We start from the raw sequence: 230,686 nt of genomic DNA on the forward strand, positions 1-230,686 counted from the left end.
GTTTTCTGTAGCAGCAGTCATCCATTCCGGGAATTTCTCCATTCTTTTTAACCAATCTTCGTAATCTTTTTCGGTATTAAATGGTTGGCTTCCCTGTCCGCTTCCGTACAAAGGAAAACTCAGTGGTAATCCTTCAAACTGAGAAAAAGGAATGTATTCCGGATGGTAGCTGTATTTTTCGGTTTTATCTTTTAAAGTATAATCCAAAACGTCATAAACCACTTTATCTTCATCTGAAAGTGCTTTATAATCAACGTTTTCTAATTGTTTCTGAACAGAATTATAAAAAGCAATTTCTCCTGAAATAAAATCTTTATCAATATTGATCGGGAGCTGATCATTGTATCGTAAATCTCCTTGTGATGTTGCCTCAAGAGGATATAATTTAAGATATTGCTCATAATAATTTGCTGCAATAGAATCTAGATTGGTAGGCGTTACCTTGGTTAAAGGTGAATCTGTCTTTTTGCAGGAAACGACACAGGCTGCCAAACCTAATCCCAATACAACTTTTGATATGATATTTTTCATTTTAAATCTTTAAACAACAAAAATAAAGAATATTACCACAAGATTGATTTGAAGAATCGCTATTTATAAAAAAATACTTTTGAAAATATTTTAAACATTGGTACAATTTTTTATCTTTGCCTAAAGCGTTTAACAATCATAGTATTACAGTTCTTTTTTAAGAAATAATGAAAGGGATTTTAAAAATTTACCATCCGGACGAAACATTGAAGTACAATATAAAAAGCACTTACTGCAAGGCTGTTTATAGTAATCAAAAGCATTTTCTAGAAGTAGAAATCATTACGGATGACGGTTTAGATCATGTGGATGATGATTCATTGCAGTATAATTTTCCTCAGCTTTCTCTGGAGGTCATTGAGTTTCCTATAGAAACTGCTGAGATCGAAGGAAAAACTTTTGAGATCAATGATTCTGATGATGAAGTATATACAGAAGTAAATTTATTTGATGATGAAGATGCTTTTTTATACGACAACCAGCTTTGTTTTGAAAAAAACGAGCAAGACGAGCTCCAGGTGATCTGGAAGGGAAATATTGATGATTTTTATACAGGATCAGATAATCCGCTTCCTTTCAGACTGAAGTGCGAATTTACACCCGATGAAATTATTGTAGACGAAGACTAAAAAGTCTCGTAATAAGATCTAAATTTCTTTTCAAATTGTTATTTGGAAAGAAATTTGCTGTTTTTAGGCGAATAATTAATTTACAATCCATATTTTAAGCTTATTTTAAGATAAGTATTAATAATAATCCTTTATTTTTGTCGTTGAAACCATTATAAATAAACTAATTGATGCTGCTAACTGAACTTACTCAGATTTTATTTGCACAGGTTGCTGCGCCAACTGTGGTCGCTGAAAAACTTGAATTTTCATTTTGGGACATTCTGTTTCATGGAGGTGCTTTTGCTAAAATAGTAATGGCAACTGTTTTAGCACTTGGTGTTTTCTCAGTGTATCTTTTTTTCGAAAGGTTTTTCTATATCAAACGAATGACAGCAAAAACCGATTCTAACTTTATGAATAATATTGAAGATTTCATTAGAGACGGGAAAATTGATGCTGCGGCAGATTACTGTAAAACTCAGAACTCTCCTGAATCAAGAATTTTAGAAAAAGGAATTTCGAGATTGGGAAGACCTGTTTCAGATATCGTAAGCGCAATGGAATCTCAGGCTCAGATCGAGGTTGCCAACATGGAGAAAAACCTGAATCTTTTGGCGGTGGTACCAAGTATTGCACCGATGCTCGGGCTTTTGGGAACAGTGATCGGGATGATCATTGCTTTCTTTGATTTGTCTCATGCAGAGGGAGCTTTTTCTCCAAAAACATTGTCAGAAGGTATTTATACTGCTTTAGGGCAAACTGCTGTCGGTTTGGCAGTAGCAATTCCTGCCAACTTTTTCTACAATATTTTGTTGACGAGAATTGATAAGTTCGTCCTGAGAACACAGAATGTTTCAGGAGAATTTTTAGATTTAATTAATAAACCTTTGTAATATTCGAATATGAAGATTCAAAGAAGAAATAAAGCCCATCCGGAATTCAGCTTAGCGGCGATGACCGACGTTATTTTGCTGATGCTGATCTTTTTTATGATCACCTCTTCGGCAGCTAATCAAAGCGCGATTGACGTTAAGCTTCCTCAAACGGGAAGTGTGGAAGATAATATTCCGAATCCGATGACGGTAAGTGTAAAGCCAGACGGTTCATATTTCGTTGATGATAAACCAGTTGCAAGAGAATTGGTAGAACAGACGATTGTAAATGATCTGAACATTAAATCTGCAAAGTCATTTACCATCAGAGCAGATGAAAGTACGATGCATAAAGATGTGGTTTTCTTAATGGAAATTGCAGAGAAGCATAAACTGAATATCGCCATTGCAACGGTAAAAGAATAGAAGAAATGAGAGGTTACACGATTAATAGAGAAGAAGAAAAAAGAGACAAACTAAAGAGTGCCGTACTTTCTGCATTAATTTGGTCTGCCATTCTGTTGTTCGTTTTCATCTATAAAATGAAACCTACCGAGCGTCCTAAGGAAACCGAATTGGTAACCACGATGCTCGTAAATTTTGGGGACAACAGAAATGGTGCGGGAGTAGACGAACCAGCCAATCAGGAAGGAAGTTTGGCCGCAAAAGCAGAAGAAAATGCTCCTGAACCTTTGGAAAATGTAGTTTCTGAACCTAAAACAGTCATTACTCCAGATCCAAAACCTAAAGCGCGAAAGACTGATATTAAAGATAAAATTATTACAGGAAATAATTCTAAAGTTACGGCGCCGAAAAAGGAAGATTCAAAAACAAATAAAAAATCAACAGCAAGCTCGACTACAAAAACGAAAGCTAAAAGTTCTGCAACAACAGCCAATTCAAAAACAGGAAATGGTGACGGAAAAGGAACTGCGGCAATCGGAAATTTAATCAAAGGTCGTGGAACAAAAGCCGGAAGTCAGGGAACTGGTGACGGAATCGGAAATGATGGTGATCCGTTAGGCGGCGATGGAAACGGTGACAGCAAAGTAGGAATCGACAGAAGATTGGTCGGCTACATTCCCGGAACGATGGGTAGAGGTGGTGCGCAGCCAAGTCACAGTTGCTCGGCAGGTGGATCAATTACCATTTCCTACACTGTAGATAAAGCCGGAAATGTGGTTTCTGCAAGACGATCGGGCGGAGTTTCAGATCCATGTGTTGTTTCAACATCGGTTTCCTGGGTTAAGAAATATGTAAAGGCTGAGAGAGCCAGTGTTTCTTCTACAGGAACTTACAAGATTTCATTCTAAAAATACAAAAGCACTTTATTCAAGTGCTTTTTTTATTTCGTTGATCCTATTGATAATAGGAAGGGAGAATATTCCACTGGTCTGGAGATATAATTGATAAAAGACGATGGCTTTTTCTGAAAAATCTTTGTTGTCAGTTTCCTTTGCTTTGGCATAAAAAAGATGGCCCAAAAGTTCAAAATACGGAATGTGATGATTACTTTCCTTCTCATGAATCGATTGTGTAATTTCTTCAGCTGATTTTGAAGAAAGTTCATCAAAACTCATCTTAAAAGTATCGTTCATATTGGTGTCGAAAATTCTTTGCTGCTCGGAAATCGTTTCTTCATTTTCACCCAAGATTCTCTTGTTGAGAAATTCAGAAAATTGCTTCACAATGCGAAGAATGTAGTCTTTATCGTGTATCATATTTTTTATTTTTAAATTTATGCAAAAAACAAATACGCCAACAAAATTGCAGTAATTACCCCCACCAAATCAGCCAAAAGCATAGCAACAACTGTATATCTCGTATTCTTCACAGCTACAGCTCCGAAGTAAACTGCAATCACGTAAAATGTCGTATCTGAACTTCCCTGAAGAACTGCCGCCAATTTCCCTTGAAAACTATCTGCTCCAAAAGTTGCCATAGTATCCATCATCATTCCTCGTGCTCCGGAACCTGAAAGTGGTTTGATTAAAGCCGTTGGAAGTCCGTCAACAAATCTTGCGTCTAAATTCGCGGCGTTAACCACCCATTTCATTCCGTCGATAATCACTTCAAAAACTCCTGAAGTTCTTAAAAGCGAAATAGCAATAAGCATTCCCACCAAGTAAGGTATGATTTTTACACTCGTCGTAAAACCTTCTTTTGCTCCGTCAACGAATGCTTCAAAGACATTGATTTTTTTATAAAGTGCTCCGAGTACGATGGCTAAGAAGATAAAAAGAATCAATCCGTTACTTAAAACCTGACTGAAAATATCTAAATTTTCTTTGCTCAATCCTGTCAGATACCAAACAAGCAGTCCAACCAATAGGGAAATTCCGCCGACGTATGCCAAAAGTACAGGCTGCAAAAGATTTATTTTCTGATAAATTGAAACAATAATCATGGCCGCTAAAGTTGCCGCAAAGGTGGCAATCATGCAGTAAAGAAATATATCTGTAGGATTTTTCGAACCTGCAGAAGCTCTTAAAGCAATAATCGACACAGGAATTAAAGTCATTCCGCCTGCGTGAAGACAGAGGAACATAATTTGAGAATTGCTCGCCGTGTCTTTATTTGGATTTAAAGTCTGTAAGCTTTCCATTGCTTTCAATCCAAAAGGTGTTGCAGCATTATCCAAACCTAAAAGATTGGCGCTGAAATTCATCAGCATGTGCCCGAATGCCGGATGATTCTTGGGGATTTCAGGGAAAAGGCGCGAAAAAAATGGTTGAATTAATCTACTTAACAAATTGATTCCGCCTGCTTTTTCAGCAATACTCATGAATCCCATGAATAAAGCCATAATTCCAATTAAACCTAAGCAAATTTTCACAGCCGTTTCGGAAGTTCCAATGACGCCGTCAGCATCCTGAATACGATAAACATGAACATTTTGTTTCAGAGAATCGGTCTTGTAGTGAATTCTGCTATCTACAAAATCACTGTTTTTTGTTAAGTTCTCCTGAATCAAAGGTGAGAAAGAACCCATGTTTTGATTGGCAACTTTGATTGTATCACCGCCTTTTCCTACCACCATATCGTTGAAAATGGTTTTGTAATGGCTGGATGAGATGTATTTTATACTTGCAATTGCGATCGCGATGATGATGAAAGCCGACCAAATTCTGCTGAGAACCATTTGATTAAATTAATTGTTTAAACTTAGTTAAAAAATATTCAGAATACAAAAAGTGATGAAATATAATTTTTGTAGAGGTGAACAAATTTCTAGAATGACAAACTTTGCAGTAATGTAAGGAATTAAAAAATTACTTTTCATCCAAATAAACCAATTCTCCTTCAAAATCATCATCCAAGTTTTTCAAAACTTTTGCGTTGGCAGTTTTCTTTTTTAATTCTTCAATAAAAAAGTTCTTTTCAAAAAACTGACGGTGTATTCCGGGTAAAAGTTCCATAAAATAATCCATTCCTATCTTATTATTATGGAGATCCATCTTGGTTTCTAAAGGCTGATTTGGAAATAATTCTTCATGTAAATCTGTAATTTTCTTGCAGAAATCTAGCGCTTTTTCGGGAGAAGAAATTTTGCTGCAATACATCATAATCAGGCAGCACCACAACGAATGTCTGAAAGCATTTCCTTCGCCGTTTTTAGAAGCCGTTTTAGGATATAATCTTTGTGCAATAGAGAAAGCTTTTACTGTTGCATAAAAACTCAAAATAGAAAATAGAGGATGAGGTAAAACAGCAGATAAAAGCTTAAGAATTTTCTTAAAACTCATGCTTTTTATGGTGTTGAAAATCACTTTAAAAGTCCTCATAATTTAGCTGTTGGCAATTGGCTTATTGCTTTAAAATCAAGCCGTTTATATTTTAAAAATAGGTACTTAATTATTACCAATACTCAAATAAAAATCTCTCCCAAATTGAGAGAGATGATCTATTTTTTAGTTTAAATTTTAAGCTTTTGCCGCTAATAAATTCACTGTTTTAGAAACAACTTCTTTTATTTCTGTTCTTTTTACGATAAAATCTACAAAACCTTTTTCCTGCAAAAATTCTGAAGTCTGGAAACCTTCCGGTAAATCTCTACCAATGGTTTCACGGATAACTCTTGGTCCTGCAAACCCGATCAATGCTTTTGGTTCAGCCATAATAATGTCTGCGGTCATTGCAAAAGATGCGGTAATTCCACCAAAAGTCGGGTCACAAAGGTATGCGATGTATAAAAGTCCGGCCTCTGAAAGCTGAGCTAGTTTTGACTGTACTTTTGCCAACTGCATCAGAGAATACGTTGCTTCCTGCATTCTTGCACCTCCAGACTGACAGATAATCATGTATGGAAGCCTCTTTTCGATACAGTAATCAATCGCTCTTCTGATTTTTTCGCCCATTACAGAACCCAAAGATCCTCCGATGAATGCAAAATCCATACAAGAAACTACCATTTCGGTTCCGTTTACAGTTCCAACTCCGTTTCTGATAGAATCTGTAAGTTTCGTTTTGGCTTTTACTTCTTTCAGACGGTCAGTATAGGATTTAGTATCCTTAAACTGAAGCATGTCGATACTTTCAACATTCGCATCAAGCTCGGTGAATTTTCCCTCGTCAAAAAGAATACTGAAAAATTCAGCACTGCCTATTCTTACATGAAATCCGTCTTCAGGAGAAACATAATTGTTTCTTTTAAGTTCATCGTGTTCTACAACTTTTCCTGACGGAGTCTGGTGCCAAAGACCTTTTGGTACATCTTTTTTATCGTCAGTAGAAGTGGTAATATTCTGTGCTTTTCTTTTAAACCAGTCGAATGCCATTTATGAAATTTTAGATTTAGATTTCGGATTACAGATTAAAAAATAATTTAAAATCTATAACCCAAAATTTATAATTTATTTAAGCGTATTTACGTTATTTAAATCTTCAAATGCTCTTACCAATCTCTTAGAGAAAGTTTCTTCACCTTTTCTTACCCAAACTCTTGGATCATAGAATTTTTTATTAGGCTTTTCTTCTCCGTCAGGATTTCCGATTTGAGTTCTCAGATATTCTACATTGTCTACCATATAATCTCTGATCCCTTCTGTGTAAGCGAACTGAAGATCGGTATCAATATTCATCTTAATTACCCCATAATCAATCGCTTCTCTGATTTCTTCTAAAGTAGAACCTGAACCACCGTGGAATACAAAATTAATCGGCTTATCAGCAGTTCCGAATTTCTCCTGAACAAATTTCTGAGAATTGTCTAAGATTTTCGGAGTCAAAACTACGTTTCCTGATTTGTAAACTCCGTGTACGTTTCCGAAAGCTGCTGCAATGGTGAAGTTGTCAGAAATTGCTTTCAGTTTTTCGTAAGTATAAGCTACATCTTCAGGCTGAGTGTATAATTTAGAATTGTCGATATCAGAATTGTCAACTCCATCTTCTTCACCTCCTGTTACTCCGATTTCTACTTCTAAAGTCATCTGCATTTTTGCCATTCTTTCGAAATATTCAGCAGAAATCTCAAGGTTTTCTTCCAATGATTCTTCAGAAAGATCAAGCATATGAGAAGAGTAAAGAGATTTTCCGGTCTGCTTGAAGAATTCTTCATTCGCTTCCATCAAACCATCGATCCAAGGCAAAAGTTTTTTTGCAGCGTGATCGGTATGTAAAATTACTGTTGCTCCGTAAGCCTCAGCAAGGGTATGAATATGTCTAGCTCCTGCGATACCACCTAGAATAGCTGATTTCTGAGCGTCATTGCTTAGTCCTTTTCCAGCGTTGAAAGATGCTCCACCGTTAGAAAACTGAATGATTACAGGTGAGTTTAATTTTGCTGCAGTTTCCATTACTGCATTTACGTTGCTAGAACCGATTACGTTCACTGCAGGCAATGCAAATTTGTTCTCTTTAGCGTGCTGAAAAATATCTGTAACTAACTGACCTGTGGCAACTCCTGCCGGGAAAATTCTGCTCATGTTTACTTTATTATAATATTAGGATGTTTTTTGAAAATTCTTGTAAAGGTAATAATTTTTGAGAAATTACTAATTTCTTTTATCTCGTCCCCAAAGTAGCTTTTGACGGATGGTTTCGTAGAAGCTTAAATTATTCGGCTGTACCAGCAATAGCTGAAAACTCGCCTTCCTGATCACAATTTCTTTATCAGTCTCAATGTGAATTAATCTTGAATCTAATGAAAGAGAATATTGAGGAACTCTGCTTTCTACTTTAAATTTAATTTCTACTTTATCGTTAACAACCAGAGGTCTTACATTTAAATTATGTGGGGCAATCGGAGTGATGACAAAGTTTTCGTTATTGGGAGAAATAATTGGGCCGCCACAACTTAAAGAATAAGCCGTAGAACCTGTTGGTGTAGAAACAATCACGCCGTCACCCCAGAAAACGTTTAGAAATTCATTGTTGATATAAGAGTCAACCGTCACCATCGAGGTAGTTTCCTTTCTCGAAATCGTCACGTCATTTAAAGCATACGGAAAAAATTCATCTGATTTTGGTGAAACAACTTCAATTACTGATCTTCGGCTGGTTTTTACATCACCTTTTAAAATAGAATCTAATTCTTTGAACGCTTCTTCTTTGGTAAAACTTGCCAAAAAGCCAAGTCTTCCGGTATTTACACCAACAACAGGAATTTCGAGATCTTCAATAAAAGTCAACGAATTTACAATCGTTCCATCGCCGCCAAAAGTGAAGAAAAGATCTATCTCTTTGTCGATAAGATCCTGTTTGTTGCCAAAAGTCTCAAATATTTTTGAAAATTGAAGCGCTTCTGCCATTTCGTCAAACAAAACAGATTTTACGCCTCTGCTTTCCAATTCAGAAATAAATTTGCTTAAGTATAAAAAAGTATCAAGATCTTTTTTCTGAGAATATATGGCTGCCTTCATATTATATTTCGATAAATTTTTGTAAAAAACCTAAACGGTCTTTGAAGAGGTCTGTTTTCTCATCAGAATAATATTTTTCTACGATTCTGTAATCATAACGGTCAAAAGTAGCGTCGATAGAAGCTAAATTTTCGTTGCTGATTTTGATGGTGATGTGAATAAATTCGTCTGACATGAAACTGATAAATCCGCCGTAGAACTTAGAATTGTTGCTCTCGACGATGTTAGCAATCTCTGTCATAGAGTATTTTCTTGCCGGAGTTTCTACCGTAAGTATCGCACCGGTTTCCGAAAACAGAGGATATTTAGAAAAGTTTTGAAACACGTCATCACAACAGATGTATCCCAAATATTTTTCGCTCTTATTAATCACAGGAATCACGTTGGCATTGAAGGTATAAAACAATCGGATGCTATCCATGATATTATTATCCTCCAAAATTGCAAATCGCTCGATCTGATGTTCGAGGTTTTTCAAAGTTCCTTCTTCTTCATAAAGAAAGTCTTTGGCAATTGCTCCGTAAAAGTGGTGTGATTTTTTGATAAAAATATGCGTATATCCAAATGCTTCTAGGGTTTCTCTAGCTGATTCGATGGAGTCAGTCAGATGAAAACACGGAAAATCTTTTGAGATATAGTCCTTGATAAACATTGTGCTAATTTATAAAATTTTAAACGAAACCTTCTTGCTTTATTGCAGTTTTTTTTATTAAAAATAAAAAATGCGAAAAATTATTTTGTTGGTAAAAGATAAAAAAGTATCTTTGTCGCCTTTCATTTTTACTTTTTATTAGATTTATTTCAAACTGCACTGTCTTTTTAGACAGCCGCAGTTTTTTATTTTTAGGGTATTTGCAGATTTTAAAAACTATTTTTTCGTTGCAACGTCTAACTTAAACGCAAAGTTCGCAAAGATCTTTTTGACTACAAAATGTTTTTAAGATAAACAAAGGCGTTCCACTTAGCAAAGACTTTAAGGACTTAATTTTAAAAATAAATATTATTTAATTCCTAAAGCTTTTGCAAACTCCCACATCACAATTCCGCCACAAACACTGACATTTAAAGAGTGTTTTGTTCCGAGTTGTGGAATTTCAATAAAAGAGTCAATATTCTGCAATGCTTCATCACTGATTCCTTCTACTTCATTGCCTAAAATGATAGCATATTTTTTTGAATTGTCAATTTTAAAGTCTGTAATCATCGTGCTGTTGGTCGTTTGCTCGATTCCTACAACGTCGAACCCCTGACTTTTTAAATCATCAATTGTGATATTAATATCAGCTTCATATGACCAATCTACACTTTCAGTTGCTCCCAAAGCTGCTTTGTGAATCTCTCGGTGAGGCGGTTGAGGAGTGATTCCACATAAAATAATTTTCTCAACCAAAAATGCATCTGCCGTTCTGAAAGTTGCACCCACATTGTGCATACTTCTTATATTGTCCAAAACAACAACCAACGGAATTTTTTCTACTTTTTTAAAAGTTTCTACATCAATTCTGTTGAGTTCTTCCAGTTTTAATTTATTTACCAAAATAATTTATTTATTTCTTATTACAATTTACGAATTCTTAGACATCAACGGATTCTTAATTTTATTATTTTCTTACCTTAAATTTTCTAAACCGGAATAAACCTGTTTATTCCTTATTACTGTAAAGAAATTAATTATGAACTACAATTCACTTAAAAGCTTAATTTTCTTAATGTTTAAAATCTAATTAATTTTTCCCACCCATTATCTGATGTACATTTCTCTCAATATTCTGAGCGATCGTCTCCATCGGAATATCGTTTTCATCATTATTAAAAGGATCTTCGATTTCTTCAGCAATCAATTCCAGACTCATCAAAACGTAATATACAAAAACCGTCAGCGGAATCATAAATAATCCGAGACTGATCACGTAAGCAATCGGAAGTGCTACAACGTACAAAATGATAAACTTTTTTATAAATGATGAATAGGAGTACGGAATCGGAGTGTTTTTTATTCTTTCACAACCGCCACATACATCCAGAAAACCCGTCAGCTGCGTGTCCAAATAAAGCATTTCAACATCAGAGATTTTCCCTTCTTTTTTTAACTGATATAATTTATGGGTCAAAAGAATCACCAAATCAGTCGGGCCGTGATTTTTAAGTGATTTTTCAATTTCAGAATAATCTTCATCCAACGCCAATCTCGTAGATTCCTCAGAGAGATGTTTGGCTAAAAAATGTGGAAAATATTTAAGATATCGCGAAATCTGATCGGCCGATTTTCTGTCGTCAGCCAAAATAATATTAATCTTTACGGCAAAATTTCTTGTATCATTCACCAATTTTCCCCAAAGTTTTCTTCCTTCCCACCATCTATCGTAAGCTGTATTGGTTCTGAAAACCAGCAGCAAAGACAAAACAAATCCCAATAAAGAATGAATCAATCCTACATTACTTATTTTAGATTTTGCTGTCAAATGCAGATATTCAACTTCCAGATACTGAATTCCGTACGAATAAATAGCCATCAAAATCATCGTAGGAAACAGGATTTTCATGGTGTCGCTTTTATGCAAGCTGACCAGGATTTTCAGGAAATTTTTGGTATTGTAAACTCTCATGGTTGATGTGCTTTTTGCAAAGATAAATTTTTATAAACTTCAAAAAAAACACTAATTTTATTTCGCATTAAATTTATAAACCCATGATTCTCGAAAACGTAGATGTTGTCAATGATATCAGTAAGGAAGATTTTCAGGAAAATTATTTCAAAAAACAAAAGCCGCTTCTGATAAAAAACTACGCAAGCCGATGGGATGCCTTCGACAAATGGAATTTTGATTTTATCAAAGAAAAAGCTGGCGAACAGGAAGTTCCACTTTATGACAATAAACCTGCGGATTCTAAAAAAAGTTCGGATGCACCCGTTGCAAAGATGAAAATGAAAGATTACATCAACACGATAAAATCTAAACCTTCTGATTTGAGAATTTTCTTTTATATTATCACCGACCGTTTGCCTGAACTACTCAAAAATTTTAATTATCCGGATTTGGGAATTAAGTTTTTCAAAAGACTTCCGACATTGTTTTTTGGAGGGAGTGAGGCACATGTTCTGATGCATTATGATGTAGATTTGGGTGATTTTATGCACTTTCATTTTGAAGGAAAAAAAAGAATTTTACTGTTTGACCAGAAACAGTCGAAGTTTTTATATAAAGTTCCGCTGTCGGTTCACACGGTTTATGATATCGATTATGAAAATCCGGATTACGAGAAATTTCCGGCTTTGAAATACGCAAAAGGTATTGAGATCTTCATGGAACACGGCGATGCACTTTTTATTCCCGGAGCTTTTTGGCATTTCAACAGATATTTGGAACCGGGTTTTTCAATGTCATTGAGAGCTTTACCGAATAAACCGAAAATTTTTGCGAATATGCTGTATCATGTTTTCGTGATGAGATATACTGATAAACTAATGCGAAAATTATTTAAAGCCAAATGGGTGGATTATAAACAGAAGTGGGCATACGAGAAAGCGACTGAAGCGTTGGAAAAGCATTTAAGTAAAAAAAAGAAGGTTTGAAATATTGTCTCTAGCTATCACAAAAAGAATGGATTACAAATTTACTTTTAAGAAACACCTTTTGATTGTTGGAAAAATAGAGGAAGAAAGACATAAAACACTATCCAAAATTCTTGAAAATAATAATCTTGAACTTATTAGATTTCCTAAATCGATGAACTTTCAATTTGATTATCTAAATGTAGTGCAAGCTAAAAAACTTTTCTCGCCGTTTTACGAAACAAAAGGAAAATATAATAATAACCAAATTTTTGATTTTCACATTGATTGGATTGCAGAAAACAACTGCCTTTTTGTTTTTGAAGAATTTCAGCTTGTTGATGATAAATTTACTTAGAAATAATGCGAATTATGATTAATAATTTGGAAGCCAACCGTCAATCAGCAACTAAAGTAATAATGACTTTAGAAGATGAAGCTTGGTTGATGAATAGTCTTACCGAAATTGTAAATGAAACTGAATATAAAACAAAAGATCAGGTAATACAAAGCAATTTACAAATTATTGCATTATGAAATTTTTTTTAAAATTTTTGTACATCAGTAAACCTTCGGGATACTAACAAATAAGCATTTCCCTCCTTCTTTTTTATTTCCTATTTTTACCATCCCAATTTTAAGTAAATCTCAATGGCAAAGGCGACGAAGAAAGAGACCCCGTTAATGACGCAGTACAACACCATCAAGGCCAAATATCCTGATGCGCTTTTGCTTTTCAGAGTGGGTGATTTTTACGAAACTTTCGGACAGGATGCCGTGAGAACTTCTCAAATTTTAGGAATTGTTTTGACGAAAAGAGCCAACGGCGACGGTCATATCGAATTGGCCGGTTTTCCGCATCATTCGGTGGATTCTTATTTGCCTAAATTGGTCAGAGCAGGAATTCGCGTGGCAATCTGCGACCAATTGGAAGATCCGAAAACCGTAAAAGGAATTGTGAAACGTGGCGTAACAGAATTGGTAACGCCCGGAGTGACGTTTAACGATCAGGTTCTGACTTCAAAAAAGAATAATTTCCTGCTTTCTCTTCACAAAGAAAAAGAAAAATACGGAATCGCTTTGGTCGATGTTTCCACCGGAGAGTTTTTGGTGAGTGAAGGAAATTTAGATAAGATTTTACACATCATCAATACATTTGATCCGAGTGAAATCATTTATCAACGAAGCGTACAGATTCCTGAACAATTAAAAAACAGAAATGTTTTTAAATTAGAAGATTGGGCATATCAATATAATTTTGCTTACGAAAAACTTACGAATCAATTCAGAACCAATTCGTTAAAAGGTTTTGGAGTTGAAAGTCTGCCGTTAGCAATCACAGCTGCAGGAGCGATTTTCGCTTATCTGGTTGAAGATACGCATCATAAATTACTGGCGCACATTACCAAAATTCAGATTATTCCGCAGGAAGATTATCTGATGATGGATCATTTTACGCTGAGAAATCTGGAAATCGTTTATCCAAGCAATCCGAAAGGAAAATCTTTGCTGGATATTATTGATAAAACTTCCACACCAATGGGCGGGAGATTATTGAGAAGAAGAATTATTCTGCCTTTAAAATCTGTTGAAGAAATTGGCCGTCGACTTTCGTTGATTGATTTTTTAAACGAAAATGATCAACTGAAATATGAAATTTCAGAATTATTAAAAGCGATCTCAGATTTAGACCGCTTGATGGGAAAACTGGCAGCAGAAAAGATCTGCCCAAAAGAGATGGGCTACCTGCGTCAGAGTTTAATTAATATCCAGAAAATCAAAGGATTGCTTCATCCTCACGCAGATGTTTTGGCTTGGTTGGAACCTTTAAATTCTCTGGATGAATTGATTCAATTGCTTGAAAATTATCTGAATGAAGAACTTCCTGTAAATCTCGCCAAAGGAAATGTAATTAAACAAAATATTTCCGAAGAACTGGACCATTTAAGAGGTTTACAGAATAAAGGACGAGGTTTTCTGGATGAAATGTGTCACCGCGAAGTAGAGCGAACAGGAATTACTAGCCTAAAAATTGATTTTAATAATGTTTTCGGATATTTTATTGAAGTTAGAAATACGCATAAAGACAAGGTTCCAAGTGAATGGATCCGAAAGCAAACGCTTGTTAACGCTGAAAGATACATTACAGAAGAACTGAAAGAATACGAAAGTCAGATTCTTGGTGCTGAAGAAAAAATCAGTGTTTTGGAAAATCAACTGTACCGAAAAGTCTGTTCGGATACGATGATTTATATGGATAGAATTCAGGAAAATTCAAATATTATTGCCCAACTTGATGTGGCGGTTGGTCTCTCGGAACTTGCGGTTTCTGAAAGTTATACCAAACCTGTTTTAAACAATAGTTTTGCCATCGATTTAAAAGAAGCGAGGCATCCGATCATTGAAAATGCGCTTCCTTTAGGCGAAAAATACATTCCGAATGACATCTTTTTAGATAAAGATTCTCAGCAGATTATTATGGTGACCGGTCCCAACATGGCGGGTAAATCTGCAATTCTCCGTCAGACCGCAATCGTTTGTCTAATGGCACAAATCGGGAGTTTTGTTCCGGCGAAATATGCGGAGATCGGAGTTTTAGATAAAATTTTTACAAGAGTTGGAGCCAGTGATAATATTTCTGCCGGAGAGTCAACTTTTATGGTGGAAATGAATGAAGCAGCTTATATTTTAAATAATATTTCAGACCGCAGTTTGATTTTATTAGACGAAATCGGTCGTGGAACTTCAACGTATGATGGTGTTTCCATTGCGTGGGCGATTGCCGAATATCTACATCAACATCCAACTCAGGCAAAGACTTTATTTGCAACGCATTATCACGAGCTGAATGAAATGACCGTGAATTTTGACCGTATTAAAAACTTCCACGTTTCGATTCAGGAAAATAAAGGAAATATCATCTTTTTAAGAAAACTGATTCCTGGTGGAAGTGAGCACAGTTTCGGTATTCACGTGGCGAAACTCGCAGGAATGCCTTCAAAAGTTGTCAACAGAGCCAACGATATTTTGAAAACTCTGGAAGCCAGCCGTTCTCAAAGCAGTTCTTCCGAAAGTATCAAAAGAGTGACCGAGGAAAATATGCAGCTTTCTTTTTTCCAGTTGGATGATCCGGTTTTGGAAAACATCAGAGAAGAATTAACGAAAATTGATATTAACACACTTACGCCGATTGAAGCTTTAATGAAACTGAATTCCATTAAAAAGATGATTGGAAAGTAATTAAAATTCTTTACTCGTCAAAGGAAAATACATTAAATAACGAACAGGTTCTCCATTAATAGTAGCCGGTTTCCAGCGGGCAAAAATTCTTCGCAGACCAACCTCAGCCGCTTCGACATGTTTTTTGTTGGTGCCAACTGCTGTTACATTTCTTACATAGCCATTTTTTTCGACGATAAAATATAATCGGGTGTCTACTTTTTCTTTGATCTTTACATCTAAAGTTTCGATACTTTCAAAATATTTTCTTTTAAAAACTTTCAGTCCGCCAGGAAATTCGGGTGCAGTGTCAGCCTTTGTCACAACATCTTTCAAATTCATTTTTGTCTTTATAAAAGAATAATCCGGGTAAGGTGATGTGCTTTTCTGAACTGTCGTTTTAGTTCCCGAAGTTTGACAATACAGGAATGGAGTGAAAAATAAGCCAAGTAATAAAACTGCTTTTTTCATGGAAATTTATTTTAATAATACTGATACTGAAAAAGATTTCAGTTGTATACTTAATTTTGTAATTCAGCAAAAAAGATACCATAATCATCTAAATTTCGTTAAAAAATTTCTTTATTTAACTGAATGATACAAATGATAGTGCATTAAAACGCTTCTGGTACTCAATCAAATCAAAAATCATCTTGAATATTTAAAGAAAATTCAGATATTGGTAAAACTTTAATCTGATCTTCTTTTAAAGATAGAAGATCGACGAGAAAGCCAAAAATTAATCACGATGAAATTTAAATTTAACCTGAAATATCTACTGTTAACGATCTTTATTTTCCTTGTTGAAGTTTTTATTGCAACGGTTTTAAAAGATCAATTCTTCATCCGAGCTTATTTGGGAGATGTTATTGTTGTAATGTTGCTGTATACTTTCGTAAAAAGTTTTTTGACGGTAAACAATACACAATTGATTGTTGGGATTTTTGTGTTTTCCTGTGTGATAGAATTCGCACAATTTTTCAATATTGCCGAAAAATTAGGCTTCCAACGAGGAAGCCTAATGTTTATTGTGATCGTAAATTCTTTTTCGTGGATTGATATTATATGTTACGCAGTTGGATGTTTTCTTCTTTTTATTTTTACGAATTTAAAATTTAATTAGAGAAAATAATCTGCATAACTTCAGAATTTTAAAGAATTTATCTTCCAAAAGAGTCATATTTGTCTTCAGCATATTTGATGAAACGATTCAGCAAAGCCACATTTTCTTTTTCCATTGTAGAAAGTTCGCTATCTACATTATTAGAAACCGGAATGTACCAATCGGTCTGCTCAAAAAAGTTTCTGTAGGTTTGTTTTTTAAAAGAATATCCGTGTCTTGCAAAAACAGAATTTTTGATGATTTCCATATCCAGTTTTCGCAGGTTTTTCAAATCTTTTTCGGTTAATTTCTGTTTTGACGCATTGATCTTAAAAACGGCATCAGAAGCGACTCTGTTTTTAGATTGTGTGTAAGTTTCTGTTTTACCTGTTTCTTCGTCGGTATATTTTTCTTTAAAATCTTTTGGATTTTCCCAGTCAATTAATTCAGAATTTTCATCGACCATAAAATTGGGATTATAAACGAACTCTTTTTTAATCAGCTTTAAATTTTTCGTAGCAGCTTTTACAGCAGATTTATTAAAAGCAGTCCATTTTCCGGTGAGACTGTCGTTGTTTAATTTGATTTCAAATCTTCCGTCAGTCTTGTCATTTCCGGGTTCATCAAGCGTAAAAGAATTTGAATTCTGATTAAAAATTCCGCGGAAAGGTCTCTGATTTCCGTTTACAATGCTTTGTCCGTAGACGCTGTCTTTGGTTATTCTGTTGATTTTCAGAGAAAGTCTTTTGGTGTTGATGCCTTCATAATCTTCATCTACTTCGCTGTCGTGCATCATTTCTTTTCCCGAAAATTCACCGGTATAAATTCCGTAAAATTCTTTATGAACCTCAGGAATGACGACGGAATCTTTTTTTGAAGTTAAACTATCTTTAGACTTTTCTTCTGTTGTAGCGTCTTTTTTACAGCTTGTCAAACCAACTGTAAACAGAGCAATTAAAGTAAATTTTAAAATTTTCATATTGATTAAATGTGCTTTTTTGTGATTAAATATTCTATTAAAATAATATTGGGAATCCAACCCAACCAAGCGATGATCTGATAAACATCCATCGGATTCGGGTGGAATAAATATACGATAAAAACTTTCCACATTCTCAAAGTGATTGCAGAAACTGTGAGTGCAAAACTTCGCCACATCCATTGTTTATGTTTATTAAATTTTTTCTGTCGTGCAAATTGGTAAGCTTTAAAAGTAGAAAGCCACCATACACAGCCTAAAATGACAAAAGAAATTTTTGAGAGAATATTTCCATTTGCAAATACTCCCATGTAAATTCCTGACGGCGCGGCCAGAAATAGAATGAGAAAAATATAAATTTTCCCTAAGCTTTTGTGAAAGTTTTTGATACCAAAATCTTTTCGTAGAATAGCTAAAAACCCGGCCAATAAAACAAAAATACTTGTGTAAACGTGAGTATAAAAAAAGTAAAGATATTCTGGTCTTTCAGCAACTTCTGTCTGTTTGATCATTAAAAAACTGACGTTAGTGTCTAAAGGAATGTATTCTAAGGTGATCTTCAGCATTAACCAAAAGAAATATGCAAACCCGATAATAAGAAGGATTTTAATTGTGTTCGAAATATTTTTATTAATGGAAAGCATTTTATAATTTGGTTAAAAATCTGCAGTCAGTTTATCATTCTGACGAAAGAAGAATCTAAGCAATTATATTAGAGATTCTTCATTTCATTTTGTTTCATTCAGAATGACAGACTCTGTACTTAAGTCTATTTCAAATTCAAATCCTGCGCAATCAGCCAAGCCTCACTCCAGCAAGCTTGAAAATTAAATCCGCCGGTCACCGCATCAATATTTAAAACTTCTCCGGCAACGTAAAAGTTAGGTAAAATTTTCGAGGACATATTTTTAAAATTAATTTCTTTTAAATCTACTCCTCCTGCGGTTACAAATTCATCTTTGAAAGTCGATTTTCCTGTTACCTGAAATTTCTTTTTGCATAAATTTTCTAAAATTGTCTGTATTTCCTTGCCTGAAATATTCGCAATCTGTTTATTTAAATCAACTTTTGAAACTTCCAGAATTCTTTGCCAAAAACGGTTTGTTACATCAAATATTTTACATGATCCAATCAACTTTTTAGGATTTGACTGTTTGAAATTCTGAAATATTTCTTCGGCATCATCAATATCTTTAGAAATGAAATTTACCTCAATCTCGAAATTGTATTTTACTTTCGCCAAATTAATCGCTTCCCAAGCCGAAATTTTCAGAATTGCCGGTCCGGAAAGTCCCCAATGAGTAATTAATAGCGGTCCGCTTTCTTCAGTTTTCAATTTCGGAATCGATGTTTCTGCCATTTCAAAACTTGTTCCTAAAAGATCTTTCAGCAAATCATCTTTAATATTAAATGTAAAAAGCGACGGAACCAAATCAATAATCTTATGGCCAAGATTTTCGATCATTTTCAAAGATTTCGGTGAACTTCCGGTTGCATAAACTACATAGTCTGCCGAAAAATCTCCTAAACTCGTTTTTACAATATATTTTTGATCCTGCTTTTCAACTTCTTTTACAGAACATTTGGTTTTTACTTCAACATTTTTCTGCTGAATTTCGTTCATAAAAGTGTTGATTATCGTTTGCGAAGAATTGCTTTCAGGGAAAACTCTGTTATCTTTTTCTGTCTTCAACGAAACTTTTCGTTTTTCAAACCATTCCATGGTATCTCCCGACTGAAACTTTGTAAAAATACTCAATAGCTCTTTATTGCCACGGGGATAAAACTGAACCAATTCTCTGGGATCAAAGCACGCATGTGTGACATTGCAACGCCCGCCTCCGGAAATTTTTACCTTCTGAAGTACGTCTGAATTTTGTTCCAGAATTGTAATTTTGTATTTCTTTTCGTCAAGATTTGCTGCACAGAAAAATCCTGCCGCACCGCCTCCGATAATAATAATTTGTTTCATAATTATGTAATCTTATGCCGAAGATTATTTTTACAAAACTACAATTTTTATAAACCATCTTATTTGAGTAATTTTGAAGATTATAATTTTTGAACTTTCAACCTAAAATTATAACTACAAATAGAAGATTACATGGAGTAAAAAGTCAAAAAAGCTTATGAAACACATTAGTTTATTTAAGTTCCTTTCAACAATTTATAGAAGAACACATTAGTTTTTAAAAAATCGTTGATTTTTGCTTATGTGGATCTTAAATTTATTTAGACTTTTAAAAACTTAAATATTTCTTTTGTGATTAAGTAACAAGTTCAATTTTAAAACTATTATTAAAAATGATTTTTCACCATACATTTGAAGTTCGCTGGAGTGATCTTGACGCGAATAAACATCTTGCCAATTCTTCTTACGTACAATACTGTGCACAAACAAGAATGGCTTTCATGAAGCAGGAAAAAATGGGTGTTACCCAAATGAGCCGCTGGGGAATTGGTCCGGTGATTATGCATGAAAGATTTTCTTTTTTTAAAGAAATATTTGCAGATCAGAAAGTCATCGTAAGCCTTGAAATCGACGGTTGCGCAGAAGATGCGTCAATTTATCGTTTTGTTCATAAATTTTATCTTCCTGATGGTTCACACTGTGCTACATCAGAAGCTACAGGTGTTTGGATTGACACGATGCTGAGAAAAATGACTTCTCCACCGGATGACGTTGTGGAAGCAATGAATAAATACAAAACATCTGAAACCACGCTCATGACAAGAGAAGATTTTATAAAACTTCCTTTCCGACCGGAAAATATTGATCCGGCGATTTTTAATAAATAAAGACTCAATGATAAACGATGATTAATTTTAGCCATCATTTATCAATGATCAACCATCAATAATAAAGATATGTTTGAAGATAAAGAACCGGAATTGACGCCGATCTCAAAATTAGGAGAATTCGGGCTTATTAAACACCTGACAGAATTTTTCCCACTTACCAACGAATCTTCGGAAGTTGGCGTAGGAGACGACGCTGCAGTAATTAATCCTGGAAACAAAAGAGTTGTTTTAACAACCGATGTTTTGGCAGAGGGAGTTCATTTTAATTTAGGCTATGTTCCATTGAAGCATTTAGGTTACAAAGCGGTTGTGGTAAATTTAAGTGATATTGCAGCGATGAATGCAACACCAACGCAAATTTTAGTGTCTTTGGCTGTTTCAAACCGTTTTCCGGTGGAAGCTTTAGAAGAATTATATTCCGGAATTCAGGCCGCTTGCGGCAGATATAAAGTTGATCTAATTGGCGGAGATACAACGAGTTCCAACGCAGGTTTGGTGATGAGCATTACCGCAGTGGGAATTGAAGACCAAGAAAATCTTGTAAAAAGAAATGGTGCAAAACCAAATGATTTGCTAGTTGTTTCAGGAGATTTGGGCGGTGCTTATATGGGACTTCAGATTTTGGAAAGGGAACACGCTGTTTTCTTAGCTGATCCCAATATGCAACCAGAAATGCAAGGTTTCGACTATATTTTGGAAAGGCAATTGAAGCCGGAAGCAAGAACAGATGTAAAAGGAATTTTAGAGCATTTGGATATCAAACCAACTTCGATGATTGATATTTCAGACGGTTTGGCTTCGGAAATTCTGCATCTTTCTGACCAGTCTAAAGTTGGTTTCAGATTGTACGAAGAGAAAATTCCGATGGATAATCTGACGATTACAACGGCGGACGATTTGAATTTAAATCCTGTCATGACGGCATTAAGCGGTGGTGAAGATTACGAATTACTGTTCACTATTTCTCCGAATGATTTTGATAAAATGAAAAATCACCCAGATTTTACGATTATCGGTCATGCCGTTGAAAAAGAAGAAGGGAATTTTATGGTTGCAAGAGGTTCTAACCAGTTGGTTGCTTTGACGGCACAAGGTTGGGATGCTTTTTTAGGAAATCAACAGAATGATTAAAATTTAATTTTAAATATTGTGAAGCCACTGCATTTTTTGTAGTGGTTTTTTGTTTAATTTTAAATTGCAGAAAAACGATTTATGAAAAATTGGATCAGATTTCCTATCTTAATTTGTTTATTTATTGTAATGATCATTTATAGTAATAAAATTGAAGCAGAAAATACTGAAAAAAGAGACCGCGTTTTAAATAATGACGTCCAATTTAAAGGTTATGTAGTTGATTTTAGAACTTCAAACAATCATGCTTTTGGGCTTATCAGATTAAAATTAACAGAAAGTTCTGTAAACACATTTAATGATAGTCTTACAACAGGTATTTATCCATACAGAATTAATGGCGATATTGCAGAAATATACACTACAATATCAGATGGTCTTGACTATAATGATACTATAAGCGTGAATTCAAAATCTCATGAAATTGAATTTAATGAAACAAAAAATCATAAAAAGTTTGTTTCTGAGCTATATGTAATCGAAGACTTTGACAATATAAAATTTGTAAAGAAGAAAACTGAATTTCAATAAAAAAATCCAGCTCATTTTTTGAGCTGGATTCAATTTTATATGAAAAACTATTAAGCTTTCACAATATTCACAATCACTTCCAAAGCCTTTTCCATACTTTCCAAAGCAACATATTCGTAAGGTCCATGGAAGTTCATTCCGCCGGCAAAAATATTCGGACAAGGTAATCCCATATAAGACAATTGCGCTCCGTCTGTTCCGCCTCTGATGGCTTTGATTTTTGGCTCTATTCCTGCTTGTTTCATGGCTTTTGCAGCAAGATCAATGATGTGCATTTTGCCTTCAAACTGCTGTTTCATGTTGCGGTATTGTTCTTTAATCTCCACTTCAGCGGTTTTTTCTCCGTGTTTTTGATTAAATTCAGCTACTTTTTCTTCCATGAATTTTTTTCGTGCCTCAAATTTCTCTTCGTCATGATCACGGATAATGTATTGAAGTTTAGCCTCAGAAATATCAGCAGTAATATCCATTAAATGATAAAATCCGTCAAAACCTTTTGTGGTAGAGGGGGTTTCGTTAGCTGGTAAAGACTGAATAAATTCTGCAGCCAGAAGACTTGCATTCACCATTTTTCCGAAAGCATAACCGGGATGTACACTCAATCCGTGGATTTTTACCACGGCTCCTGCTGCGTTGAAGTTTTCGTATTCCAATTCACCGACTTCACTTCCGTCCATTGTGTAAGCGAATTCAGCCCCGAATTTAGCAACGTCAAATTTGTGCGCACCTCTTCCGATTTCTTCATCCGGAGTGAAACCAAGTGCCATTCTTCCGTGTTTGATTTCAGGATGAGCAATTAAGTATTCTGCTGCGGTTACAATTTCGGCACAACCGGATTTATCATCAGCTCCGAGAAGGGTATTTCCGTCAGTTGTAATTAAGGTCTGACCGATATGTTTTTTTAAGCTTTCAAATTTTGAAGGAGAAAGTGTAAAGTTTGTTTCTTTATTTAAAATTAAATCTTCTCCCTGATAATTTTCCCAAACCTGAGGTTTTACATTTTCACCGCTGAAATCCGGCGAAGTGTCGTAATGAGAAATAAATCCGATTGTTGGCTGACTGTCGTTTTCCAGATTTGACGGAACGTAAGCCATGATGTAACCGTGTTCATCGATCGAGACATCTTCCAGACCAATCGTTTTCAGCTCTTCCACAATATAATTGGCAATGTCCCACTGTCTTTCTGTAGAAGGTGTCGACTCGCTCTCTGCGTCACTTGTTGAATATATTTTTACATAGCTGAGAAAGCGGTTCAGTAATTTTTCTCTCCACATTTCGTTGAATTCAATTGTACTCATTAGATGTATAAAATTTTAACAAAGTTAGCAAATTTGATGCTGTGAATAGGTTTTTTGTAATTGAATATGAGGTATTGAATTTATAAATCAAATATAAATTATTGGTTATCAAAAGAATCTTAGCTTTGTTTTGTACAAAGAACTAATTGTTTTAGTTTTATTATATTTGAGAAAATCAAAAGTGAAAATGTTTCTTACAGAATGTCCTAGAGATGCCATGCAAGGTTGGGGAGAATTTATCCCGACTGCCAAAAAAATCGATTATATCAATTCGCTCATGGATGTGGGATTTGATGTTTTAGATTGCCTGAGTTTTGTTTCTCCAAAAGCAATTCCTCAAATGGCTGATTCTGCTGAGGTTGCAGAGAATATCGATAAATCTTTATCAAACACCAAAGTTTCCGCAATCATCGGCAATTATAGAGGAGCCGAGAAAGCGCTAAAGCATCAGTCAGTAGATATTTTAGGTTTTCCATTCTCGATTTCTGAAACTTTTCAGCACAGAAATACCAATAAAAATCAGGAAGAAGCCTTCAGCGATGTCGTAAAAATGCTTGAGCTGACGAAAAGTGAAGGTAAAGAATTAAACATTTACTTCTCGATGGCATTTGGAAATCCGTACGGTGAATTTTGGAAATGGGAAGATGTAGATTTTTGGGCCAACCGTTTTTCTGAAATAGGAATTAAAAACATTTTATTGTCTGATACTACGGGAGTTGCAACGACGGAAACGATTTCTGTTTTATTTGAAAAAATTCCTGCAAAATATCCGAGTATTGATTTCGGAGCGCATTTTCATAACCGATATGAAGAGTCTTATTCTAAATTAAAAATTGCTTATGATAAAGGCTGCCGTAGATTTGATTCTGCCATCAAAGGAATTGGTGGTTGCCCGATGGCAAAAGATGATTTGGTAGGAAATATGCCGACCGAACAGGTAATCAATTTTATGAGTGTAGAAAAAGCGGAACATAAACTAAATTTACTGAACTTCGAAAGTTCGTATAATAAGGCGAAAGATATTTTTCATTTTTAAAATTAGAATTTATTTACGAATTACTACGCTTATATAATTAATAGATTTTATACAAATGGATAAGGATTTACAAAAACAGATTGAGTTGCATTCTGCTGGCGCAATTGTGAGGCATCAATCTACATTTGAGAAATTAATATCACATAAAAATAAGTCAGAATTAAGTAGTGATTTTGTTGAAAAGTGGGTGAATCCTTTTTACATGTCAATTGGACACTATTCTGATGAAAGTTGGATAGAAAACGTAATTAATATTTCAAATGAAATTACAGAGGAAATCACTTTAAATTTACTTGGTGATTTTAATTGGAGAACAAGGCTTGTTGGAGCATATTTTTCTGCGGTTAAAAATTATCAGAATCAAATAGACATTATTGGTACACATTTTCTAAAAAGTGAAGTATGTTGCGTTGGACACATTTATTCACTAATTTTGGCCTTTTACAATAGCGAAAAAACAAATGAATATTTACATTCATATCTAAAATATTATGTGAAGAAACCAGAATTGTATTTTGACCAAGAGGCTGTCTTAGAATCTATAGTTTATCTAGATAAAATAAATGGAACAAATTTTTATTCTGAATATAGTCAAAGCTGGGAAGATTTAAATATAAGAAGAAATAAGATTAAAATTGATGGTGCTTTTGAAATTTCAAAGTTTATTGAAAAAGAGCAAGGGAAAAACGAAGCAGACAAGTATTTAAATGTAATTCTATCAAGTAATAATTCTTATAAAAAACAATTTAAAACTGATTTTATCGAAAAACAAATTGAAATTCTTAAAGACTTACAATCTCTGTGTAGCAATTAAAAATAATTAAAATTATGACATCAAAAATAACATACCTCGGCGCACTAAGATGTTCAGCAGAACATTTACAGTCAGGAACCATCATCGAAACTGATGCGCCAACCGACAACCACGGTAAAGGTGAGAAGTTTTCACCAACCGATCTTTGTGCAACTTCTTTGGCAGAATGTGCGCTGACAACCATCGCTATTTTGGGAAAAGACAAAAAGATCAATATCGACGGAGCTTACTGTACACTTCAGAAAATTATGAAGACAGAGCCAAGAAGAATTGGTGAAATTGTCTGCAATTTTGTTTTTTCAGATAGCTATTCAGATAAAGAAAAAGTTTTTATAGAAGAAACGGCACACAATTGTCCGGTTGCGAAAAGCCTTCATCCGGAATTAGTACAGACCATGATTTTCATTTATCAATAAGTACAGCCGCAGAAATTTCTGCGGTTTTTTCTTTGTAGATTTTGAATCATAAAAAATTATTATTAAATTTTAAATCATCATTCAAAAAATGTCTCCAATCATTTTTGTTGCCGAATTAAAAAGTCTTAATGCTGAAAAGTTAATCATTCTTGATGCGCGAGCCGGAAAAGATGCTTATCAAAATCATCTAAATAAACACATCAAAGGAGCAAGGTTTGTAGATTTAGACAAAGATTTAGCAGAAATTGGCGTAGATGCCGCTTTTGGAGGAAGACATCCGCTTCCAAGTATTGAAAAGTTTGGTAAAACAATTTCCTTTTTAGGTATTTCAGAAAATTCTCATATTGTTATTTATGATGATAAAAACGGAGCCAATGCCGCAGTAAGAGCTTGGTGGATGATGAAAGCTTTTGGAATTAAAAATGTGCAGGTTTTAAATGGTGGTTTTCAGGAAGCAGAAAAAGAAGGACTAGAATTTTCATCGGGCGAAGAAAGTTTTGATAAAACTGAAATCATTAACAGAAGAGCATGGCTTCTTCCAATTTCTAAGTTGGAAGATGTTGAAAATGAATTGATAAAAGATTCTGTAACGGTGATCGACGTACGAGATTCTTATCGATATAAAGGAGAGTCTGAGCCAATTGATTTAGTTGCGGGACATATTCCGGGAGCAATCAATATTCCCTTCTACGAAAATTTAGATGAGAATGGATATTTCCTCAAACCTGAAATTTTAAAAGATAAATATTTAAAATTACTACAAAACAAATCTAAAAGATTAATCATTCACTGTGGTTCCGGAGTTACTGCGTGTCATACAATTCTGGCTCTTGATTATGCCGGTTTTGAAATTCCGAATCTGTATGTGGGTTCGTGGAGCGAATGGAGCAGAAGAGAAGGAAAAGAAATTGCGAAAGATTTTTAAATACAGGTAATACTGTAATCTTAAGATGAAATCAAACTTAATATTCTTATCAATTTAATGAACTTAATGGTTCAAAATTAATTTTAAACAAAAAAAAGCTGCCAAAAATTTGACAGCCTCATTTATTTTAAAAGGAAATTTTAGAGCATTCCCAGCTCAAATTTTGCCTCTTCACTCATCATATCTTTGTTCCAGGTTGGTTCAAAAGTAAGCTCAAGATCTACTTCCTTCACATTTTCCACCTGTTTCACTTTGTCTTTTACCTCTTGTGGAAGACTTTCCGCAACGGGACAATTCGGACTCGTTAACGTCATGACGATTTTCACATCGGCTTCTTCCGAAATCTGAACGTCATAAATCAATCCTAATTCGTAAATATCCACAGGGATTTCTGGGTCGTAAACGGTTTTCAGTACTCTTATAATTTCTTCACCAATGTCGGCGATTTGATCGTCTGTAAAGTTCATTTGTTAATCTAAATTGATATTTCTCTGCAATAAATCTTCCTGACGCATACGTCGGAAAATGTTTGCCAAAGTTAAGACATCTTTTTCACAATAGTCAACTATTCGCTGCAAGTCTTTTTCTATGTAGTAGATTGATGAAACCATTGAGCCGTCGATGTCGTCTTTCGGCGTTGGGATCCCGAAAACATGAGCCAATAATTCTAGAGAAATGAAACTTTTATAATCTCCGAATTTCCACAATTCCATTGTGTCGAGATGTGGGATTTCCCAAGGCTTCTTTCCGTACATTTGAAATGGTGTTGGAGGCTGCATTCCGTTAATCAGAAAACGTCTTGCAATCCACGGAAAGTCGAATTCTTTTCCATTGTGGGCACAGAGAATAACATCTCGAAGTCTAGGGCTGTTGAACAATTCACCAAATTCCTTCAAAATCTTCTTCTCATCATCGCCAGCGAAGCTTTTTATTCGTAAAGTTTCATTCTTTTCAAGCATTCCTATCGTGATGCAGATGATTTTTCCAAATTCTGCCATAATTCCGGCTCTTTCGTAGAAATCTTCTGGCGAAATTTCATCTTTTCGCTGAAATTTTGTTTTTTTATCCCAAAGTTTCTGTTCAGTTTCAGAGAGCTCTTCCCATGAACCAGAGTTCGGAACCGTCTCAATATCAAGGAATAAAACTTTTTCTAAAGAAATATTTTGTATCATTTGTATTTGAATTTTTTAATTAGTTATCCAACCTGCATTCCGTTTTTTGTGGGTAGAGAAGGTGATAAAATGATAACATCTTTTGGATCGTCACCATAAATGCCCAAGACGAGGCATTCGCTGAAAAAATTGGCGATTTGTTTTTTGGGAAAATTCACGACGGCTACAATTTGTTTTCCGATTAATTCTTCTTTTTTATAGAGCGTTGTAATCTGAGCAGATGATTTTTTAATTCCTAAATCTCCAAAATCAATTTCCAGCTGATAGAAAGGATTTTTTGCTTTTTCAAAATCATTCACGGAAATAATTGTTCCGGATCTGACGTCAATTTTTTCAAAATCAGTCCACGATATTTCTGGTTTTATGTTCATATTATTTCTGAATTATTTAAAAACAAAAATTCTTTTAAACAAAAGTATTAAAAATTAGAAAAAATCAATCAATATACGTTGCAATACCATTGATTTTATTTATTTTTACACAAAACACAAGCAAAATGCTGATTAAAATATACGGAAGCGCCATCTTCGGTGTTTCTGCACAAACAATTACCATTGAAGTAAATATTGATACTGGTGGTATTGGTTATCATCTTGTAGGTCTTCCCGATAATGCGATTAAAGAAAGCAGTTACAGAATATCTGCAGCTTTGAAAAATGTGGGCTTCAAAATTCCCGGAAAAAAAATTACCATCAATATGGCTCCTGCAGATCTCAGGAAAGAAGGCGCAGCTTACGATCTGAGCATCGCAATGGGGATTTTAGTGGCTTCAGATCAGATCGTTGCAGATAATATTCAGGATTACATCATCATGGGCGAGCTTTCTCTGGATGGAAGTCTGCATCCGATAAGAGGCGTTCTGCCGATTGCTATCCAAGCACGAGAAGAAGGTTTTAAAGGAATTATTTTACCTAAACAAAACACGAGAGAAGCCGCGATTGTCAATAATCTTGATGTTTATGGTGTTGAAAATATCAAAGAAGTTATCGACTTTTTTAATGAAGGAAAACCTCTTGAGAAAGTAGTTTTAGATACCCGAAAAGAATTTCAGGATAAGATCAATAGTTTTCCGTTTGATTTTTCTGAAGTGAAAGGCCAGGAAACCGCCAAACGAGCAATGGAAGTTGCAGCAGCAGGCGGACATAATATTATTCTCATCGGGCCACCCGGAAGTGGAAAAACGATGTTGGCAAAACGTGTTCCCAGTATTTTGCCGCCTCTTACTTTAAAGGAAGCATTAGAAACCACAAAAATACATTCTGTTGCCGGAAAAATGGGAACAGAAACTTCGCTCATGACGGTTCGTCCTTTCCGTTCACCTCATCATACCATTTCAGACGTTGCACTTGTAGGCGGTGGAAGTTATCCTCAACCGGGAGAAATTTCACTGGCGCATAACGGAGTTTTATTTCTTGACGAAATGCCGGAGTTTAAGAGAACGGTTCTTGAAGTGATGCGGCAGCCTTTGGAAGATCGTGAAGTGACGATTTCCAGAGCGAGGTTTACCGTGAATTATCCTTCGAGTTTTATGCTAGTTGCTTCAATGAATCCCAGCCCAAGTGGATATTTTCCTGATGATCCGAATAATACTTCTTCTGTTTTTGAGATGCAGCGCTATATGAATAAACTGTCGGGACCACTTTTAGACCGAATTGATATTCATGTAGAAGTACAGAAAGTTGAGTTTGAGCAATTAGCCGAAAAAAGAAAAGGTGAAAAAAGTGAAGACATCAGAAAACGTGTTTTGATTGCCCGTGAGATTCAGAACGAACGATATAAAGATCTGTCAATCAGTTATAATGCTCAAATTGGTTCGCGAGAATTAGAAAAGTTTTGCGAATTAGATGATGCTTCATTTAACCTCATCAAATTGGCAATGGAAAAACTGAATCTTTCTGCAAGAGCTTACGACAGGATTCTAAAAGTAGCCAGAACAATTGCTGATCTTGAAGAATCTGAAAATATTTTGTCACATCATATTTCTGAAGCGATACAGTACAGAAGTTTGGATCGTGAGTTTTGGAATGTGTAAAAATGTAGCTAAACTTAAAGAAAAAGGAAATTCTACAAAGGCAGCATTCGTCTTTCCGTTTTGTTGGATGATTGCTTTAATTTTGATCTCTTTTGGTTTTATTTTAATTAAAAAGTGATCAGCAAAAACAAAAAAACCGTGAAATAAATTCCACGGTTTTCAAATATAATTTAAAAAAAATTATTTCTTTTTCTTTTTTGTAGGAGCTGCATTTCTGATTTTAGATGCGCCTGTATCAGCAGGAGTATTTTCATCTTTCACAAGTTTCAACTCATCTACGATTCTTCTTGCACCAGCATATTTGTCGATCGTCCAAAGAACGAAACGAATGTCTACACTGATCGTCTTCTGCCATTTGTCTTCAAAAACAATGTCACCACTTAGAGCTTCACTGTTTCCGTCAAATGCGATTCCGATAAGGTTTCCGTCTCCGTCAATTACGGGAGAGCCAGAGTTTCCACCTGTGATGTCATTATTTGACAAGAAGTTTACAGGAAGATAACCTGCTTTGTCCGCATACATTCCGTAGTCCTTTGCTCCCTGAAGTGCAAGCACTCTCTGAGGAAGATCAAATTCTTCGTCACCAGCTTTGTATTTACCTACCAAACCTTCCATTGTTGTGTAATAGTTATCAGTAACACCAAAGTAGTTTCTGTCTTCTCTGATTGGTAAAGTGTCAATTGTTCCGTAAGTCAATCTCATTGTAGAGTTTGCATCCGGATAGAATTTTTTCTCTGGCATTGCTTTCATTAATCCGGCTAAGAAAAGACGGTTGTTTTTAGCAAAATTATCATCAATTTTTACAAATCTTTCACCAGAAACTCTCTGATCTTCTGCGATACCTTTTGCAATTTTCAACAAAGGATCTGCATCTAATTTTAAACGATCAGGGTTTAAAACATAGTTGGTTACAGATGTTTTATTTGCAAATAATGAAGAAAATGCAACAGTTGACAAGTTATTGGCATCTAATGCCATAATCGTTGGCGAAGCAACATCTTCTTTTACCCTTGTTTTGTAAAGGTTTACCAAAGAATTCAGCATTTCTCCTTCTAATTCAGGGTTAATGTTGTCGTATGCGTCTTTTATTGCCGCTTCTACTTTAGGTTTCATTGCCAATCTTCCTGCCATATCTTGTTTTGCATACGCATCAAGAGCCGGAGCCAATTGGTAAGCTAGAGCAATATATTTTGCATTTCTGGTAAGAAGAGATGCATAATTTCTTTCAACATTTCTGTCAGAAACCTGCTTGTAATAAGTAGCAATTTGTTGCAAAACATCATCATACATTTCGTTGCCTGGTTGCGCAGACCACTGTCTGTATGTCTTTTCTATATTTTGCTTGTCTTGTATCGTGCCGTTTTTAATAACAGCATCAATTGTTCCCTGTCTGTTTTTCCAGTAGTTGGCTACAGAAGCATATTGTGAAGCATATGCCAACTGAGTGGTTTTATCCTTATCCATGTACTTCTTCATAACGTCCATTGCCAGTTTAGAAGTTTCTACCCAAGCCGGATAATCTTTAGAAACCATTTGGTTGATTCCGTACGAAGTAAGATAACGGTTTGTTCTTCCCGGATAACCCAAGATCATTGAGAAATCTCCAGGCTTAATTCCTTTTAGAGAAACAGGTAAAAAGTGTTTTGGTTTCAAAGGAACATTTGTCGGCGCAAATTCGGCAGGATTTCCTGCCGCATCAGCATATACTCTGAAAACGGTAAAATCTGCTGTGTGTCTCGGCCATTCCCAGTTATCGGTATCTCCACCGTATTTTCCTAAAGCTGATGGTGGTGCGCCTACCAATCTGATATCTTTATAATCCTGATAAACGAAAAAATAAAATTCATTTCCGTTGAAGAAATCTCTTACAACAACGGTATATTTTCCGTTTTCAGAATTTTCTGTCTGAATTGCTTTTGTTTCAGCATCGATCACAGCTTTTCTTTCAGCTGCAGTCATGTTGTTGTTTAATTTAGAATTTATTCTTTGCGAAGCGTCATCCATTCTTACTAAAAATCTTACATAAAGATCTTTTGCATTAAACTCGTCTTTTTCCTTCATTGCCCAGAAACCGTTTTTCAGGTAATCTTTTGACGGTGTAGAAGCCGCTGCTACAGCACCGTATCCACAGTGGTGATTGGTGAAGATCAATCCTTTGTCTGAAACGATCTCACCTGTACAGAATCCTCCAAAGCTTACGATCGCATCTTTAAGACTAGAATTGTTTACAGAATAAATCTCTTCTGGTGTAAGGTGCAGACCTTCTTTCTGCATATCGACACCGTTAAGTCTTTTGATGAGCATCAACAGCCACATCCCTTCGTCTGCCCTCATTTGAGCAAAACCCAACAAGAAAGTGAATAGTAAAAATATTCTTTTCATTTTTTAAATAATTATTTTGGGCTAATTTACTAATTTTTACCGTAATCCATCTTCAATTGGTACGAAAATGGGTGGCTGAGTGGTATGAAAAACATTATTTTGGGTTTTTTTACCGTTTTCATTTTAACAATGGTTTTAAATTGTTCAGCAACAAAGGTTAACAATCAGCATTATCAGAGAGAATGGATGATGGTTTCGTTTGACCAATTTACCAAACAACAGCTGATGGAAAATGGGGCAGAAATTAATCTGACCGGAGAGAAATCTGGTAATCAGATAAAAGGAACTGCGACAATGGGTTGCAACAAAATTTTCTTTTTAGCTGAATTAAAAAATAACGGTAAAATAAAATTTTCAGAAATTGGAAGTACCGAAATGGCGTGTAAAAATATGGAACTGGAAAATGCTTTTATGAAAAAATTCGGGAGCATGAAAAATTATTTAATCGAAGGGCATCGACTGACACTTTCCGATGATAAAGGAAGTGAAATGAAATTTATCGCAGCCGATTGGGACTAAATTATTCAAGTTTAAAAATAAGAAGTCCGCAAAATTATTTTTTGCGGACATCTCTTTTCAAATGGCTATCACTTTTAATCTTTAGGAATTGTTTTTTTTATTTCTTCTAAAGTTGCCGTGTTTGGTAATCCCTGAATTTTTGTGTTGTTAGGCGAAATATTTGCTTTCCGAGAATTTTTTCTGTTGGGAATTGAAGCTAAAACTTCATCAAGATTTGCAGTATTCGGCAACAATTTTCCCTTATCAATGCTTTGATTTTCAGTTTTTACACTTTGTTCACTTATTTTAAGATTTTCCTCAGACGCTAAAACGTTTGGCTTTTCTTTTTTTACAGAATAAGCGTTGTTGGGTTTTTGCATCTTTTGTTCGAATGCTTTTGCATCTCTTAAAACCTGTTCTTGATCTTGAAGTTCTGGAGTTTTCTTTTCCTGTGCGTAAAATGCTACGCTTAAAAGTAAAAATGGGATGATATATAATGATTTCATGATAGTTTTATTTAATGTTAACTAATACTTTTATTTTTCCGATCGAGATTTGATCATAGTCCTGAAGTGCTTTTCCCAAAACCTGTCCTATTTTTACTTTTTTAGGATTGGCTTTCATGGCAACTCCTGGTTTTGATGAGGTTACCAAAAGATCACCTCTTTTTATTTTTCCGCCTTCAAGGCAAACTTTTGTAGGAATCACTCCAATCACACCCATCTGAACTTTACCAGACAGATCTGCATCTACATTTTCTTCCGTTAAAAGAACGCCCGGTTTTGTAGCATAAACTCCTGACACTAAAGTAGAATATGGTTTTGATGATTTTTCTACCGCTCTGTCACTTGAAGTTGAGATTACTAAAACGTCTCCCATTTCGTATTCAGAAATATTTCCTTCTACATCAAAAACTTCAGCTAAATCGGCACCGCTGTTTTGTGTACCGCCATTAAAAAAGCCTGTTCCTGTTTTACTGATTCTGGCAACATTGGCAGACCCACTTTGAAAAACTGCGAGGTTTCCTGAAGCTCCGGTATGATTGACAAAAATTCCTGTTCCTGTTCCGACATTGGTAACAGAAACCACTGCCTGAGAATTTGCGGTATTAAAGTTTCTGAAATAACCAGCTCTGCCAGTTCCAAAATTAGGAACCCAACCGTAAATTGCACTTCCGGTTCCGTCAACCGTTGCTTCTACACCATCTCCGGCATTTTTAGCATTTGCGGTAACACCATTTCCGTTTCCGTTGGCAAGTGCGATTACCGCGGGCGCATTTCCTGTGGCATGACTGGCATAAAATAACCCACCAAATCCACCGGTTCCGGCAGCTTCGCCGTAAACTCCGGCAGTTCCAAAGTTTGAGAATTGAGAATTTACTTTTCCTTTCACAGCCGGTGATGTTCCATTGGTGTTATCAACGAAAAAATCTCCTGCGATACCATTTCCCAGTGTTGTTGACGAAAGTGCTGTAGAAGTATTTGAGGTATTAAAATTTTTAAATTCTGCCGCCTTCCCGGTGCTAAAAGTTGGAACCCAACCGTAAATTGCACGGCCTGTACCGTCTACATTTGCTTCGACGGCATCGCCATCTTTTCCTACATTGGCAACAATCGCGTCACCATTGCCATCATTTAAAGCAACTAAAGCACGTCCGTTTCCGGAGACATTTGAAGAGTAGAATAAACCAGCAAACCCTCCTGTGCCTGAGGAAACGCCAAAAATCCCAGCCGCTCCGAAGTTTCCGTAGATCGTTTTTACTTCGCCTCTCACTGCCGCGCTTACACTGTTTGTATTATTGGATAAAAAAGAAGAAACATTTCCTTGAGTATTGTCCGGAATGTTTCCGTTGCTGTTAGATTCTACTTCAAAAGTATTTCTGTCATTGGTTGCTAAGAAGTTTTGAAATCTTCCTGCCCGACCTTTGCTGTTGTTGAGACCAACTCGTCCGTATACGCCAATTCCTGTTCCGGATGTGTTTGTTGATACGAAACCATGTAATCCATAACCTCCGCCATCATTTCTCCCCACTACAGCTCCTGCGATATCACTTGTGGTTCTTCCTACAACTGCTTCACCGGCGCCGTTATTGTCGGCGATAACTCCGGCAGAACTCTGCGAGCTTGTAATGCCGTGCACTGCAAAGCCGTTTCCTGAATTGCTTAAAATCCCAATTCCTGTTCCTGTGGTTGAAACATTGATAACTGTTCCGCTTCCTAAAGTATTGGCATTGATAACATTACTGTTGTTTGCATTGTTTGATATTGAAAAATTTGCAGCAATTCCGCTCGTACTTGTTGCGTTTAATGCTGTTCCTGTATTGCTGTTTGCATAAACTCCATATCCTGATCCTGAAGAATTTCCGTAAACTCCTAATCCTGAAGGTGTAACTCCGTAAACGCCCCATCCACTTCCGTTTTGGCTTCCCCAAACACCAACGCCCAAACCTCCGGTGCCGTTATTTATTCCCCGAACACCGGAAGAAAATCCACCCGGAGCTACATTGGTAACTGTTCCTCTTACTGCTGCAATGCTTGAAGTTGTTGTATTGTTGTTTCCTTCCAGAGAAGTCCCATCACCATCGTTTGTTATAGAGAAAAGATTTGAAGCATTATTAACGGTTGCTGTATAAGGCAAAGTGAAACCTCCCCCCGAACTTCCCGACGATTTGGCATACATTGCATAAGGCACGCTTAAAAGTTGGCTTGTACCTGTGATTGTATAAGAAGTTCCTCCCGTAGGATCTGTTTCTGTTTTTAAATAATAATTTCCTGATGGCCAGTTGATGGTTGCATATGTTCCGGAAAGTACGGTTCCGGTTCCTATTTCCAGACTGATGAGGCCATTCACGTTGGTTGTTCCCGTAAGTCTTTCAGAATAAACTAATGTTCCTGCGGGCGAACCTTGCAGTATACTTACTTTAACTCCGATGTTTTGATTGGCAAGCAACTGTCCGGTTGTATTTCGCATTACAGCCTGATAGCTCATTTTTTCCGGAACCTGCGCCGAAACAAAATGGCTGCCTAGAATGATTCCTGCGGTGAGTAAAACTTTTTTCATGATGATTATTTTTTAATGATTTTAAATGTTTTAATGTTTTTGCTATTCTGATCGATTCTGATGATGTACATCGCAGAAGGAAGCTCAGAAAAATTGAATTCTGATTTTGATTCTTTTATTGTGTCTCGTTTTAAAAGTTTGCCGGAAGAATCAAATAATTGAAATTCAGAATTTCTGTAGTCGTTTGTAGTAAAATCCACAAACAAAAAATCTTTGAATGGATTCGGATACAATAAGATGTCTTTCTGGTCTTCCCCGGAAGTTTCTGAAGTAGACAAAGTGATGATTTCATAGGCTTGCTGCACGCCTTCAATCATTTGATCGTTAGCGCCTTTCGATGTGAAATCAATCTGCCCCACACTGTAAGATACAGAGCCGTTGCTGCCTGTTCCGTTTGATCCTGCTGCGACAGTTGCTTTTTGTGCATTCACTTTTGCTGCCAGACAAAAAATCAAAATGGAGCCATAGATGAAAATTTTTCTCATATTGGGATAATTTTTGGTTATTATTTTTTATATTATGATCTGCTAATGAGTTTTTTACGATGTAAAGGTAGGCGGAGGAGGAGATGGTAAACCAGAGGAAAAGAACTAGAATAAAAAAGGTGAAAACACCTATTTTTGAATTATGGGGTTGCATTTAATCATTAAAAATGTTATCTTGTAAATCTTATAAATTATATAGAATTTAATGCTAGAAAAGAAAATACATAATTACGAAAGAGCTGTTTTGGTGGGCGTTGTCACTCAAAATCAAAGTGCAGAAAAACTGCAGGAATATATGGATGAGCTGGAGTTTCTGGCTTTCACTGCAGGTGCTACGGTTGATAAACGTTTTACTCAAAACTTAACTCAGCCAGACTCTAAAACCTTTGTGGGAAGCGGTAAAGCTCAGGAAATCAAAGAATATGTAAAAGAAAATGAGATTGGCACCATTATTTTTGATGATGAATTGTCTCCTTCGCAGCTTAAAAATCTTGAAAAAGAAATTGAAGTAAAAATTCTTGACAGAACGAATCTTATTCTCGATATTTTTGCGCAGAGAGCACAAACTTCTTACGCGAGAACGCAGGTTGAATTGGCACAATACCAATATTTGCTGCCTCGACTGAGCAAAATGTGGTCTCACCTAGATAAGCAAAAAGGGGGAATCGGGATGCGTGGTCCCGGTGAAACGGAAATTGAAACCGATAGAAGGATCATCCGTGACAGAATTTCGTTGTTGAAAGATAAACTGAAAACCATAGATAAGCAAATGGCGACTCAGCGTACAAACCGTGGTAAAGTGGTGCGTTCTGCTTTGGTAGGATACACCAACGTTGGTAAATCTACCTTGATGAATGCTTTGTCGAAATCTGATGTTTTTGCGGAAAATAAATTATTTGCAACGCTGGATACAACCGTAAGAAAAGTAGTTATCGGAAATTTACCTTTCCTTTTGACGGATACGGTAGGTTTCATTAGAAAATTACCTACTCAGTTGGTAGAATCTTTCAAATCTACTTTGGATGAAGTGCGTGAAGCAGATCTTTTGATTCATGTAGTTGATATTTCGCATGAAAGCTTTGAAGATCATATTGAATCTGTGAATCAGATTTTAATGGAAATTAATGCACATCAGAAACCGATGATCATGGTCTTTAATAAAATTGATGATTTCAGCTACGAGAAAAAAGATGAAGACGATCTTACGCCAAGTTCAAACCGAAACGTTTCTTTAGACGAATGGAAAAGAACCTGGATGAACAAATCTAAACATCCTGCTGTTTTCATCTCTGCTATAACGAAAGAAAATTTCCCTGAAATGAAAAGGCTGATCTACGATGAGGTGATGAAAATTCATATCTCAAGATTCCCGTACAATGATTTTCTTTTCGAATATTTTGAAAATGATGAAGATGAAGCGTCTGAAAAAGAAGATTAATGAATTACAAAATAATCATTTTTCTGCTTTTTCTTCCGTTTTTTGCCTTGGGCCAAAAGACAAAGCTGGATTTTAAGAGTATTGAGAAAAACATCAGCAATTCCGTTTCGCCTTACTATTACGAAAAGCTTGTTTTCAAATTTAAAGGGCTTCCGAAGTCTCTCGACAGCGTAGAAGCTCAACATTTGTACTACGGCAGAAATTTCATAAAAAATAAAGTTTCCCAGACTGGCGACGAGTTCAAAAGTCTGGCAGAAGCTTTTAAAAATAATAATTTTGCAGACTGCATAAGACTGGGGAAAACTCTTTACAATAAAGATCCTACCAATCTGGATGTCATTCTTATTTTGCTTCGTGCTTATGATCAGACGAAAGATGTCGGTAATTTTTCACATCATCTTTCACAATTACGGTTGCTAACTGATGCCATTAAAAACTCGGGTGACGGAAAATCTGACAAAACGGCTTTCAAAGTAAATAATGTAGGTGACGAATATATTTTTCTTAACGTCATGAATATCGGACAGGATTATAAACGAGTATCACAACCATTACGCGACGGTGTTATCGATATGTGGGAAAAAGAAGACATTAAAATTTACATCAAAGTACTTTATTTAGACTTAATTTTTTAAAAAACACAATTCATTGGAACTATATTATTCATTTTCAGCGCTCATCGTACTTGCTTCTATTTTTGCCTATATCAATTATCGATTTTTAAAACTTCCGAGCACCATCGGAATTATGGTGATCGCCATTGTGGTGTCTATCATTTTGGTTCTGTTTGGTGAAAATTTTCTTCCAAAAACTTTTGGTCATCTGAATGATTTGATGAACAGTATTGATTTTACAGAAGTTTTGATGGGTGCAATGCTGAATTTTCTACTTTTTGCGGGAGGAATTCATATTAATATTAACGATTTAAAAGAGCAGTTTCGGCCGGTTCTTATATTTTCGACGGCTGGGGTGATTATTTCAACCTTTATCGTAGGATTTGGGATGTTTTATCTTTTGCCATTGATAGGTCTGAAGATTCCCTTCATTTATTGTCTGGTTTTTGGTGCGTTGATTTCTCCGACAGATCCGGTTGCGGTTCTCAGTGTTTTGAAGCAAGCCAACGTTTCAAAATCTTTGGAAACAAAAATTGCAGGAGAATCTTTATTTAATGATGGTATGGCGGTGGTTGTTTTCACGGTCGTTCTGCAATTGGCCGTTGGTGAAGAAGTAGATTTAGGACTGGAAAGTATCGGGATGTTGCTTCTTCATGAGGCAGGCGGCGGATTGCTTTTAGGGATCGTATTGGGTTGGGTTACATCAAGATTAATGCGTGAAGTTGATGACTATATCATATCAGTTTTGGTAACATTAGCTGTTGTGATGGGAGGTTATCTTGTTGCAAGACAGATGCATGTTTCCGGTCCGTTAACGATGGTTGCTGCGGGATTGTTTATGGGTAATTTTAATGTTAAATTTAAAATGAAATCTGTCACTCAGGATTATCTGATTAAATTTTGGGAGCTTATTGATGAAATTTTAAATGCTGTTTTGTTCCTTTTTATAGGGTTTGAATTGCTGATGATAAAAAATTTGAATCATTATGTAATTCCTGGCGTATTGGCAGTTGTTGTAGTTTTGGTTGCGAGATTTATTTCGATTTGGGGACCTACGAAATTTATGTCTTTCAGAACAAGATTTAGTCCGCAAACGATAAAGGTACTTTTTTGGGGAGGAATTCGCGGTGGTGTTTCCATTGCTCTGGCGATGTCTATTCCGAAAAACGAATACAGCAATGCTATTTTAAGTATTACTTATTGTGTAGTTGTGTTTTCAATTATCGTTCAGGGACTTACGATTGCGAAAGTTGCCAATCCGAATCAGATTGCAAAAGAAGAGCAGGAACAGGAAAGTATAGCTTTAGAAAAAGGACATTAACTATTTTAAAATCAATAAAATCAAAAAATGAAAAAGCTGTTTTTATTAGCCTTGCTACTATTTTTTGGAATTAGTTTTTCTCAGATTAATACTGTTGAGATTAAGAAAAACGTCACAGAAAATCCGCAAAAATACTTTTACGATTATTTAGAAATATTTAAGAAAGATCCTTCGAAATTGTCTCAGGAAGAGATGAATCAACTTTATTATGGAAGCCGATTTATTGAATCAGGATACAGTTTATCTACCTTCAATGATGATTATGATGAAATTTGGAAAATTGCTTCCAGAAAAGGATTGTCAAAAACAAAAGCTCTGAAAATTTTAGAAAAAGCTGAATCTGCATATCACAAAACGCCAATGAATATAGAAATTTTGACTTCGATGGTAAACATATATGATGCGATTAAAGAAAAGGCGAAAGCAGAAATATGCGTAATGCAGAATAATAGAATTATAAAAACTATTGACGAAAGCGGAACAGGAAGATCAGAAGAATCTCCGATCTGTGTGGTTACAGCTGGAGAAATGTTAAACTTTGCAAAACCCATAATGATGATGGGTGGAAATTTTAAACAAAAAGATCTAAAAACAGATGAAGGTTGTATTCTGACGCAATATTCTAATGGCAGCGCGAGCTTATTTGTAAAATGTATTGGTTGTTTTAATTTTTAATGATGACTATCTGCAAACAAATTGTTGAAGCACTGAACGATTTATCTATTCCGGAAAAAGCCGCTTTTTTCCCACGATTTTTCAAAACAGGAAAAGGAGAATACGGCGAAGGCGATCAGTTTATTGGAGTCATCGTTCCAGAGCAAAGAAAAGTTGCGAAAGAATATTTTTCAAAAATCTCTTTGGAAGAATTAAGCGAACTTCTTTCTTCGGAAATTCATGAGCACAGACTGACAGCATTGTTTATGCTGATTCTTAAATTTGAAAAAACAAAAGATCAAATTGTAAAAGATGAAATTGTAGAATTTTATTTAAATCATCTTAAATATATCAACAATTGGGATTTGGTCGACTCAAGTTGTTATAAGATTTTAGGGCGATATGCATTTGAAAATCAGAAAGAAAGCCTTTTGAAAGAACTTTCAAAATCTGATGAGATGTGGCATAAAAGAATTGCTGTTGTTGGAACAATGTATCATATAAAAAAGGGATCATTTGAACTTACGAAAGAATTTGTAACCCAAAATTTACATCATCCACACGATCTCATGCACAAAGCAAACGGTTGGCTTTTACGCGAAATGGGAAATAAAAACGAAGTCGAACTCATTGCTTTTCTTAATCTTTATTACAAAAAAATGCCCAGAACCTGTCTTCGCTATGCTATTGAAAAGCTAGATGAAAATGTAAGACAAGATTATCTCAAAGGCAGAATTTAGTTGTGGAATTGTCTTTGCAATACGATGATTGAATTTTAATTTCTGTAAATTAGCACTTTAAACCTAAATCATGAAAACTATGCTCAGGCGCTTTTTGCTGCTGCTTCCTTTACTGTTTCTTACAAGCTGTTTCGATATTTTAGACAAAGTCAATATGAAAGCTGACGGGAGTGGCGAATATTCGCTTATTCTTAATGCCAGTAAAAGCAAAACTAGATTGGCTTCTTTATCGAAAATGGAGACTGTAAACGGTAAAAAAGTCCCAAAAAAAGCTGAAATAGAAGCTAAAATCAATGAAGCAGCCAGAATTTTCAAAAGTGTTCCCGGAATTTCCAATGTGAAAACTTCAATGGATTTTGATAATTACATCATCAAACTGAGCTGCAATTTCAGAAAAATTGAAAATATAAATGCCGGATTAGAGCATTTGAAAGCAAAAAACATTCTCGGTAAAATGATCCCAACGCAGATTTACAATAACAATCCTGCTAAAAAAACTTTCGCAAGAAATAAAATAAACACTTTCAAAAGTGATTACGACAAACTTAGTTCTGCAGATAAAGAGGTTTTTAATAATGCGAAATATACATCGGTTCTTCAGTTTGAAAACACGGTAAAATCTCAGTCAAACAGTTCTTATCAGCTTTCACCCAACAAAAAAGCGATGAAACTTGAAGGTAATATTCTTGACTTTATCCTTCAGAAAAAAAAGATTCAAAATACAGTCTTATTTCAGTAAATCACTTATTTATATATGAAATCACTTTTACTAAAAACACAAACAATCGCTTTTCTGCTTTTTGGTTTTACAATTGCGTTGGCACAAAACAGCATGAAAGTTCCTTCTGATGCGGTTTTCTACATGGAAATCAACGGAAAACAGCTTAACAAAAAGATCAACTGGGGAAAATTTAATCCGTTTTTACAGCAAATCGATAAAAAAGAAAAAGGAAAACCTTCGTGGAATGACTATTCAAAAACAGGGATCAAATATGATGCGACACAAAAGCATTACGCAAGAATTTCAGATTCTGTGAAATCTTACACCGCACATTTTGTTTTAGACAATAAAGATAAATTCTTGGAATTCATCAATTCTACCAAGAAAAAAGGTCTTGAAATTTCTAAAAAAACCAATTACTCTTATATTGATCTTGACGAAGATCTTTTCGTTGCCTGGAATGATCAACATGCAATGATCACTCTAATAAATTATCACAAAAAGGAAAAAGATATTTGGGATGATGCTGTTTATACAATCGACAGTACAGCAAATGCAGTGGCAGACAGCGTATATGTGGAGGTTGATACAGCAGCAACGGCTATTTATGAAGAAGAGGCAAAACCTTTTGATTATAAAGAAGAAATAAAGTATCTGAAAGACGAAATTAAATATCTGAAGTCGGACATCAAGTCTTATAACGCAGATATTGCTAAATATCAAAAAGACATTAAATATCTTGAAAAACATCACAAATATCCTGAAGAAAAAAAGCAGAAAGAGACAACGACCGACTCTGCATATTCTGAAGAAACTGTAGAAGCAATGCCGCCGCCCGCATCGCAGGATGATTACCTAGAGACAGATGTGTATCCGCTAGACTCTGAATATCAGAAAGAAATGGATTCGCTGAATGCAGAAAAATTCAAAATTGTGAAGTCGATCGCTGAAAATAATTTCGATCAATATTTCAAATCAAATATGGAAGTTGAGGCTACCGGAGAAATGCTGAACTTCAGAGACGCAAATTCTGACGTTTTCGTATATGCAGATTACGGAAATATAATCAATGAAGGAATGTATAAAAATCTTTACCGCCAATATGATTTTGCAAAGATTTTGGGGAAATTGTATAACTCTAATACTGCGTACAACCTTTATTTTGATAAAGATAAAGTGAGATTGGTAAATCATTATCAACATAAAGATCCTCAAACTCAAAAAAGCATATCAGCCGTTTATAAAGGTAAGAAAAATAGAAAATTGGCCGCTTTGATCAGCGATAAAAGCATTGGATATTATGCAATGAACGTCAACGGATTCAAATATTTTGATATGATGTACACTTTACTTCAGGATGCTGGAGATCAGGAATATCAAAAGGAAATGCAGCTGGTGATGGAGACGATGAAAATTGTTCTTGATGAAGAAGCAATCGCCAAAATAGCACCTGGAAATGGCATTTTTGTTTTAAATGAACTGAAATCTAAAAAAGTAGAATATACAGACTACGATTACGATGATGATTACAACGAGAAAGAAATAAAAAAGACCAAAGATGTGATGGTTCCTGATTTTACATTTGCTTTTGCAACGGAAAATGAAGGCTATTGGAAACGTATTTTTGATGTACTGACCACCAATAAAGATTTCGCGAAAAAATTCACAAAAAAGGGCGATTTTTATGCTTTCAAAGATGGAAAAAACAATGGCTATCTAGATCAGTTATTCTTTACCGTGAAAGACGGAATTGTTTATTTAACGACTTCTACAGATAATCTCTCTTCTAAAAGCCAATCTTCAGCTTCAGAAAAGTGGATGAAAGATTCTGCAAAATATCCTTTGTCGGGAAGATTAGATATTCAGAAACTTCTGGTAGGTCTGGAAAAAGAATTTAAATCAAATTCTGAAAGAAAAACTTTTGATCTGCTGAAGAAAAATGTGGGCGATATGTATTTTAAAACTGAAGCAAGTGGCGAAAGCATACAAACGGAAATGAATTACAACATCAACAGTTCTTCTGAAAACAGCCTAATGTATTTCTTTGATTTATTTGACGAAATATTTAAAAATAAAGAAGCGGAGAAAAAAGATCACGCACTTTAAGCAATCTAGATGTTGTTAAATTTCAGTTGAAATGTTAATGATTAAAAGCAGTTTTCTTTTAACCTATTTTGCCTTTGAAAGCTTTGATGTTGGGTAATTTAAATCAAAATAATGAAGAAAAGATACATCTCATTTGCACTCATTTTTCTTGTGTTGGCCACGGTTTACATTTTGTTATTTTATAAGAATAAGACATTAAAATTTATTCCTGAAAATGCAGATCTCGTCGTTTTGATCGACATGAAAAAAGTTAAAAGACAATATATTTATGATTGGTTGATGCATCCTTCTCAGTGGTCAAAAATCAGTGAAAATAACAATGAAACAGTTTCTTTCAGAAATTCCGGAGTGAAAATTCCGGATTTTCTACAAATTTTTCATTTAAAGAACAGTAAATTTTCAAATTATTACACGGTTTTAGAATTAGAAGATTTTCAAAAATTTTGTACGCTTTTAAAAAAGCACCAATTTGTTAATAAAGGAATTCAGGGTTATGTAAAAGACAATCTTGTTGTTTATGTAAATAAAAAATATGCTGTTGTAGGAACTTCTAGTAACGAATTTGCTGAAATTTCCGGTTTTCTGTCAAAAAAAAATGTAGATAAAAATCGGAATGCAGATCAATTCATGAAGGGAAGCTTAGGAAGCTTAAGTTTTATTTCTGGTAAGAACATGCAAAATTTTTCAATAAATCTGAAAGATGATGAAATTGAAATAAAAAATGAAGAGAATTCTACTAACTTCCAATCTTTGATTTCAGATTTAAATAGGAAAACACAATTTCTGGAAGCCGAATTAGATTCAGAAAATATCAGAAAAATAAGCTCTTTTTTTAAAGAAAATATTGCAGATTCTGCATCAGTTAATCATCTGAAAATGAGCGCAGATCTTGCGGAGGTAAATGATACGATTATTAGTTATGGCTATGATGATAATTTTAATGAAATTGAAAAAGTAAGTTATCAGAAAATCATTCAACCCAACTATGAAATTTTGCTGCAAACTTCAGATCCCAACAAAACGTGGAGTTATTTTCAAAATAAAAAATGGATTAATGCTCAAAATCAGTTTACGGCAATTCCATTTCAGCCAAATTTGATTTACAGCAATAAAAATGAGATTTATATTAAATCAACGGGCAGATCGGTAAAGCATGATTTTAAAAAGCAAAATTTTATCTTCTTAAAAAACAATCCTTTGCTATATTCGTCATTGAAAACTCTCGTTGGCTCTCATCATAAGTTGGTTAAAGATATTGATTATATTTTTTACGGAAACAAATCGCAGGATTATGTAGTTAAAATTAAGCTCAAAAGAACCATTTGCCACTACTTTTGAGATTTTAGTTTTCCAACAAATAGCTTATAAAATGGATTCTTCAGACTTTTCATTGTTAAGAACGTTTACACATTATTTTTTACATCTGATTTTTCCGGTGTTTATTGCTTTAGCTTTTTACAGAAAAAATTGGAAAAAAGCTTATCTGATTTTACTCGCAACCATGCTAGTTGATCTTGACCATCTTTTTGCCAATCCTGTTTTTGATCCGGAAAGAATGAGCATTGGCTTTCATTTCTTACATTCTTATTATGCCATTGCGGTTTATTTTTTGCTGTTATTTTTTAAAGGAAATTTAAGAATAATAGGCATTGGTCTTCTGTTTCATATGCTGACTGATTTTCAGGATTTTCAGCTTTGGCCTCATTAGGATAAACCAAAGTAACATTAATATTTTCTTTCGATAATCGCTTTTTCATAGATTTTTTGTATTTTAGAGACAGTTATGAAGCCAAGAGAATTTTTAAACTACACCTATATTTTCCCTGTTTTTGCAGTGATTTATTATTTCAGCGGTTTGATGGGAGCCGGAGTCATTTTTGACGTCATCGCCGGAATTTTGCTGACCGGGAGCGTACTTTCTGCCGTTCATCATGCAGAAGTTGTGGCTCATAAAGTGGGAGAGCCTTACGGAACGATTATTCTGGCACTTTGTATCACCATTATTGAAGTAGCACTCATCGTTTCGCTCATGGTTGCCGGTGGCAAACAGGCGATTACATTGGCAAGAGATACCGTTTTTGCAGCAGTGATGATCATCCTCAACGGAATTATAGGAATTTGTATTCTCGTAGGTGGTGTAAAGTATTTTGAGCAGTTTTTTGCTCGTACTTCGGCTACCACTTATTTGGTAAGCATAGTTTCTATACTTGTTATCACGTTGGTTCTTCCAAATTTTACTTCTAGTGTCAACGGACCTTTTTATAACGATGCTCAGCTTATCTTTGTATCAATAGCGTGTCTCGTGATATATGGCGTTTTTTTAATGGTACAGACAGTGAGGCACAGAAGTTATTTTGTGCCAGTAGATGAAAACGCAGAAACTCATTTTATCCCCAATAAGACTCAGGCGGGTATAAGTTTTTTATTTTTGGTAGTTTGTCTGGTGATTGTTGTACTAATGGCAAAAGGTCTGTCTAAAACTATTGAAGATATGGTACAAAGTATGGGAGCACCAAAATCTTTAGTTGGAGTCATTATTGCAGCGGTAGTACTTCTTCCGGAAGGTGTGGCTGCAATTCGGGCTGCGAGGAACAATAAAATTCAATCAAGTTTAAATTTAGCATTAGGATCAGCTTTAGCAAGTATCGGTTTAACGATTCCTGCGATTTCTGCTGTCAGCATCATGTATGATATTCCTTTGGTTTTAGGGCTTGATAAAAAAGATATCATCCTTCTTACGCTATCGGTTTTTATCGTCATGTTGTCACTAAGCCGTGGAAAAACCAATGTACTTTACGGAACTGTATTGCTTGTAAATCTGGCGGCGTATATTTTTACCGTGATTGTACCTTAGTATTCGAGAGCTGAAAACTGCAACTGCTATGTCTTATGGCTTTCGTGCCATTTCCATCTTATAAGACATCAGATTGGCGATGTTTTCGGATTTTGTGATTGCCATTGAAGCATTTTGTCCTGTGAAATTTTCTTCGATGGTTTGTTTCCACAATTTCAGCCACTTTGCGAAATGATGTTTTTCCATAGCCTTTATTTCATTGATTGGAAAATGCACTGCCATCGGATTTCCCTTGTAGCTCATTTGTCCGAAAAGAATTGTTTCCCAAAATGAATACATTTTTGGTAAATGTTTGTCCCAATCTACTTTTACAATGTCTTTAAAGAAAAAACCAATGGTCTCATCCTCAACAACTTTTCTGTAAAAACTATTGACTAGCAATTCGATATCTTCTCTTGATTCTAAATTTTTCATATGCGTTTATTTATGTTTTTTTTAAAGCTGATCCTTCACAATTTGAATTAATTTAGAAGATCGAGTTAGTATTTATATTTCAGATCGGAGATTTTTATGATTCAAATTTAGCTTAAAATTAAATGTGAAATTGAATTATGAAATTGATAAGTTTCATAAAAACAATATTTTATCTTTGTAAATTATTTTATCTTTTTTAAAATGAAATGGTGCAAATGATTTAATTTAATATGGCAAAAGGTTTTAGAAAAAGAATCAGTCAGGAAAACACAGAAAATAGTGGTTTTGGAAATCGTGCTTCGGGACGATTCATCAATAAAGACGGTATCCCGAATGTAAGAAGACGCGGGATCAACGTTTTCAACAGATTGAGCTGGTATCATACGATGCTTAATTTATCGTCGTTTCGATTTATTACCTATCTGGTTGTGATGTATATTCTGATCAATCTCATTTTTGCATTTATTTATTATTTAATTGGCGTAGAACATCTCACCGGCATTGATAAAAGTGATCCGATGAATGAATTCATCGATGTGTTTTTTTTCAGTTCCCAGACTTTTACAACCGTCGGTTACGGAAGAATTGCTCCGGTAGGATTTATGGCCAGTTTGGTGGCTACCTTTGAGGCTTTTTTGGGATTGCTTACCTTTGCGATTGCAACGGGTTTGTTTTACGGAAGATTTTCAAGACCTCGAGCGTATCTTAGATTTTCAGATATTGCGGTAATTGCTCCTTTTCAGGATGTTACAGCCTTGATGTTTAGGTTGGCTCCATATAAAAATAATGCATTAACGGATGCTGATGTTACTCTTTCTACGGCCATTGAAATCAATGAAGAAGGGACTACAAAGAATAATTTTTACCGATTAGAAACTCAATTAAGTAAAATCAATACTTTATCTCTTAACTGGACTGTGGTTCATAAAATCGATGAGAAGTCTCCATTTGTTGGTTTTTCTGCGGATGATTTTAAAAATACAAATATAGAAATCATTGTTCATGTACGTGCGTTTGATGAAGTTTTTTCGAATACTGTTGTTCAGAGAGCATCATATGTATCAAAGGAAATCATTTATGGAGCAAAATTTTCGCCCATGTATTATCCCGACGAAGAGAAAGATTCAACAGTTTTGGATCTTGATAAAATTAATGAATATCAGAAAGCAGAACTTCCGGCTTTCGATATGGAAACATCATCATGAATTTAGAATCTTACAAAAAGCAGGCTTTAGAAAAGCAGAAAGAACATAAAAAATTTCTGGAAGGTTTAAAAAAGAAACCTCCTAAAAATCTCGATTATATTGTTCAGGAAACGCATGATCAGGTTTTTGAAAAGATTGACTGCCTTCAATGTGCAAATTGTTGCAAAACAACTGGCCCTTTGTATACAGAGAAAGATATCGAACGTATTTCGAAACATTTACGAATGAAGCAGGCTGGTTTTGAAAGTAAATTTTTGCGTGTAGATGAAGAAAATGATAAGGTTCTGCAAAATCTTCCGTGTTTTTTTCTAAATCAGGATAATACTTGCTCTATCTACGATGTTCGTCCCAAAGCTTGTAGAGAATATCCCCACACAGACCGTAAGAAGATTTATCAGATTAATGATTTGATGATTAAAAATACTGTTATCTGTCCTGCGGCTTTGGAGTTTGTTGAAAAGATGATGAATAACTTAAATAAGTAAATCTTAAAAGATTTTAAAATTATATAAACTAAGTTAAAAAAAATTAAGAGATATAATTTTATGAAGTTATGATCGTTTGAGTAGTAAGCCAATCCCCAATTTGTTTTAGTAGAAGTAGTTTTTATATTAGTAAACTTGAAATCCTGAAATATTATCTTTCAGGATTTTTGCATTTAATTCTGATAAGCGAAGCTAAAGCAATTTTGAACAACAAAAAAGCGCTGAATAAATCCAACGCTTTCCTCTTTCACTATTACTATTTCCCATTTATAGTCCCGGGACAGGTTTTATCGAATAAAAAAGGCCGGAAAACTTTTCCGACCTCTGTATTTTTATACTACACCTTGAGCAAGCATTGCTTCTGCTACTTTTACGAATCCGGCGATGTTGGCGCCTTTTACGTAGTTCACATAGCCATCTTCCTCTTTACCGTAGTCTCTACAAGCTTTGTGGATTCCGATCATGATTTCTTTCAGCCTGGCATCAACTTCTTCAGAAGTCCAGTTTAATCTGATTGAATTCTGAGTCATCTCCAAACCAGAAGTTGCAACACCACCAGCGTTAGAAGCTTTTCCAGGAGAGAACAATACTTTGTTTTCAAGGAAATAATTAATCGCTTCTAATGTAGAAGGCATATTTGCGGCTTCAGTTACACACACGCAACCATTTTCTACCAATAGCCTTGCGTCTTCCAAATCAAGCTCGTTCTGAGTTGCAGAAGGAATTGCTACGTCACATTTCACTTCCCAAGGACGTTTTCCTGCATAGAATATTGAAGATGGATATTTCTTAGCATAATCTTCAGCTCTATTGTTACCAGAAGATCTTAATTCTAATAAATAATCGATTTTTTCACCGTCGATACCATCTTTATCATAAACATAACCGTCCGGGCCGGAAAGCGTCACCACTTTTCCACCCAATTCGTTTACTTTTTTGATAACACCCCAGGCAACGTTTCCGAAACCTGAAACGGTAACTGTTTTATCTTTAAAAGTCTGTCCGATAGTTTTTAGCATCTGCTCAGCAAAGTAAACAACGCCATAACCTGTAGCTTCAGGACGGATCAATGATCCACCGTAAGCAAGACCTTTTCCTGTAAGAACTCCTGTAAATTCATTGCGTACTTTTTTGTACTGACCGAATAAATACCCGATTTCTCTTGCTCCAACACCGATGTCTCCTGCGGGAACGTCTGTTTCCGGACCGATATGCTTGCACAATTCAGTCATGAAAGCCTGACAGAAACGCATTACTTCCATATCAGTTTTTCCCTGAGGATCAAAATCTGAACCGCCCTTTCCACCTCCCATTGGAAGAGTAGTCAAAGAGTTTTTGAAAACCTGCTCGAAAGCTAAGAATTTAAGTACAGAAAGGTTAACTGTAGGGTGGAAACGAATTCCCCCTTTGTAAGGTCCGATCGCAGAGTTCATCTGAATTCTGAAACCTCTGTTCACCTGAATTTCTCCTTTGTCATCAACCCATGGAACTCTGAAAATAATGATTCTTTCAGCTTCGGCCATTCTCTCAAGAAGCTTCATGCCGGTATATTCTTTTCTTGTGAGGATAAACGGAATTACAGTTACGGCAACTTCTTTTACTGCCTGTAAGAATTCCGGTTCGTTAGGATTTTTCGCCTCAATTTTAGCGATAAATTCCTGTATTTTCTGGTCAATATTATATTGTTCCATATTAGGTAGGGTTGAATATTATGTCAACAAATTTAATTTTTTTTTCAAGATTCACAATAGCTTATTTAATATTTGCTGATAATTCAATTATAATGGTGTAGAATATTATTAAATTGACAATTTTAAACTAAACTTTATTAAAAATTAAATGTTATATCTTAAATAATGAAATATTAAGAAATCGTTAATTCTTATATTGCTAAAAATTGTCTCCCGGAAAAGGATTTTACTTTTCCTAAAAGTTCTAATTCCAAAATAATGGGTAGAATTTTGTGTGAGGCAAGAGAGATTTTCTCCGCTAGATCGTCTAACGTTATGTGAGGATTTTCAGCGATTTTCCGGAATATTAATTCTTGACTTTCAGATAATTGAATGGTGATTTGGCTTTGCGGAAAAAGCTCTGCATTTTTTTCTTTCGGATCATTAAAACCTGCCAAATCGAGTAAATCTTTGATCGTGGAGATTGCCGTTGCTTTGTTTTGAAAAATCAGGTGATTGCAACCTTGGCTATACTTGTCGGTGATCTTTCCGGGCAAGGCAAAAACATCTCTATTATAGGTGTTTGCAAAAGTTGCAGTACTGATAGATCCGCCGCCAAAAGCAGTTTCAACAACAATAGTGGAAGGTGAAATTCCCGCAACGACCCTATTTCTCTGAATAAAATTTTCTCTGTCTGGTTTTCTTGAAGAGTTAAATTCAGTAAACAACGCACCGTTTTCTTCGACGATTTTTTCTGAAAGCTTTTTGTTTTTTGAAGGATACAAAGTGTGAAAACCGTGAGCCAAAACTGCGATAGTTGGAATTTGATGTTTTAAAGAATGCTCATGAATCTCTTTATCGACACCTAACGCTAAGCCGCTCACAGAAACAAAATTATGAGACTTTGCCTCTTCAAAAAAATCTTCAATGAATTTTTTACCGTACGAAGTTATATTTCTCGTCCCGACTAAACTCAGAGATTTTAAATTTCGATCCAGATTTCCTTTCTGATACAAAATTGCCGGTGCATCATCACATTCCTTTAGTAAAAATGGTAAATCGTTTTGGTGTCTTAAATTGATGGTAATCGAATTTTTTTCACAGAAAACAATTTCTTTTTCTGCAAATTTAAGATGCTCAGAATTTCCAATGTCGGAAACTGTTTTAGTGCCGATTCCGTCGGTCTTGCTGAGTTCTTTTTTAGCAGTTTCCCAAACATTTTTTGCAGTTCCGAAACTTCGTACAAGTTTAAAAAAATTAATATCACCAATAAAGCTGCATTCGCGCAAAGCAATGGAATAAAGATGTTCTTCAGAATACATTTGTGTTTATTTTCTCCAAATGTAATAAAATTAAGAACTATTTTTTCTAATTTCGTCTAAATGAGCCCAAGGATCTTCATTTTTCTTGAAAGGTAATTCCAGAAAATCTTCCGGATGGTTTTCTTTGTATTCCTGCCATAGTTTATCATCTTTCTCACTGTAGTAATTCGGGAATTCCCAAATATATTTTTTCTTTTTGTCGCCAACATTTTTGAATACAAAAGCCAGAATACTACCAACTACCGCACCGGATAAATGCGCCTGCCAAGATATTTTGCTGGGTTCCTGCATGGTGTAGAAAAGTTCTTCGGGAAACATTCCCCAGATTAGACTTCCGTAGTAGAGTACAACCAATAGGGAAATCGTAAGCAAAGTCATATTCCATTTAAAAACACCGCTAAAAAAGAGAAAAAATGCTAAGACATAAACTACACCACTGGCGCCGATTGTACAGGTGTACAAATATTGCCCGGTTAAGATATCAATTGGCGGGAGCATCCAGAGTAAGAGCCCTGCCGAAAGCCAACCTATAATAAATACTTTGTTTGCTATACGAGGGTAAAACTGATACAAAAGAAACATTAAAACAGCAATCGGAATTGAATTTCCAACGATATGGTCAATGCTCCCATGAAGTAAAGGAGCGGTTATAATTCCCAGTAAACCTTCCGGCAAAAGTGGAATAATCGCTCCGAAGCAACTTGCAAAAAAGCCCTGCATCTGTAAAAAGTATCCCATCCACATTGCTCCCAACATAAGAAGAGGATTGATGATAGCATTTTTGTAAATTACATTTTTAAACATACCTGAAACCGTCAAATCAAAAGCCAACGATAAATTTCGGAAAATTTGTCGATGATTTTATTTTTTACTGATTATTTAAGACAAAAAGTAATGATTTTAAGATTTTGATTTAAAAAAGGTGACGTAAACGGATTTGTTATAAACGTCTGAAAATCTGTAGAATTTTCATTTAACAATATATCACTATTTTTGCAGTTGGAAAAATTGAGATTTATGAGAAAGATTTTCATTTTACTTTTTATGTATCTGAGTGTACACTCTTTTGCACAAGTCGTGATCAGCGATTCAGCAGCAGTTGACACTATAAAAAAACCAAGACACTGGTCTGTAATTGCTAAAAACAGTGTCATGTTTAATCAGGCAGCCTTCTCAAATTGGGTAGGCGGTGGTGCCAATAATGTGGGCTGGCTTGCAAGCGCAAATTATAATCTTGTATATGAGAAAGGCCGTCATCTTTGGGAAAACATTATTATTCTAAATTATGGGCAGAATACAACAAAAGGCCTTGGCACGAGAAAAACGCAGGATGTGTTGAACATTTCTACTAACTATGGACGTCAGTTCTCAAAGAGCTGGTATGTTTCTACAGGTGCGAGTTTACTTTCACAGTTTTCCGGAGGATTTGAAGATGGAAATAACCCTGAAGCGAAGAAAATCTCAAATTTTATGGCACCTGGATATGTGAATGCAGGTTTGGGTATTACATATAGACCAGATGAAAATCTTACGGTAACTTTGAGGCCTGCCAATGGAAGGTTTACTTTTGTTTTGGACAAAGAATTACAGGTAGCCGGAAATTATGGTTTGAAAGCTGACGGAGATTTTTTCCTGATGCAGATCGGTTTTTTGGGTTCTGCTATTTACAAAGTTAAATTGATGGAGAATATTGAAATGACCAACACCGCATCTATATTTTCTAATTATCTTGATAAACCAGATCACATGGTGCTGTCATACAATATGCTTCTTAATATGAAAATTAACAGGTTTATTTCTTCAATTGTTACAGTTGACGTAATGTATGACCATAACCAAATTCAAAAAACTCAGCTAAAACAAACTTTAGGGATTGGTTTTGCATACAATATTGATAATGGAGTGAAACGTTCTGACAGAAAAGACAGTCAGTGGTGGCTTAAAAAATAAATTTTAAATTACTTAAAAAAACAAAAGCACTTCAATCGAAGTGCTTTCTTTTTTATATTTAAATGGAAATCTAAAATTCCATTGTAACTTCAAGTTTTTCGGCTAAAAGTTGCTCAATTTTCACTTTTAATGGTTCAATGTCGATATTCTGCATTGCGTCATTTGCAAAAGCGTAAAGCAATAATGCCTGAGCTTCTTTTTTAGAAATTCCTCTTGCTCTTAAATAAAACAAAGCATCTTTATTCAACTGACCAACCGTACAGCCGTGAGAACACTTCACATCGTCTGCGAAAATTTCCAACTGAGGCTTCGTGTCAATCGTAGCGCCTTCACTCAATAAAACGTTGTTATTTTGTTGATAAGCGTTGGTTTTCTGAGCGATCTTATTTACAAAAACTTTTCCGTTAAAAACTCCATGAGATTTATCTTTGAAAATACCTTTGTAGTTCTGGTAACTTTGACAGTTCGGTGTATTATGGTGAACCGCCGTGTGGTGATCGACCAACTGATCTTTCCCGATAATCGTGATTCCGTTCATGAAAGAGTTGATATTTTCTCCGTTATGAATAAAATCAAGATTGTTTCTGATGATCTTCCCTCCGAATGTAAATGTATTTACGGTCGTTAAGCTATCTCTTTCCTGTTTTGCGAAAGTGTGGTCTACCAAATAAGAAGTGTCACTGTCGTTCTGAATTTTATGCCAGTCAGCTTTTGCATTTTGATACGTGAAAATTTCAGTTACCGAATTGGTAAACACAAAACTCTCATCAAAATTATGATGACTTTCGATGATTTCAACTTTTGCTCCTTCTTCAACGATTAATAAATTTCTCGTGTTGTAAAAAGTATTTTCTTCTTGATTTTGAGAAAGATAAAAAATATGAATAGGTTTTTCGATGATCACATTTTTCGGAACTTTTAAAAAGAATCCGTATTTGCAATATGCTTGATTTAAATTGGTAAAAGCTAAATCTTTCGCAGCAATTGTATTAAAATATTTATCGAAAACATCTTTATGATTCTCATCATTCAAAGCATAGTTGAAAGACAAAAATTCTGCATTTTCGATAGAAATGTTTGAAAGCTCTTTGCGAAGCTGACCGTTTACAAAAACAATCCAGTCAAAATTTTCTTCACCCAAATGCAGCTCATCAAGCTGTTCTTTGGTAATGTTGTGACTTTCTTTCGGAAAAAAATTATAATCTTTCTCCGTGATTTCTTTGATGTTGGTATACTTGTATTCTTCGTCTTTCTTGGTAGGAAAACCTTTCATCGCAAATTTTTGAAGCGCAATTTTTCTGTCGTCATCTAAAAATCTGTGACGCAGACTCTCCAAAAATTCACTGTGATTTTCTATTGTTTGATCGTATAAAGCCATTACTGATATTTCGGCCATCACACCTTTATTATAAATTTAATTTGTATCAATATCGCAGTTTCTCACTGCCTTTTCGACTAAGGATTGATAAAAAACTTAACCAAAAATATTTTATTAGTTAAGCAACCAATCGTAACCTTTGCTTTCCAATTCTAAAGCTAAAGATTTGTCACCTGTTTTGATGATTTTTCCGTTCGCTAAAACGTGTACATAATCAGGCTCAATATAATTCAGCAATCTCTGATAATGCGTAATCAAAAGAACTGCATTTCCTTCGTTTTTAAACTGGTTCACACCATCTGCAACGATTCTCAAAGCATCGATATCTAATCCTGAATCGGTTTCATCAAGAATAGCCAATTTAGGATTCAGCATCATCATCTGGAAAATCTCGTTTCTTTTCTTTTCACCTCCCGAAAATCCTTCGTTCAATGATCTAGAAAGGAAATCTTTTTTGATTCCTAATTTCTCAGATTTCTCACGAATCATTGCCAGCATTTCTTTTGCAGGCATATCTTCAAATCCGTTTGCTTTTCTGTTTTCATTCATAGCAGCTTTAATGAAATTAGTCACAGAAACTCCAGGAATTTCTACCGGATATTGAAATGAAAGGAAAATACCTTTGTGCGCTCTCTCTTCAGGAGCGTCTTCAATAATGTTTTCACCTTGAAAAAGGATTTCTCCTTCAGTCACTTCGTAATCTTCTTTTCCTGCAATCACAGAAGAAAGAGTAGATTTACCGGCTCCGTTAGGTCCCATGATCGCATGAACTTCGCCCGGCTTTATTTCAAGATTAATACCTTTTAATATTTGTGCGCCATCTTCAATTCTGGCGTGTAAGTTTTTAATGTTTAACATATATTTTTAATTTATCGCAAGGTTAGACAAAGATTTTTATTTGTCTCCTGTGTCATCCTTAAGATAAACAAAGGCGCTAACGCTTAGCGAGGAAATACTATTTATTTTTAATGTTTAAATTTCATCAAGATTGTTTGCTATTCTTTTGACTCCGTTTTTAAAAAGTTGAGAGTTAAAATTTAAAAGCATGCCTAATTTATACTTTCCAATTCTTAAATAATTTTTTAGTTGTAAAGCATGATAATTATTTAAGCTATCGACTGATTTTATTTCTAAAACAACTTTGTTTTCAATTAGCAAATCCATTTTAAAAGCTCTTTCCAAAATAAGTTCTTCATATTGGATATTAAGGAATTTTTGTTTTTCAACTATTAATCCTTCTTTCCGTAATTCATAAAATAAACAATCTTCATAAATGGTTTCAAATAAACCAACACCTAATTTTCTATGAATCTTTAATCCGCTTTCAAATACAATCTTTGAAATCTCATTTTCTGTCATTTGTTTGTTTTTCGCAAAGATACAAGTTGAAAATTAATTTCAATTGTATTTCTTTCCTAAGCGTCAGCGGCTCAGTTTATCTTTAAAATCAGCGGTTTGCCTTTAAAAAAATCTTTGTTTTACTTTGCGATAAAACTAATTACCCAACAGAACCTTCTAATGAAATCTCCAATAATTTCTGAGCTTCAATGGCAAATTCCATTGGTAATTTATTTAAAACTTCTTTACTGAAACCATTGACGATCAAAGCAATTGCTCTTTCCGTATCAATACCTCTCTGGTTACAGTAAAAAATCTGATCTTCACCGATTTTTGAAGTGGTTGCTTCATGTTCTAATTGTGCAGTAGGATCTTTGATTTCAATATAAGGGAAAGTATGCGCTCCACATTCGTTACCCATTAGTAATGAGTCACATTGTGAGAAGTTTCTTGCTCCTTTTGCAGAAGGCATTACTTTTACCAATCCTCTGTATGAGTTTTGAGATTTTCCTGCAGAAATTCCTTTAGAAATAATCGTTGATTTCGTATTCTTTCCGATGTGAATCATCTTTGTACCTGTGTCAGCATACTGATGATTGTTGGTTACCGCAATAGAGTAAAACTCACCGATCGAGCCATCACCTTTTAAGATACAAGAAGGATATTTCCATGTTACCGCAGAACCTGTTTCCACCTGTGTCCATGAGATTTTTGCTTTTGTTTCGCACAGTCCTCTTTTGGTTACAAAATTGAAAACTCCACCTTTACCTTCTTCATTTCCCGGATACCAGTTTTGTACTGTTGAATATTTAATTTCAGCATTATCCAAAGCGATCAATTCTACAACCGCAGCATGAAGCTGGTTTTCATCTCTCGACGGAGCTGTACAACCTTCAAGATAAGAAACGTAACTTCCTTCATCAGCAATAACAAGTGTTCTTTCAAACTGACCTGTACCTGACTGATTGATACGGAAATACGTTGATAATTCCATTGGGCATCTTACGCCTTTGGGAATATAACAGAAACTTCCGTCAGAAAATACCGCGGAGTTCAATGCTGCATAAAAGTTATCACCTCTTGGAACCACTTTTCCCAGATATTTTTTCACTAAATCCGGATGATTTTTAATCGCTTCGGAAATTGAACAGAAAATAATTCCTTTTTCTGCTAATGTATCCTGAAAAGTTGTTTTTACAGAGATAGAATCTATTACAATATCTACAGCAACATTTGAAAGCCTTTTCTGCTCTTCGATGTTGATTCCTAATTTAGCAAAAGTTGCCAATAGTTCAGGATCTACTTCGTCTAAACTTGCCAATTCTGGTTTAGCTTTCGGTGCTGCGTAATATTTTATCGCCTGAAAATCTGGTTTTGTGTATTTAATGTTTGCCCATTCAGGCTCTGTCATTTTCAACCAAATCTTGAAAGATTCCAAACGCCATTCTGTCATCCATTCCGGCTCTTCTTTTTTAGCAGAAATAGCACGGACGATGTCTTCGTTTAAACCCGTTGGAAAATCTTCGTAATCGAGGATCGTTTCCCAGCCGAATTCGTATTTTTTATTTTCTAAATCGACTCTTAAGTCGTCTTCAGTATATTTACTCATTTTATTAGATTTTAGAAATTAGATTTAAGATTTAGAGTATTCTAAATCAGTACTTCCAATGTCTAATTATAAAGAAAAACTTTCCCCACAGCCACACGTTCTGGCTGCATTAGGATTGTTAAAAACAAAACCTTTTCCATTTAGTCCTCCCGAATATTCCAGGATTGTGCCGGCTAAATAAAGTATTGATTTTTTTTCGACCACAATTTTGATGTTGTTGTCTTCGAAAACCTGATCTGTTTCTGTTTTTTTGTTATCAAAACCTAAAACGTATTCCAAACCAGAACAACCTCCGCTTTTAACTCCCACTCTTATATAATCTTCTGCCGGATTAAAACCATCTTCTGTCATCAGTTGAATGGCTTTTTCCTTAGCATGATCTGAAACTTTTATCATTGTATTTATTTAGAATGATTTAATAATGCAAAAATACAAACAATAATCAGTATATGAAAATCGTCGTTTTTATTTTATCAATTTTTATCATCGATGGTTTAACTTTGAGGTCTGTTTAACATCAAAACTATAAATAAGGAAACAATGAAAAAACTAGGCGTTTTAGCTGCAATCTTAGTGATGCAATCATTTTTTGCACAGACCAACAGATTCGTTTATCAGGTGACAATGAAACCCGATGCCTCTAATAAAGCAGATGTGAAGACCGAAAATGCATATTTAGACATCTCAGCAGAAAAATCGATGTTTTATTCGGAAAACAGAATAAAAAGAGATTCGGTAATGCAGGCTAATCGTCAAAGTGGTGGAGCGAGAGGATTCAACAGAGATCAAATGGAAAGTTTGAGATCAAATATCAATTATTCTATCGAGAAAGATAAAAAAAATCAAAAAACAGTTTATAAAGATCGTTTGGGAAGAGACCAATATTCTTACGAAGAAGACAGACCTTTGAACTGGAAAATTTTGTCTGAAACTACAAAAATTGGTGAGTATAAAGTTCAGAAAGCTGAAACGGAATTTGCTGGAAGAAAATGGACTGCCTGGTTTACAACAGATCTTCCTTATCAAGATGGACCGTATAAATTCAGCGGACTTCCTGGTTTGGTGGTGAAAGCAGAAGATGCCGACGGAGATTATTCTTTTGATTTAATGAAAAATTATAAAATCTCAGATTTTCCTGAAATGTCAACTTTTGGAAATGTTGTTAAAGTTAAAAGAACGGATTACGTAAAGCAACAGGAAAAATTTAAAACTGACCCTATGTCGTTTATGAACAGTCAACGTGGTGGTGGAATTTCTCCTCCAATGAGAACTGGCGGTGGAAATCAAAATCCCGCTGATATGAGAAAGCGAATGGAAGAAAGAGCAAAAGAAGAAGCGAAAAAGAATAGCAATCCTATCGAACTGAAATAAATAAAAAAGGTCTGAAGAAAATTTCTTCAGACCTTTCTGTTATTTTAAAAGTTGGTTAAAAGTATCTCCCTGTTTGATGTCTCCGGAGTTGTAACCTTTCATAAACCATTCTTTTCGTTGTGCTGATGAGCCATGCGTAAAACTTTCCTGATTCACTTGCCCTTGCGTTCGTTGCTGAATGTTATCATCTCCCACAGCTTCTGCTGCTTCAACTGCAGATTCTAAATCTCCAGGTTCCAGAAATTTTTCTCTTTCGTTGGAATATCTTGCCCAAAGTCCGGCATAGAAATCTGCCTGAAGTTCGGTTGCTACAGAGACTTTATTCATTTCTTCTTCAGAATATCTGCCACTTCTTCTCAGCTGATCTGTTTTATCTAAAGTTCCGATAAGATTTTGCACATGGTGACCCATCTCGTGAGCCAGAACGTATGCTATCGTAAACTCTGTAACCTTTGCGCCAAATCTTTGCTGAAGTTCATTGAAAAAACTCATATCCATATAAACAGACTGATCTGCCGGACAATAAAACGGTCCCATTGCAGATTGTGCAGTTCCGCAGCCAGATTGCGTTTGCGATGTGAAGAGAACTACTTTTGCGGGCTGATATTTCATTCCGTGGTCTGCAAAAATTTTAGTCCAGGTTTGTTCGTTTTCTGCGGTAATCATTTTAATAAATTCACCGACTTGTTGATCTTCCTGAGTCAACTCTCTTTGTTCTGTCTGCGGTGCAGAACTTCCGCCTGATGAAAGTATTGCAGAGGGATCACCACCGAGGAAAAATACAATTGCGGCAATGATTATTGTTCCTAATCCGCCACCTACAATTGCACCGCCTCCGCCAGATCCTCTTCTGTCATCTACGTTACCGCTTCTATCGTCTGTCCATTTCATTGTTTATTATTTATATGTAAATTTAAAATATTAAATAATATTTTTGTCAAAAATTATAATTAAAGTGAGAAAAATTCAAATTGCTCTTTTATTTTTCGTCCCGATGAGCTTTATAGCTTGCAACGAAAGTGAAACTAAAGAAGATGAAGTAAAAAATGTAGACAAAAAATCTGCCATTGAGACCGTGCTTTCTGTAAAACATATTGATTCGGCAGATGTTTTAGTTACAAAACATAAAATATGGAAAAACAATAAACTCTTTAAGGAAATTGTAAAAACAGATACCATTCCGAGTTTGGGAGATACTTTGCAAATCGTGGAAGAAGAAAATGGAAATGAACATAATACCAAGATTAAAAAAGATTACGAATTTTATATAACCGTGCAGTAATGACAAAATCTACAACTGTAAAATTGCTTTTCGTAACAGGTATTTTGGCAGCCTGTTCTCAGGAAAAACCGAAAGAGTGGGGAAATGAGAAAAAAGTATACATGAGATCAGACACCACTGCATCATATTCTACGGCGCACGGCTTTATGACCGGTTATTTACTTTATCATGCATTTCGTCCTTATGGAGCATACAGTAATGGAGCGTATCAGCGAGCTGGATATTACAGCGATGCCATCAGTTCAAAATCTAACATTGGCAGAAGTACCTACAAAGGAAATGTGGTAAGAGGCGGATTGGGAAGAAGTGGTTTCAGAGCGTCATCATAGTTATGGAATCGCCATCAATTGAAAAAAAAAATCAGATGGAGGTTAAGCAATTGCATATGACCTTTAAAAACAATAAAATCTTCGTATGAAAAGAGTAGAATCTAAATTCCGGAAAAACTGGGAACACAAACTTGAAAACTTAGGATTTGGCTATCATTCTTTAGAAGGTCTTTACTGGGATGAAAGCCATTATTATGAGTTTTCTATGGATGAAATCAATAAGATAGAAAATGCAACAGCCGAATTGTGGCAGATGTGTCTTCAGGCGGTCGACTATGTTATTGAAAAAAATCTTTGGGAAAAATTCAATATACCAGAGTGGTTTAGAAATTATATTATTACAAGCTGGGAAGAAGATCATCCTTCAATTTACGGAAGATTTGATTTTGGTTTTGATGGCGAAAATTTAAAGTTGCTTGAATTTAATGCAGATACACCGACCTCTTTATATGAAGCCTCAGTCATTCAATGGTATTGGTTGCAGGAAATGTTTCCGTATAAAGATCAGTTCAATTCTATCCATGAAAAGCTGGTAGATTATTGGAAGTATCTTAAAAAATATATGAATCCTCATTATATTTATTTTGCATCATTAACGAATATTGAGGATGTGACGAATGTAGAATACCTGAGAGATTGTGCGACACAGGCTGGTTTTGAAACAGAATTTATACCTCTTCAAGATATCGGGTGGGCAGAAGATATTCAGGAATTTATTTCCGGAGACAAAACAATCATGGAATATATTTTTAAATTATATCCTTATGAATGGATTCTTCAAGATGGGTTTGGTGAAAAATTGGTTAGCAATAATTTCAGATCACAATGGATGGAGCCGGCCTGGAAAGTTCTTCTTTCCTCTAAAGCCATATTGCCAATTTTGTGGGAAATGTTCCCAAATCATCCTTATTTACTAGAATGTTATTTTGAGCCTAAAAATTTAAAAGATTTCGTTAAAAAACCTATTTATTCAAGAGAAGGAGCGAATGTAAGTTTATTTAAAAATAATGTTGCGATAGAAGAAAATGATGGCGACTACGGAAAAGAAGGTTTTATTTATCAGCAATTATTTGAACTTCCAAACTTCGACGGAAATTATCCGGTCATCGGAAGTTGGGTAATCGGTCAGGAATCTGCAGGAATCGGGATCAGAGAAAGCGTACATTTGATTACCAATAACCAGAGCAGATTTATTCCTCATTTGATAGATTCGAATAAAATTCACATCAAAGAAAAGGAGCTGTAAAAACAGCTCCTTTATTATTTCTTTTGGTTTCATTTATTTTCCAAAACCAATGTTTCCTTTTTTATCAGAAAGATTTCTTTTAAAATTGATCATGCTTAAAGCAGTCACTGCTGCTTCAACCCCTTTATTCCCCAAATCTCCACCGCTTCGTGCGATCGATTGTTCTTTTGTGTCATCTGTCAAAACGCAGAAAATAGTTGGTGTATCAGTTAAAATGTTGCAGTCTTTTATTCCCTGAGCAACTGCATCGCACACAAAATCAAAATGTGGAGTTTCACCTCTGATCACACATCCGATGGCGATTACTGCATCAAATTTACGCTCTTTGCAAAGCTGCATGCTTGCATAATTCAATTCAAAAGCTCCCGGAACGGAAAATAATCTGATATTCTCAGACTTTACGCCTTCTTTTTCAAGAATTTCTAAAGCTGCATCACGTAGATTATAAGTTACAAAGTCATTCCACTCAGAAAAAACAATGCCGATAGAAAAATCCTCGGCATTATTGATATGAAGTGGCTTGTAATCTGAAAGATTAACTGTTGCCATGTGTTTAGTAATATTTAGTCATTTCAATATATGAATCAGACATTCCGTTGTCGTAGTCCTGATATTTTTCATCGATCGAAGCAAAATATTTTTTAGCTTCTGCATTTTTCTTCATTCCTAAAGCTACGATTCCTGCTTTTCTCGTGAAGAAATAAGAAGTATAAGGGTCATCTGAAGCTGAAGCTGCTTTGTCTAGCAAAGATAATGCTTCGTCATTTTTGTTAAGACCAGATTTTGCATCTGCCATTGCGCCGTACTTCATCGCCATCAATGTTTTGTTGTCAGACGAAAATTTATCTAAAAGATCATAAGCTTCCTGAAATTTTCCTTCTTTAAATTTTAATAAACCTGCATTGTAAGCAGAAAGTTTACCGATTTTGGTCGAAGGATATTCATTATATGTTCCCAGGTAACCAGGATTAGCAGCAGATTTTCCACCTAAAGCTTCTTTATCTTTACCTTCTGTAAGGTTTTTTTGTGCAGCTAAATAGGTTTTTACCGCTTCAGCATTCTTTGGAGCAACAACAAATTGCTGGTATCCGAAAAAGCCTAAAACTCCCAAAACTACAACTACAAAAGCGATGCTTAATGGTTTCTGATATTTTTCAAGAAATCTTTCCGTGTTTAAAGCCTCTCTGTCAAGGTCCTTAAAAAATTCCACCGTTTCTTTACCTTCTTGCTCATTTGGAGCATTCTTACCCAATTTTGCCATAAATTCTTAAAAATTGAACTGCAAATTTAATTGTTTCTGAGTGATTTACAAAATACTTTGCAGGTATTATTAAATGAATTATAATTTCTTTATTTTCTTACTGATTTTTGCTAATAGATTACTGAATTTTAACGCAATGTTCGCAAAGATTTTTTATATACTGTCCCTGTTTTAAGGTTCGCAAAGGCGTGGCACTTAGCTAAGCTCACAAAGTCTTAGATAAAACTTAACGGTAGTTTCAATATTCTAAAGTATGATAAATTTCAGCATCAAATTTCCTGAGCTTTTCTTGACCTTTTAAATCTTTCAAACCAATCAAAAAACTAAACTGAACAACTTTTGCGCCTTGCTTTTCAACCAATTTTGCTGCAGCTTCTGTAGTTCCGCCAGTTGCTAAAAGATCGTCATGAATTAAAATTCTTTGGCCTTTTTTGATTTGACCTTCACGGGTTTCAATTTCTGCACTTCCATATTCCAAATCATATTTTTCTGAAATAATCGGTGGCGGAAGTTTGCCTTTTTTTCTGATTAATATAAAAGGAACATCCAAAGCTACTGCAATCGCGATCCCGAAAAGATAACCACGGCTCTCAATTCCACAAACGGCATCTACTTTTCCTTTGCTGAATTTAACCAGATCTTCAATGACTTCTTTGTATAAAGCCGGATCAGCAAATATGGGCGAAATATCCTTGAACTGAATCCCGGGAATCGGAAAATCTGCGATATTTTCGATCGTGTTTTCTAGTTTCTGTATCAGTTCAGGAGAGGCCATTTTTTTATGGATTGATTTTATAGCTTGAAATTTTCCATTCTCCATTCACACTTTTCAATCCGAAAGTTGCTTTAAGAGACGTTGTTCTTCCATTTTTATCAGTCACATCATACGTTGCGTTTACACTTGCAGCGTTAGGATTTGAAGCATTTGTTGTAATGTTTTTCACACTCACATTTTTCACAGCTCCAAAACCAGAAGTTGGGTTTGAAAATGACTCATAACTTCCCCAGCTAGGGTTGCTTGATGAATCAAATGCTGCTTTTAAATTTTGTGAACTTACATTATTTAAAAATTTGCTTACTGTACTTTTAGGGTCAGCAGTTGGCTGTTTTGGCTGTGCCGGAGTTGTAGAATTCGGATCTGTAACTGTTCCCGGTGTTGTTCCGGTAGGATTATTTGGATCTATCACCGCATTCGGATCTTCAACAACCATTGTAGAATCAGTTTTTGGAGCTTCCGGAACTCTTAATGCTGAAGGATTTACATCAAGTCCGATTTTAGACATTTTAAAAGTTTTTGCCGTGGTTTTTACAGAAACCGTAATGTCAATTTTATTATCGACAATTTTTGAAGCTAATAAAGATGAAAATTTAAGACTGAATCCTCTGAAGTTATTATCCTGCATAAGGTTTTTAGCAGTCGAAAGTTTTACTCCGTTACTGAAAACTTCTAAAGTTGTTTCTAAAGCTGCACCTGTGAAAGCAATTGGTTTCCCGGCATTGTCAACCAATCTCGGAATAATCTGCATTGCAGTCGGCCCGTTTCCTGTATCGCCGGATAATTGTGTCGCTAAATTCAGCGAACTTGCCCTTACGTCATTAGGATCACTTTCCTTTGCCGTTTCATCACCAAAAATATTCATTTCTCCTAATGACGGTGGAGCAGTACTTGCCCACTCAATACCGTTTTTTTGAGCTACATCATCTGCCATCGACAAGATTTCAGGAACTTTTTTTCCGTTAATCAATTGTCCCAAAGCTTTCAGTTCATTCACATCACCTTCAGCTTCTACGCCGAAAGTTTTTAAAATATATAAAGCTTCATTGAATTTGATTTGCTTGATTGTGGTAAGGCTTGAAGCCATATCATTGATGCTCGACTGAAGCGTTTGAGTGCTGGTCGCATCAACGTGATCTTTCTTACAAGCTGTAAAAAGAAGTAAACTAAAAATAAGTAGAAAACTTAGCTTTTTCATTTGTTAATGGTTTGATGCAAATTTAGTAAAACCTTTATGAATACAGATTTTTTATTTTTTGTTTTCTTTTTCCTTTAAATCTTCTTTAAAAAAAGAACTGAAGATAGTCTGCATATTCGGGAACGATGCATCTTCCCAATAGTTTGTTTTGTATTGACTGATGTTTTTATTTAGTTTAACCTTATCATCAATTTCATTGTTATCACTAAAATCTATTTCTGTAGGATAGAAGTTTTTATAACTAATGATTTTATTATAATTTGGCTCACTTTTATGTTTTAAACTCATGTACATGATTTCATTAGATTCAAGAAAGTCTCTTAAAGTTTTTTTTGAATCTTTTTCGTAAGAATGATTTATTAATCCTCTAATATCAAAAAATCTGTATCCGAATAAAGCCAGTTCTTTTTCTTGTAAAGCACTTCCGCTAATTTCTATTTCATCTTTTGTGTTTCCTTTCAGCTCTTTAATGGTTGCTTTTTTATTTTTATATTCGGTAATGTTTCCAATATCTTTCAGGAGAGGTAGATTTAAGAAAGTGTTGTAATCAAATGAACTGGTTTGCTTTTCTTCGTTTGATACTTTTTCTAATCTGAAAATTCTGTACTGTTCAATATTTGTACTTTTCAGTTTTTTACTTTTATTATCAAAAATGTATGTGGCTATTCCGTCCACATAGCAATTCAAAGAACCATTTAGAGTTACATAAGCATTAAAGTTTCCTTTTATTAAGACATATTTTGCGGGTTTGTTATTTTTGATGACCACGGTTTCAATGTCTTTTACTCTGTCATTGAGTTTTACCACATCTTTATCCAATTCGGCAAAAGAAAATTTACCAAGAGAGATATTCTCATAGACCAGCTGAAAATTTTCCTGTGATTGGTTTAATGCTTTTCTGTCAATTTTTCCGTCAATGTCTGAATGGGCTACAATAGCTCCGTCTTTCCCGAATACTGAAACTTTTGGCAAAGGCTGATTTGTTTTTTCTGAAAGGAAAGTAGTGGTTTGTGCATTGAAAAAGTTTAGCACAAGCAAAAAGAGAAAAGAGAGTAATTGAGTTTTTTTCATGGTATATAATTTAAGTTTAAAAATCTATCTATTAATAAGACAATGTAATTTGGAAATGGTTGCCTTAGAAGCAAAAAAAAGACTGATATTTTCAATCAGTCTTTTATAATTTTATTTTGTTACAAGTCCTTAGAAAGGATACTCGTAAATTTCAGATTCGTGAAGGTAAGGGTTTCCTGTCGGAATTAGCTTCAATTTAGATAAAGCAGACATTACTGTGAAGATAAATAAGCCTACAACAAATAATACAGCGCCTAATACTAATAAAAGTACTTCAGGAGTGTTCCAATAAGGACCAACTGTTCCCGGCATTACCATGTTGAAATAATCTAAAAGGTGACCTAAGATAACAACTACTGCCATAATCGTTACTACTTTGTAATTTCTCTTAATGCTTGAACTTACTAAAACCAATAATGGTAATAAGAAGTTGATGATCAGCATTGGTAAGAACGTCACTCCATAGTGTTGGAATCTTCCGAAGAAGTAATTAACCTCTTCCGGTACATTTGCATACCAGTACAACATAAACTGAGCAAACCATGTGTACGTCCAAAGCATACTTGTAGCAAAAAGGAAAACTCCTAAATCGTGCAAGTGATTATCATTGAACTGTGGTAAGAATCCGTTTTTCTTAAGGTAAACACTTAGTAAGATAATTACCGCGATACCACTTGAAAGACAGCTAACCATAGAATACCAGATATACATTGTAGAATACCAATGAGGGTCAATAGACATCAACCAATCCCAAGCCCAAGCTGCAGAAGCAAACCCAAAGAATGCAATATATCCTACCGCCCATCTGTAAAGCATTTGATATTCAACTCTAGAGTTGGTATCGTCTACTTTTTTAGACTGAGCTTTCAGTTTCCAAGCGAAGAATGATGCTCCGATTACGTAGATCAAAGTTCTGATTGCGTAGAAAGGAATATTTAAAAATCTTTTCTTTTCAAATAAGATCACGTCAAAATGAGCAGAATTTGGATCTGTCAAATCCGGATCCATCCAGTGGAATAGGTGACCTTGGTGAAAGATATTTAGTAACATTAAAATTACTAAAATTGCTCCACCGTAAGGAATATAAGAAGCAATAGCTTCCATTACTCTTGTAATAATAATTGGCCATCCTGCGTGAGCGGCGTGCTGAATACAGTAGAAAAACAATACCGCACAACTTACTCCGAAGAAAAATACTGCTACAAAATGTATTGCTGCCAAAGGCTGGTTGTGAACCTGCATTGTAGCATGTTCTAGATGTGAAGCGTGATCCTGAGGTCCTATCATCTCACTAGAGTGCGTAGGCGCATCGTGACCTGAAGAATGAACGGCCTCCATCATATGCTCTATTTTTTCTGCAGTTAACCCATGATTCATGAAATAACCGATTCCAAATAGAACTAAACCTACAACAAGAAGTATGATAGAAGTTGATTTTAATTTTGGTGAAAAACTATACATTTCTTTTCTTATTTTTTAGTTGCGGTAGAATCTGTTTTTGCTGCTGTCGCTGTCGCTGCTGCTGCCGGTGCGCCTTTCTTAAAAGCGTTGATCACATACATTGCAACTCTCCATCTGTCTCCAGCATTTAGTTGTCCTGCATAAGAACCCATCGCATTTCTACCGTTTGTTAATACATAATGAACAGAACCTACAGTGATTTCTCTGTCTGCATAATTTGGTACACCTGAGTATGCTCCGCTCTGAACGATTGGTCCCTGACCGTCACCTCCAGTTCCGTGGCATGCCGAGCAAGTATGGTCAAATAATATTTTACCTCTTTCGATATCTTTCGCAGCATTAGCCGGATTTAAAGGAGAAGAAGTCAATGATTTTGAAGCATCATAACCTGCATTATACTCATCTGGGTTTTTAGGAAGTATATTTTCTGCAAAAACACCATCTTTATTTTGAGCAACTGAACCTTCTACGGGAGCAAGGCCAGTAGCACCATTAGTTCTTACAAAAGCAGGAATTTCATTTTCATGATCTGAATATGCATCCTGAGCTTTCATTAAAGGATCGTAAGCTACCGGAAAGTACATATCCGGGAAATATACCAGAGGTGTATTTTCTTTCGGTCCGCAAGAATTAAGTAAAACTGTAGTTAAACTTAAAATTGCTGTAATTTTTAGTACATTCTTTTTCATTTTAAGCATCTTTAACAGTTATTTCTTCAACTCCCGTATCAACAAGCAGCTGCTTAATAGATTCTACATCTTCAGTTATAAATTCCATCATGAATTTATCATCTGTCGTTCTTGGATCTGGGTTCTGAGCCGGTGCACCAGGATACATTTTGTTTCTGACTAAGAAAGTCAAAGACATCATGTGTGCAGCACAGAATACCATTAATTCAAACATTGGAACTACGAATGCAGGCATATTGTGTGCCCAGTCAAAAGCTGGTTTCCCACCAATGTTCTGTGGCCAGTCATGATTCATTACGTACCAAGTAACTGTTGCGCCAATACTAACTCCGTAAAGAGCATAGATAAATGCCGCATCAGAAATTCTTGTTTTCTTTAATCCTAAAGCTTTATCTAGCCCGTGAACCGGGAACGGAGTATACACTTCGTTGATTGCGATTCCTTTATCGTTGAATGCCTTAACTCCGTTCATTAGATCGTCGTCATCAGCATAAAGTCCGTATACAATTTTAGTGGTGCTCATCTCCTTCTTTTGCTTTATAAGTTTCACCTGAGATTTTCAAAATCGATTTCAATTCTGCCTGCGCGATTACAGGGAATGTTCTTGCATATAATAAGAATAATACAGAGAAGAATCCGATAGTTCCTAAGTATACACCTACGTCGATGATGGTTGGTTTAAACATCGTCCATGATCCTGGCAAGTAATCTCTCGAAAGGTTGATTACGATAATGTCAAAACGCTCGAACCACATACCGATATTAATAATCAATGCTATAATAAACGTTGCAAGAATATTTGTTCTTACTCTTTTAAACCAGAATGCTGCCGGAATAATTAAGTTACAAGATATCAATGCCCAGAATGCCCACCAGTAAGGTCCTGTAGCAGCACCTGGAGATAAATAGGTAAAGTCTTCGTATCTTGAACCAGAGTACCATCCTATGAAGTATTCAGTTGCATATGCTACTGTTACCATACCACCTGTTAAGATGATTACGATGTTCATAATTTCAATGTGGTACATTGTGATGTAATCTTCTAAGTGACAAACTTTTCTAGCGATCAACAATAGGGTTTGTACCATTGCAAATCCTGAGAAGATAGCTCCCGCAACAAAGTAAGGAGGATAGATCGTAGAGTGCCATCCTTTAATTACTGACGTAGCAAAGTCAAAAGATACCGTCGTGTGTACCGAGAATACAAGTGGAGTAGCCAAACCTGCAAGAACCAAAGATAGTTCTTCAAATCTCTGCCAGTGTTTTGCTTTACCACCCCAACCGAAAGCTAGGAATGTATATATCTTTCTTGTCCATGGAGTTTTTGCTCTGTCTCTGATCATTGCAAAGTCAGGAATCAATCCCATAAACCAGAATACTGTAGAGACTGAGAAATACGTTGAGATTGCAAATACGTCCCAAAGTAGAGGAGAGTTAAAGTTCCCCCAAAGAGAACCAAACTGGTTAGGAAGAGGGAATACCCAATATCCTACCCAAACTCTACCCATGTGTATAACCGGGAAGATTGCTGCCTGTACAACTGCGAAAATCGTCATCGCCTCTGCAGAACGGTTTACAGACATTCTCCAGCGCTGTCTAAATAATAATAATACTGCGGAGATAAGAGTTCCGGCGTGACCGATACCTACCCACCATACGAAGTTGGTAATATCCCAACCCCAGTTAATAGTTCTGTTAAGCCCCCATGCTCCAATACCTGTCCCGATAGTGTAGGCGATACAGCCGAATCCATAGATGAAAAGAACTAAGGCCGCATATAGTGAAACCCACCATAATTTTCCTGCTCTTTCTTCGATAGGTCGTGCAATATCTTCTGTGATATCGTGATAAGTTTTGTGACCAATAATCAGAGGTTCCCTTATCGGAGCTTCGTAATGTCCTGACATTTTTTACCTATTTATTATTTAAACTTTAATTTTCTGCTCTGTTTCTTACTTTCGTGTGATAGAAAACGTTTGGTTTTGTTCCTATCTCTTCAAGTAAATGATATCTTCTGTTACTAGAATATAATTTTCTAACTTCAGATTCTTTGTCATTCATATCTCCGAATGTTAATGATCCTGTAGAACAAGCTGAAGCACATGCTACGGAATCTTTAAATTCATTGTCTGTCACTTTTCTGTTTTCCTTCTTAGCATTTAAGATGGTAGCCTGAGTCTTTTGGATACATAATGAACATTTTTCCATAACCCCTCTTGTTCTTACAACAACGTCCGGGTTAAGAACCATTCTTCCTAAATCATTATTTTGATTAAAATCAAAACGGTCATTAAGGTTATATGTAAACCAGTTGAAACGTCTTACTTTATAAGGACAGTTGTTTGCACAATATCTTGTACCGATACATCTGTTGTAAGCCATGTGATTTTGACCTTGCTTACCGTGTGAAGTAGCCGCTACCGGGCATACAGTTTCACAAGGAGCGTGGTTACAGTGCTGACACATCACCGGCTGGAAGATTACATCTGGACTTTCATTCGGCTCAATCAGGATGTCATACAATTGAGGAACGTTTAATCCTCTCTCAACACCTTCTTTAGTCTCGATTTTTTCTTTTGCAGAATAGTAACGGTCGATTCTCAACCAATACATATCTCTAGACATTCTGATCTCTTCTTTACCTACAACAGGAACGTTGTTTTCTGCCTGACAAGCAATAATACATGCTCCACAACCAGTACAAGAATTCAAGTCAACTGATAAGTTAAAGTGAGGACCGTCTGTATCATCAAATGCATCCCAAAGGTCAATTTTACCTGCTGGCAAAGCACCGCTGATGGTGTGATATTCCAATGGCTTGTTCCATCCGTGGTGTTCGTCATCAAATGCTACATTCAAATATTCCGTTAAAGGAACTTCTTTAGCAATATCGTAACGACCCATAAGAGTGTTTTGAAGCTGGATACCTGCAAACTCGTGTGTCTCGCCTGTTTTTTTAATTTCAATATTTGAAATAACAAGGTTAGAACCATCAAATAAAGGATAAGCATTTACCCCAGTATCGGCAGTGGCTCCAGAATCTTTTTTACCGTAACCAAGCGCAAGACCTACTGATCCGTCTGCTTGTCCCGGCTGAATAAATACAGGAACATTTTCTATTGTTACTCCGTTTACGGTAAGATTTACAATAGAACCATCCAACTGCATTCTTGCATTTAGATCGTTTTCTATTTCTAAATCTTTAGCATCTTTCGGAGAAATTGTTAAGTAGTTATCCCAAGACATTCTTGTCAATGGATCCGGTAATTCCTGCAACCAAGGGTTGTTTGCCTGAGTTCCGTCGCCTATTGAAGTCTTTGTGTATAAAACTAATTCTAATTTTGATGCTTTAAAGTTTCCTAATTCAGCAATAGCTTGTTGAGCATTTCCTCCGGAATATGATAACGTTGTCGCATTAGTAGATGCAATAACACCATTATATAAAGCCTTATTGAATGAAGTACCTCCTAATAGAGAAGCTGAATTTGCCTTTAAATAATCGTAATAATTATTTGCCGCGTTATTTTTTCCATTCTTCCAAACCAATAGAGACTCTTCGATCTGTCTAGATTTGTAGATTTTTTGGATTGTAGGCTGCATTAATGAATAAACTCCCGTCTGAGGCTCAATATCTCCCCAAGATTCTAGCCAGTTAGCTACCGGAATTACAGCCTTCGCTGCTTTATACATTTCGTTTTTCTTGTCTGCAACAGCAATAACGTAAGGAACTTTAGCCAAAGATTTTTTGAAATCTTGTCCTTTATGGTGAGAATAAATTGGGTCAACATTGTTGGTAATCAAAACACCAACCTGTCCGCCATTTACCCATCCTAAAAATTCGTTGAATCTTGCTTTATCAAATTCCTTCAGGAAGTTTGCTTTTCCAGTGAAAGCTACTGAACCTAATTTTTGGTTGATTAAGTGAGCTAAAACCTGAGCACCTTTAGAACCGTCAGCGAAAACTACAGCTTTGCTGCCTTTTGCTGCTAACTCTTTAGCAATCTCGTTCGCTAATTTATCTGAAGAGCCACCTCCAACGATTGCGTTGTAAACTTCAACCAAAGTCTTGTTTACAGCACTTGGCTTTAATCTGTATCTTGAATCTGCATTAGCGCCAGTTAAAGACATGTTTGATTCCACCTGAATGTGTCTCAACATGCTTGCTCCCGGTTTTCTTGCAGCAGCATAAGAAGATTCTAAACTTGCAGCATTGTATTCTCCTAAGAAATCTGCCTGAAAAGCAACTACCAACTCAGAACCATTAAAGTCATAAACCGGCAAAGCTCTCTGTCCGAATACTTCCTGTGCAGCATCTAGAGAAGCAGCGTAAGGTATTGCATCATAAGTTACCAGTTCAGCAGTAGGATATTTAGCTTTAAAATCAGCAAATAATTTTTTGAATGTTGGCGACGCAAAAGAGTGAGAAAGTAGTACGATTCTTTTTCCCGCAGCTTTAGCTTCTTCTAAACCTTTGATCACATAATCATCTACTTTATCGAAAGTTTCGTCTTTACCTTCAAATTTAGGCTGTTTTACTTTATCGTTATCATAAAGAGAAAGTACACTCGCCTGAGCTCTTGCATTGGTTTTTCCTAAATCACCCGCTACCGGATTTGGTTCAATTTTGATAGGTCTTCCTTCTCTGGTTTTTACTAAAACACTTGCGAAATCATAACCGTCAAAATATGTTGAAGCATAGTAATTAGGAACTCCCGGAATAATATCATGTGGCTTTACCACATAAGGAATTGTTTTGATTACCGGAGCTTCACAAGCTGCTAAAGTAACTGCTGCTGTAGAGAAACCTAATAACTTCAAGAAATCTCTTCTTGTTGTACTAGCATCGCTTTTTTCAGCGTCACCTAAGAAATCTTCTACCGGAATTTCTTCTTGGAACTCTTTAAGAGCCAGCTTACCGTTTAGGGAAGGGTCTTTAAGTTCGTGAATACTTCTAAATTGTATTTTGTTTGAAGCCATTTATACTTCTGATTTTTTAGTTATTAATAATGACATTTACCACACTCAAGACCTCCAATCGCATCTACCGTAATCTTACCGCCATCTTGAGGGTATTGCTTTTTAAGCTTTTCGTGTAGATTTTTGAAGTATTCTTTATTATAACCGTTGTTCATATCAATTTCAGTTGTTCTGTGACATTCGATACACCATCCCATAGTGAAGTCGTTTGCCATCTGTACCACATTCATTGTATCAATTTTTCCGTGACATGCTTTACATACAACATCAATCTTGTTGTCAGGATTTTTCTTGTTGAATGAGTTAATGATTGCTTGTTCACCAGCTACTACGTGTTGAGCATGATTGAAGTAAACAAAATCTGGCATATTGTGAATTCTCGTCCATTCTACAGGAGAAGTGTTTTTACCTGTGTACTGTTGCTTCTCAGGATCCCAACCTGTGTGTTCGTAGATCTTTTTAATTTCACCATCGTAGAAAGCTTTGTCTTTTCCTGGCTCGAGATATTTACCGTTGTACTCAGAAATCGTTCTGTGACAGTTCATACAAACGTTCATCGAAGGAATTTCAGAAACCTTACCATATTTAGCACTTGAGTGACACAATTGGCAGTCGATTTTATTTTCTCCAGCGTGAATTTTATGTGAGAAGTAGATCGGTTGATCTGGTTTGTACCCTTTGTAAACACCAATCCACATGATCCAGTTCCATACACCGTAAGTCGCCAGGATAGCCAGAACAGCTAAAAGACCTTTGCCGATGTAGTGGTATTTTTCATAGATTTCACTGAAAGATTTTACTCTGCTTTCATTAAGCCCGGCCAAGTCTTCAGACTGACCCATTTTTACTAATTGTCTCAGTTTGATTAAGATCCAAACTAATAAACCTGCAATTGCTAAAAGTGAAATGATTACAATGCTTGATGTAGTATTGTTAGCTGGCGCCGCACTAGTTTCTGTTCCTGGTGCTGCTTCTGTAGTTTTTTCCGGTTCTGGTGCCGGAGGATTAGTGGTGTAAGCTAAAATATCGTCGATATCCTTATCTGCAAGATTAGGAAAGACCTGCATTTCAGTCTTGTTGTATTTTTCAAAAACTTCATTGGCGTACTTGTCACCAGAGGCTCTGAGTGATTTGTTATCTTTGATCCACTTGTGAAGCCACTCTGTATCTAGTCCCTGCTCAGACTTCAGTCTTTCAACCACACCTTTCAGTGCCGGTCCTACAACCTGTTTGTCTAAAGCGTGACATGCTGTACAATTTGCCTTAAAAAGTTTCTCGCCATTTTTAGGATCGCCGTCTTGCCCGTAAATTGAAGCACTTGTTGATAGCAATAATCCTATCGCAATCAGCCCTTTTTTATAATGCTTTCTCCAACTAATCATTTAAATTGTCTTATGTTAGTAAATATTGAAACTGTAATCAATCCCGCAAAAATAATATTTTTAACAGGAATTTAACGGTATAACCAAAGGGGAAAATGTCATTAAGGTTTAATTTGTAATTATTCTAAATAACTATGGTTGCTGTATTTTTAAATTATTCTAAATTTGCAGAAACAAGTTTAAATGAGAAATTTCATTAAAATATTTTCAATTCTTTCTTTCTTTGGTTTTTATGCTGTTGATGCCCAACAGGTTGTGAAGAGAGATACACTTTCCGGTACAGAGCTGGTAATGACGATGGATTCGCGTGTGAGCGATGCAATGACGGGTCTCGAAGAAAAATGTTCAAGAGTAGCAGTGCATACTTCTGTCATAAATAATGATCTCCCACCGAGACCTACCAAAATTTATGTTCCAAACAGAGAACTTACCAACGCTGAAGTTTGCAGAAAAAACCCAAGAATTTTAGGATATAAAATTCAGATTACTACTGTGAAAAGTAATGATGAAGCCAACGAAATTAAATCTTATTTCAGAAAGAGATTTCCAAATTTAAAGGTTGAAACAGATGCTTCTCTGAGGCCAAATTATAAGATTCTTGCGGGAAGTTATTTTACCAAACAAAGTGCCGCTTCAGACCTTTCGAAAGTGAGAGAATATTTCAAATCTGCATTTGCTGTACAATACAGAATCTTCTGTGCAGAAGCAAAATAGATTAAAAATTTATAATAAAAAGGCTGGAAACGATCTCGTTTTCAGCCTTTTTATTATTTGTAGAAAAGGTTTAAAAATTCAAAAAAATCGATCATTCGATGGTAATTATTCAGGAGCAGATATATCGTCAAAAGTCCTATGGTCATCGTCAAAAAAGATAATATTTTCGGAGAATTCCCATATGCGAAATACAACCATCCTATTAACAAAGGATAGACGAAAATGTAGTGGCCGCCGTAGATGTATGAGGTATGCAAGCCAAATCTAAAGATGCAATGAATAGTAACATCAACCAAAAAAGAGAGCATAAGAATCTGAACAAGTTTGTTCTTGAAATTCTTAAAATAACTCCATAAAATAATTCCTATCATCAATCCAATGAAGACGTATGCAAATACTGTAGAATAGGTTTCCATAAAGATTGCTTTAAAATAAAAACCTTTCATATTGTGTTTTTCCCGGATGAAAAAGCTTGGAAAAAGTATGTTTCCACCAAAAAAGTAAGAGTAAATCATATCCCAAATCGGTGTCGACTTTACATTTGAGAACTTTTCATACTGTTCGCCCGACTTTGAAAGTATGTTTTGATATTTAAAATCAATACGATTTAAGTATAAAACGACTAAAACTCCTATAGCAAGAATTACTCTGAAAGCTGCATTTCCAAATTTTTTCCAGCTTTTCAATAAGCCTTTTTCGAATACAACAGGGATAAAAACTTTCACAATATTCGTCACTGTTAGTCCGCCAATAGTAACACCGGCCAGTACTAATGCAGAACCCGCAATTTTACCCTCTTTTTTAAATTTTATTCCAGTGTAATTGTTAAATAAAACCAGCAAAAAGAGCGTGTAAGTATAGGTTTCTGGCGTAAAAGAAAGAAGAATATTTGTGGAAAATAAACTGAAAAAGAAGATGATTAAAAGGTTAATAAATAATGGAAGCTTGATGATGTTTTTTAAATATTTATATACCTGAATCAAGCTTAAACTGATAACAAAATTGCTCAGCCATGCCAAGATCAGTCTAAAATTTACATCTGTTTTTCCATTGGTGAATAATAGAACGGAATCTCTCATCCAGTTAAAAAAATAGTAGGAAAGCGGGTGTCTTTCAAAACTACCACCTGTCATTACGATAGCTTTATTGTCAAAACTAAAATATGCATCCCACGGAATTCTGCTGTCAAAAATAATTCTGTAGTGAAGCGCGATATAGGATCCTAAAATTCCGTAGACGATATAAAAAAACACAAAAATCGCCAGTTCAGTGACAGTTGACGGAAATACAATCTTGAAAAAATTAATAAATTTTGATTTAATAGACACAGATTTTAATTTCTGCAAAAATAAAATAAAAAACTCACCGATAAGGGTGAGTTTCTTTGTATTGTTGAAAATAATTAGATTAATCTTTGATTATTTTTTCAGTTTTTGTACTTCCATCGGCAAATTCAATTTTCAGTAAATAAGTGCCTTTCGTGAAAGAACTGATATTTACTTTTTCAGAGGTTGATTGTAGCAATGTTTTTCCTGAAAGATCAAATACAGTAGAAGATTTTATCTTTTTATCTGTTTTGATATTGATTTCCCCTTTTGTAGGATTAGGATAGATGTTTAGTGAAATGTTTTTTACATTAGTAGCATCATTTACTCCTAAAGACCCAGATGTTTTAAACATTCCTCCAACTGTCGCTGAAGTGTTAAATCCACCTGAATAACATGTGTTAGCGTCAGAACATCTAACTCCTAAATGTTGTACGCCTGTATCAATAGAGGTCCAAGTAGAACCATTATCTAAACTTTTCCAAGATCCTCCTGCAGAACTTGTTGCTACCAATATATTAGTCCCTGGAACATATGTAATATCACTAATATTGTTTGCTGCGGAAATTCCTGTAATTGTTACAGTAGACCATGTTGTTCCTCCATCGGTAGTCCTGTACATTGCTATTGCTGTTTGCACTGCAGCTGCAGGAGGTATAGGTGTATTGTATGTTTTCTTTAACACTATGCCTCTATTTTCATCGCTCCAAGCCATGTCTCCACTTATTGTCGCTCCACCAAAATCATTAAGGTTGTATGTAGAACCAGTAAATGCTATATCCCAGTTTAACCCTTTATTAACAGACTTATAAATTCTTCCTTTGTTTGTATAAAAAAATATATTATTTCCGGCAGAATAATATCCAGCATTATAACCATATTCATTATTGATGGGGTCAGGGACATTTGCAGAAGGTACTCTTGTCCATGAAGTTCCACCATTGGAACTTGTATAAAGTTCATATTCGCCATTTTGCGGGTCTCCACCTGCAATAACATTATTAGCATCGAATGCATGAACAAAGTTTAGATAGGATTCGCCTGCGGTGGCGAATGGTTGTTGCGCGGTCCATGTTAGTCCGCCATTTGTAGTTTTATATACGGCTCCTAAACCATCAATTGGTGTAGATAGTAATGCTCCCACCCATGCAGTAGTACCACTTACACCAGAGACATTTGTAATGGTCATTGTAGGGTCTCCAACATTTATTGTTCCTGATGTCCATGTAGTTCCTCCATTAGATGTTTTTGTAAATTCCTGAACAATATTACTGGATGTTACTCCATCGTAAGCGAATGCCCAAGCTGTATTGGCGTCATATACTTCCAGTCCAGAGATCCCTCTGGACACTGTCGAAAATCCTGAACTTTGGATATTCCACGTTTGTGAATATGCAGATACACTCATTGTTAGCGTAAGTGCAGAAAGTAGAAATTTTTTCATATAGAAATTTTTTTTATAAAATTACTAATAAATTGCTATTACAATATGGTAATTGCGTTAAAATTTTAATTTTTTTAAATTAATTTGTAATTATGAGCTACAAGACAACATCGAACATCCACTTATGTCATCATAATTCGCTGGTCTTTTCACAGAAAATTCCGGATAAATTTCTTCGTAAGGATTTTCTAAGGCTCTGGTTAATTTTTCAAGCATCTCTGTTTTTCCCTCATTGATCTCTTCAATGCATTCAAATAGAAGGTAATTTCTTAAAAGAAATTTAGGGTTTGTCTTTTTCATTAAATTTATAGATTCGTCTTTTGAAATTGAATTTTCATCTAATCTGTTTTTGTACACCTGAATGAAATTTTCGAGCTTTTTCAATTTGATATCATCTAAAATACTATAAGAAATATTCTGAAATTCATTTTTAATATCAGTGATTGATGTTATTTTTTCTAGTAAGCCGAAAAATAGTGTATGATCTAAATGAAGTTCCTGCATCAAACCTTGCCAATTGCTGAAAAATTCTTCATCAGTGTCCTTTAGATCATCAAAGCCAAATTTTTTACAAAGCATTTTATCATGTGCTTCCCAAAAATAGGTTCCGTATGAATTTAGTGTTTCTTCCAGAAATTTTTCGTCTTTAATTAAAGCAAAAAGAGCATTCGCAAGTTGCCATAGATTCCACTGGGAAATTTGTCCTTGTTTACCAAATGCATATCTTCGTCCTGGCAAATCTGTGCTATTTGGGGTAAAATTGAGATCATATTCGTCCATCATTGAAAACGGCCCGTAGTCTATAGTCAGACCTAAAATCGACATATTATCTGTATTCATCACTCCGTGTACAAAACCCACTCTGAACCATTCTACCATTAAATCAGCGGTTTTTGTGCAGATAGCCTGAAAAAAGTCTTTATATTTCTGTTCGCCTTGGGAAGTGATTTCGGGAAAATAATTTTCTACTGTAAAATCTGCAAGCTTCTTTAAAGTGTCTATTTCTTTTTGTGCAGACATCAACTCGAAATGTCCGAAACGCAAAAAACTTTCGGCTGTTCTTACAACAACGGCTCCTTTTTCTTCCTGAGGATTTCCACTGTACATCATATCGCGTACTACATTTTCACCCGTAAAGCTTAAACTTAATCCTCTTGTGGTAGGAATTCCCAGGTGATACATTGCCTCGCTCATCAAATATTCTCTTACTGATGATCTCAGAACGGCGCGTCCGTCAGCATGTCTTGAATACGGAGTTGCTCCTGCTCCTTTCCACTGAAGCTCGGTTTTCTTGCCATTTTCATTTATAATTTCTCCTGCTAAAATAGCTCTTCCGTCACCGAGTTGTCCGGCCCAATTTCCAAACTGATGTCCGGCATAAGCTGTCGCGTAAGTTTTAATGTTTTCCGGTAAGTTGTTTCCCACAAGAAAACTTTCATCATCATTAAGTTTACCAAGACCTATTTCCTCGGATAGCTTTTCATTAAAAACAATCAGTTCAGGATGATCAAACCCCACAGGATCGATCGTGGAAAATAATACTTTCGGTGTATTTCTCTGAATAGGATTTTTTGATAAATCACCAGGAAAGATATTGATGAAAGGCTGTTTGATATTTTTAAGATTCATAATTCAAATATATCAAAACTGATGCAAAAAAAAGACCTTTCAGTAATTGAAAGGTCTTATGATAATTATTTAATTTTATTTATTGAAATCTATTTCTTCTCCCTTATTCAGGTTTTCGTTTACATTTTCTTCCTTCTTTCCTGTATTGTTTTTTGGGGTGGGATCTGTAGGTCTAGGATTTTTAATCTCATCGATTGTCTGTAAACCGCCATCATCACCATAACCGCCACCAAGACCTTGAAGATTTGTGCATCCGTCTTTCCATTCGCTAGGTTTTACAAACTTGTCATCTGGCGAAACATTTAGCGATTTATCAGCCCAGACTTTCTTCATGTAAATGGCCCAAATTGGTAATGCCATTTTTGCTCCCTGTCCTTCACCGGTTCCCCAGAAGTGAGTTGCTCTGTCTTCCCAACCTACCCATGCTCCTGTAGCCAGTTTTGGTGTAATTCCCATAAACCAACCATCTGAGTTATTTTGCGTGGTACCTGTTTTTCCTGCTATTTCAATGGTTTTAGCAATTCCTCTTCTGCCAAGTTCTCCAGATGCAGTACCATATTGGGCAACGCCTTTCATCAATTCGATCATGGTATAGGCGTAATTAGGATTCATAACTTCTTTTGGTTCTGCATTTACCTCTTTAATAACTCTACCGTTCGCATCTTCAATTCTCCAGATCATTTCCGGTTTGTTGTAATTTCCGTAATTGGCGAAAGTACTGTACGCACCTACCATTTCGTAAATAGTAATATCGGAAGAACCTAATGCCATCGGTAAACTTGTAGAGATCTCTTCAGTTACTCCTAAATCTCTTGCAGTCTGAATGACGCTCTGAGTTCCTGCCATTTCTGCAAGTCTTAGTGCAACAGGGTTTTGAGAATGAGCTAAAGCATCTTTCAATGTCAGCATTCCGCCTCTTCCCGGCACGTGGTAAGTTCCTTTGTTGAAACTAGCATTCGATATCGTAGAACACGGCGTTAAACCCAATTTCATAATAGCTGTAGCATATACGAAAGGTTTGAAAGTAGATCCTACCTGTCTTTTCCCTTGCTTTATGTGATCATATTGAAAGTGTTGCCAGTCGATACCCCCAACCCAGGCTTTAATTTCCCCGGTTCCAGGAACGACAGACATTAAACCTGCCTGTGCGATCTGTTTGTGATATCTGATTGAGTCCCAAGGTGACATTTCAACCTCTTCTTCTCCAGCCCATGTAAAACGTGAAGTTTTTATAGGTTTATGGAATTCCATCATGATAGAATCTTCAGGAACATTATTGGCTTTTAATAATTTGTAACGCCCCGTTCTTCTTACCGCCTGCATCATTACGTCATTAGCCTGCTTGTCATTAAGATAATAAAAAGGTCTGTTTTTTCTGCCTCTCTGTTCGGCATCAAATCTTTTCTGAAGATCTGTCAAATGCTCTTTTATAGATTCTTCAGCATATTTCTGCATCTTAGAATCTAAAGTAACATATATTTTTAAACCGTCTTTATACAAATTCAGTTCTTTACCTTTTTCTTTCTCATACCCCTCAATATACTTATCAATTTCTTTTTTCAGATAAAATTTAAAGTATGCAGAGTGATTGTCATTGATGTTTTTAATCGGATGATAATCAAGAGTGATCGGCGTAGATACAGCTTTTTCAAATGTTGCCTGATCAATATATCCTGTCTTAAGCATTTGGTCTAGAACGACATCTCTCCTTGTTTTTGCCCTCTCAATATTCCTCATCGGGTTATTTTTAACCGGATTTTCGAGCATAGCCACAAACATTGCAGCTTCTGGCAGAGTAAGTTCTTTCGTCGTTTTATTAAAATAAATCTTCGCGGCCATCTCAATACCATTGGCATTGTATAGAAAATCAAACTTATTAAAATACTGCGTAATGATTTCTTCTTTGGTATATCTTTTTTCAAGACTGACGGCAACTACCCACTCTTTCAATTTCTGAAATGCTCTTGCAACTTTGTTTTGAGAGGCTCCATTTGTGAAAAGTAATTTGGCAAGCTGTTGAGTGATCGTAGAACCACCACCTCGTCCTCCACCATAAACTACCGCTCTTGCAACAGACTGTAAATCAATACCTGAGTGTTCTTTAAAACGCTCATCTTCTTTAGCCTGCAAAGCATAAATAATGTAAGGTGGAAGATCCTGATAAGCAATTGGCTGGGTTTTTTCTTTTTCAAACTTGCCTAAAAGTACACCATCAGAAGAAATAATTTCTGATGCTACATAAATGTCAGGGTTTTCAAGTTCTTTCACGTCTGGCATATCACCAAGAAAGCCTTGCGATACGGCAAAGAATAGTGCTGAGAGCCCTAAAACTACTGCGATAAAGCCAACCCAAATCAGCCTTACCCATCTTTTCCATGCAGTACTTTTGCTATTCTTTTTAGGAGGAAGCGGGAATGTTTTTCCCTTGTTTCCTGTATTTTGTCTATTGTCTTCCATGTGTAATTACGGTTTAGCCGTTTCTACTTTTATACCTAAATCTTCAATTCCCGGAAGGTTGTCATTTCTCATCGCCTGCTGTATATTGATTTCGTAAATTCCTTTTTCGGGAAATTTATAATTGGTTCTGTATTGAAATAAAGTCTCCTTTGTCTCGCCAAATCCTGTTCCTAACCACTCACCGTTTGGTTTTGCCAAAATATAGTTCAAAGTATCAACTACAGCTATTTTACTTTTCGGGTTTTTAAAATTAACTATAAATCTTATATTGCTGTAAGGATATTCATTATTATTCCTTACAACAAATATAATATTTTTAAGATTTTCAGGATCTGTTATTTCCAGTTTAAATTTTTGCGCGGTCTTCTTATTCCATTTATTATTGATAGGATTCATAGTGACATCTTCATTCGAAGTGCCACATCCTATTAAAAACATAAGCATTAATACCCCTAAAACTTTATGCATTGTTATCTTTTTTGGGAGGAAATTTCTTTTTGAATTTCTTTTTTGGAGGTTGCTGCACTTTCTGATCAGGATTTACATTCGCTTCTACTTTATCTACCTGAACCTTTGGTTGCTGCTTTGGCGGTCTTTGATTTGGGTTCTGGTTGGGATTAGGTTTTGCGTTAGGATTCGTATTTCTAGGTCTTTCAGAATTTACAGGTTTTTCATTTGAAGATCTTTCTGTCTTTTGAGGCCTGTCATTTCTGTCAGTCCTTTCCGGACGGTCTTTTCGTGGTCCCTGATTGTTATTGGGTCTGTTTTGATTTGGATTTTGACCTTGATTCTGGTTTCTGTTTTTGTTGAAACCTCCTCTGTTTTTCTTTTCAAATCTGTCAACACTGTTTTCCTGAATAAGATCTACACTTGGCAAAGCGATATCCGGAACTTTCAACTCTTCAAGCGGAAGTATTCTTTCGCCCTTTTTGTTTTGAGCAATCAGTTTTTTAACTAAATCAATATCGAAATCATACCAAGCCATTGAGCTGTCAACATATGCAAACCACATTTTCTTCTTGAAAACGTCGATTTTAATACAAAAAGCTCTTCCTTTTTCCGTATCCAACATCGTTGAAGACGATGGGAAGTGACTTAATGCATCCAGATAACTGTCTAATTCATAATTGAGACAACACTTCAGTTTTCCACATTGCCCTGCCAATTTTTGAGGATTGATGCTTAATTGCTGATATCTTGCGACATTGGTATTTACCGATCTGAAATCTGTCAGCCAGGTTGAGCAGCACAATTCTCTTCCACAAGAACCAATTCCACCGATTTTTGCAGCTTCCTGTCTGAAACCAATCTGTTTCATATCGATTTTTGTTCTGAACGTTCCTGCGAACTCTTTAATCAACATCCTGAAATCTACACGATTATCTGCCGTGTAATAGAAAGTGACTTTTGACCCGTCTCCCTGATATTCCACATCAGTAATCTTCATTTCAAGACCTAATCTGTGAGATATTTTTCGCGCGTCTACCTTTACGGGCTCTTCTTTTTTTCTCGCTTCCTGCCAGACTTCAATGTCTTTTTGATTGGCAAGCCTGTATATTTTGAGTGGGTCTTCAGTTGAAAATCTTTTCTTTTTCATCTGAATTTTTACCAGTTCTCCTGAGAGACTTACCACTCCTACATCATGTCCGGGGCTAGATTCTACTGTTACTACGCTACCTATATGTAAAGGAATATTGTTTACATTTTTATAAAATGATTTTCTGTCATTTTTAAATCTAACTTCCACAAAATCACATCGGTTAGATGCTGGGTTCTGTATGTTAGATAACCAATCGAAAACACTTAATTTATAACTATTACCACAGGTATTTACACTTTCACAGCCATTCGCGGATTTCGTTCCGCAAGAATGTGCAGAATCGCCGGATGTTTTGCATCCACAACTCATATATTATAATTTATTTAATCTTGCAAATTTATTGATTTTTATCTTTACACAATTCCAAAAGTAATAAATCTTTATTTTGTTAAATGTTTAATATTAAACGGTGGCGTATTCTTAAAGAATATTTTTTCTCTAAAGCCTTTAAAAATAGCTATTTAATGATGAAAATATCTAAAGTGCTATTTTAAACATAATTTTCTTTTATGATTATGTTTAAAATATTAAGATTTATTAACAAACGTAATTAAATTAATTTTATATTTGGAATATATAATAAATGTCTATGAAAAAAATATTAGTATCAACTGCTTTGTTGGCTGGGGTTCTATCTTATGCGGGAGGCTTCAGGGTTTCTCTGCAAGGGGTAAAACAATTGGCGATGGCGCATACCAGTGCTCATGCTGAGGATGCGAGTGTTGCGTTCTTTAACCCTGCAGGTATGTCGTTCATCCCTTCAAAACTAAGTATTGTTGCAGGAGGTTTCGGCGCAAGTAATAAGGTTACTTTTCAAAATTTAAATACTTTGCAAAGTACAGAAACAGATAATCCTATCGGTACTCCTATTTATGCTGCGATTGCGTACAAGCCAATCGACAAACTATCTATAGGATTCAGTTTTACAACACCTTTCGGTAGTACCATTCAATATCCTTACGACTGGGAAGGTAGAGAAATGGTACAAAAGCTTGAATTAAAAAGTTTTTACTTCCAGCCGATGGTTTCTGTAAAAATGGCAGACTGGTTGTCTTTCGGAGCAAGTTATATCTATGCTAAAGGACAGGTAAACTGGGATAAAGCCGTTACTCAGTTTGGCGGAACAGTTAATATTAATGACGAAAAAGCAAGTGGCCACGGATATGGTTTTGGTTTCTATTTCAGACCAGATCCTAAGTTTGATCTAAGTATAGCTTACCGTTCACCAGTTGATATGAAAGCAAAAAAAGGAACTGCTACATTTACTGTTCCTGCACAAAATACGGTTAACGGATTATTGGGATTAAACAATGCCGGACAAGACGGTTTTACCGCTACTTTACCATTGGTTGAAGAATATACAATCGGTATGACGTACAAGGTTACGCCAAAATGGTTGATCTCGGCAGATTTCAATTACCACGGCTGGGAAAGATATAGCAGACTGACTTTAGATTTTGCTAATGCACCAATAGGAAATCAGGCTGATCCTACCATTCTTGTTGCTCCTAAAAACTTTAGAAATTCTAAAACATTCAGATTGGGGACGCAGTATATGTTTAATGAAATGGTTTTTGGCCGTTTGGGAGCATATTATGATGAATCTCCTTACACTGACGAAAATTTTATCCCGGAAACACCATCATTCGATTCTTTTGTAATAACAGGAGGTTTAGGATTTAAATTTAAACAATTCGGAGTTGACGTTGCAGGAGGTTATGTAATGCCGCAAAGCAGAGATGTCAATAATAAAACTCTTGGCTTCTACGGTCAGGCAAAGGCAAAAGCATTCTATGTGGGTCTGGGTTTATCTTATAACCCTTTTTAATTTAAAGAATTATGAAAAAAATAATAATATCTACACTTGCTGTTTCTGCGATGTTTTTTACAACAAGCTGTAATACAGATTTTGATACAGACGTACAAGACATCGTTGTAACGAAAGGCGAAGCTGACTTTTCTAAATTTATATCTTTAGGAAATTCATTAACTTCAGGTTACAGAGACGGTGCGTTATATTCTGGCGGACAAAACGAGTCTTTTCCAAGCATGATGGCAATGCAAATGAAGCTTGCTGGAGGAGGAGAATTTAAACAGCCTTTGATGCCAAATAACGTTGGAGGATTTATTGGTTTACCCGGATTTCCTGGAAAACTTGAGCTAAAAATGGTTAATGGGGCATTAAGTCCGGTAGCTAATCCTTCTGCTGCTGCATTAGATAATGTAGTTGCGGGCAGACCTTACCAAAATATGGGTGTTCCAGGCGCGAAAGTTTCTCATTTGCTGGCACCTGGTTATGGTAACCCAGCGGGACTTTCTTTAGGTTTGGCAAATCCGTATTTTGTAAGATTTGCTTCTTCTACTACAGCTTCTGTTGTAGGTGACGCGTTGGCACAGAATCCTACATTCGTATCTCTTTGGATTGGTAATAACGATGTTTTAGGATATGCTACTACAGGAGGAGACGGAACTAATCCTATCACACCTGTTGACGGAGCTGCTGGTATAGGGTTTACAAGCACTTACACTGCATTGATAGGAACAGTATTTCCTACGGGAACAACAAGAAAGGGAATTGTAGCCAACATTCCGAATGTTACTAATGTTCCTTTCTTTACGAGAGTTCCTGCTATGCCTCTTACGAATCTTTCTGCTGCGCAGGTTACTCAATTAAATAGTGGCTATGCTGCTTATAATGCAGGTTTGGCTCAGGCAAAAGCTTTGGGTGCGATCAACGATGCAGAATATCAAAAAAGATTAATCAAGTTTGTGGCGGGAGCTGTTGCAAACGGAGCAGTGATCGCTGATAAGGATTTAGTGACGGTTCCGGGTCTTCCAAAATACAGACAGACCACTTCAAAAGATTTTATTCTATTGACGGCAAGTGCAGTGCTTACACCTCAAGCGGGTGGTGGTACTTCAGTTCCTTTAGAAGATAAATTGGTTCTTACAGAAATGGAAGCTGCAAAAGTTATTACGGCAACAAATTCTTACAATACAACCATTAAATCGCTAGCAGATTCTAAAGGTCTGGCGTTTGTAGATATGAATGCAAAAATGGCAGAGCTGAATTCAAAATCAGGAATTTCTTGGGATGGCGTGAGATATACTGCTACATTCGTCACAGGTGGAGCTTTCTCTTTAGACGGAGTTCATCTTACAGGAAGAGGCTATGCTATTGTTGCTAACGAATTTATTAAGGCAATTAATATGAAATATAAATCTACACTGCCACAGGTAGATCCTAATAAATATTCAGGCGTTACGTTCCCATAAAATGCAGGGAAATAAAAATGGAAACCACAAGACTATTCTTGTGGTTTTTTTTTAAATTTGCAAAATCTTTTAAAAAGTAAAAATGGCCGATCAACAGAGTTATCTATTTTCGACAAGGACGAGTAAAGACCTGGCGGAAAAAATTGCCCAATATTATGGGAAAGAATTAGGGAAAATCATTATTCAGGAGTTCAGCGATGGAGAATTTGAACCTGTTTTAGACGAATCCGTACGAGGAGGAAGAGTTTTCCTGATTGGATCTACGTTTCCGCCGGCAGACAATCTTTTAGAACTTCTTCTAATGATTGACGCTGCTAAAAGGGCTTCTGCGAAGAGTATTACCGTGGTTCTTCCTTATTTCGGTTTGGCAAGACAAGACAGAAAAGACAAACCAAGAGCGCCAATCGGAGCAAAGTTGGTGGCAAATCTTTTGACGGCTGCTGGTGCAACCAGAATCATGACAATGGATCTTCATGCTGATCAAATTCAAGGGTTCTTTGAAATTCCGGTTGATCATCTGTACGCTTCTACAATTTTTGTAGACTATATCAGAGACATGAATCTTGATAACCTTACTATTGCTTCTCCGGACATGGGAGGTGCAAAAAGAGCGAAAAACTACGCAGGTCATTTAGGTGCTGATGTCGTAATTGCTTACAAAGAAAGAAAAAAGGCCAACGTTATTGAAGAAATGTTCCTGATCGGGGACGTAGAAGGTAAAAACGTAATCCTTATTGATGACATGATAGATACCGCAGGTACGCTTTGCAAGGCTGCAGGTATTTTAATGGAAAAAGGAGCGAAATCTGTAAGAGCAATGGCAACTCACGGAGTACTTTCCGGTAAAGCATATGACAATATTGAGAACTCACAATTACTGGAAGTTATTGTAACTGACTCAATTCCTGTGAAAACTAATTTGTCATCTAAAATAAAAGTGCTATCTTGCGCCCCATTATTTGCTGATGTTATGAAGATGGTGCACGAGCATCAATCGATTAGCAGTAAGTTTATTATTTAATTAATAATCAACTGTTTACAGCGTAAATTCAAACAAATTTTTAAATTTTTATAAATGAAATCTATTACAATTCAAGGTACAAAAAGAGAAAGCGTGGGCAAAAAGTCGACAAAAGCTTTACGTGATGCTGAATTAGTTCCTTGTGTTGTTTACGGAGGTGGCGAGCCATTGAACTTCTCTGCATTAGAGAAAGCGTTCAAAGGTTTAGTGTATACTCCTGAAGCACACACGGTATCTATTGAAGTTGACGGACAGGTAATTCCTGCAGTTCTTCAGGATATTCAGTTCCACCCGATTACAGACAAAATTATTCATGCAGACTTCTACAGATTATCTGACGATAAGCCGGTAGTTATGGAAGTTCCTGTAAGATTAACTGGTCGTTCTAAAGGTGTTGTAGCTGGTGGTGTTTTACGTCAGTCTTTCAGAAAATTGAAAGTAAAAGCTATTCCTGCAAACTTGCCAGACGAGGTAGTTGTTGATATCACTTCATTGAAGATTGGTAACAAACTTTATGTAGGAGGTCTTAAAGCAGAAGGATTCTCATTTGTACACCCGGACAATGCAGTTGTTGTGGCTGTTAAAATGTCTAGAAATGCAGCTAAAGGTGGTGCAATGGCAGATGACGATGAAGAAGAAGTTGCAACAGAAGGAGATGCTCCTGCAACTGAAGAAGCAGCAGCTGAATAAGAATTTTCTTAATCACAATATAAGACCTGTCATTTTTTGGCAGGTTTTTTTATTTTTAGATTAAATCTATTGATGAGTTTGCTCACATTACTTTAGTGAAAAATGTCGTAAATTTGATGCGTTCTAAATAAGAACGTTTAATTACTAAAATTGAAATAAATGTTTGACATTCAGGAAATAAGAAGTCATTTTTCTATATTAAACCAGCAGGTGAACGGTAAGCCTTTGGTTTATTTAGACAATGCAGCGACATCCCAGAAACCAAATTCAGTTCTTGAGGTTTGGAATCAATATTATACAGAAATCAATGCTAATGTTCACAGAGGAATTCATACTCTGAGCCAATTGGCAACCGAAGAAATGGAACTTTCGCGAAGAAAAATCCAAAAATTCATCAACGCTAAAAATGATTTTGAAGTCATTTTTACCAAAGGAACCACAGAAGGCATTAACCTCATCTCTTATATTTTAACTCAAAAACTTAAAAAAGACGATGAGATTATCATTTCTTATCTGGAGCATCACTCGAATATAGTTCCGTGGCAGCTGCTTTGTGAAAGAACAGGAGCAAAACTGCGGGTCATCCCAATCGATCAGGACGGGATTCTTCAGCTTGATTATCTCGATCGCTTTTTAAGTGAAAAAACGAAAGTAGTTTCTATCAACCAAGTTTCTAATGCATTAGGAATTGTAAATCCTATTGAAGAGATTATTGCAAAAACAAGAGCCAATTCAGATGCATACATCGTTATTGATGGTGCACAGTCTGCTCCACATTTTAAAATTGATGTTCAGGCGTTAGATTGTGATTTTTTTGTGTTTTCAGGTCATAAGATGTATGCTCCGATGGGAACTGGAATTTTGTATGGAAAACAGGCTATTCTTGAAGATTTGCCACCATTCCACGGAGGTGGTGAGATGATCTCTGTATGCTCATTTGATGGGACCACTTATGCAGGTTTACCTTTTAAATATGAAGCGGGAACACCGAATGTAGGTGGAAATATTGCTTTGGGTGCAGCCGTTGATTTCATCAATAAAATAGGTCATGAAAATATCCAGCGTCACGAAAATGCTTTACTCGAATATGCTCAAAAACATCTATTGGAAATTGATGGTTTAAAGGTGTATGGCGAAAAAGCCAACAGAACCGGAGTTGTTTCTTTTAATCTTGAAGGAATAGGAATTTCCTCAGATGTAGGCATGATTCTCGATAAAATGGGCGTTGCCGTAAGAACCGGGCACCACTGTACGCAGCCGATTATGGATTTCTTTGCTATTGCAGGAACGGTGAGAGCAAGTTTTGCTGTTTATAATACATTCCAGGAAATTGATTTGTTGGTAGAAGGAGTGAAAAAAGCCCAGAGAATGCTGGCGTAATTTTTAGAAATTTAATTTGAAGATAAAAAATCCCTTTCAGCTTTTTGTTGAAAGGGATTTTTGTTTATTTTACTCTAACTATTTTTGCGTCAAAATCGGCCATTAAATAGACTCTATTGAAATCAGATTCAGTCTGATAATTTTCCATTTCATCTAATTGATATGAAACTGATGATAGCGAGCCAATAAGAAGGATTAACCAATATTCACCAATTTCATTTTCTCCATTTTTATAAATTTGCAATTTAGGTTCTTTCTTTTTAATTTCTTCATTTAATCTCTCGTTCGTTAAATATGGACCTTGCCAATTTTTTTCGTTAAAAGTAAAACTGACACTTGAATGCTTCATAAGTCGAATTTCTTCAATAAAATCGGGTTTTTCTACTTTTTCATTTAGAATTAATGATTGAATATAATTAGATATTTTGTTTGCTAATTCTTTTTTTTGAAATTGTTTGTATTCAAAACTATCATTGTAAATAGTTATAGAAGCATGAATTTTTTCATTGGGAAATAACTTAGTGAAAATTTTTTCAGAATATTCGAAAAGAGATTTTATACGATTATATTTTTCAGAATTTTCCGTGAATATTCTTGTATGTTCTAATCCTATTAATTGCAAATTGTTTTGGAGAATAAAATCTGGTCTTGGCGGATTTGGTTTATCAACTATAGATAAATTTTCATTGAGTTTATATATAAATTTTCCTACTTGACAAACTTCAATTAATTCTTTTTGAGGAAGATTGTATTTTTCTACTATTGGAAAAATGATTTTTCCAAGTTCATCTCTTTCTTTGTCGAAATCACGCCGTAAGCTTTCTATGTCAATTTTATTCATCTTTATTATGATTATATTATAGACAAATGTAAATAGATTTTTATTAAAGGTAGTACGGTAAACCTTATTATGATGTTTAGATTTTTAATAGCGAAAGCTGCTCATACGAACAGCTTTAATTTAATTTTTCCTTAGTAATTATTATTCGGTTTCCAATCTACAACTGCTCTTATAAACGCTTCCGCATTTTCCAAAGGAATATCAGGTAAAATTCCGTGGCCTAGATTGGCAATATATCTATCTTTACCGAAACGGTTAATCATTTCGTTCACCATTTTCTTAATCGTTTCAGGAGTTGAATGTAATCTCGCAGGATCAAAATTTCCTTGCAAAGTCATCGTATGATTCGTTAAAGTTCTTGCCAATTCCGGTTTAATCGTCCAGTCAACACCCAAAGCAGAAACCGGCGACATCGTCATATCTTCCAATGCAAACCAACATCCTTTTCCGAACACAACAACGTGCGTCAACGGTGCCAAAGCTTCAACGATCTGACTGATGTACTGCCATGAAAATTCCTGATAATCTTGTGGAGAAAGCATTCCGCCCCAAGAATCGAAAACCTGAACCGCAGAAACTCCTTTTTCAACTTTTCTTTTCAGATAAGCAATCGTAGTATCAGTGATTTTCTGAAGCAAAAGATGCGCAGCTTCCGGCTGCTGGAAACAAAAAGATTTAGCAATATCAAAAGCTTTACTTCCTTTTCCTTCCACGCAATAGCAAAGAAGCGTCCATGGTGAACCAGCAAAACCAATCAACGGAATTTCGTTGTCTAATTTAATCAAAGTCAAGTCAATCGCGTCAAAAACATAACCCAAAGTATCGTTTACATCAGGCACAACCACATTTTGAACATCTTCCATCGTTCTGATAGGATTGTCTAACCACGGACCCACGTTTTCTTTCATTTTAAAATCGATTCCCATTGCCTGAGGAACCACCAAAATGTCGGAAAATAAGATCGCAGCATCCAAAGGATATCTTCTGATCGGCTGAACGGTGATTTCAGAAGCCAATTCCGGAGTCTGGCATCTTGTGAAAAAGTCGAATTTATCACGCAACGCAATGAATTCCGGTAAATATCTTCCCGCCTGTCTCATCATCCAAACCGGTGGTCTTTCTACAGTTTCGCCGCGAAGTGCTTTTAAATATAGGTCGTTTTTAATCATATTTTTTAGTTGATAGTTGTTGATTTTCAAATAATTACTTTAAATTAAATATTTTTAAAGTTTCTTTAATGATCAACAACAAGTTTGATAAAGTATTTTTTCTACTTGTAAAAATCTCTGATTTTGCATGTTTTCTTAGCTCTTTTGAAGTGGTTTCTCCAATTGAAAAAAGAAGCATATTTTCTAAAGAATTATTTTTCGCAAAACTACGAACTCCACTTGGGCTAAAAAAAACTATTGCATGATATTTTTCATGTATCACGGGATTCAACTGTTCAGTTTTATAAACTGTCACTTTTTTGTAGCTTATATTTTGAAGTGGAAGCTCCTTATCTAAAACATCAATCGCCAAATTTCCACAAAAATGAATGAATTTTTCATGAGAACAGTGATCAATAATGAATTTGGAAAGCGTTTCGGCATTTTTTAAAACTTTAAAAGTTCCAAAACCATTTTTTCGGAGTTCTTTCTTGGTTTTTTCTCCAACGCAGTAGATTTTATTGTAATTTTTTACGGTGAAATCTTCATTTGGTTTAAATCCATTTTCAAAAAATGATTTTACACCATTTAAACTCGTGAAGATCAGTGAATTGTTTTTTAAATCAAATGATTCAATTTCGAGATTTTCTATTTTAATAACCTCAACACATTCAGCCGAAATGTCGTTTCCCAATTCTTCGGAAAGTAATTCTGAATCTATGTTTTTGGTAAATAAAATTTTCATTTAAATATTTGTCTTATGAAGCAGAATTTTTTAACGCTAAGGTCGCTAAGATTTTTTTAATTACTAACTGTTTTTAAGTTCGCAAAGGCGTTCTACTTAGCGAAGATTACAAAGTTCGAAACAGGTATTAATTACTTGGTTTGTCTTTTAACTTTAAATCAGCGACTTGAAGTCTTACTTTGCTCATGAAGTCTTTTCCGGGATCTTCTTTTCCAGTGAAATATTTCGGGTCAGACTCTTTCCAAAGTTTAGAATTTCTAAAAACTCCGTATTCCGAATGTCCGATGAGATATTCAATTTTATATTTTTGAGTTAAATATCTTACCAACTGTGCATTTGCGGCAACTTGTTTCTCTGTGAGCGGCTGTTTTTTACTTCCGATATTTTCAACTCCGATGGCACAGTAATTTAATCCGATGGTATGTCTTGCAAACATATTGGGTTCCATCAATTGATAAATCGTTCCGTCTCGGTCTACAATATATTGCGAAGAAACGTTGAGTGTACTTTGTTTCTTTAAAGTATTTCTGGCATTTTCGAGATGCGTTTTGTTGAAATATTTAAAATTGCTTTCCACCGTTCCGCCTGCTGTATAATGCAAAACAATCATTTTCGGAATAATGATAGGAGACTTTTGAGTTAAGCCGTGATGTTCTTTCAAATATTCTAAACTGAGGCTGATTCTTTCCGGCGAATAATTGATCGGTTTATTGATCACCTTAAAATCGCTATTCTGCGCAGGCGAAAAATTTAAAATCAATAAAAATAAAATACAAATAAAATTCTTCATGAATAATTATTTCGGATATTGATAATGTCCCGTAATCGTAAATTTAAACAAACAATCTTCAATAACCTGGCCGCCACCGATGTTGTGAACGATCAAATATCTTTTTCCGTCAGCAGATTTCTTATTGACAACAATTCCTATGTGCGTTAAATTTCCGGGTAAAAGCCATGTAACAATATCTCCGGGAACATATAGTGCGGGATTATTTTCAATAGATTTTGACTTCCCAAATTTCGCAAAGAAGACCATCAGGTTCGGAACTCTTCTGTGGTCAATATTTGTATCAGGCTTTTTCAGTCCAAACTTTTTAGGATATTTAGAAAAATTCTTCTTCATATCTTCGTGTACTTCTTTCTGTAAATCAATCCCGAGCTTTCTGTATGCTCTGATGATTACATCTGTACAAACTCCTTTATCTGCGGCAACGTCACCATTGGGATATTTGATTGAATAATAAGCCGGATCGTAAGTGACTTTGTCTTTTGTCAAACTCAAAGCGGCATCAGATAACTTTTGAGCAAACTGATTTTGTGCATTTGAAAAAACAAAGAACAGAAATAAGATTATGGAAAAGAATTTTCTCATCGGTAGTAAGATTTAGAATTGAAAACAGTTTTGTAAAGTTTAAAAATTTAATTTAAACATTAAGAACCTTTAGATATAAAGAAATGTTAAGATTCAGATAAATCTGAATTCAGCAGTCTGCTAAATAAATTTCTTTAGAAATTCACTTAAATTATCTTTAAAACTTATTACATCTTAATGGTAAATTACAGCTGACTTTTAATCTCGGTCATCAATTCTCTTCCACCGTTTTCAAGTACAATGTTGGCAAATTTCTCCCCGAAATTTTCTTCTTCATTATATTCGAAACTTTCATCGATACCGATATAGTTTTTCCCGTCGAGTGAACAGAGTGCTCCTTTGAACCGCATCTGATTTCCGATTTTTTCTGCAAAAGCACCGATAGGAGCTGTACAACCGCCTTCAAGTGTACTCAGGAAACTTCTTTCCATTTCTACACAGATTTGGGTTTCTTTGTGATTGATAGATTGTAAAATCTCATTAATTTCCGGTTTTTCAGAATGTCCGGCAATCGCAATTACACCTTGAGAAGCTGCAGGAATCATTACGGGAAGCATCTCATAATTGATGTCCATATTCATTCTTTTGATTCCGGCTAAAGATAAAATCGTAGCGTCAAACTCTTGTTCCTCAAGTTTTTGTAATCTTGTCTGAATATTTCCTCGAATGTCAAAAAACTGAGTATCCGGATAGTGTTTTAGCCAAAAAGCTCTCCTTCTCAAACTGCTTGTTGCAAGTTTCAGTTCATGAAATTCTTTATCCTTTGCAGATTCTCTTCTGATGAGAACGTCCTGCGGAAAATCTCTCTCAAGGTTGGCAATGATTTCTATATTGTGAGGAAGCTGAGTCGGTACATCTTTCAGAGAATGTACGGCAATATCGATTTCGTCATTTAATAATGCGATATCCAGATCTCGTGTAAAAACGCCGGTAATTCCTAAAGAATATAGTGGTTGGTTCAGGTTTTTATCTCCGGAAGATACGATGGGAGTAATCTCCGTAAGATAATTATTATTTTGCAGATGCCTTGCTACTTCTCTGGCCTGCCACAAAGCAAGTGCCGAATTTCTGGTTCCTATCCTAATGCTTTTCATTGAATTCATTATTGGGTTGTTCAACTAATATTTCGTGCATTAATTTACTAATTTCTTCGGCTTTCAAAGGATTATCGATAATATATTTTGCAAAACGATTGGTAATTTTCTGAATCATTTTCTCAGAAAGCTCCATATCTGTGATGTTTATGTATTTATTTTTTCTGTAAAAATTATGCATCTCATTGCGTTCCATGTTCTTCAGAACCGCTTTGAAATGATGAATATTCGGCGCAAGCTTTCTCTTTTTTTCCCACTCAAGAAAGTCTTTTGTCATTTCCTTGATGATTTTTTCTGCTTTCGGAATTTCTTTTTCTCTTTGTTGAATGGTAGCTTGTATTTGCTTCGACAGCGTATCAACATCTACCAACGTTACATGATCTAATTCAGAAACATTTTTATCAACATTATTCGGAATCGAAAGATCAATCACCAAAGTTTCTCTTCCGTTCTGAAAATGAGATTTGTATAAAATCGGAGTTTTCGCACCCGTTGCAACAATCAAAATATCGGTATTCTCAATTTCCTTTTCAAGATGAGCGTAGTCAATATGTGGAATATTATATTTTTCAGAAATTTTTTCTGCAGTTTCCTGCGTACGGTTGGCGATTTTTATCTGAGGCTGATAAATATGTTTTACGAGATTCTCAACTGTATTCTGTCCGATCTCGCCGACTCCCAATAGTAAGATGTTTTTTTCGGTCAGTCTTTTTTGATTATTTAAAATGTAATGAACTGCGGCATAAGAAACCGAAGCTGCTCCATTGGAAATTCCGGTTTCGTTTTTTATTCTTTTTGATATCTGAATTGCAGAATTGATTGAGCGTTCCAGGTAAGGATTAGAATTCTGTCTTTCTCTTTTAAATCTTGCGTATGCTTTTTTAATCTGCCCGATGATTTCAAAATCACCGATAATCTGGCTTTCCAAACCCGCAGCAACCCTGAACAAATGTTGTAAGGCTTCCTCTTTTGTTAAAATATTGGCAAAAGGCAAAAAATCTGATAGGCTGACACCTATGGTTTTGCAGTATTCTTCTGCCACCAAAAGATAGTTGGCTGAAGTTGTGTAAATTTCAGTACGATTGCAGGTAGATACCACAAAAGCATCTCCCAGATCTTCATTGTGAATTCGGGTAACAAAACTTTTGATATTCTCATCAAAGAATGCAAATTTCCCTCTCGTTTCCACATCAGCTTTCTCAAAGCTTACCGAAAGTACAGCAAAATTTGAGGTCTGATGAATGTTAGAATACTGTATCATAAGCAGTCGCAAAATTACGCATTTTTTACCGAAGGTTCGTCAGATAATGTATATGATTATTATCGTAAAAAGCTATGAATTTGGGTTTAAAAACTGTTTGAAATTTAGCAATCAAAAAGTTAAATCAGTTTTGAAAATTTAATAAAATTTTAACCAAATTATATTTACTATAGTATTCATTAGTAGTCTTAAATTTATATCTTTGTAAACTTAAATCAAGGAGAAAATTATGAGTTTATTCGATATGTTTACGCAAGAGATTGCGATAGACCTTGGTACTGCCAACACGCTTATCATCCACAATAATAAAATTGTTATAGACCAGCCTTCAATTGTTGCAATTGAGCGTTCTACGGGTAAGCCGATTGCTGTTGGTGAGCAGGCGAAACATATGCAGGGTAAAACCCATGAAGATATAAAAACGATCCGTCCTTTGAAAGACGGCGTTATTGCAGACTTCCATGCTTCTGAGCATATGATTAAAGAATTTATCAAAAAAATCCCTGGGATCAAAGGTAGATTTATTCAGCCCGCTCTTAGAATTGTGATCTGTATTCCTTCCGGAATTACTGAAGTTGAAAAAAGAGCCGTACGAGATTCTGCGCAAAAAGTAAACGCGAAAGAAGTAAGGCTGATTTATGAACCGATGGCTGCTGCGATAGGAGTAGGTATTGATGTTCAGAAACCTGAAGGTAATATGATTATCGATATAGGTGGTGGTACTACCGAGATTGCTGTGGTAGCTTTGGGAGGTATTGTTTGTGATAAATCTGTAAAAATTGCAGGTGATGTATTTACAAATGATATTGCTTATTTCTTAAGAACTCATCATAATTTGTATATTGGTGAGAGAACTGCTGAAAGAGTGAAAATCGAAGTAGGTTCTGCAGTTGAAGATCTTGATGTTGATATTGATGATATTCCGGTGCAGGGTAGAGATCTTATTACAGGTAAGCCAAAAGAAATCATGGTTGGCTACAAGGAGATCGCGCGTGCTTTAGACAAATCAATTATCAGAATTGAGGATTCCGTGATGGAAACTCTTTCTCTTACACCTCCGGAACTGGCTGCCGATATTTATAAAACAGGTATTTATCTTGCTGGTGGTGGTGCTTTACTAAGAGGCCTTGCAGACAGACTTCACAAGAAAACAGGTCTTCCTGTATTCGTTGCAGAAGATCCTTTGAGAGCTGTAGTAAGAGGAACGGGTATCGCACTTAAGAATATGGACAAATTCAATTTCTTAATAAAATAATTTTAACTTTTTACGACTTTATCTGAATGGGATTTTTGCTGAGATTATTTTCTAAGAATGCCTTATTTGTGTTCTTTATTTTCCTGCAAATTATTGCTCTCGTTCTGATATTCTCTAAAAATGCAATGCAGAGATCCTGGCTTGCCGGGCAAACTGCTGCTTTTAATTCGTGGGTTTCAGGGTATATTGATGAGGGAGTTTCTTATTTAAAACTTAAACAAACCAACGAAGGCCTCGTTGCTCAAAATAAAGCCTTAATGATTGAGTTGTACGGAAAGCAGGGAGCTAAAAATCCCGTTTTCAGAAAAGTACACGATACGTTGGGTGGCGGACAAATATATACATTTGTAGACGGTGAGATCGTTTTTAACAGCATCAACCGACGGAATAATTACTTTACCATCAATCGCGGAAAACGTGATGGTGTACTTCCTCAAATGGGAGTTATGGCTCCAAAAGGAATCGCAGGAATCGTGATCAATTCTACAGACAGTTATGCACTCGTACAATCTGTTTTGAGTGTCAATAAAATCAGAATTAATGCTTCGTTAAAAAATTCAGGATATTTTGGAACTTTAACTTGGAGAGGAGATAATTCCAGAGTGATGCACCTTGCCGACGTTCCTAAATATGTTTCACTAAAGATCGGAGATACGATCGTAACTGATGGAAAATCAGCAATATTTCCGAAAGGTGTGATGATTGGAACAGTCGCAGGTTACACGGTAGATAATCAAACAGGTTTTTGGGATATCTCAGTTGAATTAAGCGAAAAAATGGGCGCTCTGAATAAAGTTTTTGTAGTGAAAAACCTTAAAAAAGCTGAGGTTCAGAAAATAAGCGATACGATGCAAGCGGTAATAAAAAAAGAAAATGATTAGCAGGACGATATTTACAGATCTTTTGATCATGATTTTTCTGGTTGCATTACAGATTTTTGTTTTGAACAGAATCACACTGTTCGGAAAATACACTCCGGTTTTATATCCGGTTTTTGTGATGTTCTATCCTTTTTTCAGAAATAGATTCCAGTTTTTAGCTTTAAGTTTTTTAATAGGCTTATCTATTGATGCTTTTCTTTATTCATGGGGAATTAATGCTTTAGCAACCACAGTAATTGCCTACTTCAGGACTTTAATTTTCAGAACTTCTACAGATACTTCTACAGATTTCTTCTCGTTTCAATCTTTACAATGGACTCAGTTTTTGCTGTTTCTTTTTTCAAGCATATTTTTACATCAGGTTTTGGTGCAATATATCGAGTTTTTTAAATTCAGCAGAATCTTCGAAATCTTACTTAATGTGTTGGTAACTAGTGTAATTTCCTTTATATTTATCATTATTTACGCATTAATATTTAAAATCAAACAAAAAGTTTGAACACACGCCATATAAAAATCTTATCTGTTCTTATCATTCTTGCTATCATTTTTGTGGCAAGACTTTCTTATTTACAGCTTTTTACAGACCGATATGCTTTAAATGCAGCAAATACTTCAATAAAAACAGAATATGTAATTCCACAGCGTGGAGTTATTTTTGACCGTAACGGAAAAATCATGGTGGGAAATCAACCGGCGTACGAAATTTCTTTCACACAGGCGTTGATGAAACCAGATTTTGACACTTTGGCTTTCTGTAGTTTAATGAAAATCGAAAAGAGAGATTTCATCAAAAGAATCAATATTATCAAAAAAGAAAAATATTATTCTAAGCTGACTCCAATGACTTTCATCAAAGACCTCAGCAGAGAAGAAATTGCAAGAGTTCAGGAAATTATATTCAAATATCCCGCTTTCAGTATCGTTCAGCGTCCGCAGAGACAGTATGAAGTTTCTACTTCAGGAAATCTTTTGGGATATACAAGTGAAGTAAACGACAGAGAAATCAAAAAAGATTCTACCTATTATCTTCCCGGTGATCTTATTGGTAAAACAGGCATCGAAAAATCATACGAAAAAGAACTTCGTGGAATTAAAGGAATTAAATACATTCAGAAAGATATCAAACTCCGAAATGTCGGTCCATATAAAAATGGAACTTTAGATCGAGATGTTGTTACCGGAAAAGATATTACACTAACAATAGATTATGATCTTCAGAGAATCGCTGAAGAAATGCTTGTCAATAAACACGGAGCCATTGTTGCAATTGATCCTAATAACGGTGAAGTTCTGGTTGCTGCAACAGGTCCGGATATCGACCCTAATCTTTTTACAGGACCCAATAAATCTAAAAATTTATACGCTCTTTCAAAAGATACGATCTACGAGAATAAACCGACGTTTGACCGGTCTTTACAGGCTGGTTATCCTCCGGGATCTACTTTTAAATTATTAACAGCTTTGGCGGCGATGCAAATGGGTGTGATGGATGAAAAAACCATTTTCCCATGCGGCGGCGGTTTTTATTACAAAGGAAAAAGAATTAAAGGTCACGGTGGAGCAGATCCTCTGATTCCGTCTATTCAGGTTTCCAGTAACTGTTTTTTTACATACGCTTTTATTGCAATCATTAAAAAGTACCCTGGAAATCCATCTAAAGGAGTTGATGAATGGAAGAAAATCATGAGCAGCTTCGGAGTTGGAGAGTATTTGAACAACGATTTTGCGGTGGGTGCGAAAGGCAGAATTCCTTCCGGAGACTTTTATGAAAAGAGATTTAAAGCAATCATTAAAGCAAACGGATCTAAAAAGGACGATTATAAAAATTGGGATGAAATGTCTACAGGAGCCATCTACAACGGTATGGGTCAGGGAGACGTTATGGTAACGCCGCTGCAGTTAGCGAATTATGTTGCAGCAATCGCAAATAGAGGTTGGTATTTCACGCCTCATATTGTGAAGTCTATTGACGGAAAACCAAATCCGGATCCGAGATTTAAAGTTAAACATCAAACGTTGGTCGACGCAAAACATTTTGGTCCTGTTTTAAAAGGAATGGAAGCTGTTGTCTTAAATGGTACAGCAAGAGGTTTGAAATCCAGCGATTTTACTCAGTTGGCAAAAACAGGAACCGCACAGGTTCCTCAAGGAAAAGACAATTCTATTTTTGTATTGATCGCTCCTGCCGAAAAACCGAAAATAGTAGTAGTTGCCGTCATGGAGCATGCAGGATTTGGTGCAACATGGGCCGGACCGGCGTGTACGGTGATTGCTGAGAAATACATTACCGGAGATCTAAAGAGAGAACATCTTTATAAGAAAATGGTAACCTCCAGTTTTATGCCGGAGTATAAACGCCAATGGATTGCCGATCTTAAAAGAAAAGGGTTATACAAAGAACCAAAACCAGATTCTATAAGGCTAAAAAAAATTCAGGATAGCTTAAATCTTATTAAAAAAGCTAAAGAAAAAATAGAAGCAAAAAAGAAAGTTGAACCTAAAAAACCTTTGAAAAAATGAAGTGGGCAGAAGGAATAGATAAATTAGGTTTAGGATTGTACTTTTTGCTTTGCATTTTTGCGATTGCCAACATTTACAGTGTAGACGAAGGTTTAGGTAAAAAACAATTGATTTTTTTCGGAATCTCTTTATTTGTAGGATTAATTATTTTTTTCAGCAGAAGTAAGTTTTTCGAAAATATGTCCGGCATCATTTATATTGGCGGAGTTTTATTACTGATCGGACTTTTTCCTTTCGGAAAAGAAATTTTAGGACAGAAAAACTGGTATAAATTCGGAAGTTTTACCATGCAGCCTGTGGAATTTGCTAAAATTGGGGTCGCTTTAATGCTTGCCAATTACGTTTCCGGTCCGGAGTTTAATTTAAAAAACAGAAAATCACTTTTAACTACTCTTGCAATTGTGGGAATTCCTGCTGTGGTGGTTTTAGCAATTCCTGACGTGGGTTCATTGTTGGTTTTCACAGCTTTTTTCATAGCGCTTTATCGTGAAGGTTTGAGCGGATGGTTATTCGGGATCGGATTTCTTTTCGCATCAGTATTTTTGATCTCATTAGCCGTAAATCCTTTGTATGTTGCCATTGCCATCATTATTATTGCCGCAATTTTGATATTCCTGAATTTTTATAAAATGAGTTGGGATGTCATCACGATCTCCAGTATTGCAGGCTCGATTATTCTTTTATGCGGGTTAGCTTTTGCCGCACCGTATGTTTTAGAAAAAATGCCAAAACACCAAAGAGAAAGAATCGAAGTTTTGTATAAAGGTGAAAAAGCTTTCAGAGATACTTCGGGTTACAATTTATTGTATTCTAAAACAGCAATCGGATCTGGCGGAATGTGGGGAAAGGGATATCGCGAAGGGTCAGTAACACAAGGGAAATTCGTTCCCGAACAGGAAACGGATTATATTTTTTGTACCGTTGGCGAAGAATGGGGTTTTGTAGGAAGTGCAATTTTAGTTCTTTGTTACATGGTTTTCATTGGCAGGATTTATTATCTCGCAGAACAGCAAAAGTCAGCATTTAACAGGGTTTTCGGATATTCATTTGCCTCAATCCTATTGATGCACTTTTCCATCAATTTAGGGATGGTTATGGGCTTGTTTCCTACGGTTGGTATTCCTTTGCCGTACTTTAGTTATGGAGGAAGTTCGTTGCTTGCCTTTTCAATGATGACTTTCATTTTCTTTAAATTGAATTACGCGGATAAAAACAGTTTGGTTTAAACTAAAGCATTCTAATCAATTCTTGGATGATCTTCACAGAAACAATAATATTTCTGGTCAATTCTTTTACACAAAATCATTAGAACCCATGAGTGAAACTTATGTATCAGATCAAAATTATGTTCAGTTAAATTTTGCTGAATCACCTTTGCAAATAGGCGAGTACGAAAACTGTACATTTAAAAACTGCAATTTTGAATATGCAAAGCTCTCTCAATTTAAATTTACGGACTGTGAGTTTATTGATTGTAATGTAAGCATGATCAAATTGATCGGAACGGCTTTTCGGGATGTGATTTTCAAAGACTGCAAAATGTTTGGGATGCATTTCGATGACTGCAATGAGTTTGGATTGTCTTTCACATTTGAAGGCTGTGCTTTGAATAATTCTGTTTTCTATAAAACTTCAATAAAACGAACCTCATTTAAAAATTGTAAACTGATTGAAGTAGATTTTGCTGAATCTGATCTGTCGAATTCACTATTTTCAAACTGCGATTTGAATGGCGCAACATTTGAAAATACTAATCTAGAGAAAACAGATTTTAGAACTTCTTTCAATTATACCATCAATCCTGATTCTAATAAGCTAAAGAAGACGAAATTTTCACTTTCAGAAGTTCACGGTCTCTTACGCAGGTTTGATATAGAAATTGACAGGAACAGCTAGATTAAATAATTTATTTCAATTTTAAGATAATTATTAACTGATATTCAAACAAAAAAAGCCATCAAATTTGACGGCTTTATTATATTAATCAATTATCTAAATTATAAACTAGAGGCTAAATTATTGTAGTTATCTCCGTTCTCATTGATTACTCTTTTGGCAAACCTGAATTTTGGTCCCCAATAAGAATCATTCAGCGAAGAGATCATTACACCTTTTGACGTTGCTGCATGAATAAATTTCACTTCTCCTTCTGCAGTTACGTCTTCTACGATTCCTACGTGAGAAATTCTTCTGCCGTGAGAAAAGAAAATAAGATCACCTTTCTGAAGGTTTTCCTTTTCAACGCTTTCCCCTTCCTGAGACTGAGATGCTGCCACTCTTGGTAAAGTAAGTCCAGCTGCTGCACCAAAAACTGATAACACAAATGCTGAGCAGTCAATTCCGTTTCTGGTCATTCCACCGTATCTGTATGGAGTTCCCAAATAAGTCTGAGCCTCGGTTAAGATATTATCGATAGTCTTATTGTGTTTGATCGCTTTTGCGATCTCTGTATTTTTTAAAGAATTCTTAGTGTTTGCGATAGCCACTGCTTTTTCAGAGATGAATGAGTTGATTAACAACTTTTTATCATTCTCTATCTTAGTATCTAATGCAGCTAGTTTGGCATCTGTTTTGTATTCTTTAGCATAAGTTGCCGGTTTTGAAACTACGTAATTAGTAACGCATGATTGTAGTGATATTGTAGAAACGAAAGCAACTAAATAAAACAAAACTCTTTTCTTCATATTTTTTAATTTCCGGTTGAAAAAGAAATATTTATTTCTCTAAAGCAGTACAAAAGTAGATATTCCCGCTAAACTAGCCTCGGTATGATTATTGTCATGTTATTGTTTTAACATATTTTAACATCCAACGGCACTTTGTTAAAGAAAAAGTAGCCTCTACGCCCGTGTTTTCGTAATTCAACCTTTTTTTTCATTAAGATTTTTTAACATAATATCTTGGTTGTCTTTATAGGTAGGAATTTCGTGATTTCATTACTTAAAATTTAGATGTTAAAAATCCATAAAAAAAGTTCCCTGAAAAAACAGGGAACCTTCACTAATATGGAACTTTACAGATGTTATCTTGTAAATAACATTTCTCTATATTTTGTCATTGGCCAAAGTTCATCATCTACCATCATTTCAAGATCGTCAGAAGCTTCTCTGATCGGATCAAATAACGGGATGACGCTTGTGCAATACATTTCTGCCTGCTTCTGGCTTTCAGACGTTGCTTTTGCAGCTTCTCTGGCTTTCATAAGATCCTCAACACCCAATTTAATTTTAGAGATGTTTCCGGAAATCTGAGTAATTAAACTCATTTGCTCTTTTGCCAAATTCCTGAATTCTTTATCATCAAAAATTTCTTTAAGACCTCTTACGTTTTCAATAAGTCTGTTCTGATAGTTTAAAGCCGAAGGAATAATGTGGTTTCTTGCGATGTCACTCAGTACTCTTGCTTCGATATCAATTACAGTTGAATATTTTTCTAATTTGATTTCGTTTCTCGCTTCAACTTCTCTGTGGTTAAAGATCCCAATTTCTTCATACAGATCAAGGAATTTCTGGTTCATCTCCTGCTTCAATGCTTCAGGAGTCGTTTTCCAGTTGTTCAAGCCTCTTTTTTCAGCTTCTAAAGCCCAGTCATCAGAATATCCGTCGCCTTCAAACATAATGTTTTTACACTGCTTGATGTATTCTCTTAGAACGTTGAAAATTGCTTCATCTTTTTTCAATCCTGTTTCAATTAAAGCATCAACTTCTTTCTTAAAGTCAGCTAATTGTTTTGCAGCAATTGTATTCATTACGGTCATAGATTCTGCACAGTTTGCAGAAGAACCTACCGCTCTGATCTCGAATTTATTTCCTGTAAATGCAAAAGGAGAAGTTCTGTTTCTGTCAGTGTTATCCAACAAGATTTCAGGAATTTTTCCTACAACATTTAATTTTAAGTCTGTTTTTTCGTCCGGTGAAAGCTTTCCTTCTGTTACTTTTTCAAGCTCTTCCAAAACTCTGAACAATTGGCTTCCGATAAATACAGAAATAATTGCTGGTGGCGCTTCGTTAGCACCCAATCTGTGATCGTTACTTGCAGAAGCGATACTAGCTCTTAAAAGGTCAGCGTATTCGTGAACTGCTTTAATTGTATTCACGAAGAACGTTAAGAACTGTAAATTTTTCTTAGGATTTCTTCCAGGGCTTAAAAGGTTTTCACCAGTATCAGTTGCCAAAGACCAGTTGTTGTGCTTTCCACTTCCGTTTACTCCTGCGAATGGTTTTTCATGGAACAAAATATGGAAATGGTGTCTGTGAGCAATTCTTGCCATAACGTCCATCAACAGAGAGTTGTGGTCAACGGCAACATTTACTTCTTCAAACATTGGCGCAAGCTCAAACTGGTTTGGAGCCACCTCGTTGTGTCTTGTCGTAACAGGAATTCCCAATTTCATACATTCAACTTCCAGTTCTTTCATGAAATTCATGACTCTTGTAGGAATTGAACCGAAATAATGGTCATCCAATTGCTGTCCTTTTGCAGGAGAATGTCCTAATAGAGTTTTACCTGTTAAAACTAAATCCGGACGCGATTGATACAATGCTGAATCAACCAAAAAATATTCTTGCTCCCAACCTAAAGTAGGAGTTACTTTTGTTACATTTTTATCGAAATACTGCATTACATCAGTTGCAGCTTCATCCACAGCGTGCAAAGCTCTCAATAAAGGTGCTTTGTAATCTAAAGTTTCTCCTGTGTAAGAAATGAAGATTGAAGGAATACACAAAGTAGTTCCCATAATAAATGCCGGAGATGTAGGATCCCAAGCTGTGTAACCTCTAGCTTCAAATGTGTTTCTGATTCCACCGTTTGGGAAAGAAGATGCATCAGGTTCTTGTTGAATCAATAAGTTTCCACTGAATCTTTCGATGGCTCGTCCACCTTCGATAGGTGTAAAAAATGAGTCGTGCTTTTCTGCAGTGCTTCCCGTCAATGGCTGAAACCAGTGCGTGTAGTGTGTAACTCCTTTGCTCATTGCCCAATCTTTCATAGCTACTGCTACCTGATCTGCAATTAATCTCTGGATTTTACTTCCTTTTTTTATAGCATCCATTATAGATTGGAATGCTTCTTTTGTTAAATATTCTCTCATTGTGTTTTCAGAGAATACATTTTCACAAAATAATTCTGACAATTTAGCAGGAATTTCTACCGAATTATCTTTTCTAAAGTCCTTGAATGGTAAAGTTTCTAAAGCTTTAAATCTTAAAGTTGACATATAGTGTTGAATTTTATAGGGCAAATTTACAAAAAAAATGAATTAAAAATCTTTTAACCCTAAAAATTTAAGGGGATCTTTTGTTTTTAATCATTTTTTTAAATTAAAATAAGCTTTCTGAGAGAGTGGCTGACCTTCAATCGTTGATTATGGTTTCGGATTTAAGTTAAAATACCATATATATAAGGATGGTGAAATTCTTTAATATGAAGAAAACTTATTCTAAAATTCTTCTGTCATTTCACAGGATATATTAATTTTAAAATTAAATTAAAAAGAGAATGGTTTTTTTAACTAGAAGTTTTAATTTGTTGGTTTTTAGTGTTTTAAACAATTTAAATTATTTTACGTAACTTAGCAGACTTTTTATAAAAAATTTAATATATGACAAATTCTAGAGCGAGAGAAACTACTGAGGCAATTGAAAGACTATACATTTCTATGAGACACCTGTTTTATAGAGGATTTTTCAAGCCTGGAGGAGTTTCCGGTGAAAGCCTTAGAAGTTTGTTAAAAATCATTAACCCGGAAATTTACGGTACCATGAATGTTCCCAGCAAATTGGAGCTCGATGGTTTGATGTATGTTTTAGACAGACTTCCTGAAGGTATTGAAGAATGTGCTTTCATTCATCTGACATCAGATGAGGGTTTTGATAAAGGTAGTTTTGAGCCTATTGTTCCTAAAAAGAGAAGAAGAAACTGCTACCGAATCGATGAACATCAGATGAACATCGAGGTTCTTTTGGGACGTTCTGAAATATATGATATTCTTACGCATTTAACTTTCTTATTCATAGAAGCAGATAAAATCAGGAATCTTGCTTTCATTCAGGATGAAAACTGGAAACCGACAAGAGCTTTCAAAATCATTGAGGAAGTAGTAAAAGGCGAGAAAAAATTTAGCAGAAGAGAAAAAGAAGTTGCTTTGATTCATTTGTCGTCTTTAATAGGAAGAACTTTTGATGAGACTTTGAATGCTTACAATTCTTTCGGAGACGATGATAATCCGGATCGTCTTTTCAAGATCATTTATAATTTAGGAAAAGCAAGCCTTGAAGATGCTAAGCAAAGCAGAGAGCGAGAAATACATTTTAGTGCAATTCTCAGAGAAAGAGTAGGGCATCATTATTTTGGTGAAAAATGGGCGAATAAAGTGAAACAGGTTCTTTTTGAAAATGATCTTCACATGCGTCCGCTTCATATTATTTCGGCAAATATGCACTCTGTGAAAAATATGCTTTTCGGAAACGATGCATTAAATAAAAAACAGACGAAAGAGGTAGATTATAAGCTTTACGAAGATATTTCAAACAAAAAAGATCTTCGTGATAAGGTTTTAAAATATGCTCTTGAAGAAGGTTTAATTTATATTCACGACAAAAGCGGAAGTAATATTGATGTTCAGATTATCGATTTAAGTAAAATTGATCTTAAAAATACACCATTCAACGGAGCAAAATTCAAGGGAGATGATGTGGTATTAGTTTTTGACTACGCATTTGGTGAACAGGCTTTTGAAGTGATGGATGAGCTGCTGAGACCATTTGAGCAAAGAGGCGAAGTTTACATGATGAAGGTGAAGTCTGTTTCCATTATGGGAAAAGCAGGTATTTTGAGTGGCGGAAAGGGTGATATTATGATCCCGACCTCTCATATTTTTGAAGGAACAGCAGATAATTATCCTTTTGAAAATGCTTTGAAACTTGAAGATTTCAATGATGATGAATTAAAAGCTTTTGAAGGAACAATGATTACCGTTTTGGGAACATCGCTTCAAAACAGAGATATTCTTTCTTACTTTATGAATACTTCATGGAAGGCAATCGGTTTAGAAATGGAAGGAGCGCATTATCAAAAAGCAATACAGGTGGCTTCTAAAATCAGACATCATATAACGCCGGATCTTTTCGTTTGCTATGCCTACTATGCTTCGGATAATCCTCTGGAGACAGGAAGTACACTTTCTTCCGGCGGATTGGGATTAACTGGTGTAAAGCCAACTTACCTCATCACTTTGAAGATTTTAGAAAAGATTTTTGACAGTGCCGCAAAGGTTGCTGAGAAGAAATAATTTCTGTTAAATTATAAAAATTGACCTCAAGTGTTTTTGCATTTGAGGTTTTTTCTTAAATGAAAAGCTGTAGAATTGTGAGTATTTGTCTTTAAATATCCAAAATTATCGAAATTCCTATTAAGAACTTTTGCGATTGTAATTTATAATCATTGATGAGAATTTAACCTCATCAAAATAAAACAATCAAAAAAAGTAGCCTTAAAGGTTCAGATTTGAACCTCTTTTAAAAATTACTTATCTTTAAAAAAAATAAATCTTCAATGAAAAAATCGTTTGCAATACTCTTTGCTTTGATCCTTTCACAATTTCAGGCGCAGCAAAATGCTTATTATCAGCAAGCTGCCCAATACAAAATGGATATTGATGTCAATGCAGAAAAATTTACCTACGAAGGAAATCAGACTTTAAATTATTCCAACAATTCGCCCGACGAGCTTAATGTCGTGTATTTTCATTTGTACTGGAATGCTTTTAAACCCAACTCGATGATGGATCAAAGAGTTGCCGGACAAGGGAAAAATGGTGATTCGAGACTGCAAAAAGACGGAATTTCAAGATTAGCATCAATTCCTAAAGATCAGGAAGGCGCACAAAATATTCACTGGATCAAACAAAACGGTAAAGAACTGAAATTTGAGATTCAGGAAACCGTTATGAAGGTTTATTTAAATGAATCTTTAAAACCCAATTCTAAAACCACTTTTACCATGGAATGGGATGCCGTAATACCTCAGCAAATCAGACGTAGTGGAAGAAACAACCGTGAAGGTGTTGATATGACGATGACCCAATGGTATCCGAAAATTGCAGAATACGATTATGACGGTTGGGCAACGTTCGATTATGTCGGAAGAGAATTTCACGCACCGTTTGCCGATTTTGATGTTACCATTAAAATCAATAAAGATTATGTCGTAGGAGCGGGAGGAACGCTTTTGAATCCTTCAGAAGTGAGAGGTTACGACACCTCTGCAAAAATTAAAGCAGACAAAAATAAAGCCATCTGGAAATGGACTGCCAAAAATATGCTAGATTTTGCCTGGGCTGCAGACAAAGATTATTCCGTAGAAAGCTTTGATGTTCCGGAAGGCCCGAAAGTATTTTTTGTCTATCAGAAAAATGATAAAACAAAAGTTTGGAGCGAAGCGAAACCTTATGTAACCAAATATTTCCAGATTATGAATTCACGTTTTGGTAAATATGCTTATCCTTCTTACGCATTTATCCAGGGCGGAGACGGCGGAATGGAATATGGGATGTGTACCATGATTTTGGGTGAATCAAAAAATATTGAAGATTTAATGGGATTGATGGTTCACGAAGGCTCACACTCTTGGTATCAGCAAATGCTTGCCACCAACGAACCTCTAAGACCTTGGATGGATGAAGGTTTTACAAGCTATGCTGAAAGTATCGTCATGCACCAATTATTCCCGCCCACAGATGAGCGACCAAATCCTTTCGTAGATAAGATTAATGCCTACAGAGGAATTGTGCAGAAAAAAATTGAAGAACCTGCAGTTTGGTTAGGCGATCACCATGATAATGGTACTGCATACAGTTTTGCAAGCTATGTAAAAGGTGAGTTGTATCTCGTTCAACTCGGTTACATTGTAGGTGAGCAAAATTTAGAAAAGATCATGTCCGAATATTTCAACGAGTGGAATATGAAGCATCCCACAGACAGAGATTTCCTTCATATTGCGCAAAAAGTTTCTGGGATGGATCTGAAGTGGTTTCACCATTATTGGATCAACACCACAAAAACCATAGATTATGGAATTAAAGACATACAGTACGACAAAAAATCTACCACGATAACATTATTGAACAATGGTCAGGTTCCGATGCCGATTGATTTTAGCGTAATGACTACGGATAAAAAAATCGTTACGTACCAAATTCCAATGAATATGACTCATACATGGAAACAGAAAGATGGCTACGGTGATTTTACCACAGAAAAATATTGGCCGTGGACGCAGAAAGAATATACATTCACGATTCCATATACAAAATCTCAACTTTCATTATTAGGAATAGATTTTAGCCAGAGAATGGCGGATATAAATCCCGAAAACAATTTTGCTGAAGTAAAATAGTTTAGCCTTAAAAAAATGAATCCCCGAAGAGTTTTTCTTTGGGGATTTTTTGTTTGTATAAGTAAATGGTTATATCAGTCTTAACCCTATAAAAATGCACTTTATTGCGCGAATAATTTCACCGTTTCATTTACCAGAAATTTCACTTGATCTGGTCTTCCGCGATCTGTTTTAGGCAAATTATTATAGCTTCCGGTTCTCACGATCACCATTTTATGCTCCGGGATCATGATAATATATTGCCCCTGTAAACCTAAAAAATAATAATGTTTGATGGGATTATCATTGTTGATCCAAAAACCCATTCCATAAATTCCGGCTGATTTTTCGGTCGGAGTTTTCATCTGTTCAATGAAATTTAAATTTAAAATTTGCTCATCGCCTACTTTTCCGTCATCTAAAAACAATTGTCCGAGTTTCGCAAAATCTCTTGAATTGGAATGAATGCAGCAGTAGGTTTTTTCCATTCCGCTTTCGTCGATGCTCCATTCTGCATTTTGTTCCATCCCCAAAGGAATCCAGAATTTTTCAGATAAATAGCTTGACAAAGTTTGATTGAGCGATTTCTTTAATGCAAAGCCTAATAATTGTGTAGATCCACTTTGGTATTCAAATCTTTGCCCGGGCTGCTCTTTAAATTTTCTTGAAAATGCTGCTTTCATAAGATTCCTTCCATAATATGCTCTTGCATTCGGCAGAAAAGGGTTTTTATAGTTTTCGTCCCAGTCGAGACCAGATTCCATTTGAGCTAAATTTTTTAGAGTTAAATCTTTACCGAAAGGTTTAGTTTTAAATTTTTCAAAAAGATCAGAGAATTTTTCGTCGCAACTTTTTATTTTTCCTTCTTCAATAGCTTTTCCAAATAGCATTACGGTAACTGCTTTTGCCATAGAAAAAGAGTTGGTTTTTGAAAGTGGAGTATAGCCGTTAAAATACTGCTCATGAAGAAGTTTTCCGTTTTTTATAACTAAAAATGAGGCGGTGTTAGAATGTAGCAAGTCATCAGATATTTCTTTAGACAATTCTTTTTTATTAAAATCAGAATGTTCTTCCCAAAGTTTCGGTGAAGTTGTGTGAATAATATTACTTCGGAAAAGCCTGCCATCATCAATATTGGCGCTCATTTTCCCTCTGAGATAGGTTTTGGAAATTCCGCTGAACAAATATGAATAGCCAAAAATATACACCAAAACCGTAAAAGCAATGATGAAAACAACGAAATAAAATAAAACTGTCATAATAAACGATCTGTAACAAATTTAAAATAATTTTGAAGAGAAAGTAATAAATGTACTTAGAAATGAATTATTTTTGTTTTAATTGATAAAATATATGATCAGAAAATTTACTTTTTTTTTGCTGTTGATGTTTTCTGCGATATTCTTTGCACAAATATATACACCGCTTGATACTTCAGATTACGCTCAGAGAAAAGAGTTTGCTAGAAATTATATGGCAAATAATGAACTTTTGATTAAAGATCTTAAAAGCAAATATTCCGGGAAGGCCGGGAGCGAGCTTCCGAAAATCTATAAAGAATTAGGTAAAGACTTTGATGATAAAGTCAAAAACAAAGATTTCACATTCAATTCTGTATTTGATGCAAAAGTGAAAAGTCTGATTGAGCGTTTGAGAAAAAATAATCCTCAGATTCCGCAAAATCTGAAAATTCTGATTGCTAAAAATAACACTCCGAACGCATTCTGCTTTGCAGACGGCACTTTTGTGATCAATATGGGACTTTTCAGTTGGTTGAATAACGACGATCAGCTTGCCTCAGTGATTTCTCACGAACTCGGACATAAAATTACAGAACACACGCTAAAAGCTTTTCTGAGTATGATTAATCAGAATCAAACAGATAAAATGGTAGTTCAGAATATTAAATCAAATAAAGTAAACCGTAATCAAAGAGCTTTTGATGTTTTGAGAGACAGGATTTACCAAAAAGGAGCCAAGAACAGGAAACAGGAAATGGAGGCCGATTCTTTAGGATATGTCGTATTTAAAAACAGTGATTTTAAAAAGAATGAGTTTATTAATGCACTAAAAAGGCTGGAAGATTTTGATACAATTTCGCCCAGACAGTTAAACGTAGAAACATATAAAAAGTTTTTTAATCTTCCTAAACAGGAATTTAATGATAAATGGCTTGCAAAAGAAGATTTCTCTTTGTACAACTACAATAATTTTAACAATAAGCTGAATAAAGATTCATTAAAATCGCATCCTGAAGTTACTTTGAGAATCAATAATTTAAAGAAAATATTTCCGGAGTTAAAAAGTGAAGTCGCTGACGAAAAAGCATCTGAATCATACGCAATACTCGAGAAAATAGCAAGAATGGAAACGCTGCCCAATTTTTACCACTCTGAAGATTATGGATTGGGAATTTACACAAGTCTGCAGTTTTTGCAGGATGGTGAAGAAGAAAAATATTATAAAAACTGGTTGGGGAAATGTTTCGGCAAAATATATGAAGCCCGCAAAAATTATAATCTGAACCGATATCTCGATCGTGTAGATCCCAAAAATCAAAGCGAAAGTTATCAGCAATTCCTGAATTTTATGTGGAATCTGAGTTTGGATGAGATTAAAAATATCGCCGATTATTATCAAAATAAAGAATCCTGATCAAATCAGGATTCTTTGTAATTTATCAGTAATTAAGTCTTTCTAAACGTATCTGGTTGAATTTTTCTTTTTCGTTAAGTTCTCTCAGCAAGATGTAACCTTCTTTTCCAACATACGGCGTTACCGTAAAGTTATCTTTTTCAGAAATAGGAATCATTTCCTGTTTAAATTTTCCGTTGATCACAGTGTTGATGAAGAGATTCCATTTTTTTTCTTTCGTTACCTGATCTTTTTGGTAATCGCGGTAGAAAAACACAACGTCTTTTCCGTTATTTAAATATTGCGAAAACAAATAATCGTTGTTTGCCCATCTGGTTTTTTCTTTCTCAAAAACCTGTACATCTTTTACTTTAAAATCTTTGTCGGTATTGATGTAAACCAGATCTGTTGTTTTGGGAGCACTGTAATTTCCTTCAGGTTTGAATTTTTCAGATAAAATCCCTACACTTCCGTCACTTAAAAAATAGACATCTTTGGTCTGAAGAAAATATCCGTTTTCTACGCCGCCATCTGCATCTAGTTTCGGGATTTGGTTAGAAAGATCCGGTTTGTAATTTAATTCTTTCAGATCAACATTGTACGTGTTTTTATCAAGCATCAACCTTGCAAAACCTCTGTCTTTTTTAGAAACATAATTTCTGCCTAAAAGTAGAATTTTATCATCAAAAGATTTGTCGTTTGACATTTTTCTTCCACTTGAGTAAAGATTGTCGATATTATAAATGGTTTCCTGTGAAAGACCTGTAAGTGGCTTGTTTGATAGTTCTTTTCCTGTCTTCATATCAATCACAAGAAGAGAAAATGTTTTGTCGTCATCGTTTACTTTTCTCAAAATTCCGTAAATGCTTTTTTCGTCTTTGTCTAAAACGGTGAGATCAGAAAATACTTTTTTATCGCCGGCCGTGTTGTAGCTGTATCTCCAGATTTCCTTTTTATTATCATCAAATTTTATAAGGCTGTTTTTGTTGACGTATCTTCCATAGTCATTGTATTCTACAGCAATAAAGCCGCCTTCTTTAATTTCTGCAACCGAAGAAACATAATTATATCCTTTGTCTCTTTTCTCAGCACGGTTTTCTTTTCTTTCTTCTTTAAAACTCTTAGGCTGATTGATTTCTACGAACGTTCCGTTTTCAAGATAATCGTAATAAACTTTAGGCTTTACAATGTTTGTTTTAGGATCGATAACCATCGAAATAGGCATCGCTGCTTCCTTTGAAAAAGCCTGCAAGTAATTGAAATCTGACGGGCGCAAAATAATCTGTCCCTTAAAATCTACATATCCGTAATAGTTTGAAACCAAAAGTCCGGCTTCAAATTCTTTATTCGCAACAGGATTGAGGTTTTTATCTAAAATAACGTATTCGAATTTCTGAGTTTTCTTGTCCGTTTTACCCAAAGAATACATCGAAACATATCCGTAGAGATTTTCTTTGGTGTCAAAAAGGGCGTTCATCCCAATATTCTGTCCGGAAGCTAGAGACGCAAGATCCTGCGTTTGGGAATAAGCGAAAGTTTGGATTAACCCAAAAAGCAATACATAAATTTTTTTCATAGTTATTATTTGAAATCCAAAAATAGTGAATTCAATGATATTTCAGATATGTTGGTGAAAATATTTTTTAGTTAAAATTTGAGTGATGATTATTTAAAGAAATGACATTAAGTTTGGTTTTAAAATAATTTTATATTTCATTTTTAACCCATAAGTAACAAAAGATTAGATTTAAATGTCCTTTTATTATAGAGCACATAGGTTGAAAATCAAGCTCTTCAAAACTAATGTGATCTTTAAAAGAGAAAAAATTTGTGACTTATGTGTTTACGACTTTAGAATGTAAATCCACCATAAAAAAAGCCTTGATTTCTCAAGGCTCTCAATTTATATTTTAGAAAGTAAATTTCTGAAATTCGTTTTTTCATCAATAATTCGTCTCAGTTCAGAAACCGGAACTCTTTCCTGTTTCATCGTGTCTCTGTCTCTGATGGTTACGGTATGATCTGTTAATGAATCGTGGTCAATGGTGATACAGTAAGGCGTTCCAATTGCGTCTTGTCTTCTGTAACGCTTTCCGATCGCATCTTTTTCTTCATAGAATAAATTGAAATCGTATTTCAAATCATTAAATATGTTCTCGGCATATTCTGCCAAACCGTCTTTCTTCATCAACGGAAGAATTGCTGCTTTTACCGGAGCTAAAGCCGGAGGTAAAGATAAAACTGTTCTTTCTGAACCGTCTTCTAAAACTTCGTCTCTCAGGCAATGAGAGAATAAAGAAAGGAATAATCTGTCTAAACCAACCGAAGTTTCTACAACATAAGGAACGTAATTTTCATTTCTTTCAGGATCGAAAAATTGTAATTTTCTACCGGAATGTTTTTCATGCGCTTTCAAATCGAAATCTGTTCTTGAGTGAATACCTTCCAGTTCTTTAAATCCAAAGGGGAAATTAAATTCAATATCTGCTGCAGCATTTGCATAATGCGCCAATTTTTCGTGATCATGGAATCTGTAATTCTCGTTTCCTAAACCTAGAGCCAAATGCCAGTTTAGACGTTTTTGCTTCCATTGTTCGTAGAATTCAAGTTCAGTTCCAGGAGCAACGAAAAACTGCATTTCCATCTGTTCAAATTCACGCATTCTGAAAATAAACTGTCTTGCAACAATCTCATTTCTAAATGCCTTACCAATCTGAGCAATACCAAATGGAAGTCTGTGACGAGAAGTTTTCTGTACATTTAAGAAATTCACGAAAATTCCTTGAGCAGTTTCTGGTCTTAGATAAAGATCCATCGCAGAATCTGCAGAAGCGCCTAATTTAGTTCCGAACATTAAATTGAATTGTCTTACTTCCGTCCAGTTTCTTGAACCAGTGTCCGGATCAGCAATTTCCAATTCTTCAATTAGAGCTTTTACATCAGCAAGATCTTCATTTTCCAAAGATTTTGCTAATCTTGAAAGAATTGTTTCTCTTTTTGCTCTGTATTCTAAAATTTTAGGATTTGTAGCGACAAATTGATCTTTATCGAAAGACTCACCAAATCTTTTCGCTGCTTTTTCAATTTCTTTATTTTCTTTGTCTTCGATTTTTAAACAATAATCTTCCACCAAAACATCTGCTCTGAACCGTTTTTTAGAATCTTTATTATCAATCAAAGGATCATTAAAAGCATCAACGTGGCCCGAAGCTTTCCAAGTTGTAGGGTGCATCAGAATTGCCGAATCAATACCGACAATATTTTCGTTAAGCTGTACCATCGCTTTCCACCAGTATTGTTTGATATTGTTTTTTAGTTCTGCACCATTCTGTCCATAATCATAAACAGCGGATAAACCGTCGTAGATCTCACTGGAAGGGAAAATAAAACCATATTCTTTAGCGTGAGAAATCACTTTCTTGAAAACATCTTCTTGCTTTGCCATAATCTTTTTTACGTCTGAACTGCAAAAATATGAAAATGGAATCCAAAATCAGGAAAATCAATAAAAAAAGACGATTTATTGAGCGATAATGTTACTTTTTGATTTTTTTGAAATATTTTGGAATCAAATATTAATTGTAGATTTAAACTTAAAATTTATGCATGAAAAAAAAATTTGAATACAAAACCGTTGTTTTAAAGCCTAAAGTTAATTTTTGGACTGTCGAATACGATCCAAACGAAATGGACAAAACATTAAACCAGCATGGTAATGAAGGTTGGGAATTAGTGAGTGTCGAAAGTAGAGAACATATGGGTACGTATTTGTTTCATTATACTTTCAAACGCGAACTTTGATAACGATTCTTTTTAATGAACATGGTTTTCCTACTTTTGCCTCATGTTAGAAATTCTGTATCACGACGAACATCTCATTGCCATTAATAAACCAAGCGGATTACTGGTTCATAAATCATTTTATTCCGGTGAAGCAGACACGTATGCCATTCAGGAATTGAGAAATCAAATCGGGCAAAAAGTTTATCCTGTACATCGTTTAGACAGAAAGACTTCCGGTGTTTTGTTGTTTACGTTAGATAAAGAAACACTCAGAACCATGAGCGAACAATTTGCATCACGAGAAGTTGAGAAAAAATATATCGCAATTCTGCGTGGATGGGCGAAAGATGAGGAAACGATTGATTATGATCTAATTAACGAAAACGAAATAACACAAAATGCAATAACCTATTATCAACGTCTGCAGATTTCGGAAATAGATTTGCCATTTTTAAAGCATCAGACCTCAAGATATTGTTTAGTTGAAGCTATTCCTGAAACAGGAAGGTTTCATCAGTTGAGAAAACATTTTAAGCATATTCTGCATCCGATTTTGGGCTGTCGAAAACATGGCTGCAATAAGCAAAACAAATTATGGCTTGAAACTTTTGGTGTTACCAAAATGACGCTTCATGCTCATCAATTGACTTTTAATCATCCAATTTCTAACGAAAGAATTACGGTCAACGCAACTATAGATGATGAGTTCAAAAGAGTAGGAGATATTTTGAAACTCGATTTGAGTTTGTATAGTTAATATATAATGAAATTCTGATTTTTTTAAACGCAAAGATCATTAAGCAAATGTTTTATTTTAGAGAGCAAGGCAAATAAATTTGCTTCGCGCAGCTACAAGCAAGCTTCATCAAATCGACTTGTCGATTATTCTTTGCTCCTTTAAATTCAACATGTAGAATATAAACCTTTGCGTTAAAATATATCTCGCAAATCTCTGCGATCAAACAGATTTTAAATATTTTTCCATGTATAATTCCTTAAAAACATTTTTGAAATTTTTGTTAAAAATTAAAAGCAACAATCACCTTCATTTAAATAAAATATCACACATCAATAATCCGTTAATTTTAAAATGATTATTTTTGTAAAACTTTTTTTCAATGTACAAATCGCTCATTCGTCCTATTCTTTTTAAATTTGATCCCGAAGAAGTTCACTATTTTACTTTTTCGATGCTGAAAAATTTCGGATTTATTACTAAGTTATTTCTTCCAAAGCCAATCGTTGACAAACGTCTTGAGAGAGAAGTTTTCGGATTAAAATTTAAAAATCCAGTAGGTCTGGCTGCAGGTTTTGATAAAAATGCAGTTTTGTTCAATGAATTAGGAGATTTAGGTTTTGGTTTTGTAGAGATCGGAACCGTAACGCCAAAAGCGCAGGTTGGAAATCCTAAGAAAAGACTTTTTCGCCTAATTGAAGATGGTGGAATCATCAACAGAATGGGTTTCAATAATGACGGACTGGAAGCTGCGATCGAAAAATTGAAAGGCAACAAAGGAAAAATCATCATCGGCGGAAACATTGGAAAAAATACCAATACGACTCCCGAAAATTACACTCAGGATTATCTCGACTGCTTCGAAGGCCTTCATCCTCACGTAGATTATTTTGTTTTGAATGTGAGCTGCCCGAACGTTGGAAGCCATGCAAAACTGGAAGATGTAGAATATTTGAGAGAATTGATTACGGAAGTAAAGAAAATCAACCAGGGAAAAGTAAATCCAAAACCCATTTTGCTGAAAATCGCACCCGATTTAAATAATCAACAGCTTGACGAAATCATCGAACTGATTGCAGATACAAAAATCGACGGGATTGTCGTTTCAAATACTTCAGTCAACCGAGATGGTTTGAAAACTTCGCCGGAAGTTTTGGCTGAGATCGGAAACGGTGGTTTAAGCGGAAAACCAATTCGTGAGAGAAGCACAAAAATGATTAAATATCTTTCAGATAAAAGTAACCGTGCATTTCCAATTATCGGAGTGGGCGGAATTCACTCTGCAAAAGATGCGATCGAAAAATTGGATGCAGGAGCAAGTCTGGTTCAGTTGTATACTGGGTTTATTTATGAAGGTCCACAATTGATCAACGATATTAATCAGGAACTTTTGATGAGAGCGGGTAGAATTTTGAGATAAGATTTTACTTAAAATATATTGAAAAAGCAAAGTCATTAGGATTTTGCTTTTTTTTTGCTCGAAATTTTAGATTTAAAGGAAAAAATGTGAAATCGTATAAATAATCAATCCCACCAATCCGCCAACCAAAGTTCCGTTCACGCGAATGAATTGTAAGTCTTTACCAACCTCTAATTCAAGCTTTTCGCTCAATTCTTTACCTTGCCAGTTTCCGACTGTTGAACTGATGAGACTTCCTGCTTGATGGGTATTTTTCAAAATATATTTATAAGCTGTAACTCTTACCCAATTGTCGATTTTATTTTGAAGTTTTTCGTCGGTTTTTAAGTTTTCAGAAAACTCATTCAGATTTTTGATAATGTATTTTTTAAGTGAAGATTCGTTCTCCTGAAGTTCTTCGCCAAGCGTTTTTTTAATGGAAAGCCAGATGTCGTTGGAATATTCTTCTAACTTATCGTTTTTCAGAAAGTCATTTTTTATAGTTTTAAATTCATCATTCCACTTCGGATCTTCTTTTAAATAATTAGAAAAGTCATAAATCTTTTTTGTAATTAAAGATCTGATTTCATGGTTGGTATCTTCCTCAACTTCACGGAAGAAATCTGAAAGTCCGCTTGCGATTTTCTCTGCAATTTTGTTATCAACAAAAGACGGAATAAAAGAATAGCTTCCTTTTTTCACTCTTTCCTGAATCATGCTGTCATTTTCGATGAGATATTCTTTGATCTGTTTTGAAAGATTGGTGACAATTTTCTGATGGTCATTTTTATCTAAAAGGTAAATAATTCCGTTACCCAGAATTTGGTTAAGTTTAATATTATCAGTCATTTCGGAAACCTTTTTACTGATAAAAGTGCTTACTTCAGAATCGTCGAGTTTATTAAGAATGTCCAGAATAATATCTGAGAGATTTTTAATTAAAACTTCCTGATTTCTTTCTTTCGAAAGCCATTCTCCGACAAAATTTGAGATCTTAATTTTCTGAATATAGGGACGAATGGTTTCAGGTGAAAGGAAATTTGAGACTACAAAACTTCCAAGATTATCTCCCAATTTTTGTTTGCTGTTTTCAATCAAGTTGGTGTGCGGAATAGGAAGCCCAAGTGGATGACGGAACAGTGCAGTTACGGCAAACCAATCTGCTAAAGCACCTACCATCGCGGCTTCAGAAAAAGCGCGAACGTAGCCAATCCAATGTGATTCGTGTGTTTTCTGAAGAATAGTTGTCACGACAAAAATGACTGCCATCAAAACAAAAAGTCCTGTAGCAAATCCTTTATATTTATTGAGCTGTTTCCTTTTAAGTTCATCATTCATACTCTCAAATTTAGTAAATTTGGTCATCAAACCGAAACAAAGTTGTATTGAAATAGAATTCGGATTAAAATTTGCATCTCTGTTCTAAAATCAATCAATTATGAAATTTTTGGTTTCACTATTTTTATTAACCTTTCTGCAAATGTGTTCGCAGACTCAAAAACCCGTAAAATCAACTTCTATGGAAAATACAGAAGCAAAAAACAATCCATATTACTCAAGAACCGACCGTACGAAACTTCATGTGACGAATGCTGAATGGAAAAAAATTCTTCCTCCGGACTTATATGCAATCGCGAGAGAAGCAAATACTGAAAGACCTTTTACAGGAAAGTATAACGAATTTGATGAGCTGGGAGAATATTACTGCGCTGTTTGCGGCAATCATTTATTCAGATCAGATTCTAAATTTTCATCAACTTGTGGATGGCCGAGTTTTTTCGAAGCCGATAAAGAAGGTACTGCCTACAACAGAGATTCTTCACATGGTATGGAAAGAATAGAGGTTGTCTGCAAACGTTGTGACTCACATTTAGGGCATGTTTTTAATGATGGTCCGCCGCCGACAGGAACTCGTTATTGCATGAATTCTGTAAGTTTAGAGTTTGTACCAGATTCAAAGAAATAAAGCTTACTATCAGATAATCATTAAGTTAAACTTTCATAAATAGCGTTAAACTTTCCGTGATTTTACGGAGAGTTTAACTTGTTTTTTATAAGTTTGTACCCGCAAATTTAATTTAACATAATATTTAATGAAAGGATTTTATAGCTTATTAGGCATTGTGTACATGGTTTCAACTTCTTTTTATCTTTCTCCGAAAAAGAATGAGAATAAAGGAAACATCAGTACCAGTAAAATAGAAACTATAGTTGAAAACAAATCTGTAAATACTAAAAACACTGTGAGTTCTTCTGAGGAACTTTACCAATCGATTTCATTCGAAAATACAAATAAACTGCAGTTTGATGTTTTTGCAAAAGCTTTATTAGGATTTGAAAATCTTAAAAAGGCAGGAAAGTTGGATCAAGAAGCACACTTATTGACGATCTGTGATTTCTCATTATCATCCAATACAAAAAGACTTTGGGTCATTGATACACAGGAAAAAAAGGTGCTTTTCAACTCACTTGTTGCTCACGGAAAAAATACTGGTGAAGAATTTGCCACTGATTTTTCTAATACTGAAAGTTCACTTCAAAGCAGTATGGGATTTTATATTACAGAATCAACGTATAATGGTGATAACGGGTATTCTTTGAAACTTTTGGGAATGGACAAAGGTTTTAATGACGCTGCATATAAAAGAGCAGTTGTGATGCACGGTGCCGATTACGTAAGCGAAGAATTTGCTGCAGCTCACAAAAGAATTGGAAGAAGTTGGGGTTGCCCTGCAATTCCGCGATCTTTGACGGAGCCTATCATCAATACAATCAAAGGTAAAAACTGTCTATTCATTTATTATCCGGATCAGAATTATCTTTCTTCTTCGGAATGGCTAAAAGTATAATTAAGATTTAAAAAATTCAATGGAGAACAATTCAGATTTTATTGCGGCTATACGGTTAACAACCAATGATGAGGGTAGTTGTATTTTCGAAAAGGGAAAAATACCTACTTTAAGTTCAATAAAAGTTTCTTCATTCTGGATCAGCAAACATACAGAGGATTGGGAGAAAAATATTCATCCCGCACCAAGAAGACAATACGTGGTCACTCTGAAAGGGAAAATTAGGTTTAAAGTTAGCGACGGCTCTACCTTTTTGATCGAGCCGGGAGTTATCCTTCTGGCAGAAGATACTGAAGGAGTAGGACACAGCTGGGAAATGGAAGATGAAGTAGCATGGGAAAGACTATATATTCCAATGAACGATACCTCTGAAAATCTGTTTATTCCTGATTCTATTTAGAGAAATAAAAAACATAAAAAAGCAGTCATCATTGACTGCTTTTTTTATGCTGATTTGGAAGTCAGATGTTTATTTAAACTTTTTAAAAACCAAAGTTGCATTATGTCCTCCAAAACCAAAGGCGTTGCTTAATGCATAATTGATCTCTTTTTCCTTAGCTTCATTAAAAACAATATTAATATCTCTTGGAATTCTCTCATCTATATTGTGCATATTGATCGTCGGTGGAATAATACCTGTCTGAATCGCTTTTATAGAAAGAATTGCTTCTGCTGCTCCGGCCGCACCCAACAAATGGCCCGTCATCGATTTTGTGGCACTGATGTCAAGATTTGTATTTCCTTTAAAAATTTTGGTAATCGCATTCAGCTCGATCAAATCTCCCAGTGGAGTAGAGGTTGCGTGAGGATTGATGTAATTGATTTCTTCTGCATTTACACCAGCTTCCTGTATGGCTAGTTGCATCGCTTTTACAGCTCCGGCTCCGTCAGGATGAGGTGCGGTCATGTGATAAGCGTCTGCTGTCATGGCAGCACCTGATAATTCTGCATAAATTTTTGCGCCGCGGGCTTTTGCATGTTCGTACTCTTCAAGAACCAATGAGCCTGCGCCTTCACCCATTACAAAACCATCTCTGTCTGCGTCATAAGGTCTGCTAGCTGTAGCAAAATCATCATTTCTGGTAGACATTGCTTTCATTACAGAAAAGCCTCCTACAGAAGCCGGAGTAATTGCTGCTTCTGAACCTCCGCTGATGATTACTTTAGCTTTCCCTAAACGAATATAGTTGAAAGCATCCATGATTGCTGTATTTCCTGTAGCGCATGCAGATACTGTTGTGTAGTTGATTCCCTGAAGTCCAAATTTCATAGAGATCATACCTGATGCCATGTTGGCGATAAATTTTGGCACGAAGAAAGGGTTGAAACGAGGATTGCCTTCACCTTTTGCAAACTCCATTACTTCATGCTCGAACGTCCACATTCCGCCTTGCCCGGTTCCCCAGATAACACCCGTATCAAACGGATCCATATTTTCAAAATCTAATCCGGAATCCTGAATAGCTTCAGCAGATGAATACAGCGCATATTGTGTAAAAAGGTCGCTTCTTTTTATTTCATTATGAGTAAGATGTATTTTGGGATCAAAGTTTTTGACTTCACATGCAAAATGAACCTTAAACTTCTCTGTGTCAAAATGTTTTATTAAATCTGTTCCGCTTTTTCCGTTGATGCTGTTCTGCCAAAAATCTTCGACATTATTTCCCAATGGTGTTACGGCACCCATTCCTGTGATGACAACTCTTTTCATAAGTAGATGTAATTATTAAAGTCGCATACTTTCTAAGATTGTTTCAGAGATCGTATGTGTTTTTATGTTTAATTGTTGATTTTAAATAAATTAGAAGTGCCTCTTGCGATCAGGCGGGTTTTATCTTCGTTCCAGATTTCGCATTGTGCATTCACAAATTGTCGACCGTGTTTGATTACTTTTGTTTCTGCTATAATCTTGTCATCTTCTTTTGCTGTTGAAAAATAATCGATCACATTATTAATCGTTGTGATAAATGATTTTTCGTTTAATGAAAACATTGTTGCACCGATGATATCATCCATAATTGCTGCAGTAACGCCGCCATGAAGATTACCCATCGGATTCAGCCATTCTGCTCTTACTTTATATTGAAATACAATTTGTCCCTCTTCGGCAGAGATCACAAATGGGTTAAGCCAGCGCATAAAAGGGGAAGGTGAGTCTGTAAATTCTCTTCCGATAAATGCTTGTAGTTTTGCAAGTTTGTCCATAGCAATAGATTATGATGCGTTCTTTTTTATTTCGGTGTCGATAATTTTTAAAACTCTGTCTAGAGCCAGATTGAGATACTTTTCGTCGTCTGTAGTTTTTGATAGCAGAATGCCGCCTTCTATCAGCATGATAAAAAGTGATGAATATTCCTGAGCGTTAATTCCTTTATTAAATTCTCCTTCTTCCTGACCTTTTACAATGATATTGGATACTGATTTTTTCCAGTTTTGGAAAGAAATAGAAACCTGTTTTTTGAGATCCGGAAAAGTGTCATCAGATTCCGTGGCTGCATTCATAATCGGGCAGCCTCCATTTGCGAAAACAAAATGCCAGTTTTTCCTGTAAAAAGCTACAAATGCATAGAGTTTGTCGACCGGCGTGGGAAATTCGTCTCCAAAAGATCTCAGTAGATTATTTCCGAGAAGTCCCGAATTAAATTTATAAACTTCAATTGCAAGCTCATCCCGGTTTTCAAAGTTTCCGTAAATGCTGCCTTTCGTCAAACCGGTAGCTTCGGAAATATCAGATAATGATGTTCTAGTATAGCCTTTGCTGTTGAACAAGGCTGCTGTTTTTTCGATAATAAATTGTTTGGTCTTTTCTGCTTTCGACATTTATTGAAAATGTTTGGCAAATATACATAAAAATATACCAATCGGTATATTTTATTTTAAAAAAAGTCTGAGAATAATTTAAACTCAGACTTCCGTTTTATTTATGCTAAAGTGGCGCTCAGTGTGATCTCAAAATTGAAAGCTGCACTTACCGGGCAACCTTCTTCTGCGATTTTTGCATATTTCTGAAAATCTTCTTCTGAAATTCCCGGAACTTTTGCCGTCAAAGTCAATTCAGACTTCGTAATTTTTCCGATACTCGGATCTAGAGTAATGACCGATTTTGTAGTCAGTTCTTCAGGAGTAAAACCTGCCTGAGAAAGTTCTGCGCTCAGTTTCATCGTAAAACAACCTGCGTGAGCTGCTGCTAATAATTCTTCAGGATTTGTTCCTACACCGTCTTCAAATCGGCTGCTGAAAGAATATTGAGTTTGATTAAGCGTTGTGCTTTGGGTTGTCAAATGACCTTTCCCTTCTTTTACGGTACCGTTCCAAACGGCTGTTGCGTTACGTTTCATTTATTAAGATTTAATGTTGTGTTATTTATATATAAAAATACAAAAAAGCATGATGACAACAGTATTAAATTGTTGAAATCATACTTAAATTTATTTGAAAATGATCAATGCAATTTAGAAACTCACATCAAGACCGACATAGAAATTGGCTTTCATAATCGGTGCATAAACCATTCCGCCATCAAAATAATTTCCGAAAGGGTTTTTGAAATCTACAATCGCATTTTTCTGATTGTAAGATGTTAAATTTTCACCTCCAAAGTAAGCTCTAATTTTCTGATTAAAATTTCTAGAAACCTGAGCATTTAAAACCGCATATGATTCAGAATACGTCGGAATTTGAAATTCAGCAGGATTGCTTGATGTTTTAGGAAGTCTCTGCTTGCCGACAACATTCAAAGTCGTATCAAAACTCCAGAAAGCTCCTTTCTCAGACTTGTTGGTAGAATAGGCGAGATTCACAAATCCCCTGTGCTTTGCCATAAACGGAACTTCTCTTCTTCCATCCAGATAATCTGCCTGTACATCATAATATTTATAGGCTAATCTTATATCAAAGTTTTTGAATGGCGACAAATCCCACTGCGTCTGAAAACTGTTGGCAAAAGATTTCCCTTCTAAATTATAGAAAGTAAGTTGCTGAGGCGATCTGTCAAGATCTACCAAAACCTGATCCTGGAAGTCTGTTCTGAAAAAATCTGCCATTAAAGTTGATTTTCTTCCAAAAAGTTTAAATTCCTGTTGAAGGCTTGCTCCGTAATTCCATGCGATTTCGGGTTTTAAACCATAAATATCTCCGCCATTCTGTACAATCTGAATATTTCTGTTAGAAGCAAAATACTGTTGATTTTCAGCAAAAACCGATGCCGTACGGAAACCTCTCCCTGCTGATAATCTTAAAATTGTTTGTGGAGTAAAGTCATATTTAAAATTTAATCTCGGTGTAAATTGTGTTCCTGCTAAATTGTGAAAATCGGCTCTGGCACCTGCAACCAAAGTGTATTTCAAACCCGTTAAAGTATATTCGGCAAAAATTCCGGGAACAATTTCGTTTCTCTTAAAGTTATCCAATAAATAGTCTTCATTGTATGAGTCATACATAAAGCTCGCTCCGGCTTTGTATTTATTGTTTGTATTTCCGATGATGCTTTCAAAAATTAAATTTGAATAATAGGTGTGTTGTTTTCCGGAATAATTTCTCAATCCAAAAAAACTGTCTTGCTGATGATAAACAAATTGGTTCATCCAGCCTAAACTCTGGTATGGTTTTCCTTTAAAAACATATCCCGTTTTGTTCCAAATCTGAAATCTGGAAATGTCTATTCCCACACCATAAGCAGTTTGATCTTTTTGAGCCAGCTGTTTGTTGAAAGCAGTCTGTCCTGCAGTTCTTTCATCTTTCACGAAATTAATCCCAAAGTGCGAGCCAAAACCTGAGTGTCCCAAATCGTTGAAATTCAACAAATAAGCTGCGTTAATTTGATTTCCTTTTGGTCTGTCGAGAAAACCATCGTCATTCATATCGGTATTTCCAAAAGTACCGTTTCCGTGGAGTAAGAATGTTTGCGTCCAGTGTTCATCGATCGGTTCTACATGAGTGATATTCACTTCAGCCCTTCCGTTAAAATCTGAAAATAAATTTAAAGAAGTCTCAGATTTTTCAGAATGTTTGATCAGTTCTGTATTAATTTGCCCTGTGATACTTTCATAGCCGTTGGTAACCGTACTTCCGCCTTTAGTCAGCTGAATGCTTTCAATCCATCTTCCGGGAATGAGATTTAAACCATACGCAGACGCAATTCCTCTGATTTCCGGTAAAAGTTCTTTCGTTAAACTGGTGTATTTTTGGTCTAGACCTAACATTTTTAGTTGCTTTGTTCCCGTAACCGCATTGTTGAATGAAACATCGACTGTTGCATTGGTTTCAAAGCTTTCAGATAAATTGCAGCAAGCGGCTTTCAGCAGCTCTTTTGAATCTATATTAAAAACCAAACCCGCATCTTTTTTACTGATCGAAGTGGCAGCTTTTGAAACAGATACTTTTACTTCTTCTATGGTTTTTTCCTTTCTACTATCAGATTTTTCTTCACCGGAATGATGGTTCTTTTCTGTTTCCTGATGTGCTGGGTTTTCATCTGTATGAACTTTAGGATTGGGCGCGCCAATCGGAGTTTCACGATCGTAAAGGCAGCATCCGGGAAGATTTTTATAGACGTCGTCAGAAGTTTTATACCTCTCGTTGTCATGCCCAACATCGGCAATTTTTTTCAGAATTTTATCTGCTGAGGTTTTAGAAGAATCAAAATCCAGGGTTACGGTTTGTTTTTCAGCACTCCATTCTGCAGATTTTGCGCCGGCAGACTTTGCAGCTTTTTCAATTCGAGCCTTACAAGACTCGCAATTTCCTTTTACAAAAAACTCGTTTTCAGCTTTTTCATGATTATGCTTTTCCGTTGCTAAGCTTGTTTGTATGGTGTCTCTCTGGTAATGGCAACAGCTCGGAAGTTTTTCATAAGTTTCGTCAGAACTCTTAAATTTTTCGTTGTCGTGACCTGCATCTGCAACTTTCTTCAGAATATCTTCCGTAGAAATATTTTCTGTAGTTTCTAATGTGAGTGTTTGATTGTCAATAGAATATCTGGCTGCGGAAGCGCCTGCTTTCAAAGCTGTGCTTTCTATTCTTTCCTTGCACATTTCGCAGTTTCCCTTAACTTGAAACTGGTTTTTGTTTATTGTTTGAGCAAATAGTAATTGTGTAAATAACAGGAAAAGGCCAAGAGCAATCTTGGTAATGTATAATTTCATTTGTTTAAATTTTGATTAATTAAAAAACGATTCATTAAATTTTTAATGAATAATCAGATTTTGAATTAACCAAGCTTTGGCGGTTGCCAAATGTCTTTTAAACTGTTTGAAATGTAAGGGTCAGAATAATGAAACTGTAAACTATTGTCAGTTTTGAAAATGGAATAATTAAAGAAAATCGTTTTTGATGCAAAATTTTCCACAAAATTGTGGCAGGTCATGCAGAAAGAGCAGCAATCGTCGTTACACGAAGTTTTTCCATCTTTTTTATCATGACTGCTATGATCTTTCTCGCAGCAACTGTTCTTTTTTGAATCTGTTTTGCAGCAATTTTCCTGTGAAGCCTGAGCATAAAAATTATCTTTAGGAACTAAAAATACTCCTAAGCAAAAGATAATAATTAAAATCTGAATGTACTTCACGGTGCAAATCTACAAAAAAATTATAGTGCTTCACCAACTTTTTTGGCACAATCATGCCATGGTTCGCCATGAGCCGGATTCAGTTTTGGTTTTGGACCCGTATTATTTGCTACCACTTGCGGCGCAGCAACTGGTTGTGGTGCTTGTTGTTGTATGTTTTGAGCAGTTTGCTGTGGTGCAGGTTTACTGTTTAAAGGCTGTCCTACAGGGATATCACATCGATGTCCCGGTTGACCATGAGGAGGATTCATTCCCGGAGCAGTTTTTACCTGCTTACCATTTTGGTCTACCACTATTTTTCCCGGACTTACTGCATTTGGATCGATCTGAACAGCATTGTTCCCGTTAACCGTAATATTTTGTGTTGCAGGATTTGTTGTGGGAGCTGCAGTTCCGCCGCCATTTAATGGCTGACCAACGGGAATATCACAACGGTGTCCCGGTTGTCCGTGCGGAGGATTCATACCTGGCGCAGTTGGTACAGATGCAGAAGAGGAATTAGGAATTCCTGCCTGATTTAATAATGAAGGCTGTGCAGTATTATTTGTGATAGGCGAAGATTGTTGTACAGCGTTATCGTCTTTTATGTAGGTAGGTTTTTCATCTTTTTTGCATGATGCAAGTAAAAATCCTGAAACTATAATTCCTAAAAATAGATTTTTCATATTAATTAAGCATAAAAAACAAAATTAGCAAAACATTTTCAAATGCTTTGCTAATTTGTATATTATGTGATGATTTTAACGTTCGTCTAGTTTTTAACCAGAAGTCTGAAACCTTCTCCGTGAACGTTAATGATTTCCAGCCCGTCATCATCTTTCAGTAATTTACGTAATTTTGCGATGTAAACATCCATACTTCTTGCTGTAAAATAATTCTCTTTTTTCCAGATTTTTCTTAATGCTAAATCTCTAGGCATAAAGTCGTTTCTGTGAAGACAAAGCAATTTTAAAAGTTCGTTTTCTTTAGGTGAAAGCTTATATTCGTTATCACCAACTCTTAGCTGTCTAAGCATAGAATCAAAGAAGATATTGCTGATTTTAAATTGTTCCTGTTCCTCGTTTTCCAACGTAGAACTTCTCTGAAGAATCGCTTTGATTTTATATAAAAGTAATTCTGTATCAAATGGTTTTGTGATATAATCATCTGCTCCCAACTGATATCCTTTTAAGATATCTTCTCTCATATTTCTTGCAGTGAGAAATATAATCGGCGTATTTTTGTCTATCTTTTTTACATCTTCTGCTAAAGAGAAACCGTCTTTTTTCGGCATCATGACATCAAAAATACAGATGTCGAATTCGTTTTCTGTAAATTCTTTAAGACCTTGCTCGCCATCGACTGCTAACGTTACTTCGAAGTTGTTGATAGAAAGATAGTCTTTCAAAACTGCCCCGAAACTCTGATCGTCTTCTACTAATAATATTCTGTTACTCATGTCTTTATCTTTTTGTTTGATTTAAAATTTATTTTGAATGATAATACGTATCATCTCTTTTTTTAGTTCTTGCTAAACCATCGGAAGTTTAATGATAAACGTGCTTCCTCTGTCTTTTTCTGAATCTACAATCACTTGACCCTTATGTAGTTCAATGATTTTTTTTACGTAGGAAAGCCCAAGTCCCTGTCCTTTTACGTTGTGAATATTTCCTGTTTCTTCACGGAAAAATTTCTCAAATATTCTGGTTTTGTTTTCGGTTTCCATTCCCATCCCTTTGTCGGAAATTTCAATCACGTACCAGTTGCCTTCATTTCTTGTTTTTACGCTGATTTCCGGTTCTTCCGGAGAATATTTATTTGCGTTATCCAAAAGGTTGACCAGCATATTCGAGATGTGAAATTCATCAATTTTAAAGTTGTATTTCTCCGCATTAAATTCCTGCCTCAATGTTCCGTTTCTCTGCGTGACAATCAGCCCAAATGATTCTGTTGTTTTTTTAATCAATTCTCTTACATTGGTGTCTTTCAGGAATAATTTAACCTCATTTCGTTCCAGTTTAGACATATTTAGTACATTTTCTACCTGCTTTTTCATCCGCAGATTTTCCTGTTTAATTAAGCTAGAGTAGTACCTTACTTTCTCAGGATTTGTAGCAATCTTATCGTTTGCAAGAGAATCTGTTGCTACAGAAATCGTTGCCAAAGGAGTTTTGAATTCATGAGACATATTATTGATAAAGTCAGTTTTGATCTCGGCGATTTTTTTCTGCCTCATCATATAATTGATCGAAATGATATAAATTCCAAGGATCGTTAATAAAGAAAGGAAAGTTCCTAAAAGCATCGGCCAGTTATTCATCGCAAGAGAATATTCTTTTTTCGGGAAAACCAATGCTAAAGTATACAGCGTTCTCTCTTTAGTGTCAGTAAATAATGGGTAAGAATACGTATTTCCTTCTTTCTTATCTTTAAAAATTTTATTGACGACGTTAGTCAATTTATTGTTTTTATCCATCACTCCGTAGCCAAAATTAGCAGAGATTCCTTTCATACTCAATTCTTTAGTAATGATAGAATCCAAAACTTTGTCGTCTACACGTTTTGCAATTGGTGTACCGTTCGCAATTACTTTTACAAATTCTTTCATCCCCCAATCACCACTCTGAATGTCCTGATTGATCTCAGAAGTCAGTTGCTCTCTTCTCGATGTATCTTTTTTAATTTTATAAGCAGCCTCGTCAGTATATAAAGTAGTAAGACGTAAAGAATCACCTGTCTTATTGATCGGCAGCTGTTTTTGCTCGATAAGATTTTTCGAATAAACTATTGATCTTTGAGTTCCGGAATCTATTGTTTGCTGAATCGTTGTAAGCGATGGCTGTTTGCTGTTTGCTTTAATATTATCGCGGAAGTTTTCATAATTTTCATTTAATATTTTATCTACTTCCAGTTCAGAAACGGTTTTCGTGGTGTTTTCAAGAGCAGTGTATACTTTATTCGAAAACTCCTGTTCCAGAGCTCCGTAATATCCTTTAAGCCAATAAAACTGCAGCGTGACGAAAACAATTAATGAAATCGTCATAAACACTGAGATTATCGGGATGAATTTGTTATTCATTACATATAATAGTTTGCGATTATAAATGTTAAAATTAAATATTTTATGACCATATAAACAAAAAATACGCCATAAAATTGTGTTCATTTTCTTAAAAAGATGTTTTTTAACATTTTATTGGGAATTAATGGGGTTTTATGAGCAGATTTTGTATTATTTATATGTTTAATTTTTTTAATTTTAAATAAAAATATATTCAATGAGTTCAGAAATTGTTTTTAATAAAGATTTTGATTCTAAAAGCATCTACGTAATGAAAGTTTATGATGCACAAGTTTCCGCAATTTGGGATTATTTCACCAAATCTGAATTGCTCGATCTGTGGTGGGCGCCAAAACCGTGGAAATGCGAAACTGAAAATCTCAACTTTGAAGAGGGTGGAATTTGGTTCTATTCAATGAATGGCCCAAGCGGAGAAAAAATGTATTCGCAGGTAAAATACGGTGAAATAAATGCTGGACGAAGTTTTGACGGAATCGATGCTTTCTGTGACGAAAACGGAAAAATAGATGAAACTTTCCCGCAAACCAAATGGCTTCTAGGATTTACAGGTGTAGAAGAAGGAACAAAACTATCTGTTAACATGCATTTTCAAACTGAAGAAGACATGAAAAAGCAATTGGAAATGGGTTTTGAAGAAGGTTTTAAAACAGGACTAAATCAACTTGAAGAACTTTTGAAGTAGTAAAAAAGGAAAGCGTTTTGCTTTCCTTTTTATTTTTAAATCAATTCTTCCTCCTGAAAATAATGAATAATCGCTTTTTTCATCAAAAGCTGCTGTTCATTAGGCTTAAGCTCGGGAAGTTTTTCCATTTCTTCAAAATGCGGATAACCGTCTTTGTCATAATGCGAAAATTTAAAATATCCGAAAGGCTCCAGCAATCTGCAAACTGCAATGTGTAAAATATTCAGTTTGTCGTCTTTGGTGTATTTTTGTTGTCCGCTTCCTAATTCCTGTACACCAATTAAAAATAAAATAGTGTCGATCTGCGGATGTTTTTCTGTGTCGAAATTTATTTGAAAAAATTCTTCAACCTTAGCCCATAATTCTGCTTCTGTCATCTTATAAGAATTTGTTTGTCTTTTTTAAATCAAGTAAAATCTAACCTGATTTTTCATTAAATTTTATTTTCAAGTTTCATCAAAAACGCATATTCTAATGCGTCTTCTTTCAATGATTCAAATCTTCCGCTCGCTCCGCCGTGACCAGAGCTCATATCAGTTTTAAACAATAGAAGATTGTTGTCAGTTTTTATTTCACGCAACTTGGCAACCCATTTTGCTGGCTCCCAATATTGTACCTGAGAATCGTGAAAACCAGTTGTAATCAGCATATTCGGATAATCTTTAGCTTCAACATTATCGTATGGCGAATAATCCTTCATATAATGATAATATTCCTCGTCGTTCGGATTTCCCCATTCATCATATTCTCCGGTTGTCAGAGGAATAGTTTCATCCAACATGGTCGTTACAACATCTACAAAGGGAACTTGCGCAACAATTCCGTTGAATAATTGTGGTTCGTAATTAACAACAGCTCCAACTAATAAACCTCCAGCGCTTCCACCCATTGCATACAAATGCTTTGATGAAGTATAATTTTCTTTAATTAAATATTTTCCGGCATCAATAAAATCGAAGAATGTATTCTTTTTAAACAACATTTTTCCATCTTCATACCATTCTCTTCCCAAATATTCTCCACCTCGGATGTGTGCAATTGCATAAATAAAACCTCGATCTAAAATCGAAAGTCGCACATTAGAAAAACTTGCATCAACCGTGTGTCCGTAACTTCCGTAACCGTACAAAAGAACCGGAGTATCTGCCGATTTCGCCGTGTCTTTATGGTAAACTAAAGAAATTGGAATTTTCGATTCTCCATCTCTTGAGTCTGCCCAGATTCTTTCTGAAATATAATTTTCAGCGACAAATTTCCCGCCCAAAACTTCCTGTTGTTTCAGAAGTTTGGTAGTTTTGTCTTTCATGTTGAATTCGAAAGTTGAACTTGGAACCGTAAGAGAAGTGTAACCGTAACGCAAAATTTCGGTATTAAATTCTAAATTTAAACCAATGTAAGCGGTATAAGTTGGGTCTGAAAAAGGTAAATCATACGTTTCTCCGTTTTTCTCGTTAATGATTTTTATCTGTAAAAGTCCTTCTTCTCTTTCTTCTAAAACGAGATAATCTTTGAAAATCTCAAAACCTTCTAGCAAAACTTCAGCACGATGCGGGATTACATCCACCCAGTTTTCCATTCCGCAATTTTCAATTTTTGTTTTTACAATTTTGAAATTTGTTGCGTCATCAGCGTTTGTGATAATATAAAATTCATCTTCGTAATGTTCTACAGAATATTCTAAATCATCAATTCTTGGCTGAATTACCTTCCATTCTGCAAAAACATTGTCAGACGGAATAAAATGATGCTCATCAGAAATTGTACTCGAGCTTGCCAGAAAAATATATTCTAAAGATTTAGTTTTAAAAACCGTCACATCAAACGTTTCATCTTCTTCATGGAAAATTAAAATATCTTCAGAAGGATTTGTTCCCAGTTGATGTCTGAAAACCTGATAAGCACGCAGACTTTCGTCTTTTCTAATGTAAAAAACGTGCTTGTTGTCATTTGCCCAAACAGCTTTTCCGGTTGTGTTTTCTATTTTGTCTGAAAGAATTTCACCAGTTTTTAAATCTTTGAAGTTTAAACTGTAGATTCTCCTACCCACATTGTCCGCTGAAAAAGAAGCCAACTCATTATTCGGGCTTACAGCGACATTGGCAACTTCGAAAAATTCCTGACCTTCAGCAAGAATATTAACATCCAAAATAATCTCTTCAGGATGTTCCATGGTCTGAAATCTTCTGCAGAAAATAGGATATTCTTTTCCTTCTTCATAACGCACGATGTACCAGTATTCATTAAAAAAATAAGGCAGAGACTCATCATCTTTTTTATAGCGTGCTTTCATTTCCTCGTAAAGATCTTCCTGAAAAGCTTCCGTTTCTTTCATCATCGCTTCTTCGTAAGCATTTTCTTCTTCGAGATATTTGATGACTTCAGGATTTTCACGGTCATTCATCCAGAAATAGTTGTCAATTCTTTTGTCACCGTGAATTTCGAGTATGTTTTCTATTTTTTTTGCTTGTGGAGCTTTCATCAAGAATTTTAATTTTACAGTTGAATAAAATTTAGTGCAAAAAATATACTTTACTCTACTTTTTTATTCAGTATTAATTTTTGTTTAAATTTAATTAAAAAAAAGCCATCTTTTCTTTGAACGAAAAGACGGCTATATGGTTTTAAGTTTAATAAACTATTTGTGCAAACTTTTAATGTATTTTTCTAGCGCCATCGTCATAGAAGGTGTTTCTTTCGTTGGTGCCATCAAATCTATTTTAAGGCCCGCTTCTTCAGCTGCTGCGGAAGTAGTTGGTCCAAAAACTCCGATTTTAGTGTCTTCCTGTTTGAAATCCGGGAAATTTTGCTGTAATGATTTAATTCCTTGAGGGCTGAAGAAAATCAACATATCGTAATCTTTAATATTGATATCTGTCAAATCGCTACAAACCGTTCTGTACATAATAGCTCTCGTCCACTGAATGTTTGCAGAATCCAGAGTTTTAGGAATATCCGGACTTAGCACATCGGAAGATGGCAGCAAATACTTCTCAGAAGGGAATTTTTTAAACAGAGGCAAAAGGTCGGCAAAGTTTTTTTCTCCAAAGCTGATCTTTCTTTTTCTGTAAACGATATGCTTTTGAAGATAATTGGCGATTGCTTCAGACTGACAGATGTATCTCATAGTGTCAGGAACAGAAAACCGAAGCTCTTCTGCTAATCTGAAATAATGGTCAACCGCGTTTTTACTGGTGAAAATAATACCTGTATGCTGCGTTAAATCTATTTTCTGAGTTCTGAGTTCTTTGTTGTCAACCCCTGCAACGTGGATAAAAGGACGGAAATCAATCTTTATCTTTTCCTTTTTTGCAATTTCCAGATAGGGAGAAGACTCACTAGGCGCTGGTTGAGAAACCAATATAGACTTTATTCTCATCTTGTACTTTTTATCAAATAAATAATAACTTCCAAAGCATCAGTAAAGGTGCTATTTGAAGCGTGCAAATATACAAAAATTTATAATACCATTTTTGAGGTAATATGTTGTTCCTGTGAAATAAGTAGAAAAAAACCTTGAAAATAAATACAAACAGAAAAAAGTAAAAATAGTATAAAAACGCTTTATTCCTATCAATGGGGAAATAATAGTGGGTAACGCATAGAATGATCACCAAAATAGAGAGGATGAAGTTGAATTTTGTGGAGGTAAAGTAGAAAATAGTCCATTTTTTGCCGTCTCCTATACTTTGGTAGAATAAAAAGCCCAATGCTGTTCTTATAAAATAAAACAGCGAAACAACCGTTAAACAATATCCAAACTTATTCATCTGATATCCGAAAAGCTGCAATTTTGCCGCATATTCCGGAACTACAGGAATATATTGAGAGATTAATACTGCTAAACTGAGCGTAATGACACAGGACGTGATGATCCAGCTGGGCAGATTATTGCTGGAATCAAAATATTTCTGCAAAAGAAAATCTTTCAGATTGGCTTCTCTTTCTATAATATTCATCATAAAAATGTAGAGGAAAAGACAGCCTGTTAATATAAAAATCACCCAGTCATTATTTTCGGGTATTCTTATTTGGTTTGTAAAATTCTGTGATATAGGCAACGGGAAATTTTTTTGCAAAATTATAGATTATTTTGTATAAAATAAAAAGCTTAAATAACTTATCTTTGCAAATTCAAATGAAAAAACTCGTCATCATCCCAACCTACAACGAAAAGGAAAATATCGAAAAGATAATTTCTGCTGTTTTTGCGTTGGAACAAGAGTTTCATGTTCTTGTAGTAGACGATTCTTCGCCCGATAAAACCGGAGATCTTGTAAAGGAACTTCAGAAAAAACATCCTCATACGCTTCATTTGTCGATAAGACACGTTAAAGACGGTTTAGGAAAAGCTTATATTCATGGTTTTAAATGGGCACTTCAAAATAACTACGACTATATTTTTGAGATGGATGCTGATTTTTCTCACAATCCAAATGATTTACCCAAACTTTTTGAAGCTTGCCGAAATGCCGATATGGCAGTCGGGTCAAGATATTCTAAAGGGGTGAATGTTGTAAATTGGCCGATGGGAAGAGTTTTGCTATCTTATTTTGCATCCAAATATGTAAGATTTGTTTTAGGACTTCCTATTCATGATACGACGGCAGGTTTTGTTTGTTTTTCAAGAAAAGTTTTAGACGAAATAGGTTTAGATAATGTAAAATTAAAAGGTTACGGTTTTCAGATCGAAATGAAATTCAGAACTTTTAAAAAAGGTTTTAAAATTGTAGAAGTTCCCATTATTTTCACCAACAGGGAATTAGGTGAAAGTAAAATGAATGGCGGGATCATTCACGAAGCTGTTTTTGGAGTTTTAAATTTAAAATGGAAATCGATAATCAACAGATTATGAGAAGAATATTTGCACTTTTTATTTTTGTGTTTTTGGTTTCCTGCAGCGAATATGTAGACAAACCAAAAAACCTTTTAGATAAAAGTAAAATGTCTGAGATCATGGCTGATCTGGCTATTAACGATCAGGTGACAAACACCTATCTGGGTAAAAATCTCGAAAGCGGAACAAGATATATCCTTAAAAGCCACAATGTAAAAGCTGACGATTTTGTTGAAAGCTACAAATATTATGTGGTAACAGGAAAAATGAATAAAATTGTGGATGATGCGCAGGAGATTCTCCTAGAGAAAGATCCTAAGGCAAGAGATTTTGTTAAAAGCAAATCTGAGCCAGCGAAAGAAGTCCCAAAAATAGTAAGATAGAAAATGCAGCAATTTTTTAAGATAGAAAAAACTTCAAACGGAAAAGCCAGAGCCGGAGAATTGGTTACCGATCACGGTGTGGTGCAAACCCCGATTTTTATGCCGGTAGGAACCGTTGCAAGTGTAAAAACGGTGCATCAGAGAGAATTAAGAGATGATATTAAAGCTCAGATTATTCTGGGAAACACGTATCACTTATATCTTCGTCCCGGAATGGAAGTGATGGAAGAAGCTGGTGGCTTACATAAATTTATGAATTGGGATCTTCCGATTCTTACTGATTCCGGTGGGTTTCAGGTTTTTTCGCTTTCAGGAACGAGAAAAATGTCTGAAGAAGGCGTTAAATTTAAATCTCATATCGACGGAAGCGTGCATTTGTTCACTCCCGAAAAATCAATGGAAATTCAAAGACAGATCGGAGCAGATATTTTTATGGCTTTTGACGAGTGCGTTGCTTATCCTGCGGAATATAATCAGGTAAAAAAGTCGATGGATATGACGCATCGTTGGCTAAAAAGAAGCATCGATTGGAACGAGAAAAACCCTGAGCTATATGGTCATAAACAAAGATTTTTCCCCATAGTGCAAGGTTCTACCTACTCAGATTTAAGAAAAATTTCGGCGGAAGTTATTGCAGAAGCCGATGCAGAAGGAAATGCTATTGGCGGACTTTCCGTTGGTGAGCCTGAGGAAGAATTATACAGAATTACTGATGAGGTAACCGATATTTTACCAAAAGACAAACCCAGATATTTGATGGGAGTAGGTACTCCATGGAATATTTTAGAATCTATCGGTCTTGGTATTGACATGATGGATTGTGTGATGCCTACCAGAAACGCAAGAAATGCAATGCTCTTTACCTGGCAAGGTGTCATGAATCTGAAAAACGAAAAATGGAAGAAAGATTTTTCGCCTCTGGATGAGTTTGGGACAAGTTTTGTAGATCGTGAATATTCTAAAGCGTACGTTCGTCATTTATTTGTGTCTAAAGAATATCTGGCAAAACAGATCGCTTCGATTCATAATCTTGCATTCTATCTTGATTTGGTGAAAGTGGCGAGAGAACATATTTTAGCAGGAGATTTCTATGAATGGAAAAATTCTGTAGTTCCTGTTTTAAGACAAAGACTTTAAAAATATAGAATGTTTAAAATTGTAGACAGATATATCGTAAGAAAATACCTTGGAACTTTCAGTTTCATGCTGGTATTACTGTCTATTGTGGTTTTGGTAATCGACGTACAGCAGAAAATCCCAAGAATTGAGAATGCCACGGCCATAGATCCTAAACTTAATTTAACGTATTTCCTTATTCATTTTTATCCTTTTTGGATCATTAATTTAATTGTGACCTTTCTTGCAATTTTGGTCTTTATCTCTGTGATTTATTTTACTTCGAGAATGGCAAATAATACAGAAATTGTTGCCATTATCAGCAGTGGTGCAAGTTTTCACAGGTTTGCGAAGCCTTATTTACTGACTTCACTTTTCATTGCTTTGCTTTCACTTACCGTGAATCATTTTGTTTTACCTTGGGCAAATATTAAGAAAAATGCACTCGAAGCTTACACTTATAATCAGACCAATAAAGATAAAATCTTAGGAACGGCGCCGGTTTCTGCACAGTTGAGCAAAACAGAATATATTTTTGTAAACTCATGGAATAAAAGAGAAAACAGAGGTTATGGTTTCGTTTATCAAAAATTTGATAAAGCCAGAAAGATGATCTATGAGCTCAAAGCAAACGATGCCTATTGGGATACTGCGAAGAAGCAATTTGTTCTCAACAGCTTTCTTGAAAAAACAATTAATAAAGATGATTCTGAAAAATTAGGTCAGGGATTTGAGATCAGAAAAAGTTACGGACAGGCTCCAGAAGAATTATTTCCCAACGAACTTTTAGGTCAGAATAAGACAACGCCGGAGCTTATAAAATTCATCGATCGTGAAAAAGAAAAAGGTAACAGTAACCTGAATACTCACCTAAATGAGTTGTATCAGAGAACTTCGATGCCTGTATCGATAGTTTTACTGACTTTTTTGGCGCTTTCACTTTCTTCCCAAAAGAAAAGAGGAGGTTTGGGAATCAATCTCGCAATTGGTATTTCCTTAGCATTCGTATTTGTGTTTTCATTTGAGGCTTTAAAAGTAGTTTCAGAAAATAAAGTTTTGTCTCCACCATTGGCGATGTGGATGCCGAATATCATCTTTTTTCCTTTAACGCTGATTCTTTACGTGAGAAGAGCAAATCAATAAAGAAGTTTTACCTCTTTATGATAAAATGACTTCATTCCATCTTCCAGTTCGATCCAGATTTCACCTTTTTCGTCTGCTTTTCGGATGATGCCATTTTGTCGGTTTCCATCAATTTCAAAAACTGATATTTCGTCTTTTCGGAATAGATTTAAATTAAATTCTTCCAATATATATTCTTGAGAAGGGTAGTTTTTAAATTTTTCACCTAAAAACTGATGTAAATTTTCAGTTAAATTTTTTAAATGAAAGTGTTCTCCGGTTTGAGTAAAAAGTGAGCCTGCATTAGAAATTTCATCAAATTTTTCTTGCAGAATATTAATTCCCGCTCCAACAATGAAATAGTTTTCTCCGTTAAATTTTTTCTTCTCAATTAAAATACCGGCTACTTTTTTGTGAGCTAAAATAATATCATTCGGCCATTTGATCTTCACTGACTTTTCAGTCAATTTGGCAAGAAATTCCCTGATAACGGTGGCGGTATAATAATTGAACAAAAAATCGGTGAGAGGAATGTCTTCTATTTTCACAGCTAAAGTGTAAGCGAGATTCTGCCCAGCTCTGGAAGTCCAGCTATTTCCATACTGCCCACGTCCTTTAGTTTGATTAAAAGTATAAAGACCAACAAAATCTGAATTTGGGTAAAGTAAAACCTTAGATATTTCGTCATTAGTAGAAGAACACTCTTTTTGATAGAACAGTTGGCTCATTTAAGAAAACTTTAAGAACATTAAGGCCCTAAAAGTAAGGCTAAAGTAAAAGAAAAACAATAAATTTGCAGATTATAGTATATTTTAATGAATAAAACAGTAGAAAAGCAAGCGCTAATAGATAAAATTGTAGAAGCTATCCAGGATGTAAAGGGTGAAGATATCATGATCTTCGATCTTTCTAAAATTGAAAATTCTGTAGCAGAGACATTTATAATATGTAGTGGAAACTCAAATACGCAAGTATCAGCATTAGCAGGAAGCGTAGAAAAAAAAGTAAGAAACGATCTTCAGGACAGACCTTGGCACGTTGAGGGTACAGAAAACTCAATGTGGGTGTTGGTAGATTATGTAACGGTTGTTGTACATATCTTCCAGAAAGAAACCCGAGAGTACTACGATATTGAAGAACTTTGGGGTGATGCAAAAATCACCAAAATAGAAAGTGAAGTATAAATTTTAAAAGTATTAAATGAATAATAAAGGATTTAACTGGTTTTTTCCAATCGCAATAATTGCCCTTTTGTTATTTTTTGCCTCAAATTTTTTGGGTGACAACAATGCAAAAACTATTGACGAAGATGCTTTCTTTAGAGAAATGCAGACGGGAAAAGTTCAGAATGTGTTGATTGATAAACAGGCTCAGAAAGCAGACGTATTTTTGACCCAGGCTGCCAAAACAGCAACGGTAAAGAAAGAAGACAAAACAAATCCTTTTTCAAATTTAGGGATGTCTTCAAAAGCTGATTATAGCCTGAAATATGGTGATTTACAGCTTTTTTTAGAGAAATTTGAATCTATTAAAAAAGATAATCCGGCGATAAAAACATCAAAAGATTATGCAGACGGTAAAAGTCCGTTTACAGAAATATTATTTTCAGCTTTGATCTGGATCGCGATTTTAGGTTTATTCTACTTTATCCTTTTCAGAAAAATGGGAGGCGGTGGAGGCCCTGGAGGACAAATTTTCTCTATCGGAAAATCTAAAGCCAAATTGTTTGACGAGAAAGAAAAAATTCAGACAACATTTAAAGATGTTGCAGGATTAGAAGGAGCAAAAGAAGAGGTACAGGAAGTTGTAGATTTCTTGAAAAACTCTGAAAAATACACAAAACTGGGAGGTAAAATTCCTAAAGGTGTTTTATTAGTTGGTCCTCCGGGAACAGGTAAAACCTTATTGGCGAAAGCTGTGGCGGGTGAAGCTAAAGTTCCTTTCTTCTCATTGTCAGGTTCAGATTTTGTTGAAATGTTTGTTGGGGTAGGTGCTTCGAGAGTAAGAGATTTGTTTGCTCAGGCAAAAGCTAAATCTCCTGCAATTATCTTTATTGATGAGATTGACGCTATCGGACGTGCAAGAGGGAAGAATAACTTTTCTGGTGGCAACGACGAAAGAGAAAATACATTAAACCAATTACTTACAGAAATGGACGGTTTCGGAACCGACGTGAATGTAATCGTAATGGCTGCAACAAACAGAGCAGATATTTTGGATAAAGCATTAATGAGAGCCGGCCGTTTTGACCGTTCAGTTTATGTTGACCTTCCGGAATTGCATGAAAGAAGAGAGATTTTTGATGTTCATTTAAAGAAAATCAAATTAGATGATACGGTTGACAGAGATTTCTTAGCAAAACAAACTCCTGGTTTCAGTGGAGCAGATATTGCCAATGTTTGTAACGAGGCAGCATTAATTGCAGCTAGAAACAGCCATGAATCTGTAAACAAACAAGATTTCTTAGATGCTGTTGATAGAATTATCGGTGGTCTTGAGAAGAAAAATATGGCGATTAAGCCATCTGAGAAAAAAAGAGTGGCTTTCCATGAGGCTGGTCATGCAACAATTTCTTGGTTGGTAGAGCACGCTTCTCCTTTATTGAAAGTTACAATTGTCCCAAGAGGACGTTCATTGGGTGCGGCTTGGTATCTTCCTGAAGAAAGACAGCTGACTACTACAGAACAAATGCTAGACGAGATGTGTGCAACTTTAGGAGGTAGAGCAGCAGAGCAGGTGATTTTTAATAATATTTCTACAGGTGCACTTTCAGATCTTGAGACGGTTACCAAAAGAGCTCAGGCGATGGTTACGATCTACGGATTGAGTCCAAATATTGGAAATATTTCTTATTACGACAGTTCAGGTCAGTCAGAATATAACTTCGGTAAACCTTATTCTGAAGCTACTGCATCTAAAATTGATACAGAGATAAAGACAATTATTGAGCATCAATATGAAAGAGCGGTAAGAATTCTTACTGAGAATAAAGATAAGTTGGATGCTTTGGCAAATAAACTTCTGGAAAAAGAAGTAATTTTCCGCGAAGATCTTGAAGATATATTCGGCAAAAGAGCATGGGATCCGGAATTAACAGAAAGGCCGGTGACCAATACCATTCCTTTGCATGAGAAGATAGAAGAAAGCGAGATTCAGGCACCAGAAAGTCCTGCACAGCTTTAAAATATTTAAATTCAATTCAATATAACCCGGCAATTTTTTAATTACCGGGTTTTTTGATTTTAAAGTGATATTATTAGAAGCAATTCTAATTAATTTTCTATTTTTGTATAAAGTTGACTAAAAAAACATTAAGTTGAGTTTATTTAAGAGAATTGTAAGCAAACTAACCAATCAGCCTGAGGAAGAAGACAAGCAAAGTCTGGAAAAACTAGGGGATTCGCTGAAAAATGCAGATCTTGATTATAAGTTTGCCCAATTGTTTACACATTCCGGCGGATTTTTTAATTATTGTGCGGACGAGGCAGAAGCTTTGCAGACACTGAATCAAATCATCAAAATAGAAGGAATTACCTCGGTTTTCTCTTGTGATAAAGATTTGCAGAATTTTTTGAATGTTGTAAAAGTTCCTCACACCCCACAACTTGAAGCAGGTAATGACGCCGCGTTTATTACTTGTGAATATTTAATCGCTTACGATGGCAGAATCATGCTGTCGCATAATAATATTCTGCATTATCATTCTTCCAGATTGCCATCAAAAATAATTATTATGGCCAACGTTTCTCAGATCGTCAACAACCTAAACGATGCGATGGGGAAGATAAAACGTACAGGAAATATAAAAAATCTTACCTCCATCAGTGGAAATCATTCTAAACTAGATACCGCAGCCAATAACAATACAAAGCTTTTCCTATTGCTGTTGGAAGACTAGAAATATTCTAAATTTTAAATTTTGGACAAAAATCTTATTCAGAGAACTGTTTCAGGGATTGTTTACATTGCAATCATTATTCTCTGTACAACCCCTTTTGGAGCTCAGCTTCTGGATCAACTGTCGCCCGGGCTTGTAAAGCAGCAATACCTTTATTACGGATTAATCACTTTTCTTTTGTTGGTAGGAACCTGGGAATGTATCAAAATCATGAAATTTGGTGACGGCTACGAAAAATGGATCGTCCTGCCAATCGTACTTTTGATCTTTTACATGTTTTCGAAAAGGTTTTTTTATCACGACTTCTATTTCAATTTCAGACTTTCAGAAATACTTGCGCTTGCGTTAGTCGTAATTGCGGTAGTCACGTTATTTAAATTTACAAGCGAACTTTATTTTGACAGCGGCAAACTTATTTTTACTGTAATATATGTTGCGCTACCATTTTCTTTTGCTTTGGGATTGCCTAAATTTTCCTCTTATGACAGCAGTTTTTCGTTAGAAGTTATCTTCCTTTTTATATTAATCTGGAGCAGCGACACATTTGCTTATCTGGTCGGAAAGTTTTTTGGAAAGCATAAAATGGCTCCCAAAATTTCCCCAAAAAAAACATGGGAAGGTTATGCCGGAGGAGTAGTTCTTACTTTGGTTCTTTCTTATTTTGTTGAAATGTATCAGCCACAACTTCGCGGAAACTGGATGATTGTTGGCTTTCTGATTGCCGCATTTGCTCCTTTGGGTGATTTGGTTGAAAGCCAATTGAAAAGAACTTTTGGCGCTAAAGACAGTGGAAATATCATTCCCGGGCATGGTGGTGTATTAGATAGGCTAGACAGTTTTTTAATCTGCGTTCCTGTCGTATATTTGTACTTTATTTTAGAAAAATTTATTTAAAACTGATGATGTTGCGCAATTTATATTGACATTATCTCACCTCAAGAAATATAAAAATTAATATCCTCATATGAAATTACATAAGGAATCAAAAGGAACGATTATCGTAGCAAGTCTGGTTTTTGCTGTGATAGCGGCTCTATCTATTTACTTCCTCGAAATGTGGTCTTTATTGATCATTATCCCATTATTGATTATTTACTGTTTGGTTTTTTGGTTTTTCAGAGTTCCGAATCGTGATATTTTAGATCACACAGAGAATGTAATTGCTCCTGTGGACGGAAAAGTGGTCATGATCAAAGAAGTAGAAGAAACTGAGTTTTTAAAGGAAAAAGCCATACAGGTGTCTATCTTTATGTCTCCTCTGAATGTACACATTTGCAGATTTCCGGTTTCGGGAAATGTTATTTATAAAAAATATCATCCGGGAAAATATCTGGTTGCTTGGCATGAAAAATCTTCGACCGAAAATGAAAGAACCACCATTGCTGTAGAAAGTTTAACCAATCATAAAGTAGTTTTCAGACAAATCGCTGGGTATGTCGCAAGAAGGATTGTTTTCTATTGTAATGAAGGTGATGCTGCCAAAGCGGGACACGAATTTGGCTTTATAAAATTCGGATCAAGAATGGATATATTCTTGCCTCTCGACACCGAAATAATCTGTAAGATTGGAGATAAAACCAAAGGCGGAATCGATGTGATTGCTAAAATGAGAGATTAATATCAATACTGATAAATCAATAAAACCGCTTCGTAAGAGGCGGTTTTACTTTAATAAAAAACTTAAACATCTGAATTTTCAGAATGCATTGAATATTGAGGGAATATCAGTCTGTGTATTTCTTTATTTTTAATTATTTAAAATATTCTTAGCATTGAAAGCTTTCATCGAATATCACGGTTTCCAAAAGGACCATACTGTTCCGTTAAATATTGCGAGCTGTCGCTTATTTTTATCATAAACCATCATTCCTGCACTTGGATTAACGATGTTAAGATGCGGACTCTGAACTTTCGGCAAAACCATCGCTTTATCGCTATCTGCCAAAACGAAAATACCTGTTGAAGCGTCCGAAGAACTATTGACACCTATTGCAATTTTGGATGTAGAAAGCTCAGTTTTGTCGTTTCCCTGAATTGACAGATCTGCCGTTCCTGTTGTATCAACAGAAAAATCAAACAAGGTATTTGTATCACTTAGAAGTTTAACTTTATGATCTGTCGTATCATAAAAAAGTGAACCCAATGTATTAATGCTACTTTTATCAGTGATGTAAGGTAGAATTAATCCCCGATTTTCCGTTTCTGCAAATTCCAGAGAAACGGATGTGTTTGTTACTGATGGTTTGCCTATTGCAATCTGGCATTTAGCACTAAATACAGAGAGCAAAGCGAAAAAGGATATTATGTATTTCATTTTTTTATCGTTTAGAAAAAATATTTACAGTTTATTTTTTAATCCGGACAAGTCTGTGTAGCCATACAGAACCACCCGAAAGTTGTCCCTCCATCCGTAGAGGTGTACATTTTCAGGCATTTGTTTGTGGCATCAAATACCATCATTCCTTCTACGGGAGAAGTAATAACAAGAGTTACTCCGTCATCTGCAACAGGTACATTTGAGCTGTTAAATTTAACTCTGTTTGGAATGAAGGCCTTTGTTTTCGATTCTATTACAAGCCAGGCACCTTTACGGTTCATTGGCCAGTTATCCATGTTTGTAGTTCCTGCTCTTCCAAGAGATGTTATTCCTACTTTACTGTCTAATGTTGCGCCTGTGGTTATTGCCGGTTTGTAACACAGACAACTTGTGCTTAAAGATACAATCACAGGTTCAGACACAGGACTGTAGCATGAGTTTGTAATGTCGTGGTAAACGGCATAATAGGTTCCCGAAGGAACAGCTGCTGCATTGCTAACCAAGTTTGAGGAATTTGGTATGACAGCTGTATGCCATTCCAGAATCGTTCCGGCAGGTGCCGTACCCGAAGTTAGTGATGTTAGGTTAAAGGTAGTAGAAGGACAAGTTCCTGTAACAACTTTTACTTTTGAGTATGGACTATAGCAAGCATTTACATTGTCGTAATAAACTGCATAGTATGTTCCTGCGCTTGCTGCGGCAGCTTGGGCAGATGTAATCACATTTGTAGAGGAGATAGGAATTGCATTATGCCACTCCAGGACGGTGCCTGTGGGCGGCGTACCTGTTACATGAGTATTCAAATTCACTGTTTGTGAAAAACCAAACACTGTAATAAACATCATGATAACAGAGAGTAAACGATGTATATTTTTCATACTTCTGTTTCTTATTGTTAGTATTTAGTTGATGACAGGAGCTGTGTTACCTGCATTACAGCAATTTGCAATAGTTACAACAACACCTGAAGATGCCGAGCTGTAACAATTGTTTGTTGTATCACGATAGTAAGCATAATATGTACCTGCTGTTGTTACAGCTGTAGGAGTTGCCACTAGATTTCCTGCGGAAGGAGATGTAGCAGCAGTATGCCATTCTAAAGCTGTACCCGTCGGTAGTGAAGTGCTTCCGGTGTAGGCATTATTTAAATTTACAGATGTTGCAGGACAAGTGTTTGAAAGTGCGGTATTAACCGTTGGTATTGCAGTACAACATGCACCTTGTGCGACAGTAATGGTGGTAGAAGGTGAAGTACAGTCTGCATTGTTGGAATCGACGTACATAGCGTAGTAAGTTCCTGCAGTTGTAACTGCGGTAGGAGTAGACACAATATTCCCTAAAGAATCCAGATATCTTATCGTTACTCCGGCAGGCAAAGACCCGATAGCAACTCCGTTATAGTTGGCTGCAATATTGACGGAGGCAGCTCCGCATGCTAATGTGTAATTGGTACTGCTGTATGTTGGTGCAGACGTTGGTGCATTACAAAGGAAAATCACATCATTTACGCTACTGAATGTGCCTGCTGTAGAACCATAATCTACCGAAATACCGATGCCGTTATCTGTGGTAGAAGAAGTATTTATCGTATTATTAAATACGTTATCTGCTCCCAGATCTGAATTTAAACTGCTGTATAAGGCTGAATAATATCCCGACCACGGTTGTCCGGATTTGTATTTGAATGCCTCATATATTACACTTCCTGAAACGGTCTGCTGCGTACCCATTATATAATTCGGTGCAATTCCGCTTACAAAGCCTGGTCCACGGTCGCTGCTTCCCAAAAGAGTATCCCATCCCTGAGCTACTTTCACTTGTTGTCCTCCAGTCGGAATAGTTACTTCATAGCTGATAGTTAAATAATTATTTGGGCTAACATAATCATACGTTACTTTTAAACCATAAACTAAACCTGAAACGGTTTGTGAAAAGTTAATGACATGCTGAAAAGTGCTTCCGCTATTTGTACAGGCGCTTGATACTGGAGTTAAACTGGTTCCACCAAATGATGCATTTAAAGTTCCGGTATTGAATTTGGTAGTTCCGATCATCCAGACAATACCGTTTGTAGTACCGGGAACTGTATTTGGCGAGAAACTAAATGACATGTCGCTATTAAAGATTTGTGGAGAGCCAAGACGGTAAACCTGTAGATTTCCTGCTCCTGATAGTAAAATTCTTAATCCATTGCTGGCATTAGTTCCTCCCGCAGTATTCATTATCGTAATATCATTGTAGTTGGTGGGAGTACAGGTCAACTGTGCTTTTATGGCTGTGCAAAAAAACACAAGCATAAGAAAAAACACTTTGAGAAAAGTAAATCTTTGATTCATTGTTTAATTTTTAAAGTTGATAGAATGGTAATTGATCTTTCAGCACAGATCAGTTGTGCCAGAAAGTAGTTCTGGACTTCAAAGGAGAGTTCTATGGTTAATAGTTGTTTTTAAAGAGTCTTTTATGGAATTGTTATCATTTCATCATATCGCTGAATTAAGGATCATTTCATGTACTACGCATTTATGATCCCTATTTTCACCAATAAAAAATTTTTATAGAATGATAATACTTAAGCTGTTGGCGGAGGACGGGTGTGATTTTCCTGTTGAAAAACATCATCGCTACTATTTGAAAGTACCGTAAATATATTTTCAATTAAAAAGGCTGTGTGAATGAAAACTTGAATCTGTTTTATTGACTCAAAACCATATATTTTTTTATTTACGGGTAAAAACAGAGTTCCTGAATTACCGTTTTTAGCAAAAAAAGACATCGGCTCTGCAGGAGTACTTTTAAAACATTCTGTAGTGACAGCAATATTTTTATTCTTTGCAACAGAAACCGTTTTTTTGATGTTGTTTTTAGCTAATTTAAAAACAATTGCAGATTTTTTACTTCGTTTTCTGCTTATTGTTTTTGTTATTACACTTGCTTTTTCACCTTGAGAATAGATGAGTTGACTATTGTAAATTATTGTTCCCTCAGAAATGTAGATCTCTGTTTTATTTGACAGATGAACATTGTTGGAATCACTGGCTTCAATAGGAATATTATTGTAAGCAGATATAGATATTGGAAGAAAAAAAAATAAAAACAGCAAAGATCCTACTGTCGTGAAGACAGGTAAGTTTTTGCTGTTTTTTCTCTTTCTCATCATTTTAGTTTTAAGTTAGTTTCGAAATTATTAGTTTGATTCAAAATGATTTTAACTTTTACGTTAGATATTGTTGTTTTAATTAGAATATCTTAAATCATAGTGGGATATTTTTACAATATTATAAACAAATTAGCTCTGTAGAAAGTGTATTATGTGTGAAATTCTGAAAATGTATCTAGAAAATGTCCTTATATAATGATATTTTCAGAATTAGCAATTTAGTGATCAATGATGATTAAATATCTGTTATTCAGAGTTTTAATCATTTTGAGAGCTGTGTGAATTTCGGAAATCTTCACATCAAAATATCAATTTCAATTCCCTACCTTTACAGTTACTCGCAGCTATATAAACTATAAAGATCAACCTATGAAATGCCTACTCATATTCTTATGTCTGATGTGCCATATAGCATATTCTCAGCAAAATGATGAAAAGATTTCGGGGAATTCAATTGTAGTTGTTGATGTCAAAAAGGTTATTGAAAATGCCAGAAAACTGTCATCAGAAAATCCTTATGAAACCATAAAATTAGCAAAGACGGCATATCGAAATTCAAAACAGATCAATTGCGGTGAAGGAATACTTGAAAGCAATGATCTTATCATGAATGGATATTATGACATAGGAAGATATAAAGATGTTATAGAGCAGGGAACGGAAGCAGAAAAATACGCACAAGAAATTGAAGATCAAGAGAATCTTTCAGGAATTCATCTCCTTTTGGGTTTATCTTATAATGAGCTGGGTTTTAGTGATGAAAGTCTTAAACATCTTAAAAAAGCTTTAGAAGCTACAGAAAAAATAAACTCTAAAAATGGTAAACTCTATAAAAAATCTCTCATTAATAATGGTTTAGCAAGTCGTTTGCTTCAGGTGAAAGGCTCCGGAGATTCCGTGGTTTATTATCAGAATAAAAGTCTTGAAAATGTTCAAAATATTAACAATGATAAGGAATATTCTGAAAGAAAAAATTCTGCGTTGGCACTGATTTATCTCAATTTTGGTAAAGCGAATAATGTACTGCACAAGACCAACGATTCGGAAAAGTATTTTTTGAAATCTCTCGACATTCTTAAAGATAGAAATTATGTAAAAAATAAACTGCTCGAAGCTTCTGTGTACAACGAACTTTCCAAACTTTATTATGGTCAGAAAAAATATGAGTAATCACTCTTTTATGCTGAAAAAGCAGAAATTCTAGGAAAGCAAATCGGTTCTCCATATCTAAAAAGAGATATTTATAAATCTTTAGTTGAGTCAAATCTTGCAACTTTGCGCGGCGAGAGTGATGCAAGATATATGGATTTATTCATCAAGCTGAATGACAGTATTGAAAATGCAGAGTACAGTAGCATCAATGCTCTAGCGAAAACTCTAACAGAAAAACAAGCCTCAGATAATTTACGTGATAACAGAAAATTAGGACTAATTATTGTCGCAGGTTTGTTTTTTTTAGCACTATTGACCGGGTTTTTTTATAAAAGGAATCAAGATAAACTGCATGAAAAATATCAGACTATTATCAGAAATTTAGAATCTGAAAAAACTGATAGCAATAAAAGTCACATCAGAAATCCTACTGATAAAACTCTTATCATAACAGATCATACGGCGCATATTTTATTAGAAAAACTCAACAAATTTGAACAATCAAAAAAATTTTTACAAAAGGATGTTACTCGCGTATATTTAGCCAATCTTCTTCATACAAATACTAAATATTTGTCGGAGATCATTCGTCTGCATACAGGTAAAAACTTCAATAATTACATTAATGGTTTGAGGATTCAGTACATCGTAGAAAAGCTTAATGAAGATCCGAAATACAGAGAGTACAAGATCAGTTATCTTGCAGAGGAAAGCGGTTTTGCTTCAAGAGAAATTTTTGCAATTACATTTAAGAGAGAAATGGAAGTCAGTCCGTCTTATTTTATATCAATCTGCTCGATGGCAAAAAGGAGACGGAATCACCGTTTGATTAAGATAATTTCCGTACAATTTCTGAAAAGAAAACTAAAATTAAATAAGTGATTATTGTAATTTCATGGAAGATAAATTTTGCCAGACTTAGCTTATTTGATGTGCATTTTAACTTCGCTGATCAAACGTAAAATAAATTCTACAGGCAAATCTTCTTCTTCATTAATCAAGAATATTTTAAACTTTTTTCTGCCTTCAGAAAGCAACTCCGGATAATCAAGCCGATCACCGTGATAGAAACTAACATAATGTTTTTTATGCTTTTTGCTGTAATAGAAATAGCACAGCATCTTTTTTTTATACTTGAAAAATGGCAGCCCAAAACTCAGTGTTTCCGTTATGTTCGCGGTGTCGGAATCTAAAATTTTCTGTCTTAAAAACAAAAGAGTACTTCGTTCAGGCTCGTTTATTCTGAAGAAGTACTCTTGTATAGGATTCATTTTAAATAAATTAAAAAGATTTAATCAAAATTTTGCAGCTCTACGAGCTTGTGGTAAGTTCCGCGTTTTAAAATAAGATCCTGGTGGGTTCCTTGTTCCATAATATCACCTTTTTCCATGACTACGATCCAGTCGGCTTTCTGAATGGTTGAAAGTCGGTGGGCAATGACTAATGACGTTCTATTTTCCATCATTTTTTCAAGCGCATCTTGTACAAATTTTTCAGATTCTGTATCTAAAGCAGAGGTTGCTTCGTCTAAAATCATGATGGGCGGGTTTTTAAGAACTGCTCTTGCGATAGAAACTCTTTGCTTCTGTCCGCCCGAAAGTTTACCGCCATCATCACCAATATTGGTATCATAACCATTCGGAAGTTGGGTGATGAATAGATCTGCATTTGCTATTTTGGCAGCAGCAATTACTTCGTCTCTAGAAGCTTCCGGTTTACCCATCAGAATATTGTTGTAAACCGTATCATTGAAAAGAACGGATTCCTGAGTCACCATTCCCAGTAATTTTCTGTATTCCGTTAGTTTTAAATGTTTAATGTTAGTTTCGTCAATTAAAATTTCACCTTCAGAAACATCATAAAATCTTGCCAGAAGATTGGCGATAGTCGTTTTTCCGCTTCCGCTTTGTCCTACTAAGGCAACGGTTTTTCCTTTTGGTATCTTTAAATTGAAATTTTTAAGAATCAGATTAGATTTATCGTAATAAAAACCAATGTCTTTGAATTCGATATGCGCTTCAAGATTTGAGATCGAAACCGGCTCTGCGACTTCCTCGATCTTTACATCTGCTTCAAGAATTTCCAAAACTCTCGTTAAAGAAGCTTCTCCTTTCTGAATATTTGAGATAGATGACGACAGACTTTTCATAGGAGGCAAAATCTGAAAAAACATTCCTAAAAATACAAGGAAATCTTCTGGCGAAATACTTCGTTCTACAATGATCTGTTTTCCACCATACCATGCAATAATAAGGAAAGTGATAGATCCCAAAAACTCACTCATGGGCGATGCCAATTCTTTTTTTCTACCAAGACTGATGGAACTGTTGATCCATTTCTGCATAGAAGTCATGAAGCGGTTGTCCATTATTTTTTCTGCACTGAAGATTTTAATCACCTTTGATGATTTCAGCGTTTCGTCTACGATAGAAAAGATAGTTCCCATTTCGTTTTGGGCTTCCTGAGAATCTTTTTTAAGGCTTTTTCCTATTAATGCGATCAGCGTCCCCATCACAGGAAGTACCAATAGAGAAAAAAGCGTCATTTCGGGACTTAACCAGAAAAGCGTGATCAATGTACTGATAAGCATAAAAGGTGCATTGATAAGATCTACAAGGCTTCCCAATATGTTGCCTTCTACTTCGCCTACATCATTAGACATACGAGACATCATATCTCCTTTTCTGCTCTCCGTAAAAAAAGATACCGGCAGAGACAAAATCTTGCGATACATTGCACCACGAAGATCTTTTGTAACCCCGACACGATAATTGATCAGCAAATAAGATCCTAAATATCTGAAAATATTTCTCAGCAAAAACATGACGGCAGTAATTACACAGAGCCACGCCAAAACATTTAGAGAGCCATAATGTGTAACCAGATTCTGTACCGTATAATTGGCATATTCTTTTAAATAAGAAAATAGATCTACAAGATCACCCGAATATACCGGTTCAGCTTTATATGCAGTAGGCTTTATTGTGCCAAAAAGCATACCTAAAACCGGAAGAATAGCTCCTAAAGATGCAATCTGAAAAAAAGAATACAACAGATTGAAAAGTAAACTTCCGTAGATATATTTCTGATGAGGTCTGGCGAATTTCAGTATTTTTTTATATTCGTTCATTCAATAAAATTGGATAGCAAAATTAATTAAAATATTATGAAGAGACGTTTTTAATTAAATTTTACTTTATCGTTGTATTTCGGATTAAAGTTCTTCGGACTTAGTTTCTCCAAAGTTTTTCCAAAATTATTGATGATCTGCGTAAGATTTTCCAGATCAACAATCGTCATATCGTCATTCACCTGATGATAATGCTTTATTTTGCTCATATCGGCAGTTGATATAGAGTGCGCGATGATCTTTTTCTTTACAAAACTTACATTGTCTGATCTGTAGAATAATTGCTCAGATGCATAAGGATCAGGATATATTTTCAGACCATTTTCTGCATGATCATTAAAAAGCTCATCAAGATCCGAGAACTCATCGCCTGTGATGAACACTGCGTTTTTTCCAAATTCGGATTCTGTGGCTACCATTTCGAAGTTAAAAAGTGCAGAAAGATTGCTGTAAATTTTATCTAATTTTTTATCGGCAGTGATGGCAGTAGACCCAAGCATTCCTTTTTCTTCACCGTTGAATGCCATATAAACCATTGAGAATTCGGGTTTTTTATTTTTAAAATACTCAGCAATTCCTATTAAAGTGGTAATACCGCTTGCATCATCGTCTGCACCATTATAAATATTATCTCCCGGTTTTTTGTTCGTTCCGATATGATCAAAATGTCCGGAGAAACCTAAGGTTTTCTCAGATTTACCTTTTTTGATTCCACAAACATTGTAGACCGTTTGTCCTTTATAATCAAATGGAACGAGATAAGAATCTCCCACACAGTATTCCAGATTGTTTTCTTTGAATAATTTGGCGATATAATTTGCGGCATAATCATTTTCCGGAGTTCCTATTTCGCGTCCTTTCATTTCGTCGGAAGCTAGCGTAGAGAGAATGGTTTTTACATTCTCAGAAGATACTTGCTGTGCAAAGGTGGCAACGGATAGTAATGATAAAAAGAGATAGGTGATCTTTTTCATAATGTAGAATTATTTTTGTTGAATTTGTCGCAGTTTTTAATGAAATGTTTCATATTTAAAAATTATACTTTACGTATAAATCTTCTGCATTATATATGACAAATTTAAAATAAAACTTAAACATCTGTACTTATATGATCAATATGTTGCTGTTAAAAATAAAAAACAGCTCCTTTGCAGAAGCTGTTCTTACTCAAAAAAAATCATTGTCAGGTTATCGGAGTCTGTCTACAGATTTTACGAGCCTCTCATCTTTCTTGATAAAAACATTTGCCAAAAGCAAACAAATTACCGCGATCGACGGGAAAATCGGCTCAATACCCTTCTCAGGAAAATCTATTCCTCCGGATAAGTTTTGCATCCAATACACCAATATACCAATCAACAAAGCGTTTATAATGATGCTGATATTATTCAGCATGATCTGTCTTTTTCTGTTTTTAAAGCTAAACAAACTGAATGCGCCCACCAAAACCAAGACAATAGACGAAGCGCTGATTATCGGAAGTTTTCCGAAAACTTCTACATCCTGCCCTGTAATATAGAGGAATGCTGCCGCTAAAACTGACAACAAAATCCAAATAGTTTGTATTCTCTGTAACATAGAATTTTAAATTCAGGAGCAAAAATAACATAAATTTTGCACAATTCAAAAATAAGTGTAGATTTGCAATATACAATGTACTTGAAAACAAAAGTCGCCGGACTTACTTTTCTTACTCACAACTAATTACATTTTTACTTTATATATGTTTAACATAGAAACGTTAAGGTCAAAATCCGTAACGGAATTGACTAAAATCCTAAAAGATTTGGGCGTTAAGGTTGCAAGAAACAGCACGGATAATGATAAAATCTTCGCCGTTCTTGATTTTCAGGCTTCTAACCCTAAAGTTGCAAAAGATTATTTCAATACTACAGAAAGCAACACTGAAACTGAAGAAAAACCTGCCGCAGCAGAAAAAGTAGTGAAAGCTGCTCCTAAAAAACCAGCACAAAAAAAAACTACACGACCAAAAGCTGCCACTGAAACTCCCAAAACAGAAGCAGAGCCTGCTAAAACTGAGGAAGTAATAGAGGAAAAAGAACCTGTAGCAGAAGCGATCGTAAAAGAGCCTGCAAAAGGTGCTGTTGAAGACAGACCTGCAAGCAACGCTTCGAAACAAAAAAGAAAAAGAGTAACTCCTACAAATACTACTGAAGAACAAATTCAGCCAAAAGAGGAAACTCCTGTAAATACAGATTCTCAAGTTGGCGCTGCAGCTCCTGCACAAGCAAGAGAAGAAAGACCTAAAAGACCGCAACAGCAACAACAGCAACAAGGTCAGAATCCTAATCAGAGAGGTCAGACTCAACAGCCACAAAATACCGGAAATTCTCAAAATAGAAATCAGAACAATAACCAAAATCAGAATTCTAACCAGAATAATCCTAACCAGAATCAGAATCCCAATCAGAACCAAAACCCTAATCAGAACCAAAACCAGAATCCTAATCAAAATCAGAACAGAAATTCTGAAAGACAGGAAGAAAATGAATCCAGAAAAGAATTCAATTTCGATGGGATGGTGAGTATTGAAGGTGTTTTAGAGATATTACCAGATAACTACGGATTTTTGCGTTCATCAGATTTTAGTTATATCTCTTCACCGGATGATGTGTATGTTTCAACTGCACAGATCAGAAATTTTGGTTTAAAAACTGGTGATACCGTAAGAGGAATCGTACGTTTACCAAAAGAAGGTGAAAAATATTTTTCATTATTAAAACCAACAGAAGTTAACGGACGTGATTTGGCATTTATCAAAGATCGTGTGGCGTTCGAATATTTAACTCCGCTTTTCCCAGAAGAGAAATTTAATCTTTCAGGAGATAATTCTACGATGTCTACGAGAATTGTAGATCTTTTTGCACCCATCGGAAAAGGTCAGAGAGCGATGATTGTTGCTCAGCCGAAAACCGGTAAAACAATGTTGCTGAAAGATATTGCCAACTCCATCGCAGCCAATCATCCTGAAGTTTATATGATGGTACTTTTGATCGACGAACGTCCGGAAGAAGTTACCGATATGGAAAGAAGTGTAAATGCAGAAGTGATTGCTTCTACATTTGATGAAGCTGCCGATAAACACGTAAAAGTGGCTAATCTTGTTTTGGCGAAAGCTCAGAGAATGGTAGAATGTGGTCATGATGTGGTTATTTTATTAGATTCAATTACAAGATTGGCAAGAGCTTACAATACCGTAACTCCGGCTTCAGGAAAAGTACTTTCCGGTGGTGTGGATGCAAATGCTTTACACAAGCCTAAAAGATTTTTTGGTGCTGCGAGAAAAATCGAAAATGGCGGATCTTTAACGATTATTGCAACTGCATTGATTGATACAGGTTCTAAAATGGATGAGGTGATCTTTGAAGAATTCAAAGGCACCGGAAACATGGAGCTTCAGTTAGACAGAAAAATTGCCAACAGAAGAATTTACCCTGCGATCGATTTGGTGTCTTCAAGCACAAGAAGAGATGATTTATTGTTGGATGAAGTGACATCGCAGAGAATGTGGATTTTTAGAAAATATCTTTCAGAAATGAATCCTATCGAAGCAATGGAATTTGTCAACAAAAATATCAGAGGAACTCTGAACAACGAAGAATTCCTAATGTCTATGAATCGATAGACTCATTATAATATAGTACAGAAGCACAGATCTAGGTTTGTGCTTTTTTTGTTGAATTAAGTTTAAATTTTCCAATCAGACTGTCAATGTTAAAGATTTATTAAAATAATCTGCAATTTTTGATATTGGCTTAAATATTGGCTAAATTTACATATTAACATTAAAAATTAAACATATGTCATTTGAATTACCAAAATTAGGATACTCGTACGACGCTTTAGAGCCAACTATTGATGCAAAAACAATGGAAATCCACCATTCAAAACATCATCAGGCTTACGTTGATAATTTAAATAAAGCTATTGAAGGAACTGATCTTTCAGAATTGTCTATCGAAGACGTTTGTAGAAATGGCGCAGAAAAGCCAGCAGTTAGAAATAACGGTGGAGGTCACTTCAATCACTCTCTTTTTTGGGAAATTTTAACTCCGGGAGGAAGTTCTACTCCGGTAGGAAATGTAAGCAACGCGATCGAAAACTACGGAGGTTTTGAAAAATTCAAAACTGACTTTGCTGACGCTGCAAAAACAAGATTCGGATCTGGATGGGCTTGGTTAGTGAAAAACGAAGACGGTTCTGTTTCTGTAACTTCTACTCCGAACCAGGATAATCCTTTGATGCCGATCGCAGATACTAAAGGAACTCCGGTTCTAGGTTTAGACGTTTGGGAGCATGCTTACTATTTAAACTATCAAAATAGAAGACCAGATTATGTAACTGCTTTTTTTGATGTAGTAAACTGGGACAAAGTTGAAGAGTTATTTAACAAATAATTATCTTTAATTGAAGATAAAAAAGGTTCAGAATTTTCTGAACCTTTTTTTTATCTAAAACTATCAGAAGTACTCAATCCGTTCATTTTAAGTTTGTAGTTCCAGCTAACATATGCAAAAACCTGATATAGCTTGTATTCAAACTTAATTCCGTATTTTTCTCTCGGGTCATAATCTATTGAAGATTCTATAACATTTCTGTATTTGCCAGAATTGTAGTAAAAATTCCACTCTGTAACTAGCATTGTATTTCTGCTTTTCAAAAAATTCTCAGAATATTGACTAATCGGTTTTGCTATAGCGTTCAAAAAATAGTCAAACTGAGTGTCGATCACAATCAGTTCCCACTCTCCATCTTCGTTTTTCTCCGGTTTCATTACGGATTCTTCTTTTTCGCTCTTCGTTATATTCTGTGCAAAAGAGTTGAAAGGAATAACTATTAGGAATATTATTAAAATTAAATTTTTCATAATCATAAAGTTACATAAAAAAATTCCTTTTAATAGTGATTCACTGTTATGGTTCTTTCTGTAAAATGACAAATGCTGGAAAATGGTCACTATAACCTCCTGTAAATTGATCGCCGTTCCATGATCTAAAAGGGTAACCTTTATAATTGCCTTCTTTATTAATTAAGTAGGTGGGAGCAAAAATCTCAGCCTTTAAAACCGAGTACTCGTTTGGATTTTTATCTAAAACTAAATTTTTAGATATAATGATCTGGTCAAATAAATTCGGCGCATCTTGGTAAGCTAATGAAGCAATACCGCGCTTAAATAAAGGATACATCAGATTTAGGTAGGGCTTTTCTTCACTCAGATCTTTTTCGCTTGCGGCTGCATTTAAATAATTTTTCAAGCTTGCGCTTACAGGATCATCGTTGAAGTCTCCCATGGCAATTAGCTTCGTCTCAGGATCAGCTATTCTAATGCTGTCCATTTGCTGTTTCAATAAAGCTGCCGCGGCATTTCTTTTAGGTAGAGATATTGCCTCGCCTCCTTTTCTTGATGGCCAGTGATTCATGAAAATAGCAACTTTCTCGTTATCAAGCAGCCCCGTAACTACCAATATATCTCTCGTATATTCTCTTCTTCCTTCCGAACCAAAAACTTTCAATTCCTTTTTAAGCGAATTTGTAAATGTAAATCTTTTTCTTTGGTAGATCATTGCGACATCTATCCCTCTGTAATCGTAAGAATTGTAATGCACAATTCCATAATCATATTTTGATAAAGCTGGCTCATTCACAAGATCCTGAATAACCTTTCTGTTTTCGACTTCGATGAGACCTACCAAAACTGGAGCCGTTTTTGTGTATTGAGCACCAAGATCAGCTATTACCTTTGCTGCATTTTCTAATTTTTTCCTGTAAACTTTTGTGTTGTAATTTTTCGGGCTTGAGGGAGTGAATTCTTCAGAACCGGTTTGATATCTTACTACTTTTTTCCCATACAGTAAATCATCGCTCCATTGTCCGCTGTATTTTTCAGGTTCTAGAAATTTGACGGAATCCAAAGGTATACTCCGATGAAATGCAGGGTTGGTTTTATCTTTTGTGCCGTCAATATAGTCAGCAGAACGAATGGTATCCCAAAGATTTTCAACATTGAGAAATCCTACGGCTGCAACTCTTTTTATTTTTCCTTGTTGTGAAAAAAAAATCATCGGAAAAACAAACAGGATAATTTTAAAAAATTTTATCATCATAAAAACATTATGGGTATTTAATCTTTAAATTCAGATTATTTTCAATAATTAAATTTTAATTGATTACGTTTATTTTATTTACAATTTAATTTAATTTTAGAATAATTTAGAATTTTAGCAATGTTAAGAAATATTATCGTTAAATAATTATTAATTGTTAATTTTTGTTACATTTGCTCCTCATCATTTATTAACCTACTGAAAACTAACATTACATTATTAAACATAGTACACACAAATATGATTAAAAAACTATCATTTGTTTCCCTCTTTACTTTGCTGCCCGCATCATTTTACTTTGCACAAACCACTGTTTTTGCTTATTTAAAGGATGCACAGGGAGAGCCAATCGAGCAGGCCGAACTGGATCTGAAAGGAACTGAGAAGATTGCAACGGCAGACAAAATCGGATATTTCCAGTTTGTTGATTTAATGCCCGGACAGTATGAATTGGTGATTGCAAAACCAAATTATGAAACGAAAACAATTGAGTTCGAGGTTACCACCGAAAAAAGAAAAGACTTAGGTGTACTTACCTTAAGTTACAGCCTTACATTGGCTGATCAGGGATTGGCCTTTATTGAAAGTAATGATGATGAAGACAACAGTAGCCAATCTTCAACTGTAGGATTGTTGCAGTCTTCGATGGATGTTTTCAGTAGAATAGCAGCTTTCGATTTAGGTTTTTACTGGTACAGGCCACGAGGAATTGACGGTAGAACGGGTGAGACACTCTTAAACGGTGTTTCCATGATTAAATCTGATAACGGAAATGTAGATTTCGGTAACTGGGGAGGTCTGAATGAAATCACCAGATATCCTGAAATCTCTCAAAATCACGCTCCTTCAGAATATGCTTTTGGAGGTAACAGTTCTGTGATTTATAAAAATACAAAGGCAAGCGAATATAGAAAGGGATTTCAGTTTACGCAATCGCTTACCAATAGAAATTACAGAAACAGAACATCTCTGAGATACAGTTCCGGAATGAATAACAAAGGCTGGGCTTTTACTGTGATGGGTGCAAGAAGATGGGCAGAAGAGGGAATTCAGGAAGGTACTTTTTATGACGCTTACGGTGCATATTTAGGAGTCGAAAAGAAGTTTAATGATAAGCACAGCATGACGTTTAATTTTATTGCGGCTCCTTACAGAAGATCTGCATCAAGCCCGAGTACTCAGGAAGTCTATGATTACAGAGGTATACATTACAATTCATATTGGGGATATCAGGAGGGTAAGCAAAGAAGCGAAAGAGTGAGAAAAGGTTTTCAGCCTATTTTTCAGGTTCAGGATTTTTGGAAGATCGGTACAAAATCAAGCCTTTGGACATCTCTATCTTACCAATTCGGAAAAGATAAGGGATCGCGGCTAGATTGGCAGAATGTACAGAATCCGTCGCCAACTTACTACAGAAATTTACCAAGTTACTATGATTCTCTAGATCCTAATGCTTCGGTCTTGGCACCGAGCGGTACACAGACGACATCTCAGGACGCTTACCAAATGTCTCTTACAGCCTGGCAAAATGCTGATCCAAATATTACTCAGCTTAATTGGGATCATTTATATAGAAGAAATCTTCAACAACCTACAGGAAATTATTACGGACAAACTGGGAGACGAGCTTTATATTATCTTGTAAATGATGTGAGTGATGATAAAATCGTCAATGCAGCAACACATTTCATTCATAATCTTACGGATACTACCAAATTTTTATTAAATATCTCTTATCAAAACTATCGTTCTGAGCAATATAGAGAAGTTAATGACCTTTTGGGGGCAGATTTTGTTTTGAACAGAGATCCGTTTGCTGCAACAAACCAGCCGGGAAAATCTGGATTATTTAATGAAGGCGAAGAAAATATTACCAAGAGAACAGGGGACAAGATGACGTATGACTACATTTTCAGAAGACAGGAATTTAAAATAAATCCGGGAGTCAAACTTTCTGCAGGTAAATTTGATGTTTTCTTTTCTGCATTGGCGGGTTATTCATCTTCAAGCAGAGAGGGTTTGTTTAATCATTATTTATACAAAGACTCATTCGGAAAAAGCAAAAACTATGATTTTTGGAATTATGGAATAAAAGGACAGGCTATTTATAAACTAGACGGTCGAAATTTTTTGGTTTACAACGGAGCTTATTTTTCACAGTCTCCGTACTTGGAAGATCTGTTTATCAATCCTAGAGTTAATGCTTCAGTAGCTCCAAATATTCAGAATATGGTCATCAATGCTCATGATCTCAGTTATGTGGTTTCTTCGCCCTTTGTCAAATTGAGGTTGACGGCTTATATGATTAATTCCAGCAACGAAACTTCTGTGCAAAGGTTTTTCGCAGATGGTATCCAGCTAAATAGCTCTGATGATCAAGGTAACCAAACTATCGTTCAAAGCGCATTTGTGACGCAAGTAATGACAGATGTAAAAAAAAGAAATTTGGGTGCTGAGTTAGGGATTGATGTGAAAGTTCTCCCTACTTTATCTCTACAGGGATTGGCGAGCTTCGGGCAATTTACTTATCAAAATAATCCTTTGACTTACTTTTCGTCTGATGCCACAGGTACTTTTTCGAACGGACTTTCTTATGTGAGTTTAGGCAAAGCTTATATCAAAAATTATCGTCAGGGAGGAATGCCTCAGCAGGCTTTTTCAGTAGGTGCACGCTACAATTCACCGAAATATTGGTGGATAGGAGGGAACTGGAATTATTTGGATGACTATTATCTTGATCCTTCGGCATTGCTGAGAACTGAATCGTTTATTCAAAATAATAATACCGGAACACCATTTTACGATCTTACAGAATCTGAATTGAGAAGAGTTTTGGAGCCAAATAAATTACCTTCTGCATTTTTCTTTAATGTAAATGCGGGGAAATCTTGGATGATGGGAAAATATTATGTTTTAATATCCGCCAGCATCAATAATGTATTTGATAACACAAGATACATTACCGGAGGATTTGAACAAACCCGAAATGCTAAATTTCCTGATTTTAAGCAAGATACCGATAGAGAATTTACATTATTTGCACCGAAATATTGGTACACTCAAGGTCGATCATACTTTATTAACCTTCAATTTAGATTTTAAACACATTTAAACATTATCAAATGAATAAAAAAAAATACCTAAGTATCTTAACGGGATTTGCATTTGCTGCATTTTCTTTTTCTTCTTGTGTACAAAAAGACGAGTGGGAAACTCCGCCGGTAAACTGTACTAATAAATTTGCTCAGACCAATATTACACTGGCCGCATTTAAAACATTTGCGCCATCTACAGGATATATTCTGATCAGCAAAGATCAGATTTTTGACGGTTATGTCACGTCATCAGATGAAAACGGAAACTTTTATAAAACAATTTCTTTTCAGGATAAGTCGGAAAATCCGACAGCCGCATTACAGATTGAGGTTGATAAAGGGAGTAACTACGCAGATTTTCCTGTGGGAACACATATCAGAATCAATGCAAAAGGTTTGAGATTGGGTACTGATCGCGGAGTCGTAAAATTGGGATCTGTAGATCCTACTTATGACATCGGAAGAATTCCCGGATCTTTGGTAAGCAGATATATTTCCGGAGTTTGCAATGGGAGCGGACTTGAAGTTGTTGCAATAAAGCCACTAGAATTGCAGACACTAAAAATCGCCCAGAATGAAAAATATATCAATATGTTGGTAAAGGTTTCGAATGTACAGTTCGCTGCAGGTGAATTGGGTAAGACGTATATCAATTATGTGGCAGAAGTAGGCGAAGACGCCAACAGGAATATCGTAGATCAATCAGGAAATGCTTCTTCGATTAGAAACTCAGGTTTTGCTACATTTGGTTCGGAAATTCTTCCTGAAGGAAAAGGTGATCTTACCTTTGTAGTAAGTCGATATATTGCTGATTGGCAAATGCTTATCAGGAATACGAAAGACGTAAATTTTACGGGAAAACGATTTTTCTTTGAGGGTTTTGAAGGAAATCTTACAGATAATTGGTTCGCTGTAAGTGTGTCTGGAGCCCAGGTTTGGAATATTCAGCAGTTTGGAGATCCTAAGCCGTGTGCCGTAATGAATGGTTTTGCTTCATCTAATAATCTTAATGAAGACTGGTTAATTTCTAAGCCAGTCTCTTTACAAGGATTTTCTACTGCATCACTTTCATTTGAAACAGATGTAAGATATGCAGGAAATCAACTGCAGGTATTTATTACTGAAAATTATACAGGAAATCCCACGACAACAGTTTGGGCACCTTTATCTGGAAATTTAGATACCAACTCATCACTGTTTAGCACATGGACAAGTTCAGGAGAAATCAATTTAAATAACTATATCAATAAGGATGTTCAAGTTGCCTTTAAGTATACATCAACAGCATCAGCTGCAGCAACATGGGAGCTTGACAATGTAAAGATTTCGGGAAACTAAAAGTTAAAAATTACAATACGTACTTTCAGTAAAGAATTTAACCTATTTATTATAGATAATTTAAAAACAAAAAACCACCGCTCACTGCGGTGGTTTATATTTTTGGAATTATTCTTTTAAAATGTAACCTCATTTACTTCCTTTCCACGTTGGAAGTTCATTGTTTTTTGGTTTCCTTTATAAGCAATATTTACCAGATTTATTTGTTTAGGAAAAGCGCTTAGAAGAATGGTATTCTTAATCTTAAGACTGCCAATATCTGAAACACCGTCGGTCTCAAAATAAACCCATACCGTTTCTCCACTTACCTGACTTCCTGTGAAAGTAAGATTTTTCGGAGAATTGTTCACATATACATCAAAATTATTGTTTACGTACTTTTTTACCTCTGCTTCAAAACCTGCCGTACTACGGTTGATCTTGATTGCGTCAGAAATATGGCTTGTGTTCATTTTGGTCGTGAATTTCAAAGTTTTGCTTCCGTCAATGTAATCTACTTTTGTCATTGATGAGAAGAAATCTACCGTCATAAAACTCATAAGAGCAAATAATGATAAGATACCTGATATATATAAAAATTTTTTCATCTTAGTTTCTAAATTGTTAATCACTTAGTAAATCTTTAAAGCTCAAATATAATGCCAATTAAAAGTTAACATTCACTGCATATTTCTCATAAAAAGCCCGAATATGTTCTACAGCTTCATCAGCGGTATCTACCACACGATAAAGTTCCAAATCATTCTCTGCAATCATTCCTTCTTTTAGTAAAGTTTCTCTAAACCAGTCTAAAAGACCTCCCCAAAACTCAGATCCTACCAAAACAATAGGGAATTTACCAATCTTATTGGTTTGAATTAAAGTAATGGCTTCCGTCAGTTCATCCAAAGTTCCGAAGCCACCCGGCATTACAATAAATCCTTGGCTATACTTCACAAACATCACTTTCCTTACAAAGAAATAATCAAAGTTAAGGGAGTACATTTTACTGATGAACGGATTAAAATGCTGTTCAAAAGGCAGGTCAATATTCAGCCCAATCGATCTACCTTCGGCATTATAGGCTCCTTTGTTACCAGCTTCCATAATTCCCGGGCCGCCACCGGTAATGATTCCAAAACCTATTTTGGTGATTTTTTCGGCAATTTCCACTGCCATTTCGTAATATTTGCTTTCAGGTTTTAATCTTGCAGAACCAAAAATAGAAACACACGGACCAATCTTGGCCATTTTTTCGTAACCGTCTACAAATTCCGCCATGATCTTAAAGACCATCCAGCTGTCTTTGGTAACGATCTCATCCCATGTTTTCTGTCTGAAACTATTTTGTAATATTGATTCGTTGATATCTAATTCAGGATTTTGTAAACTCTCATCCCTGCTTCCTTCAATTCCCATTGTTGTTTATTTAAAATATTTTTCGGCTTCTATTACAGATGCCGGCCTTCCTACATCGATCAGAATACTGTCATGCAAAAAGCCATGAATTTTTTCTGTCTGCATTAGATCTAGATATTCTTCCATTACAGAAAATTTACCTTTTCTCTTAATTTTATCAAAGATAACAGGATTTATGCAGTGAACACCACTGAAAGCATACGGTTTAAAACCTTTATTGAATTCAGCTAATCTCTGTTCGCCGGTCTGTACATTCAGCCATCCTCTTAAAACAAGATCGTCGTTGAAAAGTAATTTTCGCGAACTTTCTCTGTCTGAGACTGCTAAAGTAGCAAAATCTTTGATCTTCTTGTGGTATTCTACAAGATTATTAATATTGATGTCGGTTAAAATATCGGCATTCATGATCAGAAAATCTTCTCCGTGATCAAGAAACTTTTTAGCAAAAATCAATCCGCCACCGGTTTCCAGAAGTTCTTCAGATTCATCAGAAACCTCAATATTACAGTTAAAATTATCATTTTTCTTCAGGAAGTCAATGATCTGATCACCAAAATGATGTACGTTGACCACAAAATCTTTAATTCCGAAACCTTTAAGATACATAATGTTTCGCTCTAAAAGCGGAATGCCATTTACTTTAGCCAAAGCTTTCGGATGATGATCTGTAAAAGGTTTTAAGCGCGTCCCTTTGCCTGCTGCAAAAATTAATGCCTTCATAAATGTGGGTAATGAATTGGTAATGAGTAATCTAAATGTGTAAATAAAAATAGTGGAGCTAAGTTACTTATTGCATATTACTGATTACCTATGATTAAGTTGGTGCTGCTCATCGTGATGAAGGCTGATTTCTACTTTTTCGCCATATTTTTCTTCAATAAAATGAGCGATTTTAATTGCAGAATATACCGATCTGTGTTGCCCACCTGTACATCCGAAATTGATCTGAAGGTTTTCAAAACCTCTCCCCAAATAGTTGTCGATGTTAATGGAAACCATGCTTTTTACCAATTCAAGAAATTTGGGCATATCGGTTTTCGTTTCCAGGTATTCCTGAACGCCGATGTCGTTTCCAGTTTGGATTTTATATTCCTCAACTCTTCCGGGGTTTAAAATACCTCGGCAGTCGAATGTAAATCCGCCTCCGTTTCCTGAACTGTCTTTTGGTATTCCTCCCTTTTTATAAGAGAAACTGTGGATGTCTATGTGTAGCATATTTTTATTTTTTAAATTTTCAAGAAAGAACTTTTTTAAACCATTAAGATTCTATTAAGGAGTTAAGTTTAATTAAGATTTTTGATAAATCAAAAAGTTTAGTTCGGAAGTTGTCTAAAATATTCATTAACAAAAGGTCTCAATGATTTTGTGATATTATCTGTAAAAAAATTAATTAGGAGTCCTTGCGGTTTTTTTAGGACTTTCATGTAAGTTAAGAGTTGAGCCTCATGAATAGGTAATATATCTTCAATTGCTTTAAGTTCTAAAATGACAAGATCGTTCACGAGCAAATCAACTACCAGCTTTGTTTCAATCGTCACTCCCTCATAATTGATGGTGGTGTAAAGCTGCTGTTTTACATCATAACCATTTCTTATTAATTCAATTTTTAAGCATTCTTCATAAATGCTTTCTAATAGACCGGGACCTAAAGTTTTATGAACTTTTATCGCAAGTCCAGTAATTTCATATGATAGTTGTGTAACGTATTTTTTCGTTATCATTCTCTTAATATTCTTAACTTCTTAAATACACCTTAATGGTTCAATATCTCCTCAATTTTAGATTTTGTTCTCTTCAGGCTCAACTGTTCGATCACCTTTTTTAGTTCGGGGTAATTTTTTATGTCTTCCCAATTGTTTGAAAATCCTGTTAGATTTTCTATTCCTTTGTCGATGCTTGCAATAAAGTGTTGCTTTCTCTGAACGAGTCCTCGGAAGCCATAAGCTCCCAAAACCTGTAAAAATCTCATCAGTTGAATGGGTTTTACCGATTTTCTTAGCTGGATCTGAGTTTCTTCTTTGTCAAATTTCTGAATATAAAATTCAAGCATTTTATTTTTGAAATCTTCAGGGAAATTGGCTTTTGCCTGAAACAGAAAAGAAATCACATCATACATCAAAGGTCCTTTCATTGCAGACTGGTAATCGATGAATGAAACTTCATTGTGATCATTTACCATAATATTTCTAGCCTGAAAATCACGAATCATCAAACCCTTTGGTTCAAGATTTTCAATGAGGTTGACGAGTTTTTTAAATTCTTTTAAAAGGGTAGATTTATGATATTCTAACTCTAAAACATCGGCAATAAAATTTTTAAAGTAGTATAGATCGTGCACAATTGGAAGTTCATCGTAACGCTCGTATTCAAAAGTTCTGGTGAAGTCAATCTGATCTTGCGATTTTGTTTGTGTTTCAAAAAGCTTTTCTAAAGTTTGTCTTATCAAAGTTTCTACGTTTTCGGATAAACCTTCTTTAGAAATAATGTCTGAAAATGTTTGCCTTCCCAGATATTCCTGAATGTACATTTTTGTGTCTTCAGAAACTTTAAAAATCTTAGGAGTATTAAGATTTAGATCTGAAAAAACCTCAGAAAAATAAAGAAAAGTTTCATTCTCCGAAATGTTTTCGTTGTAAGTGACGATGTAGGTATCCTTTTGATTTTGAGCCAAAAAATTGACTCTCGCAGAACCGCTTTGAGCTAAAGTGACAAATTGAGTTGATTTTTCACCGAAATGGTTTTCAAAAAATCTTTTTGCGTTTTCAGAAGTCATAATATGGTAACAAATATACTAATTTACGTTCGATTTTTTATCTTTGCACAATGCTAAAAGACTTTAAGCCTGTTTTGGGAATTCTGCTGCGATTCATCATCATTTATTTGGTGTTGCTGTTTGCTTATCAGTTTTATCTCAACAGTTTTAGAGCGCAGGGACTGGATCCTTATTCGCGATTAATTGCTGATCATGTAATGTTTATTCAGAATAAACTTAATTTTCCCACCTATCTCTATGACGATGTGCCCAATGAGCAGGTGGGGTATATTGTCAAAGAAAAGTATGTGACGAGAATGGTAGAAGGCTGTAATGCTGTTTCGGTGATTATTCTCTTCGTGTCTTTTATTTTTGCTTTTTATAAAGGTGCCAAAACTTTTGTTTTCGTTGCAATCAGCCTTTTGCTGCTATATCTTATGAATGTTTTACGAATTGTGGGGCTGAATATTGTAACAAGTGATTATCCTCAATACAATAAGTTGGCGCATGATTATATTTTTCCTGCGGTGATTTACGGAAGTGTGGTGCTGCTCTGGTTGGTCTGGATTAAATTTTTTGCTTTGAAAAATGAAAATTCTTAGTTGGTTTCTCGTTTTCGTCGGGATTTGCGGACTTGTTGGCGTAAGAATGATAGAAGACAGCATTTTCTATGATCCTTTTCTGAATTATTTCCATGAGGCCAATAAAAATGTCATCTTTCCGGAATTTGAATGGGGGAAATTGATCGTCAGCCATATTTTCAGATTTGTTTTAAACCTTTTTTTCTCATGCATTATCATTCAGTTTTTATTTAAAAATAAAGAATGGACGGTACAGGGAGCGGTTTTAATCACCATTATTTTCGCAATTACCTTCCCGATTTATTTATATTGTATCTACGACAGGTTCGAGATCGGCTATCTCTTCTCTTTCTACATGAGAAGGTTTGTGATTCAGCCTTTGATATTGCTCTTAATTGTTCCGCTGTTTTATTACAGAAAGCAAATGTTGTTAAAAATCGTTTAGATTATATCTTAGACCGATCGCTATACGTTTAATAATGATGTTTTGAATTGTTAAACATCATTTTTTTTTGTCTTAAATTTATCTTTTGACGTTTTATGCATCAAGCAATATATATAAAGTGTATGCTTTATAGTATAAAATATCAACTTTGAGTCTTTAAACATATTATAATATCGGTAAGACGTATTATTTGACGCTTTATACATCGATGAATATAGTTAAAGTATATCCGTAGTAGTTTGAAGCGTCAATTTTGGTCCGTTAAGCATATCTTCTTATAGTTTAAACATGTTTTTTGAGTTGATATGGTACAGATATGTTTAAATAAATGTATTTGTGTTGTCGTAGAGCCAAGCAGAACATTAAAGATTAGAAGAAAATATTAATAAATCATGATTAGGATGATATTAAAAAAATTAAAAACTGCATTTTGTTTGATGTTGATGTTTTTGATGCTGGGTTGTTCAGTTCGTACACATTTTTACATTCAAAATTTATCAGACGAAAGTAAATCGATTACTATAATGTATAAAACTCATCTTTCTGATCCAGATAAGCGACGGTATATCGATAATTTGAATTTTTATTACGCAGAAGGTTTGTACAGCAGGAAAAAATTCAGGGAAGATAACAGCGGTTTAAGTTTACTTGATAAGAAAGTGAAAGATTCGTCAGTTCAGTTTATTATACCTCCGAAATCAACTGTTAGAATTGATAAGTCTCATAATTACAGATGGTCAGAAAATATTGATTATGTGGAAATTGAAAATTTAAAAGTCACACAGGAAGAGTTTCGTGCGAATACGGAACATAAAAAGCATGATATACTTTACAATATACAGTAGATATTTTTAAATTTTAAACATTTTTATTTTAAACTAATCTAGCGTATGTTTATCAATGCTGGTCACGTTTTCAGGAGTCCATTTTACTTTTCGTACAAAAGGTTGCTCGCGAACCGGACAATCCATGATGTCGCAGATGGGGCAGGAGATTGGTTTGCAGTCATCCATGTGAAAATTAAATTCAACCGTTCTTTTCGTGTTTTTAGCTAACAGTAGAATTACTTTTTCCATTTCGTTGTGGGCATCACGAAGACTGTAATACCAAGGCAAAGTGATGTGTGCGTCGATATGTAAGGAAGCTCCAAACTGCTGAATTTTCATATTGTGAATGTCGATCCACTCTGTATGTCTGTTTTTTTCTAAAAGATCAATGATGCTGTTGAGAAGTTCGGGGTTTTGCTCATCCATAATCCCGCTGAGAGATTTCCGCACGATTTTGTAGCCTACAAATATGATGTAAAGCCCAAAAATTAATGCTACAACAGAATCGATCCAGTCAATTTTAGTGAAATAAACAACGACTAAACTGATGACCACACCTAAAGTGGTGATGGTATCCGATTGAAGGTGTTTTCCGGATGATATGAGAACCATAGAATTTTCTTTTTCACCCTTTTTAATAGAGATGTAGCCTAAAAAATAATTGACAATGGCTGTTGCAGCAATGATGGCAATTCCCCAATCTAGACCTTTTAAAACTTTTCCGGTCACCAAACTGTTGATGCCTTCATAGATGATCATGATGCCGGCAATGGCGATAAGCGCACCTTCTATTCCTGCTGTGACGAATTCTACTTTACCGTGACCGTAAGGATGATCTTCATCTTTTGGTTTTGAAGCTAAATGCAAAGAATACAATCCCATAAAAGCACTGATGACATTCACGATGCTTTCCATGGCATCAGAAAATACGGCATCAGAATTTGTGAGTTTCCAAGCGATAATTTTACCTACAAATAAAATGATTCCAAACACGGCAATGAGCCTTTGGAAACCTATTTTATCTTGATTGGTATTCGTTGTAGTCATTTTTTCTTTATGAATTTAAAAAGGTCTCACGACGTTATTGTTGATAGGATTTATCCTATTCTTTGTTAAATCCCTTTGGCATTGGTTGAAGCTAAAGGCTAATATCCATTTGCTAAAAGCTTATTTCTTTGATAAAAAAAAGAATCTCTTTCGGAGACTCTTTTCTTTTTTGTTAGTTTATACTAAGTTGTTTGCTACCAAGTATTCTGCGATCTGCACTGCATTGGTTGCAGCGCCTTTTCGCAGATTGTCTGCTACAATCCACAGGTTAAGCGTTTTCGGCTGAGAGAGATCTCTCCGGATTCTTCCGACGAAAACTTCATCTTTCCCTTCTGAATATAAAGGCATTGGATATTCGTTGTTTTTGACGTTATCCATTACGATTACTCCGGGAGTTTCTGATAATATTTTTCTTACTTCGTCTAATTCAAATTCGTTTTCAAATTCGATATTAACGCTTTCAGAATGACCTCCCTGCACCGGAACTCTTACAGCAGTTGCCGTTAAATTAAATGTATCGTCGCCCAAAATCTTTTTAGGCTCTTTCATTAATTTAATTTCTTCTTTTGTGTAATCGTCATCGGCAAATACGTCACAATGTGGCAACGCATTTTTGAAGATTTGGTAAGGATAAACTTTAGCAACAGAATCGTCTCCGCTGATTTCGGCATTTAATTGATCTACTGCAGCTTTACCCGTTCCTGTTACAGACTGATACGTAGAAACGACCACTCTTTTTAAATCATATTTTTTATTCAACGGACCTAAAACCATCACCAACTGAATGGTGGAACAGTTTGGATTTGCAATAATCTTGTCTTCTTTTGTCAGAACATCAGCGTTGATTTCCGGAACAACTAATTTCTTAGTAGGATCCATCCTCCAGGCTGAAGAATTATCAATTACGGTAATTCCGGCTTCAGCAAATTTCGGCGCATATTCCAGAGAAGTTGAACCACCTGCAGAGAAGATTGCGATATCAGGTTTGGCAGCTATAGCGTCGTCGATGCTTACGATAGTGTAATCTACCTGTTTATATTTCACCTGTTTACCAATCGATCTTTCGGAAGCTACCGGAATTAATTCTGTTACAGGGAAATTTCTCTCTTCGAGAACTTTAAGCATCACTTGTCCAACCATTCCTGTTGAACCTACTACAGCTACTTTCATTGATTTAATTAAAATATTTAAAGATTAAAAAAGTATAACTCATATTGCATGATTTATACTTGTCATTTATTTTTTATGCTCCAAAAAGTCTGTGCCATTGGAACGCCCAAAGCATTAATGCAATTGCAATAACCGCCATGATCACCCAGCTCATCTGGATTTTATCGTTTGTTTTAAATTTCTTGTTGACAATTGTTAACAAAACTGCAGCAATAATCATTGCAGTAGGATGCTCAACATATGTATTTCTGGAAACTGCATCTTTCATTAAAGTTCCGGCTTCTTTTGCAGCTTTGAATCCTGGAGAGAAGAAGAACAACATAATAAGCCCAATCAGCGCCTGTGTATGAAAGAATATCATGGTAAACAACGTAGATTTTCTTAAAAGCTTAGAAATTTTTCCGGAGTATCCGAACATTGTTGCCAAAAGTGCTATCACAAAAACGGCAGTTGCCAATAAGATAAGGTAAGCAAAACCGCGGTGCGCCTGAAGCATAAAGTTGAAATCCATAATGTATATTTTTGTTAGATGCAAATATAAAAAAATCCCAGCTATAAAGCCGGGATTTGGTATGTAATAAAATTGAATTTATTAGAAATTGAAAGCAACTGTTGCTGCCCATGTAGTACCATAACCAAAATAAACCTGGTTTTGTTGATTTACTCCATTCCAATTACCAGCACCTTGATATAATGCGTATTCAGCCTCTATCTGAGCAGGAGTACGGGTAGAGTTAATTGCAGCATATTCAGATTTTGAAAGGTTTGGGTGGATATTTGTATTAGACTCGGCAATGTATGTCTTGTCTAAAAGGTTGTACACGTTACCTCTCAATGTAAAGAACTGTTTTGGATTTTTTAATTTAACTTTAAAAGTGATTCCAAGGTCAAGCAATCCAAAAGATGGTAACTCTAAAGAACCTTTTTCTCTTGATGTTTCATTTTGGAAGTTCAAAATATTTAAGTTAGCATATAAGTTTTTAACACCTCTGTAAGTTGCATCAAATGAGAACCAATCTAAAGGCTTGAATGTGAAACCTCCTGCCATGGTTGTCTGTGCAGAACCTCCTACTTTCACTTTGTCTAAATAGAGAGTTTGAGCGTCTGATCCAATTTGTTCGTTATTTTCAGTGAAAATATTTCCCTGCGCATTACCCTTATAGTGATAATCATTAAATGAAACCATAGCAAACAAGTCTACCATCTTATGAGGCTTTGCAGTCATTTCTAACTCTATCCCCTGGTGAATTTCAGTGATTCCCTGAATATTTGAGTAAGCTTGATTAGTTGTAAGAGTTGTACCTGGGTTTAACGGATCAGGGTAAGTTTGTGTAAGACCTCCTCTTCTTTGGAATCTGTCTTTCCATTCAGTTCTGTAAACATTCAGACTTGCATCAAAGATAGAAGAACGGAATCCGTAACCTCCTTCAAGACCAAATATTTTTTCGTTAGTAAGATTCGGGTTTAAGTAATTCTTCTGATTTGGATATACTGCATTTAAAAATGGCTGCTTAGAATAGTATCCAATATTTGCATAAACATTGTGATGGTCATCTATATTATAGTTGGCACCAGCCTTCATGTTGTACCCTAAAATATCTTTGAAACCTGTTTTTGTATTAAGTGCAGGGTTTGCTGCGGTAGGCTGAGCCACTTGTGCATTGGCAGCGGTAGAGTTTTTGTATCCTGCCTGCTGACCGTTTAATAAAGTCACTCCGTCAATGATGAAATTATCAATTCTCTGGAAAGATTGATTAGACAATGCACCGGAAACGAAGGCTGATAACTTGTCATTAGAATACTCTAACTGACCAAAACCTCCGTACCATAGTACTTCACCATCATTATCATAACCTATTTTGTCTTCATCATTGTTTAGTTTTCCACCAAAAGGATTTCCTGTAGCTCTAGGAGAAAATCTATTAGTAACAACTCTAGGAGTTACAGTATATACATTTCCTGGTGCAGTAAAGAAATTTTTGTTTGTAATGTCTTTGTAGCCTGAAGCTCCGTACATATCTGTAATTATCTGGTAATGGTAACCGTAATAATACCTATTGTCTGTACCAATAGTGAAATTTAAGTGTTCATTAAATTTATGGTTAAAGCTGAGAATAGCACCATACCAGTTGTGAGAGTTAATCGAAGATCTTCTTACTAAAGTACTCCCTTGCGCGGCAGTTTGAGGGTTAATTGTAGCATTTGTATTAAAGATTGTGTTGTAATCGATTTGTCCTTCAGGAGTTACAAAGCTATTAACAAAACCAGTGTTTGAGCCTACACCTGTTGGTATTCTACCGATGTCGCCAGTACCACCACCTCTACCGAAAGAAGCGTAGAATACTGAATTCAATGTTGATTTTTCACTCATCTTCCAATCCCAGTTTACAGACATTACCGGCTTGTGATAATAGTTTACTCTGTTAGATAACTGTTCTCCATCTCTATATCCCCAGTCTGCATTGTATCTTCTGTTTGGTGTACCATCCTGATCGCTGTTATATTTAATATAGTTCTGAATGGTTGTAGAAGTTGATCTCTGATTATGCCATTGAGGAGCTCCTGTTATTGTAAACTGAAGATCATGCTTTTTGTTTGGCTGATATCCTAAAGCAAAGTAATAGTTATATGCTTCGAAGTCAGTTCCGTTGGCATACATTGCGCCAGAAGTTCTACCCATTAAAAATGATGAAGACCATCCTGAAGCAGATTTTCCTGTGTTATAAGAAAATACAGTTTTTAGAAAACCATCGTTTCCTAATCCTAAAGTTACTTTACCGCTTTGTCTTTTGTCGGCTGCTCTTGTAATATAGTTCATTGTTCCACCAACAGAAGCAATAGCTAATTTAGATGCTCCAAGCCCTCTTTGTACCTGCAATGCAGAAGTTACATCAGAAAGACCTGCCCAGTTAGACCAGTAAACGGCTCCGTTTTCCATATCGTTAACAGGCATACCATTTACCATTACGGCAATGTTTTCCTGTCCAAAACCACGAATGTTGATTTTTGAATCTCCAAAACCACCTCCGGCTTTTGTAGCGTATACAGAAGGTGTAACGTTTAGAAGCTCAGGAAGTTCCTGGTTACCTATCTTTTCCTGAATCTGTGCTTCTTTAATTGTAGAAACAGCAACAGGCGTTTTTCTATCTTTGGCGATATCAGCAACGCCAGCGATAACAACTTGCTCAATGTCTCTAGATCTTGTGTTAACAGTGTCCTGAGTCTGTTGTGCATAATAAACGCTAGCTGTCGAAAGTGTGATTACCACAGTTAGCATCGATTTGTTGATTAATTTCATAATCGTAAGTAATAGTTAGAATTAAATTTGCTGCAAAATTCGGTAAATAAACTTTAACTATTATTAACTTAATGTTAATTTTTATCAAGTCTTAATAACGGTTAATGTGTTGATTTATAACTAAATACGAAAATAACGATATTTTATGTGAAAAAAATCATATTATTTAATTTTTAACAAATGGCATTTGTTTTTATTAAATATATAATGCTTTACATAGCAGCCTTTAAACTTAAATCAATATTTTTAGCAGAATGTGTAAGCGCACCTACAGAAATAAAAGTAACTCCAGTTGTAGCAATTTCTTTCAGCTGATCTCTGGTTATTCCTCCTGATGCCTCACTTTCGCAAGATCCGTTGATGAGTTTTACGGCCTTTTTCATTGTAATGACATCCATATTATCAAGCATGATTCTGTCTACCTTTGCGTTGATGGCTTCCTGAACTTCCTCAAGATTGCGGGTTTCAACTTCTATCTTCAGTTTCTTCTTAGATTTTTTTACATAATTCTTAGCCATTTTTACGGCGTTGGTGATGCTTCCATTATAATCTATGTGATTATCTTTTAGCATGATCATGTCATATAAACCGTATCTGTGATTGGTTCCGCCGCCGATCGCGACTGCCCATTTTTCGCAGACCCTGAAGTTGGGTGTTGTTTTGCGGGTATCCAAAAGTTTAGTTTTCGTACCAATCAATCTAGAATCCCAATCCTGAGTCAGTGTTGCAATTCCACTCATACGCTGCATACAGTTGAGAACCAGTCTCTCTGTTGATAGAATAGATCGGGCGCTTCCGGTCACGATAAAAGCTATATCTCCTACTTTTGCCATTTCGCCATCTTTGATAAATCTTTCTATTTTTAAATCTTTATCGAAAGTTTTAAAAATAATTTCAGCCAGTTCTACTCCCGCCAAAATACAGTTTTCTTTTACCAACAGTTTTGCACTTTGCTCCAAATCTTTTGGGATTGTAGACAGAGTAGAGTGATCGCCATCCTGAATGTCTTCTTCTAATGCATTTTTGATGAACTGTTTCAGAACTTTATCGGTTGCGTAGTTTGGTCTTTTCATTATTTTCTTTAATAATCGATTATGCTTGAACTAAATCCTTATTGTAAAACGCGCCTTTATTTTTCGTCATTTCCATCGATTGGGTGATGATAAGGTGCGCAACGGTTGTTAAATTTCTTAATTCTGAAAGTTGAGGTGATAAGATAGAGTAGCGGTAAATTTCGTCAACGGCAGCGGCTATTTCCTGATGTTTCTGAAAAGCCATTCTTAGACGGCTGTTGCTTCGCACAATTCCTACCAGATCACTCATCATTTCCTGAAGCTGTTTTCTGAGATAAGATACAATCACCATTTCGTCAATGATTTTCATTCCTTCTTCATTCCATTCCGGAACAGCTTTTAGATCATCAAAATTAAAATTGTTTTCTTTTAATAATTCCACGGTTTTCATTGCAGCATTATGACCGTAAACCAAACCTTCAAGAAGAGAATTTGATGCTAATCTGTTGGCACCGTGAAGCCCGGAGTTGGTACATTCTCCCACAGCAAATAAATTATTTATTGAAGATTGTCCGTCTTTATCAACTTCAATTCCGCCCATAAGATAGTGACAGGCAGGAACTACAGGTATGAGTTGGGTGAAAGGATCGATCCCTTCATCTTTGCATTTTTTATAAATATTAGGGAAGTGTTCCAGAAATTTCTCGTGATTCATTTCGCTGCAGTCTAATCCTACAAATTCATCTCCGGTAACTTTCATCTCTGCATCAATGGCTCTAGCAACGATATCTCTTGAGGCAAGTTCTTCGCGTTCGTCATATTTCTGCATAAATTTTTCTCCTTTTTTTGTTCTCAATTTTGCACCGTCTCCACGTACGGCTTCAGAAATCAAGAACAGCATACCGTCAAGCTTACTATATAATGCCGTCGGATGAAACTGATAATACTGCATATTGGTCACTTTTCCTTTAGCGCGCGCAACGAAAGCAATTCCGTCTCCGGTCGCAATCACAGGATTAGTCGTGTTTTTATAAACATGTCCTGCTCCGCCAGTTGCCGCTAAAGTGATTTTTGAAGTGATTTTTTTAATAGATTTCGATTTTGCATCCAAAATATAAGCACCATAGCAATTGATCTCACCTTCATTCAGTTCTTTTCCCGGAACGTGATGCTGAGTGATGATGTCAATTACATAATGATGATCAAGAATTTCGATATTCGGACTGCTTTTCGCAGTTTCCAATAAAGCTCTTTCGATTTCGAAACCTGTGATGTCTTTGTGATGTACGATTCGGTTTTCGGTGTGGCCGCCTTCCCTTCCTAAGGCAAATTCGCCATTTTTCATATCAAAATTTGCACCCCATTCTACGATTTCGTTAAACCTTACCGGCGCTTCTCTTACCACCATTTCTACGATGTCACGTTTGTTTTCGCCGTCTCCGGCACGCATCGTATCATCAATATGCTTTTCGAAATTGTCGTTTTTTGAATCTGTAACTACTGCCAATCCGCCTTGAGCATACTTTGTATTGCTTTCATCTTCGTCAGATTTGGTTACAATGATTATTTTCGCATCCGGAAATTGTTCTGAAACTTTTATGGCATAAGAAAGTCCGGAAATTCCGGAGCCAATTACTAATACATCCGCTTTTATCATATTCTTGCATTAAGACAACCGTCTAAATAATTACATAAATTTAAACAATTTTTCGTTTGGTTTCCTTACTTTTTTCATGTGCTGAAACTCATCTTCCTGAGATCTGAATCCTAAAGCAAGTGTTACGGATACTTTCTCCGTATCCGAATCAATATTTAAAATTTCTTCGATAAGATCTTGTCTGAAGCCTTCCATCGGGCAGGTATCTATATTTTCTAACGCAGCAGCATACATTAAATTAGCCAAAACAATATAGGCTTGTTTTTCTGCCCAGTTCAGAATGTCATCGTGTTGCTGTCTGCTAAAATGACTTGTAATACTTTTCTTAAATAAATTTAAATCTTCCACAGGATGTTCTCGCACTTCGGAAATGTGATTAAAATATCCATCAAGATATGTTTCTTCCATATCTTTTTTTGAAACCAGAACGATAAGGTGCGAACAGGTGGATATTTGGGAAGGATTGTAGAAAGCCGGGATTAATTTGTCCTTCATTTCTCTGCTCTCAACCACAAATATTTTATAAGGCTGTAGTCCCTGAGAGCTTGCAGCCAATCTACCAGACTCAAGAATGTTGAGTAGTATCTGCTGCGGAATAATTAAATCAGGATTAAATTTTTTCACAGAATACCTTCTGCTTAAAGCTTCCAAATAGTTCATAAGACAAATTTAAGAATTGAATGTGAATAAAGACAGCTTTGCACCGAAATATCTATTTTTAAATTAATTCATCAAAAAACCGCTCCTTTTAAAGAGAGCGGCTACAAAATAATTAAAATATGAAAAAAAATTTAGTTTCTGTTTTTTACCATGATCCAACCGGAGAATTTAATTGGTGTTTTATTTTTGTTATCTTCATTCCACGTCACAGAATACCAGTAATTGCCTGTAGGAACTTTTCTTCCGTTTGCCGTTCCGTCCCAGATGTATCTATTGGTTTTATCTCCCTGATGAAGTTTAGAACCATATCTGTCGTATACATTAAACGTCAGGTTTGGTTTTCCAGATAAGGCAGAGTAGTCGATGAAATCGTTTTGCCCGTCTGCATTTGGAGTGATAACGTTGATTAGATTCGGTACCGTGAAGTTGACAATGATGGGCTCACAATCATAAACATCTCTTACGTAGATTTTGTGTAAACCTCTTGATATTCCGGTAAATACATTAGAATCCTGCCAGTTTACATTGTCGAGCGAATATTGGTAAGCAGGAGTTCCGCCATTCACGTTAACAGTAATTGTAGTACTCGAGATGTCAATGTAAGTTACAACCGGCTGTTCTGAAGCATAAACTTTTACATTCTGAGTTACTGTACACTGTCCGTTTGTTAATTTGACCCAGTAAGTTCCCACTCCTACATTATTGATGGTTTGAGTAGTTGCGCCCGTGCTCCATTCATATCCTGAAAAACCAATGCCTGCATCTAAAGTGGTTTTATCTTCGATACAAATTATTTTATCAGTCAACACGGTAGAATAAATTGGAGGAATTACCACCAATGTCACTTTTGCGACAGAGAAACATCCGTTAGAATTAATAACTTTTATATAAACAACGCCGTTCGGAGCGGTGTAAGTCGCAGGATTTGAAATTTCGTTGGTGTCATTTGCGGCATCTGTTAATGATGGATAATATTTTTTTGTAATTCCGGTCTGAAATGTAACGCTGACGTTGGTTAAATTAAATATACCGACAGACGGATTGGTTTCTTGTGCGCAACTTCTTAATGTAGCATCGGTTACCGGTATTAAAGGATAAGTGTTTAGGGTGATAATCGCGTTGTCTACACAACCTTGCGCTGTAGTCACCTTCACATGAATTGTAGTTCCCTGTGCCGCGGGAAAAGCGCCGAAGTTCATGATCTGATTGGTTCCAACGTTTAAATCTGCGAGAGTAGGGTAGTATTTTTTAGTAACTCCGGTTAAAGTTGTTACAGCTGCATCATTTAAATTAAATATTCCTACACCCGCATTATTGTTATTGCACTCGGTGAGGGAAGCGTCGGCAGCTTCAAAAGGAGTAGGATTTAAAATAATCCGTGCATCGCCGTTATCACATAATGTTGCTGAAGGGTCTTTTATAACGACTGTAATAGTTGTATTCCCGGAATATTGAAAGTTTGAAGGAGTCGCAATTGGTGTAGAACTTCCCAAAACATAATACGTAATAATGTAATTAGAAGGGATATTCACAAACTGCGTGGCATAAGAAGTTAAATCCACAAAGCCATTTCCGGTAGAAGGATTGGTACACACGAAAGGAGTAATCGTATTTTGTAAAATCGGAACTTTATCAATGAAAATTTTAGCATTTTTTATAGAATGTCTTGCGCTCGCTGCTCCGGTCCCTGAGGAAAATCCAAAATAGCCGGTTGTCATACCAATTGCTCCACCTGAAGGGGCAAAAGATTGATTGGTAATCACAACTCCGTCTATTTTTATCTGAATAATCCAATTATTAATATTGGCAGGATCTACCTCACCGTTTACTTCAACATGCTTATAATTTGTTCCCACAAAAGGTTGTGTAGCTTGTAAATCAGGAGAATGGAATGTGCTTCCCGCCGTTACATTGTATTCTACATTGGGATTTCCTGCAGGAGTATTGTTGGTGCCGTACAAAAGATGCACTTTACTCATTTGTCCTTCAGTAGTATTATTAAAAATGTCAAAAGCAACCATCAGTCCGTTTGCATTCGCCGGAATTCCCAGACCACCACCTGTTGTAAAAGCGGTTGGCGGGTTTGAAAGATACCAAAAAGTAAGACCGTCTCCTCTTCCGTATGCTGTGGTTCCGTTTCCATCTATCCTGAAGTCGAATTCAACTTTCCATTTATCACAATATTTTAAATTGATAGGATCCGAAAGTTTTATGGCTCCGAACTGACTTGTCTGATCAGCAGTCAGTCTTACAAAGTCTCCGCTTACTGCCGCCGAGGGAACAATGTCCCAACCTGTTGTATTAACTGGATTTCCAGTGAGTTGATAAGTTTGTGCTAATGTTGTTTGAAAAAAGAATAAAAGAATAACTGAAAGATAAAATAGTAATGATTTCTTCATTTTATTAGTTTAAATTATGGTTATTGGTGTTTAAATACTTAATTGGAAAGAGAGCTCTGTTGTCTTAGAGATAAAGTCTAAATTGATTAAAAATATTTACTTCTGTAGTCGCTGATTTTTATAATATTCTGTAAAAAATAATATTTGCTTAAATTTTACACATCTAAATATTACAAAAAAATCACTCCAAAAGAGGAGTGATTTCTGAGCGCTATTCTCTGTTTTTTACAAGTACCCAGCCGTCATATTTTGTTAGGGTATTGTTTTTATCGTTTTCGTTCCAGGTGATGCTGAACCAGTAAGTACCCGTTGGGATTTTCTTTCCATTTGAAGTTCCGTCCCATTTAAAGTTTCTCATTTTATCAGCCTGAAATTTTTGATTTCCATATCTGTCGTACACTGTAAACACAAGGTTTTTCTTGTAAGCTAAAGCAGAGTAGTCGATGAAATCATTCACGTTGTCGCCGTTTGGCGTAATTGCATTAAGAAGATTCGGAACTGTGATCTGAACTTCCACAGGTTCACAGTTGTAAGAATCTTTCACAAAGATTTTGTTTTCGCCTCGCGGTAATCCTGTGAAAATATTTGAATCCTGCCAATTGATTCCGTTTAATGAATATTGATAAGGAGCTGTTCCTCCGTTTACATTTACCGTTATGGTATTGTTTGTAATGTCAAGACTTGCAATGACAGGGTTTGAAGATGCTTTTACTGATACGAATTGAGTAACAAAGCAGTTTCCGGTCTTAAGTTTTACCCAATACATTCCGACAGGTATTCCCTGTATAGAAGATGTCGTTGCTCCTGTGTTCCATTCATATCCATCAAATCCAGGACCTGCATCCAGAGTTGTTCTGTCATCAATACAGATGATTTTGTCTTTTAAAACCGTCGAATTTACCGGTGGTATTACTTTAAGAGTGATCTTTTTGATGATAAAACAATTATTGATCGAGGTCACTCTCACATAAACATCTGTACTCGGAGAAGGATAAATAGTAGGAATTATAATTTCGTTGGTTCCTGAGACAGCATTTGCCAATGTGGTGTAGAACTTTTTCGTAATGTCAGATTGCGAAGTGACATTTGCTGTTGTAAGATCAAATAATCCTAAAGTAGGTGTTGCTGCAATGGAACATGCTTGTAAGGTTGCGTCATTAACAACAGGTAGCGGTAAGAAATTTAGTGTAATTTGTGCAGTTCCTGTACAACCTTGCGGAGTCGTCACTTTTACGTAAACAATCGTAGGTGCAGAAACGAATGTCTGAGGTGTTGTGATCTCATTTGTTCCGGCATTCAGATCAGCCATCGTCCGGTAATATTTTTTTGTAATACCGGGAACCATACTTACATTTGCTGTAGTAAGGTTAAATATTGCTGTGGTTGCGTTATTGTTGTTGCATTCTGACAGGGTTCTGTTTGTTGCCGTAAATGGTGAAATGGTAAGCTGAATCTGCCCGTCAGGATTGTCACACAATATCCCATTAATGTCTTTAATAAAAACATTAACGGTTGTATTTGCAGTGAACTGGTAATTGGTAGGGTTGGTAATTGTAGTTCCGCCTGCCGCATAGGTGAAGGTGTAATTTGCAGGTGTTGAAACAAATTGCGAGTTAAACAATGTAAGATTTGCAGTTGCAATTCCGGTATTGGGATTTGGGCAGAATGACTGTGTTGCAGTTGGTTGAAGTATGCTGACTTTGTCTGTGTAAATTTTAACATTTTTAATAGAATGTCTTGATCTGTTTCCTCCGGTCGAAGCTGAGAACCCGAAATATCCTACTGTCATTGCAGCCGCTGCACCAGAAGGAGCAAATGACTGATTACAGATTACGGTGCCATCTATTTTTATTTGTACAATCCAATTGGCAGGAATCGCCGGATCTACCTGTGCGGTTACTTCCACATGTTTGTATGTTAATCCCTGAAATGGCAATGTCGTGTTCATGTCCGGAGAATGAAAAGAACTGCCTGCGACATTAAAAAACTCAACATTATTGGTATCGGTGGTATTCACAACCTGCCCGTAAGCAACATGTACTTTGCTCATCACTGCAGTAGTGGTGTTATTATAAGTGTCAAAACCTGCGATAAAGCCAACTGCATTTTGAGAAACTCCTAGTCCTGAACCCAAAACGCTTGCCACAGGAGGATTTGCTAAGTACCAGAATGCGAGACCATCTCCATTTGCGGTTTGGTTAGAATCCATTCTAAAATCAAATTCTACACGCCATTTATCACAAAATTTCAGGTTAATTGGACTATTCAGCCTAATAGATCCAGATTGATCGTTGGCGTCCGGAGTAAGCTGGATAAAATCTGTATTCACAGACGTAGGAGCGACAATAGTCCATCCTGTTGTCACGACGGGATTTCCGGCGAGTTGATATGTTTGGGAACTGAGATTTCCTGAAAGACAAAAAAGAAAAAGGGAAAAATAAAATAGTAGATTTTTATTCATTGATCATTGTACTTTATGATTAGACGCGTAAAGGTATTAAATACTGATCAATAAATATTAATATAATGTTAATTTTGTAAAAAAAATTAAATATATGGTAAATTATATTGTAATTTGTAAAGGAATAACTAAAATAATTAATCTGAAGTTAGAATGATTCAAAATTTTATCTATTAAAATAAAGAATTGCTGTCGATATTCTCAAAATAACTATCAATTTCAAGATTCTGAGAATTGGCAGCGGCTACGGCCAGTTTATCACAAAGTTCGTTTTCAAAATGACCGGCATGACCTTTGATCCAGTGCATTTTTGGCTGATGCTGATTAAAAAGAACTATAAAACGTTTCCACAAATCGGGATTTTTTACATTTTTCCAGCCTCTTTTTACCCAACCTGCGATCCAGTTTTGGTTGATCGCATCAGAAACATATTTACTGTCTGTAAAAACATGAATATCGTTTTCCGTTGATTTAAGTTTTTCCAGAGCAGTAATAACAGCCAAAAGCTCCATTCTGTTATTAGTGGTTTTTCTGAAACCTTTTGAGAATGTTTTTTGGTAATTTTTTTCAGGAACTTTCATGAGGATTCCGTAACCTCCTTTTCCGGGATTACCGCTGCATGCGCCGTCTGTATAAATTTCGATTCTCAAAATATTTAGGTTGAGGATAAGTTTTAGTTTAAAGATCATATAATTCAGGTTTAAAAAGCCTAAACCTAAGCCTCAAACTGAATCTTATTTTTAAAAAGGAAAATCATCTTCGTCATCAAGATCATTCATCGAAGATCCTGAAACTTTAGAATTGTCCGGCAGATCAAATGCTGCGCCTGGCTGAATAGTTGTTTTTATTTTTTCAAAACCACTGGGCTCGGAAGACTGATTGCCACCGGAAGGATAACCATAGTCATTATTTCCATATAAATCAAGATCGCCAAATTTGGCAAAATGCTTCATAAAAGAAAGTCTTACATCTGCGGTTGCTCCGTTTCTGTGTTTTGCAATAATTAATTCGGCCTGGTTTTCAGTTGAAGATTCCTGCCCTTCCTCATCATTATCCCAAACCGCAATTTTATAATATTCTGGTCTGAAAATAAAAGATACAATATCAGCATCCTGCTCAATCGCTCCCGATTCCCTTAAATCTGAAAGCTGAGGTCTTTTACCGGGGCGCGTTTCTACAGTTCTTGAAAGCTGCGAAAGTGCAATTACAGGAACATTCAATTCTTTTGCAATTGCTTTTAAAGAACGGGAGATCATTGCAATTTCCTGTTCACGGTTTCCTCCGCCTTTTCCTCCGCTGCTTGCAGTCATCAGCTGAAGATAATCGACCATGATGATTCTTACACCGTGCTGCATGACCAGTCTTCGGCATTTTGCACGGAAATCGAATATAGAAAGAGAAGGAGTTTCATCAATATATAAAGGAGCATTTTCCAACTCTGAAACATTTGAGAACAATCTTTCCCATTCTTCGTCACTCATTTGACCTTTTCTCAATTTTTCTGACGAAATTTTGGTTTCAGAAGCGATCATTCTTGTAATCAGCTGTACAGATGCCATCTCAAGAGAAAATAATGCCATCGGAATTTTGTGTCCGACTGCTATATTTCTAGCCATTGACAGCAGAAATGCAGTTTTACCCATTGCCGGACGTGCTGCAATGATAATTAAATCTGAATTTTGCCAGCCTCCGGTTTCTTTGTCAACATCTGTAAAACCTGAGGGAACTCCAGAGATTCCTTCTTTATCTTTTAAAGATTTAATGGTATCAATGGCTTGTTTTACCAAAGTATTGGCAGTATCGAATCCTTTTTTGATTGTCCCGTTGGTAATTTCAAAAAATGACTGCTCGGCTTTATCTAAAAGTTCAAAAACATCTGTAGATTCTTTGTATGAAGTATCAATTACATTTGCAGAAACATTAATTAAACTTCGAAGGATATATTTTTCCAGGATGACACGCACATGATATTCGATGTGAGCAGAAGAACTCACACCCATTGTTAATTCAATGATATAATGATCACCGCCGGCTGAACTCAGTTTATCAGTCTTTTTCAGTTCCTGAATAACAGTCATCAAATCGACCGGACTGTTTCCTTCATAAAGTTTTAAAATCACTTCAAATATCACCGAATGTCTCGGGTCATAGAAAACTTCGGGTGTCAAAAGGTCAATGGAATGATCAAGCCCTTTTTTATCAATTAAAAAAGTACCGATCACCAATCGTTCAAAATCTACTGCATTGGGTGGCATTTTTCCATCTGCAATAGACAATTCTCTGGCAAAGTTGCCTTGTGTAAGAGATGATAATGTTTCTTTCTGCGCCATGCTGCAAATATAGTTTATTTAAAAAATAATTTGAAAAGAGTAATTAATAATTATTGTTGATAACTTATAAAATATCAGTATTAAAAGGCGCCGAATGATGTGAATAAAAAAATCACCTCATTGCTGAGGTGATGTAATATTAGGGTGAAAATAAATTTATTCTCTATTTTTTACCAATATCCAACCGCTGTATTTGGTTTGGGTACTGTTTGCGTCAGTTTCTGTCCAAGTGATGGTGTACCAGTATGTTCCGGTTACGATTTTTTTACCACCTGAAGTTCCGTTCCATTTGTAGTTTCTCATTTTATCAGACTCGTACATTTTGTTTCCGTATCTGTTGTAAACTGTAAATACTAAATCTTTTTTATAAGCTAAAGCTGAATAATCTACTTCGTCATTGATGTTGTCTCCGTTTGGTGTAATTGCATTCACCAAGTTCGGTACTGTCACCTGAACCAAAATAGGAGTACAGTCGAAAGAATCTTTTAAATAAATCTTATTTTCTCCTCTTGGAAGATTATTGAAAACGTTTGAATCTTGCCATGTAATCCCATCAGTAGAATATTGGTAAGGAGCTGTTCCACCTGTTGCGTTTACAGTGATCGTGTTGTTGGTAATATCTAAACTTGCAATGACAGGTTGTTGTGTTGCATAAACATTAACCTGTTGTAAGGTGAAACATTTTCCGGTCTTTAATTTTACCCAATATGCTCCTACAGGTACGCCAGAAATTGTTTGTGTAGTTGCTCCGGTGCTCCATTCATATCCATCAAAACCTGGTCCTGCATCAAGAGTGGTTCTGTCTTCAAGACAAATTGTTTTATCTTTTAAAACAGTAGATTTTACAGGTGGATTGATGACTAAAGTGATTTTAGCTATGTTATAGCATCCGTTCTCATTATAGACACGTACAAATGCAAAGCCTTCAGTAGAATCATAAAGCGTAGGATTTAATATTTCGTTAGCTCCGCTGACAGCATCTGCTAAGGTTTTGTAATATTTCTTTGTAACCGGTGTCTGGCTAGTTACAACTGCTGTATTTAAATTAAAAATTCCGTGGGTAATATTGTTTTCAATAAAACATGTCTCTATAGTTGCGTCATTCACCACAGATATTGGATAAAATTCAAACGTTATAATCCCTGATGCACTACAACCACTTGTTGTTGTAACTTTTACGTGAACCTGTTTAGGTGCTGTTGATGTGTAGGCTGTTGGGTTAGTAATTTCGTTAGTTCCAGCAGTAAGATCTGCTAAAGTTGGGTAGTATTTTTTAGTAACCGCTGGATCTGCATAAACCGGTGCTAAATTAAGATTGAAAACCCCAGTATTAGATTTGTTATTATTACATGCTTTAATTGTTGCATTATTAACTACAATTGGTCCGATGACAAAATTGATCGTGCCAGTCTGCGTGCAGGCATTGAGTGGATTTGTCGGGTTTGCAGGATCTGTATAATGGATGCCATAATAATAGGTGTCTGTAGTGTTAACACTAATTGGAGTGGTAACAGGGTTCGAGTTCGTCAATGCATCATTCGAATTAGTATGATAAGTGACACTGAAATTGGCATTTCCATTAATTATTCCTGTAGAAAGTGTACTGAAATCAAAAAGTGATGGACTTGAGCAAATGCTCACATTACCATCATGGCTGGTTCCCGGTGGTAAAAAAGGATTTGGAGCCAAAGTAGAATCGTTAAAAGCGGAAACTAATGTTGCTGTTCCACCCCATGTTAAATCAAATCCGTAAGGGTTACTTGGAATATAATTGTCTATAAGAAGATAATAAGTTTCGCCTGCAAGAACATTCAAAGGCAGTTCCCATTGGTCAAAATCTGCAATTATGGTTGAACTTAGTCCTGTTGGCCCGCTTGTCCCAGAGAAATTACATCGTATTGCATCACCGAAATCTTGTGTTGCACAATTGATGTTGGGTCCGTAAACTGCAAAATCATAATCATAATGAAGTACACCGGGAACAGTATTCGGATTTATCGTGAATTCGATGGTACCACTTGTTGCCGCCGTGAATACATACCAGACAGAATAGTGTTCCAATGCTAAACAACTTCCGTCAGTTTGTTCAATTACAGAACCTCCGCTGCTCGGGTTATAAGAAACTGAAGAATTTCCACAAACCGGTATCGCTGAGATACAGTCAGACTGTGAGTAAAACAACTGTGACGTGACTAAAATAAAAAAAAGTAATAATTTTTTCATGAGAAAATGACTTTAAGCAAATTTAAAAAAAAATATGCAATTAGGTTTATAAAGTAAAGAAACCGCCATAAGCGATTTCTTTACTGTTATTGTTGAAAATTAATCTCTGTTTTTTACCATTACCCAACCTGAGAATTTGATCGGTGTACTGTTTTTATTGTTTTCATTCCATGTTACAGAATACCAGTATGTACCAGTCGGAATCTTTTTGCCTGCAATGGTTCCGTTCCATGTATAATTATTTGTTTTGTCTGCCTGATGTATTTTTGTTCCATAACGGTCAAAAATTGTAAGTACAAGATTTGATTTTGTTGATAAAGCAGAGTAATCAATCACATCATTGATACCATCACCATTCGGAGTAATTACGTTGACGATATTCGGCACTACAATATTCACTTCAATTGGTGTACAATCATAAGCGTCTCTTACGAAAACAGTATAATCGCCTCTCGTAAGACCCGAAAATACATTTGAATCTTGCCAGTGTACATTATCAAGCGAATACTGATAAGCTGGTGTACCTCCTGTAACGTTTATGTTGATAGAATTGTTCGTGATTTCGATGTTAGAAACTACCGGCTGCTCAGTTGCAAAAACTTTTACACTTTGGGTAGATGTACAGTCGCCTGTTCTTAATTTCACCCAGTAAGTTCCTACTGCAACGTTTGAGATTGTTTGCGTCGTTGCGCCTGTGCTCCATTCGTAACCGTCGAATCCTGGTCCTGCATCTAAAGTGGTTCTGTCTTCCATACAGATCACTTTATCAATTAAAACTGTAGAATAAACCGGAGGAATAACAACTAAAGTAATTTTAGCTACATTGAAACATCCGTCTGCGCTTGTCACTCTTACATATACAAAACCATTTGGAGCTACATAAGTGTCTGCATTAATTATTTCGTTGGTCTGATTTACGGCATCAGTTGCAGATGGGTAATATTTTTTTAGTGCACCTGTTTGATTTACACTCACATTGGTAAGGTCAAATAAACCGGTAGAAGGATTTGTTTCGATAAAACAAGCTCTTACGGTAGCATCATTTACTACAACTACAGGATAGAAATTAAGCTTAATCTCAGCAATATCTGTACATCCGAATTCTGAAGTTACCAAAACGAAAACCGATCCGCCTGCTGAAAGATATTGATAAGGATTAGTAATTTCATTCGTATTTCCGTTCAAATCAAACATTGATGGGAAATATTTTTTAGTAGCAGTCGGATTATTAATAACATTAGCCGTTGTCAGATTAAACACTGCAGTGCCTTCATTGTTATTGTTACACTCCGTCAGTGTAGCGTCGGTGGCAACGATGGATCCGTCCTTAAATTTAAAGTCGCCGGTCTGCTTACATTTGTTGATCGGGTTATTTGGGTTCGTGGGATCTGTGTAAGTGATACTGTAATAATAAGTATTAGTAGTATTTACTGTAATTGGAGCTGTGATAGGGTTATCACCTGTCAATAGATCATTTATATTGTAATGATAAGAAACAGTAAAGTTTGTATTCCCGTTTATAATTGCCGGAGATAATGAACTGAAATTAAATATTGCAGGGTTTGTACAAATTACAACCTCATTTGGATCATTCGGGTTGGCATTCGGCACTCCCGGAGCAATAAATGGATTTGTAATTAATCCCGGATCATTAAATGGCGATGCTAATGAAGCCGTACCTCCCCATGAAAGTGTAAAGCCATTCGCTGAACTAGAGAAGTTATCTACAACCAAATAATAAGTTTCTCCTGGAAGCACATTCATAAATCCACTCCACGGAGTTAAGTTTCCACTTGCATCAATTCCTGTGGGACCGTTTGTGCTCAAATCTAGTCCTGTAGGACCATCTGCTCCAGAATAATTACATCTCACAGGAAGTCCTAAATTCCCACAAGGTTTGTTCGGTCCGTATACTGCAAAATCGTAATCATCTACAAATACATTAGGATCAATAGTGAAGGTCAGCGTTCCCGCTGTTGAGATTGTAAAGGTGTACCAAACAGAAAAATGCTCGTCACTGACCAAACAACCTCCCAGATCTTCTAAAATATTACCAGGTCCGGTGGGTGTGTATGATATTCCTGAGTTTCCGCATACAGTGATAGCTGTAGGGCAATCTGACTGCGCAGAAAACACCTGAGATAATATCAATAAAAAAATGAGTAAAGTTTTTTTCATTTTCGAAAAATTTTTAATACAAATATAAAAAAAATATTAACCTTAGCTTAAGGAATTTGTAATATATTTAAATACTACGTCGATTGACTCCTAATATTGCATTTTTCTTAGTTTATGATTGGTAGTTCCTACAATTAAGGCAATTAATAATGTCATACTTCCTCCAAAGACTACAGAGCGCACTACGCCGAGCAATTTGGCAGCGAGACCGCTCTCAAATTGTCCCATTTCGTTGCTCGACATGATGAAGATAGAATTTACACTCAAAACTCTGCCGCGGATGTGATCAGGAGTTTTTAGCTGTACAATAGTTCCGCGGATTACCACAGAAATTCCGTCGAGCATGCCACTTAAAACCAAAAACATGAATGAAAGCCAATAGTAATGTGATAAGCCGAAACCAATAATGCAAAGACCAAACCCTGCGACTACAGCAAGCAGAACTTTACCCTGATTTTTTCTTAAAGGAATTACAGAAAGAGTAGCGATGATGATCATCGAGCCAATATCTGAAGCAGCATTCAGCAATCCGAAACCTTCAGCGCCAGATTTTAGAATGTCTGTCGCAAAAACAGGAATCATCGCAACAGCGCCACCAAAAAGTACTGCAAACATATCAAGACACAGAGCTCCGAGAATTTCTTTAGTTTTAAAAATATATGAAATGCCTTCCCGCATACTTTCCAAAACTTTTATTTCTTCTTTCTTATGCTCAGAAAACTGTTTCTTCAGCTGCCAAAAAAAGATGGAAGCTATAGATATTAAAGAAAGTATTACAATTAATGTCCATTTTACGCCAACCAACCCAATTAAGAATCCGCCTGCTGCATGTCCACAAACCGATGAGATCAAAAAAGTTCCCTGGTTTAGCGTTATTGCACTTGGTAAATTCACCTTCTGTACGATTTTCGGAATCATTGACGGAACGATCGGGCCAATAAATGCTCTCACAATTCCGGTAAAAAAAATTACTCCGTAGATGTAATACGTTATTTCATGTCCCGAAAAATGAAGTTCAACATTAAAAAATGCAGGAACTAAAAGCAATCCGATCAAAAATACATAGAGGTAAGTACAGATCAAAAGCAATTTCTTTTTTTCGTTCATATCGATGACGTGACCCGCATATAAAGCGCAACTTACAGCAGGGATTACCTCAGAAAGTCCGATTAAACCAATAGAAAAAGGATCTTTTGTCAATTGATACACCCACCATCCCAAAAGTGTAGCGAGCATCCTAAATGCTAAAACAATAAAAAACCTCCCAGTAAGAAGATTTCTGAATTCTATATTTTTTAAAGTTTTGAGCGGAGTAAGAGAAATCATTTCGCAAAAATAGCCCTAAATATTCATTCAGGGCTATTGCTATGTGAGGTTTTCAAAAGAATTTAGATATTTCTTCTGAAAGATAGTATCTATTTAGTCTGCTCTTAAAGAACTGATGACAATGGCAGCAACTCCTGCAGCTCCGATTACTGCCGCGCCTGCAACTACTCTTCCTTGAGACCTGTCTTTTACAGATGCAATATTAGATTTAGGAATCACCACTTCTGTACTGTCTTTTTTACCAGCTGTACCGATAATGTTGTCTCCGCTGATGTTTCTGAAAAGAATTGTCTGCTTTTTAGAACCGTCTCTTGGCGTCACTACATATATTTTTCCTGCTTCAAGATTAGAGTAATTATTTGTAGAAATATTTTCGCTGTACTTTGTGGTAGCACAAGATGAAATGACAAATAAACCCGTTAGTAAAGATGATTTTAAAAGTACAGATGCTTTCATTATATAATTTTAGTTTTCCAAATTTATCATTTTTTTTGAATATATGTTTTCAGAATCCAAAAAATGTGTTTAAATTTTTATAAATCAATAATTTTCACTAGGAATTTGCTTTAATGCCAAGATCTTTTAATTCTAAATTTAAATTCTTCAAGCATGACATTAATTTAACTGATATTGATATTCGTCTAGGGAAGAATCTTCCGAATCTACTTTAATTAGGTTAATTAATGCTACTGTAGTAATTGTAACTCCGGCAACCGCACCGCCTATGATCAGCAAAGTTCCGGCAGTATTTTTTTGTCTGATTCTTTTTATATCATTTTTGGCAATCGCAAAAGGCAAATTTTGTTTATTTCCCAGGATGCTGTCTTTTTCAATAGAAGTAACATCCAATGAAACTTTTTTGTTCTCTGTGTCAAGGATTGTATATCTATTACCAGCGCGCACTTTTTCAAAATTACCATGATGTTTTTCGGCAAGATACTGTGTAGAAAAACATGAAGTGAGACAGGTGATGAGTAAAATTATACTTAAATTTTTCATAGGAAAGCTTTTTTTTTGTTCGAGGTCAAATAAAAGATTCAGATCACGTTTTTCGATAAAATATCCGCAATTTTTCTGTCATTGGCCAATCTCGGAATTTTATTCTGACCGCCCAGTTTGCCTTCAGATTTTGCATATTCCTGAAATGCGTTTTTAGAAACTCTGCTTATTTTCAAATTCTGAAGAATATTTCCCGAAATCAAATCATCATAATAAGTATTGCGTTTTCTCAACTGATCATTTAATTCGTTTTTAAACAGGTCTAAATTTTCAGGCTCTTTCTCAAATTCTATAAACCACTCGTGATAAGGCAAACCTTCTGAAGGATTTACTTCCGGAGCGAGATGAAATTCTGTAATCTGCGCAGGAAATTTTTCAACCGTAGCTTTCATTGCTTCTTCAACCTCAAAAGCAATCACATGCTCACCAAAAGCTGAGGTAAAATGTTTTGTTCTTCCGCTTACCAAAATTCTGTGCGGATTTTTATCGATGAATCTCACAACATCACCGATTGAGTATGCCCACAATCCTGAATTGGTTGTTAAAATCAATGCATAATCTTTATTAACTTCAATTTCCTTTAAAGTCAGTCTTCGGGAATTGGGTTTTCCGTATTCTTCCAGCGGTACAAATTCATAAAAAATTCCATGATTGGTCAATAGCAAAAGTCCTTCCTTGTTATAATCATCCTGAAATGCAAAAAAACCTTCCGAAGCCGGAAAAGTTTGTACAATATCAACTTTTCCGCCTAAAAGTTCTTCCATTTTTTCGCGATAGGGTTCGTAATTCACGCCGCCAGTTACGATCAATTGAAGGTTTGGAAAAAGCTGTTTTATTTTCTTGCCGTTTTTCTCAATCAATTTTTCAAAATACATGATCAACCAAGGTGGAATTCCGGAAATCAAAGTCATATTTTCTGTCTCCGTTTCTTCCACGATTTTATCAACTTTGGCTTCCCAGTCTTCTATCAGATTAGTTTCCCAGCTTGGCAAACGGTTCTTTTGAAGATAATTAGGAATATGATGCGCAACTATTCCGGAAAGTCTGCCGGTTTTTATTCCGAAAACTTCTTCCAATTCCGGACTTCCCTGCAGGAAAATCATTTTTCCATTCACAAATTCAGCGTTTCCTTTTTTTGCAATGTAATGAAATAAAGCACTTTGCGCGCCTGCAACCTGAAAAGGCATTCCTTCTTTTGAGATCGGAATATATTTAGAACCTGAAGTTGTGCCTGAAGTTTTGGCAAAATATTCCGGAGTTTCTGTCCAGAGAATATTGCGTTGACCTTTTTTTACTTTTTCAATGTAAGGTTTAAGATCTTCATAGTCAGTAATTTGTACGTTTTTCTGATATTCTTCGATGGAGCTGATGTTTTCAAACTGATGCTCCCTCCCAAAAAGTGTCTTCTCGGCAGTTTTCACCATTGATAAAAGCAGTTTTTCCTGATTTTTTTCTGCATTTTGCTTAAAATTTTCAGCTTTTTTTACATGCTTTTTGGCCCAGATCAGTGCAATATTTTTTTTGAAGAAGTGTAACATGTTTCAAATTTATAAATAAGTATAGAATTGTGAGAAATATTTTGAAGTTAAATAGTGATTTCTACATTTCCAATTTGTTTTATTAAATGAAAATTTTAGTTTGAAATTATACTTAATTTAAATATAGCCTAACAATTAAAACATAAAAAACCGACGAATAAATTCATCGGTTCTTCGAAATTTGATTATGAAAAGACAACATTTTTTAATGTTGATTATTTGTTCACTTTATACCTTTTGTCTGGCGTTCCATCTTTTTTTAATTTTTGATTTTCTTTAAATCTTTTGTCTGGTGTACCATCTTTTTTCATTTTGACAGAAGGTTTTGCTGCTTCCTGTTTTACAGCTTTCACGGTTTTAGTAGTTTGTCTTACAGTAGATTTAGCTGCCGGAACTGCTTGTTGAGCGGTTGCAAATCCCAATCCTAAAACGATTGACATTGCAGTAAGAAATTTTTTCATGCGTTGATATTTATTGTTTTTTGTTGAAGTAAATTTATGTAAAATCTCGGTATGAAAATCGATTTTTGCAGACTTAACTAAAGTTTATCACTCATTAAAAAAATATTAAACAGTTTTGTGCTAAAAAAAACCTGTTTCCCAAAAGAGAAACAGGTTTCAGATATGCGTGAATAGTTTGTTATCTTGTACAGTTTGCTGTCCAGATTTTACCGTCTTTTGCGTACAAAATCTTCAATGTATTGTTGTCGATTCTGATGTAAGAAGTTGCGCTAGAACCTACACTTACCAAAACGTTGTCTCCTTGCTGCTCAAATTCAACTCCATTTAAATCAGGAATACTGTTTGAGAATGCAAAGTTATACTTTGTTCCACTTGCGATTTTCGTTACAAAAACTTCTCCGTTGTCAGTTGAATTTGTAGTAGATCCGTCGTTGTAAGAAATACTTCCTTTGTAAGTTCCTGCAAAGAAATCATTGTTTGCCGGATCGTCATCATCGCTGCATGAAGTGAATGAGAATGCCGTGAACATTACTAGCATAAAAACGCCTAAAATTTTGATTACATTTTTCATAATATTTAATATTTCGGTTTATGGGAAAAGACTTTTCAAACATTGTGCCGCACACGTAAAAATGATTTGTTTTTAACTTTTTTTGACTTTTTTAATGAAAAATTGTGATTTATAATGTTTTATTGTTGATAATTTCTGATTTTACTTTTTCAATTTAGTGTAAAGAAAAATAGCATTATCTTTGTAATGCTAAAACGGTTTCGGAATTCTCCCGAAATCGCTTTTGTCGTTTATATCTATATTATATTTATGCAATTAAAAACCATCAAAGAGAGTTTTTTGCCTGATCTTCTCAGGAAAGAGTTTGGGAAAGAACTTTTTGCGCAGCTCGAAAATCATCAGCATCTTTCTGTAAAAGGAAGCGCTGGTTCTTCGGTTTCTATTTTTACTGCCGAGCTTTTTCTTACCTTTAAAAAGACGATTCTTTTTCTTGTAGATGATAAAGAGGAAGCATTATATATTAATACAGAAATGGAAGACTTGCTGGGGAAAGATAAAGTTCTGTATTTTCCGGCAACACATCTTGAGCCTTATCAGGTTGAGAAAACGCAAAATGCCAATCTCGTTTTAAGAACCGATGTTTTAAATAAAATAAATTCTGAAAAGTCTCCTAAAATCATTGTCGCCTACACCGCTGCTTTGTCTGAAAAAGTTTTAAAGAAAGAAGATTTTAAAGCCATTTCTCATCATATAAAAGTCGGCGACCAGCTTGATTTTGATTTTGTAGACGAACTGCTTTCGCATTATCAGTTTCAGCAGACCGATTTTGTTTCCGAGCCGGGAGAATTTTCTGTGCGTGGAGGTATTGTGGATGTGTTTTCTTATTCTAACGAAAAACCTTACAGAATTACTTTCTTTGGAAATGAAGTGGAAAATATTAAAACTTTTGATATTGAAAATCAGCTTTCTGTAGATAAAGTAAAAGATTTTCAGCTGGTTTCGAATATGAATTATTCTGTTTCCGGAAGTCGGGTTTCTTTATTAGAACTTTTGCCGAAAGACAGTTTTGTTGTTTCTAAAAATGCGGTTGTAGGTTTAAATAAAGTCAGAAGTTTTTACGAGAAATCTTTGGAGAAATATGATACTTTAAGCAAGGATATTTCTCACAGAACTCCACAGGAACTTTTTATTTCTGATGAAGAATTTTTATTTGATTATAAAAAATTTAAAACTATAGATTTCAGTTCACAAGCTTTAGAGATCTCAGGTTCTGAAACATTGCAGCTCAATCAGACACAACAACCTTCTTTTCATAAAAATTTTGAACTACTTATTGAAGATCTTGACGAAAAACAGCAACAGGGTTTTGATACATGGATTTCTTTTGCGACCGACAAACAGAAAGAAAGATTAGAATCTATTTTTGAAGATATCGACTTTTCTCAGTCTGGTCTTTCCAAAATTTCATTCAAAAGTTTTAAATCAGAACTTCACGAAGGTTTTGTGGATGCCGATCATAAAATCCTGGTTTACACAGACCACCAGATTTTTGACCGTTACCAAAGATATAAAGCCAAAAATACATTTGCGAAATCTGAACAACTGACTCTGAAGGATTTAATGTCTTTAAAAGTTGGAGATTATATCGCTCATATCGACCATGGAATCGGAAAATTCATGGGATTGGTAAAAGTGAATAATGACGGGAAAATTCAGGAATGTTTTAAATTAACTTATAAAAACGGAGACTTATTATATGTAAGCATTCATTCTTTACATAAAATTTCAAAATACAACGGTCCGGACGGAAAAGAAGTTGTTTTGAGCAAACTCGGTTCGCCTGCATGGAAATCATTAAAACAGAAAACAAAAGCCAAAGTCAAGCAGATTGCTTTTGATTTGATTAAATTATACGCAGAAAGAAAAACGGCCAAGGGATTTGCCTACACTCCGGATTCTTATCTTCAGAATGAGTTGGAAGCAAGTTTTATCTATGAAGATACGCCCGATCAGGAAAAAGCTACCATCGATGTAAAAAATGACATGGAAGCTGAAACTGTGATGGACCGTTTGGTTTGCGGTGACGTAGGTTTTGGTAAAACGGAGGTTGCCATTCGTGCTGCTTTCAAAGCTGCAACAGACGGAAAACAGGTTGCGATTCTGGTTCCTACTACGATTCTGGCATTTCAGCATTACCGAAGTTTTAAAGACCGACTGAAAGATTTTCCGGTGAATATTTCTTATTTAAACAGATTCAGAACCGCAAAACAGAAATCTGAAACAATCGCAGGTTTAAAAGACGGAAAAGTAGATATCGTCATCGGAACGCATCAATTAGCTTCTGAAAAAGTTAAATTTAAAGATTTAGGCTTATTGATTATTGATGAAGAACATAAATTCGGAGTTGCGGTAAAAGATAAATTAAAAACTTTAAAATCAAATATTGATACGCTGACTCTCACTGCAACACCGATTCCGAGAACTTTACAGTTTTCACTGATGGCTGCGAGAGATCTATCAGTAATTAAAACGCCACCACCAAACAGGCAGCCTGTGGAAACTCACATGGTTGGTTTTAGTGAAGAAATTATTCGTGATGCAGTTTCTTATGAATTGCAACGTGACGGACAGGTTTATTTTATCAACAATAGAGTTGAAAATTTAAAAGATATTGCCGGTTTGATTCAAAGACTGGTTCCGGATGCGAGAGTGATTACCGGTCACGGACAAATGGAAGGCAAACAGCTTGAAAGAAACGTTCTCGATTTTATGGAAGGAAAATATGACGTTTTGGTTGCAACAACCATCGTCGAAAGTGGAGTAGATGTACCGAACGCGAATACCATGTTTATCAATGATGCGCAACGTTTTGGGATGGCAGATCTTCACCAGATGAGAGGTCGCGTTGGGCGAAGCAATAGAAAAGCTTTCTGTTATCTGATTACGCCGCCGCTGGATATGGTAACTTCTGATGCTAGAAAAAGACTGGAAGCGATTGAGCAGTTTTCAGATTTGGGAAGCGGTTTTCAGATTGCGATGAAAGATCTGGAAATTCGTGGTGCAGGAGATTTACTAGGAGGCGAACAAAGCGGATTCATTAATGAAATGGGCTTTGAAACCTATCAGAAAATGATGCAGGAAGCTTTGGAAGAATTAAAAGACGATAAAGATTTTGAAAATTTATTTGAAAATGAAGCAGACCGTCAGAAATTATTTAAAACAGTAAAAGAAGTCAATATTGATACAGATCTAGAGCTGATGTTGCCTGATTCTTATATTTCAAGCACAGAAGAAAGATTGTTGCTTTACCAAAAATTAGCTGAGATTGCTAATGAAACTGATCTTCAGAAATTTGAATCCGAACTGACGGATCGTTTCGGAGCTTTACCTTCTGAAGCAATCAATTTATTGAAAAGTGTTGCCTTGAAATGGCTGGCTGCAGCTATTGGCTTCGAAAAAATCGTCATGAAAAACGGAATTTTCTTAGGCTATTTCCCGAACAATCCTCAGGACAAATTTTATCAGACTGATAAATTCAGGCATATCATTACATATTTAACTCAAAATCCTGCTAAAGCGCAGCTGAAAGAAAAAGCTGGTAAAGAAGGAAATCAGTTGATGATGAGAAAAGACGGCGTTCAGAATGTAGATGAGGTAAATGTTTTGCTTAAGTCTATTCTTGATATTTAAATCAAATTTGTTTATTTTTAAATTTTCAGTATTTGTCTAGAATCAAAATCTAAAAGCGAAAGTTTTTAGATTTTTTTTGTTAAATATTTAAAATAAGTCTACTCGTATTGAAAATTAATTATATTTGCTAGATAAAAAACTAAACTCTATGATCAGAAATCTATTGAAAGGAGCATCAGCGCTGCTTCTTTGTCTAATGTTCTCATGCGACAATACAACCGCAGATCCCATTAATCAAAATAATAATAACAATAATTCTGGTGGAACTGGAGGCGGAACGACTGGTCCCACCATTACAGGACCAAGAATTTTACATAAAATAACTGCAAATAATTCGACTACTGAAGAGTTCGTAACCAATGGAAACGTTTTACAGAAGGCTATTTATAGAGAAGATAGCGCACCAAATTCATTTGTAATAGCAAATGTGACGTATACTTCTGGTAAAATATCGAAAGTTAAAATTGGCCAGGAAATCAATGGTGCTGTCCCAGCAAATAATTTGGGATACGATTTTAATATTACCTACGATTCTAATGGTAAAATAAATAATACGACTTGTAGTGCAACTTTAGGAACGCTGGTAACGTATAATAGTGAATATGCTTATACCTATGACGGTTCTGGGAAGATGACAAAAATTGTAGAAAAGAAGAAGAATGGTACCACCTATACACATTTTACCAATTATAATATTACGAACACAGGAGATAATATTACCAAAATGGTATCGGAAACAGGGCTTACCAGTGATTCAGGTGTTCCTGATATGTCTAGCGCAATGACTACAACATATAACTTTTCAACTTATGATACCAAGATTAATCCTTACACCACTTTACCGAAAACATTCTTTGTAATCTGGAGTTTGGTACACCCTCTTAATTTTTCGCAATTATCAAATAATAATCTTACAAGTTTTAGTATTCAGTATGGTTCTACACCAATTGTGGCAAGTGGTCTTACTTATCTCTACGATTCAATGAATTACCCGACTTCTGATCAGTCCCAGGCTAAGAAGTATATTTATAAGGCTTTATAAAGACATTTTTGTTATTACTTTAGCGAGAATATAAATAAAAAGGTGCTTTTTATTCAAAAAAAAATTATATTTGTGAAAAAATAAATAATCCCTTCGGAAATGAAAAAACTTTTCTATTTTATTTTACTTATAGCAGGTATTTCTTCTATTCATTCTTGTAAAGATTTGGTTAATGAAGAAGGAGATCCGCTTCTTGATTTAAACCAGTCAAGTGGATTCAATGGTCCGCGAGCGTTGTTTAGAGAAATTACAGATTCTGATACTATAGCAGAATACCGTTATAATGGTTTGCTTTTATCAAGAGTAATCACAGATAAATATTCTGCCGCAAATATTATGTGGAGCGGTGATAAGATCAGTCAGATTGATTTCAAAGGTCATTTGGATAATGACGGCGACGGAGATCTTGATGAAGACAGTATTGTTTACACGCAACTATTCACTTATGGCAATTTAGGAAGATTGACGATCATTTCAGAAAACAGATCTACTTTTAAAAGAGGTGCACCGGCACCAGGTACCACTATTCCGGGACCTTATGCTCTGGATTCTAAAGTAAAAGTTTTATACGATCTTACATACAGTTCTACCACAGGTAAACTAGATGTTATCAATATGAAAAACGGTCCTGATGTAGTAGGAGCTCCTTTTGTTTACAAAGATTATTCTAAAACTACCTATACGTATTTGGGTGATAATGTATCAAAAGCTGAAAGAAATTACGGTACAATCACTGCAGGAGTTAATAATCCGCCAACAGAAAGATATGCTTATGAGTTTTTGAATCATGATTCTCAGATCAATCCTTATACACTTCTTCCGTTTGCGTATAAAGTTTCTACAATTTTATCAACTGATTATGGTGACAACAGATCATGGATGCTGTCTCCTAACAGCCCGAAAAGAATCTCTATTACAGATCTTACGCCTGCGATCCCAACTCCGGTGATCTTCTCAACTGCGTACAGATATGATGCACAGACTTATATGACCCAAGGTTTTGCTGTAAATTATATTTACAAGCCTTTGTAAAATCTTATCAACAATATTTAAACTCAATTCTTCACCGGATTGAGTTTTTTTATTTTATATCTCTTAATTTTGCAAAAAATTTCTCATGAAATATTTAATTGTAGGTCTTGGTAATAAAGGTCCGGAATACGAAAATACACGACACAATATAGGTTTCAAGGTTGCGGAAAAAATAGCTGAAAGTATAGAGGCACCTTTTAATACGACTAATTTCGGATGGATGGCGGAAGGAAAATACAAAGGCAGAAAAGTTTTTGTACTAAAGCCGGATACGTATATGAATTTATCAGGTAATGCGGTGAAATTCTGGATGCAGAAAGAAAATATTCCGTTAGAAAATGTGTTGATTGTTACTGATGATCTCGCGTTGCCTTTCGGAACTTTGAGAATGAAGATGAAGGGTTCTGATGCCGGTCATAACGGATTAAAAAGTATTCAGGAGAGTTTGCAAACGCAAAACTATGCGAGACTGCGTTTTGGAATTTCCGCTGAATTTTCTGAAGGCCGACAGGTTGATTACGTGCTCGGAACATGGAATATTGAAGAAACTGAAAAATTAAGTGAAAGAATAGAAAAATTCTCTAAAGCTTGCCTGTCATTCGTTTTTGCAGGAATAGGAAACACGATGTCAGCTTTTAACGGAAAATAAACTCTGCAGAAACTTATGATTTAAAATGAAAATCCGTTGGAAGCTAGCCTCCCAACGGATTTTCAATAAAGAGAAAATTATTTTATAACCAGGTTACAACACCGGTTTCAACGTCGTAGTTGGCGCCAACAATCTTGATTTTTCCTTCTTCTTCAAGTCTTTTCAGCGTTGAACTTTGCTTACGGATATCATCGATTGCATTTTTTACATTATGTTGATTTAATCTTTCCAAAAGATCAGCGTTTGCCGACGAACGTTCTTCGCCGTCGTTGATGATCGTTTTGATGATCGGGTCGAAGTGGTCAATCAGATGATTAAGATTATCCATTCCCATTCCCTCAATTTTCGCTGCGTCAAGTCCGCCCTTTAAAGCTCCGCATTTCGTATGTCCCAAAACGACTACAAGTTTAGAACCTGCCACATTACAGCCAAATTCCATTGAGCCTAAAATATCCTGGTTGACGAAATTTCCTGCAATTCTGATACTGAAAACATCACCCAATCCCTGGTCAAAGATCAATTCGGCAGAAGTACGGCTGTCTATGCAGCTCAGAACAACGGCGAAAGGCCATTGTCCTTCTCGTGTAGCATTTACCTGTTCGAGAAGATCTCTGTTTGCTTTTAGATTGCCTACAAATCTTTGATTTCCTTCTTTTAAAAATTCCAGTGCTTTTTCAGGAGTTATTGTTGATTGCGTTTCAGAAGTATGTGCTTTCATATGAATTTATTTTTTTGTTAATTATTTTTATTGAATTATTTGTTGTTACATCGCTCTTTTGTGCGTAATGATTACGTGAGATTCCTCATCGGTTTCGTAATCTCTGTATGAGGTTTTAAAACCCATGAGTTCTACATTAATATCTTCTTCTTTTGCTCTGATATTTGCAAAATCCTGAATCATTTCCAAAACATCGGTCGCGATATATGATGTTGTCGTTGCATCAATAATTACGGTAGAGTTGGGTTTAATATTTTTCAGCGTTTTCTTGATGGCGGCTTTATTCAGAAAAGAAACTTCTTCGGCAAGTTTAATTGAAATTCCGTCTGCATCATTTAACCTTTCTCTGCTAAGGTAATAGGCACGCTTCATGTTTCCCTGAAGAATATAGAAAACTGAGATTGCAAGACCAATTCCTACGCCTTTCAGCAAATCTGTTGCTACAATAGCGACAACAGTTGCCACGAACGGAATAAACTGAAATTTACCAAGATGCCAAAAATGTTTGAATGTCGCAGGTTTTGCCAATTTATATCCTACCAAAAGTAATACCGCTGCCAAAGTTGCAAGTGGAATTAAATTTAATAAAAAAGGAATAGAAAGTACGCATACCAGCAACAGAAAACCGTGTATCATTGCTGATGCTTTCGAAGTTGCTCCGGCATTGGCATTTGCAGAACTTCTCACCACTACTGATGTCATCGGAAGTCCGCCAATCATTGAACTTACCAAATTCCCGATTCCCTGCGCTTTTAACTCAAGATTGGTATCTGTTATTCTTCTCTGGATATCTAATCGGTCAGATGCTTCGATACAGAGTAGAGTCTCGATGGAAGCTACAATTGCGATGGTGGCTCCCGCGATCCAAACTTTAGGATTGGTAAATCCATTAAAATCCGGCATCGTAATGAGGTTTTTGAAATCTTCAAAATTCTGCGGAACTGGTAATGAAACTAGATGGGTAGCTCCAATAGCTAAGGAACTTCCGCTGATCTTAAAAGCTTCATTAAGTAAAATCCCCGCAACGACTGCGACAAGAGCTCCCGGAAGCATTTTGATTCTCTTTAAAGCAGGAACTTTGTCCCAAGCCAAAAGAATTGCAACGGAAACTAGAGTTATAACCACTGCACCTGAATGTATAGCTCCGAATAATTCTGTAAAATATCCAAAGTTTAAACCTTTATCAAATATAGATTCGTGACCTTCATAATCTTTATCGAATCCCAAAGCGTGAGGGATCTGTTTTAGAATAATAATAATACCAATTGCGGCAAGCATCCCTTCAATCACATTATTAGGAAAGTAATTTGAAATGCTTCCCGCTCTCACAAATCCTAAGATAAGCTGTAAAATACCGGCGATAAGACCAGCGCAAAGAAAAAGTTCAAATGCGCCAAGATCTGTAATTGCTGTTAAAACAATCGCTGTTAATCCCGCTGCAGGTCCTGATACCGAAATGTTTGAATTACTGATCGAGCCGATGACCAAGCCACCAATAATACCGGAAATAATACCGGAAAGAGGCGGTGCTCCTGATGCTAAAGCGATTCCTAAACAGAGGGGAAGTGCAACTAAAAATACGACTAGACCCGACGGGAAATTCTCCTGGATTAATCCAAAGAGTGATTTTGATTTTTTCATGACTATTGAAAAATACGTTGATGTAAATGAGTGATCGATTAAAAATCAACCAAAAATGACTGAAGATTAATGTAATGTAGAAATATTCATGATCGTGAGTGATATGAATAATAGAAATAAAGAAATCAGGCTTCGGGAGGAGGCGAGAATATGCTCAATAAGGGTGATAGATGAAAATCATCATCAATGATCGTATAGGATGAACCTTCAATCGAAGGTTCGAAAAATTTAAGATAATCGAAAACATCCAAAGTTTTTGGAAGCGTTTTTTCGTACACTGAAAATAGTGAGGAGTAATGAGAATGAGTTTCTTCTTCGTTGACGATTACATTGGTCTGAATGATATCCCAATCAGCAATAGCAGCAATGCTGGGCAAAGCCGTAAAGTTGAGGACAAACATCAATGTAATAATACTCCAGAATTTCATTCTATTAAAAATTTAGAAAGATTAATTGGTCTTTCTGCCCATCACCCAGTCTGAACTTGTAAGGTTGTAGATTTTCTGGATGTCTTTTAATATTTTTTCAAAATCAATCTCAAGATCGATAATCTTACCAGTTCTTAAATCGAATACCCAGCCATGTACTACAGGATATTCTTCTAAAATATATCTTTCCTGCACGCAGGCCATCTTTATAACGTTGATGCACTGCTCTTGCACATTCAGCTCAACAAGTCTGTCATAGCGTTTATTTCCTTCTTCCAAAGCATCCAGCTCAGCTTGGTGAGTTCTGTATACATCACGGATGTTTCTCAACCAAGGATTTAGCAATCCCATATCCTGAGGCGTCATTGCTGCTTTTACTCCACCGCAGTTATAATGGCCGCATACAATGATGTGTTTTACCTTCAGATGTTCTACAGCGTATTGTATTACCGCAGTAGAACTCATGTCTAAAGTATTAACCACATTAGCAATGTTTCTAGTAACAAAAACTTCACCCGGCTCAGTTCCCATCAGTTCTTCCGCAGTTACACGACTGTCTGAACATCCGATGTACAGGTAATCAGGGTTTTGAGTCTTTGACAGCTCTTCAAAGAATGCAGGATCTTTCTCGATTTTAGATTCTACCCATTTTTTATTGTTTTCAAAAATAGATTCGTACGATTGTGACATAACTAATATATTTTAATTATTCATTTCGTTTAAATTATTTCCAAATTCAATAGACCAAATCAATAACGATACAAAAATATAATTTTCTCTCTATTTATCATCTTTTTTAACAAAATTTAATAAAAATTAAAGTCAAATAGATTTATCTATAGCACTCTATTATTAATATATCCCTCTGTTGCGTCACTTTTCGGATAAATTTTAGCTTTATTGCCTGCAACGATAGAATTATCGGGCACGTCAGTATTTACGTAGGAGTTTGGCGCAATTAAAACGTTATTCCCGATCGTAATGCTTCCGACAATTACTGCGTTTGGACCGATCCATACATCGTTGCCAATGATTGGGAAACCTTCGTTTCTTCCTCGGTTTTGTTGTCCGATTGTTACTCCCTGAGCTATATTGCAGTTTTTACCAATCACAGCTTTTGGGTTAATCACCAGACTTCCCCAATGTCCTAGATATAATCCGTCTCCGATCTGTGTTTCGGGGTAAATCTGAAAGCCGTACTTGATCTGGAAGTGTCGTAAAACAATCTTCCAGTACAATCCTAAAATGGGTGTTTTACCAAATTTTTGAGCTTTTCTTAAAATATAGATAAAATGCAGGTTCGGATTGATGCATTTTAATAAAATCTGAATGGGTGAAAGCCATTTTCCGCTTTCTCTGTAAAAATCTTTTTGTATTGTCGAGTAATTTTCCGGCATAGGGCAAATTTAGGAATTCTCTTTTGTAATTTATAATGATTGCGTTTTAATTATAATTCATTTAATACAGAAACTATTTTCGCAACCGAATTTTGAAGATTAAATGGCATTGTATAATTGTTGAGTCTTTCGGTATATACAGTGAACGATTCAGGATCTGTCAGTGCTTTTTTCATACCAAGGTAAATTCCTTCATCCGAATTTTCAGTAATCAGTCCTAATTCTCCGTTTTGTAACATTTCATTCACTCCTGATACTTCAGTTGCGATTATTTTTTTCTTTAAAGTTATTGCTTCAAACAAGACCGTAGGGAAACCCTCATATCGTGAACTTAAGATATAATAGTCAGCGTTTTTGAAATATGGATAAGGATTGTCTGTAAAACCTAGCATTGTTGCGGTGTCATCAACTCCAAGTTCTGTTTTTAAATTTTTGATATTTTCAAAATCATATCCGTCGCCTACGATTAGAATTTTGTGTCTGAAACCTTCATCCAGGAGTTTTTTGTGAACTTTCAAAAGCCTGTCAAAGCCTTTTTGCGGAAATACAGTTCCTACAGAAATAAAAGTAGGAATGGACGGATCAAATTCGTAGTTGGTAACAGGTCGCTCAGCCTTTTCGAAAATTTCCTCAGTGTCGAGTGGATTGTAGATTCTTACAATCTTTTGCTTTTCGGTATCGTTTTTTGCTAAATTTAAAAAAAGCTGTTCTATTTTTTGGGAAATAACCATGACCTTATCAAAACCAAAAAACTTCCTGATTTCTTCATCCGTATATTGTTTTACCTGCGAGAGATCATTATGAATCCACATGATTTTCTTTGAAGAATGATTCGTCGAGTGAAGGATCTCGTCTCTCATACCGTGTATCGCGGCAAACTCAATATCGTATTTTTTATCTTTTAAAATAAGTGTGTATAAAAGGTCGGGAAATTCTTTTAAAACCCTTTGGAAGATAACTCTCGCCGCTTTTTCCGGAATATCCTGAAGTCGGTTTGTGGTAATCATCTCACCTTTATTCAGATAGATTACATTGATCCAATCCGGTACATCGCTGAGATATTTACCTGAATACAAATTTAAGAGTAAATCGATCTCATAAAGATCTTCAGGAAGATTTTTAAGAAACGTTACCAGTACTTTTTCTGCGCCGCCATGACGTAGGGAACCAATACGAATGAGGATTTTCTTTTTTTCAATCATTATGTTTTTTTTTAAGCCATTCTCTTTATAACCTTACTTTTAATTAATTTGTAAAATGCTTGATCTGAAAGTAATCTAAATACAATGTAAGGAATTAACAGATATTTTTTATTTTTAATACTTAAATTGTTAGTTTTTCGATTGATCAAATTACCATGATAGTCCTGTTTGTATAATATTTCATTGATTCCGTAAAGAAAAGCGCCCCAGCGTCTGTTATCATATGACGTTGATTGGGGGTTGTAGTGATTTTGGTGCAATATTAAAATTTCATCGATAAATCGTATGTTAAGATTCTCCTTTACCCTTTTTACAAGTTCGTTATCGTCATATGCAATACCCAGGGCTAAAACCTCATTGAAACCCTGTAAAATATCTAAGTCCTGTTTTGTAAGAGCAACGCAGAAATGATAAGCTTCGGGTTTGTATATCGAATGATTATACCACATATTTCCATTAATAGAAGGGGTATGGAGATTAGGATTGGCAATCTGTGTCTTTATTATATTTTCCGGATAAGAAAATTTATAATTGTCTGTTGTTGTTTTGTCTAAAGCAAAACAAGAAAAACTTAAATAATCACGATCTTTAAGATTTTTAGCTGTGTATTCAATAACATTGTCAAAATGATAACATTCTGGATTCTGTATAATGATTTTGTCTCCCTTAGCATGACGAAAGCCCTCATTAAAGGGAATACATGAATTTTGGTACCATTTATCACTTTTTTCGAGCCGTATAACCTTGAGAAAAGTGAATTCCTTTTGTAAATCTTCAATTCTCTCTTCATCTTCACTTCCATCATCAACAGCGATCACTTCAATTTGCGCTGAATGTTGAAATCTGGCGATACTATGTAACGTTTTTATAAACAATACTTTTCGGTTGTAATATGATGTAACAATTGAGATCATGAGTTAACGTTTGTTTTCATTAAAGATCACTTCAAATTTTTTAATAATTTTTTCTTTGTGCCATTTTTTGGATTCTTGAAAAGATGACTGATTTAGCTGATGCAGTAACTCAGGAGAATTGATAAGGTTTTGCAAATTTTCCAGAAATTTATTTTCATCATCCATCTCAATCAAATAACCGTTTTTCTCATTTACAATATCAGAAGGACCGTAATTACAGTTATAGGAAATAAGTGCATTACCAGCAAAAAGAGCCTCGAGCAAAACCATACCAAAAGCTTCACTTTTACTCATAAAAAGAAAAATTTTGCTTTTTAATAATTCATTTTTTATCTCATCTATTGATAATCTGCCGGTAAAGGAGATCTGAGATGAAAGATTTTTTACTACTACTAATTTTTTTAACGATTCCAATTCAGGCCCGTCGCCTACAATTTTAAATTTAAAATCACATAAATTCGTTTTTTCTACGGTTTCTATAAGTGAACGTACGTTTTTATCCTCATCCAATCTTCCAACGTAGATTAATTGATTTTCCTTACTTTCAAAATCCATTTCTTGAATGCTTTCAAAAAGTTCACCTACAATGTTCGGAATCAAAAAAGTACGCTCATTATATTTTTTATAATACTCCACAGATGCTTTATTAATACAAATAATACCACGAAGGTTTTTATAATTAGGACGCAGAAAGTTCCCCCAAATTTTACCTCCAACTTCAAAATTTGAATGTTCCCATGCAATAGTTTTGGCAGCAATTTTTTTATTGGTAGAAATTTGTGCAGATAATTTATACCAACAAGAAATTATAAGATCATATTGCGAATGATTTTTTTTCAACCATTGGTTCATCACGTCCCACTGTCCAAAATCATAAACATATTTTTTTAAATTGTAACGATAACGGAATTTTTTTAGATATTTATCTAATAACGGATTAATTTTATTAAAGCCCCAGTGTCCAAAAGAATTTAGAGTATGAATTTTTATTTCTGGGTTAATTTTATAAAATGTGTTGTCACCCTCCATCAAAAATAATATGCTTACGTCGTATTCTCTTTCACAAAGTTCATTCGCTAGATTAATCATTACTCTCGCAACACCGCCGGGTTTCACATTCTGGTAATAAACAAAAAGTATTTTTTTTTGCATAACTAAATGAATTTTGAAAACGGATATACGAGATAAGCAAGCAATTTTATCTTAGGAGCTTTAAGTTCCGTCGTTATCTTTTTTAAAGATCTGCCGTCAATCTTCGCAAATTTAATATAACCACCCAAATTCCTCAGAATAGTCACAGGATTACTCCATAATTTTGTGCTGTACGTGTTTAGGAAAGCTTTGTAGTTTTCGGCTAAACCGAAAGCGTTTTTTTTGTCGTAAAATTGATTGGCAAGAGATTGTTCATCATCTTTGTCGCGAAAATATATTCTCGTAACTTGATTGATACAATAGTGAAATCCAAGTTGATCAAACTGAAATTGGAAAACACCTTCCGGAATAAATCCTTTTCCTGCAAGATTGCCAAAATTTAATTTCATCTTTTTGTAAATTTCGGTTTTTCCCATTCCCCATTTATCACCCTTTATTTTGTATGTATACCGCATATCGAAAATACTGCATATCAAAGGGTCATTTGGAAATTTGTCGCCTACTACATTTCCGAATTGATCTTCGCAAAGGGTTGAAACAAAAACAATATTCTGACTTTCTGCTATACCTTCCCAAGTATTTACAAGAATTTCCATAGAATCTGCCGGTAATGCGTCATCAGAATCTAAAGGTGAAAAATACTGACCTTCAGCCAAATCAATCCCTCGAAAAAATGTTAAGAATTTATGTTGATTTTCCTGAAAATAATAACGGATTTTAAAATCAGCCTCTTTCTGGAATTTTTCAACTAAATCTTTAGTATTATCGGTAGAGCCGTCATCAATCACGATCCACTCAAAATCTTTGAATGTCTGCTTTTGCAAGGACTCAAATACTCTTGGCAATGTATGCGCACGATTATACGATGGTGTAAGAATAGTTACTTTTGGAGTATTCATTATTTCTGTTGATATTGGCTAAGAAATACTTCTGTCACCTCATTATAGATTTTTTGATTGTCAAATTTTTCTATAGCTTTTTCTGTGTTATTTTTTATTTTAGCTGGAATTTCAGGATTTGTAAGAAACAATTTCATTCCTTCGTAGATCGAGTTTTCATCTGGTTCTACGAGATAGCCATCTTCCTGATGATTGATCATTTCCGGAATTCCGCCTACATTAGTGCTGACTATCGGAATGTTGAGACCCATAACTTCGCCAATTGTTAAAGGATAAGATTCAGATTCTGAAGGCAAAACAAAAAAATCTGAATTCTTAATAAAGGGATAAGGATTGGTTTGTGTGTCAAGCAACAAAAATGTTTTTTCAACTTTCAACTCTGCAGCTTGTTTTTTTAAATTTTCCATTTCGCCACCACCACCAATAACGGCAACTGCATGTAAAAATCCTTCATCTAATAACTTTCTATGAATATTCATTAAAGTATGGTAGTTTTTCCTGCTGTGCAGCCTTCCCATTGATGAAAATACGGGATGTAAATCATAATTTACCGGAAATTCTGTGGATTTCTTTTTTATTTCGTCCATTTTAATGGAGTTGTAGATCACCGAACTTTTTGGATATTCTATATGATAAAGATCTTTAATAACGTCTCTTGTCTGTTTCGAACCGAATATTACCCAATCAAATTTTTTCAGATTATTAATTCGGTTTAAAACCCTTTCCCGATCAGGATCGTAACTTACATCTGTATGAAACCATGCAATTTTTTTTGACTTTAAAGGACTTGATAATATGTTTTCAAACTCTGAATAAGTAGGTGCAATTTCTATATCAAAATTGTCTCTGATGATATTTTTGTAAAGTAGTTTTGGATTTTTTCTGTAAAAGAGGAGGGTTAAATTTCTCTTAATCAGTTGAAATGTTCTGAGAAATTTATTAGTACTCATATCCTCTTTTCCTTTTTGAAAAGTGATGAGTTTAATGTCTTTAGGAATATCAGATCTCAATTCACCCTGATTGAGGGTAAGGAAAAACGTGATATCAAAGAGATCTCTCGGAAGATTTTCTAAAAGATCGAGAAGAACTCTTTCTACACCTCCCATTTCCATTGATCTGTGGCGGAAAAGTACTTTTATTTTCTGATGCATTTGTGTAGTTTCTAAAAAAAATAATTCTTAAAAAAGCAAATATAAGATTGTTTGAGCAATTCTTTTGTATTTTTGCATCTCAAAACATAATTGTATGAGTAAAGTCGCAGAAATTGCAACAACATTTTTTGGATATTTAAAACGTCCCGATCTATATCCTGAGTTAAGAAGAAAAATCTGGAAAAATCTTTTTAATCGTTCGTCTGCCTTACGTGGTAAAGAAGAGGCAGAGATTTGGTGTAAAAACTTAGCAGTTTCCGAAAAAGATTTTATTGAGAAAGTTCTGAAAATTCCATTTGTTTCTTTTGAAGCACTTTTCCCTCAAGAATATGAAGCAGCTTTACAAGCACAAGAAAAAGCCCCAATAAAGATGGGTGGCGCAGGTTCGCTAAGTGTTATTTACTATATTAATGAATATGTATCTTCACACAGATCGATAGAGACAGGCGTTGCTTACGGATGGTCTTCTTTTGCGGCTTTAGCATCTTTAGTAAAAAGAAACGGAACACTTTTCAGTTCAGACATGCCTTATATTTTACAGAATCAAAGTGAAGATTTTGTAGGATGTGTAATTCCGGAAAAATATAAAAACAATTGGGATCTTTATCGTTTTGCAGATAAAGAATCTTTACCTAAAATATTTGCAAAAGCAGATTCTTTAGATGTTGTACATTATGATAGTGACAAAACCTATGACGGAAGAATCTGGGCATACACGCTATTATGGGATAGATTAAGAGTAGGCGGAGTTTTCATGAGTGATGATATTGGCGATAATGCTGCTTTTAAAGACTATTGTGAAAGTAAAGGCATCAGTCCTCACATTATAGAGTTTGATGGTAAATATGCAGGAGTCGCAATAAAAAATTAATGAATAAACCACAGATTTTTTCTCTGTGGTTTATTATTTCAATTGTATAGAAGCTATATTCTTTATTTACTGACTTTGACAGTCTAAGATTGGGAAAGTTTGTTTAATATTTTTGCATTTAGGAAGAAAATCTTTTTGCCAAGTATTAAAAGCATTCTGTTCTTATAATAGAATACATCTTTACCAATGTTTTTATAGATCCCCATCATTTTTGAAAAGCCATTATAATCGTAGTATTTCTTAGAGACGGTAATTGATTTCTTCACTAAGTTTTTTGAAGGGTTTTTGTAAATATTCAAATATTCGCCTGGATTAAAGCTGTCGTATGAATCTTGTCCTTTTTCTAAGCGCTCCTTGTATAATTCTTTAGCTTTATTAACAAAAAGGTTTTTAATCACTTTATCTTGCTGCCTAGACATCGACGTGTCCAAAACTCTATATTTTAAAAGTGGTTCGTTAATGTTTCCAAAAGAATAATTTTCTGTCATCATTTGAAGGTAAAGGTCATAATCTTCACAATATTGCATTTTCTCACGATACCTGATTTTTTTATCATTGCGAAATAGTAATACAGGATGATACATGGATATGTTTTTAAGCATATTTTTTTTTATATGATCATCAGATGACAGAGCAAGCAGTAGTTTAGTATTGTTTCCCTCTCTATCAATAAGTTGGAGATCGCTACCTACCATGAAAATGTTTTTGTTTTTTTCAAGATAATCTAACTGCTTTTCAAAACGATCCGGAGCAGAAATGTCATCTGCATCCATCCTGGCAATAAATTCTGTATCTGCCATTTCCAAACCGCGGTTCAGATTGATGATGAATCCTTTAGAACCTTGGTTTTCAGTATTTTTTATAAGTTTAATTCGCTGGTCTTTTTCCTCAAAATCTTCAAGTATTTGCAGGGAATTGTCAGTGGAAGCATCTTCGAATATAATGAATTTAAAATTTGAGTAGCTTTGATTCAAAATAGATTCTACCGCATCTTTTAGATAATCTTCTGCATTAAAAACAGACATTACAACCGTTATTTTTTTTGTTTCCATACTTCAATTATTCTTTACCAGTGACTGAAATAATTCCTCCCATCTCTTCATTATGTTTGCGATTTCATACTTTTTTGTAGTTAATAAAGCGCGTTCAGAAAAAATTTGCCTTAAACTCTCATCTTCTATCAAGGTAATAATTTTTTCTGCAAGCATTTCAATATTTCCCAGTTCGACAAGAAATCCATTCTTACCATCTTCTATAAGCTCCTCCGGGCCAAATTTGCAGTTAAACGAAACAGCAGGTATTCCTAATGCTAGCGCTTCCATTAGAACTAAAACAAAACCTTCATTTCTGGAACTTAAAATAAAGATCGAACTCTCTAAGTATTTTTCTGCGATATTTGGCACAGACTTTTTGAGAAAAATAGTATCTTCTAAATTTAGATCCTTAATCTGTCTGAGAATATTATCTTCCAGACTTCCTTCTCCGAAAATATTAAGAATCCATTCAGGATGCTTTTCTTTTACTATTTTCCACGCCTCAACAAGATAGTCAAATCCTTTTTCTTTTTCTAATCTTCCAACTGCAATCGCAGTTTTACTCGTCAAATTAGGTCTTGGGAGGCTTAGATCAATCGTAAGAGGATTGCCAATAACAGTGATATTTGAAAAAAAGAGTTTCCATGTCTTTGCATCATCATTGCTCAAAACAACAATTTTTTCATAACGCGACATCTTACTTCGCAGATTTTTAATTTGAAGTAAAGACTTTATTCTTAAGATATGAAAAGGTTTTGTCAAAATTCTCAAAGGTGAATTATCAAAATTCAAATGAAATTCTAAGACCTTTTTACTTTTGTCTTTTATCTTATAGAGAAATTTATATTCTGCACCCAAAACCATAGAAACACATACATCAACCTGGTTTTCCAACAGAAACTTTTCTACTAAATTTTCGTAGGATACCATGAATTTTTTGATGCTTTTTCTTCTTTCAAAAAAGCCTAAAGATTTTAACCTGAAAGTCGGATCATCAAGATTCAGATGAATTAGTTTTACTTCGGAACTAAATGGAAAAAATACAGCACTTTGAAACTGTCTGTAAGTTATAATGGTGACATCATAATCTAAAACATCAGCCATATAATTGGCTTTAATGCTTAAAACCCTGTTAATACCGGATGGTTCGCGCAGATGAGGGATGAAATAAACAATTTTCATTCAATATGCTTTTAAAATAAAATATGATTAAAATTTTTAGTTACTACACGATAAATCAGATAGTATGAAAAATTAAATCTTGTTTTGCCTTCACAATTGTATTGCTGGGAACATCTTTATAGACCAAAACTCCCGATCCCAAAATACAGTTGTCACCTATGGTAACATCTTTTAAAATAGTAACATTCGCACCGGTCCAAACATTATCGCCCATTTTTATTTTTCCAATATTAAATTTGGTCTTCGAAACAGAAAACGGATTGGTTGTATGATGATGATTGTGATCGAAAATTTTTAGTCCTTCGCCCAAAATGCAATTTCTACCTATTTCTATTTCCCCAAGACACGAAATGGTAGCTCTTGTAATATAAGTGTTTTCTCCAATAATTAACTTTGCGTTTGGCTTTACAGTAAGATAATTAGATTGGTTTATCGTGACATTTTCTTCGATTATAAATTCTGCTTCAGGAGAAATATCAAAAAAATTATTCTTACCAAGTTTAAAAGAAGGGTGGACATTGCTTTTTTTTGTAAAAAAAAGACTTTTATTCTTTTCAGCAGTGCAAGTATCTGCGAAATTTTTTAGTTTTATCAATATAAAGCCTAAAATACTTTTCATCTAAAAATGTTTTTCATTCAAAAGTATTAAAATTCTTTATATTTTCGCCATTTATTAACAACAAACAATTTGATGAAAAGCAATAAGCCCTTAATTAGTGTCAATATTCCTATTTTTAAATGCGAGAAGCATATTTTAAGATGCCTGGAATCTGTAAAGAATCAAACATACAAAAATTTCGAAATCATACTCGTAAATGATTGTACACCAGACGATAGTATGTTTTTGGTTGATCGTTTTGTACATGACAATCCATTTTTAAATATTAAAGTTATAAATCACGAGCAGAATTCTGGTCTGTCTGTGGTTAGGAATACGGGTATTGCAGCATCGGCAGGAGAATACATATATTTTCTGGATAGTGACGACGAAATTACTGCAGAATGTCTTCAGGTTTTGATCGATCATATTTTAAAAACAAAAGCACAGATAGTGATTGCCCAAAATCGTTGGATTAATACTTTTGATAACACAACCAAAGATTTTGGTTTTCCTACGCTTTCAGACAAAAAATATTATGACAATAATCTTGAACTCTTTTCTGTTTATAGTGAGGGTGGTTTTCCGTCATCTTCGTGGAATAAATTGATAAATAAAGAATTTATCATTAAAAACGAAGTTTATTTCGTACCAGGATTGTTTGCACAAGATGAGCTTTGGTTTTTCCATTTGCTTTTAAAGACAGATACTTTAGCGATAGTTGATGACATTACTTATCTATATTATCTCCACGGAGAATCTGTGATTTTTAATAGGAAGAAAAAGAATTTTGAAAACTTTCTCACAATTCTCGAATATTTCTCTCATGCTTACAGAGACGAGAATAATTTAGTTTTGAAAAAGCTGATCAAGAAAAAGATCGTTCTCTTTAAAGAAATGGTTCTCATCATGCAATGGCGAGCTTTGAAAGATAGTTACTATCTCAAAACCAATATTTTAAGAATGCGAAAATTAACAAAACTAAATTTTTCAGATTACTTTTCTTCAGATTTTTCTTTAGATGTAAAAAAGAAAAATTTTTTTCAGAATATCCCCTCGAAACTTGCGACAAAGTTATTTATATGGCGCTTTGAGAGATGATCTTTCAGTTTTTGTAGTTATAATATGCAAGGAGAATCGAAAAATTAGATAAAAGAAAATAATTATAAACTTTTGCCAATTTGTTATATTGTGAGATTACCGTTTTTTTTTCTAATTCAGAAAAAGATTCTGTTAGTCTTTTTTGTTGTCTTAAATTTTCTTCGGGGCTCATTTGCTTTTTAAAATGATGATAAACTTTAACAGCATTCACAAGATTTTTATAAGCGGTAAACTCAAAAATATTTTTGCGTGTATCGTAAATTCCTTTTTCCTGAAAAATTTTTCTCAGTAAGCAATCAGTTCTTATAATATCAATTTTTTTCACAGATAAACTTTTTGCCGATGATTCTGAATGAATAAAATGCGTGTAAACCGCATCGCAACTTCCGATAAATTTTGCTTTTTCAAACAACAATCTCTCAACGATCTCGTCGGCATTAAGTAATGGCTCGGTGAAAGCAAAAGAATGAGCCTTAAATATATTTTTGCGATATAAACCTCTGATATGGCAGTCATATTTTCCTACTGTATCGCGGAAGATTTGCTCACCGGGATATTTTTTAAACTTAAAATCCAGAGTTTCTGACAAGTAGATGTTATGGATGTTTTTGATCTTGCCGTCGGTGAATTTTGTAACAACCATTGGGCTTACAATATCTAGTTCCGGATGGCTGACAAAAGTATCGTAGCATTTTTCTATGGTGTCTCTATCAATAAGATCATCATGATCAAAAAGAAAAATAAAATCACCCGATGCTTTTTCCTGCCCAAAAGCTTTCGAATATTGTGCATATTTTTGGTTCTCTTTTGTAAAAATCTTAATTCTGGAATCCTGTTTTGCGAAATACTCAAGATCTTTCAAAGTTGAGTCTGTAGATCCGTCATTTACGCATATAAATTCTATATTTCTGTAGGTTTGGTTTAACAGACAATTCATGGAAGTCTTTACAAAATCGCCCAATTCTACGGAATTATAATAAGTAGTAATGATGGAAATCAGAGGGTGTGCATGCATATATCTGCAATTTTATAGGTTGTTAAAAGTCAAATTTGATTTTGATTGAGCCTTTTTAAACTGATTATTAGTATTATAATGGAGAATAGTATTTTTTCAAAATATTCTGAAGATAATTTTCTTTGTTATCAAGATGATTTTTAGTGAAATAATTTTCAATATCAGGAATTGTTATGTCATATCCCGAGCCACTTTTAATTAAGTTGATATTTACTTTTTTATTAAAAAATCTTTCTATGATTTCTAAAATCTCAATAATGGAGTAATTTTTAATATAAGCTAAATTGATAATTTTATTTAACGGTTTTTCATCGGCCAACTCTAAAGTGATGTTTCTAATATCTTCAGCATCAATTAAATTACGTGTTGCTTTAGTGTGTACATTGATTGTCTCATCATTTTTCACTGCATTTATAATATAATTTACCAAAAGATTAGGATTACCACCTTTTCCGACTGCATTGCTTACCCTCAAAATCAAAAATTTTTTACACAGGTCTTTAATCTTTTGTTCCATTTTTAGCTTGTGTAGTACATAATTGCTTCCTGTTTTGGAAGAATCGTAAATGCTGCACGTAGAAAAATATATAAAAATTTTATCAGGATTGGCGCTAATCGTCTCTTGAATAAGATTTTCTTCCCTACTAAATTCTTCCGGTCTTATTTCTAACGAGTTTGAAACACCGGATGCAAAGAAAATGGTATTTTCTCTGTCATAGCCTGCAAATAATGATGCAATAAGGCCTCTGCCAATTATCATAGAATGAAGTATTTAATTATATTTAATTTTCAAAAAAAGGATATCTGCGGAAAAATCAGTCAGTATTTACATTTGATTTTTTAGCGTATTAAAACTACAAATCATAATGTTTTAAAATTTTAATAAAATTCTGCACCATTATATCATTATCCATCGTCTTCAGGTAATCCTTCTTTGTGTTTTTAGAAAATTCTGTGAGTTTTTTCCTGTTATCATAAAGATCGATAATTGCCTCAACTAAGCTTTCTACTGTTCTTTCTATAAATACACCATTTACTCCTTCTGTTAAAAAGGAAAGAGGCAAACCAACTTTTGTAGAAATAACCGGTATAGAAGATAAGCATGCTTCAGCATACATTGAAGGTCCGGAATCTGCATCGGAGGCTATCACGATACAATCTACATCAGAATAAAAATTGTAAAGATCTTCGTATGGTCCTGAGAATTTGGTTTTCAGGCGTACATCACGTCCTGTTTGTTTTACTATTTCTATGGCGGGCTCAATGATGGTTCTGAATCCTTTCATTTCTCGGTCGGGAGTTCCGGTCCACCCGACAGTTAACGATTCTTTTTCTCCTACATTTTTATTTTCGATAAAATTTTCCTGACCGTAAATACCGTATACGAAATCAACTTTATCCGTTAACCTTTTGTAATCATTTAATAGATTACCGCCGCCGACAATAATATGCTGATAAGATTTTAAATATTCATCATAAAAATCTTTTCTTGACAAAAGACTTCTGTCTTTTTTCTTTTTAATATCGAAAGTAGGGCCGTCGTGCGGGAATTTATCAGTAAAAAGACCTACAATTTTTAATGGAGCCTGAAAAGGAAAATGTGCAGTATACTGAAAATAAAAAGCCATTTCTGTAATAACATCAAAATTTTTGATTGTAGATTTACTTTTTGATAAGTCTTCATTATACAGATAAACTGGCGAAACTTTGAATAAAGGATAAAAATAGTTGTGATTGTCTGAGATTTGATAAACCTTCTCAGTAATCCCTAAATGAAATCTTATCTTATTTAAAATGTTATAGATACTTTCTTTTAAACCGAAATAGATATTATTGGGTTTTATTGCAAAATCCTGTTGATAAGCAATAAAACAATTGTATTCTTTTTGTAGATAAGGAACCCATGTCTTTATCATAAATTCATAAGCCCAATCTGGCTTATCGGCAATGAATAAAATATTTTTTTTCAATTCTCGGTGTTTTATACTTTGTAATAATTTTTTACACTTTTGTGTCCGATGTGGAGAATTATTTCGTCACCACAACCTTCGTCCCCATCACAGACGCAAAACTGTTTTGGTAGAACATAAGGATAAAGACCTGTTTTCCATGCAGATTTCCACATAACAATTGATGCTCTGGATGGATCTTTTTGCATAATCTCTGCGCAATTTTGAAAAAATGCTGTACCATCCATATTGTTTTTCCAGATGGTCATCGGGCTTTGATTATACGAGTAACCGTTACCCATACTTTCATCAGCTATATTTTGAGTGTCTTTGGAAATTCTCATATCTAAATTGAAAATTTGCCGGACATTCTGTGCAGAACAAAATCCAAACTTTTGAGTGAGGAAAACAAGAGAATAAATATTTTCATTGACAAAAAGCATATCGCTGTCTAGCGCACACGTAAAATCTGCTGTAGCTTGAGATAAAGCCAGAAATTTAAAATAATCTACAGTTCTGTATCCATATCGCGGATGCGTGGAATCTTTTACAGGCGAGGTTACTTTTTTTATCGTTATACCTTCAGTTTCTTTCCATTCAAAATCTGTATAGACGGTTATCCTGGCTTTGGGAAAGAATTTTTTTATGCCGCTCAAGGAAGGTTCCAATCGGTTGCTGTAATCAAGGTCAGAACCTCCGCCGTTAATTCTCTTTTCTCCAAATTCTGTAAAAACAAATTCAATATCCAGTTGATTGACAAATTCTAAGATTTCATGGTCAATATTTCTATGGAGGATCAAATTTTTACTTCTGGTATCCGGAACGTATTTTATTTTGCCCGTAAGAAGCTGCCAAGCAACTTGCAGACGGTATAGTAAAGTACCAATCATTTGAGTTTTTTTAAAATGAAATCAAAGATAACGTCTTTATTTTTAATACTTAGTAAACGTTTCAGTATAGAATTCTGTTTAGATAAGTTTTCAAAATACCAGTAATTTTTAAAGGCTTCTTTTCTCTCATCAAAATTCAGACGGTCATCATTCACTGTTTCTAAATATGCTAATGCACTCCCTTTTGGATTATTTTCCGATAATTTCCTAAAGTTTGACGACAGCCCATCTTCCAGATATTCACCTTTTACAATAGAGTGATTTACATAAATATTTTTGTAAACACGGTCTATTCTTTTGTAGATAACTGATTCTTTAATAAATTTTTCCCCTGCAAAATAAGGAAAAGGATATTGTTTTAAAATGTCGGTCTTAAATAAATAATCAAATTCACCTGTGACTCCGTACTCATTTTTTAGTGTAATCGAGTTTGAAATGATTTGGTTAAATTCAATTTTTTTATTTGTCTTCGTCTTTTTTTCGTTATCTGAATATCTTGGAAAGCAGACTGCAGCAATATTCTGATTTTTTAAAAAAGAGGGAAGTATCTCCCAAATGATATCGGATGAATTTTCGATCATTTCGTCATCGCTGTCTATGATCAGAAAAAAGTCATTCAATGTTTGTTTTACTGCCGTATTGATCGCAATATGTTTGCCTTGATTTTGCTGATATATATAAGTTATAGGGAAATCGCTTTTTTCTTGTAATGCTTTTATTGTATCTTTTGTATCATCTCTTGATCCGTCATCTACAATAAGCCACTCAAAGTTCCTTACACTTTGTTTCTGCAGACTACGATATAAGTTAGGAAGCAGATGGGCGCGGTTAAAAGTGGGTGTAAAGATGGTAAGATTCATAAAAAAGTATCTGTTTTTGGTAATGGAATAGCAATATAGTCATCTATTTCAAGAATATTCTTAATCCAGTTTTCGAAACTGTACATTTTTACAATATTTTCAGGAATTGTTTGATAAGGCTTTTGCATGAATTCCGCTAATCCGTCGAAGTTCTCAAAATCTGTGATAAAAACATTGTCTGGATGGTAGAAGTTATAATTTTTAATCGAATGATTATTGGTTATAATTTTCTTTTTAAAGTTTAAAGCTTCAAAAAAACGGAAGGACAAACCATTGTGTACTTCTAATTTAATATCTATAAGTACCGTAGCAGCGATAATTTCCTTAAGGTACATTTTATAAGGAATATGAGCTTTAATAATCTGAATTTCTTTATTTTCTGAGAGCTCATTACTGTCGATCAAAAAGATTTTATTCTTAAATTTATTTACTTCTGAATTTCTCAACAAGTTACATAACTTTTGGTAACGGGTAGCTTTCCAAACACCTAGATAGTACATGAAAATTGAATTACTTTTTTTATATGAAATATTGAAATGATAGTTAGTTGTAAATGCTAAATTGTCTGCTCTATATTGTAAATCAGCTGGATCAAATACAAAAATCTTATGTAGATAATTTTTATAATGTAAAATTTTCTCACTTACTGATAAGCTATCATACTGATATGTAATAGTTTTATTAGATTTTTTGCTTAAATAGTTAATAAGAAATTCTGGGAGTCTGTCTGCTCTGAAGATGATGCAGTAATCAAAGACGTTAGTAAATCGTTTTTCAAAATTATGTATACATTTCTCACAAAATGAATTGTATTGTTCTTGTTTTAGCGATTCAATGTAATTTTTATTTCGCAGTATGTTTCGGTGATATATATTTTTCAGCTTATTTTTAAAAGAATACTTGAAGGGCTGATCCCAAGATTCAAAAAAATTTCCTATAGTATAAGGAAGTTGAGAAATATGTTCAACAAAGACTTCATTGAAATTCATATTTTGTTCGACAATCAGTATTGATTTTTTTTCAATCATACAAAAAAATTATTTGGAGGAATTTACGCCAGAAAGTAACTTTGACATATATTTTCCCCATATTTTCCAATTCAGCTCGCTGTCATACTTTTCCCTTGACGCAACTGACATTTTTTCTATTTTATTTCTACTAATTAATAGAGGCTCTATTGCATCGGCATAATCTTTTGCTAAAGCATTTTCAGGAAGTAAAACACCCGTTTTTCCATCTTCCACATGTGCGCTGACTCCTCCTGTGTCAGTAGAAATCACAGGAAGTCCGTATCCTGCGGCTTCGCAAAAAGCGATCGGAGTACAGTCAGCCTGAGTAGGCACAAAAAGGAAATGAGAATTCTGCAGGTGCTCTTGAATTTTTAGTAACTCTTCAGGATTGTTTTTATTTAGAAAAGGAATAATATGTACCCACTCTTCGTCCAAATCGGGATCGCATCCTATAATCTGGAGTTTTACATTATACCCTTTTTCTTTAAGAATTTTCACGGTTTCAAAGGCAAGATTTCCTCTTTTTCTGATCCAGTCTACGGCAAGAAATAAAAATGTAATTTCATTTTTTAAATCTTTAGAAAAATACCAATTTTCCGGAACGTTTAGATTAGCACCAAATTTCAGGACGTGTACTTTTTCTCTTTCAATTCCATAATAATTAATGGCATATTCTGCTGCCCATTCTGAAGAAAATATATTTATCGCAGCTTTTTGCAGTATTTTTTTCTCAATCCACAGCGTTTCTTTTTTTGATAACCAACCGAAACCAGAGTAGTAGGGATAGTAGTTTAAGAGCTGACCCACATTTGCATCATTTAGATAAATAATGGGTGTTTTCGTATCGGTTAAAGCAAAATCATTAATAGCAGTCGGAGCAAAAATAATATCAAAATTTTTATTTTTTAAATATTTGTCAATCTTTTTGGAAACTATTCTGGCTCTGAAAAAATTGATATGTTGATTATATCCGCGCTGAAATATCTTATGATACCAATCTTCCAAGTTCTTATATCGCTTTTCTTCACTTTCAGAAAGAGTTAGTTTAGGAATCCATTCAATTTCGTGACCGAGCTGAGACATTTGTTCAAACATTTGGTACATCGTACCAGACCAGTTTCGTCTGTCATCTAATTTCATGGAACTGTAAAAACCTATTTTCATGGTTATTTCTTTTCAGAATTAAAAAATAAATATAAGGAATCTTTAAAAAAATACACAATAACAATAATTCCTAGCAACTCATACTGAAATGTAAACCGTGCCTGGATCGAGGGAAATAAACAAAATCTGATAACGAATGTAATGATTGCAACTAGAGCAACGAGCAATGCTGGTTGAGTGAAAATATCTTTTAATCTTCCTTTAACAATAACGATTAATCCCAGAAGGTACATCAGAGGATAGATAAAGTATGGAATCTCAGGAATCACTCTTTTAAATATATCGATAAAAGATATTGTTTTTGGTTGTGACAGCGGGAAACTGAGATGTTCTACAAAAGTGTGAAAATACAATACTCTATATCCTGCATTATTATATAATAAATTAATTATAATATAGAAGAATACTGATATGAAGATACTGAAAACTGAAACCTTAAAATCTTCTTTTTTAATGATGTTCCGTACTAAGGTCAAGCCGAATAATAATGCAATAAAGATGATATTATCTGTTCTACAAATGATGCTGAAGAAAACTGATATATAAATAGGCCAATTCTTTCGAGAAAAGTAAGCGATGACCACCAAAATTATAGAGAATGCTGCTAACGTATCTGGGCTTGATGTGATAAATTCTTTAAAATCAGGTTTTAGCATCACGAACAGACCTACTATAAAGGAAAAGAAGATGTTTTTCGTCATTGCAAGACAAAAAAAATAGATAGCAATTACAGAACAGAGTGCATAGAATAATGAAGCTAAATAAACGGAATAAACCGCATCAACACCAAAAGCATGAAAAATTTGAATAGTTTTGATGTATATTATGCGAATATCATAAAAAGCGTATTGCTCTTCATAAGCTTGGTTATTGTTGAAAACATCTCTGCCATATTGAGTTTTAGGTGTAATTTGATCTTCATAATCGATATACGGAGAATCTCGGAAAGCCTTTATCATTTCCTTACGCGAAGTGTCAGGATTATCAGCGTCATTGAAGATAGCACCGCAATAAAATACAACATCCCAATTATAATGAGTAGTCTGTATCTTGCATCCTATTGCCAACAATAGAATAGGAAATAGCCATTTTAATATTATTTTATATTTCATTTTTTTTCAAACGATACATTATGATATCTTCTTTTATTGTAATCCTGTAAATATATGGTAACTTTAAATTTTTAATCAAACAATTTTTTCTATTTCCCAATCCGGGTGAAGTTGTATGGCAATACTATCTTCATAAAAAGTAGCACCAAAATTAGGTGCAATCACTCTACTTTCTTTTTTTAAAAATTTTGAAATATAACCGCCCCAATATGAGAAAGTAGAGTTGGTAACAATTAAGTTGTTGGCGCCGCTGATAGCAATGAAGTCATCGATTGGTTGATTGTTTGACAGAAACTGTATCTCAGTAGAATTATTTATAAATGAAAGCTCCTGTTGACACCATGAAATATCATCACTTATAATTAAAATAGGTACTGCAGAAAATGAAGGGTTTTTATCAAGCACTTTTTTAACATATCCTACCTGATCAAATTGTGAAGGAGAAATTTTTTTGCCAGAGTAAAAGTCACCTCTTCTGATGTTAATGACCGTTTTTTTCTCTGAATGTGAACTGTGGAAAATATCTTCTCTCACTATATATTTTTCAATAAAACTATTGAGCTCCTCAAGCGTGAAATCTTGCCCGAAATTTTGATAATAGGACGAAAAATAGTCATGATTATCATAAATTTTAAAATCTTCAGAATGAACAATAAATTCTTTGAGGAGAGGGAAAAAGTTTAGCCAATAATCCATCGTTTCAGTATGAAGAATATAAACTTCCTGGCCTTTTTCTCTCATTCTGTAACAATGTAAATAGAAATAGAGCAAATTGCCAAAGCGTAATTGTATTGGTATGTGAATGATATTTTTTTGCTTTTTACCTAATAAAAAAGAAAATATCTTTTTAAGGCTTCTGCGTATTTTTTTTCTTATCATGTGTTTATTTGTGTGTGTATTTTAATTTTAAATTAAAAGATTTAATTCATAAATATTTCTTTTTCAAATATATTTTAAGATTTTTTTTCTTTCTTAATATCCATCTTAAATGTTGAAAAGCTAACTTGAATTTTCTTTCGTTTAGCAGTTTTTGAAAAGCAATTCGGCTCCTGGAAAATATCTGCCAATCGGCGGATTCTTTAATTTTATTACCATAGTAATTACCAATTATTTGATCTAGCTGATTGTGTCGAAGATCACGTACGTAATTGATCCCGTGGGAAAGACCAACTTCGTGTCTGCGATAAGCAGTCATGCTTTCTGTCATTCCTCTGATTCTACCATTCAGCGAACTTGCCATGTACAAAATAGTGTCAAAATACAATAGGTCAGGACTTATTAATGTTTTTTGTACGGCATTATTTTGCAATACTTCAGTTTTCATAAATACTGATGTCGTATGAACCAGCCAATTGTTATAAATTTCAAGTGCAGAATAATCACGGTCTTCTATTCTTGAAAAAGGTGTGTTGTTGATTGCAGGATCTGTCGAAATATTAATGACATTATGAAAACACATTGAATAATGTGGATGTGATTCCATAAAATCATATTGTAGCTGCAGTTTATTATCATCGAACCAATAGTCATCGCCTTCGCAAAAAGCAAGATATTTCCCCGTAACCTGTTTCAGGGCAAAATAAAAGTTTGGAGTAGAACCCAGGTTTTTCGTATGTCTGAAATATTTTACCTTAATGTTAACAGGAGCCTTGAGTATATTTGATTTAATAACCTTATCAGTTCCGTCGGGCGAACAGTCATCGCAAATAATTAATTCTACAGGAAAATTGATTTTCTGTTTAAAAATTCCCTGCAATGCAACTTCTATAAAATTTTGTTGATTGTAGGTAAGAATAATGATGGAAACGTTATTCATTTGTGTAACTAATATTAGATTGTTGATGAATAATTTTTCCATCATCATTATGTTTCCAAGAAGCAGAAGCGGATGATGAATTATGGTAAAAAAGCTGTTCAGGCGTAAGATTTTTACTGTCAATATACCAACCTCCATGTTGAGCCGTAAAATCACCGGCTATACGGAGAGCGCGATAAAAACTATTAATATGAAATTTTTCGGGATAATTTGGCTTGTAAAGTGCAAATGTCGTATCTACTTCTGCACGATATATATTTTTCTCAACTTCTTCTTTCCAGAAAATTTTTTCCCATGCCGTCACTTTGTCTTTTAAGATATAATGATCCGGGATGTCGCTTATCCTTAGAGCAAAACCTACTTTAGTTATGGTCAGAAAGTATTTGTCGATGAGATGAATCATTTTGTGCAAAAAGTCTTGAGGTAAGTTTTCGTTTGGTACAATGTCGGCGTCTGATATAATATAATATCCATTTGCGTATTTCTCATACAATTTTTTGTTATTGAAGAAAACCATGTGTCCATAATTTTTGTCCATGTACTCAATAGAAACTGAATCTTCTATTTCTTTGTAATACTCTAACAATTCGGGATATGTTGAACAATTATCTACAATGATGATATTAACGAAGCCGCGTCTTTTATAGAAATCAACTTGTTTTTGTAAGAAATAAAGCTGATTATAATTAATAATCAGGATAGGTATAAATAAGGGATTTTTCCTTTGTTGCCTGATTTCTTTTCTTGTTCTCGTCAGATAAAAATAGTAAAGATAATGTAGGAGTTTTTTCATCTTTTAATATTTAGATTAAAATATGTTTTAGGTGCTTTTAACAAACGAAACCAATTTCTGGATTTAAAGTAAATTTTAAATAAGTTTATTTTTAGTTTATTTTTAGTTTTCCAGGTTTCATATATGTGTAAATCAATAGCTTTCAGCAGTTCCTTATTTGAAAAATAATGATAATAATGATTTAAAATAAATTCTTCATAAAGATATTTTGCTTCTTTCTTCTGAGCCTCGTTATCTTTTTTACCAGAGATATTTGAATTTGATATTCTAATTCTTGCAAAAGATTTGCTGATGAAGAAGATTCCTTTATCTCTGCTAAATTGTAAAATTGCTACATCATCACTATACCAAGCCAATGGTAATTTATAGAAACCATAAATGTTATAACTGTCTTTTCTAAAAATATGTTCTGATAAACTACTGGGAATGTAATCAAAATATTTGCTCCTCCAGATATCTTTTGTACTGTTGATCGGAGGGAAATTAGTAGACGTAGAAATTGGTTTATTAAATTCGTCAACCCAAAACTGAGAATAGCGAATTACAGAAATGTCGAGGCTATTTACTTTTTGTAGGCTTTTGTAAAATTCTTCAACAAAATTTTCTGCGATCATATCGTCGTCCCCTAAAATCAAAAACCAATCTTCACTTACATTTTCTAAAATACGTTCCCACTGCATTGTAAGATTTTTGCCACCAAGGTTCTCATTATAGTCAAAATATCTATAATCGTTATCTTTAAAATGTTTTTGAATAATAGGAAGAGGAGAATTAGGACTTGCATCATTTCCTATATAAAGAACAAAATTACTATTGCTTTGGGCTGCAATAGATTGTAAGGTCTCTTCAAAAAAATCTATTTTGTAATAAGGAATGACAATGGCAAGTTGATTCATTTATTGAATATTGAAAAAATTTTATCTATTAGCTTATATCTTTTACTATCTAGTTTTCTGTTTGATTTTTCAAGTAGTACTTTATACCTGTTTTTTTCTTTATTCAAAAGATGTAAACTTCCTAGATGTTCATGAAAAAATTCAATATGTTTTGCTTCAATATATTTTAGCATTTTTATTTTATTTTCCATATTTAATCCAGTAATCATTGATTGATTTTTTATTCTGTAATAAAAACAAACTACAGGAATTTTGTACACTTTATTATCAGTTTTTAACAATGAAATCCAAAATTCCCAATCCTCGATACCGAATATCATATTGATATCATACCCTCCGACTTTTTTCCAGTCACTTCTCCTAAAGAATGCACTGCAAAAAATAGGATTTCCATTAGCCAACTCTTTTTTGCTAAAATCAGGAAGCTCCCATTTTCCGCTTTTATCTCCAAAATATTCTCCTTGACAGTAAATAACGCTATAGTCTTTAGTAAATTCTCTTTTAGCTAACTCTAAATATAGATTACCTATTTTATCATCCGCATCCAAAGGTAAAATCCATTCTCCTTCTGCGACTTCTATCCCAGTATTTCTTGCTGATGATAAGCCACCATTTTCTTTATATAAATATTTAAATCTTATGTCTTTATTAAGCCATACTTTCGCAACTTCCCCTGTGTTATCGGGTGAGCCGTCATTTACGATAATGCATTCCCAATCTTGATAAGTTTGATCCAACACAGACTGTAGGCATGCATCCAGATATTGTGCTTGATTATAGCAGGGGACTATTATGGATATAAGTGTTTTTTGCATTGTTAGAAAGTAGAGATGAACAAAAATTATTTAAGCAAATAATCTTAGATAAATTTAGACACAATTCTGTAAACAACCGGTGGAATTCCAAATTGAATACAAAATTTCAATCTTTTGATACGGTAAGTGTAATTACTGTAAGCATTAAATAATTGAGGAGGAATTGCTCTTTTAGCAATATATTTTTTTTTAATAAATCTATTTATTTTATCTTTTGCAATACCATCATGATCAAACATTATTTGAAGGGTGTGAGCTTCGTAATCAATTTTCTCTGTCTTGGTTTTCGAAATATTGTGTTCGTGCCATCTATAATATGTCAGTTTCTGTGGGATGTAAGCAATTAAATATTTCTCGTTTATTTTTAGCCAACGATAATAATCTTCAATAATAAACTGTGCATCATATTTTCCTGTCTCCTTTACCACATCTGTTCGCATCATGACGGTTAGTGCTGCAATACGATTTCCTTTAATTATTTCTTTGCGGAAATCTTCTGCAGGAATATCTCCTAAACTGTTATAATCTGCAAAATCAGGAAGCAGATTACTGTTTTCATCGACGCAAAAAGTGTCAGAGAAAACCATACCGAATTCATCACTTTTTTCTTCCAAAGATTTTACTGATTGTTCTAAGCATTCTGGATGCATATAATCATCAGCTGCGATAAATTTCACGTATTTTCCTTCGCACAACTCTAAGGCTTCGTTCAGAACCGTTGCTAAACCCGTATTTTTGGTATGAAATAGTTCTTTTGCATTTACATCGTTCTCTTTCAACCAATTTCTAAATTCCTCAACAGAATCATCTGGTGAAGCATCATCAGCAACAATCAACTCCCACTGAAGATAAGTTTGAGTTTTCAAACTATCAAGATTTTCCTTAATGTATTTCGCCTGATTGTAGGATATTACTACGATGCTTACCAATGGCTGATTCATTCTTAAAATTTGTTTAAAACCTCAATTACTTTCTGTATTTCCTCTGCTTCCATTACCGGACTAATCGGCAGGCTTAACACCTCATCGTGAATTTTCTCTGTGATAGGGAATGATAAATTATTGTAATACTTATATGCCTTCTGTTTGTGAGGTGGAATTGGATAATGAATTAATGTCTGAACGCCATTTTCTGTCAAATATTTTTGCAATTTCTCTCTTTTTGAAGTTCTGATTACAAAAAGATGATAAACGTGCTCCTTAGGTTGAGAAGGTAAGACAGGCAAGATAATTTTATCGTTATTAATTCCGGCAATATACTGTTCAGCAATTTTTATTCTTTTATCATTATCTAAATCTATATACTTGAGTTTTACATCTAAAACCACTGCCTGAATTTCGTCTAATCTACTATTTAAACCTTGATATTTATTAATGTATTTCTCATCAGAACCGTAATTGGCTAAAGCTCGGATCGTTTTTGCCAATAAATCATCTTTACAGGTTACTGCACCAGCATCGCCCAAAGCACCCAGGTTTTTTCCCGGATAAAAGCTAAATCCTGCAGCATCACCAAGATTTCCGGATTTTGTTCCTTGCCATTCTGCGCCAATCGACTGCGCATTATCTTCAATTATTTTTAAATTATATTTTTTCGCCAACTCTTCCAGCTCTTTTGACCATGAGATTTGTCCATAAAGATGAACGACCATAATGGCTTTAGTTTTGGGAGTAATTAAAGCTTCAATTTTTGATATATCCAAATTATAATTATCAATATTTGGTTCTGCAAAAACAGGCTTTAGGCGGTTGTCAGTTATTGCCAGAACAGATGCAATATAAGTGTTTGCAGGAACTATAATTTCGTCTCCG

The 230,686-nt window shown here is 35.1% G+C and carries 220 protein-coding genes (2 of these 220 running past the window's edge); 81 read left to right on the plus strand and 139 right to left on the minus strand.

Annotated features, from left to right (window positions below; translation table 11 throughout):
* Positions 1 to 531 carry the beginning of a DUF885 domain-containing protein gene (locus PGH12_RS12860; RefSeq protein ID WP_267596485.1) on the minus strand. 1,266 nt of this gene lie to the left of the window's left edge, so only the first 531 of its 1,797 coding nucleotides appear in the window; its start codon is at positions 529 to 531; the stop codon falls past the left edge of the window.
* Between the two features lie 167 nt (positions 532 to 698).
* On the opposite strand from PGH12_RS12860, the gene PGH12_RS12865 reads away from it, so the two are divergent.
* The 4 genes from PGH12_RS12865 (at position 699) to PGH12_RS12880 (ending at position 3,327) form a co-directional block, all read left to right on the plus strand.
* Positions 699 to 1,160 (plus strand): hypothetical protein, encoded by a 462-nt coding sequence (locus PGH12_RS12865; protein WP_267596484.1) that lies wholly within the window; start codon positions 699 to 701, stop codon positions 1,158 to 1,160.
* Positions 1,161 to 1,330: 170 nt separating this feature from the next.
* Positions 1,331 to 2,035, plus strand: a complete 705-nt coding sequence (locus PGH12_RS12870; protein WP_267596483.1) for a MotA/TolQ/ExbB proton channel family protein — start codon at positions 1,331 to 1,333, stop codon at positions 2,033 to 2,035.
* 9 nt (positions 2,036 to 2,044) lie between these two features.
* Positions 2,045 to 2,440 (plus strand): ExbD/TolR family protein, encoded by a 396-nt coding sequence (locus PGH12_RS12875; RefSeq protein ID WP_267596482.1) that lies wholly within the window; start codon positions 2,045 to 2,047, stop codon positions 2,438 to 2,440.
* A gap of 5 nt (positions 2,441 to 2,445) precedes the next feature.
* Entirely contained in the window at positions 2,446 to 3,327 is an 882-nt protein-coding gene (locus PGH12_RS12880; protein ID WP_267596481.1) for a ferric siderophore ABC transporter substrate-binding protein, read from the plus strand.
* Between the two features lie 15 nt (positions 3,328 to 3,342).
* Here PGH12_RS12880 and PGH12_RS12885 read toward each other — a convergent pair whose 3' ends face one another.
* The 9 genes from PGH12_RS12885 to PGH12_RS12925 form a co-directional block, all read right to left on the minus strand.
* Positions 3,343 to 3,735, minus strand: coding sequence for a hypothetical protein (locus PGH12_RS12885; RefSeq protein WP_267596480.1), 393 nt, complete (start codon positions 3,733 to 3,735; stop codon positions 3,343 to 3,345).
* Positions 3,736 to 3,752: 17 nt separating this feature from the next.
* Positions 3,753 to 5,156, minus strand: a complete 1,404-nt coding sequence (locus tag PGH12_RS12890; protein ID WP_267596479.1) for a spore maturation protein — start codon at positions 5,154 to 5,156, stop codon at positions 3,753 to 3,755.
* Positions 5,157 to 5,286: 130 nt separating this feature from the next.
* The gene (locus PGH12_RS12895) at positions 5,287 to 5,799 is read right to left on the minus strand and encodes a DUF6973 domain-containing protein (protein ID WP_267596478.1); all 513 of its coding nucleotides are present in this window, start codon (positions 5,797 to 5,799) and stop codon (positions 5,287 to 5,289) included.
* Between the two features lie 138 nt (positions 5,800 to 5,937).
* Positions 5,938 to 6,792, minus strand: coding sequence for an acetyl-CoA carboxylase, carboxyltransferase subunit beta (accD, locus tag PGH12_RS12900; RefSeq protein ID WP_267596477.1), 855 nt, complete (start codon positions 6,790 to 6,792; stop codon positions 5,938 to 5,940).
* A gap of 75 nt (positions 6,793 to 6,867) precedes the next feature.
* Entirely contained in the window at positions 6,868 to 7,938 is a 1,071-nt protein-coding gene (fbaA, locus tag PGH12_RS12905) for a class II fructose-bisphosphate aldolase (RefSeq protein ID WP_267596476.1), read from the minus strand.
* 69 nt (positions 7,939 to 8,007) lie between these two features.
* Positions 8,008 to 8,874 (minus strand): NAD kinase, encoded by an 867-nt coding sequence (locus PGH12_RS12910; protein WP_267596475.1) that lies wholly within the window; start codon positions 8,872 to 8,874, stop codon positions 8,008 to 8,010.
* A 1-nt stretch (position 8,875) separates the two neighbouring features.
* The gene (locus PGH12_RS12915) at positions 8,876 to 9,526 is read right to left on the minus strand and encodes a CBS domain-containing protein (protein WP_267596474.1); all 651 of its coding nucleotides are present in this window, start codon (positions 9,524 to 9,526) and stop codon (positions 8,876 to 8,878) included.
* Positions 9,527 to 9,874: 348 nt separating this feature from the next.
* Positions 9,875 to 10,411: an RNA methyltransferase gene (locus PGH12_RS12920; protein WP_267596473.1), complete on the minus strand. Its 537-nt coding sequence runs from the start codon at positions 10,409 to 10,411 to the stop codon at positions 9,875 to 9,877.
* 187 nt (positions 10,412 to 10,598) lie between these two features.
* Entirely contained in the window at positions 10,599 to 11,480 is an 882-nt protein-coding gene (locus tag PGH12_RS12925) for a bestrophin family protein (RefSeq protein ID WP_267596472.1), read from the minus strand.
* Between the two features lie 83 nt (positions 11,481 to 11,563).
* On the opposite strand from PGH12_RS12925, the gene PGH12_RS12930 reads away from it, so the two are divergent.
* The 4 genes from PGH12_RS12930 to mutS all read left to right on the plus strand — a co-directional run bounded on the left by PGH12_RS12930 (position 11,564) and on the right by mutS (position 15,667).
* A complete protein-coding gene (locus tag PGH12_RS12930) occupies positions 11,564 to 12,448 on the plus strand; it encodes a cupin-like domain-containing protein (RefSeq protein WP_267596471.1) in 885 nt (294 codons plus the stop codon).
* Between the two features lie 28 nt (positions 12,449 to 12,476).
* Positions 12,477 to 12,785, plus strand: coding sequence for a hypothetical protein (locus tag PGH12_RS12935; RefSeq protein ID WP_267596470.1), 309 nt, complete (start codon positions 12,477 to 12,479; stop codon positions 12,783 to 12,785).
* Positions 12,786 to 12,790: 5 nt separating this feature from the next.
* The gene (locus tag PGH12_RS12940; protein ID WP_267596469.1) at positions 12,791 to 12,964 is read left to right on the plus strand and encodes a hypothetical protein; all 174 of its coding nucleotides are present in this window, start codon (positions 12,791 to 12,793) and stop codon (positions 12,962 to 12,964) included.
* A 114-nt stretch (positions 12,965 to 13,078) separates the two neighbouring features.
* A complete protein-coding gene (mutS, locus tag PGH12_RS12945; RefSeq protein WP_267596468.1) occupies positions 13,079 to 15,667 on the plus strand; it encodes a DNA mismatch repair protein MutS in 2,589 nt (862 codons plus the stop codon).
* Here the strand turns inward: mutS and PGH12_RS12950 are convergent, their stop codons facing one another.
* Positions 15,668 to 16,117, minus strand: a complete 450-nt coding sequence (locus PGH12_RS12950) for an energy transducer TonB (RefSeq protein WP_267596467.1) — start codon at positions 16,115 to 16,117, stop codon at positions 15,668 to 15,670.
* 277 nt (positions 16,118 to 16,394) lie between these two features.
* On the opposite strand from PGH12_RS12950, the gene PGH12_RS12955 reads away from it, so the two are divergent.
* Positions 16,395 to 16,769: a ribosomal maturation YjgA family protein gene (locus PGH12_RS12955; protein ID WP_267596466.1), complete on the plus strand. Its 375-nt coding sequence runs from the start codon at positions 16,395 to 16,397 to the stop codon at positions 16,767 to 16,769.
* Positions 16,770 to 16,806: 37 nt separating this feature from the next.
* Here PGH12_RS12955 and PGH12_RS12960 read toward each other — a convergent pair whose 3' ends face one another.
* The 3 genes from PGH12_RS12960 to PGH12_RS12970 form a co-directional block, all read right to left on the minus strand.
* The gene (locus PGH12_RS12960; RefSeq protein ID WP_267596465.1) at positions 16,807 to 17,727 is read right to left on the minus strand and encodes a YARHG domain-containing protein; all 921 of its coding nucleotides are present in this window, start codon (positions 17,725 to 17,727) and stop codon (positions 16,807 to 16,809) included.
* A 5-nt stretch (positions 17,728 to 17,732) separates the two neighbouring features.
* On the minus strand, positions 17,733 to 18,371 hold the full coding sequence (locus PGH12_RS12965; RefSeq protein WP_267596464.1) for a DUF2306 domain-containing protein: 639 nt from the start codon (positions 18,369 to 18,371) through the stop codon (positions 17,733 to 17,735).
* Positions 18,372 to 18,496: 125 nt separating this feature from the next.
* Positions 18,497 to 19,699, minus strand: coding sequence for a BaiN/RdsA family NAD(P)/FAD-dependent oxidoreductase (locus PGH12_RS12970; protein ID WP_267596463.1), 1,203 nt, complete (start codon positions 19,697 to 19,699; stop codon positions 18,497 to 18,499).
* Between the two features lie 332 nt (positions 19,700 to 20,031).
* Between PGH12_RS12970 and PGH12_RS12975 the strand changes: the two genes are divergently transcribed.
* The 3 genes from PGH12_RS12975 (at position 20,032) to PGH12_RS12985 (ending at position 22,191) form a co-directional block, all read left to right on the plus strand.
* Complete coding sequence (locus PGH12_RS12975) at positions 20,032 to 20,526, plus strand: acyl-CoA thioesterase (protein ID WP_267596462.1); 495 nt, start codon at positions 20,032 to 20,034, stop codon at positions 20,524 to 20,526.
* A gap of 69 nt (positions 20,527 to 20,595) precedes the next feature.
* A complete protein-coding gene (gene thiL, locus PGH12_RS12980; RefSeq protein ID WP_267596461.1) occupies positions 20,596 to 21,660 on the plus strand; it encodes a thiamine-phosphate kinase in 1,065 nt (354 codons plus the stop codon).
* Between the two features lie 81 nt (positions 21,661 to 21,741).
* A complete protein-coding gene (locus PGH12_RS12985; RefSeq protein ID WP_267596460.1) occupies positions 21,742 to 22,191 on the plus strand; it encodes a hypothetical protein in 450 nt (149 codons plus the stop codon).
* A gap of 50 nt (positions 22,192 to 22,241) precedes the next feature.
* Here PGH12_RS12985 and pepT read toward each other — a convergent pair whose 3' ends face one another.
* Positions 22,242 to 23,489: a peptidase T gene (gene pepT / locus PGH12_RS12990; RefSeq protein ID WP_267596459.1), complete on the minus strand. Its 1,248-nt coding sequence runs from the start codon at positions 23,487 to 23,489 to the stop codon at positions 22,242 to 22,244.
* A 187-nt stretch (positions 23,490 to 23,676) separates the two neighbouring features.
* Here pepT and PGH12_RS12995 point away from each other — a divergent pair, with 187 nt between their 5' ends.
* The 4 genes from PGH12_RS12995 (at position 23,677) to PGH12_RS13010 (ending at position 26,680) form a co-directional block, all read left to right on the plus strand.
* Positions 23,677 to 24,525 carry a hydroxymethylglutaryl-CoA lyase gene (locus tag PGH12_RS12995; protein ID WP_267596458.1) on the plus strand — a complete coding sequence of 283 codons (849 nt, stop codon included), beginning with the start codon at positions 23,677 to 23,679 and terminating at the stop codon, positions 24,523 to 24,525.
* A gap of 55 nt (positions 24,526 to 24,580) precedes the next feature.
* The gene (locus tag PGH12_RS13000; protein ID WP_267596457.1) at positions 24,581 to 25,339 is read left to right on the plus strand and encodes a DUF6000 family protein; all 759 of its coding nucleotides are present in this window, start codon (positions 24,581 to 24,583) and stop codon (positions 25,337 to 25,339) included.
* Positions 25,340 to 25,353: 14 nt separating this feature from the next.
* Positions 25,354 to 25,755 (plus strand): OsmC family protein, encoded by a 402-nt coding sequence (locus tag PGH12_RS13005; RefSeq protein ID WP_267596456.1) that lies wholly within the window; start codon positions 25,354 to 25,356, stop codon positions 25,753 to 25,755.
* Positions 25,756 to 25,843: 88 nt separating this feature from the next.
* Positions 25,844 to 26,680: a sulfurtransferase gene (locus PGH12_RS13010; protein WP_267596455.1), complete on the plus strand. Its 837-nt coding sequence runs from the start codon at positions 25,844 to 25,846 to the stop codon at positions 26,678 to 26,680.
* Between the two features lie 140 nt (positions 26,681 to 26,820).
* Here PGH12_RS13010 and PGH12_RS13015 read toward each other — a convergent pair whose 3' ends face one another.
* Genes PGH12_RS13015 through PGH12_RS13025 form a run of 3 tightly spaced genes read right to left on the minus strand, consistent with a single transcriptional unit; the run spans position 26,821 to position 28,223 of the window.
* Positions 26,821 to 27,147: an SUF system Fe-S cluster assembly protein gene (locus PGH12_RS13015; RefSeq protein ID WP_267596454.1), complete on the minus strand. Its 327-nt coding sequence runs from the start codon at positions 27,145 to 27,147 to the stop codon at positions 26,821 to 26,823.
* 3 nt (positions 27,148 to 27,150) lie between these two features.
* A complete protein-coding gene (locus PGH12_RS13020) occupies positions 27,151 to 27,852 on the minus strand; it encodes a 3'-5' exonuclease (protein WP_267596453.1) in 702 nt (233 codons plus the stop codon).
* Positions 27,853 to 27,875: 23 nt separating this feature from the next.
* Positions 27,876 to 28,223 carry a tRNA-binding protein gene (locus tag PGH12_RS13025; protein ID WP_267596452.1) on the minus strand — a complete coding sequence of 116 codons (348 nt, stop codon included), beginning with the start codon at positions 28,221 to 28,223 and terminating at the stop codon, positions 27,876 to 27,878.
* A gap of 125 nt (positions 28,224 to 28,348) precedes the next feature.
* Here PGH12_RS13025 and PGH12_RS13030 point away from each other — a divergent pair, with 125 nt between their 5' ends.
* Positions 28,349 to 29,884 carry a YifB family Mg chelatase-like AAA ATPase gene (locus PGH12_RS13030; RefSeq protein ID WP_267596451.1) on the plus strand — a complete coding sequence of 512 codons (1,536 nt, stop codon included), beginning with the start codon at positions 28,349 to 28,351 and terminating at the stop codon, positions 29,882 to 29,884.
* 180 nt (positions 29,885 to 30,064) lie between these two features.
* On the opposite strand, the gene PGH12_RS13035 is transcribed toward PGH12_RS13030, so the two are convergent.
* Positions 30,065 to 32,266, minus strand: coding sequence for a S46 family peptidase (locus tag PGH12_RS13035; RefSeq protein ID WP_267596450.1), 2,202 nt, complete (start codon positions 32,264 to 32,266; stop codon positions 30,065 to 30,067).
* Positions 32,267 to 32,350: 84 nt separating this feature from the next.
* Here PGH12_RS13035 and PGH12_RS13040 point away from each other — a divergent pair, with 84 nt between their 5' ends.
* Positions 32,351 to 32,785 carry an META domain-containing protein gene (locus PGH12_RS13040; RefSeq protein ID WP_267596449.1) on the plus strand — a complete coding sequence of 145 codons (435 nt, stop codon included), beginning with the start codon at positions 32,351 to 32,353 and terminating at the stop codon, positions 32,783 to 32,785.
* Between the two features lie 74 nt (positions 32,786 to 32,859).
* Here the strand turns inward: PGH12_RS13040 and PGH12_RS13045 are convergent, their stop codons facing one another.
* The 3 genes from PGH12_RS13045 to PGH12_RS13055 are packed head-to-tail and all read right to left on the minus strand — an operon-like array spanning position 32,860 to position 36,309.
* Positions 32,860 to 33,270 (minus strand): hypothetical protein, encoded by a 411-nt coding sequence (locus PGH12_RS13045; RefSeq protein WP_267596448.1) that lies wholly within the window; start codon positions 33,268 to 33,270, stop codon positions 32,860 to 32,862.
* Positions 33,271 to 33,277: 7 nt separating this feature from the next.
* Complete coding sequence (locus PGH12_RS13050; protein WP_267596447.1) at positions 33,278 to 35,824, minus strand: beta strand repeat-containing protein; 2,547 nt, start codon at positions 35,822 to 35,824, stop codon at positions 33,278 to 33,280.
* A 5-nt stretch (positions 35,825 to 35,829) separates the two neighbouring features.
* Complete coding sequence (locus PGH12_RS13055) at positions 35,830 to 36,309, minus strand: T9SS type A sorting domain-containing protein (protein ID WP_267596446.1); 480 nt, start codon at positions 36,307 to 36,309, stop codon at positions 35,830 to 35,832.
* Between the two features lie 205 nt (positions 36,310 to 36,514).
* Between PGH12_RS13055 and hflX the strand changes: the two genes are divergently transcribed.
* The 10 genes from hflX to PGH12_RS13105 all read left to right on the plus strand — a co-directional run bounded on the left by hflX (position 36,515) and on the right by PGH12_RS13105 (position 46,757).
* On the plus strand, positions 36,515 to 37,747 hold the full coding sequence (gene hflX / locus PGH12_RS13060) for a GTPase HflX (protein WP_267596445.1): 1,233 nt from the start codon (positions 36,515 to 36,517) through the stop codon (positions 37,745 to 37,747).
* The gene (locus PGH12_RS13065; RefSeq protein ID WP_267596444.1) at positions 37,747 to 38,382 is read left to right on the plus strand and encodes a DUF4919 domain-containing protein; all 636 of its coding nucleotides are present in this window, start codon (positions 37,747 to 37,749) and stop codon (positions 38,380 to 38,382) included. Before hflX ends, PGH12_RS13065 begins: the two co-directional genes overlap by 1 nt.
* A gap of 13 nt (positions 38,383 to 38,395) precedes the next feature.
* On the plus strand, positions 38,396 to 39,682 hold the full coding sequence (locus tag PGH12_RS13070) for a cation:proton antiporter (protein WP_267596443.1): 1,287 nt from the start codon (positions 38,396 to 38,398) through the stop codon (positions 39,680 to 39,682).
* Between the two features lie 27 nt (positions 39,683 to 39,709).
* Positions 39,710 to 40,357 carry a DUF4919 domain-containing protein gene (locus PGH12_RS13075; RefSeq protein ID WP_267596442.1) on the plus strand — a complete coding sequence of 216 codons (648 nt, stop codon included), beginning with the start codon at positions 39,710 to 39,712 and terminating at the stop codon, positions 40,355 to 40,357.
* 2 nt (positions 40,358 to 40,359) lie between these two features.
* The gene (locus PGH12_RS13080; RefSeq protein WP_267596441.1) at positions 40,360 to 41,076 is read left to right on the plus strand and encodes a DNA alkylation repair protein; all 717 of its coding nucleotides are present in this window, start codon (positions 40,360 to 40,362) and stop codon (positions 41,074 to 41,076) included.
* Positions 41,077 to 41,146: 70 nt separating this feature from the next.
* Positions 41,147 to 41,815: a hypothetical protein gene (locus PGH12_RS13085; RefSeq protein WP_267596440.1), complete on the plus strand. Its 669-nt coding sequence runs from the start codon at positions 41,147 to 41,149 to the stop codon at positions 41,813 to 41,815.
* Between the two features lie 15 nt (positions 41,816 to 41,830).
* Positions 41,831 to 43,903, plus strand: coding sequence for a hypothetical protein (locus PGH12_RS13090; protein WP_267596439.1), 2,073 nt, complete (start codon positions 41,831 to 41,833; stop codon positions 43,901 to 43,903).
* 111 nt (positions 43,904 to 44,014) lie between these two features.
* Positions 44,015 to 45,241, plus strand: coding sequence for a hypothetical protein (locus PGH12_RS13095; RefSeq protein WP_267596438.1), 1,227 nt, complete (start codon positions 44,015 to 44,017; stop codon positions 45,239 to 45,241).
* Between the two features lie 31 nt (positions 45,242 to 45,272).
* Positions 45,273 to 45,611 (plus strand): DUF6122 family protein, encoded by a 339-nt coding sequence (locus tag PGH12_RS13100; protein ID WP_267596437.1) that lies wholly within the window; start codon positions 45,273 to 45,275, stop codon positions 45,609 to 45,611.
* A gap of 75 nt (positions 45,612 to 45,686) precedes the next feature.
* Complete coding sequence (locus PGH12_RS13105) at positions 45,687 to 46,757, plus strand: calcium:cation antiporter (RefSeq protein WP_267596436.1); 1,071 nt, start codon at positions 45,687 to 45,689, stop codon at positions 46,755 to 46,757.
* A gap of 33 nt (positions 46,758 to 46,790) precedes the next feature.
* Here PGH12_RS13105 and PGH12_RS13110 read toward each other — a convergent pair whose 3' ends face one another.
* On the minus strand, positions 46,791 to 47,171 hold the full coding sequence (locus PGH12_RS13110; RefSeq protein WP_267596435.1) for a group III truncated hemoglobin: 381 nt from the start codon (positions 47,169 to 47,171) through the stop codon (positions 46,791 to 46,793).
* A gap of 230 nt (positions 47,172 to 47,401) precedes the next feature.
* On the opposite strand from PGH12_RS13110, the gene PGH12_RS13115 reads away from it, so the two are divergent.
* Positions 47,402 to 48,376 carry an ion channel gene (locus tag PGH12_RS13115; RefSeq protein ID WP_267596434.1) on the plus strand — a complete coding sequence of 325 codons (975 nt, stop codon included), beginning with the start codon at positions 47,402 to 47,404 and terminating at the stop codon, positions 48,374 to 48,376.
* Positions 48,373 to 48,861: a YkgJ family cysteine cluster protein gene (locus tag PGH12_RS13120; protein WP_267596433.1), complete on the plus strand. Its 489-nt coding sequence runs from the start codon at positions 48,373 to 48,375 to the stop codon at positions 48,859 to 48,861. The genes PGH12_RS13115 and PGH12_RS13120 overlap by 4 nt, the downstream gene beginning before the upstream one ends.
* Positions 48,862 to 49,193: 332 nt before the next feature.
* Here PGH12_RS13120 and gdhA read toward each other — a convergent pair whose 3' ends face one another.
* From gdhA to PGH12_RS13135, 3 genes are all read right to left on the minus strand, one after another.
* Positions 49,194 to 50,552, minus strand: a complete 1,359-nt coding sequence (gene gdhA / locus PGH12_RS13125) for an NADP-specific glutamate dehydrogenase (protein ID WP_267596432.1) — start codon at positions 50,550 to 50,552, stop codon at positions 49,194 to 49,196.
* Between the two features lie 191 nt (positions 50,553 to 50,743).
* Positions 50,744 to 51,853: a DNA-processing protein DprA gene (gene dprA / locus PGH12_RS13130; RefSeq protein ID WP_267596431.1), complete on the minus strand. Its 1,110-nt coding sequence runs from the start codon at positions 51,851 to 51,853 to the stop codon at positions 50,744 to 50,746.
* Between the two features lie 30 nt (positions 51,854 to 51,883).
* Entirely contained in the window at positions 51,884 to 52,657 is a 774-nt protein-coding gene (locus tag PGH12_RS13135; protein WP_267596430.1) for a rhomboid family intramembrane serine protease, read from the minus strand.
* A gap of 213 nt (positions 52,658 to 52,870) precedes the next feature.
* Between PGH12_RS13135 and PGH12_RS13140 the strand changes: the two genes are divergently transcribed.
* The gene (locus PGH12_RS13140) at positions 52,871 to 53,803 is read left to right on the plus strand and encodes a DUF3078 domain-containing protein (RefSeq protein WP_267596429.1); all 933 of its coding nucleotides are present in this window, start codon (positions 52,871 to 52,873) and stop codon (positions 53,801 to 53,803) included.
* 70 nt (positions 53,804 to 53,873) lie between these two features.
* Here PGH12_RS13140 and sufD read toward each other — a convergent pair whose 3' ends face one another.
* From sufD to PGH12_RS13165, 5 genes are all read right to left on the minus strand, one after another.
* Positions 53,874 to 55,181, minus strand: coding sequence for a Fe-S cluster assembly protein SufD (gene sufD, locus PGH12_RS13145; protein WP_267596930.1), 1,308 nt, complete (start codon positions 55,179 to 55,181; stop codon positions 53,874 to 53,876).
* A gap of 114 nt (positions 55,182 to 55,295) precedes the next feature.
* Positions 55,296 to 56,039 carry a Fe-S cluster assembly ATPase SufC gene (gene sufC / locus PGH12_RS13150; protein ID WP_267596428.1) on the minus strand — a complete coding sequence of 248 codons (744 nt, stop codon included), beginning with the start codon at positions 56,037 to 56,039 and terminating at the stop codon, positions 55,296 to 55,298.
* 114 nt (positions 56,040 to 56,153) lie between these two features.
* Complete coding sequence (locus PGH12_RS13155) at positions 56,154 to 56,540, minus strand: GxxExxY protein (protein ID WP_267596427.1); 387 nt, start codon at positions 56,538 to 56,540, stop codon at positions 56,154 to 56,156.
* Between the two features lie 139 nt (positions 56,541 to 56,679).
* Entirely contained in the window at positions 56,680 to 58,128 is a 1,449-nt protein-coding gene (gene sufB / locus PGH12_RS13160; protein WP_267596426.1) for a Fe-S cluster assembly protein SufB, read from the minus strand.
* Positions 58,129 to 58,194: 66 nt separating this feature from the next.
* Positions 58,195 to 58,524, minus strand: a complete 330-nt coding sequence (locus PGH12_RS13165) for a HesB/IscA family protein (protein ID WP_263003094.1) — start codon at positions 58,522 to 58,524, stop codon at positions 58,195 to 58,197.
* Between the two features lie 144 nt (positions 58,525 to 58,668).
* Here PGH12_RS13165 and PGH12_RS13170 point away from each other — a divergent pair, with 144 nt between their 5' ends.
* Positions 58,669 to 59,499 carry a GLPGLI family protein gene (locus PGH12_RS13170; RefSeq protein ID WP_267596425.1) on the plus strand — a complete coding sequence of 277 codons (831 nt, stop codon included), beginning with the start codon at positions 58,669 to 58,671 and terminating at the stop codon, positions 59,497 to 59,499.
* Between the two features lie 39 nt (positions 59,500 to 59,538).
* Here the strand turns inward: PGH12_RS13170 and ypfJ are convergent, their stop codons facing one another.
* A complete protein-coding gene (gene ypfJ, locus PGH12_RS13175; RefSeq protein ID WP_267596424.1) occupies positions 59,539 to 60,390 on the minus strand; it encodes a KPN_02809 family neutral zinc metallopeptidase in 852 nt (283 codons plus the stop codon).
* 64 nt (positions 60,391 to 60,454) lie between these two features.
* On the opposite strand from ypfJ, the gene PGH12_RS13180 reads away from it, so the two are divergent.
* The 3 genes from PGH12_RS13180 to PGH12_RS13190 all read left to right on the plus strand — a co-directional run bounded on the left by PGH12_RS13180 (position 60,455) and on the right by PGH12_RS13190 (position 62,356).
* Complete coding sequence (locus tag PGH12_RS13180; protein WP_267596423.1) at positions 60,455 to 60,781, plus strand: hypothetical protein; 327 nt, start codon at positions 60,455 to 60,457, stop codon at positions 60,779 to 60,781.
* Complete coding sequence (locus PGH12_RS13185) at positions 60,781 to 61,110, plus strand: hypothetical protein (protein WP_267596422.1); 330 nt, start codon at positions 60,781 to 60,783, stop codon at positions 61,108 to 61,110. The genes PGH12_RS13180 and PGH12_RS13185 overlap by 1 nt, the downstream gene beginning before the upstream one ends.
* Positions 61,111 to 61,195: 85 nt before the next feature.
* A complete protein-coding gene (locus PGH12_RS13190; RefSeq protein WP_267596421.1) occupies positions 61,196 to 62,356 on the plus strand; it encodes a glutathionylspermidine synthase family protein in 1,161 nt (386 codons plus the stop codon).
* Between the two features lie 33 nt (positions 62,357 to 62,389).
* Here the strand turns inward: PGH12_RS13190 and ribH are convergent, their stop codons facing one another.
* The 11 genes from ribH to PGH12_RS13245 all read right to left on the minus strand — a co-directional run bounded on the left by ribH (position 62,390) and on the right by PGH12_RS13245 (position 75,170).
* Positions 62,390 to 62,905, minus strand: coding sequence for a 6,7-dimethyl-8-ribityllumazine synthase (gene ribH, locus PGH12_RS13195; protein WP_267596420.1), 516 nt, complete (start codon positions 62,903 to 62,905; stop codon positions 62,390 to 62,392).
* Positions 62,906 to 62,909: 4 nt separating this feature from the next.
* Positions 62,910 to 63,617 (minus strand): tetratricopeptide repeat protein, encoded by a 708-nt coding sequence (locus tag PGH12_RS13200; protein ID WP_267596419.1) that lies wholly within the window; start codon positions 63,615 to 63,617, stop codon positions 62,910 to 62,912.
* Between the two features lie 238 nt (positions 63,618 to 63,855).
* Positions 63,856 to 64,392 (minus strand): adenine phosphoribosyltransferase, encoded by a 537-nt coding sequence (locus tag PGH12_RS13205; RefSeq protein ID WP_267596418.1) that lies wholly within the window; start codon positions 64,390 to 64,392, stop codon positions 63,856 to 63,858.
* 4 nt (positions 64,393 to 64,396) lie between these two features.
* On the minus strand, positions 64,397 to 65,590 hold the full coding sequence (locus PGH12_RS13210) for a hypothetical protein (protein ID WP_267596417.1): 1,194 nt from the start codon (positions 65,588 to 65,590) through the stop codon (positions 64,397 to 64,399).
* 51 nt (positions 65,591 to 65,641) lie between these two features.
* The gene (locus tag PGH12_RS13215; RefSeq protein WP_267596416.1) at positions 65,642 to 66,661 is read right to left on the minus strand and encodes a hypothetical protein; all 1,020 of its coding nucleotides are present in this window, start codon (positions 66,659 to 66,661) and stop codon (positions 65,642 to 65,644) included.
* Positions 66,662 to 66,790: 129 nt separating this feature from the next.
* A complete protein-coding gene (locus tag PGH12_RS13220; RefSeq protein ID WP_267596415.1) occupies positions 66,791 to 68,122 on the minus strand; it encodes a quinol:cytochrome C oxidoreductase in 1,332 nt (443 codons plus the stop codon).
* 8 nt (positions 68,123 to 68,130) lie between these two features.
* Positions 68,131 to 68,820, minus strand: coding sequence for a c-type cytochrome (locus PGH12_RS13225; protein WP_267596414.1), 690 nt, complete (start codon positions 68,818 to 68,820; stop codon positions 68,131 to 68,133).
* Complete coding sequence (locus tag PGH12_RS13230; protein WP_047443227.1) at positions 68,813 to 69,334, minus strand: DUF3341 domain-containing protein; 522 nt, start codon at positions 69,332 to 69,334, stop codon at positions 68,813 to 68,815. The genes PGH12_RS13225 and PGH12_RS13230 overlap by 8 nt, the downstream gene beginning before the upstream one ends.
* The gene (gene nrfD, locus PGH12_RS13235) at positions 69,321 to 70,718 is read right to left on the minus strand and encodes an NrfD/PsrC family molybdoenzyme membrane anchor subunit (protein ID WP_229983198.1); all 1,398 of its coding nucleotides are present in this window, start codon (positions 70,716 to 70,718) and stop codon (positions 69,321 to 69,323) included. The genes PGH12_RS13230 and nrfD overlap by 14 nt, the downstream gene beginning before the upstream one ends.
* Before the next feature lie 25 nt (positions 70,719 to 70,743).
* On the minus strand, positions 70,744 to 73,788 hold the full coding sequence (locus tag PGH12_RS13240) for a TAT-variant-translocated molybdopterin oxidoreductase (RefSeq protein ID WP_267596413.1): 3,045 nt from the start codon (positions 73,786 to 73,788) through the stop codon (positions 70,744 to 70,746).
* Positions 73,789 to 73,811: 23 nt separating this feature from the next.
* Entirely contained in the window at positions 73,812 to 75,170 is a 1,359-nt protein-coding gene (locus PGH12_RS13245) for a c-type cytochrome (protein ID WP_267596412.1), read from the minus strand.
* A 183-nt stretch (positions 75,171 to 75,353) separates the two neighbouring features.
* On the opposite strand from PGH12_RS13245, the gene PGH12_RS13250 reads away from it, so the two are divergent.
* A complete protein-coding gene (locus PGH12_RS13250) occupies positions 75,354 to 75,884 on the plus strand; it encodes an SPOR domain-containing protein (protein ID WP_267596411.1) in 531 nt (176 codons plus the stop codon).
* Between the two features lie 53 nt (positions 75,885 to 75,937).
* On the opposite strand, the gene PGH12_RS13255 is transcribed toward PGH12_RS13250, so the two are convergent.
* The 6 genes from PGH12_RS13255 to PGH12_RS13280 form a co-directional block, all read right to left on the minus strand.
* Complete coding sequence (locus PGH12_RS13255) at positions 75,938 to 77,212, minus strand: DUF6080 domain-containing protein (RefSeq protein WP_267596410.1); 1,275 nt, start codon at positions 77,210 to 77,212, stop codon at positions 75,938 to 75,940.
* Positions 77,213 to 77,291: 79 nt separating this feature from the next.
* The gene (locus PGH12_RS13260) at positions 77,292 to 78,653 is read right to left on the minus strand and encodes a T9SS type A sorting domain-containing protein (RefSeq protein ID WP_267596409.1); all 1,362 of its coding nucleotides are present in this window, start codon (positions 78,651 to 78,653) and stop codon (positions 77,292 to 77,294) included.
* Between the two features lie 90 nt (positions 78,654 to 78,743).
* Positions 78,744 to 80,282 carry a protein adenylyltransferase SelO gene (locus PGH12_RS13265; RefSeq protein WP_267596408.1) on the minus strand — a complete coding sequence of 513 codons (1,539 nt, stop codon included), beginning with the start codon at positions 80,280 to 80,282 and terminating at the stop codon, positions 78,744 to 78,746.
* Positions 80,283 to 80,357: 75 nt separating this feature from the next.
* Positions 80,358 to 82,739, minus strand: coding sequence for a transglycosylase domain-containing protein (locus tag PGH12_RS13270; protein WP_267596407.1), 2,382 nt, complete (start codon positions 82,737 to 82,739; stop codon positions 80,358 to 80,360).
* Positions 82,740 to 82,745: 6 nt separating this feature from the next.
* A complete protein-coding gene (locus PGH12_RS13275; RefSeq protein ID WP_267596406.1) occupies positions 82,746 to 83,207 on the minus strand; it encodes a gliding motility lipoprotein GldH in 462 nt (153 codons plus the stop codon).
* Positions 83,200 to 84,648, minus strand: coding sequence for a PSP1 domain-containing protein (locus tag PGH12_RS13280; protein ID WP_267596405.1), 1,449 nt, complete (start codon positions 84,646 to 84,648; stop codon positions 83,200 to 83,202). Before PGH12_RS13280 ends, PGH12_RS13275 begins: the two co-directional genes overlap by 8 nt.
* Positions 84,649 to 84,928: 280 nt before the next feature.
* Here PGH12_RS13280 and PGH12_RS13285 point away from each other — a divergent pair, with 280 nt between their 5' ends.
* From PGH12_RS13285 to PGH12_RS13305, 5 genes are all read left to right on the plus strand, one after another.
* Positions 84,929 to 86,167: an OmpP1/FadL family transporter gene (locus PGH12_RS13285; RefSeq protein WP_267596404.1), complete on the plus strand. Its 1,239-nt coding sequence runs from the start codon at positions 84,929 to 84,931 to the stop codon at positions 86,165 to 86,167.
* Between the two features lie 11 nt (positions 86,168 to 86,178).
* Positions 86,179 to 87,615, plus strand: coding sequence for an SGNH/GDSL hydrolase family protein (locus tag PGH12_RS13290; RefSeq protein WP_267596403.1), 1,437 nt, complete (start codon positions 86,179 to 86,181; stop codon positions 87,613 to 87,615).
* Between the two features lie 82 nt (positions 87,616 to 87,697).
* Positions 87,698 to 88,636, plus strand: coding sequence for a ribose-phosphate pyrophosphokinase (locus PGH12_RS13295; RefSeq protein ID WP_267596402.1), 939 nt, complete (start codon positions 87,698 to 87,700; stop codon positions 88,634 to 88,636).
* Between the two features lie 54 nt (positions 88,637 to 88,690).
* Positions 88,691 to 89,326 (plus strand): 50S ribosomal protein L25/general stress protein Ctc, encoded by a 636-nt coding sequence (locus tag PGH12_RS13300; RefSeq protein ID WP_267596401.1) that lies wholly within the window; start codon positions 88,691 to 88,693, stop codon positions 89,324 to 89,326.
* Between the two features lie 159 nt (positions 89,327 to 89,485).
* Complete coding sequence (locus tag PGH12_RS13305) at positions 89,486 to 90,706, plus strand: cysteine desulfurase (RefSeq protein ID WP_267596400.1); 1,221 nt, start codon at positions 89,486 to 89,488, stop codon at positions 90,704 to 90,706.
* Positions 90,707 to 90,770: 64 nt separating this feature from the next.
* Here PGH12_RS13305 and PGH12_RS13310 read toward each other — a convergent pair whose 3' ends face one another.
* The 7 genes from PGH12_RS13310 to hemA form a co-directional block, all read right to left on the minus strand.
* Positions 90,771 to 91,547: a hypothetical protein gene (locus PGH12_RS13310; RefSeq protein ID WP_267596399.1), complete on the minus strand. Its 777-nt coding sequence runs from the start codon at positions 91,545 to 91,547 to the stop codon at positions 90,771 to 90,773.
* Positions 91,548 to 91,678: 131 nt separating this feature from the next.
* Positions 91,679 to 92,716, minus strand: a complete 1,038-nt coding sequence (gene hemE, locus PGH12_RS13315; protein WP_267596398.1) for a uroporphyrinogen decarboxylase — start codon at positions 92,714 to 92,716, stop codon at positions 91,679 to 91,681.
* A 34-nt stretch (positions 92,717 to 92,750) separates the two neighbouring features.
* The gene (locus PGH12_RS13320; protein ID WP_267596397.1) at positions 92,751 to 93,440 is read right to left on the minus strand and encodes a uroporphyrinogen-III synthase; all 690 of its coding nucleotides are present in this window, start codon (positions 93,438 to 93,440) and stop codon (positions 92,751 to 92,753) included.
* Between the two features lie 127 nt (positions 93,441 to 93,567).
* Complete coding sequence (locus PGH12_RS13325; protein ID WP_267596396.1) at positions 93,568 to 94,230, minus strand: peptidoglycan recognition protein family protein; 663 nt, start codon at positions 94,228 to 94,230, stop codon at positions 93,568 to 93,570.
* A gap of 6 nt (positions 94,231 to 94,236) precedes the next feature.
* The gene (locus tag PGH12_RS13330; protein WP_267596395.1) at positions 94,237 to 94,815 is read right to left on the minus strand and encodes a DUF1287 domain-containing protein; all 579 of its coding nucleotides are present in this window, start codon (positions 94,813 to 94,815) and stop codon (positions 94,237 to 94,239) included.
* Between the two features lie 185 nt (positions 94,816 to 95,000).
* Positions 95,001 to 95,909 (minus strand): hydroxymethylbilane synthase, encoded by a 909-nt coding sequence (hemC, locus tag PGH12_RS13335; RefSeq protein ID WP_267596394.1) that lies wholly within the window; start codon positions 95,907 to 95,909, stop codon positions 95,001 to 95,003.
* Complete coding sequence (hemA, locus tag PGH12_RS13340; protein WP_267596393.1) at positions 95,896 to 97,170, minus strand: glutamyl-tRNA reductase; 1,275 nt, start codon at positions 97,168 to 97,170, stop codon at positions 95,896 to 95,898. Before hemA ends, hemC begins: the two co-directional genes overlap by 14 nt.
* A gap of 229 nt (positions 97,171 to 97,399) precedes the next feature.
* Between hemA and PGH12_RS13345 the strand changes: the two genes are divergently transcribed.
* The 6 genes from PGH12_RS13345 (at position 97,400) to PGH12_RS13370 (ending at position 103,725) form a co-directional block, all read left to right on the plus strand.
* Entirely contained in the window at positions 97,400 to 98,425 is a 1,026-nt protein-coding gene (locus PGH12_RS13345) for a rod shape-determining protein (protein ID WP_066678895.1), read from the plus strand.
* Between the two features lie 26 nt (positions 98,426 to 98,451).
* Positions 98,452 to 99,306 (plus strand): rod shape-determining protein MreC, encoded by an 855-nt coding sequence (mreC, locus tag PGH12_RS13350; RefSeq protein WP_267596392.1) that lies wholly within the window; start codon positions 98,452 to 98,454, stop codon positions 99,304 to 99,306.
* The gene (locus PGH12_RS13355; protein WP_267596391.1) at positions 99,299 to 99,805 is read left to right on the plus strand and encodes a rod shape-determining protein MreD; all 507 of its coding nucleotides are present in this window, start codon (positions 99,299 to 99,301) and stop codon (positions 99,803 to 99,805) included. Before mreC ends, PGH12_RS13355 begins: the two co-directional genes overlap by 8 nt.
* Positions 99,802 to 101,829: a penicillin-binding transpeptidase domain-containing protein gene (locus tag PGH12_RS13360; RefSeq protein WP_267596390.1), complete on the plus strand. Its 2,028-nt coding sequence runs from the start codon at positions 99,802 to 99,804 to the stop codon at positions 101,827 to 101,829. Before PGH12_RS13355 ends, PGH12_RS13360 begins: the two co-directional genes overlap by 4 nt.
* On the plus strand, positions 101,826 to 103,055 hold the full coding sequence (gene rodA, locus PGH12_RS13365) for a rod shape-determining protein RodA (protein ID WP_267596389.1): 1,230 nt from the start codon (positions 101,826 to 101,828) through the stop codon (positions 103,053 to 103,055). Before PGH12_RS13360 ends, rodA begins: the two co-directional genes overlap by 4 nt.
* Before the next feature lie 88 nt (positions 103,056 to 103,143).
* Positions 103,144 to 103,725, plus strand: a complete 582-nt coding sequence (locus PGH12_RS13370) for a pentapeptide repeat-containing protein (RefSeq protein WP_267596388.1) — start codon at positions 103,144 to 103,146, stop codon at positions 103,723 to 103,725.
* Positions 103,726 to 103,826: 101 nt separating this feature from the next.
* On the opposite strand, the gene PGH12_RS13375 is transcribed toward PGH12_RS13370, so the two are convergent.
* Entirely contained in the window at positions 103,827 to 104,513 is a 687-nt protein-coding gene (locus PGH12_RS13375) for a C40 family peptidase (protein ID WP_267596387.1), read from the minus strand.
* Positions 104,514 to 104,851: 338 nt separating this feature from the next.
* Positions 104,852 to 107,047, minus strand: coding sequence for a glutamine synthetase III family protein (locus PGH12_RS13380; RefSeq protein ID WP_267596386.1), 2,196 nt, complete (start codon positions 107,045 to 107,047; stop codon positions 104,852 to 104,854).
* 384 nt (positions 107,048 to 107,431) lie between these two features.
* Here PGH12_RS13380 and PGH12_RS13385 point away from each other — a divergent pair, with 384 nt between their 5' ends.
* Both PGH12_RS13385 and PGH12_RS13390 read left to right on the plus strand, forming a co-directional pair.
* Positions 107,432 to 109,120 (plus strand): DUF6909 family protein, encoded by a 1,689-nt coding sequence (locus PGH12_RS13385; protein WP_267596385.1) that lies wholly within the window; start codon positions 107,432 to 107,434, stop codon positions 109,118 to 109,120.
* A 263-nt stretch (positions 109,121 to 109,383) separates the two neighbouring features.
* Positions 109,384 to 111,225, plus strand: a complete 1,842-nt coding sequence (locus PGH12_RS13390; RefSeq protein WP_267596384.1) for a M1 family metallopeptidase — start codon at positions 109,384 to 109,386, stop codon at positions 111,223 to 111,225.
* 101 nt (positions 111,226 to 111,326) lie between these two features.
* On the opposite strand, the gene PGH12_RS13395 is transcribed toward PGH12_RS13390, so the two are convergent.
* A complete protein-coding gene (locus PGH12_RS13395) occupies positions 111,327 to 112,463 on the minus strand; it encodes a serine hydrolase domain-containing protein (protein ID WP_267596383.1) in 1,137 nt (378 codons plus the stop codon).
* Between the two features lie 94 nt (positions 112,464 to 112,557).
* On the opposite strand from PGH12_RS13395, the gene PGH12_RS13400 reads away from it, so the two are divergent.
* Positions 112,558 to 113,859: a M48 family metalloprotease gene (locus PGH12_RS13400; protein WP_267596382.1), complete on the plus strand. Its 1,302-nt coding sequence runs from the start codon at positions 112,558 to 112,560 to the stop codon at positions 113,857 to 113,859.
* 25 nt (positions 113,860 to 113,884) lie between these two features.
* Here PGH12_RS13400 and PGH12_RS13405 read toward each other — a convergent pair whose 3' ends face one another.
* Positions 113,885 to 115,414 carry a hypothetical protein gene (locus PGH12_RS13405; protein WP_267596381.1) on the minus strand — a complete coding sequence of 510 codons (1,530 nt, stop codon included), beginning with the start codon at positions 115,412 to 115,414 and terminating at the stop codon, positions 113,885 to 113,887.
* A 327-nt stretch (positions 115,415 to 115,741) separates the two neighbouring features.
* A complete protein-coding gene (locus PGH12_RS13410; RefSeq protein WP_267596380.1) occupies positions 115,742 to 117,283 on the minus strand; it encodes a glycine--tRNA ligase in 1,542 nt (513 codons plus the stop codon).
* A 161-nt stretch (positions 117,284 to 117,444) separates the two neighbouring features.
* Here PGH12_RS13410 and PGH12_RS13415 point away from each other — a divergent pair, with 161 nt between their 5' ends.
* The 3 genes from PGH12_RS13415 (at position 117,445) to PGH12_RS13425 (ending at position 119,777) form a co-directional block, all read left to right on the plus strand.
* Entirely contained in the window at positions 117,445 to 117,639 is a 195-nt protein-coding gene (locus PGH12_RS13415) for a DUF4177 domain-containing protein (RefSeq protein ID WP_267596379.1), read from the plus strand.
* 43 nt (positions 117,640 to 117,682) lie between these two features.
* Positions 117,683 to 118,378, plus strand: coding sequence for a pseudouridine synthase (locus tag PGH12_RS13420; protein WP_267596378.1), 696 nt, complete (start codon positions 117,683 to 117,685; stop codon positions 118,376 to 118,378).
* Positions 118,379 to 118,739: 361 nt separating this feature from the next.
* On the plus strand, positions 118,740 to 119,777 hold the full coding sequence (locus tag PGH12_RS13425; RefSeq protein WP_267596377.1) for a quinone-dependent dihydroorotate dehydrogenase: 1,038 nt from the start codon (positions 118,740 to 118,742) through the stop codon (positions 119,775 to 119,777).
* 72 nt (positions 119,778 to 119,849) lie between these two features.
* Here PGH12_RS13425 and PGH12_RS13430 read toward each other — a convergent pair whose 3' ends face one another.
* A complete protein-coding gene (locus PGH12_RS13430) occupies positions 119,850 to 121,094 on the minus strand; it encodes a DUF445 domain-containing protein (RefSeq protein ID WP_267596376.1) in 1,245 nt (414 codons plus the stop codon).
* A gap of 142 nt (positions 121,095 to 121,236) precedes the next feature.
* On the opposite strand from PGH12_RS13430, the gene msrB reads away from it, so the two are divergent.
* The 3 genes from msrB (at position 121,237) to PGH12_RS13445 (ending at position 123,005) form a co-directional block, all read left to right on the plus strand.
* Entirely contained in the window at positions 121,237 to 121,722 is a 486-nt protein-coding gene (msrB, locus tag PGH12_RS13435; RefSeq protein ID WP_267596929.1) for a peptide-methionine (R)-S-oxide reductase MsrB, read from the plus strand.
* A 127-nt stretch (positions 121,723 to 121,849) separates the two neighbouring features.
* Complete coding sequence (locus PGH12_RS13440) at positions 121,850 to 122,605, plus strand: murein L,D-transpeptidase catalytic domain family protein (RefSeq protein WP_267596375.1); 756 nt, start codon at positions 121,850 to 121,852, stop codon at positions 122,603 to 122,605.
* Between the two features lie 19 nt (positions 122,606 to 122,624).
* Entirely contained in the window at positions 122,625 to 123,005 is a 381-nt protein-coding gene (locus PGH12_RS13445) for a cupin domain-containing protein (RefSeq protein ID WP_267596374.1), read from the plus strand.
* Between the two features lie 69 nt (positions 123,006 to 123,074).
* On the opposite strand, the gene fabF is transcribed toward PGH12_RS13445, so the two are convergent.
* The 9 genes from fabF to PGH12_RS13490 all read right to left on the minus strand — a co-directional run bounded on the left by fabF (position 123,075) and on the right by PGH12_RS13490 (position 132,228).
* Positions 123,075 to 124,316: a beta-ketoacyl-ACP synthase II gene (gene fabF / locus PGH12_RS13450; protein ID WP_267596373.1), complete on the minus strand. Its 1,242-nt coding sequence runs from the start codon at positions 124,314 to 124,316 to the stop codon at positions 123,075 to 123,077.
* A 68-nt stretch (positions 124,317 to 124,384) separates the two neighbouring features.
* Positions 124,385 to 124,810, minus strand: a complete 426-nt coding sequence (locus PGH12_RS13455) for a PaaI family thioesterase (RefSeq protein WP_267596372.1) — start codon at positions 124,808 to 124,810, stop codon at positions 124,385 to 124,387.
* 9 nt (positions 124,811 to 124,819) lie between these two features.
* Entirely contained in the window at positions 124,820 to 125,425 is a 606-nt protein-coding gene (locus PGH12_RS13460; RefSeq protein WP_267596371.1) for a TetR/AcrR family transcriptional regulator, read from the minus strand.
* 101 nt (positions 125,426 to 125,526) lie between these two features.
* A complete protein-coding gene (locus PGH12_RS13465) occupies positions 125,527 to 125,943 on the minus strand; it encodes an OsmC family protein (RefSeq protein ID WP_267596370.1) in 417 nt (138 codons plus the stop codon).
* A gap of 114 nt (positions 125,944 to 126,057) precedes the next feature.
* Positions 126,058 to 128,748, minus strand: a complete 2,691-nt coding sequence (locus PGH12_RS13470) for a TonB-dependent receptor domain-containing protein (protein ID WP_267596369.1) — start codon at positions 128,746 to 128,748, stop codon at positions 126,058 to 126,060.
* 217 nt (positions 128,749 to 128,965) lie between these two features.
* Positions 128,966 to 129,100 carry a hypothetical protein gene (locus PGH12_RS13475; RefSeq protein ID WP_267596368.1) on the minus strand — a complete coding sequence of 45 codons (135 nt, stop codon included), beginning with the start codon at positions 129,098 to 129,100 and terminating at the stop codon, positions 128,966 to 128,968.
* Positions 129,101 to 129,190: 90 nt separating this feature from the next.
* Positions 129,191 to 129,835: a hypothetical protein gene (locus PGH12_RS13480; protein WP_267596367.1), complete on the minus strand. Its 645-nt coding sequence runs from the start codon at positions 129,833 to 129,835 to the stop codon at positions 129,191 to 129,193.
* 86 nt (positions 129,836 to 129,921) lie between these two features.
* Positions 129,922 to 130,608, minus strand: a complete 687-nt coding sequence (locus PGH12_RS13485; protein WP_047443171.1) for a response regulator transcription factor — start codon at positions 130,606 to 130,608, stop codon at positions 129,922 to 129,924.
* A 72-nt stretch (positions 130,609 to 130,680) separates the two neighbouring features.
* Positions 130,681 to 132,228: a sensor histidine kinase gene (locus tag PGH12_RS13490; RefSeq protein ID WP_267596366.1), complete on the minus strand. Its 1,548-nt coding sequence runs from the start codon at positions 132,226 to 132,228 to the stop codon at positions 130,681 to 130,683.
* Between the two features lie 199 nt (positions 132,229 to 132,427).
* Between PGH12_RS13490 and PGH12_RS13495 the strand changes: the two genes are divergently transcribed.
* Complete coding sequence (locus PGH12_RS13495; RefSeq protein WP_267596365.1) at positions 132,428 to 132,913, plus strand: SRPBCC domain-containing protein; 486 nt, start codon at positions 132,428 to 132,430, stop codon at positions 132,911 to 132,913.
* A 35-nt stretch (positions 132,914 to 132,948) separates the two neighbouring features.
* Here PGH12_RS13495 and PGH12_RS13500 read toward each other — a convergent pair whose 3' ends face one another.
* From PGH12_RS13500 to PGH12_RS13515, 4 genes are all read right to left on the minus strand, one after another.
* On the minus strand, positions 132,949 to 133,290 hold the full coding sequence (locus tag PGH12_RS13500; protein WP_267596364.1) for a hypothetical protein: 342 nt from the start codon (positions 133,288 to 133,290) through the stop codon (positions 132,949 to 132,951).
* 56 nt (positions 133,291 to 133,346) lie between these two features.
* A complete protein-coding gene (locus PGH12_RS13505; protein WP_267596363.1) occupies positions 133,347 to 135,392 on the minus strand; it encodes a S9 family peptidase in 2,046 nt (681 codons plus the stop codon).
* 156 nt (positions 135,393 to 135,548) lie between these two features.
* Positions 135,549 to 136,289 carry a uroporphyrinogen-III synthase gene (locus PGH12_RS13510; RefSeq protein ID WP_267596362.1) on the minus strand — a complete coding sequence of 247 codons (741 nt, stop codon included), beginning with the start codon at positions 136,287 to 136,289 and terminating at the stop codon, positions 135,549 to 135,551.
* 13 nt (positions 136,290 to 136,302) lie between these two features.
* Entirely contained in the window at positions 136,303 to 136,869 is a 567-nt protein-coding gene (locus tag PGH12_RS13515) for a DUF4271 domain-containing protein (protein ID WP_267596361.1), read from the minus strand.
* Between the two features lie 179 nt (positions 136,870 to 137,048).
* On the opposite strand from PGH12_RS13515, the gene PGH12_RS13520 reads away from it, so the two are divergent.
* Genes PGH12_RS13520 through PGH12_RS13535 form a run of 4 tightly spaced genes read left to right on the plus strand, consistent with a single transcriptional unit; the run spans position 137,049 to position 140,389 of the window.
* Positions 137,049 to 137,765, plus strand: a complete 717-nt coding sequence (locus PGH12_RS13520; protein WP_267596360.1) for a polyprenol monophosphomannose synthase — start codon at positions 137,049 to 137,051, stop codon at positions 137,763 to 137,765.
* Positions 137,762 to 138,130, plus strand: coding sequence for a DUF4296 domain-containing protein (locus PGH12_RS13525; RefSeq protein ID WP_267596359.1), 369 nt, complete (start codon positions 137,762 to 137,764; stop codon positions 138,128 to 138,130). The genes PGH12_RS13520 and PGH12_RS13525 overlap by 4 nt, the downstream gene beginning before the upstream one ends.
* A 3-nt stretch (positions 138,131 to 138,133) precedes the next feature.
* Positions 138,134 to 139,267: a tRNA guanosine(34) transglycosylase Tgt gene (tgt, locus tag PGH12_RS13530; protein ID WP_267596358.1), complete on the plus strand. Its 1,134-nt coding sequence runs from the start codon at positions 138,134 to 138,136 to the stop codon at positions 139,265 to 139,267.
* Between the two features lie 9 nt (positions 139,268 to 139,276).
* Positions 139,277 to 140,389, plus strand: coding sequence for an LptF/LptG family permease (locus PGH12_RS13535; RefSeq protein ID WP_267596357.1), 1,113 nt, complete (start codon positions 139,277 to 139,279; stop codon positions 140,387 to 140,389).
* On the opposite strand, the gene PGH12_RS13540 is transcribed toward PGH12_RS13535, so the two are convergent.
* On the minus strand, positions 140,383 to 141,096 hold the full coding sequence (locus PGH12_RS13540; RefSeq protein ID WP_267596356.1) for a biotin--[acetyl-CoA-carboxylase] ligase: 714 nt from the start codon (positions 141,094 to 141,096) through the stop codon (positions 140,383 to 140,385). The genes PGH12_RS13535 and PGH12_RS13540 overlap by 7 nt on opposite strands.
* An 87-nt stretch (positions 141,097 to 141,183) precedes the next feature.
* Here PGH12_RS13540 and rsfS point away from each other — a divergent pair, with 87 nt between their 5' ends.
* From rsfS to PGH12_RS13565, 5 genes are all read left to right on the plus strand, one after another.
* A complete protein-coding gene (gene rsfS, locus PGH12_RS13545; protein ID WP_267596355.1) occupies positions 141,184 to 141,552 on the plus strand; it encodes a ribosome silencing factor in 369 nt (122 codons plus the stop codon).
* A gap of 16 nt (positions 141,553 to 141,568) precedes the next feature.
* Entirely contained in the window at positions 141,569 to 143,551 is a 1,983-nt protein-coding gene (gene ftsH / locus PGH12_RS13550; RefSeq protein ID WP_267596354.1) for an ATP-dependent zinc metalloprotease FtsH, read from the plus strand.
* 133 nt (positions 143,552 to 143,684) lie between these two features.
* Positions 143,685 to 144,266 carry an LUD domain-containing protein gene (locus PGH12_RS13555; RefSeq protein ID WP_267596353.1) on the plus strand — a complete coding sequence of 194 codons (582 nt, stop codon included), beginning with the start codon at positions 143,685 to 143,687 and terminating at the stop codon, positions 144,264 to 144,266.
* 21 nt (positions 144,267 to 144,287) lie between these two features.
* The gene (locus tag PGH12_RS13560) at positions 144,288 to 145,160 is read left to right on the plus strand and encodes a phosphatidate cytidylyltransferase (protein ID WP_267596352.1); all 873 of its coding nucleotides are present in this window, start codon (positions 144,288 to 144,290) and stop codon (positions 145,158 to 145,160) included.
* A gap of 70 nt (positions 145,161 to 145,230) precedes the next feature.
* Positions 145,231 to 145,884 carry a phosphatidylserine decarboxylase family protein gene (locus tag PGH12_RS13565; RefSeq protein ID WP_267596351.1) on the plus strand — a complete coding sequence of 218 codons (654 nt, stop codon included), beginning with the start codon at positions 145,231 to 145,233 and terminating at the stop codon, positions 145,882 to 145,884.
* Between the two features lie 174 nt (positions 145,885 to 146,058).
* Here the strand turns inward: PGH12_RS13565 and PGH12_RS13570 are convergent, their stop codons facing one another.
* The 4 genes from PGH12_RS13570 to PGH12_RS13585 all read right to left on the minus strand — a co-directional run bounded on the left by PGH12_RS13570 (position 146,059) and on the right by PGH12_RS13585 (position 149,737).
* Complete coding sequence (locus PGH12_RS13570; protein ID WP_267596350.1) at positions 146,059 to 146,580, minus strand: phage tail-like protein; 522 nt, start codon at positions 146,578 to 146,580, stop codon at positions 146,059 to 146,061.
* Between the two features lie 38 nt (positions 146,581 to 146,618).
* Positions 146,619 to 147,461 carry a hypothetical protein gene (locus PGH12_RS13575; RefSeq protein WP_267596349.1) on the minus strand — a complete coding sequence of 281 codons (843 nt, stop codon included), beginning with the start codon at positions 147,459 to 147,461 and terminating at the stop codon, positions 146,619 to 146,621.
* A 24-nt stretch (positions 147,462 to 147,485) separates the two neighbouring features.
* The gene (locus PGH12_RS13580) at positions 147,486 to 148,919 is read right to left on the minus strand and encodes a hypothetical protein (RefSeq protein WP_267596348.1); all 1,434 of its coding nucleotides are present in this window, start codon (positions 148,917 to 148,919) and stop codon (positions 147,486 to 147,488) included.
* 233 nt (positions 148,920 to 149,152) lie between these two features.
* A complete protein-coding gene (locus PGH12_RS13585; protein WP_267596347.1) occupies positions 149,153 to 149,737 on the minus strand; it encodes a hypothetical protein in 585 nt (194 codons plus the stop codon).
* A gap of 372 nt (positions 149,738 to 150,109) precedes the next feature.
* Between PGH12_RS13585 and PGH12_RS13590 the strand changes: the two genes are divergently transcribed.
* Together PGH12_RS13590 and PGH12_RS13595 are read left to right on the plus strand one after the other, a co-directional pair.
* Positions 150,110 to 150,910 (plus strand): hypothetical protein, encoded by an 801-nt coding sequence (locus PGH12_RS13590; protein WP_267596346.1) that lies wholly within the window; start codon positions 150,110 to 150,112, stop codon positions 150,908 to 150,910.
* A 132-nt stretch (positions 150,911 to 151,042) separates the two neighbouring features.
* Entirely contained in the window at positions 151,043 to 151,774 is a 732-nt protein-coding gene (locus tag PGH12_RS13595; protein ID WP_271286772.1) for a helix-turn-helix domain-containing protein, read from the plus strand.
* Between the two features lie 41 nt (positions 151,775 to 151,815).
* Here PGH12_RS13595 and PGH12_RS13600 read toward each other — a convergent pair whose 3' ends face one another.
* From PGH12_RS13600 to PGH12_RS13615, 4 genes are all read right to left on the minus strand, one after another.
* Complete coding sequence (locus tag PGH12_RS13600) at positions 151,816 to 152,163, minus strand: DUF1801 domain-containing protein (RefSeq protein ID WP_267596344.1); 348 nt, start codon at positions 152,161 to 152,163, stop codon at positions 151,816 to 151,818.
* 20 nt (positions 152,164 to 152,183) lie between these two features.
* Positions 152,184 to 154,022 carry an ABC transporter ATP-binding protein gene (locus PGH12_RS13605; protein ID WP_267596343.1) on the minus strand — a complete coding sequence of 613 codons (1,839 nt, stop codon included), beginning with the start codon at positions 154,020 to 154,022 and terminating at the stop codon, positions 152,184 to 152,186.
* 50 nt (positions 154,023 to 154,072) lie between these two features.
* Entirely contained in the window at positions 154,073 to 154,996 is a 924-nt protein-coding gene (locus tag PGH12_RS13610; protein ID WP_267596342.1) for a M28 family peptidase, read from the minus strand.
* 214 nt (positions 154,997 to 155,210) lie between these two features.
* Positions 155,211 to 155,600 (minus strand): DUF4293 domain-containing protein, encoded by a 390-nt coding sequence (locus tag PGH12_RS13615; protein ID WP_267596341.1) that lies wholly within the window; start codon positions 155,598 to 155,600, stop codon positions 155,211 to 155,213.
* A 145-nt stretch (positions 155,601 to 155,745) separates the two neighbouring features.
* Between PGH12_RS13615 and rho the strand changes: the two genes are divergently transcribed.
* Complete coding sequence (gene rho, locus PGH12_RS13620; protein WP_267596340.1) at positions 155,746 to 157,668, plus strand: transcription termination factor Rho; 1,923 nt, start codon at positions 155,746 to 155,748, stop codon at positions 157,666 to 157,668.
* 175 nt (positions 157,669 to 157,843) lie between these two features.
* On the plus strand, positions 157,844 to 158,440 hold the full coding sequence (locus PGH12_RS13625) for a superoxide dismutase (protein WP_267596339.1): 597 nt from the start codon (positions 157,844 to 157,846) through the stop codon (positions 158,438 to 158,440).
* Between the two features lie 50 nt (positions 158,441 to 158,490).
* Here PGH12_RS13625 and PGH12_RS13630 read toward each other — a convergent pair whose 3' ends face one another.
* The gene (locus PGH12_RS13630) at positions 158,491 to 158,910 is read right to left on the minus strand and encodes a DUF6146 family protein (RefSeq protein WP_267596338.1); all 420 of its coding nucleotides are present in this window, start codon (positions 158,908 to 158,910) and stop codon (positions 158,491 to 158,493) included.
* Positions 158,911 to 158,956: 46 nt separating this feature from the next.
* Positions 158,957 to 160,147, minus strand: a complete 1,191-nt coding sequence (locus tag PGH12_RS13635; RefSeq protein ID WP_442867811.1) for an endonuclease/exonuclease/phosphatase family protein — start codon at positions 160,145 to 160,147, stop codon at positions 158,957 to 158,959.
* A gap of 240 nt (positions 160,148 to 160,387) precedes the next feature.
* On the opposite strand from PGH12_RS13635, the gene PGH12_RS13640 reads away from it, so the two are divergent.
* Together PGH12_RS13640 and PGH12_RS13645 are read left to right on the plus strand one after the other, a co-directional pair.
* Entirely contained in the window at positions 160,388 to 163,249 is a 2,862-nt protein-coding gene (locus tag PGH12_RS13640) for a carboxypeptidase regulatory-like domain-containing protein (protein WP_267596336.1), read from the plus strand.
* 20 nt (positions 163,250 to 163,269) lie between these two features.
* Positions 163,270 to 164,580 carry a M949_1556 family lipoprotein gene (locus PGH12_RS13645; RefSeq protein WP_267596335.1) on the plus strand — a complete coding sequence of 437 codons (1,311 nt, stop codon included), beginning with the start codon at positions 163,270 to 163,272 and terminating at the stop codon, positions 164,578 to 164,580.
* A gap of 116 nt (positions 164,581 to 164,696) precedes the next feature.
* Here the strand turns inward: PGH12_RS13645 and PGH12_RS13650 are convergent, their stop codons facing one another.
* The 6 genes from PGH12_RS13650 to PGH12_RS13675 form a co-directional block, all read right to left on the minus strand.
* Positions 164,697 to 165,167, minus strand: coding sequence for a DUF6702 family protein (locus PGH12_RS13650; RefSeq protein WP_267596334.1), 471 nt, complete (start codon positions 165,165 to 165,167; stop codon positions 164,697 to 164,699).
* A gap of 58 nt (positions 165,168 to 165,225) precedes the next feature.
* Entirely contained in the window at positions 165,226 to 165,978 is a 753-nt protein-coding gene (locus PGH12_RS13655) for an LOG family protein (protein WP_267596333.1), read from the minus strand.
* 6 nt (positions 165,979 to 165,984) lie between these two features.
* Complete coding sequence (locus PGH12_RS13660; protein WP_267596332.1) at positions 165,985 to 166,698, minus strand: nucleotidyltransferase family protein; 714 nt, start codon at positions 166,696 to 166,698, stop codon at positions 165,985 to 165,987.
* An 84-nt stretch (positions 166,699 to 166,782) separates the two neighbouring features.
* Positions 166,783 to 167,193 carry a RapZ C-terminal domain-containing protein gene (locus PGH12_RS13665; RefSeq protein ID WP_267596331.1) on the minus strand — a complete coding sequence of 137 codons (411 nt, stop codon included), beginning with the start codon at positions 167,191 to 167,193 and terminating at the stop codon, positions 166,783 to 166,785.
* Positions 167,194 to 167,291: 98 nt separating this feature from the next.
* Positions 167,292 to 167,696: a GxxExxY protein gene (locus PGH12_RS13670; protein WP_267596928.1), complete on the minus strand. Its 405-nt coding sequence runs from the start codon at positions 167,694 to 167,696 to the stop codon at positions 167,292 to 167,294.
* Positions 167,697 to 167,731: 35 nt separating this feature from the next.
* Positions 167,732 to 168,751: an aminoglycoside phosphotransferase family protein gene (locus PGH12_RS13675; RefSeq protein WP_267596330.1), complete on the minus strand. Its 1,020-nt coding sequence runs from the start codon at positions 168,749 to 168,751 to the stop codon at positions 167,732 to 167,734.
* A gap of 50 nt (positions 168,752 to 168,801) precedes the next feature.
* Between PGH12_RS13675 and xrtF the strand changes: the two genes are divergently transcribed.
* The 3 genes from xrtF (at position 168,802) to PGH12_RS13690 (ending at position 170,601) form a co-directional block, all read left to right on the plus strand.
* Positions 168,802 to 169,332, plus strand: a complete 531-nt coding sequence (gene xrtF / locus PGH12_RS13680) for an exosortase family protein XrtF (RefSeq protein ID WP_267596329.1) — start codon at positions 168,802 to 168,804, stop codon at positions 169,330 to 169,332.
* On the plus strand, positions 169,319 to 169,756 hold the full coding sequence (locus tag PGH12_RS13685; RefSeq protein ID WP_267596328.1) for an exosortase F system-associated membrane protein: 438 nt from the start codon (positions 169,319 to 169,321) through the stop codon (positions 169,754 to 169,756). Before xrtF ends, PGH12_RS13685 begins: the two co-directional genes overlap by 14 nt.
* Before the next feature lie 524 nt (positions 169,757 to 170,280).
* Entirely contained in the window at positions 170,281 to 170,601 is a 321-nt protein-coding gene (locus PGH12_RS13690; RefSeq protein ID WP_267596327.1) for a hypothetical protein, read from the plus strand.
* Between the two features lie 33 nt (positions 170,602 to 170,634).
* Here PGH12_RS13690 and PGH12_RS13695 read toward each other — a convergent pair whose 3' ends face one another.
* The 19 genes from PGH12_RS13695 to PGH12_RS13785 all read right to left on the minus strand — a co-directional run bounded on the left by PGH12_RS13695 (position 170,635) and on the right by PGH12_RS13785 (position 195,914).
* Positions 170,635 to 171,630 (minus strand): cation diffusion facilitator family transporter, encoded by a 996-nt coding sequence (locus tag PGH12_RS13695; RefSeq protein ID WP_267596326.1) that lies wholly within the window; start codon positions 171,628 to 171,630, stop codon positions 170,635 to 170,637.
* A gap of 177 nt (positions 171,631 to 171,807) precedes the next feature.
* A complete protein-coding gene (locus tag PGH12_RS13700; protein WP_267596325.1) occupies positions 171,808 to 172,800 on the minus strand; it encodes an aspartate-semialdehyde dehydrogenase in 993 nt (330 codons plus the stop codon).
* A 73-nt stretch (positions 172,801 to 172,873) separates the two neighbouring features.
* A complete protein-coding gene (locus tag PGH12_RS13705) occupies positions 172,874 to 173,311 on the minus strand; it encodes a hypothetical protein (RefSeq protein ID WP_267596324.1) in 438 nt (145 codons plus the stop codon).
* A gap of 81 nt (positions 173,312 to 173,392) precedes the next feature.
* Positions 173,393 to 176,098, minus strand: a complete 2,706-nt coding sequence (locus tag PGH12_RS13710; RefSeq protein ID WP_267596323.1) for a TonB-dependent receptor — start codon at positions 176,096 to 176,098, stop codon at positions 173,393 to 173,395.
* Positions 176,099 to 176,310: 212 nt separating this feature from the next.
* A complete protein-coding gene (gene nadC / locus PGH12_RS13715) occupies positions 176,311 to 177,171 on the minus strand; it encodes a carboxylating nicotinate-nucleotide diphosphorylase (protein ID WP_267596322.1) in 861 nt (286 codons plus the stop codon).
* A gap of 19 nt (positions 177,172 to 177,190) precedes the next feature.
* On the minus strand, positions 177,191 to 178,768 hold the full coding sequence (gene nadB, locus PGH12_RS13720; protein ID WP_267596321.1) for an L-aspartate oxidase: 1,578 nt from the start codon (positions 178,766 to 178,768) through the stop codon (positions 177,191 to 177,193).
* A gap of 30 nt (positions 178,769 to 178,798) precedes the next feature.
* Positions 178,799 to 179,428 (minus strand): NAD(P)H-dependent oxidoreductase, encoded by a 630-nt coding sequence (locus PGH12_RS13725; protein WP_267596320.1) that lies wholly within the window; start codon positions 179,426 to 179,428, stop codon positions 178,799 to 178,801.
* 131 nt (positions 179,429 to 179,559) lie between these two features.
* Positions 179,560 to 181,827 carry an FIDD domain-containing protein gene (locus tag PGH12_RS13730; protein ID WP_267596319.1) on the minus strand — a complete coding sequence of 756 codons (2,268 nt, stop codon included), beginning with the start codon at positions 181,825 to 181,827 and terminating at the stop codon, positions 179,560 to 179,562.
* A gap of 211 nt (positions 181,828 to 182,038) precedes the next feature.
* Positions 182,039 to 184,288: an FIDD domain-containing protein gene (locus PGH12_RS13735; protein ID WP_267596318.1), complete on the minus strand. Its 2,250-nt coding sequence runs from the start codon at positions 184,286 to 184,288 to the stop codon at positions 182,039 to 182,041.
* 173 nt (positions 184,289 to 184,461) lie between these two features.
* On the minus strand, positions 184,462 to 184,938 hold the full coding sequence (gene rnhA, locus PGH12_RS13740) for a ribonuclease HI (protein ID WP_267596927.1): 477 nt from the start codon (positions 184,936 to 184,938) through the stop codon (positions 184,462 to 184,464).
* 90 nt (positions 184,939 to 185,028) lie between these two features.
* Positions 185,029 to 186,618 carry a replicative DNA helicase gene (gene dnaB, locus PGH12_RS13745; RefSeq protein ID WP_267596317.1) on the minus strand — a complete coding sequence of 530 codons (1,590 nt, stop codon included), beginning with the start codon at positions 186,616 to 186,618 and terminating at the stop codon, positions 185,029 to 185,031.
* A gap of 156 nt (positions 186,619 to 186,774) precedes the next feature.
* Positions 186,775 to 188,841 (minus strand): FIDD domain-containing protein, encoded by a 2,067-nt coding sequence (locus PGH12_RS13750; RefSeq protein ID WP_267596316.1) that lies wholly within the window; start codon positions 188,839 to 188,841, stop codon positions 186,775 to 186,777.
* Positions 188,842 to 188,940: 99 nt separating this feature from the next.
* Positions 188,941 to 191,019, minus strand: coding sequence for an FIDD domain-containing protein (locus PGH12_RS13755; protein WP_267596315.1), 2,079 nt, complete (start codon positions 191,017 to 191,019; stop codon positions 188,941 to 188,943).
* Between the two features lie 90 nt (positions 191,020 to 191,109).
* A complete protein-coding gene (locus tag PGH12_RS13760) occupies positions 191,110 to 192,345 on the minus strand; it encodes an MFS transporter (RefSeq protein WP_267596314.1) in 1,236 nt (411 codons plus the stop codon).
* Between the two features lie 93 nt (positions 192,346 to 192,438).
* Positions 192,439 to 192,801 carry a hypothetical protein gene (locus tag PGH12_RS13765; protein ID WP_267596313.1) on the minus strand — a complete coding sequence of 121 codons (363 nt, stop codon included), beginning with the start codon at positions 192,799 to 192,801 and terminating at the stop codon, positions 192,439 to 192,441.
* A 159-nt stretch (positions 192,802 to 192,960) separates the two neighbouring features.
* Positions 192,961 to 193,344, minus strand: coding sequence for a hypothetical protein (locus tag PGH12_RS13770; protein WP_267596312.1), 384 nt, complete (start codon positions 193,342 to 193,344; stop codon positions 192,961 to 192,963).
* A gap of 38 nt (positions 193,345 to 193,382) precedes the next feature.
* Positions 193,383 to 194,882 carry a GH3 auxin-responsive promoter family protein gene (locus PGH12_RS13775; RefSeq protein ID WP_267596311.1) on the minus strand — a complete coding sequence of 500 codons (1,500 nt, stop codon included), beginning with the start codon at positions 194,880 to 194,882 and terminating at the stop codon, positions 193,383 to 193,385.
* A gap of 215 nt (positions 194,883 to 195,097) precedes the next feature.
* On the minus strand, positions 195,098 to 195,343 hold the full coding sequence (locus tag PGH12_RS13780) for a hypothetical protein (protein ID WP_267596310.1): 246 nt from the start codon (positions 195,341 to 195,343) through the stop codon (positions 195,098 to 195,100).
* Between the two features lie 178 nt (positions 195,344 to 195,521).
* Complete coding sequence (locus PGH12_RS13785) at positions 195,522 to 195,914, minus strand: hypothetical protein (RefSeq protein ID WP_267596309.1); 393 nt, start codon at positions 195,912 to 195,914, stop codon at positions 195,522 to 195,524.
* Between the two features lie 249 nt (positions 195,915 to 196,163).
* Between PGH12_RS13785 and mfd the strand changes: the two genes are divergently transcribed.
* The 4 genes from mfd (at position 196,164) to pth (ending at position 202,267) form a co-directional block, all read left to right on the plus strand.
* A complete protein-coding gene (mfd, locus tag PGH12_RS13790) occupies positions 196,164 to 199,544 on the plus strand; it encodes a transcription-repair coupling factor (RefSeq protein ID WP_267596308.1) in 3,381 nt (1,126 codons plus the stop codon).
* A gap of 148 nt (positions 199,545 to 199,692) precedes the next feature.
* Complete coding sequence (locus tag PGH12_RS13795; RefSeq protein WP_267596307.1) at positions 199,693 to 200,586, plus strand: hypothetical protein; 894 nt, start codon at positions 199,693 to 199,695, stop codon at positions 200,584 to 200,586.
* 99 nt (positions 200,587 to 200,685) lie between these two features.
* A complete protein-coding gene (locus tag PGH12_RS13800) occupies positions 200,686 to 201,618 on the plus strand; it encodes a hypothetical protein (protein ID WP_267596306.1) in 933 nt (310 codons plus the stop codon).
* 85 nt (positions 201,619 to 201,703) lie between these two features.
* Positions 201,704 to 202,267, plus strand: coding sequence for an aminoacyl-tRNA hydrolase (gene pth / locus PGH12_RS13805; RefSeq protein WP_267596305.1), 564 nt, complete (start codon positions 201,704 to 201,706; stop codon positions 202,265 to 202,267).
* A gap of 82 nt (positions 202,268 to 202,349) precedes the next feature.
* Here pth and PGH12_RS13810 read toward each other — a convergent pair whose 3' ends face one another.
* The 10 genes from PGH12_RS13810 to PGH12_RS13855 all read right to left on the minus strand — a co-directional run bounded on the left by PGH12_RS13810 (position 202,350) and on the right by PGH12_RS13855 (position 211,769).
* Positions 202,350 to 202,985 carry a carbonic anhydrase family protein gene (locus PGH12_RS13810; RefSeq protein WP_267596304.1) on the minus strand — a complete coding sequence of 212 codons (636 nt, stop codon included), beginning with the start codon at positions 202,983 to 202,985 and terminating at the stop codon, positions 202,350 to 202,352.
* Between the two features lie 45 nt (positions 202,986 to 203,030).
* Positions 203,031 to 204,626, minus strand: coding sequence for a SulP family inorganic anion transporter (locus tag PGH12_RS13815; protein WP_267596303.1), 1,596 nt, complete (start codon positions 204,624 to 204,626; stop codon positions 203,031 to 203,033).
* A gap of 125 nt (positions 204,627 to 204,751) precedes the next feature.
* Positions 204,752 to 205,054, minus strand: coding sequence for a hypothetical protein (locus tag PGH12_RS13820; protein WP_267596302.1), 303 nt, complete (start codon positions 205,052 to 205,054; stop codon positions 204,752 to 204,754).
* Between the two features lie 21 nt (positions 205,055 to 205,075).
* Positions 205,076 to 205,744 carry a carbonic anhydrase gene (locus tag PGH12_RS13825; RefSeq protein WP_267596301.1) on the minus strand — a complete coding sequence of 223 codons (669 nt, stop codon included), beginning with the start codon at positions 205,742 to 205,744 and terminating at the stop codon, positions 205,076 to 205,078.
* A 146-nt stretch (positions 205,745 to 205,890) separates the two neighbouring features.
* Positions 205,891 to 206,451 carry a serine acetyltransferase gene (locus PGH12_RS13830; RefSeq protein WP_267596300.1) on the minus strand — a complete coding sequence of 187 codons (561 nt, stop codon included), beginning with the start codon at positions 206,449 to 206,451 and terminating at the stop codon, positions 205,891 to 205,893.
* 50 nt (positions 206,452 to 206,501) lie between these two features.
* On the minus strand, positions 206,502 to 207,653 hold the full coding sequence (locus PGH12_RS13835) for a glycosyltransferase (RefSeq protein WP_267596299.1): 1,152 nt from the start codon (positions 207,651 to 207,653) through the stop codon (positions 206,502 to 206,504).
* A gap of 11 nt (positions 207,654 to 207,664) precedes the next feature.
* Positions 207,665 to 208,567 (minus strand): glycosyltransferase, encoded by a 903-nt coding sequence (locus PGH12_RS13840; protein ID WP_267596298.1) that lies wholly within the window; start codon positions 208,565 to 208,567, stop codon positions 207,665 to 207,667.
* Between the two features lie 3 nt (positions 208,568 to 208,570).
* Entirely contained in the window at positions 208,571 to 209,719 is a 1,149-nt protein-coding gene (locus PGH12_RS13845) for a glycosyltransferase (protein ID WP_267596297.1), read from the minus strand.
* Positions 209,720 to 209,721: 2 nt separating this feature from the next.
* The gene (locus PGH12_RS13850) at positions 209,722 to 210,618 is read right to left on the minus strand and encodes a glycosyltransferase family 2 protein (protein WP_267596296.1); all 897 of its coding nucleotides are present in this window, start codon (positions 210,616 to 210,618) and stop codon (positions 209,722 to 209,724) included.
* On the minus strand, positions 210,618 to 211,769 hold the full coding sequence (locus PGH12_RS13855) for a glycosyltransferase (protein ID WP_267596295.1): 1,152 nt from the start codon (positions 211,767 to 211,769) through the stop codon (positions 210,618 to 210,620). Before PGH12_RS13855 ends, PGH12_RS13850 begins: the two co-directional genes overlap by 1 nt.
* Before the next feature lie 94 nt (positions 211,770 to 211,863).
* Between PGH12_RS13855 and PGH12_RS13860 the strand changes: the two genes are divergently transcribed.
* Entirely contained in the window at positions 211,864 to 212,640 is a 777-nt protein-coding gene (locus PGH12_RS13860; RefSeq protein WP_267596294.1) for a class I SAM-dependent methyltransferase, read from the plus strand.
* 83 nt (positions 212,641 to 212,723) lie between these two features.
* On the opposite strand, the gene PGH12_RS13865 is transcribed toward PGH12_RS13860, so the two are convergent.
* The 3 genes from PGH12_RS13865 to PGH12_RS13875 are packed head-to-tail and all read right to left on the minus strand — an operon-like array spanning position 212,724 to position 215,475.
* Positions 212,724 to 213,692 carry a glycosyltransferase family 2 protein gene (locus tag PGH12_RS13865; RefSeq protein ID WP_267596293.1) on the minus strand — a complete coding sequence of 323 codons (969 nt, stop codon included), beginning with the start codon at positions 213,690 to 213,692 and terminating at the stop codon, positions 212,724 to 212,726.
* A 3-nt stretch (positions 213,693 to 213,695) separates the two neighbouring features.
* Complete coding sequence (locus PGH12_RS13870; protein ID WP_267596292.1) at positions 213,696 to 214,856, minus strand: glycosyltransferase family 4 protein; 1,161 nt, start codon at positions 214,854 to 214,856, stop codon at positions 213,696 to 213,698.
* 55 nt (positions 214,857 to 214,911) lie between these two features.
* A complete protein-coding gene (locus tag PGH12_RS13875; protein ID WP_267596291.1) occupies positions 214,912 to 215,475 on the minus strand; it encodes an acyltransferase in 564 nt (187 codons plus the stop codon).
* 72 nt (positions 215,476 to 215,547) lie between these two features.
* Between PGH12_RS13875 and PGH12_RS13880 the strand changes: the two genes are divergently transcribed.
* A complete protein-coding gene (locus tag PGH12_RS13880) occupies positions 215,548 to 216,555 on the plus strand; it encodes a glycosyltransferase family 2 protein (protein WP_267596290.1) in 1,008 nt (335 codons plus the stop codon).
* Between the two features lie 4 nt (positions 216,556 to 216,559).
* Here the strand turns inward: PGH12_RS13880 and PGH12_RS13885 are convergent, their stop codons facing one another.
* The 15 genes from PGH12_RS13885 to PGH12_RS13955 all read right to left on the minus strand — a co-directional run.
* Positions 216,560 to 217,570 (minus strand): glycosyltransferase family A protein, encoded by a 1,011-nt coding sequence (locus PGH12_RS13885; RefSeq protein WP_267596289.1) that lies wholly within the window; start codon positions 217,568 to 217,570, stop codon positions 216,560 to 216,562.
* Between the two features lie 73 nt (positions 217,571 to 217,643).
* On the minus strand, positions 217,644 to 218,330 hold the full coding sequence (locus PGH12_RS13890) for an NAD-dependent epimerase/dehydratase family protein (protein ID WP_267596288.1): 687 nt from the start codon (positions 218,328 to 218,330) through the stop codon (positions 217,644 to 217,646).
* A gap of 94 nt (positions 218,331 to 218,424) precedes the next feature.
* Positions 218,425 to 219,540, minus strand: coding sequence for a glycosyltransferase (locus PGH12_RS13895; protein ID WP_267596287.1), 1,116 nt, complete (start codon positions 219,538 to 219,540; stop codon positions 218,425 to 218,427).
* Positions 219,541 to 219,551: 11 nt separating this feature from the next.
* Positions 219,552 to 220,409, minus strand: a complete 858-nt coding sequence (locus PGH12_RS13900) for a hypothetical protein (RefSeq protein WP_267596286.1) — start codon at positions 220,407 to 220,409, stop codon at positions 219,552 to 219,554.
* Positions 220,406 to 221,269 carry a glycosyltransferase family 2 protein gene (locus PGH12_RS13905; protein WP_267596285.1) on the minus strand — a complete coding sequence of 288 codons (864 nt, stop codon included), beginning with the start codon at positions 221,267 to 221,269 and terminating at the stop codon, positions 220,406 to 220,408. The genes PGH12_RS13900 and PGH12_RS13905 overlap by 4 nt, the downstream gene beginning before the upstream one ends.
* On the minus strand, positions 221,266 to 222,297 hold the full coding sequence (locus tag PGH12_RS13910; protein WP_267596284.1) for a WaaS/CpsH family glycosyltransferase: 1,032 nt from the start codon (positions 222,295 to 222,297) through the stop codon (positions 221,266 to 221,268). Before PGH12_RS13910 ends, PGH12_RS13905 begins: the two co-directional genes overlap by 4 nt.
* Before the next feature lie 9 nt (positions 222,298 to 222,306).
* A complete protein-coding gene (locus PGH12_RS13915; protein WP_267596283.1) occupies positions 222,307 to 223,443 on the minus strand; it encodes a glycosyltransferase family 4 protein in 1,137 nt (378 codons plus the stop codon).
* A gap of 2 nt (positions 223,444 to 223,445) precedes the next feature.
* Positions 223,446 to 224,555: a hypothetical protein gene (locus PGH12_RS13920; RefSeq protein WP_267596282.1), complete on the minus strand. Its 1,110-nt coding sequence runs from the start codon at positions 224,553 to 224,555 to the stop codon at positions 223,446 to 223,448.
* 75 nt (positions 224,556 to 224,630) lie between these two features.
* Positions 224,631 to 225,296 (minus strand): alpha-1,2-fucosyltransferase, encoded by a 666-nt coding sequence (locus tag PGH12_RS13925; RefSeq protein WP_267596281.1) that lies wholly within the window; start codon positions 225,294 to 225,296, stop codon positions 224,631 to 224,633.
* Between the two features lie 184 nt (positions 225,297 to 225,480).
* A complete protein-coding gene (locus PGH12_RS13930; RefSeq protein ID WP_267596280.1) occupies positions 225,481 to 226,413 on the minus strand; it encodes a glycosyltransferase in 933 nt (310 codons plus the stop codon).
* A complete protein-coding gene (locus PGH12_RS13935) occupies positions 226,364 to 227,164 on the minus strand; it encodes a glycosyltransferase family protein (protein WP_267596279.1) in 801 nt (266 codons plus the stop codon). The genes PGH12_RS13930 and PGH12_RS13935 overlap by 50 nt, the downstream gene beginning before the upstream one ends.
* On the minus strand, positions 227,161 to 228,060 hold the full coding sequence (locus tag PGH12_RS13940; RefSeq protein WP_267596278.1) for a glycosyltransferase family 2 protein: 900 nt from the start codon (positions 228,058 to 228,060) through the stop codon (positions 227,161 to 227,163). The genes PGH12_RS13935 and PGH12_RS13940 overlap by 4 nt, the downstream gene beginning before the upstream one ends.
* Entirely contained in the window at positions 228,057 to 228,875 is an 819-nt protein-coding gene (locus tag PGH12_RS13945) for a glycosyltransferase family 2 protein (RefSeq protein WP_267596277.1), read from the minus strand. Before PGH12_RS13945 ends, PGH12_RS13940 begins: the two co-directional genes overlap by 4 nt.
* Positions 228,876 to 228,919: 44 nt before the next feature.
* On the minus strand, positions 228,920 to 229,816 hold the full coding sequence (locus PGH12_RS13950) for a glycosyltransferase family 2 protein (protein ID WP_267596276.1): 897 nt from the start codon (positions 229,814 to 229,816) through the stop codon (positions 228,920 to 228,922).
* A 2-nt stretch (positions 229,817 to 229,818) separates the two neighbouring features.
* Positions 229,819 to 230,686, minus strand: partial view of a DegT/DnrJ/EryC1/StrS family aminotransferase gene (locus PGH12_RS13955; RefSeq protein ID WP_267596275.1) — the 3' portion only. It continues 233 nt past the right edge of the window; only the last 868 of its 1,101 coding nucleotides appear in the window; its start codon lies beyond the right edge, outside the window — the gene reads right to left on this strand; it ends in the stop codon at positions 229,819 to 229,821.

The organism is Chryseobacterium sp. CY350 (genome assembly GCF_027945075.1).
Classification (GTDB): Bacteria; Bacteroidota; Bacteroidia; order Flavobacteriales; family Weeksellaceae; genus Chryseobacterium.

Bases quoted from the DNA above. Each gene is read 5' to 3' on its own strand.
- PGH12_RS13500 (WP_267596364.1), bottom strand. From the start codon at position 133,290: ATGACAGAAGCAGAATTATGGGCTAAGGTTGAAGAATTTTTTCAAATA.
- PGH12_RS13215 (WP_267596416.1), bottom strand. From the start codon at position 66,661: ATGAAAAAAACTCAATTACTCTCTTTTCTCTTTTTGCTTGTGCTAAAC.
- gdhA (WP_267596432.1), bottom strand. From the start codon at position 50,552: ATGGAACAATATAATATTGACCAGAAAATACAGGAATTTATCGCTAAA.
- PGH12_RS13290 (WP_267596403.1), top strand. From the start codon at position 86,179: ATGAAAAAAATAATAATATCTACACTTGCTGTTTCTGCGATGTTTTTT.
- rho (WP_267596340.1), top strand. From the start codon at position 155,746: ATGTTTAACATAGAAACGTTAAGGTCAAAATCCGTAACGGAATTGACT.
- PGH12_RS13300 (WP_267596401.1), top strand. From the start codon at position 88,691: ATGAAATCTATTACAATTCAAGGTACAAAAAGAGAAAGCGTGGGCAAA.
- PGH12_RS12880 (WP_267596481.1), top strand. From the start codon at position 2,446: ATGAGAGGTTACACGATTAATAGAGAAGAAGAAAAAAGAGACAAACTA.
- PGH12_RS13915 (WP_267596283.1), bottom strand. From the start codon at position 223,443: ATGAAAATAGGTTTTTACAGTTCCATGAAATTAGATGACAGACGAAAC.
- PGH12_RS13020 (WP_267596453.1), bottom strand. From the start codon at position 27,852: ATGATACAAAATATTTCTTTAGAAAAAGTTTTATTCCTTGATATTGAG.
- PGH12_RS13095 (WP_267596438.1), top strand. From the start codon at position 44,015: ATGAAGAAAAGATACATCTCATTTGCACTCATTTTTCTTGTGTTGGCC.
- PGH12_RS13080 (WP_267596441.1), top strand. From the start codon at position 40,360: ATGACTATCTGCAAACAAATTGTTGAAGCACTGAACGATTTATCTATT.
- PGH12_RS13025 (WP_267596452.1), bottom strand. From the start codon at position 28,223: ATGAACATAAAACCAGAAATATCGTGGACTGATTTTGAAAAAATTGAC.
- PGH12_RS13390 (WP_267596384.1), top strand. From the start codon at position 109,384: ATGAAAAAATCGTTTGCAATACTCTTTGCTTTGATCCTTTCACAATTT.
- PGH12_RS13170 (WP_267596425.1), top strand. From the start codon at position 58,669: ATGAAAAAACTAGGCGTTTTAGCTGCAATCTTAGTGATGCAATCATTT.
- PGH12_RS12925 (WP_267596472.1), bottom strand. From the start codon at position 11,480: ATGAGAGTTTACAATACCAAAAATTTCCTGAAAATCCTGGTCAGCTTG.
- PGH12_RS13830 (WP_267596300.1), bottom strand. From the start codon at position 206,451: ATGCCGGAAAATTACTCGACAATACAAAAAGATTTTTACAGAGAAAGC.
- PGH12_RS13155 (WP_267596427.1), bottom strand. From the start codon at position 56,540: ATGACAGAAAATGAGATTTCAAAGATTGTATTTGAAAGCGGATTAAAG.
- PGH12_RS13010 (WP_267596455.1), top strand. From the start codon at position 25,844: ATGTCTCCAATCATTTTTGTTGCCGAATTAAAAAGTCTTAATGCTGAA.
- PGH12_RS13330 (WP_267596395.1), bottom strand. From the start codon at position 94,815: ATGAGAAAATTCTTTTCCATAATCTTATTTCTGTTCTTTGTTTTTTCA.
- PGH12_RS13205 (WP_267596418.1), bottom strand. From the start codon at position 64,392: ATGGCCTCTCCTGAACTGATACAGAAACTAGAAAACACGATCGAAAAT.
- PGH12_RS13735 (WP_267596318.1), bottom strand. From the start codon at position 184,288: ATGAATAAAAATCTACTATTTTATTTTTCCCTTTTTCTTTTTTGTCTT.
- mreC (WP_267596392.1), top strand. From the start codon at position 98,452: ATGGGATTTTTGCTGAGATTATTTTCTAAGAATGCCTTATTTGTGTTC.
- PGH12_RS13510 (WP_267596362.1), bottom strand. From the start codon at position 136,289: ATGAGAATAAAGTCTATATTGGTTTCTCAACCAGCGCCTAGTGAGTCT.
- PGH12_RS13800 (WP_267596306.1), top strand. From the start codon at position 200,686: ATGAAAAAACTTTTCTATTTTATTTTACTTATAGCAGGTATTTCTTCT.
- PGH12_RS13675 (WP_267596330.1), bottom strand. From the start codon at position 168,751: ATGACTTCTGAAAACGCAAAAAGATTTTTTGAAAACCATTTCGGTGAA.
- PGH12_RS13050 (WP_267596447.1), bottom strand. From the start codon at position 35,824: ATGAAAAAAGTTTTACTCACCGCAGGAATCATTCTAGGCAGCCATTTT.
- PGH12_RS13230 (WP_047443227.1), bottom strand. From the start codon at position 69,334: ATGAGCACCACTAAAATTGTATACGGACTTTATGCTGATGACGACGAT.
- PGH12_RS13725 (WP_267596320.1), bottom strand. From the start codon at position 179,428: ATGAACTATTTGGAAGCTTTAAGCAGAAGGTATTCTGTGAAAAAATTT.
- PGH12_RS13065 (WP_267596444.1), top strand. From the start codon at position 37,747: ATGAATTACAAAATAATCATTTTTCTGCTTTTTCTTCCGTTTTTTGCC.
- PGH12_RS13410 (WP_267596380.1), bottom strand. From the start codon at position 117,283: ATGGCAAAGCAAGAAGATGTTTTCAAGAAAGTGATTTCTCACGCTAAA.
- PGH12_RS13085 (WP_267596440.1), top strand. From the start codon at position 41,147: ATGAAAACTATGCTCAGGCGCTTTTTGCTGCTGCTTCCTTTACTGTTT.
- PGH12_RS13055 (WP_267596446.1), bottom strand. From the start codon at position 36,309: ATGAGAAAAATTTTCATCTATGGCTCCATTTTGATTTTTTGTCTGGCA.
- PGH12_RS13420 (WP_267596378.1), top strand. From the start codon at position 117,683: ATGTTAGAAATTCTGTATCACGACGAACATCTCATTGCCATTAATAAA.
- PGH12_RS12970 (WP_267596463.1), bottom strand. From the start codon at position 19,699: ATGAAACAAATTATTATTATCGGAGGCGGTGCGGCAGGATTTTTCTGT.
- PGH12_RS13855 (WP_267596295.1), bottom strand. From the start codon at position 211,769: ATGCATCAGAAAATAAAAGTACTTTTCCGCCACAGATCAATGGAAATG.
- PGH12_RS13595 (WP_271286772.1), top strand. From the start codon at position 151,043: ATGGATTTATTCATCAAGCTGAATGACAGTATTGAAAATGCAGAGTAC.
- PGH12_RS13730 (WP_267596319.1), bottom strand. From the start codon at position 181,827: ATGAAGAAATCATTACTATTTTATCTTTCAGTTATTCTTTTATTCTTT.
- PGH12_RS12915 (WP_267596474.1), bottom strand. From the start codon at position 9,526: ATGTTTATCAAGGACTATATCTCAAAAGATTTTCCGTGTTTTCATCTG.
- fabF (WP_267596373.1), bottom strand. From the start codon at position 124,316: ATGAAAAGAGTTGTCATCACAGGAATGGGTGCCGTAACACCATTGGGA.
- PGH12_RS13775 (WP_267596311.1), bottom strand. From the start codon at position 194,882: ATGTTACACTTCTTCAAAAAAAATATTGCACTGATCTGGGCCAAAAAG.
- PGH12_RS12975 (WP_267596462.1), top strand. From the start codon at position 20,032: ATGATTTTTCACCATACATTTGAAGTTCGCTGGAGTGATCTTGACGCG.
- PGH12_RS13935 (WP_267596279.1), bottom strand. From the start codon at position 227,164: ATGAAAAAACTCCTACATTATCTTTACTATTTTTATCTGACGAGAACA.
- PGH12_RS13945 (WP_267596277.1), bottom strand. From the start codon at position 228,875: ATGCAAAAAACACTTATATCCATAATAGTCCCCTGCTATAATCAAGCA.
- PGH12_RS13445 (WP_267596374.1), top strand. From the start codon at position 122,625: ATGGAGAACAATTCAGATTTTATTGCGGCTATACGGTTAACAACCAAT.
- PGH12_RS13210 (WP_267596417.1), bottom strand. From the start codon at position 65,590: ATGAAAAAGCTAAGTTTTCTACTTATTTTTAGTTTACTTCTTTTTACA.
- PGH12_RS13905 (WP_267596285.1), bottom strand. From the start codon at position 221,269: ATGAATCTTACCATCTTTACACCCACTTTTAACCGCGCCCATCTGCTT.
- PGH12_RS13265 (WP_267596408.1), bottom strand. From the start codon at position 80,282: ATGAATCTTAAAAATATCAAACAGCCTTTCATCAATATCTTTCCTGGT.
- hemC (WP_267596394.1), bottom strand. From the start codon at position 95,909: ATGAAAAGCATTAGGATAGGAACCAGAAATTCGGCACTTGCTTTGTGG.
- PGH12_RS13040 (WP_267596449.1), top strand. From the start codon at position 32,351: ATGAAAAACATTATTTTGGGTTTTTTTACCGTTTTCATTTTAACAATG.
- PGH12_RS13000 (WP_267596457.1), top strand. From the start codon at position 24,581: ATGGATAAGGATTTACAAAAACAGATTGAGTTGCATTCTGCTGGCGCA.
- PGH12_RS13200 (WP_267596419.1), bottom strand. From the start codon at position 63,617: ATGGCAAAATTGGGTAAGAATGCTCCAAATGAGCAAGAAGGTAAAGAA.
- PGH12_RS13575 (WP_267596349.1), bottom strand. From the start codon at position 147,461: ATGAAAAATATACATCGTTTACTCTCTGTTATCATGATGTTTATTACA.
- PGH12_RS13860 (WP_267596294.1), top strand. From the start codon at position 211,864: ATGAGTAAAGTCGCAGAAATTGCAACAACATTTTTTGGATATTTAAAA.
- PGH12_RS13385 (WP_267596385.1), top strand. From the start codon at position 107,432: ATGACAAATTCTAGAGCGAGAGAAACTACTGAGGCAATTGAAAGACTA.
- PGH12_RS13370 (WP_267596388.1), top strand. From the start codon at position 103,144: ATGAGTGAAACTTATGTATCAGATCAAAATTATGTTCAGTTAAATTTT.
- sufB (WP_267596426.1), bottom strand. From the start codon at position 58,128: ATGAGTAAATATACTGAAGACGACTTAAGAGTCGATTTAGAAAATAAA.
- PGH12_RS13225 (WP_267596414.1), bottom strand. From the start codon at position 68,820: ATGCTTAAAATGAAAAAGAATGTACTAAAAATTACAGCAATTTTAAGT.
- PGH12_RS13430 (WP_267596376.1), bottom strand. From the start codon at position 121,094: ATGAATGATGAACTTAAAAGGAAACAGCTCAATAAATATAAAGGATTT.
- PGH12_RS13615 (WP_267596341.1), bottom strand. From the start codon at position 155,600: ATGTTACAGAGAATACAAACTATTTGGATTTTGTTGTCAGTTTTAGCG.
- PGH12_RS13140 (WP_267596429.1), top strand. From the start codon at position 52,871: ATGAGAAAGATTTTCATTTTACTTTTTATGTATCTGAGTGTACACTCT.
- PGH12_RS13655 (WP_267596333.1), bottom strand. From the start codon at position 165,978: ATGGGAATTGAAGGAAGCAGGGATGAGAGTTTACAAAATCCTGAATTA.
- PGH12_RS13950 (WP_267596276.1), bottom strand. From the start codon at position 229,816: ATGAATCAGCCATTGGTAAGCATCGTAGTAATATCCTACAATCAGGCG.
- PGH12_RS13635 (WP_442867811.1), bottom strand. From the start codon at position 160,147: ATGATGATAAAATTTTTTAAAATTATCCTGTTTGTTTTTCCGATGATT.
- PGH12_RS13650 (WP_267596334.1), bottom strand. From the start codon at position 165,167: ATGAAAAAATTTTTATATATATCAGGTATCTTATCATTATTTGCTCTT.
- rsfS (WP_267596355.1), top strand. From the start codon at position 141,184: ATGAATAAAACAGTAGAAAAGCAAGCGCTAATAGATAAAATTGTAGAA.
- PGH12_RS13815 (WP_267596303.1), bottom strand. From the start codon at position 204,626: ATGAAAAAATCAAAATCACTCTTTGGATTAATCCAGGAGAATTTCCCG.
- PGH12_RS13900 (WP_267596286.1), bottom strand. From the start codon at position 220,409: ATGATTGGTACTTTACTATACCGTCTGCAAGTTGCTTGGCAGCTTCTT.
- PGH12_RS13305 (WP_267596400.1), top strand. From the start codon at position 89,486: ATGTTTGACATTCAGGAAATAAGAAGTCATTTTTCTATATTAAACCAG.
- PGH12_RS13395 (WP_267596383.1), bottom strand. From the start codon at position 112,463: ATGACAGTTTTATTTTATTTCGTTGTTTTCATCATTGCTTTTACGGTT.
- PGH12_RS13845 (WP_267596297.1), bottom strand. From the start codon at position 209,719: ATGCAAAAAAAAATACTTTTTGTTTATTACCAGAATGTGAAACCCGGC.
- PGH12_RS13280 (WP_267596405.1), bottom strand. From the start codon at position 84,648: ATGAGTTGTGGATGCAAAACATCCGGCGATTCTGCACATTCTTGCGGA.
- xrtF (WP_267596329.1), top strand. From the start codon at position 168,802: ATGCTAAAAGACTTTAAGCCTGTTTTGGGAATTCTGCTGCGATTCATC.
- PGH12_RS13240 (WP_267596413.1), bottom strand. From the start codon at position 73,788: ATGGCTTCAAACAAAATACAATTTAGAAGTATTCACGAACTTAAAGAC.
- PGH12_RS12960 (WP_267596465.1), bottom strand. From the start codon at position 17,727: ATGAAAATTTTAAAATTTACTTTAATTGCTCTGTTTACAGTTGGTTTG.
- PGH12_RS12870 (WP_267596483.1), top strand. From the start codon at position 1,331: ATGCTGCTAACTGAACTTACTCAGATTTTATTTGCACAGGTTGCTGCG.
- ypfJ (WP_267596424.1), bottom strand. From the start codon at position 60,390: ATGAAATGGACAGACGATAGAAGCGGTAACGTAGATGACAGAAGAGGA.
- PGH12_RS13415 (WP_267596379.1), top strand. From the start codon at position 117,445: ATGAAAAAAAAATTTGAATACAAAACCGTTGTTTTAAAGCCTAAAGTT.
- PGH12_RS13400 (WP_267596382.1), top strand. From the start codon at position 112,558: ATGATCAGAAAATTTACTTTTTTTTTGCTGTTGATGTTTTCTGCGATA.
- dprA (WP_267596431.1), bottom strand. From the start codon at position 51,853: ATGTATTCTGAAGAACATCTTTATTCCATTGCTTTGCGCGAATGCAGC.
- PGH12_RS13540 (WP_267596356.1), bottom strand. From the start codon at position 141,096: ATGAGCCAACTGTTCTATCAAAAAGAGTGTTCTTCTACTAATGACGAA.
- PGH12_RS12955 (WP_267596466.1), top strand. From the start codon at position 16,395: ATGAAATTTAAATTTAACCTGAAATATCTACTGTTAACGATCTTTATT.
- sufD (WP_267596930.1), bottom strand. From the start codon at position 55,181: ATGGCTTTATACGATCAAACAATAGAAAATCACAGTGAATTTTTGGAG.
- PGH12_RS13765 (WP_267596313.1), bottom strand. From the start codon at position 192,801: ATGAAAGCATCTGTACTTTTAAAATCATCTTTACTAACGGGTTTATTT.
- PGH12_RS13015 (WP_267596454.1), bottom strand. From the start codon at position 27,147: ATGAACTTTACAGACGATCAAATCGCCGACATTGGTGAAGAAATTATA.
- PGH12_RS13090 (WP_267596439.1), top strand. From the start codon at position 41,831: ATGAAATCACTTTTACTAAAAACACAAACAATCGCTTTTCTGCTTTTT.
- PGH12_RS13190 (WP_267596421.1), top strand. From the start codon at position 61,196: ATGAAAAGAGTAGAATCTAAATTCCGGAAAAACTGGGAACACAAACTT.
- PGH12_RS13820 (WP_267596302.1), bottom strand. From the start codon at position 205,054: ATGAAATTCTGGAGTATTATTACATTGATGTTTGTCCTCAACTTTACG.
- hflX (WP_267596445.1), top strand. From the start codon at position 36,515: ATGCTAGAAAAGAAAATACATAATTACGAAAGAGCTGTTTTGGTGGGC.
- PGH12_RS13100 (WP_267596437.1), top strand. From the start codon at position 45,273: ATGGATTCTTCAGACTTTTCATTGTTAAGAACGTTTACACATTATTTT.
- PGH12_RS13710 (WP_267596323.1), bottom strand. From the start codon at position 176,098: ATGAAATTAATCAACAAATCGATGCTAACTGTGGTAATCACACTTTCG.
- PGH12_RS13685 (WP_267596328.1), top strand. From the start codon at position 169,319: ATGAAAATTCTTAGTTGGTTTCTCGTTTTCGTCGGGATTTGCGGACTT.
- PGH12_RS13005 (WP_267596456.1), top strand. From the start codon at position 25,354: ATGACATCAAAAATAACATACCTCGGCGCACTAAGATGTTCAGCAGAA.
- PGH12_RS13645 (WP_267596335.1), top strand. From the start codon at position 163,270: ATGAATAAAAAAAAATACCTAAGTATCTTAACGGGATTTGCATTTGCT.
- PGH12_RS12890 (WP_267596479.1), bottom strand. From the start codon at position 5,156: ATGGTTCTCAGCAGAATTTGGTCGGCTTTCATCATCATCGCGATCGCA.
- PGH12_RS13475 (WP_267596368.1), bottom strand. From the start codon at position 129,100: ATGCTCAGGCTTCACAGGAAAATTGCTGCAAAACAGATTCAAAAAAGA.
- PGH12_RS13865 (WP_267596293.1), bottom strand. From the start codon at position 213,692: ATGGAAACAAAAAAAATAACGGTTGTAATGTCTGTTTTTAATGCAGAA.
- PGH12_RS12995 (WP_267596458.1), top strand. From the start codon at position 23,677: ATGTTTCTTACAGAATGTCCTAGAGATGCCATGCAAGGTTGGGGAGAA.
- PGH12_RS13045 (WP_267596448.1), bottom strand. From the start codon at position 33,270: ATGAAATCATTATATATCATCCCATTTTTACTTTTAAGCGTAGCATTT.
- PGH12_RS12875 (WP_267596482.1), top strand. From the start codon at position 2,045: ATGAAGATTCAAAGAAGAAATAAAGCCCATCCGGAATTCAGCTTAGCG.
- PGH12_RS13220 (WP_267596415.1), bottom strand. From the start codon at position 68,122: ATGTATAGTTTTTCACCAAAATTAAAATCAACTTCTATCATACTTCTT.
- fbaA (WP_267596476.1), bottom strand. From the start codon at position 7,938: ATGAGCAGAATTTTCCCGGCAGGAGTTGCCACAGGTCAGTTAGTTACA.
- PGH12_RS13480 (WP_267596367.1), bottom strand. From the start codon at position 129,835: ATGAAAAATCTATTTTTAGGAATTATAGTTTCAGGATTTTTACTTGCA.
- PGH12_RS13870 (WP_267596292.1), bottom strand. From the start codon at position 214,856: ATGAAAATTGTTTATTTCATCCCTCATCTGCGCGAACCATCCGGTATT.
- PGH12_RS13425 (WP_267596377.1), top strand. From the start codon at position 118,740: ATGTACAAATCGCTCATTCGTCCTATTCTTTTTAAATTTGATCCCGAA.
- PGH12_RS13640 (WP_267596336.1), top strand. From the start codon at position 160,388: ATGATTAAAAAACTATCATTTGTTTCCCTCTTTACTTTGCTGCCCGCA.
- PGH12_RS13810 (WP_267596304.1), bottom strand. From the start codon at position 202,985: ATGAAAGCACATACTTCTGAAACGCAATCAACAATAACTCCTGAAAAA.
- PGH12_RS13345 (WP_066678895.1), top strand. From the start codon at position 97,400: ATGAGTTTATTCGATATGTTTACGCAAGAGATTGCGATAGACCTTGGT.
- PGH12_RS13440 (WP_267596375.1), top strand. From the start codon at position 121,850: ATGAAAGGATTTTATAGCTTATTAGGCATTGTGTACATGGTTTCAACT.
- PGH12_RS13515 (WP_267596361.1), bottom strand. From the start codon at position 136,869: ATGAATATTATAGAAAGAGAAGCCAATCTGAAAGATTTTCTTTTGCAG.
- PGH12_RS13105 (WP_267596436.1), top strand. From the start codon at position 45,687: ATGAAGCCAAGAGAATTTTTAAACTACACCTATATTTTCCCTGTTTTT.
- PGH12_RS13630 (WP_267596338.1), bottom strand. From the start codon at position 158,910: ATGAAAAATTTAATTTTAATAATATTCCTAATAGTTATTCCTTTCAAC.
- hemE (WP_267596398.1), bottom strand. From the start codon at position 92,716: ATGATTAAAAACGACCTATATTTAAAAGCACTTCGCGGCGAAACTGTA.
- PGH12_RS13925 (WP_267596281.1), bottom strand. From the start codon at position 225,296: ATGAGAGAAAAAGGCCAGGAAGTTTATATTCTTCATACTGAAACGATG.
- pepT (WP_267596459.1), bottom strand. From the start codon at position 23,489: ATGAGTACAATTGAATTCAACGAAATGTGGAGAGAAAAATTACTGAAC.
- PGH12_RS13585 (WP_267596347.1), bottom strand. From the start codon at position 149,737: ATGAGAAAGAGAAAAAACAGCAAAAACTTACCTGTCTTCACGACAGTA.
- PGH12_RS13880 (WP_267596290.1), top strand. From the start codon at position 215,548: ATGAAAAGCAATAAGCCCTTAATTAGTGTCAATATTCCTATTTTTAAA.
- PGH12_RS13355 (WP_267596391.1), top strand. From the start codon at position 99,299: ATGATTAGCAGGACGATATTTACAGATCTTTTGATCATGATTTTTCTG.
- PGH12_RS13270 (WP_267596407.1), bottom strand. From the start codon at position 82,739: ATGGAAGACAATAGACAAAATACAGGAAACAAGGGAAAAACATTCCCG.
- ftsH (WP_267596354.1), top strand. From the start codon at position 141,569: ATGAATAATAAAGGATTTAACTGGTTTTTTCCAATCGCAATAATTGCC.
- PGH12_RS13485 (WP_047443171.1), bottom strand. From the start codon at position 130,608: ATGAGTAACAGAATATTATTAGTAGAAGACGATCAGAGTTTCGGGGCA.
- ribH (WP_267596420.1), bottom strand. From the start codon at position 62,905: ATGGCAACAGTTAATCTTTCAGATTACAAGCCACTTCATATCAATAAT.
- PGH12_RS13490 (WP_267596366.1), bottom strand. From the start codon at position 132,228: ATGAATAACAAATTCATCCCGATAATCTCAGTGTTTATGACGATTTCA.
- PGH12_RS13325 (WP_267596396.1), bottom strand. From the start codon at position 94,230: ATGAAGAATTTTATTTGTATTTTATTTTTATTGATTTTAAATTTTTCG.
- thiL (WP_267596461.1), top strand. From the start codon at position 20,596: ATGTTTGAAGATAAAGAACCGGAATTGACGCCGATCTCAAAATTAGGA.
- PGH12_RS13570 (WP_267596350.1), bottom strand. From the start codon at position 146,580: ATGAAATACATAATATCCTTTTTCGCTTTGCTCTCTGTATTTAGTGCT.
- PGH12_RS13310 (WP_267596399.1), bottom strand. From the start codon at position 91,547: ATGAATAAAATTGACATAGAAAGCTTACGGCGTGATTTCGACAAAGAA.
- PGH12_RS13875 (WP_267596291.1), bottom strand. From the start codon at position 215,475: ATGAAAAGTATTTTAGGCTTTATATTGATAAAACTAAAAAATTTCGCA.
- PGH12_RS13275 (WP_267596406.1), bottom strand. From the start codon at position 83,207: ATGCATAAAGTTTTAGGGGTATTAATGCTTATGTTTTTAATAGGATGT.
- nadB (WP_267596321.1), bottom strand. From the start codon at position 178,768: ATGATAAAAGCGGATGTATTAGTAATTGGCTCCGGAATTTCCGGACTT.
- PGH12_RS13690 (WP_267596327.1), top strand. From the start codon at position 170,281: ATGTATAAAACTCATCTTTCTGATCCAGATAAGCGACGGTATATCGAT.
- PGH12_RS13780 (WP_267596310.1), bottom strand. From the start codon at position 195,343: ATGAAAAAATTTCTTACTGCAATGTCAATCGTTTTAGGATTGGGATTT.
- PGH12_RS13660 (WP_267596332.1), bottom strand. From the start codon at position 166,698: ATGAAGGCATTAATTTTTGCAGCAGGCAAAGGGACGCGCTTAAAACCT.
- PGH12_RS13695 (WP_267596326.1), bottom strand. From the start codon at position 171,630: ATGACTACAACGAATACCAATCAAGATAAAATAGGTTTCCAAAGGCTC.
- PGH12_RS13405 (WP_267596381.1), bottom strand. From the start codon at position 115,414: ATGAAAAAAATTTATGTATTGCTTTTTGGGTTAATCCAAACTTTCGCT.
- PGH12_RS13580 (WP_267596348.1), bottom strand. From the start codon at position 148,919: ATGAATCAAAGATTTACTTTTCTCAAAGTGTTTTTTCTTATGCTTGTG.
- PGH12_RS13285 (WP_267596404.1), top strand. From the start codon at position 84,929: ATGAAAAAAATATTAGTATCAACTGCTTTGTTGGCTGGGGTTCTATCT.
- PGH12_RS13075 (WP_267596442.1), top strand. From the start codon at position 39,710: ATGAAAAAGCTGTTTTTATTAGCCTTGCTACTATTTTTTGGAATTAGT.
- PGH12_RS13525 (WP_267596359.1), top strand. From the start codon at position 137,762: ATGAGAAGAATATTTGCACTTTTTATTTTTGTGTTTTTGGTTTCCTGC.
- PGH12_RS13565 (WP_267596351.1), top strand. From the start codon at position 145,231: ATGAAATTACATAAGGAATCAAAAGGAACGATTATCGTAGCAAGTCTG.
- PGH12_RS13590 (WP_267596346.1), top strand. From the start codon at position 150,110: ATGAAATGCCTACTCATATTCTTATGTCTGATGTGCCATATAGCATAT.
- PGH12_RS13520 (WP_267596360.1), top strand. From the start codon at position 137,049: ATGAAAAAACTCGTCATCATCCCAACCTACAACGAAAAGGAAAATATC.
- tgt (WP_267596358.1), top strand. From the start codon at position 138,134: ATGCAGCAATTTTTTAAGATAGAAAAAACTTCAAACGGAAAAGCCAGA.
- PGH12_RS13030 (WP_267596451.1), top strand. From the start codon at position 28,349: ATGCTGATTAAAATATACGGAAGCGCCATCTTCGGTGTTTCTGCACAA.
- PGH12_RS13115 (WP_267596434.1), top strand. From the start codon at position 47,402: ATGGCAAAAGGTTTTAGAAAAAGAATCAGTCAGGAAAACACAGAAAAT.
- PGH12_RS13320 (WP_267596397.1), bottom strand. From the start codon at position 93,440: ATGAAAATTTTATTTACCAAAAACATAGATTCAGAATTACTTTCCGAA.
- PGH12_RS12935 (WP_267596470.1), top strand. From the start codon at position 12,477: ATGGATTACAAATTTACTTTTAAGAAACACCTTTTGATTGTTGGAAAA.
- PGH12_RS13470 (WP_267596369.1), bottom strand. From the start codon at position 128,748: ATGAAATTATACATTACCAAGATTGCTCTTGGCCTTTTCCTGTTATTT.
- PGH12_RS13785 (WP_267596309.1), bottom strand. From the start codon at position 195,914: ATGAAAAATGTAATCAAAATTTTAGGCGTTTTTATGCTAGTAATGTTC.
- PGH12_RS13605 (WP_267596343.1), bottom strand. From the start codon at position 154,022: ATGAACGAATATAAAAAAATACTGAAATTCGCCAGACCTCATCAGAAA.
- accD (WP_267596477.1), bottom strand. From the start codon at position 6,792: ATGGCATTCGACTGGTTTAAAAGAAAAGCACAGAATATTACCACTTCT.
- dnaB (WP_267596317.1), bottom strand. From the start codon at position 186,618: ATGGCGCAGAAAGAAACATTATCATCTCTTACACAAGGCAACTTTGCC.
- PGH12_RS13295 (WP_267596402.1), top strand. From the start codon at position 87,698: ATGGCCGATCAACAGAGTTATCTATTTTCGACAAGGACGAGTAAAGAC.
- msrB (WP_267596929.1), top strand. From the start codon at position 121,237: ATGTGTTCGCAGACTCAAAAACCCGTAAAATCAACTTCTATGGAAAAT.
- nadC (WP_267596322.1), bottom strand. From the start codon at position 177,171: ATGAAAAGACCAAACTACGCAACCGATAAAGTTCTGAAACAGTTCATC.
- PGH12_RS13625 (WP_267596339.1), top strand. From the start codon at position 157,844: ATGTCATTTGAATTACCAAAATTAGGATACTCGTACGACGCTTTAGAG.
- PGH12_RS12985 (WP_267596460.1), top strand. From the start codon at position 21,742: ATGAAAAATTGGATCAGATTTCCTATCTTAATTTGTTTATTTATTGTA.
- mutS (WP_267596468.1), top strand. From the start codon at position 13,079: ATGGCAAAGGCGACGAAGAAAGAGACCCCGTTAATGACGCAGTACAAC.
- PGH12_RS13165 (WP_263003094.1), bottom strand. From the start codon at position 58,524: ATGATAAAAGTTTCAGATCATGCTAAGGAAAAAGCCATTCAACTGATG.
- PGH12_RS12895 (WP_267596478.1), bottom strand. From the start codon at position 5,799: ATGAGGACTTTTAAAGTGATTTTCAACACCATAAAAAGCATGAGTTTT.
- PGH12_RS12950 (WP_267596467.1), bottom strand. From the start codon at position 16,117: ATGAAAAAAGCAGTTTTATTACTTGGCTTATTTTTCACTCCATTCCTG.
- PGH12_RS13920 (WP_267596282.1), bottom strand. From the start codon at position 224,555: ATGAAATATAAAATAATATTAAAATGGCTATTTCCTATTCTATTGTTG.
- PGH12_RS13705 (WP_267596324.1), bottom strand. From the start codon at position 173,311: ATGGATTTCAACTTTATGCTTCAGGCGCACCGCGGTTTTGCTTACCTT.
- PGH12_RS13890 (WP_267596288.1), bottom strand. From the start codon at position 218,330: ATGATAATTGGCAGAGGCCTTATTGCATCATTATTTGCAGGCTATGAC.
- PGH12_RS13885 (WP_267596289.1), bottom strand. From the start codon at position 217,570: ATGCATGCACACCCTCTGATTTCCATCATTACTACTTATTATAATTCC.
- PGH12_RS12865 (WP_267596484.1), top strand. From the start codon at position 699: ATGAAAGGGATTTTAAAAATTTACCATCCGGACGAAACATTGAAGTAC.
- PGH12_RS13455 (WP_267596372.1), bottom strand. From the start codon at position 124,810: ATGGACAAACTTGCAAAACTACAAGCATTTATCGGAAGAGAATTTACA.
- PGH12_RS13930 (WP_267596280.1), bottom strand. From the start codon at position 226,413: ATGGAAAAATTATTCATCAACAATCTAATATTAGTTACACAAATGAAT.
- PGH12_RS13940 (WP_267596278.1), bottom strand. From the start codon at position 228,060: ATGAATCAACTTGCCATTGTCATTCCTTATTACAAAATAGATTTTTTT.
- PGH12_RS13110 (WP_267596435.1), bottom strand. From the start codon at position 47,171: ATGAAAAATTTAGAATCAAGAGAAGATATCGAATTGCTAGTCAATAGT.
- PGH12_RS13750 (WP_267596316.1), bottom strand. From the start codon at position 188,841: ATGAAAAAATTATTACTTTTTTTTATTTTAGTCACGTCACAGTTGTTT.
- PGH12_RS13260 (WP_267596409.1), bottom strand. From the start codon at position 78,653: ATGAAAAAATTTCTACTTTCTGCACTTACGCTAACAATGAGTGTATCT.
- PGH12_RS13135 (WP_267596430.1), bottom strand. From the start codon at position 52,657: ATGTTTAAAAATGTAATTTACAAAAATGCTATCATCAATCCTCTTCTT.
- PGH12_RS12910 (WP_267596475.1), bottom strand. From the start codon at position 8,874: ATGAAGGCAGCCATATATTCTCAGAAAAAAGATCTTGATACTTTTTTA.
- pth (WP_267596305.1), top strand. From the start codon at position 201,704: ATGAAATATTTAATTGTAGGTCTTGGTAATAAAGGTCCGGAATACGAA.
- PGH12_RS13465 (WP_267596370.1), bottom strand. From the start codon at position 125,943: ATGAAACGTAACGCAACAGCCGTTTGGAACGGTACCGTAAAAGAAGGG.
- PGH12_RS12885 (WP_267596480.1), bottom strand. From the start codon at position 3,735: ATGATACACGATAAAGACTACATTCTTCGCATTGTGAAGCAATTTTCT.
- PGH12_RS13910 (WP_267596284.1), bottom strand. From the start codon at position 222,297: ATGATTGAAAAAAAATCAATACTGATTGTCGAACAAAATATGAATTTC.
- PGH12_RS13505 (WP_267596363.1), bottom strand. From the start codon at position 135,392: ATGAAAGCTCCACAAGCAAAAAAAATAGAAAACATACTCGAAATTCAC.
- PGH12_RS13700 (WP_267596325.1), bottom strand. From the start codon at position 172,800: ATGAAAGTAGCTGTAGTAGGTTCAACAGGAATGGTTGGACAAGTGATG.
- PGH12_RS13840 (WP_267596298.1), bottom strand. From the start codon at position 208,567: ATGATCTCAATTGTTACATCATATTACAACCGAAAAGTATTGTTTATA.
- PGH12_RS13380 (WP_267596386.1), bottom strand. From the start codon at position 107,047: ATGTCAACTTTAAGATTTAAAGCTTTAGAAACTTTACCATTCAAGGAC.
- PGH12_RS13250 (WP_267596411.1), top strand. From the start codon at position 75,354: ATGAGAAATTTCATTAAAATATTTTCAATTCTTTCTTTCTTTGGTTTT.
- rodA (WP_267596389.1), top strand. From the start codon at position 101,826: ATGAAGTGGGCAGAAGGAATAGATAAATTAGGTTTAGGATTGTACTTT.
- PGH12_RS13825 (WP_267596301.1), bottom strand. From the start codon at position 205,744: ATGTCACAATCGTACGAATCTATTTTTGAAAACAATAAAAAATGGGTA.
- PGH12_RS12930 (WP_267596471.1), top strand. From the start codon at position 11,564: ATGATTCTCGAAAACGTAGATGTTGTCAATGATATCAGTAAGGAAGAT.
- PGH12_RS13770 (WP_267596312.1), bottom strand. From the start codon at position 193,344: ATGAAAAATTTAAGTATAATTTTACTCATCACCTGTCTCACTTCATGT.
- PGH12_RS13600 (WP_267596344.1), bottom strand. From the start codon at position 152,163: ATGAATCCTATACAAGAGTACTTCTTCAGAATAAACGAGCCTGAACGA.
- PGH12_RS12965 (WP_267596464.1), bottom strand. From the start codon at position 18,371: ATGCTTTCCATTAATAAAAATATTTCGAACACAATTAAAATCCTTCTT.
- PGH12_RS13460 (WP_267596371.1), bottom strand. From the start codon at position 125,425: ATGTCGAAAGCAGAAAAGACCAAACAATTTATTATCGAAAAAACAGCA.
- PGH12_RS12940 (WP_267596469.1), top strand. From the start codon at position 12,791: ATGCGAATTATGATTAATAATTTGGAAGCCAACCGTCAATCAGCAACT.
- PGH12_RS13835 (WP_267596299.1), bottom strand. From the start codon at position 207,653: ATGATTGAAAAAAAGAAAATCCTCATTCGTATTGGTTCCCTACGTCAT.
- PGH12_RS13535 (WP_267596357.1), top strand. From the start codon at position 139,277: ATGTTTAAAATTGTAGACAGATATATCGTAAGAAAATACCTTGGAACT.
- nrfD (WP_229983198.1), bottom strand. From the start codon at position 70,718: ATGTCAGGACATTACGAAGCTCCGATAAGGGAACCTCTGATTATTGGT.
- PGH12_RS13610 (WP_267596342.1), bottom strand. From the start codon at position 154,996: ATGAAAAAGATCACCTATCTCTTTTTATCATTACTATCCGTTGCCACC.
- hemA (WP_267596393.1), bottom strand. From the start codon at position 97,170: ATGATACAGTATTCTAACATTCATCAGACCTCAAATTTTGCTGTACTT.
- mfd (WP_267596308.1), top strand. From the start codon at position 196,164: ATGCAATTAAAAACCATCAAAGAGAGTTTTTTGCCTGATCTTCTCAGG.
- PGH12_RS13120 (WP_267596433.1), top strand. From the start codon at position 48,373: ATGAATTTAGAATCTTACAAAAAGCAGGCTTTAGAAAAGCAGAAAGAA.
- PGH12_RS13795 (WP_267596307.1), top strand. From the start codon at position 199,693: ATGATCAGAAATCTATTGAAAGGAGCATCAGCGCTGCTTCTTTGTCTA.
- PGH12_RS13185 (WP_267596422.1), top strand. From the start codon at position 60,781: ATGACAAAATCTACAACTGTAAAATTGCTTTTCGTAACAGGTATTTTG.
- PGH12_RS13495 (WP_267596365.1), top strand. From the start codon at position 132,428: ATGAGTTCAGAAATTGTTTTTAATAAAGATTTTGATTCTAAAAGCATC.
- sufC (WP_267596428.1), bottom strand. From the start codon at position 56,039: ATGTTAAACATTAAAAACTTACACGCCAGAATTGAAGATGGCGCACAA.
- PGH12_RS13755 (WP_267596315.1), bottom strand. From the start codon at position 191,019: ATGAAAAAAACTTTACTCATTTTTTTATTGATATTATCTCAGGTGTTT.
- PGH12_RS13665 (WP_267596331.1), bottom strand. From the start codon at position 167,193: ATGCTACACATAGACATCCACAGTTTCTCTTATAAAAAGGGAGGAATA.
- PGH12_RS13850 (WP_267596296.1), bottom strand. From the start codon at position 210,618: ATGAATACTCCAAAAGTAACTATTCTTACACCATCGTATAATCGTGCG.
- PGH12_RS13035 (WP_267596450.1), bottom strand. From the start codon at position 32,266: ATGAAAAGAATATTTTTACTATTCACTTTCTTGTTGGGTTTTGCTCAA.
- PGH12_RS13375 (WP_267596387.1), bottom strand. From the start codon at position 104,513: ATGAAGAAAAGAGTTTTGTTTTATTTAGTTGCTTTCGTTTCTACAATA.
- PGH12_RS13760 (WP_267596314.1), bottom strand. From the start codon at position 192,345: ATGATTTCTCTTACTCCGCTCAAAACTTTAAAAAATATAGAATTCAGA.
- PGH12_RS13245 (WP_267596412.1), bottom strand. From the start codon at position 75,170: ATGATTAGTTGGAGAAAGCATTATAAAAAAGGGCTGATTGCGATAGGA.